This is a genomic window from Anabaena sp. WA102 (assembly GCF_001277295.1).
GTDB lineage: Bacteria > Cyanobacteriota > Cyanobacteriia > Cyanobacteriales > Nostocaceae > Dolichospermum > Dolichospermum heterosporum.
This window is the reverse complement of sequence record NZ_CP011456.1, coordinates 3,715,344-3,946,029: the sequence shown is the minus strand read 5'-3', so window position 1 is coordinate 3,946,029 and position 230,686 is coordinate 3,715,344. Positions and strand designations below refer to the sequence as shown.

Sequence of the window (230,686 nt, the reverse complement as noted above, 5' to 3'; positions counted from 1 at the left end):
AATTTGCCCGTTCTCAAATTGGTTTAGATATAGGTACAATTAAATATAACTTTTCCCAAAAAATTAAATCTAGTTTCGATAGTCTTTTAGATAAAATCAATGCCCCTAGTAGTGTACAACTAACTGATAAATATCGCTACAAGCTGCAATCTCTTTCTTTCGATGCAGATTACGTCATTGATTTACATAGTCACACTGGAGAAGGAATAGAATACCTTTATTATTTCCGAAATCGAGAAGAAAGTGCCAATTTATTTCTCCTCAATTATGCCATTTTATTTGATGAATATGATGGTGATGCTTTTGATGAATCATTCATAAAACCCTGGTTAGCTTTAGAGAATGCTTTATTAAAATTAACCGGACAAAAAATGATATTTGATAAAGAAGCATGGACTTTAGAATTAGGAACAGGAATGCAAATGAATCCAGATTCAGTAACTAAAGGAGTGAGCGGAATTAAAAATTATTTAACTCAAAAAGGTATTTTAGCAATACAGGAATTTACCCAATCAAAAACTATATCTCATCAAACCAACTTTCGTTCACTTAGTCAACTAAAAAAATATTGGAGTCCCGTAGGAGGAATGATTTTATCTAAAGCTGAATTAGGTACTTCAGTAAATCAGGGAGATTTGCTATATCAAGTTCTGACATTCAATAAAATTGGTGAATTACCCATAACTATTCATGTTCATGCAGAGAAAACAGGCTTGGTTTATGATACATCAATAAATAACTCTGTTAACGAAGGAGAATTTGTATTAGCGACTATGTAGTTTGTCATGGAAAACATTTAACACAGAATTATTCAATCTATTAATTCATCTGCGTTTATTTGCGTTTATCTGCGTTCAAATCTTGATTCTTAAATAAAATTACCATTTGTCTTGATTTGCATGAAGATAGATATCAGGATTGTCGGTTAATGGCAAGAAACCGTAATAAAACATTACACTAAAATAAATATCTGACTGGGATTTAGCGCCTAAAAAAATTATGACTCAAGCAACTACAAAAATTTGTATACTAGGCGGTGGCTTTGGTGGACTCTACACCGCGCTTCGTTTAAGCCAATTACCCTGGGAATCTACACCCAAACCTGAGATTATTTTAGTAGATCAGAGCGATCGCTTTGTCTTTTCTCCCCTGCTTTACGAACTCCTCACCAGAGAACTCCAAACCTGGGAAATCGCCCCACCATACTCAGAACTACTGCAAGGAACAGGAATCCAGTTCCACCAAGCTGCTGTTTCCACAATAGACATTAACAAGCAAACAGTTCAATTACAAGATAAATCAGAACTAAATTATGACCGCTTAGTCTTAGCATTAGGTGGCGAAACACCCCTAGATTTAGTTCCCGGTGCTGCCACTCATGCTTACCCTTTCCGTACTATTACTGATGCCTACAAATTAGAAGAACGGCTGCGAATTCTCGAAGCAGCAAAGCCCGAAAAAATCCGTGTCGCCATAGTTGGTGCAGGTTACAGCGGCGTAGAATTAGCCTGTAAACTAGCAGATAGAATCGGCGAAAAAGGACGTTTCCGCCTGATTGAACTCAGCGACCAAATTCTCCGCACTTCCCCAGAATTTAACCGTGAAGCCGCCAAAAAAGCCTTAGATAGCAAAGGCGTATTTATTGACTTAGAAACCAAAGTAGCAGCAATTGATCAAAATAGCATCTCTCTGGAGTATAAAAATCAAGTAGATACCATTCCCGTAGATGTAGTCATTTGGACAGTGGGAACAAAAGTTTCTCCAGTTGTCACAGCCTTACCCCTCAAGCAAAATCAGCGTGGACAAATCACCACCACACCGCAATTACAAGCCATAGAACATCCCGAAATCTTTGCTTTAGGAGACTTAGCCGACTGTCTCGACGCAGACGGAAAACAAGTCCCCGCCACCGCCCAAGTCGCCTTTCAACAAGCCGATTATACCGCTTGGAATATCTGGGCTACTATTACCAATCGTCCCCTCCTCCCCTTCCGCTATCAACCATTAGGAGAAATGATGGCTTTAGGAATAGATAACGCCACCCTCACCGGGTTAGGTGTGCAATTAGATGGTTCTTTTGCATACTTAGCCCGTCGTCTAGCGTATCTGTATCGTTTACCCACATTAAATCATCAATTAAAAGTCGGGTTTAATTGGTTAGTTAGCCCCATAATAGAAGCCATTTCCAAGTAATTAAATTAAAGATCCCCGACTTCTCAAAGAAGTCGGGGATCTGAAATGGTAAACTAGACAAATTCAGATATTATGGCTATGTATTTAGCGACTGCTGCGGACTAAAGTATTAATTCTTATGAAAAAGCCTAAAGTTATTTTTGTAGATGCTGTTGGTACATTGTTTGGGATTAAAGGTAGTGTTGGGGAAATTTACCGACAAATCGCCCAAGAATTTGGTGTAGAAGTTTCCGCCCAAATTTTAGATCAAAACTTTGTCAAAAGCTTCAAAGCCTCACCACCACCGATATTTCTTGATGCAGATATCAGAGATATTCCCCAGCGTGAATACGATTGGTGGCGGATAATTGCCTTAAATACCTTTGAAGGTGCCGGTGTTCTCCAAGAATTTACCGATTTTACCGCTTTTTTTACCGAACTTTATATCCACTTTGGAACTCCTGAACCTTGGTATGTTTATCCTGATGTAACTTTGGCGTTAATGAACTGGCGACGCTTAGGAGTTGAATTAGGAGTATTATCTAATTTTGATTCTCGTTTATATTTAGTATTGCAAGGTTTAAGACTCAGAGAATACTTTTCCTCTGTCACCATTTCCACTCAAGTTCGTGCCGCTAAACCAGATCCAGAAATATTTAAAATTGCTTTAAACAAGCATAAATGTTCAGCAGAAGAAGCATGGCACATTGGTGACAGCATAACAGATGATTATTATGGGGCTAAATCGGCAGGAATCAGAGGCGTTTGGATTAACCGTAATCCCACCGTCTAATACCGTAATTATACGGTGAATATAGGTTTGTGGTGTAAATTTTTCTTGCAAAAATTTTATATATAGCTATATTTACAAGTGATTACTGTTAACCTATAAATTATATTTTTAACTAGTTTGAGTAATGAAAAAATCTCTATCAAATATTTGGTATCAATTTCGTCAAGCTTTCTCAGTGACAGCAGAAAGTATTAATACAACCACCGCAACAGGTGAAGTAGTTTTAGAAGTAGCAACAGCCATTCAATCACAAGGTGCTAATTTAGAAATTTTGCAACTGTTACTGCAAAATTCATCTTCTTTATTAGATGTATTGTGTTCACCATTAACCCCAATAATAACTGGAGAATTATCATTCTTATCCCTGGGAGTGGCTGTTCTCAAATCTTATCGTGATCTTTCTCAAGAAACGCCTACTTTAGCAGATTACATATCTATTATTAGTCAAGTTGCCTATTTAGAAAGCATCCGGGATATTTTATCTTTATACCCTTCTTTAAACTATGATCACCCCGATAAAAATGAAGAATTAGGAAAAATATTAGCAACTATCAATAATATTGAATTAGATGAACAAACTGCTATCCAGACCATTGAATGTTTTTATGAATCTGAATTAGCAGTAGCATTTAATCAATTATTATCCACAAGGTTGATATCTGACTATTTGGGTAAATATCCAGCCAGACTTTTAGCAAAACGAATTGCTGCTATATTTAGCGATAATACCTTTGGCGCTATTCGTTGGGATGAAAAAACTAATTGGCAAAATGTGGAAGGTTTAGAAATGGCGAAAAATGTCCCCTTGACTTTGAAGAAACGATTTTTGAGAGACTTTTAATTTCTGGGGGGAGAAATTGTCCGGGGAAACCCCGCCCCTACTTTTTGTTTAAAATGGAATGATATGAGGATATATTTAGATATCTATAATTGTCTCAATCTACCGTTTGTTCTTGAATCTATGAAGTCTTATTTAGCCGCCGCTATTCAAATGACCAGTGTGCCTGATTTACAAAAAAATTTGGCACAAGCAGAAGAATTAATTGATTTGGCTGTGCGTCAAGGTGCAGAGTTGGTGGGTTTACCAGAAAATTTCTCTTTTATGGGGGAAGAAAAGGATAAACTAGCTCAAGGAAATGCGATCGCTCAAGCAACGGAAACATTTCTCCAAAAAATGGCACAACGCTTTCAAGTTACCATTCTCGGCGGCGGCTTCCCTATCCCTGTAGATAGTAGTGGTAAAGTTTATAATACAGCATTACTGATAAATGCCAACGGTCAAGAACTCGCCCGTTACCAAAAAGTCCATTTATTTGATGTCAATGTCCCTGATGGTAATACCTATCAAGAATCCAGCACCGTCATGGCTGGACTTGAATTACCTCCCGTTTACGCTTCCCCGGAGTTAGGGAAAATTGGCCTTTCTATTTGCTATGATGTTCGCTTTCCCGAACTGTACCGACATCTATCCAATCAAGGCGCAGATATTCTATTTGTTCCCGCAGCCTTTACGGCTTTTACTGGTAAAGACCATTGGCAAGTATTACTCCAATCTAGGGCGATAGAAAATACCTGTTACGTTATTGCTCCCGCCCAAACTGGTACTAATTATGACCGTCGCCAAACTCATGGACACGCCATGATTATTGACCCTTGGGGTGTCATTTTAGCAGACGCTGGGGAAAAACCAGGAGTGGCGATCGCCGAAATCAAACCCACCCGACTAGAACAAGTTCGTCGCCAAATGCCATCCCTACAGCATCGTGTATTTTAACCACACCCCGGCAGATCCCCGACTTCTTCAAGAAGTCGGGGATCTATTTGGGATCTATTTCCTAAGTCAGCAAAATCTTTTTTCCCAAAACACTTGACATTATCTGAAGAGAACTGCTATATTCTCTATAGTGAATTCGTTGGGGCGTAGCCAAGTGGTAAGGCAGTGGGTTTTGGTCCCGCCATCCCTAGGTTCGAATCCTAGCGCCCCAGTTATAGAAAGAGCAAGTTTTAACAGCTTGCTTTTTTTTATACTCAAAACAGTTGGAACATGGACTTTTATAAAATTACAAAAAACCTTGATTTGTAGGGGTAAACCAAAAGCTTATTGGTGTCAACTTAACGTAAAACATCTATCCCGCAAAGAACTCAAGTCGTCTCATTCCCAGTCAGAGACTGTTCTTCCCTCCCCTGCCCCCTCTGCCTCTCTTCTCCCCCTGCTTGCCTTCACCCGTCATTTTCGGGTTGACAGACTACTAGTGGTCATCGGATTAGCTTACCAACAGCAATTGAATATGTATTACACTGCACACCAAAATATCGCTTACCAGAAACTACCCGCATTGCTGATAAATTAGCCTCTGCAAGATAAATATTTCCACAATATTTGCAGAAAATTTATGTTCCTCACACTGATTAGACATATACCTGCTTGAAGGTATTAGCCAAGAACTACTTGCTGAATACTTTCTGTTAAGTATATCTGTAATCATAGGAAGAATAAGTATTGATTATTAACCAGAAAACACTGAGTATCAAATATCTCTAAAAGTTTTCTAATTATCATCTTCTTCCAGATATATTGTTGCAATTTGAGAGGAATATGATTGTGGCTACAAATGTGATAACATTGAAAAAATTACTTACTAGCTCTACACATAGGGTAATTGATATCAAAAAAATAGTTCCAATTGCACTTTATCATCGGTGGTTAATATTAGGGATTTCCTGCGCAGTCATGTCAGTAACAAGTCTAATAGCTGTCACTACTAAACCAACTTATCAAAGCTATATGCAAATATTGGTAAGTTATAATTCAGATAAATCTTTACCAAATAGTAAAATCGAAAAGATAACAGAAGACTTACGTAAACCGCAGCTATCATCCATTGACTACAGTAGTCAAGTTAAATTAATGCTGAGTAGTAAATTACTACAGAAAACTGTAAATTTACTTCATGCTGATTACCCACAAATGACCATAGAAGATATTTATAATAACAGCAAAATTGATGAAGTTTCATCTTTAGGACTAACTCAGTTACCAGTAGATACAGGAGTTAATCAAAATTTTACCCAAGTATTTTTACTCTCTTTTATAGACAAAGATCCTCTCAGGACAAAAAGAGTATTACAAGCTTTAGAGAAAGTATATCAGGACTATAATACCGATCAAAAAAATCAGCGGATTAATCAAGCATTAGCTTTTGTTAATAACCATATACCGCAACTGCAAAAAGATGTATTAAAAGCCGAGAAAAAATTAGAAAAATTTCGTCAACAAAATAGTTTAATTGATCCAGTTTTACAAAGTCAAATTTTATTACAGTCTTTAGCAGATATTCAAAAACAGCGGCAAACAACTCGCGCTCAACTGCAAGATGTCCAAATTAGACATAACAGCCTAGAACAAGCAATTGAGTCTTCCAGTCAAAATAACATAAATATGAATGATTCCCCGGAATCTAGCCAAAATCAAGCCTTAATTAGTGAATTTAAGCAAACAGAACAAGCCTTAACGCAAGCTCGTTTTCTTTATACAGAAAAACATCCTATCATCCAACAACTGAAGCAGAAACAGCAAATTATCAGTACACTATTACAACAACAAGGACAAAATAAAACTATTACTATCAATAGTAAATCAAAATTATCAAAACAAATCATTCCAAAGGTAGAAAATGATTTAACTCAATTAAAAATGAACGCATTAGGACTAATTGCTCATGATCGTGATTTAGCAGAATCCGAACAAGAAATTCGTTCTTTACTGAATACATATCCAAGTTTAATTACAGAATACAAGAGGTTAGTTGCCAATATAGAAATTTATCGCAAAACACTGCAACAATTGACGCAAGCGCAAAATTCATTAGGTGTCAAAATTGCTCAAGAAGGTTTTAATTGGCAAATTTTAGAAGAACCCGCTTTAGGAATACATATAGGTAATTTACGCTGGTTACTAATTTTTGGAGGAATATTAATGGGGCCAATATTGGGTTTAGCAGCAGCCTTAATTTGGGAAAAATTTAATAATGCAATTTTCTATACTCAGGATTTACAAAATTTGACCAATATTCAGTTATTGGGGTCAGTACCAAGATTAGGAAAACGTCAAAATAGTTGGACAAACCAACTAAAATCTATAGTTAGAGATAAATCTAAAAATGTAGATATTTCTCATCCAGGAATTATCAAAAATTTGCCGAATCATAAAACATTGGATATTATTTACCAGAATATTCAGATGTTAAATAATTCTCTACCTTTAAAATCATTGATGTTAACTTCTGCACTACCAGGAGAAGGAAAAACAACTTTGGCTTTAGGGTTAGGATCTAGTGCGGCTCGAATGCACCAAAGAGTATTAATAATTGATGCTAATTTGCGTTCTCCCAGTTTACATAAAACTCTAGGGCTGACCAATGATTGGGGTTTATCCTTATTACTGGTTGATGATATCAATACATCATTTAATACTTACATTCAGCCCATCCACCCAGCTATTGATGTTTTAACTGCTGGTCCCATACCAGAGGATGTGGTAAATCTGTTGAGTTCCGAGCGAATGCAAGAATTAATGGATTTATTTGAACTAAACTATGATTTAGTCTTAATAGATGCACCCTCTGTTTTAGATACAGTTGATGGCAGAATTGTGGCTTCTTTATGTAATGGGATTGTTATGGTAGGACGGATTGGTAAAGTTACTCCCCATAAATTGATGGAAGCTACAGAAATTTTAAGCAAGTTAAATTTAATTGGCATTGTTGGTAATGAAGTTTATGATTCTCCCCAAATATTGACACCTTGAAAAGAGGAGTCAGGAGTTTAGAAGAAGAAAGAAGAAAGAAAATTACCCAGTTTCCAGTTCTCAATCTGTCTGTTTAGAGAATTGCTGAACTAGAATAGTAGACGCTTGTGATCAAACAATTAGCATGAAATTCCAACTTTTATTAGGCAATTTGTTTTCTGAGATTAAAGGTAGACATTGGTGGATAGGTATCCTGATCTGGTTTGTATTACTTGCTCCTGCACAAGCATCTGTAATTCTGCGTGTGGCAATTGAAAGAGAAGTCAAACAGGTAAAAGTCGGTGCTTCCACAACCGCTATTGTGAAAGATAGTAGTGGTAAGACTCTTGGAGAACTACCGGGAATGAGTGCCTTTGCGGCTCAAGCAGTTCCTGGAGGAGTAGCTTTAGATAGATGGCAATCCGGGTTATTTTGGATAGAACCCACCAAGAAGGGATATGTTTATATTGGCGATCGCTGGTTTCGTGGTAGAACCCTAGTAGTCCCCACAGCCAATGGTTTAACCGCTGTGAACTGGGTAGATTTAGAAGAATATCTCTACAGCGTCATTGGTGGAGAAATGGACACTAGCTGGCCACAGGAAGCCCTGAAAGCTCAAGCCATAGCAGCCCGTACCTATGCCCTCTATGAACGTGAAAGACAACGGAGAAATCCCCTTTACGACTTAGGAGATAGTCCAGACCGTTGGCAAATTTACAAAGGTGTCAGTAGTGAATCCCCCAAAACCTACAGCGCAGCAGACACCACCGCCGGCAAAGTCCTCACCTACAACAACCAAATCATTCTTTCCGTCTTTCACGCTTGTTCCGGTGGACACACGGAAAACGTCGAAGATGTTTGGACTAGCAAAGAACCTTACCTGCGGGCTGTTCCCGACTTTGATCAAAATATCAAAGAATGTAACTGGGTAAAAACCTTTACCCCCGGAGAAATTAGCACCAGAATTTCCGGTGTCGGTAATGTCAAAGACATGATCATCGAAACTCTCTCACCATTTAAAAGTGTCAAATCCCTAAAAATTATTGGTGATAAAGGGACTAAAATTCTCCAAGGTGAAGAAGTGAGAACCGCACTCAGAATTAAAAGTACCCGTTTTATTGTTAATAAAGACGTAAATGGCGGTTTTGTTCTCCAAGGACTAGGTTTTGGACACGGTTTAGGAATGAGCCAGTGGGGAGCTTACGAACTAGCAAAACGTGGTGCAAACCACCTGCAAATTTTAGGATACTACTACAAAGGTGTAGCCCTGACACCCATTCAAGCAAAGTAGTATTTTGAGGAAACAGGGAACAGGGAACAGGGAATAGGGAACAGGGAAGGTAACTGTTCACAGGATGAATTCGGATACAAGAAAAAATAAGTAGAAAGACATGGTAGAGTAGAAGGCATGGAAAAAATCAGCCTCATCTGCCACATCTATAAAACGGAAATACCGGAAACGGATTGGGAACAGACTCCAACCAGTGTCAAAGGACGGATGGAGGAGATGGAGCAGTGGATACAAGAATTAGAAGAAAAACTAAATAGAACATCAAAAAATTCATCATCACCACCATCAGCAGACCCGCTCAACACCCAAAAGAAACCAGTCAAGAAAAAGAGTGGAAAAAAAAGAGGAGGACAACTAGGACACAAAGGATTTGCAAAGTTTCTGTATCCAGAATCTGATTGTGAAGAGGTAATAAATTATAAGCCAGAGTCCTGTAGTAGCTGTGGAGGGCAGTTAGAAGGAGAAGATGCAAACCCGTACAGACACCAGCAAGTAGAAATACCACCCATCAAACCCATCGTCATAGAACATCGGTTACATCAACTCGAATGCGGAGAATGTGGTAAAAGTACAAGAGCAAAATTACCAGAAGAAGTAGATCCGAATCATTATGGAACAAGAGTTGTAGCTCTTGTTGCGGTGTTGAGTGGACTGTATCGCCATAGTCAGAGAACGGTGAAAACAGCAATGGCGGAAATATTTGACATCAGACTCAGTTTAGGAACAATCAACAAACTGAGAATGGAAGCAAGTAACTCGGTAGAAAAGGCGGTAGAAGAGGCGAAAACCTACATCCAGAATGCGGCAGTAGTAGGTGCAGATGAAACCAGATTTAGTCAAAAAAACACGGATGGATATAACAGCAAAAATAGTCAAGCCTGGTTGTGGCTGTCTTAGTCTAAACTCCAGATAAGTAGGTGGGCGTTAAAAATTGTCGTTGGGGCAAGGGAACAGGGAACTCTTAACTGGGAACAGGAAGAGAGTTTTGAGTGATTTTACTTTTCTTCACATACCTTTAAATTTTTCTGTTCACCTACTTAGCGTGTCCGCAGGACCTTTACCCCAAGAGGGCTATCAAGAACGGTTTCGATAAACCTTCCAACCATGAAAAAACAAACTCAAGCCCCAACCTAGTAGTGGAAAAATTGCCCAAAAATATAAAGGGCTTATTACCAAATTTAACAAGACTAAAAAAATATTGACTGCAATAAAATTAGTCAGGTGAGATTTGAATTCTTGACGTTGGCGGGTATTCAGCATATGTTGCCTTTGCGTTTCTGCTCGCTGTATCGACCACTCTTGTTCAGCAGATTGGAGTGCTTCTGTTGAGATATCTAATTCTGATGCTATCTCTATAAGCTGTTCTCGTGAAAATTCTCTCTCCTGCTTGTGAGTCAATGCTATCTTCAAAATCTGTTGCACTTCTTCTGAATGGTAGGTCATATAAATACCCTGACGGGGGACAAAATAGGTTAAAAAGCTTAGGTTTCATATAGTCGCTGGGGAAGTACCAATGTACTTATGCCGCATTTGCAAAAGTGGGTAGCTTAAGCGAAGGGCTGCCTCACATCTTGCACTAACAAAAAATGATGCAATTTAATCACACAGTATAATCCTAAAACCCTTGATTTACAGTTCCAAGACCATAAAAATAAGGTAGCTTTATCGCACTTCTTTTTAGTTTATATGGAATTGTACGGAGAGGTGCAAGATGTAAGCTACTCATTTATCTGTTAGAAACCGAAGAATAATAGTACGAATTTCTGTCATTATAGCTGTACTATTTTCCGTACTCCAGTTTACCTAATGCCTGGATGCTCCTCTTTATTCCTGTCAATCAGGATGTTGAAAACAAGTCATCAAGTCCTTAGCGTAAGTTTCGGAATGGATGCTCATTTCACCCCGGCAGTTACAGTTTTGTTAATAAGTTGCAGAAGAAAGTACTGTGCAGTATTAATAAAAAAGTGATCACCAGGAAGCAGATGGAGTGAAAAAGAACTTAGTGTATGCTCTTTCCAAGCTTCCATATCATCACGATTGACCAATGGATCTTGTAAACCTCCGAAAACAGTAATTGGACAATCCAGCGGAGGTTCTACGGTGTAAGTATAGGATTCATTGATCATCAAATCTGCTCGTAGGGTGGGGAGCAGCAACTGCATCAATTCAGCAGATTCTAATACTTTTTTCGGAGTTCCATTGAATCTACGCAGTGCTTCCAAAAACTCAGCATCAGACAAATGATGTATTTTATTGTGTTCTATTACTTGAGGTGCGCCACGACCGGAGACAAAAAGGTGAACTGGATTTAGGGCATAGGTCTTACGAACGAAACGAGCTAGTTCAAAGCTGATTAAGGCACCTAGACTATGACCAAAGAAAGCAAAAGGGATATCTAAGTAAGGATGTATAGCATAAGAGATTTCCTCAACAAGTGGTGAGATTTGATGAAAAGGAGGCTCACTCAAACGAACTCCTCGTCCTGGCATCTCAATAGGAAAAACCTCAATAAAGTGTGGTAAATTATCTGCCCAAGTACGAAAGCTTAGGGCGCTACCACCTGCGTAAGGAAAGCAAAAAATACGCATACGCGCTTGTAAGTTATTTTTCCGATGTCTAATCCATTTATTCGTTTCTTGTGAATTTATCATAATACTCAAAAAATTAGATGACTTGTATGTAAGTAGGTGAACACAATAAAACCAATCTGTGTAAAGAAAAGTAAAATCGCCCAAACCCTCTTCACTCTTGCCTCTTGCCTTGCCATAACGACAATCTTTAATGCTAACCTACTTAACCGCTCAATAATCCGGGGTGAATCGTTCAATGACAAGCCTCAAATAGCGTAAATTCGTTCCCGAATAAGTAGTCCGCCCCTATTTATTGAGCAGTTACCCTTGTATACACTTATTAGAAGACTTTTTATTCATTTAAAGTGATAATACTCTCATTAAGACTAACATTCGTATTAATTAAATTACCATCTTCCATATAAATAATTCGTTCAGCCACATCTAGAATTCGACTATCGTGAGTTATTAGCAAAATTGTACAATTTATTTGTTTGGTTAAACTTAGCATTAACTCAATTACATCACGACCAGTTTTTTTATCCAATGCAGCCGTTGGTTCGTCTGCCAAAATCAATTTAGGACTAGCGGCTAAAGATCGGGCAATTGCAACCCGTTGTTGTTGTCCTCCTGATAGATTACGAGGGAAAGAGTTTAAATGCTTGCCTAGACCAACAGATTCTAAGATATCAACCGCCCTATCATAAGCTTCAGCTTTAGAAATTTCTTTGTGCAAAAAAATAGATGTTTGTACATTTTGAACAGCAGTTAAAAATGGTAAAAGGTTGTTACTCTGAAAAATGTAGCCTATTTTTCGTCGCACTTTAACTAATTGATAGTTGCTAGTTTGATATAATTCGTGTTCAAAAACCTTAAGGCTACCACTTTGAATAGTACGTAAAGCACCAATTAGCGTTAGTAATGTTGTCTTTCCTGAACCTGAAGGACCAGTTAGAATTATAAATTCTCCTCGATGTATATCGAAATTTATATCCGATAATACTCGTTTTCTTAGTGAACCTTTTCCTAGATAATGTTGAAGGTTTTTAATCGATACTACTGGTTCTTGCAAAAGCATATTTATTTAATCTTTAATAAATGGGATTAGAAAATATCGGCAGGATCGGCATCTCTCAATTTACGTACAGCAATAAGACCTGAAATTAGACACATTAGTATAGTCACTAGTAATAATGTGATACCTCTGTCAACAGTCATACCAATTGGTAGTAGTGTAGCAGATTTGGTTTGTTGATAACTAATCATTGCGATTAAGAAACCAGGAATATAACCCAGAATTGATAAAATCAAAGACTCCTGAATAATAATCCATAGTAAGCTTATATCCGTATAACCCATTGCTTTTAAAATTGCATATCCAGGTAGATGTTCTGATACATCCGTGTAAAGAACTTGATAAACAATTACTGAACCAACAATAAATGCCATCATGGTACTGAGTGAAAATATAAAACCTACGGCAGTATTACGTTTCCAATAATCTTTTTCAAAATTTATGAATTCGTCTTTGGTGAAAGCTAAAACATCACTCGGTAGTCTTGATCTAATTTCGCTTATTGATTGTTTTAGATTTGCATTAGGATTAAGCTGAATAGTTCCAATTTCAATTGATGCTGCACTCTTATTAGTTAAAATGTTGACAAAATTACTGTTACTAGTTAATAAATGACCATTAGCCGCAAAGGATGCTCCAAGCCTAAATAAACCCACAACCTTCACAACTTTTTCAACTTTCAGAAGAGAACCTTGCAGTTCAGAAAGAATTGTTTCCCCAGCATTAAAACTAGTTACAACTGCTCCAAATTCTGGTCTTGAGGACATATCAAATAGAACGCCGTCCGGGTAAGTAATGTTAGTCAAATTTTCTTGAATACCTGGTAAATCCAGTACATTATTACTAGGATCAATACCAAGTACAAAAATGGAACGATTATCATTGTTCCAGGGATTTTTCCAGTTGGCATATCCCAAGTGTATGGGGCTAACTGATTTAACTTCTGGAAATTCTAAAAGTTGATATAAATAGTATTTAGAAAAGCTCTTGAGAGCAACCAAAGCACTGGATTTGCTATGCAGAAGAAAAACATCTGCTTGCATACTTTTGTGCAAAAGTACAGAGCTGTCAAATAAAGCATCACTAAAGCCTAGTTGCATAAACATCATGACAACTGCAAATATAATGCCAGAAAGTGCTACAAGAAGTCTGACTTTTTCATATTTCAATTGTGATAAGGCTATAGAAAAATTTTTTCCCTTCATTTTCATAATTATCTAATGATGGATACCAGAGATTGTCGTGGAATTTCTTTATACATCAAATATTAAAGTAATCTCTCTCTACTCTATCCTTTTTCCACAGGATGAATCGAACAGAAGATTAATAACTATTTTGGATGAATTAAAACGTTAACTTCTAAGTTGGATAACTTGATAACTTTCTTGCTATTCTCTGGTTCTAAACGAATTTTTACTTCAATCACCTTGGCATCTACATCCAACCCTGGATCTGTGCCCAGAAATTTACGTTTCCCAATTTGCCAGCCAATCTCTTCAACCTTACCAAATAGCTTACCGTCTATAGCTGGACTAGTAATTTCTGCACTTTGTCCAACTTTTACCCGTCTAATATCAGTTTCATAAACTTCGGCTACTACATACATTTCATTAGTGTTACCAATATCAGCAATGCCTGTGTCACTAACAAGTTCGCCTGGTTGTGTATTAACTTTTAAAATCTGTCCAGCAACGGGGGTGCGTACATACGCTAACTCTAATTGAGATTTTGCTAGTTTGACAGCACCAATGGCTGCATATACCTCCATTTGTGCCACTTCTACATCTACTGGACGAACTTCAGCAACACTATTGAGCGTTGCTTTTGCTCCCCTAAGTTGCTTATTACCAGTAGTATTAATCCTATTCAATACAGCTTGGGCTTCTCTTAGCTGTTTATTACCAGTAGTATTAATTCTATTCAATACAGCTTGGGCTTCTCTTAGCTGCTGTTTTGTGGTTTCCAAGCTCAAGCTCTTGCTGTCAAACAAAGAATGGGAAATAGCACCCTCCTTAAATAGCTGCTCATTGCGTTTATACTCAGATTCAGCGTTTTCAAAATCCGCTTTGAGTCTCCTAATTGTGGCTTCCTGAGCCTCTTTGTCTCCTTGTAATTGCGCTGCAATTCGCTCAACTGTTTCAGTTTGAGCCGCCTTGTCTCCTTGAGATTGTGCTTTCAAACGTTCAATATCTGCCTGCCTCGACTGAATTTCTCCCGTTTTTGCTCCAGCTTTAATTTGTGCAAGACGAGCAGTCGTAACCTTCACCTGGTTTTCAGCTTGATTTAATTCTGCTTGACGAACTTTATAGTTGTCTAGAACTGCAACAACCTGCCCAACTTTTACTATATCTCCCTCCTTAATTATCAATTTTTCCACCCGTGGAAATTGATTTGCAGTAGGAGCAAATAGCCGAATGATTCTTTTTTTAGGTTCTATACGTCCCAGAGTACTAACAGGGTTAGACTTTGGGAATTTTTGGACTGATATTTGGGACTTACTAACTTCTTGTTTTGGCTTGGTTTGCCAAAACATTACAATCGGAATCGAACTAACAGCAATACCAATCAAAATCAGTATGCTGAACTTAATAGTAGGAGGTATAGACTTTAAAAAGTATTGAATTTTCATCTGGGTATGGTTTGCTGAAAAAGTCTTTTCGTTAGGACTAGTGGTCTGTCAGGGTAAAAATTAGAAGAAGATAAGAATAGTCTTGAATCTGGGAAAGTGATAGTTTTTTGATAGTTTTAACGCTTATTACTTGCACCTGATTCACCTTTTAAACCTTCAAACTTTTGATATGTCTAGGTTTTTGGTTTACTCAGCAAGTCCTAGTGGTCTGTCAAGCAAAAAATTGTCTGTATCCAATTTTCGGAATCTTTGATTTGGGAACCGATTAAACACAAAAACAAAATTGACAGACCACTAGATATTTGTAGTATTAAGCCTACAGTTACAAGTAGTGATCCTAAAGTAGTGGTATTTGAGACATTGACTATACATGAACTTTAGTGATTCAGATGGAAACTACACAACTTAAGTATATCAACCAATTGCACTGCTAAATTCATCAAATCAAGGAAATAATTAGTGTTTCAGACTCTATTTACCATATAAACTTAGGATCTCTATTTTATAAACACAAAAATTGTTGTCAATAGGCTCGAACCGTCTAAGTAAGTTAGCGTTAAATAATCAACATATGTAACGCTAACTTACTTATCTGCTATATTAAAACATTAAAAGCCTTCGATGTAACCTGCTAAATTAGCGATGTTTGGTGTTTCAAAAAGTTTGTTCAATGGTAACTCAACTTGAAATACCTCACGTATATGTAAAATCAACCTAATCGAAAGTATAGAATCACCTCCCAACTCAAAGAAATTATCTTCGATACCTACCGAGTCTACTTGGAGCATTTCTGACCAAATTGTAGCCAGTTTCTTTTCAATAGAAGTCTGAGGAGGGACAAAATGTTTTTCTATCTGGAAATTGATAGAAGTCGAATTAGCTAGAGCTTTACGATCCACTTTTCCGTTGGATGTGAGTGGAAATTCTTTCAAAACCGTAAATAGTGAAGGTATCATATATTCTGGAAGTTTCTCACGGAGAAAATTACGTAATTCCCGCTCGTCGAAGGCATCTTCATTCTGATGAAGAATATAGGCGACTAGCTTTTTATTGCCCTTGGTCTCTCCCACCGTGGTAACAATCCCATCTTGTATTTTTGAATGTTGTACTAGTGCTTTCTCAATTTCTCCTAACTCGATTCGATAGCCTTGGATTTTTACTTGAAAGTCTTGTCGGCCTAAAAACTCAATATTTCCATCTGGTAGATAGCGACCCAAGTCACCTGTTCGATATAATCGCAATCCAGTTTTGGGGTGGACAATGAAGCTTGCGTGGGTTTTCTCCTCATCTCGCCAGTAGCCCATAGCCAATCCAACGCCACCAATATAAAGATGTCCTGATACCCATACAGGACATGGTTCTAAGACATCATTCAATACGTAAAATTTCTGATTAGCCATAGGTTTTCCGTAGGGAATGCTAGACCAATTCGTATCAACTATTTCAATAGGATAGAGGATTGACCAAATTGACGCTTCAGTTGCACCTCCCAAACTAATCACCTTCACATCGGTTGATAGTTCTTTAATTTCATTTGGTAAAGAAAGAGGAATCCAATCACCACTCATCATCACCAGACGCAGAGATTCAGGTAGATATTTACCTTGAGACTGAGTGTATTCTGTCAACATTCCCATTAAAGCTGGAACTGAGTTCCATAAACTTACTTTCTCCTGTATCATGAGTGGTAACCAATGACTGGGATCTCGTCTACTGGAAGCATCAGGGATGACAACTGTTCCACCCGCTGCAAGTATGCCAAAAATATCGTAGACTGACAGGTCAAAGTTCAATGCAGATATTGCAAATACCCGGTCTTTATTTGTTACTTGAAAACGCTTGTTAATATCCACAATAGTGTTGACCGCACCACGATGGTTAATCATCACACCTTTCGGTAACCCAGTAGAGCCTGATGTGAAAATAACATAAGCTAAGTCGTTTGCTCCTTGTACTGTGTTTAGTGGTTGGTCACTAATATTTATAAAGTCGTTGTTGTCCACGCACAATCTCTGAACGTCTTGAGGCCATTCTAGAAAAGTATTAAGCCAAGACTGTGTGAGAACTAATTGTACTTGTCCTTGTTCTATAAGATACCAAATACGTTCTTGAGGTTGTTCAGGATCAATTGGCAAATAGGCAGCACCAGATTGCAAAATACCTAACACTGCCACTACTTGTTCCCAACCTTTCTGCATGACTACAGCAACTAATGTGTTTGGACGCGCTCCTAATTGCCGTAAACGACGACCAATTCTATTTGCCTGACGGTAAACTTCTTCGTAAGTCAGTCTGTTTTGGGGTGTAACTATTGCTACTTCTTTTGGTTGCAGGGATGCCTGAGAAGTAAACAAAGTATGCAGTAAATTTGCACACATTTTTTCTTCAGTAGCATTAACCTGTAATTGTTGCTGAAACTGAGCAGGTGGTAGTAGATATAGTGTTGGTTCTTGCCAAATAGCATCTTCATTGGCAAGTCGATGCAACAATTCACAGTAAGCGGTGAACATATCCTGTAGTAATCCTTCTGGGAATATTTCCTCTACCACATCCCAGTTAAAAATTAATGTTCCTGATTCTTCCCAAACCTGGTGATCTAACCATACTTGAGACGTTTGGGTGATACCGTATACCGGACGTAGGGCAATGGGAGAAGATTCTATATCGGGAATTGGAAGTGTTAGAGCACTGGTAAATACAATTGGCATCTTTGCCCTTGTCACCCCTCCCTGACGACGATTCAGTTCCCGTAATACTTGGATGCCACTAACATGCCGATGCTCTAGGTCATTCCACAGTTTTTCCTGGGTACGCCGGGCCCTATCTAGAAATGAATCCCGCACTGAGTAATCTAAAGCTAATAGCGTCAAGGAAGTAAACTCACCTACAATATCGTTCACCTCTGGATGCAAGGGGAGACGATTAAAGAAAGTGAGATTCAATGTAAATTGGGGATTCTTGCTCCAAAGAGCAAGCACCTCAGAAAAAGCGGTAAGTAATAATCCTGTTGGTGTTAATCCATATCTTGTTGCTTTGGTTCTAAGTTTAGTCCAGGTTTCTTTTTCTAAAGTTGAATGCAGTCGGCTAAAGTGGGGTTCGTTCAAGGAACTGGGATTTTTTGCCAGGGGTAATTCTGGTGCCGGTGGTAAAGTTACTATTTGAGTCTGCCAATAAGCTAGAGAACGTTGATAGTCTTCTGTAAATTTAATAGATTGTTCTGCTAGGACATAATCTCGGAAGGATAGATTTATAGGAGGCAAGAAAGCCTTGGGATCATCAAGAAGTTGCGATAACTCTTTGATAATGAGGATAAAACTCCAGGCATCAAAGGTGAGTGCGTCTGTACTTAAGTGCAGTCGGGCAACTTGCTGATCTAAAAGAGTCGCACGAAGCTCAAATAGTGGCCATTGATGAGTTTTGAATATCTGATGTGACATTTGCTGGCGAATAGTTTCAATTTGGGATTCTATTTCGTCAGGAGCTTTGCCACTTAAATCCAAAACCTCAATTTTATAGTCGGGAACATCCCGCCAAATTTTTTGTTGGCCATCTGGTAGCACAATTGCTCTTAGCATTCCATGACGTTTAATCAATCGCTGCCAAGCTAGGTGCAAGTTTTCCACATCTAAATTTTTGAATTCCAGTTCGTCGTAACTATGAGTTGAAACATTACCCATTTCAAACAATTCGTTACGACCAACCCAATAAGCCTCCTGAATATCTGTAAGTGGAAACGGCTCATACCATTCCTCTGGAATTGCGATCGCATCTGGATAGTTACTAAATTCTTGCTGTTTGCCTTGATGTTCTGCAATTACACTGGCAAAGTTAACTACAGTGGATGCTTGAAATAACTTTTGTAAAGGAATTTGTACTTCAAATGATTCGCGCACATTAGAAATTATCTGCATTGCTAGCAGAGAGTGACCTCCTAAGTTAAAGAAATCATCTTGAATGCCGATGCGATTAATACCAAGTGCCTGTTGCCAAATTTCTACTAGTACTTCCTCAATTGCTGTGCGAGGAGCGACATAAGTTTCTTTGAAATCGTTACTGCTCCAATCAGGTGCAGGTAAAGCGCGACGATTTATCTTACCTGATGGTGACAGAGGCAGAGTTTCCAAAATTATGAAGGCAGCCGGAATCATATAGTCCGGTAATTTACCTTTAAGGAAGTTTCTCAAATCTAGAGCAGAAACCGTGATGTTTGCTGTAGGAACTACGTAGGCGACTAAGCGTTTATCACCAGATAAATCTTGACGAACAATGACCACACTCTGATGTATCCCTTCGTTTTCACACAGTACTGTTTCTATTTCACCTAATTCAATACGGAAACCACGAATTTTGACCTGGTTGTCTATGCGCCCCATCATTTCAATGTTGCCATCTGTGCGATAGCGCGCCAAATCACCAGTTCTATAGATGCATAAACTCGACTTCTGGTTGAAGAAATTAGTGATAAATCTAGCTGTTGTCAATTTTGGTTGGTTTAAGTAACCTCTGGCAATACCTGCTCCACCAATGTATATCTCCCCAGGGACACCAATTGGTACAGGCTGCTGATTCCGATCCAGTAGATAAATATTTGTGTTGGGAAATGGACGACCAATTGGAACCATTTCTTCCAGGGATAAATCATCAACAGAATCTTCAAAATAAGAACTGTCGATTGTAGTTTCAGTAAGCCCGTAGGAGTTAATCAAACGAGTTTGGGAACCGCAAAATTGCAGAAAGTGTTTGTATTCTCTGACATACCAACTGTCAGAACCAATAGCTAAAACTTTCATAAAGTCTAGCGATTGCTGAGTTTTTTCTAAGTACTTAATCAAATTCCTGAATACAGCAGGCACAAACTCAGCGCAGTCAACTTTTTCCTGAACAATCAGGTTATATAGCCCTTCAGGGTTTAATAACAGATCAGATGGACAAAGTAAGAGTTTTGCCCCAGAACATAATGCTCTAGTCCAATCTCCTGTAAATACATCAAATGAGAAGCTGGCCATCTGGAGATGGCAGGTTGTCGCAGAGCGCAGAGCATATGTTTGTTCCCAGCCTCGGTAAGCATTGACTAAACTTCCATGCTGAACCATTGTTCCTTTAGGATTGCCCGTAGAACCTGATGTATAAATGACATAAGCTAGATTCGCTGATGTCGTCCCTTCAATATGGAGATTTTCCGCGTTTTCTTGAGCGATCAATGGCCACTCTGTATCTAAATAGATAGCATTGACGTTATTGTGAGGTAGCTTATCTGACAGATACTTGTAGGTCAGCAGAACAGGAACCTGTGTATCATCTATCATATAAGCGAGCCTATCTTGGGGGTAGTTAACATCTAATGGAACATAAGCTCCACCTGCTTTGAGGACACCCAATGTTGCAACGACCAGATCGACAGATCTCTCTAAGCAAATACCTACTAGTACATCGGGGCCAATCTTTAACTTCTGTAAGTAATGGGCTAGTTGGTTTGATCTTTGATTTAACTCTTGGTAAGTTAAATATTGCTCTTGATAAGCGATCGCTTTATTATCTGGTGTTTTTTCTACCTGAGTCTCAAACAACTGATGAATACATTCTTGGGGATAGCTAATTTCTGTAAAATTCCACTTTGTAAAAATCTGTTGATATTCTGCATTGGTCAGCAGAGGCAATTCAGAAACCTTTTGTTCAGGATTGGCAACAATGCCTTCAAGAAGTTTTTGAAAGTGTCCGGCCAATCGAGTAATGCGGTCTACATTATAAAGATCGGTATTGTACTCAAATACGCAAACAAAACCCTCTACATTTTCAAATACATCCAGCGACAAATCAAATTTAGCGGTATCACCAGCATTCTGTTCTAAAGTAACAGTCATTCCCGAAAAATCTAGATCTGGCATAGGGGTATTCTGGTAGGTAAACATTACCTGGAATAGCGGAGAATGACTGCTAGAACGTTCTGGTTGTAAGGCTTCAACAACCTTGCCGATAGGTAAATCTTGATGAGAGAAAGCACTTAAAGCAACCTCACGCACTTGTGCTAATAACTCACTAAACGTTTGTTGTTTAGAAAAATTTGTTCTTAGTGCCAATGTATTGACGAAGAAACCAATTAAATCATGAGTTTGAGGATTATTGCGTCCAGAGGTAGGAGAGCCGACAATAATATCTTCTTGTCCTGTATAACGATGAAGTAAAACTTTAAAAGCCGCTAGAAACGCCATAAATAACGTTACTTCTTGTTGACGACTAATCCCTACAATTAATTCAGATAAAGACTTTGGTAAAGTTAGCGAATAGACAGCACCGTGAAATGTTTGCACAGATGGACGAGACCGATCAGCGGGCAGTTCCAAAATAGGAAGATCACCTGCCAGCTTTTTTTTCCAGTAAGAGATCTGTTTCTCCATCAAACTGCCTTGGAGTTGTTGCTGCTGCCACTGAGCAAAATCTATATACTGAATTGGCAGTTTTGGCAGCGGGGATGGCTGTCCATTATTGAAAGCGTTGTAAAGTGCTGTAAACTCACGAACTAGTACACCTGAAGACCAAGCATCAAATACAATATGATGGAAATTGATGAGTAAAATATGCTCTTCATCACTTAGCTGCAATAGAGAAGCTCGATATAATGGTCCTGTAGATAAATTAAAAGAGCGACGGGAATCTTCACTGGCTAGTTGCTTAAACTGATACTCGCGGTCTTCTTCATTCAGGTGGCTGAGATCCAAAATCGGCAAGGTTAACGATTGTGGTGGAGAAAACATCTGAACAGGTTGTCCGTCCAGCAAAGTAAAAGTTGCTCGAAGAACTTCATGGCGATTAACAATCTCCGTGAAACTTTTTTCTAAGGCATCAATATTCAAATGCCCTTTCATCCTCACAATATTGGGAAGATTATATAAGGGGCTATTAGGATTAAACTGTTCAATAAACCATTGATGTTCTTGGGAAAATGACAATGGCAAAATGTTGGATTCCCTAATGACAACAGGAATAGATTTATTGGCATTGTCTTCAATTTTATTCCTTAGACGTTTAAGAATTAAGGCGCGGTTTTCAGGAGAAAACTGTAGTAGACGTTCTGTAATTTTATCCATGATAACCTTTCCTTTTTTTATTTGAGTATGTACCATTACTGCTGCTGAATTTCGGCAAATAATCTCTCGGCTTCTTCTGGCGATAGCTGTTCTAAATCGGATAGAAGTTTACCTATATCCTCTTGACTTGCTAGTTTTTGATATTCCTGTATTTGGGGCATAAGAATTGTGACAATCTCCCTAATATTAGAACCCTTGAGCAAATCAACTACGGCGATACTTGCTCCCACACTGATTTCAATGCGCTGCTTCAACTCAATCGCCATCATGGAATCCAATCCCAGAGCATTCAATGATTGTTCTAAGTTGAGACGAGATAAATCGATTCGCAGAACTTGAGATATTAATTCTTGGATGTGAGTTTCCAACAATGATGTTTGCTGTGATGCTTCAACCGCAAAAATTTGTTGAATAAAATGGCCTTCGCTAATGACGGTAGTATCACCTTGAGTAGTGCTTTTTTCTTGAGCTTCTGCCAATAAATCAGAAATGATTCTTACCGTTGTCCCCGTCGGGTACATATTAGCAACCAAAGCCCAGTTTGCCGGCACAACCGTAACTTGGGGTAAGTCATAATTGAGTAGCCGTGATAGGATTTCTATCCCATCCTTGGGTCTAATAATGCCAATGCCTCGTTGGGCATAGTAGTCAGTTAAATCTAGACGACTTGCCATTCCCACTTCGCCCCAAGGACCCCAATTAATACTTAGGGCTGGCAATCCTTTGCTTCTACGATAGTGGACTAGGGAATCCATGAAGGAGTTACCAGCAGCATAATTTCCTTGACCCATTGTTCCCACTACGGAAGCCACAGAAGAGAAGAGGACGAAGAAGTCTAAGGAAACATTTTCAAATAAGCGGTGTAGCACCCAAGCACCCAAAGCTTTAGGTCTAAGCACGCTATTGAAGTTCTTTAATTCCATATTCAACAAAAGTTCATCTCTGACTAGTCCTGCCGAGTGAATCACACCTCTAATGGGAGGCCAGTTCTCCTGTTGATAGGTGTCTAGAAATTCTGCTACTTCAGCTTCATTTGCCACATCAACAGCAGCCAAATGTACACTGGCTCCCATTGCCTCTAATTCTCGTACGACAGAGATTCGCACAGCAAGACGGCTATCGGCTTCTAGTTGATTCCACATCTGGCGAGATGGGAATTTATCACGTCCGACAAGGATTAAATGTCTAGCTCCACGTTCAACTAGCCAACGAGCAACCAAGATGCCTAAATCTCCAAGTCCTCCGGTAATCAGATAACTACTATCGGGACGAAACTGACTAGGAAAAACTGAAGTTGGCTTCTGAGTACTTACTAATCGGACACAATATCGCTGTTGATTTCGGAAGGCAATTTGGTCTTCATTATCTGGATTCCAAACTTCTGCCAATAACATTGAAATTTCATCATCAGAGTGTACTGGGTCAAGATCAATAATTCCTCCCCATATATTGGTATGTTCTTGATAACTAGCAACTCTTGATAAACCCCAAAGTGAGGCAGGAGCTAATGAGACTATTTCACTATCTGCTACAGGCTGAGTTCCCCGTGTTACCACCCATAATTTGTGGTGATTGCGCCAGCCACTCTGAACTAATGCTTGAATCAAGTGCAGTATTGTACCGCAACCTAATAATTGTTCTGATTCCAGTGCATCTACTGTCATTGTTTCTGATGCAACTGTATCTAGACTCCATAGATGTATCAAACCCCGACAGGGTAGATTGGAGTTGTCTATAGCATCTTGTAACAGGTTTTGGAACTCGTCTGGATAGGATGGATTGATAGAGTAGTGACCTGGTTCTAAGGCTTGGTAAGATTCTCCTGGAACAACAATGATACAGTTTTCGCCCCGCTCCCTCAATTGTGTAACGAGCCTCTGTGCTACTCCACCTTGATCTGCAAAGATAAACCAACTTCCTGGTTGTTCTTTAAAGGAGTTCTGTGGGGTATTTTCGTCATTAACTCTGGGTTTGGGCTGCCATTCCAATTCATAGAGCCAACTATCCAAATTTTGAGAAAGTCCTTTACCTGCACTTTCAATGGATTGGGCTTGAAAACCTAGAACTTCTGCTAAGAGATTACCTTTTTCATCAAACAGTTGTATTTCGCCCGTCAGAATCTTGTCACCCTGCTCAATCACCCGAGCATGAGCCCACATATTGGGACGAGGACGATTATAAACTCGCACACTTTGGATACTAATAGGCAGGTATACACTTGAATTATGTTGATTTATATCTCCTAAAGAGGCGATCGCAATTAGGACATGAAAACACGAATCAAGAATTATTGGGTGCAATTCGTAATCTTGGCTGTTAATTTCCATGAGGTCAGGCATATGAATTTGTCCCAAGGCCTCTGTTGCACCTAGCCAAATCTGTTCTATTCTCTGAAATTGAGGACCATATTGAAAGCCAACCTCGCCTAACTTGTGATACAAATCTGGCTTGGAAACCTCTTTTGAACAACGATTACGAATCTCATGGATATTAATACACTTGGTAACAAATTGTCGTAGATGCAGTTTAGCCTGAGCATGAAGTGTCCAATCATTTTGACTGTGCGTCTGACGTGTGTAAACACTAAACGATGCATCTTTTGGATCTAGCGTTAACTGAACAGTTAATAAGTCCTTCTCAGGTAAAAACAGTGCTTTTTTGAATTCAATGTTGTCAACTGAGTAAATACCTTCACCAAAAAACCTTTTAGCCACAGCAAGACCCATTTCCACGTATGCTGCGCCAGGATATACTACAGCATTTTGAATACGGTGGTCATCAAGGTAAGCCAAATACCGTTTGTTCAGATCTAGTTTCCACGAAGGATAGGGTAATTCCAAAGCTTGACCAAGAAGTGGGTGAATTTGTTTCCCTAAACGTAACTGTTCAGAAGCTGGGGATTCATGCCAGTAACGCTCACGTTGCCAAGTATACAATGGCAAATATACGTGTTGTCCATAAGCATAAAAACTCTGCCAAGAGACTTTACAACCTTGGGTATATAGCGCAGCCAAGGAGGTAAGCATAATTTGGCGTTCTGCTTCCTTGCGTCGTATAGAAGTAAGTACAGTAGCTTTCCGATTTTGACTGATGAAACATTCAGAAATGGAACCTGCTAGTACTGGGTGAGGACTAATTTCTAGGAAGAGGTCATAACCTGCCTCCGCCAACTTATTCATAGAGGCAGCGAAAAATACAGGCTGCCGCATATTTTGCCACCAATACATCTCATTTAGTTCTGGTCTATCCACTTTTTGGCCTGTAACTGTAGACCAGAGAGGAATAATTGGTGTTTGTGGCTCAATGTCTTGTAGAACTTCCAGTAATTCTTCTTTCAATGGGTTCATTGTGGAACTGTGATATGCCACATTCACACGCAATAAACGGAAGAATACCTTTCTGTCCTCTAAGACCTTACTAATTGTTTCTAAATCTGCTTCATTACCTGAAAGAGTCACAGAAGTAGGACTGTTAATAGCTGCAATTGACAACCTATCTTCATAGCCTACTAATAATTGTTGGGCTTCTTCGTAAGAAAGTCCAATCGCTGCCATTTTTCCAAGACCTGCCGTTTGTTGTTGTAACCGGCTACGATGAAAAACAACCTTTAACGCATCTTTTAAACTTAGTGCCCCTGCTACGTAAGCAGCCGCAGGTTCACCAGCACTGTGACCCACAATTGCAGATGGTTCAATTCCCCAAGAACGCCATAATGCTGCCAGAGCAACTTGAATAGCAAAGTTAGTTGGTTGAGCAATCTGGGTTTCTTCAATGCGAGAATGTTCCTCGTCACGAGTTAATTCTGTCAACAGTGACCAATCTGCGTAGTATTGTAAAATCGTGTCACATTCCTCAATGGTTTGCCTAAATATAGGTTCTGCCATTAGGAGTTGACGACCCATTGCCCACCACTGGGGACCCATGCCAGAAAACACAAAAACGACTTGTTGATTCTTAGGTATGGCTTGATTTCCAATAGCCATCTCTGCACGTGATTCACCATTTACAGCAAATTGTCATCAAACCCGGAACAAGAACCCCACCCCCAACCCCCTCCCCGCAAGCGATGAGGGGGCTAAGATGTACCTTATATGATTGGAAATCGCTGTAGGAACGCTGCAAGTAAATCCGCCATATCTGTGTACGATTTACCTACTACCCCCAAACGGTACTGATGATGAGTCCGTCGTAGGCTGGCAGTATAACAGAAGTTATGCAAAGATGTGTTATTGGTAAAAACCCCGTCTGTTAGAAGCTTACGGTAAGCTCTCGCTAAATCTTGGAGTGCTTGAGGACTCCGAGCGGATAGAGGCAGTAGATATCCCCAATTGGGGTCAAGGTTTTCTTCACCAGGAATACCTATCTGAGTAATTGGTGCTTCTTGCAATACAGCATGTGCATTAGTACCACCAAAACCAAATGAGTTCACACCTGCAATGGCAAATCCATCAGTTTCTGGAAAAGGAACTAGGCTCGTAGGTATCTTTAACTTTAGTGATGGAAAATCAATATCGGGATTAGCTTTTTGGAAATGTAAATGTGCTGGAATCTTATGATGCTTAAGAACCAACGATGCTTTAATTAATCCAGCGACACCTGCTGCTGCTTCGGTATGTCCAATGTTGGTCTTAACTGAAGCAATATAACATTCCTGTCCATCTGGACGTTCAGTAGATAGCACAGTTCCTAGTGCATTTGCCTCTAAAGGATCACCAACAGGTGTTCCAGTTCCATGTGCTTCCACATATTGCACTTGAGCAGGTAAAACGCCCGCTCGACGATAGGCTTCCCATAGTAGCGCTTCCTGGGATTCACGTCGGGGAACCGTAATTCCAGAACTGTGTCCGTCTTGATTCACAGCAGTTCCCCGAATTACCGCATAAATAGGATCGCCATCCTCCACAGCTTTTGATAGGGGTTTTAATACAACAATCCCTGCTCCTTCACCTCGAACATAGCCATTGGCAAGAGAATCATAGGCCTTAGAGCGACCATCAGGAGATAGCATTCCAGCCTTTGACTCTGCAATAGTATAATTTGGTTTGATCATCACGTTGACCCCACCCGCCAAAGCTAGATCACATTCACCATTAAGGATACTCTGACAGGCAAGGTGTACCGCAACTAGTGAGGAAGAACAAGCAGTATCGAGTGCTATACTTGGTCCTCTCAAGTCAAACATATAAGATAGTCGATTAGCTAACAAAGTCATCATTGACCCAGTCGCTGTATGAGAGTCCATTAAATGATAGTTACTCTCGGAAAACTGTAATATTTTATAATCGAGGGTAAATCCCCCCATAAATACGCCCGTATTACTTCCAGCTAAATACTCGGGTATTATTCCCGCATCTTCAAAGGCTTCCCAGCAAACTTCTAATAGTAAACGTTGTTGAGGATCTAACAATGCAGCTTCACGCGGAGAAATACCAAAAAATTGAGCATCGAAATCATATATGTTTTCAATGAATCCACCGCGATATGTTGATGTTTTACCTGGTTTTGTAGGATCTGGATCATAAAAACTGCGAATATCCCAGCGGTCAGATGGTACGTCAGTAATTGCATCTGTTTCGTCACACAGAACTCGCCAAAAGTCTTCAGGACTGTTAGCTCCACCAGGAAAACGACACCCGATACCAACAATTGCAATCTGGTAGCTTGTAGTAGGATTGCTGTTGCTGCTGTCACTATTTGAATCACTTAAGTTTACTTCATTGCAATTTGAACTTAATACCATATTTTTGATTTATAAGTCTGAATGATTAGTAAATAGTCTTGACAGACTACTAGTGCCAAAGTTATGAATATGCTGAATTTGGAAATTTTAAAACTAAATATTTCATACATTTAAGTTTTAAATAACTAAAATTAGCATTTAAATCATGGTCATAATTGCTCACAAATATGTGCAAATTTTGATGATAACTAGATATAAGCAATACTCAGGTTTTTCAGTAAGCTGTTACGCAGCTAAATTTAATATTTTGCAGCCTAGAGTCCTTGTAGTAAGGCTTTTAGGCAAAAAAAGCAAATGCGTAACAGCTTACCTGTTATGCCAAATTATTAGTTAAAAACCAAAACTGCGCTTTAAAATAAAGCCTTAAACCTACTAGAGAACCAATACTCTTATTTGAGTACAAAGTTCTAAAGATGAAATTTGCTGTTAAGATTCAGATTTTGATGTCTGTTGTGGCATACTCCACACACTCCCTTTCAGGTGAGTGTGGGCTTCTCGGCGACTCCTCTATGAAGACATTAACCGAGCTTTAAAGCCCTATACCCTAGGGACTTTTTAAGATAATTTTTAACTTTTTTGATAGGCTGCTTCTGGTGCATTTAATTGAGTTACACCTACTGTTGAAGATTATATCAAGTAGTTAAAAAAAAATCAACAAAGTGTTCATCCCGCACTTCGTGCCGCTTCGCTAACATCGCCCAACAACACTGATTAAGCTGCGCTTAATTTTGCTCGCTGGGCAATTCGTCACTTCCGCGTATTCATCTCATCACCTCCCTATCGGGTAGGTGAGAGGCTTCTACTGTTTAAGCTAACCGCTGGCGATACCATGATAAAGTCTGTGTGATAGCTTTGCTATGTGGGGTTGGCTTTGCTCCAAAAGCCTTTTCATACTTGGTGTGTTCGACAATAAAAGGCTCATCAAATTCATACATCACTTCTTCCAACTCGCGGATCATAGGGTCAAAAGTCGCCAAGATTTTAAAAAACCATTTGGGAGCTACACTGAATTTTGGAGTTTTTCCAACTTCTTTAAAAATCAGGTTGATAAACTGGCGCGTAGTTAGCGTCTCTGCATTTGGAATATGCCAAACTTCCCCCAAGGCCTTTTCATGCTCGCCTAATATTACCAAACTTTTAGCAAAATCATTGATAAAGGTATATGTGTGAGGTACATCAATATTACCTAGAACTTCAGCTGGTTTATCAAGTAATGCAGATGCGAAAACTCTTTCTCCCATTGAGGAACTCAGGACACCAGGTCCAAAAAAGTTAGACGCACGACCGATTGTGGCACGTACTTTGCCCTTTTTATGAGATTCCATCAAATTCATCGACATTTGAGCACGTATAAGCCCCTTGGAACCAGTAGCTCTATATGGCAGATTCTCCACAATCTTGCCAGACACTGAACCATACATATAAAGGTTATCAGCAAAAACAATTTTTGTCTCCGTTCCAGCAATACCATCAATAATACCATTCATGATAGGTGGGAACTTCTCGACCCATTCAGTATAAGGTGGATTAGCGCAATTGTAGACTGCGATCGCACCTTGGCAAATCGAACGAACACTGTTGGCATCAGTAGCATCACCTTTCACCACCTCAACTCCGTTGGGAACATCTGCAAATCCTTTACGGTTCACAGATATTACTCGTTTACCTTGACTGTGTAATTCTTTTAGCACTGCTGTACCTAGGGGTCCAGTACCGAAAACTATATGTAGTTCTTTACCTAACAAATCTTTTTCTCCTGATAAGTCCTTTTTTTGAGTTCTTTAGTAAGAACTCAAATGGGTAGTGGAAGCATACACAAACAACAACATCATATTGATTTATTCCAATCAATATCGGCTCTTGCCTCTCTTTTATGGTGATTGAGGATTGATTATAACAGAACTCTTACGGGATAAGGGTTCTAAACAATTATCCCCGTATTTTCGATGAAATGCTCACACAATATGGCTTCCAATGATTTTGAACCAGGTTTTCCATAAAAAGAACAGAAGAACCTCAATACCTTACCTTGTTCTCCCACTTCTCTAAGCTTCTGCTCAATCTTGTCCATAGCCATAGGTGAGGGCTTAGATCGCCCATTTTCCCAACGGTTAATAGTGGCATAGGTTACGCCTAGATAAGCGCCGAACTGTTCCTGGGTAAGTCCAGTCAACAGGCGAAACTCCCGAATTAGCCCCCCAATTTCGGTTTTTTTGACCAGCAATGGTTTTTTCAACATCTGGTTTATTGCTTGATGTAACAAGTATTATATCTTTTAAGATAATAAACACATTCCCAAAAAAAAGGCAATAGCAAAAACAGCTAAATTCAGGAAAATTTGCTGATTTTCTATTTTTCCTCATTTTTAACTTGTATAAAGTTGAAATATGCACTAAGTAAATACATTGTCATCTATCAAAAGTTAGATATTATGATTTTTCTCTGGTAAAAATAATAATGACTCAACTAATTCATCAGTGAGTTTATCGTCACTGGAACGTTTAAGTTGTTTAATATCTACGCGCACCTGTGAACCAGCTTCTACCTTTTCCAGTAGAAAGTCAGAATATTTTTCAATTGACTGTTTAGCTTGCTCCTTGGTTGAGTCGAGGAGGGATATTATTCCCTGCCCCTCTCAGTTAGATCCGGGCGTGCGATTTTCACCGCACCCGGCTCCCGATGGTGGACAGCCGTTACACCATTAGTAACCTTTTTTCAAATTACACTAACTCGGTGTACAGATGCCGCCAAGAATTTGTTGGGCGAAAGCTTTGAGGGAATTTTAACCTCACCTGAGTTCGATATAAATAATCATCCTGAAAACTAATTATATCGGGCTTTTCTCAATTAGCAATGATTATTGACAATAAATAAACAAGAGAAAACAATCCAAAATTGAATATTTTGGACTCACAATTTAATTGCATGAAAATAATTAAATTAATAAAGCTGGTAGAGAAGTTACTTCATGTTTATCTAATTTTAAAGAAGGTTTTTTATCTTGCCAAGTATAAGCAATTAAACCAGCAATAATATTAACCATAAAATTATAAATACTGCGATGACGAGAATGAACAACTTGGGAAATATTTTGATAGCCTGCGTGGCGTAGCCATAGTTGGTCATTGACAGTTTCAATTAAAGCTCTTTTTCTTAACATAAGTTTTTCCCACAATTCAACTAATTTATTCTTCATATTCTTCTTAAAAGGAGTAATTAATTTCACATCATTTTCCAATAGTTCCTGAAATAAACTTTTAGAAATATATCCTTTATCTCCAAAAAGTCTTCCCCATAAATTTTGTGCCAAAGTAGGAACTGGTTTCCGGTCATCAACATTTCCGGGAGTAACTTGAAAAGCTAATAATTCGCCTTGTTCATTAATAATTAAATGAAGTTTAAATCCAAAGTACCAATCCACAGAACTCTTGCCCCAGCCCGATAAGCCACGGAAAACTTTATTTCTTTTTGCTCTTTTATTATGACAAATAGGAATACCCATGCTGTCAATAAAAGAGATGCCACTACATTGACCTTTTCGACTATTAAGATAACAAATTAAAGGCAGTAAAGCATCAGGCATTAATTCAACAAAGCGATTATAACTCACTAAAGATGGAAAATATCTGTGGTAGTTTGTTAAAATGCTTTTTTGATAATAGTCCTGAAAATTACGATAACTTGATTGGTGAAAATGAACAATAATAGTCATGACTTCACTTAAACATAAGCGACTTTTTCTTTTTCTTTTTTGTGACTGGCTCGAAATTAGTTCTGAGTTCAATTTTGCTTCAAAATCCAAACAGAAATCATCTATTGCACAAAATAATTGTTCTAATTCCATTGTCCATTTTTCCTTGCTCAAACAACTACTTTATTCTTAAATCTTTGGTACAATCTTGAGTATGATTAGTAATGTTATTTAATGGTTTTTAAGAAAAATTTACAATTTATATTATTTATTCCCAAGAAATTGTCAATAACCGGAAATTATTGATAACCGCTAAAAATTCATTTAATCCTGAAACTCTTTCCAGTCAACACTTGTAAGTTATTCTCTTCCGTCGAACTCAGGTATCTTTACTCCCACAAATTTCTGCCCCTAAATAAGTCATAAATACGACTATGTTTTGCGTAGTTATTCATTTGTACTCCAGATGGATTAACTTGTGATTTTCATAGCTGTAACTACTTCACACATTCTATTTCACGGTATTTAAGTCACCAAGTACCCCTGTGAACGCTTACACAGGGAAGATAGAGATATTTATTATACCCAACACGGCTTATACTAAACACGGTTGGGACCTGGACTTTTACGAAATTACGAAAAACCTAGATTTGTAGGGGTAAAGCAAGAGCTTCATTGGTGTCAACTTAAGCTCAAATCCCTACCACATCTCGTTCCTAGTCTCTGACTAGGAATGCAGTTGATGAGGCTCTGCCTCTAATATTATTGAAGGCAGGCAGAGCCTTCTAGAATTCATTCCCAGTCTCTGACTGGGAATGAGATGACTTGAGTTCTTTGCGGGATAGAGGTTTTACGTTAAGTTGACACCAATGAAGCTCTTGCTTTACCCCTACAAATCTAGGTTTTTCGTAATTTCGTAAAAGTCCATCTCTCAACCGTTTTGAGCATAACAACCAATGACTAATGACCAATGACTAATGACCAATGACCAATGACCAATGACTAATGACCAATGACTAATTACTAATCACCTATTTGCTTATTCTGAAATTCCTGTTCGAGTAAATCTGTATCTGTGGAATAAACAGCATCTTCCTTACCAATAACTTTTTCTGTGGCAAATTCACGAGCAAAAGCGATTTTTTTCCGTAAAGAAGCATCCGCACCCGCTAATAATCTAGCCCGTTCTTGGCGTTGAAGATTGCGAGTAGAAATCTGATCATTGCGTCGCTTAATCCAGAAATACCGAATTAAGGGAATAGCAATAAACCCTGTACCATAAGCCAATAACAATCCATAAATACCCTGCACAAAAGCCACCAATCCGCCAATTTGAGCCGCAATTGTGCCATTTCTTAATAAATTGCCCAAAATTAAAGCTCCAACAAAATTCACTCCTCCTAAACTAGCACTGAGGAGAATTTGCCCAGAACTAGCTGCACTAAACTTCCAGGAAAATTCATGGAGATATTCAGATATTGAACGCCGTTGCTTTTTACTAGCTCTTACTTGTAACTCTGGGAAATAATAGACTATTTGCCCGTCAGAACTTACCTGGGGCATTCCATTAAATCTTACCAGCACAGGCAACATATAATCCTCATATTCTTGTTGATATTTTTCGCCAACATCATCCAAATAAGGAGCAATTTGTTCTGCAACCACAGCACCTTGATTATTACTAATCACAGCCCCAATTTCTTCCCAACGGCGTTCTTCCAAACTGGCATTAGGATCACCATCACCAAACAAGAATGAAAACACAGCCTCAAAAAAATTCATTTCACTACCTTCGCCCCGTTCCCTCCGTCTTTCTTGCCGGGTATCACCATAATTTGGGCTAAAATACCAGAATAAATCCGGAAAAAAGAAGAAATTATTACTTCTAGAACTACTGCGATTATCATCATCCCGATCTGAACTAGCAGTCATAATAATGATGATAGTCACAGTAATCAGCAAGATAGAAGCAACTAAAAGGATGCCAAAGGAAATCCGAATCAGATAAAATAGCACAGACCAAACTTTTTTCCACCATTCCTGCAACCGTATTTGCAAATATTTATTGCGTAAAATATCTCGAAAATTGCGAGGAAATTGATAAACAACATCACCTGATTCTGCAACCTGTAAATGTCCCCCAGCGTCAGCAGCAAGGGCTAATAAACTTTGATTGACTTCAGCTATATTTAATCCTATCTGGGTGGCTACATCACCAACCGTGACTCGGTAGCCTAGTTGTTCCACAGAACGCATAATAGCGGGATTGGGAGTCATAAATCTTCCCTTTTGTTATATTTTGGTTTACCTTTATTCAGTATAATTGAAGCGAAATTTCTTTTCTTTGCGGTTCTTAGTTGCCATCATACTTTTCACAAATTAGATAGGATTTATATATACACCTATGGTTCAGTACAGTCTCGCTCAAAGCCCAGAACTTATCCTTACAGTTCCTGGTAAAGATTCCGCTAAAGCCCGTGATAAAGCCATGGATCAGTTAATGGAACTCATGGAGGCTGGTGAATTACCAACGGAACTAGAAGAGGGATTTGGTCCGCAACAATTAATTGAGGTGAAAGAACCAACTACAGATACTTCTAGCCGTGAAGACGAAATTACCCAAGCAGTGCAAATTCTCAGTAATTTAGCTTCCCTGAAGTTAAAAGTCCAAGAATCACGCACCGAAGCCTTAGAAATTCGTCAAGCCATTGATGTCCTGTTTTCCGATAAATCTGTCACCGAGGAAGAAATAACCCATCTTAAAGAAGGTTTTAAAGTTCTCAAAAATTTTGCTCAAGCTAATCTGCGTTACCAGGAAGCGAGGGGAAAAGCAGAACAAGCTAGACAAGTTTTAGATCAAGCTCTCAAATCACCGGAGTAATATTAGATTCGATTCAAGATTTAGCAACAGCAGCAAAAATACCGTCTCTCTCCTCAATATCTTCGCCAAAAAAAAGAGTGCTGATGATGAAATTTGTTCTCTTTCTGTTGGACTATCTCTTCTTGAGGATTGAGATTTAATCATGTTCAGATAAGATATTTGCATAACCAAAGACTTCTGTAGTAACACACTATATAATAAAGGCAAATATGATTAATCTAATTTGGACGGCTGCTGTTGTACTCTTTGTCCTCTGGCTGTTAGGATTCTCGGTTCATGTCGGAGGTAGCTTAATTCATCTGCTTTTAGTTTTAGCTCTAATTGGAATAGTTTACAATTTACTAATTGGTCGCCGCATAGTCTAATTTTTGAGGATGCAAGGCTGTATCTGAGGTATCTGAGGTTTGAATACAAGCACTGAAGTTATAGCCATATTAATAAAAATCTCAAACTTATGAATAGAAATCCTCATGAACGAAGCAATTCTGCGCGAAGGCAAGAACTTCGCAGTGAAGAAGAAACTTTCCGATTGCAACAGGAGGAGGGACGACTTGAATCTAGCAAACGCAGATCTATATTTGCCTGGATTATCAATAGCATTTACCTTCTAGTGGGAATGCTGGAAATCTTGCTGATGTTACGCTTCTTTCTACGTTTTTCCGGGGCAAATACGCAAAATACTTTTGCCCAGTTTATTTACAATCTTTCTGATCCCTTCATTGCGCCATTTTCCACCTTGTTAATTAGTCCTGTTGCTGGAGGTGGAGCGAATGTTTTTGATATCAATGTCCTAATTGCAATCATCGTGTATGCTCTATTAGGCTGGCTCGCTCTATGGCTGGTCAAATTTCTCTATGGTCGGTAGAGAAAAGTTGAAAAATGAGAGGCTTTAATTTCATTACTATTGTTAAGCCCTAAGAGTGTCAAGAGTCCTAGAGGAATTTGCCACACCAATGGATGGGTGTGATATTATAGGAAACTGCTACACAAATTTAAAAACAATCACAATTTAACCGATCATGGCTCTGACGCAACAGCGCAAACAAGAACTCATTTCTGGATATCAAGTTCATGAAACCGACACTGGTTCGGCTGATGTCCAAATTGCAATGCTAACTGACCGCATTAACCGCCTCAGTCAACATTTGCAAGCTAATAAGAAAGACCATTCCTCCCGTAGAGGACTATTGAAGATGATTGGCCAAAGAAAGCGTCTTCTAGCTTATATCCAAGCAGGTAGTCAAGAAAAATATAAAGCTTTAATTACTCGTCTTGGTATTCGCGGTTAGGAACTAATTCTTATGGCTGCTGAAGAATCGGAACGTAGTCCATTGCCTTTCGAGCCAAACAAAAAGCGTCCAAAACCCGCTAAGGCTATTAGTCAACCCGTTATCAAAACCAAAGAACCTCAAGAAAAATCGCAACAGAAACGCCGTTATTCTAAACAAGAAATGGCGATTCCTGAAGTGGTCAGTCAACGCATGATTCGCCGAGTGGCTGGGTTTTGTGGTGTCCCCACATTTTTAGGTATTACTAGTTTGGTAGTTAGCTATCTACTAGTTACCTTGGCTGATATCCAACTTCCCCCTATCGCCGTTTTATTGGTGAATATGGGATTGTTTGGTTTAGGTGTGTTGGGAATTACCTATGGTGTTCTTTCCGCTTCTTGGGATGAGGAAAGACCGGGAACTATTATGGGTTTGGATGAATTTAGCACTAACTGGGGAAGGATGACCGAAGTTTGGCGTGATACCCAGAAAAAGAACGTCTAATAAGCAGCGTCAAGGTAATAACTGTAATATGGGGTAAGTTGGAAAATGATTGTTGAGGTGGAATTTTGACCGCTTTAACTTCAAGTTTAAAAAACTGTATTTTTCTGGTTTATACCCAATATTCAGCAAAAAGTACCTGGCGCTACATTTTTATTTATATATTTAACAAAAGATATTTTTGATCCGTTGAAATTGTTAAACAATCAGCAAAGTTTATTTCTTGGCCTAATAGACATCTCCAAAAAAGATGCTAAGTCGGTTGGCGTTGAAAATTGTCGTTATGGCAAGGCAAAAGGCAAGAGGCAAGAGGCAAGAGTGAAGAGGGTTTGGGCGATTTTACGTTTCTTTACACAGTTTGGTTTTATTGTGTTCACCTACTTAGTACAGGTTGGCGTAAATAACACAACCATTAAAACTTCCGAAAATTTGATTGATTACAAGGCTTGAAAATGGTTCATTCACTTACGCCGCAGTGTACTAGCCCATTCCATTTTTCGAGGATCTGGTTGTCAAAATAAGTCTTATTTTGTTGATCAGGCTGGTTTGGATCTGCTTTAACCCAAGTTTCTACGCTGAAATTATCATTAGTATTAAAGTTGATTTTGTCGGAATTAGGAATACTGCCATAATCATTAACTCCATCCAAAGTAAGTGATGATCGCGTAACTTTTGCTTCCCCAGATAATAACAAATCTAATGTACCGTTATTATCGTAATCTCCCCAAGCAGCAACCCCCTCATCGCTTGCGATGAGGGGGCTAAGATGTACCTTATATGATTGGAAATCGCTGTAATTGATCGTTATTATCACCGCCAGAAAGGATGTCATCACCTGCTCTCCCTTGGAGATTATCATCACCTTCATTACCTAATAAACTGTCATTGCCAGCATCTCCTACTAACTGATCATTACCCTCCTTACCAGTTAATGTAAGTAGGTTAGCATTGAAAATCGTCGTTATGGCAAGGCAAGAGGCACTCATGCAAAAGGCAAGAGTGAAGAGGGTTTGGGGGATTTTACTTTTCTTTACATAGATTGGTTTTATTGTGTTCACCTACTTATCTGCACCATCTCCACCAAATAGGCGATCGTCTCCTGATTCTCCGGTGAGATTATCATCACCTGCTCTGCCATCTAAAACATCATTACCCTCTCCACCTTTGAGGATATCACCAACAGCGCCACCAGAAATAATATCGTCTCCACTTCCGCCATCAATATCGGTGGTAATTGATAAACTATCTGATAAGTAGGTGAACACAATAAAACCAAACTGTGTAAAGAAACGTAAAATCGCCCAAACCCTCTTGCCTCTTGCCTCTTGCATGAGTGCCTTTTGCCTTGCCATAACGACAATTTTCAACGCCAACCTACTTAGTTCAATTACATCATTTCCCGGATCAGCCAGGGCTGAGATCTTGCTAACACCGCTAAATAATTGTTCCTTACCAAAGGCTTTTATTTGTACCTGTGAGGAAACTAAATTAACTATTCTATTTTTATACGAATCACAACTGAAACGAAGCCGTTAATGCTACCGCTAAAGCATCTGCCGCATCATCAGGTCGAGGAATTTCATCTAAATCCAGTTCCCGCATCACAGCCTCTTGCACTTCTGACTTATCTGCTTTACCATAATTCGTTAAAGCTTGCTTAATTTGGGGAGGTGCAAATTCCACATAAGGGAGTTTACGCTGTCCTAAAACTAACATCAGTACACCCCTAGCTTGTGCCACAACAATGGTATTTGCCATACGATAAAAGAATAATTTTTCAATGGCTACTAAATCCGGCTGTAAATCCTCCATGACGGTGTGTAAATCGTCAAATAATGTGCATAGTCGTTGACTCATTTCCATATCGGCACTGGTGCGAATTACGCCAAAATCAACCATCTGTACCGTTGTCTGTTGTTCTTTTGTTTGACTTTGCTGCCAATCAATTGCCCCAAATCCCACAGTTGCTAGTCCTGGATCTATTCCTAAAATTCGCTTTTTCATAAAATTCTTGATAACTGGGGTAATTGGTGATTGGTATTTCCTTCTTCTGACTCCTAACTGGGCGCAGGCCCTGCGCCCCTACTCGGTGATGATGAAGGATTGAATAAATGTGATGGTTTTCCCTTAGTGTGGAAACCAGGTGATGTAAATTTTTTGTTAAATATTGTTTGTACCAACTTTCCCTATTAGGTATGTTTATCGGTTTTCTGAAACAAGCCATTAATTCGCTACAGCTACAGTCCCAAGGTCGCACTTCCTATCGGGTTAACCAATGGTGCAAATGGTTGTCTCCTGGATTAGCTGTGAAACGCTGGTTACTTATCAGTATTGGGGGTGTTTTCTTAGCCAGTTTGGGGTTGGCTATTTGGGTAAAATTAACCCCGATTTTTTGGATACTGGAATTGCTGAAAGGTCTTTTGGGTTTCCTGGCTGACATTTTACCCAACTATATCAGCGGTCCGGTACTCCTGGTATCTGGTGTGCTGTTGGTGCTGTGGGGACAATCTCGCACTGTTGGTTCAATTACGGAAGTTCTCAGACCTATTGGTGATGAAGAGGAGTTGATAGATGTCCTATTGGCACATCGTCGTTTATACCGGGGTCCGAAAATTGTGGTTATTGGTGGTGGGACTGGACTTTCAACTTTACTCAGAGGCTTAAAAACTTATAGTGCTAATATTACTGCTATTGTCACCGTAGCAGATGATGGCGGTTCTTCTGGGAGACTGCGCGAAGAATTTGGCGTTTTACCACCGGGTGATATCCGCAATTGTTTGGCGGCGTTAGCAGATGAAGAAAAATTACTGACGGAATTATTTCAATATCGCTTTCGGGCGGGAGATGGTTTAACAGGTCACAGTTTTGGTAATTTGTTTTTAACTGCCATGACTGATATTACTGGAGATTTAGTCCAAGCGATCGCTGCTAGTTCTAAAGTATTGGCGGTGAGAGGACAAGTTTTACCTGCTACCCTCAGTGATGTCCGTCTCTGGGCAGAATTGGCAGATGGCCGCCGCATTGAGGGTGAGTCGAATATTCCCAAAGCTGCGGGAAAAATTGTCAAAATTGGTTGTATTCCTGAAAATCCACCGGCAGTTCCCGCGGCAATTAAAGCCATTCAAGAAGCTGATTACATTATTATTGGTCCGGGTAGTCTTTATACAAGCTTAATTCCTAATTTGTTAGTTGGAGAAATTGCCGATGCGATCGCCGCTACCAATGTACCCCGCATTTATATCTGCAATATCATGACCCAACCAGGAGAAACTGATGGATATAGCGTTGCTGAACATATTCAAGCCATAGATGACGCTTGTGGCAGTAGAAGGTTATTCGATGCCGTATTAGTTCATAAAAAAACACCCTCAGCCCAAGCACTTATCCGTTATGCCCAACAAAATGCCCATCCAGTCTTTTTAGACCGAGAATCTGTCACCCAATTAGGACGGCGAATAGTTCCTGCTAATATTTTATTTGAAGATGAATATGGTGCTGTTCGCCATGACCCCCAAAAACTAGCCAAAGTCTTATTAAAATGGTACAGTGGAGCGCATCACGGGAAGTAAAAACTGGGGACGGGGAAATATATTTCCCCATTACCAATTACCAACCTAAAATATTTATGACTTCTTCGATCATTTCTCAAACTGAACCACCCCTTCCCCCTTGGGAAACTTTACCGACAATGTATGATTTACCTAGCGAGAACCCAGAGGAAAAAGGCTTGCCAGACGACTTTCATTTTTTACAACCTTTACTTTTATATTTAACATTTCAACCCATAAACTGGAATCCAGAAATTGTTTATAGTGCGGCTGATCTGAATCTTTATTATGATCTGCAAAATCCTTTATGGTATAAACGCCCAGATTGGTTTGGTGTAGTAGGAGTCCCAAAATTATATAATGGTCAAGATTTACGTTTAAGTTATGTCACTTGGCAAGAACCAGCAAACCCTTTTGTAGTTGTAGAATTATTATCTCCTGGTACAGAAGATGAAGATTTAGGTAATAGGGAAAGTAAGATAGGTAAACCTCCCACAAAATGGGAAGTTTATGAACGGATTTTAAGAATTCCTTACTATATTGTTTTTAGCCGCTACACCAATGAAGTCCGCGCATTTCAGTTAGTAGGTGGTCATTATGAACCTATGAATATGATTGAAGGACGCTTACCAATGCCAGAATTAGGTTTAAGTTTGGGATTATGGCAAGGGACATTTCGAGATATTCCCAAGTCATGGTTAAGGTGGTTCACACTAACAGGAGAATTAATTCCTGAACCAACAGAAGAAGCGGCTGCGGCTAATGAAAGAGTTATTCTTGCTGAACAAGAAACAATAGAAGCAAAAAGAAAAGTTGAACAACTAGGACAACTGTTGCGTGATTTAGGCGTTAATCCCGATACACTGGATAATGCTTAGAGGTTGTTTAAAAAGTATTATATCAAACCAGTAATCTCCAAAAACCTAACCCCCCTACCCCCCTTCCCTGCAAGGGAATGGGGGTTTTAAAGCCTCTCCCCTTGCAGGGGAGAGGTTTGGAGAGGGGTCAGTCTATACATTCAAAACTTTTCAAACACCCTCTTAGACATTACCAATTACCAATTACCAATTACCAATTACCAATTACCAATGAATAAAATTTTCCTTCCAGATATAGAAGCAACACAGCAATTAGGTATTACCCTTGGAGAAACTTTGACTGCTGGAAGTGTGATTTTGCTAGAAGGTGATTTAGGTGCTGGTAAAACTACCTTAGTCCAAGGGATTGGTAAAGGTTTGGGAATAATTGACTCTATTGTTAGTCCTACTTTTACTTTGATTAATGAGTACCCAGAAGGGCGCATTCCCCTTTATCACTTGGATTTATACCGTCTAGAACCTCAAGAAGTGACAGGCTTGAATCTAGAAAGTTACTGGGAAGGCATAGAAGTAACACCGGGAATTGTCGCCATTGAATGGGCTGAACGAATGCCATATCTACCAGATAGTTACTTAAAGGTATGTTTAAACTATGGTGAAAATGGCAGCCGTCAAGCCGAAATTATTGCTGTAAATTAATTTAATTTTGAGGTACGAACAACGGACTTGATATAATTAAACATTCTCCTGTTAAACAAATATTATGGATTGCGGGAATTGGTGTTACTAAATAACCAAGAAAGAAGATTGGCAACTGTAGCAGCGCCAAAGGAAAATAGGGCAATAATGGCATCACGAGGTAGCACCCCATCTAACCAACTACCTTGGATACTAGAAACAGGAAAATCTTGATCTAGTCCAATTTGAATTTGTTTGGTTTTACCAGAAAAACGTGCTTCTATACCTTTTTTATCAGATATTATTTGCAGATTGCGGATAAGTTGAATATTTAACGGTTTATTAGTGTCTTCTCCCATCAGAAACTGATTTTCTTTAATTTCTCTATCCTGTTCTGCCATGCGAATTTTACCTTCGACAATGGTAGATATTTCTAAATCATCTCTCAGGTTGCCACCATTTTTATCTACGTGAGTAAATGTGACATCTTTAGTTTTTATTTTGCCTCTAAACCATTGTTCTGATTCATATTTTGGCGGTTTTGATAGAGTAAGATAAATATCAGTATTTTCTTGAATTTTAAAGGTAAATTCTTTATTATTGGGGTTGACAATAAACTCTAATTGTGCTTGATCATCTTGTGATTTTGGTAATTTTAAACTAGGGATTTTATAGCCTTCTATAATAACTTTGATAGGCTGTTCACCTAAATATATTTCTAAGGGATTGGGATTATTTTGAGAATTGGGAAGCAGAGAAAAAGCTAATTGTTGACGATAAAAATCATAATTTAGTCTAGCTATTCTTGTTTGTGGTTGTAGTCGTAATTCCTTGAGATTAATTTCGCTTTCTATATTAGAATTGGCTGGAGTAATAATTATTTTACTTTCCCGTTCTGTAAGTTGGATTTCTAAGGAATTTAATTTATTAATTTCTGGTAAAGATTCACTTTGAAAACTGCCAGTAAAAGTTAATTTTTGCTTACCTTCGGTTTCTAGTTCTTTAATATTTTTAATATTGCCGATAAAAAGTTTAGGTTGATTATCATCATAAGTAAAACTCATTTCTTTAAAAATAAGATTACCTTCAAATATATGACTTCCAGGGACAATAGCCGCAATAGTAATAATACATAAAACCACAAGCAATATTATCACCAAGAAAGATGATTTTTGCTGGATTAGATATTGTTTTAGATTTGGCAATTGCTGGAGAAAATTATGATTAATATTATTAAATTTTGTCCGAATTAAACCAGACTTAGTAATAATAAAGTTCTTAATCTTACTAAATCTGGAATTGTGAGAAGATTTCTGTCTGTCTTTTTGCCGATATCCCATGATTTATTTTAACCAAGTTGGGTTATGTTCAAATACAATTTCCTTTTCAATGCGATCGCTGGGTTCATTAATTCGGTCAATAAAAGCAATATAATGTAACTTATAGCGTCCCGTAGGAGCTTTACTTCCATCCCATATAAAACTAATTTCACCACTATTGGGGGTAGTGCGAGATGTACTATATACAGGCTTTTGATCTTTTTTATCTGTGAGAGGGACGATTTTTACGCTGGTAAATTCGACTCGATCTTGAGAATAAAAAACAAATTCATATTTACCAGAAGTTTTTCCCAATGTAACGGGAACATAGACATTTTGAGAACCCAGGCTATAGGATGCTACAGCACGAAGTTTATTTGCAGGTATCTTAGCTTGTCTGAGAACGTAAGTATCCCAGCTAAAGCCAAAATTTGCACCATTGTTAGATAATAGTAAATCATCTAATTGATAGTGATAACTATCATCTAATGATTTGACTATCACTTGAGGATTTTTACCATTCTTGATGCGGGGAACTAGTAAGGTTAGGGTTTTCTCATAATTGGCAATATTGCGGGTAGCAATGGAAATTAAACTCAAGCTATTACCGCTTATCGGTTCAAGTTTGACACCTTCACAACGGTTGGGTGGTTGGCGGCGGATATAATCTGTAGAACTGGGATTTCCTTTTGGACAATAGGCAACAGCAGATAGAGGATTAATGCTGAGAATTAATAGGCTGGCAAGCAGAATTTTATAATTCATAACTCATTGTTTGGCTAAATTAATTTTCCAAATGGATAGTTGTTTTTTAACTACAGATATAGGATAGGCAAAATCTTGCTTTTTACCTGATTTTTGGGCATAAACTATGCCTATAATGCGATTTTCTGAGTTTATCACAGGACTGCCAGAGTAACCAGGTCTGAGTGCGGCTTCAGATATTTTTAATTGTTGGTTCTGATAACTGATTTTTCCTGATTTTACAGTCCATGATTTATCTTCACCTGTTTGGGCATCATTACCGATAATTTGAATAGGCATTGCGGGGGTCAGGGTACTAGAAATTGATAAAGGTTGGATATCTTCTGGCAGTTTATCGGTAACTTCTAAAATAGCTAAATCAAGTTCATCCTCTGTAGAAGTCGTTTTGAATAGTTTGGCATTTCGTCGCATTCGCACGCGGTCTGATGGTGGTGAACTGAAAAATTCCACTTGAATATTTTCACCCTGTTCATTGCCATCAAAAATCACATGACGATTAGTGAGGATTAATATCCGGTTAGCATCTCGCTGGATAACTACACCAGTACCAATCTCAATTCCCTGACGCTGCATGGTAGAAAACTTGGCAGTGATGCGTACCACAGAACGCTTAACAGATAGATTTGGGTCATTTTTGGGCAACCATTGCCTATCATCATCTACACTGGCAAGATTATTTGTTTTTTCAATCCATAAGCGACGTGCTTCTGTATTGTTGTTACGGGCATATATATAATCGCGGTCGAGTTTTTCTGACTTGTCAAAATATTTTATGGCTTCTTTCAACTCACCTTGGTCTTGCAATACTAAACCTAAACCATTATTTGCAAGAGTATGGGCAGTTGTTGGCGTTACCGAAGTATCTTCTGGTAATGATAGAGCTTTTTGGAAAGCAGCAACAGCCGCATTTAATTTATTCTGGTCACTCAGGGCAATGCCAAGATTGTAGTTGGCATTAGCGTATTCAGGGTCAAGTTCAATAGCTTTTTGGTAAGCAGCAACAGCCTCTTCTAATTTCTTCTGGTCACTCAGGGCATTGCCAAGACCATTGTAAGCAATAGCTAATTTAGGGTCAAGTTCAATAGCTTTTTGGAAAGCAGCAACAGCCGCATCTAATTTCTTCTGGTCACTCAGAGCAATGCCAAGATCATTGTAAGCACTAACATATTTAGGGTCAATTTCAATAGCTTTTTGGAAAGCAGCAACAGCCGCATCTAATTTCTTCTGGTCACTCAGAGCATTACCAAGACCTTTGTAAGCACTAACATATTTAGGATCAAGTTCAATAGCTTTTTGGAAAGCAGCAACAGCCGTATCTAATTTCTTCTGGTCACTTAGGGCATTACCAAGATTGTAGTAAGCAATAGCTAATTTAGGGTCAAGTTCAATAGCTTTTTGGAAAGCAGTAACAGCCGGATCTAATTTCTTCTGGACATAAAGTGCATTACCAAGACCATTGTAAGCACTAACATATTTAGAATCAAATTCAATAGCTTTTTGGAAAGCAACAACAGCCGCATCTAATTTCTTCTGGTCATACAGGGCAATGCCAAGATTGTAGTAAGCAATAACATATTTAGGGTCAAATTCAATAGCTTTTTGGAAAGCAGCAACAGCCGCATCTAATTTCTTCTGGTCACTCAGAGCAATGCCAAGACCATTGTAAGCACTAATATATTTGGAATCAAATTCAATAGCTTTTTGGAAAGCAACAACAGCCGCATCTAATTTCTTCTGGTCACTCAGAGCAATGCCAAGCTTGTAGTAAGCAATAGCTAATTTAGGATCAAGTTCAATAGCTTTTTGGAAAGCAGTAACGGCCTCATCTAATTTCTTCTGCTCATACAATACATAGCCAAGATTGTAGTAAGCAGTAGCATCTTTGGGGTCAAATTCAATAGCTTTTTGGTAAGCAGCAACAGCCCCATCTAATTTATTCTGGTCATACAGGGCAATGCCAAGATTGTAGTAAGCAATAGCTAATTTAGGATTAAGTTGTATAGCTTTTTGGTAAGCAGCAACAGCCCCATCTAATTTATTCTGGTCATACAGGGCAATGCCAAGATTGTAGTAAGCAATAGCTAATTTAGGATTAAGTTGTATAGCTTTTTGAAAAGCAGCAACAGCCACATCTAATTTATTCTGGTCATACAGGGCAATGCCAAGATTGTAGTAAGCAATAGCTAATTTAGGATTAAGTTGGATAGCCTTTTTATAAAACGCTAAAGCCTCTTCTTGTTTACCTTGAGCATTTAGGACATTACCTATACCAACATAGGCTTCTGCATCATTAGGATTGAGTTGTAGGGCTTTTTGGTGTGCTGCTAAAGCCTCTGGTAGTTTTCCCTGTCGTCGTAAAGCATTACCCAAATTGTTATAAGCTTTGCCATTATTGGGTTCAACCTGTAAAACCTTACGCCAAATCGTCTCCGCTTGGGAATTGTCACCCACAGATTCGGCTGTTTCACCTTGTTTAAATAGCTGTTGGACACTATTTTGAGCAAATACAAGCTGGGGTGTGGTAGTTAGAGATAAGGTGAGCAATAAAATACTTAATATCCGATCTCGCATAATAATATTATATATTTGCCAGAATTTGATGCTTTAATCTTAATTTAAAACAGAGAATTTACGCAGCATATACGCAATATTATCATAATAACCACAATAATGGAACAGAATTATACTAAACAAGGTTAGGAAATAGACTTTGTAAGATTACAAAAAACCTGTAGGTGTAGGGGTTTCAATGGTGTCAACTTAATTTAAAAATAGCTGATCTGTTGGCTTCCACAACCGCCAGGGAATAAATTCCCTGTCTCATAGCTCAAGTCCGTTAAAACGGACTCATAAATTTTCCGAGTGTTTAGAGGATGTTTGAAAAGTTTTGAATGTATAAATTGACCCCTCTCCAAACCTCTCCCCGACGCGGGGAGAGGCTTTGAAAACCCCATTCCCTGGTAGGGAAGGGGGCAGGGGGGTTAGGTTTTTGGAGATTATGGGTTTTCTCGTTAAGTTAACACCAATGAAGCTCTTGCTTTACCCCTACCGATGGAATCGAATAATTAAGCGCAATCTACAAAGATTTTTATCTACCTTGTCACCCCTTAAAAGTTAAAGCTTGTCCACGAACTTGTGTATTTAGCTGACCATGATTATAAACAATTTCACCACCGACAATTGTTGTTACAGGCCAACCTGTTAAATTCCAACCTTCAAAAGAACTCCAACCACACTTGCTGACAACTTCTTCCCGTTTAACTTCATGGTAATTTTTTAAATCTACCAAAACTAAATCAGCATCATATCCAGGAGTGATTTCACCTTTATTGGCAATACCATAAGCTACCGCGACAGCTTTAGACATCCATTGCACAACTTGGGCAACAGTACATTTTCCATCCATAGCAGCAGTTAACATTAAAGGTAAAGAAGTCTCTACACCGGGCATTCCTGAAGGGGTATTTGGGTAAGTTTGGGCTTTTTCCTCTAGAGTGTGGGGGGCGTGGTCAGTGGCAATAAAGTCAATGATACCATCACGTAAAGCTTGCCAGAGAACTTCATTATCATGGGGCGATCGCAAAGGTGGATTCATTTGCGCTAAACTACCAATAGTGTTATAAGCATTAGTATTCAAAAGTAAATGTTGTGGTGTTACCTCTGCCGTCACCCAACTTGGTTTATCCTCACGCAGTAACTCCGCTTCCTCTGCGGTTGACATATGCAGAATATGTAACCGGCGTTGGTATTTCTTAGAAAGTTTTAATGCCAATTGGGTAGCCAATAATGCCGCTTGATTATCTTGAATTTGGGAATGAACAGCCATATCTGTAATCCCCGCAAACTCATGTTTTCGTTGCTTAATTCTGGCTTGATCTTCCGCATGAACAGCAATTAAACGGCTTCCTTGGGCAAAAATCGCCTCTAGAGAGTCTTCCTGACTCACCAACAAATCTCCGTGCATTGACCCCATAAAAATCTTAATTCCCGGTGTTGGCTGGGCAGAAAGTAAATCTGGTAAATTATCCGCCGTAGCCCCAATAAAAAAGCCATAATTAACTAAGCACTTCTGGGCTGCCCGTTGTAACTTATCATCTAAAGCTGATTGAGTAATGGTTAAAGGTCTTGTATTCGGCATTTCTAGAAAGGAAGTAACTCCCCCCTTAGCGCAAGCACAACTGGCAGTAAATAAGTCTTCCTTATATTCTAGACCCGGTTCACGAAAATGCACCTGGGGGTCAATCACACCAGGCAACAAAGTTAATCCTTGTGCGTCAATCTCACAAGTGGGTGTGGCATTAGTAATTTCTTGTCCTACTTGGGTTACGTGCCTTCCTTCTATCAACACATCGCCAATCATTGACTCACCATTGGGTAAAATAATTTCAGCGTGGCGAATCAGTAAACTTTGTGGATTTGACATGGATTTAAGATTTTTCAGGATAAAGGAACTATTTATGGATGATAGATAACTTTTTCTTTAAGGTAAACTTAATTGGCACGAAGAATCAGCGATTTTGGTTTTGTGTTAAAAAATGTTTATAGTTAAGAAAGCTAAAAACCTGAATGTTTGTAGCTGATAAAAGAAAAACACTAGATTTTTTACTTTATTTACCTACCATCTGCTCCATCTCGTTAAGATTAATAATATCAAGTCTCTCCCTCTGAGTTCAATACTAGTCTCATAACATACTTCAACAATTTCATGCAAAATCAAGCGTCTGATAAAAACTCTAGCCAAGAACCCGATAACTCCTGGATAGTAGAGCTAGTTAAAACGATGATATTGAGTATCTTTCTAGCTCTAGGAATTCGTACCTTTGTCGCCGAAGCTCGTTGGATTCCTACTGGTTCAATGGAACCAACCCTGCATGGTGTAAAGGACCAATGGCAGGCAGACAAAATTATTGTTGATAAAGTAAAGTATAGATTTGCTGAACCGGAACGGGGAGATATAGTAGTATTTTTACCGCCCCAAGAAATACAGAATAATCCTGAACGGGAAGCATTTATTAAAAGAGTAATTGGTTTACCTGGTGAAAAAGTAGAACTGAGAGAAGGCAAAGTATATATCAACAGCAAGCCTTTACGGGAAGATGTCTATCTATCCTCTACTGCACAAACGTTCGTTGAAGCTTGTAACAGCAGTGGACTTAAGCCTCCTTTCTTGGCTCAACCAGAAATTATCCCACAAAATTACTACCTCATGCTCGGTGATAATCGTCCTAACAGTTATGATGGTCGTTGTTGGGGTGTTGTTCCCCGTAGTAATATTATTGGTCGGGCTGTAGTTCGTTTTTGGCCTCTCGATAGAATGGGTGCAATTGATAAATCTCCTGCCTATTCATCTCCACAACCATAAAGCAATGTCATAGAGAAGAATTCAGAAGGTAGGGGCGCAGGGCCTGCGCCCTTTGTCAGGACTTCAGAATGAAAAAGGAAGTGTAAATTTTTTATATAACTCAAGTGCAAACCCCATATTTAGCAAAGATCTTGCTATATCCAATCAAGTCACTGGATGGTATAGAAGTAGAACAAGCAACTATTCTCTCCAGTGGCGCACTTCAGTATGACCGAGAGTTTGCTTTTGTTGATGCACAAAATAGGTTTGTCAATGGGAAGCGTTATCCCCAAATCCTGATGTTGCGTTCTGAGTTTTCCCTAGAACAAAGGCTGATAAAGCTGAAGTTTCCTGGTGAACATTCAGAACAGGTTTTTCATTTAGATGAAGAACGTCCAGCATTAGCCGCAGTTGTTAGTGATTTTTTGGGTTTTCCTGTGCAATTACAGCAAAATACAACAATGGGTTTTCCTGATGATACAGATTCATCAGGAGCAACGGTAATTAGTACAGCCACCTTAACAGAGGTTGCATCATGGTTTCCTGGTATCAATGTTGATGAAATGCGGCGGCGAATGCGTGCCAATATTGAAATTGATGGTGTCCCAGCATTTTGGGAAGATGGCTTATTTGCTGCTAGTGGTGAAACAGTAGCCTTTCAGGTGGGAGATGTCCGCTTTTTAGGGATTAACCCTTGTCAACGTTGTGTAGTCCCCACGCGGGATGCTTATACAGGGGAGGCTTACCCAAACTTTCAGAAAATCTTTGGGCAAAAACGTCAAGCAACTATGCCGACATGGGTAAATACAGCGCAGTTTAATCATTTTTATAGATTAAGTGTAAATACAAAAGTTCCTGTGGCGGAAGCAGGGAAAATGATTACCCTGGGCAATAGTGTCGAAATATACTAATAAAAAATTAGTAACAAAAAATCTAAATTTTTCTCTGAAATGATTGTTTTTAAATCTTTTCAGAGGATTTTTTTGATAGGTTGAAATATGCAATGTGATGTGCGGCGTTGGGGCGTTTAGTTTAGTTGCTTTACTTAACTGATTTTTAATCGTTGATTTAGATGCGTTTGGCTTGCCTATCATAAGGCTTATGATAAAAAATCAATCTTAGGGATGATTTATAAATATGATAATTGTTTAATAGTTAATCATGTGTTTTTTGAATACCAGCACGTAAGTTTTTTTACTTATTCTGATCTTATCAGAAATTTAACTTTTCCTTAATCTAGATATCTTAGAAGATTTATGAATCCACTAGATACTAAAACACCCTTAATTTTTTCTGGAAATTTCAAGTCATCTCGATCAGATTTGATGAAATCTCCCTTCATTGCTGAAAACTGTTTGGAGCTTATTTTTGACAGAGTTTTTTATAGATTAAATAATTTCTTATCTTTAAAAGCCGATCTATTTTTAAAGGTTGAAGGATTTAATTTAGCAGGGTCTATCAAACTAAAACCTGCAATACGTATGCTAGAGGCTCTCGAAGAAAAAGGAGAAATATCACCAGATCGTACCCATATTATTGAGTCTTCATCTGGTAATTTAGGAGTGGCTGTTAGTCTAGCTTGTTCAATTAAAGGCTATCGTTTTACCTGCGTCACTGACCCAAACATCTCGCCCAGAAATCAGCAATATATAAAGTTGTTTGGAGCTAAACTTATCATTGTTAAAAATCCAGATAAAAATGGAGGATTTTTAAATACTAGAATTGATTTAATTAAGCGATTACTTAAAGAGAATAAGAATCTATTTTGGCTTAATCAATATGCAAATTGTGAAAACAAAAATGCACATTATTTAAGTACAGCACCTTCAATTTTTGAAAGTTTTCCAGAAATTGATTACTTGTTTATTGGTGCGGGTACTACAGGTACATTAATGGGATGTGCTGAGTACGTTAGAGATAACAAGCTGAAAACAAAAGTTGTTGCAGTTGATGCCTTTGGCTCAGTTACTTTTGATTTACTTTCTAGTAAAAGATACATTCCTGGACTAGGTACAAGTCGAAAACCAGAACTAGTTGATAAAACTCTGATTGACGATATTGTCGTAGTTAAAGAAGAAGACACGATAAAAATGTGTCGAGAACTACTAAGCAAAAAAACATTCTTGGTTGGAGGTTCAACTGGAACAGTTTTAGCAGGTATCAAAGCTTATGTACATAAACTTGATACGGCAAAAACTATAGTAGCAATAAGCCCTGATTTAGGAGATCGCTACCTAGATACAATTTATGACGATCAGTGGGTTTCAGAACGTTTTCCTAGTTGCCTTGAGTCAATAAGAAATTAATAAATATTGATACCATGAAAATAAACACAATAGAGCGAAATTTCACAGTAATCTCCGGGTCGATAGTTAATGAAATACTTCAAAATAGTTACGCAGATGTAATTAATTTAGTTCAAAGAGCCTATCTTACTCATGGAGAGAAAAAAACCCTAAACCCAGACAGTTATTTTTTGAAATATCCAGAAAAGCCAGAAGCGAGAATTATTGCTTTACCTGCACATTTGGGAGGAGACTTCAATATTTCAGGAATAAAATGGATTGCCAGTTTTCCTAAGAATATCGAGCATGGAATTCCTCGTGCATCTGCGGTGATTATTCTTAATGATTACGAAACAGGATATCCAATAGCCTGTCTTGAAGGATCAATAATCAGTGCTTCTAGAACCGCTGCTTCAGCCGTTTTGGCAGCCCAAAATCTTATCAAACCAAAAACAGTCAAAAAATTGGGGATTGTTGGATGCGGACTAATTTCTCGTTATGTCTTGAAATTTTTGCTTAATACTGGTTGGACAATATCTGCACTAGTTCTGTTTGATTTAGTTGATGAGTACAGTGTAGCGATGAAAGAATATTCTCAAAAGAGAGGAATCGAGGAAGTTAAAATCGCATCGACCAAAGAAGAACTGATTTCATCTTGCGATTTGATTACTTTTACTACAACTGCTAATGCGCCATATGTTGACGATATTAGTGTCTTCTCTCACAATCCAATTGTCTTGCATTTATCTTTGCGAGATTTATCATCAAAGATTATTCTTGAGTCAAACAACATTGTAGATGATGTAGATCACTGTTTAAAATCTGCGACATCCTTGCATCTTACCGAGCAAGAAGTTAGAAATCGAGATTTTGTTACAGGAACTATCGATCAACTTATTCAAGGAAAACTCACTTTAGATATACAAAAGCCAACAGTATATTCGCCATTTGGTATGGGTATCCTCGATCTGGCTGTTGCTTCCTATGTATATCAAAGAACAGTCTTGGAAGAAATAACTGTTCCCATTCCAGATTTTTTTTACGAACCAACACGAGTATAAATAACCAACAGGAAAAAGCAAAGTGTTAATAATTGAAAATATCGTTAATGAAAATCCACCACTTCAGAAATACCAGTGGCCTCTGGTGAATTCATTCAAGCAATTCGATATCAAACTGCTAAATTTTCTGAATGATTCTCGCGAAGGAAAAAGACTAACTTTAGCCAATTTTTTACATGATACAGAGGGTCATGGTGCTTTTATTAACGATCATCTCGGAACAATTTATAGTTATTTTTACGGCTATCCGGATAGTCCTTGCTATCTGAATTCTGATATTGATTTAGAATTATCTATACAGGAAGCTAAGTTGATACTTGAATTTAGCTTTATTCATGAATGGCTTAAGATACCTGAAGCATCTTTTTTCACAAATCAAAAAGATGCGTTTAGTAATTTAAAAGACCTTGCCATCAATAACTCTGGAGTCTCACACGAGTTGTTTGACTTTATTGAAATAGAGGCATCTAAAGAAGCAATCTTAGAATTTCTCTGTTTAGAAGTCTTACGCAATGAAATTGTGGATGATGAAGTAGCTCTTATAGTTGTTGGATTGCAAGGCAACATGAAAAAAGTCATGGCATCTAATCTTTGGGATGAATGTGGCAACGGAAATCTACGAAAATTTCATACTTACTGGTTGCGTCAACTGATTGATAGCTTGTTGGGTTGGAACGACTTTCTTGAATATAGAAGTAAAAAACAACCGTGGTTTACAAAGATTAGTTCAAATAGCTTCAATAGTCTTCTCTTCAGGCCACAATATAAATTCCGTGCCTACGGACACTTCTTAATTACTGAGGCTTGGGTAGAGTCTCACTTTGTCAAGATTATTAACGGCTTAGAGCGAGTCGGTCTTACCAAAAGTGATATTCAAATCTATTTTTCTGCACATACTAAGATAGATCCACATCATACAAAAGAAGTTATTAGTGCAATGGAATACCAAAGTCCTGTATTGACTCTAGAAGAGATTAGAGAAATATTTATTGGTGCATACCAAGCAATCGAAGCTAATTTACAACAATACAAACAAGTATTAAGCTACTTAAAATCTTTTTAGCAAATCCCTAACTCATATCTTGCACCTCACCGTAAAATCATCGTTATAGGCGATCTAGTCTCAAGAAAGTTACATTACTTTTCTAGGTTTTTATCGCTAATTTAAGGGTTTTAGTTTTTGTATTTAGTGCTTAAATAAAATCAGGTTTTTCTGGTGCAAGATGTGAGCTAAGGGAGTGACAAGCAACTCAAGAATCTAGTAGGAATTATTTTCAGTTAGCTGGCTTATCACCTCTTTAAAGTAAAGCCTTGTGCTTTGTTAGAACAATAGGACACAAACTAGATTTTGTGTCGGAACCGCTATACAATTCAGAACGACAGTAAACTTAGGAAAAAAATGGATACAATTAAGGCGTTTATTGGAATAAGCCCAGTCATTTTGAGTATATCAGTTATTTTATTTTTCAAACGAAATACAGTAACTGGAGCCTTAGCTGGAATTTTGCTTGGATCGCTCATAATCATGACAACAGATTGGTTTACCCTAAATTCAAGCAATTTATCTACAGCTATCTTGACTACTGCAATTTTGACAATAAGTGCTGCCCTAGTAATTGTCCCAGGCTTATATTTAAATGCAGTTCTACAAGGGCAAGGTAAAATAGAAAGTCTGTCTGAGATGATTAAAATATTTCCGATAAATAAGGCTCATAAAGCACTTTTATTATTAATTGCTTTCCTTCCAGCTATTGAATCTCTAACTGGGTTTGGTGTGTCACTTTTTCTATCAATTCCTTTATTTTTTAGTCTATTTCCAGATTATAAAGCATATCGTCTATCAATTATAGGCATGAATATCATGCCCTGGGGAACTCTGGCTCTTGCAACTCTTGTGGGTTCATCTCTGAGTGAAGAGCCAATTAATAAGCTAAGTGCTACTACTGCATTAGTCAGCCTTTTTGTATTTCCAACTTTCGGTTTGATTGGAGCATATATTATTGATGGCATAGAAGGGATCAAGCAGAATATTATTCTGGCGATAACAATGGGATTAGGTTTATCTCTAATGCTATATGTTTTTAGTTCATTAGGCTTAAGTGAACTAGCAGGAGTTCTCTCTGGACTGACGGTGGGTATAGTAACAACAATTATTTTAACTAGATACCACAAAAAAACAGATCCCTCGTCCTTTAAAAAAATAAATTTATTTGAACTATTTAAACTATTAACTCCTTATTTTATTTTACTTATTTTAATATTAGCATCAAGATTAATCCCACCTGTTTCTGAGTTATTATCATCCATAGCTATACTAGAAACATCCCGAATTAAACTGGCAATATTTAAAAGTCCGGGAATAGTTGTAGCTATTGTCGCTGGTACTTGGTTTTCCTTGGAAAAAGTAAAAATATCTCATTTAGGGATTATTCAAAAATCTAAAACAGCCTGTTTAAGCTTATTTCTTTTTGCTTTTCTGGCGCAGCTAATGCAAGAATCTGGAATGCTAAATGCGTTTTCTTCATTTGTGGCAAGTATTTCCCAAAGCAAAGCAATGTATATGTTTATTACTCCGGCTTTGGGTATGCTTAGTGGCAATATTACAGGCTCTAATGTGGGCGGAAACGCATTAATGATGACACTTCAACACAATATAGGTAAGTCACTAGAAAACGGATTACTTTTTGCTGCTGTACAAAACAGTGCGGCAGGATATGCCGTATTTACTTCCTCTGCAATCATTGTATTAACAATGACTATTTCCAAAAACTTTGAACATAACTCTGTAGTTAGCGAACATCAACTTGTATCATTCGGACTTAAATCGGCATTTTTTGTCTACCTTGCTCTTGTATTAGGTTTCTGGACTACCAGTTTTATACTGAGCCGTTGATATACTTGAGAAATTCAGGAGGTAGCGGAAACAGGGAAAATGATTACTCTCGGCAGTAGTGTCGAAATATACTAATAAAAAATTAGTAACAAAAAATCTAAATTTTTCTGATGACAGGCTGCTATTTTCAGTGGAATAAACGCATAATGGAAGTGTGACTGATTTATTAGCCCCTTTACAATCCCTAAAACACGGTAACTGGTTCAAGTTAATTTGCGGAGCCAGTTTCCAACATCTTCCTGCGGTCAGAAATCTCACGTTAGCGTACACTTTGGCTGGTGCTGACTGTATAGATGTGGCAGCAGATCCGGCTGTCATTGCTGCTACTCAGGAGGCTTTATTGGTAGCACAAACCTTAACAGATGATGCTCAGAAGCGAGGCTTTGCCTTTACGGGTGATTTGCCTTTGTTGATGGTCAGCCTCAATGATGGTGAAGATCCGCATTTTCGGAAGGCTGAGTTTAATTATCAGGACTGTCCTAGTGATTGTCCTAGACCATGTGAGAAAATTTGTCCAGCCCAAGCAATTTTATTTAACAATACCAAAGATGATTTTTCTGGAGTGATTTCTGAAAAATGTTATGGATGTGGCCGTTGCATTCCTATCTGTCCTTATGGTATAATTTATACAAAATCTTATGTATCAACGCCAGGGGCAATCGCACCATTGATTATATCAACTGGAATAGAAGCTATAGAAATTCATACTCAAGTAGGGCGGTTGGCACAATTCCAACGGTTATGGGACGCAATGACACCTTGGGTAGACCAATTAAAATTGGTAGCCATCAGTTGTAACGATGGAGAAGGGTTAATTGATTACCTACAAGCTATTTACAATTTGATTGTCCCCCGTCCCCAGTTTCTGATTTGGCAGACTGATGGACGTTCTATGAGTGGTGATATTGGTGATGGTACTACCATAGCCACAATAAAATTAGGACAAAAAGTTTTGACAGCAAACCTACCGGGATATGTGCAGTTAGCAGGCGGCACTAATAGCTACACCGTTCCCAAATTGCGGGGAATGGGACTGCTTAATGATTTTAGATTGCCGATTTTAGATTTTGGATTAGAAGAACACAATCTAAAATCCAAAATCCAAAATCCAAAATCCAAAATAGCCGGGGTTGGCTATGGTAGTTACGCTCGTGTATTGCTGTCACCCATTCTTGACCAGTTGGAAAACAAGGAGGTGATTAACACTGATAGTCAAGGCAATATTCCCTTAGAAGAAGAACCGGAATTACTGTGGGAGGCTGTAAGGCTTGCCCATACTCTCGTTTCCCAGATTAAGTCTGGGCAGTAACGCTCCAACCATGTCTCTAAAAACGTCAAGTCACCAATAGAAAGCATGACGATTACAGAAGATCTCCAAAAGTTGTTAGATATTTTGCCTCAAGACCTCCAAGAAAAATTAGAGAATCATCCGAAAGGGGATATTTTAGTTGAGGTAGTCTTGGATTTAGGCCGTCGCCCTGAAGCTCGGTTTCCCCATGCAGCGGAGTATCTGAGCGAAACACCGGTCACTCAAGCACAGATAGATGATTGCATTCAACGAGTTGGAAATTTTGGGGGGGATAATCGGGCTGGAATTGAGAAAACTTTGCATCGGATCAGTGCTATCCGCAACCGTAGTGGTAAGATTATTGGCTTAACTTGTCGTGTCGGCAGGGCAGTATTCGGAACAATTGCCATGATCCGCGATTTGGTGGAAACTGGTCAATCAATTCTCATGCTGGGTCGTCCTGGTGTTGGTAAAACTACAGCTTTAAGAGAAATCGCCCGCGTGTTGGCGGATGATTTGCATAAACGAGTGGTGATTATTGACACATCTAACGAAATTGCTGGGGATGGTGATGTTGCTCACCCAGCCATTGGTCGTGCAAGACGGATGCAAGTTTCTAAGCCAGAGTTACAACATCAAGTCATGATTGAGGCTGTGGAAAACCATATGCCAGAAGTCATTGTCATTGATGAAATTGGTACAGAACTGGAAGCTTTAGCAGCCCGGACAATTGCCGAACGCGGGGTGCAATTGGTGGGAACTGCCCACGGTAATCAGATTGAAAACCTGATTAAAAATCCTACTCTGTCGGACTTGGTTGGGGGAATTCAGGCTGTGACGCTGGGAGATGATGAGGCTAGACGGCGTGGTTCGCAAAAGACGGTTTTGGAACGCAAAGCTCCGCCTACTTTTGAGATTGCTGTGGAAATGTTGGAACGGCAACGCTGGGTAGTTCATGAGTCTGTGGCTGATACGGTCGATACGTTGTTACGTGGTCGTCAACCTACTCCACAAACTAGAACTGTTGATGATCATGGCAAGGTTGGTATTGTTAGACAGTTGGCTGTAGTCAATGGTGGCAATGGTAATGGTCACGTTACTAATGTGGAAGAATCTTTCCTCTCTGCTAAACCTAATGGTTGGCGTTCTTCTGGACAAATGGTGGCTTTACCACCTTTATCTCTGGATAGAGAAAGACCAACGGGACGCAGTGAATTTGACCGGTTGTTGGATGAATCTTTCAATTACTCGGAAAGTTTTGATTTTGCCAGCCGTAAACAAGCAGGTCCCAATGGGGAAGATTTACCATTGCATATTTACCCCTATGGGGTGAGTCGTCACCAATTGGAACAGGTGATTAATGTGCTAACTTTGCCAGTGATATTGACCAAAGACTTAGATAGTGCAGATGCTATTTTGGCATTGCGATCGCACGTCAAAAATCACGCTAAGTTAAGACAAATGGCTAAGGCTCGTCATGTACCCATTCATGTGATCAAGTCCAGTACAATTCCCCAAATTACTCGCAGTCTCCGCCGCTTACTGAATATTGATGATCCGGATATTGGCGATGACCGAGAATTACAACTATTATTACACAACGGTAGTGATGATGAAATGGACGCTTTGGAGGAAGCTAGACTTGCTGTAGAGCAGATTGTCATCCCTAAAGGTCAGCCTGTGGAGTTACTACCCCGTTCTTCCCAAGTGCGAAAAATGCAGCATGAGTTGGTAGAACATTATCGCCTCAAATCCGATAGTTTTGGCGACGAACCTAATCGGCGGTTAAGAATTTACCCGGCGTAGGTTGTTGATAAATTTCCCCTGAAAGGATTGTTTTTACATCTTTTCAGGGGATTTTTTTATTGTTTATTTGTGAGAATCAGGATGTCCAGGATTTAAGGATTTACACCGATTATTTTTGATTTATTCTTCTGCTTGTTTTAAAACTTGTTCATATAGTTTCGTATTTACCCAATATTGAGCTATATATATAGCAGTATGCACTTGAGTGAGATACAGTCAGCCAATCGCAAACTCTGTAGGGGCGCAGGGTCTGCGCCCTCGATTATATTGCATCAAGCGTGATAACCGCTATAAATCATGTCATCAAGTAGGGGTTTTACTTGATCAATAAGCGTTAGCCATACTCCCGAATGGGCGCAGGCCCTGCGCCCCTACCTCCCCTACCTCTCCTACCTCCCCTACCCCCCCTACCCCCCTACCTCCCCTACCTCTCTTCTCCCCCTGCTTGCCTTCACCCGTCATTTTCGGGTTGACAGACTACTAGCCCTCACAGATAACTTTTTCAGCAAACCCTAATTATTACCACCTAAAAGAAACAAACTAATTAACGTGCCACTATTCCAAAGACTGTGGAGAAGCATAGAAGAAAGTAGATTGCGCGATCGCGTGTAAACTATTCCTAAGACTATTCCTAATGCTGTCAGCGGGAGTATTTCTGATAAACTGAGGTGAGCAGCGGCAAATAACAAACTACTGATCAAAATTGCCCCCCAAACCGAAGTATAACGAGTCAGAGATGGTAATAAAAAACCTCGAAATAGAAACTCCTCAAAAAATGGTGCAGCTATAGCTGCGGTAAAGAAAAATATGCCTAATGCAGTATTATCCCGGCTTTCTAGTGCCATTTGTAAAAGTGGATTACTGCCACCTTGTCCTTGCCACAATTTTTGATTAATCAGTGATACTACTACCACAATCGGTAAAGCCGTGCAATAGCCACCGAATCCCCACAAAACCCAATTACCAAAGAAATTGAAGCGAAACCAGTTGTTAGGAAGAGGGAAAAAACGCCTAATGGAAAAATATAGAACTGACAAAGAACCAAAAGCCACTAACATATAACTAACTAAAACCACAGAAGCTTCAATTCTGGCATTTCCTGTACCACGAGGAATAGGTAAAATAGATAATAATTCGGGGATAAATAATTGTCCCATTAAGAAAAATCCGAGGACAAAAACCTGAATAATTATTTCCCAATTCCAAGGAGTTGACCAAACTAAATCACCATTTGTAGCTAGTATGGATGCTTGACCTTTAAGCAATCGTTGAACCAATAAGAAAAGCAGCAGAATTAGCCCTAGAAAAGCTGTCAAGGTGGGGATAGTCGCAATTACCGCTAATTTTAACAATGCTTGGGCTGCCGCTGCTTGTTGGGCAATTTTCAGAGAGGATAAAGCTTCCTGACGTTGTTGAAGTTGATATAATTTTTCTAACGCCGTAGAACGAAACCAACTATCTAAATTTTGTTGAATTAGCTGTTCAGCTTTAGGAAATAACCGGGGAGGTTGACTCCACATTCCGCTTAATACTTGGGCAGTTTCTTGATATTTAGAATTGATATTTGATGATTGCTGTAATTGATTCCAAGTTTTAATAGCATTGTCTGTTTGCTGTTGCTGTGCTTGTAAAATTCCCAGCCGCAAATCTACTTCTGCTAATAATTTTTCTTGTTGTTGGATAGATTTTTGTAAACTTTTTTCTTCTGCGGAAACTGGAATTGCTGGCGAAGATTGCAGTTTTACTAATTTTTTATTAGTCGCCTCTAAACTAGTTTTGACAGATTCACTCGCTTCTTGATATTGCTTTGTCGCGCTCATCTTAGGATTAGCACCGAGAATAGATTCTTGAAGTGTTTGAATACTTTCGTCGCTACTGTCTTCTGGTTGCCATGCCTGAGCTTGTAAGACAATATTTGTCTGGTACAATTCTAGACGACTCTGGAACTGAGGTTTTTGCCAGCTACTTAATAAAGATAACCCTGACAACATTATCGCTAACAAAGTTAGCCCAATTAACAGCAACCGTTTAATTGTCATCTATCCCCCTTGAACTTACAAGTACAGGAGCATTAGCCCCTTGGCAATTATAAGCCAGTACCGCAGGGTAGAATTAAAATTTAAAAAAAGTAGCTTAGATCAGGTTTATATGGGCTTTGAGCCATTGTTCTAGGTCGGTAATGTCCACAAAGTCTAATAATGCTTCTCCCAGGTCTTCTAGTTGTTCTATTGTAAGATTGCTGATAGTTTCGATGTAATTACCGCTCAATTTCCCAAATCGCTTGGATAACTGACGGAATAGTAAGTTTGTTGCTTCATCTTGTTTACCTTCTTGCTTTGCTTCTTGATATACCCTAGTTTGCTTGATATCACTGACTAAAAACATCGCTTCTATCTCCTGACGGCTTAATTGTGAAAATTTGGACACCAAGACAGTCTCCAGCAACTCTATAATACCTTGTCTTTCTCTGTTGTTGACAATCTCTGTTTTTGTTCTTTGCATGAGGTTTTGAACTAATTCTGGTGCTTTTGTTTCTTTACTCAGAATTAATTCAATTAATCCCATACCAATTGAACCGGGTGGTAGCTCATCTAAATAAATGCGTTTGATTCTCCCACTATTAATTAATTCTTGTTGATAATTAGTTAATACCTCTACATCTAAACTACGTTTAGCAAATAAAGCTATGGCTTGCCAGTCTTGCTGTGGTTTGTATTGATTGAGATAAATGTTGATTTCTGTGATTAATTCCCAGTAAAATTCTGGTTTATTTTGGAATTGAACTTCTACAAAATAGATGGGTTTTTCCAAACTATCTGGCATGAAAATACCATCAAATCGAAAGGCTTTTTCTTTAACTTCAACAGATGTGAAATTATAACCTTGAGCATTTTCCGTCGGTTGACCGAGTAGTTCAAATAACAGGGTATGAAAAGTGAGGAATATTTGATAAAATATTGTATCTGTGTGCATATCCTTTAATTACTGGTTTGTGTGAGCTTTGAGCCATTGTTCCAGGTCAGTAATGTCCACAAAGTCTAATAATGCTTCTCCCAGGTCTTCTAGTTGTTCTATTGTAAGATTGCTGATAGTTTCGATGTAATTACCGCTCAATTTCCCAAATCGCTTGGATAACTGACGGAATAGTAAGGTCGTTGCTTCTTCCTGCTTTGCTTCTTGATATACTCTTGTTTGCTTGATATCACTGACTAAAAACATCGCTTCTATCTCCTGACGGCTTAATTGTGAAAATTTGGACACCAAAACAGTCTCTTGTATCTTAGAGGTGACTGTATTGATGTAGCTGCAATTTTACTGGTTTATCCTGTTCATAAATAAACTGTTCTTTCATTAACAAAGCCATTTCCGCTTTTTGCAATTCCACTCCTAGATACATGGCATGGGAAACTTGTAAACCCGGACAATCTGTGAATATTTGCTGGGAAAGTTTATGTGCAGATTTACCAGAATAACAATTAACTACTTCTCCAGAACCAGGGGTTGTATGTTCAACAATAATTTGATGATTCTGAATAGTAATAATAAAACTACCAGCAGGATCAAAATAGTCTTTTTGTTGAGATATTTTAAGATATTGAGATGAAATGACATTGGCGACATTTTCAAAACAATCATCATAAATATGGGCGCTTTGACTAATAGTAATTAATGCCCCCATTTTTAATGTATGAGCAGTTCTTTTAAGCAAAGAATTATAAATATACTTTTGTAAAGCCCTTAATCCCATAGCATTTGCTGGCCAAGCTGAGAACATATCATTACTACGAAAAGTTGCAGTTAAAGATAGTTCATTATCAACTATTCTCACCCAAACATGATTTAGACAAGGGGGATTGTCATTATCATCTTGACTAGCATCCCATAAGGACATTACAGCCCTCGCAGAATCAATATCATTGGCTAATTTTTCAATGACTTGTTCAATTTGATCACGTCCAAACCAAGAACGTAAACGTTGCCCATAAGTATATTTTACTCCTTCTCGATTGGGTGCATCATCTAAAATTTGCGAAATATATTCTTCTAGAAAACTTCTATCTATGGGTAAATAATTGGGTTCGGGAAAATAGAAATCCTCCGGTTCTTCGGTGACAACTGCCATTAAATCTATCAATTCTTGCCATTTACCATCATAGCCAGTGGGTCTAATTGTACCAGTGGTTTTAATTCTATGAATGATTTTTACCCAAGTTTCAGCAATTGTCTTACCTTCAATTCTGTGTCCATAGCGTGTTCCTGGTAAAACAGTTGGTTCAATTGTAGTCATAGGAAATTCTACAGGTATTCCCCAAGGTGCAACGGTTTCTTTTTGGGCGTAATATTGAATTTTTTCGACAGCATCAGCAATTGATGTAGCGTCTTGAATTTCTACGGAATGGCGTAATTTTTCCAAGGCATTGATATCAATATCAATATCAATATAACCAGAAATAGGAGAACAAATTACCCAAGATTTTCGCCCAGCGTCGCTAATACTTTCTGCCACACCATGACGGAAGAAATCACTTAAACATTGACAACCACCGGCATTTTTATCTTCTTTGGTAGCGTTGAGAATAACTAAATACCGCACATGAGGATTTAGCAATAAGTTGCGAATTAGTAAGTTGATACCTCTAGTAGGTGAGTATAACTGTCCGATTACAGCATATTCATTTGATTGTAGATGTTTAGCGATCGCTTGTTTCACCATCCATCCTGTAATCACTGCGGTTTGACCACTACCATAAATCAATTGGTTTGGTTTGTGTTGTGCTGTGTAATAGAATTGGGTGATTTGACCCATATTAAGATAACCACTCACTGAGTTTTTATTCAGGATACAATAATAATCCATTCATCTTTCAATCTTTCCTTAACCCATCTTTTCAAATACTTTGAACATCGGCAGGTACATAGCCAACAAAATTGTCCCTACCATTCCCCCCAATACCACAATCATCACGGGTTCTAAAACGCTGGTAAGTGATTTAACTGCCTGTTCTACTTCGTCTTCATAGAAATCAGCAACTTTCATCAACATTCCATCTAATTGACCGGTTTCTTCACCGATACTCATCATCTGAATTGCCATACCAGGAAAAACCGATTCTTTGAGCAAAGCCACACTAATCATCCCCCCCTGTTGAACTTCTTCACGAGCAGCATCAATAGCGTTAGCAATAACTTGGTTTCCAGATGTATCTCGCACAATTTCTAAACAGGTTAAAATTGGTACTCCAGAACGAGTTAATGAACCAAAAGTCCGACTAAAACGGGCAATGGAAGATTTTTGAATTAAATCACCAAACAAAGGTAATTTCAGAGCAATACCATCAATATTTAACCTACCAAGAGGGGTTTTGTAATACTGCTTATAGGCAAACGATAATGCAAACAAAATCCCAATAATCACTAAAGACCAGTAACTTCGCAATATTGAACTACAGTCCATCAAAAATTGCGTAAGTGGTGGTAATTCTATACCTATATCTTTGAAAATGGCGGCAAAAATGGGAATTAGAAAGACTGTCATCCCTACAAAAATAGCAGTTGCCAAAAACCCTACTACCACTGGATAAGACATAGCCGATTTAATTTGGTTCTGCAACCGCGCCATATCTTCTAATAGTTTAGCTAAACGATTTAAAACCTCATCTAGCACACCCCCAATTTCTCCAGCTTGTACCATACTCACATACAAACCATCAAAACAATCAGGATGTTTACGCATGGAATCTGAGAGGTTAACTCCAGTTTGAACATCAGCACTAATTTCAATTAAAGCCGCTTTAAGTTTAGGGTTACCACACTGTTCAGAGAGTACACCCAAGCCTCTAACTATGGCTACACCTGCATTTACCAAAGCAGCAAATTGACGAGAAAAAACCGCTTTATCTTTTACAGAAACCTTAACAAAGGAATTCTGAATTTTCTGGATATCAAACCGAGAAGCCAAGCTTTGAGATTCTTTTAACTCTTGAACAACAAAACCTTGATTTCTAAGATTAGTCCGAGCATCAGTCAAGGAATCAGCGGTAAATTTTTCAGTTCTGGATTTTCCTTGAGAATCACGAATACGAGCAACGTAGGTAGGCATAATATTAATTTAAAATTTTAGAATTGGTAATCGGTAATCGGTAATCGGTAATTGGTAATCGGTAATTGGTAATTGGTAAACATTTCCCCCTGCTCCCTGCTCCCTACCTATTACCTGTTAACGCAATTTAGCTCCTGCTGGGGCTGTCGCACCAATTAGACGCTGGACTTCATCTGGTTTAGAGGTTTTAGAGATTGCCGCTTCAAAAGAAATAGTTCCAGCTTTGTATAAATCAGCCAAAACCTTTTCTAGAGTTTGCATTCCCAATTTACCACCAGTCTGAATAGCTGAGTAAATCTGTGCTGTTTTTCCTTCCCGAATCAAGTTAGAAATAGCGGGAGTAATCACCATGATTTCTTGAGCCATAACTCGACCATATTCATTAGCTTTGGGATTTTTCTTAGGTACTAAAGTTTGACTAAAAACTGCAACTAAGGAGTTAGATAACTGCACCCGCACCTGAGTTTGTCTTTCTGAGGGGAAAACGTCAATAATCCGGTCAACGGTTTGTGCAGCAGAGCTTGTATGTAATGTACCAAATACCAAGTGACCTGTTTCTGCGGCGGAAATTGCCAAAGCAATTGTTTCTAAATCCCGCATTTCTCCTACGAGAATAATATCTGGATCTTCCCGTAAAGCTGCTTTCAAAGCATTAGCAAAACTCTTCGTATCTTCCCCTAATTGGCGTTGGTGGACTAGACTTTTGATAGGTTCATAAACAAATTCTACAGGATCTTCAACCGTTAAAATGTGTTCTGCCCTAGTCCGATTAATTAGGTCAATCATTGCCGCTAAGGTAGTAGTTTTACCAGAACCAGTTGGACCTGTAACGAGAATTAATCCTCTAGGTTTTTCCGTCATTTCCCGAACTATATCGGGCAAACCTAATTTTTCAAAGTTAGGAATTTTAGAACTTAATGCTCGTAAACAAGCAGCAAAAGCACCCCGCTCTTTGTAGACATTCACCCGAAACCGAGCTAATCCTTTTACACCATAAGAACAATCTAATTCCCAGGTTTGCTCTAAGGTTTTGCGCTGAGTGTTATTGAGCATACTAAAAATTAACCTTTGGCACTCATCAGCAGTTAAGGTATGTTCACCAATAGGTGTTAGATGTCCACTAATCCGAAAATAGGGAGGCAAACCAGCAGATAGGTGTAAGTCTGAGCCACCCATATTAATTAGTTGCTCCATCAAGTCTTCAATCATCATTTCCATAGTCTTGTTCCACTCCCGTTAATTAACAATAAAAAACTGCAAACTCTCAATTCAAAATGTGTGGTTAATCTGTAAATCGAGGTGTCATACAGTAAGGACAATCTAACCATTCTGGTTGTAATTCCCCTGTACAAGTCCGACAAGTCAGACCACTTTTGCGTTTAGCCTTTAATTCAGCTTCTAAACCTGTGTCTGTAAATGTTACCCGTTCTACCTCTTCTAGGGTAGTTGCACCTTGGCGAACTAGGTCTAAACTGTATGCCAGTAAGGTTTTCATACCCTCTTCAACAGCCACTTCTTTGATCCTTTCTGTAGGTGCTTCCTTGTTAATAAGGGTTTGTAATTCTTCAGTAATCCGCATCACTTCATAAACACCACAACGCCCCTTGTAGCCAATGCCATTACATTTTGGACAAAGATTTTTACGGCTGACTATTTCTTCTGGTGGGATAATATTGGCTTTATAGAAAGTCACCTGAGCCTCTTGGGAAGCTGATAAACCATAGCGAGCGAGTTCTTCAATGGTGGGACTATAGGCAATCCGACATTCAGAACAGACACGACGAACTAGACGTTGTGCTAAAACACCAATGAGAGAACTGGAAACCATGAACGGTTCAATACCCATTTCTCCTAAGCGAGCGATCGCTCCCGGCGCATCATTAGTGTGTAAAGTAGTTAATACCAAGTGACCGGTTAATGCCGCCTCAATCGCCGTTTTTGCAGTTTCCTTATCTCGTGTTTCCCCCACCAGTAACACATCTGGATCTTGACGTAAAAAAGCCCGCAAAGCCGTCGAGAAATCCAACCCCTTTTCCCGAATTACCTGTACTTGAGTAATCCCCGGTAAACTGTACTCAATCGGATCTTCTACCGTACTAATATTAATCCCCGGATCATTCTTTTCTGACAGTGCCGAATACAACGAAGTCGTTTTACCCGAACCAGTTGGTCCTGTCACCAAAATCAACCCAAAGGGCTTACTCACCATATCCTGAACAATTTTTAAGGTTTCTGGGTCAGTAATTAACTTATCTAAACCCAATTGAGTAGAGGAGTTATCTAAAATCCGGAGAACAACCTTTTCTCCATAACGACTAGGTAGAGTATTTACCCGAAAATCCACCTTTCTCCCCGCAAATATCCGGCGGATACGTCCATCTTGAGGTAAACGTCTCTCCGCAATGTCCAAATTAGAAATAATTTTAAATCTGGCTGTTACTGCCGGGATAATTTTTTTCGGCATATTTTCAAATGCCTCACGTAATACCCCATCCTTACGGAAACGAATCCGTAAATATTCTTCCTGGGGTTCAATGTGAATATCCGAAACACCCTCACTTAAAGCCTTCAACAAAATCCGATTCACAAGTTTAATAATAGGTGCATCATCAGCACCCTTCATCGCCTTATCTAAATCAACATCATCATCACTACTTTCCTCTATTTCCAGATTTTCTAAATTGTCTAAATCCCCCTTAACATCATAATTTTTTTGTTGATCTAAGGTCTTTTGGCGGGCAGCTTGCTCATTTAAGTATTGATTAATAATGCCCAAGTAATCTTTCTGCGTAATTACCCGCCGCTGAAAAGACAAACCTTTAGGACGCAAAATTCGGTTAAGATCATCAGAAGCCTCTAAATTATCTGGGTCAACCATCGCCATTAAAATATAAGGTGACGGTTGGTCATCATGTCTTGACAATGGCACTAGATAATGGCGACGACATAGCTCCACAGGAATGAGTTCTTGAATCAGCATCCCCACATTTGTTGTATCAATTTCGTTGATTTCAGTATCAAGCGACTCAATACCGTATAAAATTTTAAGTTCAAATAAGTGTTGTTTTTTGTATGCTGTTACCTGTTCAGGAGCTAATTTTCGGTCAGTAATTGACTCTAATACTTCTGTCAGTAGCTTGCCAGTCTTGCGGCTCATAGCTAAAGCCTGTCTCATTTGTTCATTATTGATATAGCCAGATGCTACTAGTTTATTAGCAAAGGGCGAAAACTCAGTTCTGATAGTTATCGCCGTACTGCGCCCTTGTGGTGATGAGTAAGTCATAAGCAAATGGGTTAGGGTAGGGGAATCTCTTCTTTAAGTATTCCCTCACGGTGGTACATACTTCTCATTGATACTGTATTAAATTCTAGCCAACAACCTTTTGATGTAAAAATTTTTATATTGACAATTTATCACCATAAAATAACAGGAAGATCACATCCTACTGAAATATTGGTAACTAATATAACATCTATTGTGTTACTAAACACGGGATTGAACCCATAATTATCTCACTCGCTGAATGCTGAAGGCCGAATGCTGATAGCCTGTTAAATTTCTGCTGTTAAAAGCATCTAGGATGGGTAGATAATAGTAAACGAAAATAAACAGGTAAACTATTTAAAGAAGAATTCAGGAGTCAGAATTCAGGAGTCAGAATCAATCAGTCGGGGGTTCAGACCCACAAACGATTGAAGACCACCAAATCCTAGATGTGGTGGGGATCTTAAACCCGGTTATTCATCCGCCACTCGCACAGAATTCAGAATGGATTCTGACTCGGTGACTCCTGAATTCTGTTCGATAAACCAGGAATTGGGCGAATCAACTAAAGATATAGCAAGTAGTTGCTAAAGTTACCGAAAACGCCTAAGTCTACCGCAAACCATTCTTCTCAGCACTTCAGTGACTGAGTTTTCCACTTACCACATATTCTTATGAAAAGTGACTCCCCGTCCGAAATTAACCCCCAAGACTCTAGCAGCGAAGCTAATGAGCAAGTAGCAAACCAAATAAATGAACAGGGAGATAATATACTCACTGAAGAAAATGGTAGTGCTACAGCCAATCCCATTGAAGTAGATATCGCTGTCTTAGCAGATTTATCTCAGCAAATTGAAACTCTCAAAGCTCAATTAGAAGACCGTAGCACTCAATATATGCGAATTGCCGCAGATTTTGAGAATTACCGCAAACGAACTGCCAAAGAAAAAGAAGAAATTGACTTACAGGTAAAGCGCAACACAATTACGGAATTGCTACCTGTCGTTGATAATTTTGAACGAGCGCGAGCGCACCTCAAACCCCAAGGCGATGGTGAAATGACAATTCATAAGAGCTATCAAGGGGTTTATAAACAATTGGTGGATTGTCTCAAACGTTTAGGTGTAGCACCCATGCGCCCTGAAGGTCAAGAATTTGACCCGAATTTGCATGAAGCTGTGATGCGAGAACCAACCGACGAACATCCAGAAGGAACTATTTTAGAAGAGTTAGTTCGGGGCTATTATTTTGGCGATCGTGTACTCCGCCATGCGATGGTAAAAGTAGCTGCACCGAGAGAAGATATATCTGTGGACTCAGAAGATTTGTCCAATCAAGATAACGGTTAGCCATACTCTCTAATCTCAAAATAACGTAGTATACTGGGGTTAATCGTATTTAACCGAAAGATGAAATACCTAACCCCAGAACAAGTTTACAAACAATTTGGCTATCACCCTAAGACGACGGCAGAATGGGCTGACTTAGGGAAAATAGAATGTATTTCCCTGGGGGACACCGGAGATATCCAGAGTCAGCCTTTATCAAAACAGTTCCAACGGATAAAGAGCGGGTTCTTTACGCCCGTGTCAGCACAAAAACCCAGTTGTTAGACCTTGACACACAAATAGAATTTTTAGGCAAAACTTACCCAGGATGTCGAGTCGTCAAGGATGTTGCTAGTGGCATGAACTGGAAGCGGAAAAACTTTCTTAAATTAATGACTCAAGTTGCCCAGAATCAAATCTCTGAAATTGTCGTGGGACATAAGGACAGGTTATGCAGATTTGGTTTTGAGTTCGTTGAGTGGTTTTGCAACCTTCACGGCTGCAAAATTGTTGTGGTGAACAATGCCAAGCTATCGCCGCGCGAAGAGTTGATGCAGGATTTTATGGCTATCATGCACTGCTTTTCCGCCAAACTTTACTTTCTTCGGGCTTACAAGAAAAAAATAGCCGAAGAGCAAAATATTCATGAAACAAATAGTAGTCAATATGAGTCAATGGGGGTATAATAGTAAAAGACGTAGCAAACCAAGTCCATGAAACTGGACTTTTTTATCATACAAAGAACAAGGTTCAAAGCCTCTCCCCGCAACGGGGAGAGGTTTACCAGAGGGGTTTCATATTTGGTTAAACTATGAACCGTTTGCAGTATAGAAAGTTTTGGTATCGAGGTCACACAAAAGTTTGTAACCAAATTATTGTGAAGGCTTATGATACTAAGATGGACGACAAAGGTGTGGTGTGGTTGCGTTTTGGAGGATTAACTCCATGTAAAACTCTCAAGTTACCAACGACTTTACCAATAAAGTGTCAGCTAAGGCTAATTAAGCGTAATAGCAGATGGGAAATACACTACACAACTGATATCCAAAAAGCTGGAAAAAAGACCGATGGTAAAATAATTGGATGTGATAGAGGTTACACCGAAGTTTATGCCACATCTTCTAGGGAACACCAAAAAATAAATTACCCAATTTTGTGGGATGGGCATCCTGCCCGTCCTTGATGGTTAGCGGGCAATTCGTCCCGCACCACAAGAAATTTTTGGGTATTTTTTAAATCGGTAGCATCTGTGTAAGCGATCGCTTATAATGTGTTTTAAATAAAGGTTGCATAAATTCATTGCCTGTAGCTAAGACACAACCACTTGTGAGTAATTACGGTAGAGCATCTTACTAAAAATAATTCAAGTATGGGAAAAGTTATTGGGATTGACTTAGGGACTACAAATAGTTGTGTCGCTGTTTTGGAAGCTGGGCAACCAAAAGTAATTGCCAACTCCGAAGGTGGACGTACTACCCCTAGTATCGTAGCCTTTGGTAAAGCTAACGATCGCCTAGTCGGACAACTAGCCAAGCGACAAGCTGTAACCAATGCCGAAAACACAGTCTACAGTATCAAGAGATTTATCGGTCGTCGTTGGGAAGACACAGAATTAGAGCGCGGTCGTGTCCCTTATAATTGTATCAAAGGCAGGGATAACACCGTTGATGTCCAAATTCGCGCCCAAAACTACACACCCCAAGAAATATCCGCTATGGTCTTGAAAAAACTCAAGCAAGACGCGGAAAATTTCCTGGGGGACGAAGTAACAAAAGCCATAATTACCGTACCAGCATATTTTACAGATGCTCAAAGACAAGCCACAAAAGATGCAGGTACTATTGCTGGGCTAGAAGTATTAAGAATTATCAACGAACCCACCGCCGCCGCCCTAGCCTTCGGTTTAGACAAACAAGATCAAGAACAATTAATCCTAGTATTTGACTTAGGCGGAGGCACATTTGACGTATCTATCCTCCAACTAGGAGATGGAGTTTTTGAAGTTAAAGCCACCTGTGGTAATAATCATCTCGGCGGAGACGACTTTGATAATGCCATTGTCTGCTGGATGGTGGAGCGATTCCTGGCAGAAGAGAAGATAGACATTACCCAAGACAAAATGGCACTCCAACGCCTGCGAGAAGCCGCGGAAAAAGCCAAAGTGGAACTATCCAGCCTGGTTGTTACCTCCATTAACCTGCCATTTATCACGGCTGATGCCAGCGGACCCAAACATCTGGAAATGGAACTCAGCCGGTCCCAATTTGAAGAACTCACAGGGAGTTTAATCGAGGGGACAATCGCCCCCATAATGCAAGCTCTCAAGGATGCAGAAGTCAAACCACAAAATATAGATAAGATTATTCTAGTCGGGGGTTCTACCCGCATTCCTGCCGTTCAAAACGCCCTGATTAAATTTTTCAATGGTAAAACCCCGGATCATTCCGTCAACCCTGATGAAGCCGTAGCCTTGGGTGCAGCTATCCAAGCTGGGGTTTTGGCAGGGGAATTAGACACCCTGTTACTTTTAGATGTCACACCTTTATCTTTAGGGATTGAAACACTAGGAGAAGTATTCACCAAAATTATTGACCGAAATACCACCATACCCACCAGCAAAGCTCAAATATTTTCTACAGCCGTTGATGGTCAAAACTCCGTAGAAGTTCATGTCCTCCAAGGAGAACGCGCTATGGCTAAAGATAACAAAAGTCTGGGCAAATTTCTCCTCAGTGGCATTCCCCCTGCGCCTCGCGGCGTTCCCCAAATTGAAGTCGCTTTTGAAATTGATGTGAATGGCATCCTCAAAGTTGCGGCGCAAGATAAAGGTACAGGTAGAGAACAGAGCATCCGCATTACAAGTACAGGCGGTTTAAGCAACAACGAAATTGAGCAAATGCGGAAACAAGCTGAATTATTCGCCGAGGAAGATCAAAGACGTAAAGAACTGGTAGCACTCAAAAACCAAGCTAATAATCTTTTGTTCACCTATAATTCAACATTACGGGATAATCCCGATTTGGTCAGTGAGCAATTGATGGCTGTGGCTAATCAGAAAGTTGAACAACTACAAGCCGCAATGAACAACTCCAATCTGTCCCCAGGGAAGTTTAAAACACTTTTAGAGGATTTCCAACAAACTATCTTTGCTATTGGTACAGATGTTTACAACCAGGCTAGTGAGGAACATTCTAAATCAGAAGATGTCACGCAAATCAATCTCACAGAAGAATATCATTCTTCCTTACCCAATACACAAATACCACAATTCAACGTTGATTTAGATGAAGAAAATAACTCACAAGTTGATTATGAGACCATAGACTAAGTAGGTTGGCATTGAAAATTGTCGTTATGGCAAGGCAAAAGGCAAGAGGCAAAAGGCAAGAGTGAAGAGGGTTTGGGCGATTTTACGCTTCTTTACACTTACACAGTTTGGTTTTATTGTGTTCACCTACTTAGTACCGCAAGGCGGAAGTCAAAAGTCAGAAGTCAAAAGTCAAAAGTCAAAATGAAGACAGTATAGGCTTTTGGAGGATTTAGAATGGTTCATTCACTTACGCCACAGCGTACTAGAAATTTACCATGCCAAATATCTGCTTAACACAGCCATACCATATACCTAGCCAAAAGTATAGGTTGGGTTTTCCACATTTAATAGTACGGCTAGTACCTATAATCAATAGGTGGGTTTTCCACACTTCAATAGCACAATAATATAGCAGGAACGATTTAATGTAATTTGTCTTTACGAACGGCGGAAAAATCCCAGACAAAACCCAGGTCTAGGAAAAATAAGGACAGATTTACTCTTTTCCAGACGCTTAAGCAACCACTTTAAACATACCCTATGATCATTATTGTGGACACTAATGCCAAGAAAATAATAATTATTAACAAAAATTAAAAAAGAGCATGACTAACGCTAATCCCCGCTATTTGCACTCCTAAAAGTCTGTATTCTTGTTAAAGTGTTACCTTGAACCTATTAGCTAGTATTTTCTGTAATTCTGCTTCCTTCTAAATTTTAACCTTGCTATATGGCCCGAGACTATTATGAAACCCTGGGTGTCTCTCGTGACGCCGAGAAAGAAGAGATTAAACAGGCTTATCGCCGCCTAGCCCGAAAGTATCACCCAGATGTAAATAAAGAATCTGGGGCAGAGGAACGATTTAAGGAAATTAACCGCGCCTACGAAGTGCTATCTGAACCAGAAGTTCGCGCCCGTTATGACCGCTTTGGTGAAGCAGGTGTTTCTGGCGCGGCTGCGGCTGGTCCTGGTTTCCAGGATATGGGTGACATGGGTGGTTTTGCCGATATCTTTGAGAGCATTTTCAGCGGCTTTGCTCCAGGTGGACAACCCCAGCAAAGACGGCGGAGTGGACCAGTACGGGGCGATGATCTGCGCTTAGACCTGAAATTAGATTTTCGGGAAGCGGTATTTGGTGGAGAAAAGGAAATTCGGATTTCCCATTTAGAAACCTGTGAAGTTTGTACTGGTTCTGGCGCTAAATCAGGAACTCGCCCCCGGACTTGTAGCACCTGTAGCGGTTCAGGTCAAGTTAGACGGGTAACAAGAACTCCTTTTGGTAGCTTTACTCAAGTATCAACTTGTCCCACTTGTGATGGCACAGGAACAGTGGTGGAAGATAAGTGTAATGCTTGTGATGGTAAGGGCGCAAATCAGGTTACAAAGAAACTGAAAATTAATGTTCCCGCCGGTGTGGACAATGGCACAAGACTACGGATTTCCCAAGAAGGAGATGCGGGTCAACGGAATGGTCCTCCAGGTGATTTATACGTTTACTTGTTTGTCAATGAAGATGAAGAATTTCATCGTGAGGGCATTAATGTTAACTCGGAAATTAAAATTAGCTACTTACAAGCGATTTTAGGTTGCCGATTGGAGGTAAATACGGTAGATGGACCTGTGGAGTTAATTATTCCCTCTGGAACTCAACCGAATACAATCATGAAATTAGAAAATCGTGGTGTTCCCCGTCTGGGTAATCCTGTGAGTCGTGGTGATCATCTGTTGACGGTGTTAATTGATATTCCCACGAAGATCATCCCAGAGGAACGAGAACTACTGGAGAAGTTGGCTAAAATTAAGGGAGACAGAACTGGTAAGGGTGGTTTAGAAGGTTTCTTAGGAGGCTTGTTTAAGTCATGATTGGGTCTTCTGTATTCACCCCTGATGCTCAACTCGATTTACGTGGTACTCCTTGCCCGATTAATTTTGTGCGGACAAAATTATTTCTGGAAAAGATGCCTCCTGGCGATTTGTTGGAAGTCTGGTTAGATCCGGGTGAACCGATAGAACAAGTTCCTGATAGTCTGACAATGGCTGGTTATCAAGTGGAACAAATTACAGATTGTACTGGCTATTTTTCCCTGGTTATCCGTCGTCCGGTTACTGTGGCATGACAGGGGAAAATATTTCTACTAAACAGTTATTGGGTACGGTGTTAGCTGTACAGGCTAATTTTTATCGGGTGCAGATGGATGAGGAGGTCAGGAGTTCAGAAGAAATCAGAAATCAGAACTCAGAAACAAATTTCTCCCCTGCTCCCTGCCCTCTGCCCCCTGCCCCTATCCTCCTCTGTACGCGGAGGACGCGCTTGAAAAAGATTGGTCAGCAGGTGATGGTGGGCGATCGCGTGATTGTGGAAGAACCAGATTGGGCAGGGGGACGGGGGGCTGTGGGTGAGGTTTTACCTCGTCATAGTCTATTGAATCGCCCAGCGATCGCTAATGTCAATCAAATTCTCCTGGTTTTTGCTGTTGCTGATCCTCCCTTAGAACCTGTACAATTAAGTAGATTTTTAATCAAAGCTGAGTCTACAGGCGTTGATGTGCTGTTATGTTTGAATAAATGTGATTTAGTCTCTTTAGAAGAAAAACAGCAAATTAGCGATCGCTTACTGGCTTGGGGCTATCAACCTTTATTTATTAGCGTTCAAAATAGCATTAATATTGACCAAATAGCCACATATTTGCAGGATAAAATTACTGTGATTGCTGGTCCTTCTGGTGTGGGGAAATCCAGCTTAATTAATAGTTTGATTCCCGATATTAACCTGCGCGTGGGGGAAGTTTCCGGTAAATTAGCTCGTGGTCGCCATACTACCCGTCATGTAGAATTATTTGAAATGCCTACAGGTGGATTATTAGCAGATACTCCTGGTTTTAATCAGCCAGATTTAGATTGTAGTCCCGAAGAATTAATTCACTATTTCCCAGAAGCAAGAGAACGCCTAGCAGCGGCTCATTGTCGCTTTAGTGATTGTATCCATAAAGATGAGCCAGACTGTGCTGTTAGTGGTGACTGGGAACGATATCAGCATTATTTAGAATTTCTGGATGATGCGATCGCTCATCAAAGCCATATTAACCAACAAGCTGACCCCGAATCAAGTCTGAAATTAATATCTAAAGGTAAAGGTCAGAGTCAATACGAACCCAAACTAGAAAGTAAAAAATATCGCCGAATTTCTCGGAAAACCCAATTACAAGATTTACAGAACTTATATCAAGACAGTGAGGATTGATTCTAGATAAATTTCATATCCCCGACTTCTTGAAGAAGTCGGGGATATTGGGATCTTGAATAAACAGAATTTCCTAACATTCAAAATCCCACCCCTTCTTCCATCCTGTAAATCCTTAAATCCTGGATATCCTGATTCAGACAAAATAAAAAATCTGTGCTATAATGAATCCAGACACCAAAACCAGATTTTTGTAGAAAAATATTTTCCGCCTAACGGCGGTGGGTTAAGAAGGGAAAAGAAAAAAAGAGAAGAGAGCAAAAGAGCAAGAGTGTAAAGGGCTACTAAGTCCTCGCCGCACCACTACACACAAACCGAAAACCAATATCGTGGTCGTTGTTGTTGTAGTCGAGGGAGATGTAGAAGCGAGCAGCAGAACGGAAACATCCAGGACTGTCGTTCCACGAAACACCGCGCAGCAGCTTTGCGCTCCGGCTTGGACTTGTCAAAGCACTGCCATCTGTAGGCGCATTTATATAATTATCTTTATAGTCATCTTGACACCATTCCCAGACATTACCGTGCATATCGTACAAACCAAAAGAGTTAGGGGGAAAAGTTCCTACATCTGTAGTGTGCTGACGATATTTTCCTTTTGGTGCAGAAGCATAGGTATAATCACCATCATAATTTACCAAATCTGGAGTAATACTTTCACCAAAATAAAATGGTGTGGTAGTTCCGGCACGACAAGCATACTCCCATTCTGCTTCACTGGGTAATCTGTATTTTTTGCCTGTTTTTTGACTTAATTTTTCACAGAAAGCAACTGCATCATTCCAACTAACTCTTTCAACTGGGCAGTTATCGCCTTTGAAGTTGGAAGCGTTAGTTCCTATGATAGCTTGATACTGTGCCTGTGTCAATTCATATTTTCCCATGTAGAAACTGGGAACTGTAACTTGGTGTTGGGGACTTTCACTTGAGGATCTATTTTTTTCGCTTTTCGGTGAACCCATGATAAATGTTCCCCCTGGGATTTCCACCATGTCCAACGTCACACCATTTCCTAAGTCTTCTGTAAAGTATTTCGCGCTTGCGTTGCGTCGGTTGGTGATATTTCCCCGTGCGTCTGTGGTGACAACTTCAAAACTAAAGGTTTTAAGGTTATTGGAAGGTATTGGTGGTTGAGGTTTTGGTGGTTGAGGTTTTGGTGATTGTAAAGCTTTTTCTATTGCTGCTATTCTTTGCAAAATCTCATGGGAGTTTTGAGGACGATCTTTATATAAACGCTGCATCATATCATCTAATAAATCTGCCAACATAGATGATATTTGTGGTGCATGATTCCGCCAATTTAATGTTTCATTATAGGAATCATACATGATTGGATCAAGTGGTTCTTTACCTGTGAGTAAATAAACAAATGTCCGTCCTAAAGCAAAAAAATCAGATTGAGGTACAGCATTATGATTAATTTGTTCCGAGGGTGTGTAACCTGCGGAAATTATTCCTGTGACACCACCTTGTTGTTTAAATACTGTAGATGTTACCTTCCTCACAGTCCCAAAATCAATTAATACCAATTCGGCACTTTCAGACCGCAACATAATATTAGGTGGTTTAATATCTCGATGAAAGAAGTCTTTATTATGTACCTGTTCTAAAATAATAATTAGATCTTTTAGCCATTCTATAGCTGTAGTTTGGTTAATAGGACGCAAACCACGTTTTCGCATATATTTTTCTAAATCTTCTCCCACAACTTTTTCCATTACCAAACAATGAATTGGATTTTGGCTATTGTAGGGATAATATTCAAAATAAGCGTCTGATTCTACTTGAGGAATACCGGAATGATGGAGTTGACTTAAAACATCAGCTTCTTGTTTAAATAATTCTACGGCTTTAGGGTTGTTATTAATCAAGACTTTGAGAACTTTAGCCTGATTGGTTCTGACTTCGTTAATCTCATAAGTCACACCAAAGCCACCCCGTCCTAACTGACATTGTACCCGATAACGTTGTTGTAGCAAGACTTCCGAGCCACAGGCTTGACAAAAAAGGATATTATCGGGATTTTGTGGCTTTGGGCAGTTAGAATTGATGCACAGGCTCATAATCTTGGTAGTTAGGACGTTTATAGGACATTCTACCTTGATTTACTGAAAATCAGTAATTTAGGATTTATGCACTGTAAAAATTAATCATTTTATGTATTGAGGAAAAAAGGCTATTTCCGAATTTGATTGATGATTATATTGATCATGAACAGACAAATATGGGAAGCTTGCAAATACGCCAGGGAATGAATTCCCTGTCTCATAGCTCAAGTCCGTTAAAACGGACTAAGGGATTTCACAAGTAAGTGTAGACGCGGTTTCTAACCACCCGTTGAACTTCCGCGAAGCGGTGCTAGACCAAAATATTTTTCTATTAAGTATTAGCCGAGGATTCATGACCAATGACCCATATAGTCTTAAAATATTCTTAATTTCCCCACACAGACTTTTTTGTCTGTAACCTCCAAGTACCACACATAAAAAATATTATGTCTATAGGCTACGTCGCGCTTGTACTTCACGCACACCTGCCCTTCGTTCGTCACCCCGGAAGTGATTATGTGCTAGAAGAAGAATGGCTGTATGAAGCGATTACTGAAACTTACATTCCTTTATTAAAAGTATTTGAAGGCTTAAAACGAGATGGCGTTGATTTTAAACTCACCATGAGTATGACTCCGCCTTTGATTTCTATGCTTCGTGATCCTTTATTGCAAGAACGCTATGATGCTCACTTATCACAACTAGAAGAGCTTATAGAACTAGAATCTGAGCGCAATATTCATAATGGTCATCTGCGGTATTTAGCAGAACATTATGCAACTGAATTTAATCAAGCGCGGGAGTTATGGGAACGTTATCAGGGTGATTTAGTTACAGCATTTAAACAGTTCCAAGATAGTAATAACTTAGAAATTATTACCTGTGGTGCGACTCACGGCTACTTACCATTAATGAAAATGTATCCCCAAGCAGTTTGGGCGCAAATTCAGGTAGCTTGTGAACATTATGAGGAAACCTTTGGTCAAGCGCCTAGAGGGATTTGGTTGCCAGAATGTGCTTACTATGAAGGTGTGGAGCGAATGCTGGCGGATGCTGGTTTACGTTATTTCCTCACCGATGGTCATGGTATTTTATACGCTCGTCCCCGTCCGCGCTTCGGTAGTTATGCCCCGATTTTTACAGAACCTGGTGTAGCGGCTTTTGGTCGAGATCATGAATCTTCTCAGCAAGTATGGTCTTCTGAAGTGGGTTATCCTGGTGCAGCCGAATATCGGGAATTTTATAAAGACCTGGGTTGGGAAGCTGAATATGAATATATTAAGCCCTATATTATGCCCAATGGTCAGCGAAAAAATACTGGCATTAAGTATCATAAAATTACCGGACGGGGCTTAGGTCTTTCCGATAAAGCTCTTTATGATCCTTACTGGGCAAAGGAAAAAGCGGCAGAACACGCTGCTAACTTCATGTATAATCGTGAGCAGCAAACTGGGCATTTACACAATATCATGGGTCGCCCGCCAATTATTGTTTCCCCTTATGATGCGGAGTTATTTGGTCATTGGTGGTATGAGGGTCCTTGGTTTATTGATTATCTGTTCCGTAAGTCATGGTATGACCAGAAAACCTATGAAATGACCCATTTAGCCGATTATTTACGGGCTAATCCTCAGCAACAAGTATGTCGTCCGGCTCAGTCGAGTTGGGGCTTTAAGGGTTTCCATGAATATTGGTTGAATGATACTAATGCTTGGGTTTATCCACATTTGCACAAAGCTGCGGAACGGATGATTGAAATTTCCCAAATTGAAGCTGAAGATGAATTACAGGAAAAAGCACTTAACCAAGCTGCGCGAGAGTTGTTATTAGCACAATCTTCTGACTGGGCGTTTATTATGCGGACAGGAACAATGGTTCCCTATGCAGTCAGAAGAACGCGATCGCATTTAATGCGTTTTAATAAGCTGTATGAAGATGTGAAAGTTGGTAAGGTTGATAGTGGTTGGTTGGAAAAAGTCGAATCAATGGATAATATTTTCCCCAATATTAACTATCGTGTTTACCGTCCAGCATTTTAATTAAGTAGTTCCCATATCCCCGACTTTTTCAAAAAGTCGGGGATCTAAACCCGCAGAATTCTGACTGGGGGTTATTTTTATATACATCTTGTCAAATTGCCACTAAATACTATCTGGGTAAATTACGGCTGTGGTAAGCATCAATAGCATAGACAGGTACGCGTTGGGCATAGTCCATATCTACACCAGTAATAGATTTAGCTAAAGCTGCAAACTTATCAGAAGCCCAGTTGCGTTCGTGAATGGGCTTGCTTTGTTCACCCATAAAGTAGGCTAGAGAACCGATAACAGAAACTGCTACCCAACCAACAACCAATAGAGAAATTAAAATAGTCATTCGAGAACCTCGTTTTTTACTTTTTGTAACCTTATGTAAATAAATATAACAGATTGTTAACAGAAGTTGCAAATTATTTTCTGGTGTGTATGCCCCTAAAATAGGTGAGGTATTCCTCACTGTAATTATTTTGTAATAAAACAAGGGGGAGTGGGGGAGTGGGGGAGTGGGGGAGTGGGGAATAAAAATTACAGTTACTCAACTTCCACTTCCACTTCCACTTCCACTTTTTCTTCTTTCTGACTCGGTGACTCGGTGAATCCTGCTCCCTGCTATAAACTAACCTAACTTAGCAATTTCACCTTCCATGAATTTAGCAATCTGACTAAGTTTTTCCGGTGAGTTGGTTTCCATGTACACTCTCACCAAAGGTTCTGTTCCAGAAGGACGCAGTAACACCCAGCTACCCTCTTCTAAATACAGTTTAATACCATCTTTCCTGCCCACCTCTTTCACCGCAATTCCTGCCACTTCTGAGGGCGGATTTTGGGTGTAGGAATCAATCACTGCGACTTTGTGATCTTCCGTGAGGTGTAAATCCAAGCGATTGTTATACAAAGGTCCATCAGCTTCGGCTATAGCTTCTTGTACCAACTGACTTAAAGGCTTACCTTCATAAGCGATCGCCTCAGCTACTAGCATATCTGCTAAAACCCCATCTTTTTCGGGAATATGCCCAATGATACTTAAACCACCGGATTCTTCTCCACCGATCAAAACGGCGGTTTCCCGCATTTTCTCGCCAATGTATTTAAAACCTACCGCAGTTTCATAAATTTGCAAGCCATACTTAGCAGCAAAATTATCTAATAAATGCGTAGTTGCCACAGTCCTAACAATTGCACCGCTCTTACCCTTGTTTTTAATCAAATGCCGTGCTAGAACTAACAGCACTGTGTTGGGAGTGAGGACATTACCTTGTTCATCAACAATACCAAAGCGATCGCTATCACCATCGGTAGCCAAACCCAAATCCGCATGATCAGCCCTCACGGCTGCCACCAACTCAACTAACTGTTCCCCTTTGGGTTCAGGCATACCACCGCCAAACAGCACATCCCGCCAATCGTGGAAACTTTCTAATTGACAACCACAGTGTTGCAAGACTTCATCTAAATATCCCCGTGAGGTAGAATAAAGGGCATCATATTTGACCTTTAAATTCGCACTTTTAATTTTTTCCACATCTAACAAGGTGTAGATAAAATTTAGATAATCGGGCTTCGGATCAAAAGTAGAAATTGAACCAGATGGGTTACTACCGGGTAACTCGTCCGATGCCGTTTCTATATTGGCGACAATAGTATCAGTAATTTCTGGAGTTGCAGGACCTGCATAATCGGGAATATATTTAATCCCACAATAGGGTGCAGGATTATGACTAGCAGTAAACATCAAAGCCCCTGCGGAATTGAGAAGACGCGCATTGTAGGCAATTACTGGCGTGGGACAATCCCGATCAGTAATTTTCACATTCCAGCCCAAATCCGCCAAAACTGCGGCAGATGTCCGGGCAAACTCGTCTGCTAAAAACCGCGTATCGTAGGCAATTAAAACAGGTTTGTCTTTACTATAGGCAGTTTCCAGATAACTAGCGATCGCTCTCGTTACTTTCCGTACATTAGGAAAAGTAAAATCATCGGCAATAATTCCGCGCCATCCATCAGTACCAAACTTTATCTTACCGGAATTGCTAGGGTTACTCATATTGCCACTCTCTCCCGTGCATTATTATTGCTATTTACTATTAGGAAACATCCAGCAAAGCTGTGGAACAGCCACTAAGCCGCAAGTATCCCCAAGGTAATTTCTCTCACTCTACATGAGCAATGTCAACCCCCGATAGACCCTTTGTTAGTTACCACCTTTGGTCTTTATTTGCCCCCAGCCGGGGACAGGAACATTGGCATTGCCAAATGAGAAGAGGATTTATCAAAGCGCGACAGCATGAACCCCAAGTCAAAGCCTTATTGGCAACAGCTACCCCACCCCAGCGCATTGGCATTCTTGCCCAAAAAGGTGTGTATGAGTTTCATCGTCATCTTCATTGGTTAACCCAGGTTGATGGTGTGGAAAAAGTGGCGAGGTTATTGAGATTGAGTCAAACCCATGAAACAGTTAAATATCGGGTATTACAAATTTTAAGAAAATATCAAAATGCCCCTTTATTATTAGGTAAGCGGATTCTAGAATTAACTTCAGGTGATGAAGGTTTTCCCAAGCCGATTGTGATTGAAAAACAAGATTACTGCTTTCGGTTATATGCCGCTATGGATTGTATATTTATTGAGTCTGATAGCACCTTACATATTTTAGATTTTAAAACAGGTAGATCGGCTTTTGACCACAGACAAGCATTAGTTTATTTACTTGCAGCCCGTTATCTTTATCCTGGTAAACCCGCAGTTGCATCTTTTTATAATTTGGAAGTTTGTAAAAAATCGGAATTAATTACTATTAGTAATAGTGAGTTTAAATCTTTAGAATCTGAGTTAGCAAATATTGCCCATCAACATCAAGAGGATTTACAACAATATGAAGCTAAAAATAGCAACTTTAGTCAAATATTTCCCCCAAATCCTGGAAACCATTGCCGTTTTTGTGCCTTTAGTTCTATCTGTGAATTCGCTGATTTAAAACTACCAAAATCTTATGTGATGCCAATTACAAAATCTCACCCTTCTCCTACATCTTCGTGAGTCGTAATTTGGTGATTTGGGCTTTGGCTGTCAATGTAGCTGTCGGTGATTTGGTGGTACGGTCAGAAACGGTAAGTTCTACCGAGATTGTCTGTGAAGCGGACAAACCTCTTAGAAGTCATTCTAAGGGACTTCCAATTAAAAAAATACCCAAAAATTTCTTGTGGTGCGGGACGAATTGCCCGCTAATCATCAAGGACAGGCAGGATGCCCATCCCACAAAATTGGGTAATTTATTGTTTGGTGTTCCCTAAGACCGCGATGAAGCAGGAAATAAACACTAGGATGATCGCTGTCCAGATGTGTCTAGACTTTGGTAATTTTCGGTAAGTTTTAGAGAACGGTTGTGCTACTGGAGAAAAAATTTCCATGCCAAATTGGAAAATAAACCTTAATTACGGGTATTATATGGTTGAGGCATTCCTCATGTTGATAGTCTAAAAGTCCACTTTTTAATTTTCGGAGCTATTCAATGTCAATTTACGTTGGTAATTTGTCCTATGAGGTTACAGAAAATGACCTCAAGCAGGCATTTTCAGAATATGGAACTGTGAAAAAAGCTCAACTGCCTACTGACCGAGAAACCGGACGCGCCAGGGGTTTCGGCTTTGTAGAAATGAGTTCAGACGCAGAAGAAGAAGCAGCCATTAATGCACTTGATGGTTCTGAATGGATGGGACGCAGCTTGAAGGTTAACAAAGCTAAACCCAAAGAAGATCGTGGTGGTGGTGGTGGACGAGGTGGATATGGTGGTGGTGGACGGAACCGTTACTAAGTTTTAACATCCACAATCAATCATAATTTTATCAAAACAGACACATATTGTGTCTTTTTTAAGTCCTATAGCGGATTTTATCTGAGTGCTGATATTGTAGTTAAGGAACAAGTCAACTTTTTAATTTTCGGAGTCATTCAATGTCAATTTACGTTGGTAATTTATCCTATGAGGTTACAGAAAATGACCTGAGTGGGGTTTTCGCAGAATATGGAACTGTTAAGAGAGTCCAACTACCTACTGATCGGGAGACTGGTCGGAAAAGAGGTTTTGCCTTTGTAGAAATGGGAACAGAGGCAGAAGAAACAGCCGCAATTGAAGCACTTGACGGTGCTGAATGGATGGGACGCAGCTTAAAAGTTAACAAAGCTAAACCCAAAGAAGATAAAGGTTCTTTTGGTGGTGGTCGACGTGGTGGTGGAGGCGAACGTTACTAAGTTTTGCCATTAAAACTCTAATTATCATATTTTGAGGACAGAGAAAATCTCTGTCTTTTTTAATGTATACAAAAGCTTAAATTCATGCTATAGCGGTATGCAATTGAATTAGATACATCCTAGCCCCCTCCTCGCTTGCGGGGAGGGGGTTGGGGGTGGGGTTCTTGTATCTCACTCAACCGAGAACCGCTATATTGTACTATCTCTCAACTTTTCAAGAGATTTATCAAGACCTCAGCAAGCCCTATTTATTTTTAACAAAATCTCTTAAAGAATGATAAGTCAATCCCACCAAAATTAATACTAAAAGCAATATTCAATTGTTCCAAAGTTCCGACTAACCAGCCAACAGTATCAGTGGTGGAAGATTCATAGTGATTAAACAAAATTGCAAATTTTCTTTCTAAGTATGGTTTAACTTTTCCACAAATGAGGACAATTTTTAATAATAAGCCCATTGTTGGGACTGTTCCTTGATTACTAATTAAATCTAAGAAAACAAAGTGCTGTGGTGATGATTGGTTATTAACAACTAAAAAGTTTAATAAATTACTGCAAGTTCTTACCAATAACAAATCATTAATTTTTTGCTCATTGGCTTGAGGTAAAATATCTTGTAAATATTTATATAGTTTTTGGTTGAATTGTTTTTTTCCGTATTGCTTGTCCACAGAAGATATCAAATATTCATATAAATCATCTTTAAAATTACGAAAATTTTTTGCTTGTCCGCCATATTTTATGAACTGTTGGGCAGATTCATGATATGTATTCCCATGTTCAACTTTACCAATAAAATGTTTTAATGTGGTGTATAACTCACTGTCAGTTAACAATGTAGGATTATCTATAGGGCGTAAGATTCTATCGGCCTCGGCAGTTGAGGTGTTTTTCAACATCTGAATTCGCCGCACTTTATAAGTTACATATTGTGATAAATCAATTTCAAATTTTTTTTGTACCTGTGATTGAAAATGTCTAACAGTTTCTTTTTGTTCAATAGTAGAGTTGTCGTTCATTAAACAATGTTCATACAGATAAGGATAACGACGAATTAAGGTCATCAGTGGCTGATTATCTTGCCTCTTAGTTACAGGATGAGTCTCATTTACTACTTGAGTAAATCTCTGTAAAATTAAATACTGTTCGCTGCTGACAAACTGTTTGATTAATTCCCGTAAACGAGTGATTTCGCGGCAACGTAAATTGCTAATTTTATAAGTAGGAGGTATAGCATTAAATAAACTTATCAAATCAGCAATTGCACTATGTATCAGGGGGTTCATGTGCCAGTAGTTGATGAGAATATGGCAACACCGATTCAGGAAAAACTGAAATTCTTCAGATGCGTTCTTAGATGCGGTAATTTTGTCTAAAATTGAGATAATTTCTGGTTCAGGATAATTCGCTCTTTCAATAAATAATGCCCGGAATCTGTCCAATATTTGGTTGGGAGATTCTTTTCGCACTAAGTTTACTAAGTGTTGATAGATTAACTGTTCTTCATGGTAACAGTCATGATAATGGTGAGCATAGTCTAATTTTCGGTCAATTAGTTTCGCCGAATGTTCTTGGGGAACTGTTTTGTCTGAGTTAATATCAATTCTGTTTCTCACTTTTCATTACCTACAGCCTGGAATAAGTATATTTTTTATACGTTTTATTATAAATGGTAACAGTATAAACACGGTTTTAGAATTATTTTTTAATTTGTACAGGTTAGTCTAATGCTGCTGAGAACATTTTACCACATAACACAGGACTTCACTGAGAGCTAAACATGAGGCAGATATAAATTTTTACTACCTAATCTTAAATTTTTAATCAAGAAACATCAGTGACTATGATCACCAAAAAAGAGTAATCCTAAAATTTGGTATAAATTGGAGAATTTTGTGTAAGTAGGTTGGCGTTGAAAATTGTCGTTATGGCAAGGCAAAAGGCAAGAGGCAAGAGTGAAGAGGGTTTGGGCGATTTTACTTTTCTTTACACAGATTGGTTTTATTGTGTTCACCTACTTATATGAATGTAAAAACGCAAGCTACTACCCTCTTAAGTATATTATTACTCATCCTTTGGTGGAGTGCTAATTGCTAAATAGGCAACTTTGGCAGCGGCTTGTTCAGCGGCTTTAATAGAACGCCCTTTACCTTGTCCTAGCATTTTTTCATATAGCCAAACTTCAGCAAAGAAGCGTTCATGATTGTGGTGGGGTTGACTGATTTCTAAAACTCGATATTCTGGAAGAACCTTAAATTGTGCTTGAGTCCATTCTTGTAAGGCTGCTTTATAATTGAGTCTAGCAGGGTCAAGGCGGATTTCTGTGGTTAGTTGTTGGAAATGGGAATCTAACCAAGGACGAATCAGGTTAAGGTTGTTGGTACTCAGGTACAGCGCCCCTAGAACGGCTTCAAAGGAGTCTGCTAATCGTGATTCTTGACCAACATGATCAGCGGTGGCGCTACCGGCTACTAGTAAATATAATTCTAAACCATATTCTCTTGCTAGTTGGGAAAGAATGCGATCGCTCACCAAGACCGAACGAATAGCAGCAAAATCACCGACTGAACAATCAGCATAATGTTCCCATAATACTACGGCAGCCACTAGGCGTACCACTGCATCGCCAACAAATTCTAGCTGTTCATAATTGGCAGTATCAGAAACAGTGGGATGAGTGAGTGCTAAATCTAACAATTCCCATTTAATAGGTGCATTTAGTGACAAACCTAACTTTTGGACTAAACTTTCAAGCTGCCGTTGACGGCGGGGATAAACGCTGGACATTGAGTAAGTTGGGAAAAAAGGGATAATAACTATTAACTTAGCATTAAATTATAGGGTATAAATAAAAGTCTGTTTTTTGTGCAAAAACTTACTACATCAGCATTTTCATAACTTCAACTAGCTGCGGAATCTGGAATTAGCGGATGATACCATACAATAAAAACATAAAAGAAGAGATAAGCTGACGTTTATTCCTGTTTTATTACTTGCATTAGATAAGCATTTAGACTTTCGGGGGTTTCAGCATAGCCATTAAATGCTGTAAGTGCTTGTTCATTGGTAAGTATAGGATGTGGACTGGTATAGTCATTATTAAAAGTGAAACTTAATTTTTCTGCAATGAACAATTTACTTTTACAAGAATCTCTTAAAATTAACCTTAAAAATACTAACACAAACCATATTTCATATTTTCCTCGGAAAACCTTATAATGTTCACAATTAGTAAATTCAGTCATTTTATTATTTAAAATATCTGCTGGAATTTCTGGAGCATTTGGAAACTTTTGTTTGATTTCTTCCAAATCATAATTTGCCGAAACTGACTCTAAAGTTAAATCAATAAAATTTTCAAAATCTTTAGAAAGATTATCAGATAAATTTACACCTATTTCTCTCCCTGTAGAATTTCTAATTTCTACCAAACAAGCATACCAAGCATTAAGCAAAATTGTAGCTTGATGAAATTCTTCTTGTCTATCTTTAAAAAGAGTCATACAAACTTGAAAATCTGGATCACTAACCTCTGATAAATGACATTCATTTTTGATAATTTCTTTGAAAACATTTACTGAAACATAAAAATTTTCAATTGAATAACAAGATGTTTCAAATATTGGTGGGTTATGAGGTGGTAAAGGTTCATTAAAATCTCTATCAATGAAAAATGCTTTTTTGTACTTATCATATTCTCTATGAATAGTAATAAGTCGGTAAACTTCTAACACTTTCTCTCTACCCCCACAATGGATAGCGTGATAATTTTTAATAAAACGCTTGATTCTTGGCACATAATAAGCATTATCTTTACCTTCAAAAAAACAAAATAAACCATCTTTACCTTGTGTTGTATGCAGGATAAATTCTTGATAGGCAACCTGGGGTTTTTCTCGACTCAGTCTGAGTATTTCTGTGTATAACATTAGGCTATAATCGTTTCTGAAGGTTGAATATATTGATCTAATCCAATAGCATATTTATCCAGTTCATTATCAAAAATAAATGGAGAATGGGTTACTGCTAAAAGTAATTCACATTTTCCTGAATTGATAATATCTGGAAGTAATTGTTTTTGCCATATCATTGATAATGATAATTCTGGTTCATCAAAAAGTATAATAAATCTTTTGTCACTTTCAGAAAGGTATATTTTGGAAAATGTAGAAATAATTTGCTTTTCTCCAGAAGAAAGTTTACTCAAGTCAATTTCAGAATCAGTTTTTTCTGATTTGATAAATATTTTGATGGCACTTTCATCATAAAATACTCTTTTATTGATTAAATATTTATTACAAATGTCTTTAAATTTCTTCACCAAATCATCTAATTCTTTTTGTTTATCATATATTTCTACTAACTTTTTTAAAATATAAGTTAGTGATGGATTTCCAAATGATTGATTTTTAACACTATTTCTAATTTCATTTTTATCAGTTTCCGATAATTCTTTACCAACTCTTGCTAAAATAATTTCAATATCATTTTCATTAATTCTATTTAAAAAATTATTGTCTGTGTGAGCAAATCCTTTTACTAACTGACTGAGAATTTCCGAAGTGATTTTAGAAAATCCTTCTTTTAAGAGTTTATCAATTTTACTTTCAATTTGAGTAAAACGTTTTTTAACATCATCCATTCCAAACTGGATAAGTGTATTTTCTTGCTTCAAAATCTCATCATTGTAACCTAAATTATATAAATCTTCTTCAACCCGTCTGTATGTTGGAAAATACATAATCTCACTACCTTTAATACCGGATTCAATTTCCTCTTTACAGGTTCTAAAAAATTGGTTTGATAAATTTTCCTTATTCATTTCGGCTTGCTCAAAAACTCGAAATAGATGAGTTATAGGATATTTTCTGAACTTGGGATTATATTCAAATTCCATTTCTAATTTTCTTCTATTACCTTTGACTTGTATAAATCTAGTTCTTAACATCTCAAATTGAGAATAACCAACCTCATTAATAAATTCCTTAACTATTGGATTATCATAAATTCCTTTAGTCAATTCATTTACACTAGCTTTATCTATTTTAATAGGATTTCTGTCATTAAATTCTAAAATCAATTCATCAAAACTGAATTCATCAAGTCTAAAAAAATTTCTTGTCAAAGTATAATAAAAAAGATTTAAAACTTGAGTCTTACCAATTCCATTTTCACCAACTAGTATCTTTATATTTTCATCAAAAGGAATGTGTATATCATCTGTTCCAAAAAGACCATACACTGAAAAAGATTTTATATTACTTGTGTTCATTTTATTGTCCATATTAATAACTATAGCTATATATTATGTCATAAGTTGTCAAATAGCTCTATTCAAAATTTCATTAGCTAAAATGTTTCAGTCTCTCTCATTTTCTGTAGTAATTGAAAAAACGAACTATGGAAAATAAAATCCAAAGTCCGTTTTCAAAGAGAGTCGGTAGTAAGCCGGGTTCTGTTCTCTTGCGAGGGCAGTTATCTATCTGGGATGTTTGTTACCAAACACCTCTAGCGGCTCTTTTCAAGCGGAACTGGTAAAAGACCAACCGTAGTTCCTCCGGCCTTGCTTCCAACTGGGGTTTACCGAGCCAACGCCTCTCGACGCTGCTGGTGCGCTCTTACCGCACCTTTGCACCCTTACCAACCAATAAATTGACTGGCGGTATCTTTCTGTGGCACTATCCTCACGATCGCTCGCACTGGACGTTATCCAGCAAGTCTGGTCTTTCGGAAGCCCGGACTTTCCTCAAACCAGTCTTAATGACTAATCTGCAACTGCCTACGCCTACTCTCTTCTTTCTCTATTTTACATTTGATTGCATACTCTGTACTACTACCTGAAAATCACTTTTTCTTATTCCAGGGTAGCGCGTAAGTCCAAGGGAGTTTTTTAATAGTAAAAGGACAATTAATAATTGACACTGGAGGAACATTTATTCCTGGCGCAATACCGACTCTCATTTCGGAAATCCGCAGCACAAGTTGTAATGAAAATTCCAAATTTTTTTTGCCATCTATAAAGTCTTTGTATAACTTCTTATCATTCTTCTTGATGGCAGCAATATTAATTAAGGGAGAAGCTGGTTGATATATTCCTGATTCTTTATCTCTTTGAAATACATCTTCTGCGGTGACATTTTCAGAAATTGTCTTTTTAGGAGCAATGATTGTCGGGACTTGGGGTATAGCTAAATCGCGGGTTAAGTCAGGAGATTTGCGAATCACTCGCCGGGACTGTTTGGTATGTTCAACCACGAAAGAACTATTATCCCAATCAACATATACGGCAATGCTATCTGATTTATTTTCAATACTCATTGATAACTCTTTGAGATCAGTTTCTACTTTATCTAAACCATAATTACCTGTTTTGAAGGAAATACCCACGGTGTCTTGGAGATTTTGTTCTTTTAATTGATCATCAACAGCACCATTTTGGAAATCAACTTTTACTATATTGTCTATAGATTCAATCATGCGATTAAATGTCCAATAGACAGTCAGTATGTAAATCATCAAAATAATCAGATTTTGGTCGCCACTTTGCATTTTTATAACCCTGATTTTCTACCATTTTCAAAATTGTAACATAGTCTAAACTATGATTTTTTTGATTTATGTGATTTATGTGATGAAGTTGTATGATGCAATTGAATGTGATTTTTACAGGTGTGACTCTAAATCATCCAAATCATAAAAATCATAAAAATCACAAGAATCATAAAAATCACAAGAATCATCCAAATCATAGGAATCATAGTTCAGACGTTTTATATTTCTTATTAGTAAGTCTTTTAAAGTTCAAACTAAGTAGGTGAACACAATAAAACCAAACTGTGTAAAGAAACGTAAAATCGCCCAAACCCTCTTCACTCTTGCCTCTTGCCTCTTGCCTTTTGCCTTGCCATAACGACAATTTTCAACGCCAACCTACTTAGTTTCACCGAAATTGATTAGTAACCCAATCTCAAGATTATATGCTTCTAAGTAGTTAATTGCTTGTGCAAAATGAACGTCTTCTAATTTAGTTACTGCTTTTATTTCAACTGAAATAACACCTTCGACCAAAAAATCTACTCGTCGTGTTCCTATTTGTTCTTTTTTGTAAAAAATTGGCATTTCAAATTCTCTTGCAAAAGAAATACCCGCCAATTGCATTTCAATTACAAAAGAAGGGAACAGGGAACAGGGAACAGGGAACAGGGAGCAAATAAGAAACACTCATTTGCTGAGTTTAAAGCTCAGTCAAAAAAAGGATATTTTTAAAAGATGCGTAGCACGAAAAAAACAGTGTCATTATTTCAATCTCATGTTTTTAAACATGAGTTTTTCCTGTTCCCTGTTGCCCGTTCCCTGTTCCCTCTGAACAATGCTCTTTGATAAATTACTTCTTGAAAACCATTACCCAATGTTTTATGCACAGTCATAGAACATCCAATGATTTTGGATGTCAGTTCTGAGTATCTATGCTTTTCATTGATCATCTTTTCTTGACCCTAACTTACCCTACCTTACTTGATTATTGTCTAAACTATAATTATTTTGATTACTTTGATTCAATGATCACCATATTAAATCATCAGGCGTTGCTGAATCGAGGTATGAAATTTCCAAATTGAACCTTTAAAAATCTTACCTTTGCGTCTTTGCGCCTTTGCGTGAGACTAAAATTCATACCCTTAATCAGCAACGCCAATCATCATTATCACCAACATCACTACAAATCATAGTTTAGACAGATGCAGGGAAAGAAAAGCAGTTCATAAATTAACTTGCGTGTTCCCAGTCGCTGAGTGATTCAGACTGTTGATTTTTCGCTTTAGTTTTGCGGACTGGTACTTTAGGAGTCCCAATATCAACAGGAGAAAAAGACTGTTTCTTTTTAGTAGACTTGCGTTCTTGTGTATTTTTCATGACTATTTTCACTTTCTGAAAACTTTTAACCACATTTACATAATCAACTTTAATTGATCAAATCCCGGATAAAAGATTGAGGTGATTATGTAAAATTCATCAATCCATAACATCCTATAATTTAGTAGGATCTGCTACAGAAAAACCTTGTTTTCTCGGTTGGATATTTCCTAACTTTACTTGAAAGTTTATTTGGTCACGCATCTTACCAGTTCTGGCTTCTAGCTTCCAATTACCGGGGCGTAAATGCCAAAATATCGCATTGGTTGATTGTGTAGATAAATGTTGATCATTTAGCCACCAGTCTATAGACTGATTTAATGTTCCACTAGCTTTAAATTCTAGTTTTTGCTGTCCCTCTCCAGATGGATACAGCAGAAATAAATCCCCATTACGAGGAGAGATAATGTGGAAATTATCAGGATTAAAATGCAATTGTGGCTGTTTTGCTAACCATTGATCATACACAGGTGATAAATGAAAATCCGTAGATTTTTGATATGCAATTTTATCTTTCACAGAGAAATATTCTTGAACTACGGAAGTACAGCTAGGTGTAGGTTTTAGCCCTGTGATGGCACAAATTGGTAATTTTACCATGCCCTCTGGAGATGGAAAATTAGCGGGTGTTTGATGTTCATGCAGATGTAACATGATTCTGTTCCACAAAGGTGCAGCCCCTGTGACACCGGAAACCTGACGCATGGGTTCACCGTTGAAATTACCCACCCAGGTAGCCACAGTATAATCACTGCTAAAGCCAACTGTCCAGGTATCACGATAATTTGAAGATGTACCAGTTTTGACAGCGACGGGAAAGGGCAAATTTAACACTGAGTCTACACCAAAAGCTGTGGATCGGGCATAGCGATCGCTTAACATATCAATAATTAATTGCCAATAATTGGAAACTAAAGATTGAGAATTTGAATTTGGGGAACTGTTTAATGTAGTTACTAATGGTGTTATTTTCCCCATGTTAGCCATAGTTAAATAAGCCCTAGCTAGTTCCCACAAGTTCACCTCACCACTACCCAAAGTTAAACCCAAACCGTAATATTCAGCATCTTGATTTAAATGTGCAAAACCCAACTCATGTAAGCGATTTAAAAAAGTTTCTACACCCACTCTTTCTAATACCTTTACCGCAGGTACATTTAAAGAATTTGCTAAAGCAACTCTCACTCTCACCGGACCGAGAAAGCTGTTAGTATAGTCTGTGGGACTATATAATTTCGCTCCCGGAATTGCATAATGGGCAGGTACATCTGGCAAAATCGTATGAGGATTAATTACTCCTTTTTCTAAAGCTAATTCATACACAAATGGCTTTAATGTAGAACCAGGTTGTCGTAAAGCTTGTACTCCATCATTTCGTCCTAATTTCACATCATTAAAATAATCAGGCGAACCAACATAACTTAAAACCTCTCCAGAGGAGTTGTCAATTATCACTACTGCTGCATCATGGACATTATTAGCCTTTAAAGAGGAAATTACTTGTTGTACTTGTGCTTCCACAAATTGCTGTAAAGGGCGATTTATTGTCGTGCGAATAGGTGATGATTCCTGATTAGGTGTATTGTTTTGTTTGGCTAACCAAAATAGAAAATGTGGTGCAGCAATAATTCCCTGTTGACGAGGTTGAAATATTATTTTTTCTTTATATATAAGTTGCGCGTCTGCATCAGAAATATATTTTTCCTGTACCATTCTATTTAAAACATATTTCTGTCTTTGCTGTAATCTTTCTCGATGTTGATAAGGATTAAAATAAGTGGGATTATTAGGAATTGCTGCTAAAATAGAAGCTTGGGCTAAGTTTAAATCACTAGCAGGAATAGAAAAGTAAATTTGCGCCGCAGCTTCTACACCATAAATATTTCCCCCCATAGGTAAACGATTAATATAAGCAGCAAGAATTTCATCTTTCGTCATTCCCGCAGCTAATCGCCAAGATAACCAAACCTCTTTTAATTTTGCAGTCATTGTTCGCGGTGAATTATCCAACATTCTCGCCAATTGCATGGTAATTGTGGAAGCACCGGAAACAATTTTTTTATTCTCAATTGCTATTTTTATCGCTCGAAAAATTGCTTTTAAATCTAATGCACCATGTTGATAAAAATGAGCATCTTCGGCGGCTAATATTGCTTTGATGAATTGTGGTGAAACTTGATTTAATTTGACAACTGAGGTATTTTCTTGATCACTGGTTAATATAGTTCCTAATGGTAAATTGTTACGATCTGTAAACTCTATTGCTAATTGATGCTGGGCAATATCTAGACTACGAATAGGGGCAAAATAAGGACATAATCGGATTAATAAACAGATTACAATGCAAGGGACAATAATTTTATTCAGTTTGTAGTTTCGCTTTATCTGCAATTTATATGATTTTATCTCACGCAGAGACGCTAAGACGCAGAGAGTAAGAGTTTTGAGGAAATGAGTTAGTAAATTCATAATAATGTTAAGAATTGTATGCTTTTTGGGAAATAGTTACGTTACATTAGTTATCTATATATCATTCCTGTTTTTTAATCGAACCACGGAGGCACAGAGAACACAGAGGAAGAGAGTTGTTTACATTTTATTTAATATGATGATTAGAAAAATCTTTAAGTTCCTGTTTATTGTCACTCTCGTGTTTGGAATGACTGGTTGTAATTTTATGACTATTCAACCAGGTAAGGAAAAGTTACCACCTGTTGAGTCATTAATTACGCCAAAGTTACCAGATTGGATAGAACAAATTAGTCCTTTAGGAGATGCAAAACCTACCAATCAAATTCGGATTCGCTTTCAGGAAGCTTTAATTCCTGTTGAAAGTCTTGATAGTCCCCAACAGCAAAGTTTATTAACTAAATTTGCGATTTGGCCTCCTTTACCGGGACAATTTCGCTTTTTAACTCCGCGTATGGTGGGTTTTCAAGCTGATAAAGCTATACCGAAAGCAACGCGAGTTAAGGTTACTCTTAAAGCGGGTTTAGCAGATTTGAAAAATCATCGGTTAAGTCAAGATTTGGCTTGGACTTTTAATACTGAATCTATTCAAATTACTAATTTACCAGGAGTTAACCCGATTGAAAAAGCCGTAGTTGAACCAATGGGTTTACAACCAAAGTTGCAATTTACCTCTAATTTAGAATTAGATTTAGATTCTGTCCAAAAGCATTTACAGTTAATTCCTGAAGGTAAAACGCAAGGTGTGGGTTTTAAGGTGGAATTAGCGAAGGAAGAAACACCAGAAAGTTTAGATCCTTTTGAAAAATTTGACCCTTCAGTCAGAAATTGGGTTTATAATCTTATTCCTGGGCAAAATTTAGAGAAAGCTACTTCTTATCGGTTGACTTTTTCTCTTGGTATTCTTCCTGCTAATGGTAATTTACCCAGTCAAAAAGAATTTGTTAGTAAGTTAGCAACTTATTCACCTTTAGGATTTGTGGGAATTAAACCCTATGGAGAACCAGATTCTGGGGGAACTTATGGGAGATTTACTAAAGGTAGTCCTCAGTTAGAATTTAATAACATTTTATTGGCAGATTCCGTTAAGGACAATATTAAAATTAAGCCCGTACCTAAAAATATTGATACTGTATTGCAAGTTTCTGAAGAAGATAGAATTGTCAGCATTAATCCCTATTCTTTAGAACCATCTACTACTTATACAATTAATATTGAGAAAAATCTTAAAGATAAATTTGGGCAAACTTTAGGTAAACCAGTAACAATTAAATATGATACTGGTGATGTGGCTGGAAATATTTCTGTACCATCAGATTTAAATATTTTCCTCACAGATAAAGATTTGCAAATTAATATTGATACTATTAATTTACCAGAGTCAAAATATCAAGCTGCTTATCGCATTGTTAAGCCTACAGATTTGGTTTATACAAATACTGCTAATGATTTATTACCCGAACCTTCTAAATGGCAAGATTTCAAAATTAGGGGTAAACAAAATCAGTCATTAACTATCAATATTCCTCTGAAAGAAAAATTAGGTAATCGTCAGGGAATGTTAGCTTATGGAGTGCAAGCACGAACTCATAAATATCAAGAAGACGGTAAGCAATTGTGGAAAGAACCGACAACTTATGGCATGGTACAATTAACTAATTTAGGTGTCTTTTCTCAATGGTTTCCAGAATCGGGTTTAATTCGGGTTCATCATCTTAGTGATGGTTCACCAGTTAAAGCGGTAAATATTGAAATTTATCAATCAAAATTAGCAGAAAAATCTCGTCCTCAACCTGTACCCTGTGCAACTGGAAAAACTGATGAAAAGGGAATTTTGATCATTGAGAATAATCAATTAATACAATGTTATCCCAAATTAAAATCTAGCGGACTACAATTATTAGTAATCGCCAGTGAAAATCAAGATTGGGCATTTGCGAGAACGGAAGAATATAGTGGTGCTTATGGTTATGGAATTGATGCCGGTTGGGAAGCTGATAAACCAGAATCACGAGGAATTATCTTTTCTGATAGACAATTATATCAACCCGGAGAAAAAGCTGCTTTTACTGCTTTTGCAGATTATTTAGAAAAAGGTAAAATTCAGGAAGACAAAAATTCCGTTTATCAATTAACTTTAGTTAGTCCTAATGGACAAAATACAGATTTAGGAACAAAAACAACTAACCAATTTAGTACATTTTCTTTAGAGTTACCAATTCCTCAAAATCAGCCTTTAGGCTTTTATACTATTAAAGCTAAAGGTAACAAGGGACAAGAAATTTCGGGAGAGTTTCGAGTAGCAGAATTTAAACCCCCAAATTTTAAAGTTGATTTAAAACTCAATCAAGAATTTGCAGTAATTGATGACAAAATTGATGTGCAGGTAGGAAGTAATTATTTATTTGGTTCACCAGTTGAAGGGGGAGAAGCTAAATATTTTGTCACTCGTAAACAGACTAATTTTATCCCTAAAGGTTGGGAAGAATTTAGTTTTGGGAGACAATGGTTTTGGCCAGAAGAAAGTCCCAATGTGACGAATGATGTTTTGCAAACTAGCACTAAATTAGATACGAATGGGAAAAGTAGTCAAACTGTAACTGTAGCTAAAGATTTACCATACCCCATGACTTATCGGGTAGATGTGCAAATTAGTGATATTTCTAATTTATCGGTTGCTAATTCCCAAAGTTTTACCGCTTTACCCAGTAACCGAATAATTGGTTTAAAAACGAATTTTGTCGCTGACGCTGGCAAAGATTTTCCTATAGAATTCATTGTCACTGACGCAACTGGAAAAGCTTTAGACAATCAAAGAATACATCTGGAATTACAACAGATGAAATATAGCAGCGTCACCAAAATTGTTGAAGGTAGCAAAACTCCACAAAATCAAGTTGAATATCAGACAGTTGGGAAAACAGATATTACATCTGGGAATACTCCCGAAACAGTCAATTTAAAACCTACTGTATCAGGTTCATATCGGATTCGCGCTAATTTCAGTAATAGTAGAGATGAACTTACAGCCACAGATTTACAAATTTGGGTGACAGGAGAAAATCAAGTATTTTGGGGTGGAGAAGAAAAAGATAAATTGGAAGTTAAATTAAATAAAAAAGAGTTTAAACCTGGAGACATAGCTACAGCTTTAATTCAATCTCCCTACCCAGAAGGAGAATTATATTTTGCGGTGATTAAAGATAAACCTCTCTATCAACAAGTAGTTAAAATTAAAGGAGGTGCGCCCCAAATTCAGTTTACAATTACCCCGGAAATGTTACCTAATGCAGCAGTAGAGGCGGTATTAGTCAGACAAGGTAAACCACTTAATCAAGTAGAACCGGGAAGTTTAGAAAATTTAGCCAAAATTGGGTTTGCAGCTTTTAAAGTTAACCTAACAGATAAATATTTAAAGGTACAAGTTAACCCAGTTGAAAAATCTTTAGAACCGGGAAAAGAAGCAAATGTAGAACTGGAATTAAAAGATCATCAAGGAAACGCTACCAAAGGACAATTTACTGTCATGGTGGTGAATGAAGCGGTATTACAATTAACTGGTTATCGTCCGCCAAATTTGGTAGATACTGTTTATGCAGAACAACCAATTTCTACCCGATTCAGTGATAATCGTCGTGATGTTAAATTAGCACCATTAGCTACAGGTTTACCCAAAGGTTGGGGTTATGGTGGAGGTTTCTCCAATGGTTTAGCAAATACTCGGATTCGTGAAGATTTTCAAGCTTTAGCTTATTACAATGGTTCGGTGATTAGTGATGAAAATGGTAAAGCAAAAATCACCTTTAAATTACCCGATAATCTAACAACTTGGCGGATAATGGTTGTGGCTACAGATGGAAATCTGCGGTTTGGGAATGGTGACGCAACATTTATCACCACAAAACCATTAATAACTAATGCTATTTTGCCACAATTTGCCCGGAGTGGCGATCGCATTTTGGCAGGTTTATCCGTCACCAACACCACCACAAACACTGGAAATCTGACTATTAACGGTGAACTTAGCGGTTCTCTTAACTTCGCCGAAAATAACCCCAAAACCACCTCATTACAACCAAAAGCCGAATCAGCAACCCAAGCTTATCGTTTCCCAATGGTAGCGGGTAATTTGGGCGAAGGTAAAGTCACATTTACCACTCAATTAAATAATATTGCTGATGGTTTTACTGTCCCCTTGGAAATTAAACCTTTAGAAATTACCGAACAAGTTGTGGAAACTGGTGTAAGTGAAAGACAGGTAAAAATTCCCTTGAATATTGCTAAAAATACCTTTCGTGAAGCCGGAGGTTTAGATATTCAATTAGCCAGTACCTTAATTCCAGCAATTAAAGCCCCTGCAAAACAAGTTTTAGAAAATAATGATTTACCATTTGCAGAACCAGCCGCAAGTCAATTATTAATTGCTGCAAATCTGCAAACTCTCACCCAAAAATATAATCAAACCTTTGCCGAATTTAATCCTCAACAACAAGCAAAATTAGTAATTGCACAATTACAAAAATTGCAAATAGCAGATGGTGGTTTTGCAGCATTTCCAGGACAAGAAAAATCCGATCCTCTGGTTTCTGCTTATGCTGGAGAATCTTTAGTTATAGCTAATCAAAACTTTCCTAATTTAGTGGATAGTAAAATCATCTCTAATCTGAAAACTTATCTGCAAAAAGTTCTCGCAAATCCTGGACAATACGACTTTTGTAAACAGAAACTTTGTAAATCTCAATTACAACTAAATTCCTTAATTGCCTTAGCACAATTAGGAGATAAACGCAATAGTTTCTTGTCAGATATTTATCAACAACGTGATAATTTTGATCTAGTTACTCAAATCAAATTAGCCAGATATCTATATCAATTTCCTGAATGGCAAAATCAAGCCCAAATCATGCGGTTGGAGTTCCAAAAGAATATCTATGAAACTGGACGTACCGCAGTTGTGAATTTACCCAAAACTTGGAGTTGGATGAGTTCAAACACTGTCACCCAAGCCCAAGCTTTACGGTTATTTATTGACCAAAAAACCAACCCAGAAATTATTGATAAATTACTGCAAAGTCTGCTAAATTTACGCAGAGAAGGGACATGGGAATCTAGTTATAATAACGCCCAAGCCCTCACAGCTTTAGTTGCATATAGCCAACTCCAACCCACACCACCTAATTTTATAACTACGGTAAAATTAGCAAATCAGAAATTAGGAGAAACCAGTTTTAATGGCTATCAAAATCCTAGCTTACAAATGAATATTCCTATGAATCAATTACCTCAAGGTAAACGTGATTTATGGTTACAAAAATCTGGAAGAGGTAAATTGCATTATTTAGTCGCTTACAAATATCGTTTACAAGGAAATCAACCAGGGAGATTTAACGGTTTACGAGTAACGCGAGAAATTAGTAAAGTTAATGAAGAGAAAACTATTCAAAAAACCGGAATGTATGCTTTTGATAAACCATTAACCTTACAACCTGGACAAGTATTTGATATTGGTTTAGAAGTAATTACAGATCATCCTGTAGATCATGTAGTCATAAAAGACCCATTACCCGCAGGATTTGAAGCTGTAGATGGTAGTTTTCAAACAGCGACACCAGCATTACAAGCAAAAGCCGATAATTGGCAATTAGGATATAAAACAATCTATAAAGATCGGATTATTTCCTATGCAGATCATCTAGAACCAGGAGTTTACAGTTTACATTATTTAGTTCGTTCCGTTACCCCAGGAACATTCATTTGGCCAGGTGCGGAAGTTCATCTTCAATATGCACCAGAAGAGTTTGGACGCAGTGCAGATTCTACTTTAGATATCTTAGAAAGGTGAGTTTTTTTATGATGAATTAATTCTCTTTTCTCTGTGTCCTCTGTGCCTCTGTGGTTCGATAAATTTCCTCCAAACCACAGAGTGCAAAAACCTTATTGTACAATCTGATTCCGGCAATATTCTTGCGTCGGTGTCACCGAAACAACTTCCACCTCTACAGGTTTTTCTGGAGTAGGATTAATAATAAACTCACTTGGTCCTTGATGCGGTTTTAGAGGATTTCCCCAGTCATAGGTATAACCTAAACCAGACCAAGGATAATATTCTTTTTTGGCATTGGTGTAGGAATTGGTGTATATTGCCTTAACAACAGGACTACTATCAGGAACAGGTAAAGGTAAAAGATTACAACTAGAATCGTTAATTTCTCCATCAATACATGGTCTAGTTAAATCTTCGGCTTTTACCCACATTTCCACAAAATGAGTTTTAGTGGAATATTTATTTAAGATTAATCCTAAATACTGTTGTAACCGCAAAGAAAGTTCAATATTATCAGGAATATTGCTATCAATGGGTTGATATTTTTGACAAAATTCTTTTACTTGTGGTACTGCTGTAAACCAAGTTTGATAAGGCAGCAATTTCTTTGCACCTATTGGCCAATCTGTACTTGGGTTACTTGTGTATTTCCAAGTTGACATCAAATATTCTACCTTGCCATTATTTTCTCTCCATTTAACTTGGGGATTATTTGGAGATAAAGCCCACAGATTATTAACTACTTCATCTGGTAATGGTTCTTTGGCATCTTCAATACTATCTGCTAATGTTTTGGTGAGAACATTATAGGTTTCTGGTTGATATTGCAATAGATAGTCATAGACATTTTGGGTTACTTCTAATTGGGCTAATTCTGCTTTGAGAATTGGAGTATTGTTGCTAGTAACTTCTGCTGCGAATACTCTATTTTGCCACCCGAAAACTAAAAAGGCACAACAAAGTAAGCCTACAAATAATTTCTGCTGCCAATTTCTCATGATTAATCACTTGGTACTTGGAGTTTTGTATCAAAACAGATTCTACATGAAGATACTATCAGTTTTGTAGTAAGAATTGTTAATAAATAATTAAAAATACTGAATTACGTATTATAAATATATAGGAATCCGGTTTGATTCCTGAATTTTCCGTTGAGTTAGGGAACAGGGAACAGGGAACAGGGAACAGGGAAGAAGGATTTCAGTATGTACCGAGTTCTGTTCAAAAATCAAATAGGAGTCCTATAGAACTAATATTTGATTTTAAAAAAGATACGTAGGTTGTGTTAGCGACAGTATAACGCGCCATGATCAATGAAAAAGACGGAAATTGGCAATGAACAATAACCAATCAATTAGACGCTTACCCAATCAACGTTGGCAAATTGCAGCAACAAATCCCGAAGCCAGTTTAACATTAGCAAATTTAATGAATATTTCCCCCATTATTAGCCAATTGTTAATTAATCGGGGGATGAGAAACCCAGAAGATGCAAAAATATTTTTAGATCCTGAATCTTTAAATTTACCTTCTCCTCTGGAAGAATTCCCTGATTTAGCTGCAAGTGTGGAATTATTGGAAATGGCGATCGCCAATCAAGATAAAATAGCTATCTGTGGCGACTATGATGCAGATGGTATGACTAGCACTGCTTTACTACTCCGCAGTTTACGCGCGTTAGGTGCTGATGTTGATTATGCTATCCCCAGTCGAATGCACGATGGTTATGGCATTAATAACCGGATTGTCCAAGAATTTCATGATGAAGGGGTGAAACTAATTCTCACCGTAGATAACGGAATTTCTGCCGTTGAACCAATTACCAAAGCCAGAGAATTGGGTTTAAAAGTCATTATCACAGATCATCATGATATTCCCCAAATATTACCTCCAGCCAATGCAATTCTGAACCCGAAACTAATCGCTGAATCTTCTCCCTATCGAGGTGTAGCTGGTGTGGGTGTGGCTTATATTTTAGCCGTTTGTTTAGCCCAACAATTAGGAGAACTCAAAGGTTTAGTACAGCCACTTTTAGCCCTATTTACATTAGGAACTATTGCCGATTTAGCCCCTTTAACGGGTGTGAATCGTCGCTGGGTAAAAAGAGGTTTAAATATCTTACCAAAATCTACATTACCAGGAATACAAGCATTAATTCAAATTGCTGGAGTTCAAGCCACTGAAGGAGAAAAAAACCAAACTTCTAAATCTTTAAAACCTGAAGATATTGGTTTTAGATTGGGACCAAGAATTAATGCTATCGGCAGAATTGGTGATCCCCAAATTGTGATTGATTTACTCACAACCGATGATTTTAGTATTGCACTAGCCAAAGCTATCCAGTGTGAACAAACTAATACTCAACGCCAACAAATGTGCGAAGAAATTGAAAAAGAAGCCATTTCTATTGTTGAAGATTTATATGTAAACTCTTTACAAAAAGATCGGGTATTAGTTGTTATTAAAGATAATTGGCATCATGGTGTCATTGGAATTGTTGCTTCCCGCTTACTAGAACGTTATGGTGTTCCCGTCTTTATTGGAACTTACGAAAATGACAGCATAATTCGGGGTTCAGCGCGGGGAATTCCTGAATTTCATGTATTTGCAGCTTTAGATACTTGTCGAGATTTATTAGGTAAATTTGGAGGACACAAAGCTGCGGGAGGATTTTCTTTACCAACGGAAAATTTACCAGAATTTAGATTGCGGTTATCTGCATTTGCAAATCAGTGTTTAGAACCTCAACACCTGAAACCGCTGTTGAAAATTGATACTCAAGTTAATATTCACGAAATTAATCAGGATCTTTTTCAACAGTTAAATATTCTTCATCCCTGTGGTATTGATAACTCAGATCCAATTTTTTGGACTGCGAATGTTCAAGTGATTGAACAGAAAATAGTTGGTAAAGGTCACATTAAATTAACTGTATCCCAAACTATAGACAATCAGCGTCAAGAAATTAAAGGCATAGCATGGCGTTGGGGTGACTATTTTCCCTTACCATCAAGATTGGATATTGCTTACAAACTCCGAGAAAATAACTTTAATGGTAAAACTACCATTGAAATGGAGTTAATCGGTGCAAAACTCCCAAATCACGTTCTTGAAATTTTCACTAATTCATCAAATCAATCACGGGCTAGTTTTGAATATAAACAGCGTCAATATACCTGTGGAATCTATGAAAATGGGATGAGTAGGGAATTAAGAGTTAAAAATTCTGAAGGTAAGGTTTTAGTTATGCAACCAGAAGATAAATTTGGTCTGTTAGGTTTCAACCGCGACAATGCAGAACAGGTAAATCTATCTCAACCCATCTATGAAGGAATTGTACAAACTGCAATTCAGGCTTTATCAACTTCTGTGCAGAATTAAAGATTTAAAACTTTTTTAAGCGGGGATTTAAACCCCGATGATCCTAAATGGGTAATTGGTGACAATACAAACCATTACCCATGACCCAATTTACAGGTTGCCGTTGCGAAATGCTAGAAGGAAGATTACTATAGGACCGGAAACCACGATTAGTCCCACGCAAGTTAACTGCAAGACAACTTCCCAATTGATGTTAGCTAAAATCTCCATTTTTTCCTCCCAATGATTTTAATGGTTTAAAAAGATTTAATAATTCAATCGTAAAACCCGCAACTTATCATATCTGTTTAGGGGATCGAAAATTTAATTTAGTTCACAAAATTATAGAAAAAGTCATAAAAAAGTAGAATATAGCAGGAGGTGGGGGCGCAGGGTCTGCGCCCTTTGTCAGCAGTCAGGAGTAAAATCCTTTTGTTGTCAGAGTTTCATGATTGATATCCTAATCACCCTATACAGGGGTATAACAGGAAGATTAACTATACATGAGTATAACAGGAAGATTAAAAGGTTAAAAATATGGCTACTTGGCAATGTATATCTCAGTGTGGCGCTTGCTGTAACTTAACACCAGCAGATCGTCCAGATTTAGAAGAGTATCTTTCACCACCGGATTTAGAACTTTATCTTAGTATGGTCGGCGAGGGTGGATGGTGCGTAAATTATGATCATGGTGCGCGGGAATGTAAAATCTACTCCACCCGTCCCCGGTTTTGTCGGGTGGTAGCAGAGACATTTGAAGAGATGTATGGAATTGAACCGGAAGATGTGAACGATTTTGCCATTGATTGCTGTCGTCAGCAAATTGAGGGGGTTTATGGCGATCGCAGTTTAGAACAAATCCGTTTTGATCAAGCCGTCGGGTTTTGATTTAATTCATATAATTATTCTCTCATTGTGTTTTTGAGCGCAGTAATCAATGGGAGATTCATCTTTATGTACCTAAATTTTGCTACTGCTTACAAAGTTTCTATGCTATCCCATATATCTAACAATAATTTCAAGCTAGATAAATGATTCATTGATTCACATCGCTTTTTTAACGCATCTAGATACTTTTTACCCTCTACAACCTTTGGATCTTTTTTAGTGTAGGACAAACCAAATTGTTGGAGATATTCTTTGAGATAACGTTCATGAAATTTCGCTTTTGTCCTAAAAATATATCCAGGTGGAAAGGAGGACATTTCTTCAGGATCATTTACCAAAATATCGTAATATGCCTGAAACTCCGATAAAACTGGAGAACTTCCACTTGAACTATATTCGTTAGGAATTTCTGCATTACCTAATGCCCATGTTTCAATACAGCAATGCTGAATTATTATATGAATCTCTGTTTTTGAGCTATCTATATTGTAGCCTGACTTTAGATCATTAAGTTTAGATTTAACTTCATGAAAACGATCAATATAAGAATTTTCTTCGGAGTCAATACATATAAAAAAATGATTGACATTACCGAATTTTTCTATATCAATTAAACAGGCTTCCAGTCGAGAAACTCCTGGATATTGCTTAGGCTTACTCACCATATTTGGATAACCATCACCTGCGATAATTCGACAAGTATTTATTGTCATATCTTCAGGTCTAATAACAAAAGTTAAGCTAGGAAATAAATGTTGTAACCATGCTTTATATACTTTTGGTTCTGTCTTTCCCCCCTCTACTAAAAATAAAAGATTCACTCAGAAACTTCCTCACTATCAAGTAAATTAACTAATTGAGTAAACTTATCCAAACTAGAAGCTGTGTTAAGTTCTGGAATATTTAAAGATTTTCTAACTTTGACTTTATTTCCAGATTTACTAACTATTTGCCAAGTTTTCCAAGGAATATTATTGATAATATATGGATGATGGCTAGTAAGTATAAACTGTACATCTGGGGATTTATCAAGGATAAAGTCTGTTAGTTCAGCCATACAGTTAATCCCTAAACTATTTTCAAATTCATCAATTAAAATCACGGATTCTTCAGGAGCAGTAATTACTTCAATTAAAAAAATTAAAGTACGAAACATACCGGATGAAATTCGCTCTTGAGGAATCCAGTCTTCTAAACCATTTTCTTGAATTTCCAAGAATAGCATAAAATCACCATATGAATCTCTCTTACTACTAACTCTCACATCTTTTACTTCTGGAAAAACATCAATGTAACGTTCTTTAATTTCATTGAAAACATCTGTAAAAACTTTCTGTAAATAAAAAGCCTTTAAGACTGGCGGAAAATCAGCAACAAATTCTTTATAATTCTGAATTTCTAGTATTTTAGAAAAATTAAAACCAAGTCCAATCATTGATTGTTGACGAGTTTCAAAGTTAAATATTAATCTCTCAAATGCTTTACGAACTGGAATAATTAAATCTTCTTCTGAAAGAAGAGTAATTGCACTTTCAGTTCTTTTCAATTTAGGTAATTTTTCGTTATTGAATTTTGAATATAAGTCAGTGCGGAGAAGTATCTCTAATTCAGAATTATCATCATATCGAACTAATTTTTCATACACAATTTCGGGTTGCTCTGATTCATTTACGTTGAGAAACATTTCTTTGTTTTTAGTTGAGGAACTTTTTAATTCCCATCTATAATTTTGTCCTAAATGAGAGAAGTTAATACTCCATTCCAAATCATCTAAATTGCGATTTATACCTTTTGCAACATCACAAATTAAATTAAGTGCCTTTAAAATTCTTGTCTTTCCAACTCCAGAACCACCAACAAGTAAATTTAGATCCTCAAATTTAACTTCCTCAATGTGCCAATTTTCTTTATTGTTACTGAACTTAAAACTCTGTATTTTCATATTTCTTACTTTTTTTAACAAATAATTATATAGAGAATTTAAAAGAATTTCTGACATGAACATCTTCAATTCGCTTTATGTCTGGTATTTTAGCACTCAAAATTATGATCAGAGATTTTGTTTTAGATGACTTTTTAATATCATTAATTAAGCGCGTATTCTCATCAATAGTCTTTATGCAAAAAATAAATACTGCTATTTGCTTGATATTGCCTCTTGACGAGTATACTCAAAACGGCTAGAAACTGGACTTTTTTATCATACAAAGAACAAGCTTCAAAGCCTCTCCAATTATAAAAGCTGCTCCTTTTCCCTCCCTTGTAGGGGAGGGTCAGGGAGGGGTGCGGGGAGAGGTTTACCAGAGGGGTTTCATATTTGGTTAAACTATGAACCGTTTGCAGTATATAAGCAGAGCGATCGCAGTTTAGAACAAATCCGTTTTGATCAAGCTGTCGGTTTTTGAGAAATCCAGTTGCAATTTATGACAACAATATGAGAAAATGAAAAGAATATGAAAACAACCTAGAGACAATATTAGCGCCTGTGAAACTTGATACTCCACCTGTCAGCATTTCCCAATTATCGGAAACTGAAAGCCAGTTACATCAGACTATAGTTAAGGATCATCCCCAACCTAAAGAATCTGTATTTATGGTCTTTGGGACGACCTTCATTACAATTTTTCTCGCAGAAATTGGTGATAAAACCCAACTTTCCACCTTATTAATGAGTGCAGAATCTCATGCCCCTTGGGTAGTTTTCTTGGGTTCAGCAGTAGCATTAATTACTACTAGCTTACTGGGAGTATTATTAGGTAGTTGGATATCTACAAAACTCAGCCCGAAAACCGTCGAGAAATCAGCCGGGGTGATGTTGCTGTTAATTTCCCTGATGCTGGTGTGGGATGTGATTCAGGGTTAATACTTATAAATATTGTGAATTAGGGAATTATGAACTGGCATCTTTTAGGACTAAGCTTTGTAACAGTGTTTTTATCAGAATTGGGTGATAAAAGTCAGTTAGCAGCGATCGCACTTTCTGGACAGGGACAATCTCGAAAAGCTATATTTTTTGGTACAGCGGGTGCTTTAGTATTAACAAGTCTCCTGGGCGCATTGGCTGGTGGTGCAGTGTCCCAATTTTTACCTACACGCATTTTAAAAGCGATCGCAGCCGTCGGTTTTGCCATCCTCGCCATCCGTCTATTATTACCTAACAGTGACGAGGAATAATTCAAAAAGTAAAAAACTCTGATTTTAAGCTTCCCGCCAACACCAATTTAAAAGCACACCTCCTCCAACCACCTTCAAAACTTCCAACAGAAAATAACCGCCGTGCAATAAATTCATTGTTGGTGGCATTGAATCACGAGGGAGTAAGCTAAAATTAGCCCCCAGAGCGCACATTTGGGGAGTTAGGAAATAAGTATCTAGAAATACGATTATTAACAGAAGTCCAGATAAAGCAATGATACCCAAACGCCAATTAGATTGAGTTTTGCTAATAGCTAACACAGCAGTTAAAACCACAGCAGCAGACAATAATTCTAAGCGATTAAAATTCCCAAAAACCACATAACCGACTGTAGAAAAATTTGCCTCATTCATCATCCCAGCAACAGCAAGACTAGGCATAATTACCCAATCTAACACCAGACTAGCACTCAGCCAAAAGCCCAGAGTTAAGAGAATGGCTGTTTGCCAAGTTGACTTTTTCAAATTGGGGTTAGAAATAGCGTTCATAAAAATAATTGCTTTGTTGTATTCTTAGAGTCTAACTAAAACAATGATTTTGACAACAAATATCAATTAACTGTTACAAACCAAAAAATAGCGTTATTAAAGCGGTTTCAGACGATTTTGTAAACAAATTTGAAGTTTGATTAACAAATAATTCAAAAATCTGCAAAACTTAATATCTTTGCGTCCAGAAAATCCAATTCAATAGATTGACTGTTTTAGTATTTAAGATTTGCTAATGCTAACCAAAATTCTATATCTGCTGTAAGCATAAAGATTCTTATCAGATAGTTTTTAATTGAGTTTTGTAGTTTTTATAGATACTTGTATTTTTAAATTAAATCTTGATTTTTTCCTTATTTTCCAGAGGAAAAGCTGCATCGGAAAAATCAATAGTTTCCCCAGATACAGGTAAACATTCATCACTGAGATTTTCACAAAATATAATTTCTACAACATCCCAATTATCATTTTCAGGAATTATAGCTTGATAAATAAAACCATCTTCTGATTTTCTAAAAGCATCATATAAATCAATATTACCAGAACGAATATTTTTTAATCTTCCTTTTGACATGGGAGAATAAAGCCAAGTTTTATGATCTGGTGTTTCATCTATCCAAACAGCTAAAAAAATCTGTCCTGAAGCATTTTGACAGCTAAATAAACAGGGAAAATCATAATATTCATAGATTTCAATAATTTCTAGGTTTACTAGCGGTGGGTATTGTGGTAGTAATTTCATAGATAAACCTCATGTTTAGTCAGGAGAAGTAATATTAACAATTTCAAAATTTCGCCAAGGTTCTTGATTAGCTGGAAACCACCAAGTATAATGATCATTACCTGTTTTCCTGGAAGGTGTGTTTAATATTACTCCTAAATCAGAATTTATATATGCTAATGCTAATTGTTTTTTGCGAAGTGCAGGAATTTTATTACGAGCATTACAAACTCCTACTTCTGAGGTAAAAACAGAGAGTCCACAAGTTTGACATTCTGTGATGTTTTTAGGACAAGGTTGATCTATATTTTGTTCACGCCATGATCTAAAATCATCAGATGTAGGAGGGTCGTTATCTACCAGACGGTAAATAGTTCCTGAAATTGGTTGAGCAGCTTCAGAAGGGCAATTTTCAGGAAAATGCTGAGGCCATTTCATGTTATTTCTTTTATTTTAATACATTTTTTAAATGATATCACCACCGCCAAGAAATTACGCTAATAGCAAAATTCAGCTAAAACTGAATCAAGATTGATATTTATTCAGTCTGTTTTAACAGACTTTCGCTATGAGACTGAGAATTAATTCTCAGGCGGTTTTGTGGGATAATGGAAGATGTATATTAACAGCAAAAAACCCTCAATAAATTAACCGAAGGCTGATTAAGAAAAAATTCATAAGTGGATAAATTTTATGGATTAGACTGGTTCTTCTTACCGACAAATAGTATTACTATGATACAAGTAACAGTAGCTAATACAAGACTTCCGAATGCGTTACTAATTTTCATTCCAAAAATGTCATTGACAGTATCTGAGTGCGGAACAAACCAAAACGCTGCATAGAAAAGTGCAAATGCAAACAAGAATCCGCCAAATAACTTGTACAAGGAAACTCTTTCACTAATATCTTCTGCACTGTATCCCTTCAGAAAGTCAAAAATGTTATCTTTCATTTGTAAGAGGTTAATAAAATAACAAGCTAAATTCTAAGTTAGAAGGCTTGAGAATGTCAATTTCTTTATCAATAACTATAAAATGCACACAATTACAAATAAATCCATATCACAAATCATCAGGAGTTAAAGCAGTAAGTTTACTGATTCTTGCTAACATTCTCGGACCAATCTCTTCATTATCATGAAAAGCAAAGACAAAATCAGCCCAATCAGGATGTGACAGAATTTTGTGTGAACCCGATTGACGTTTGATTTTCCACCCAATACGTAACAAAGCAGCTAAAACGCGCTTTGCTTTTTGACTAGACCATTGACTCATGCTGCTGCAAAAGAAACACTAAATAAATCTGGTTTTACTTCCCCATGTTCCAGTTTATCAGCCAAAACACGCAAAGCCAAAGCCTGAACCTTAGCCACCGCCTCCTGTCTTGTGTTTCCATAAGCCAACACACCGGGAAAATCAATCACTTCCGCAATAAAGCGTCCATCTTCCTCTTGTTCAATCTCTATTTTCAAGTTCATAGCCTGTAACGGTAAGGTAATAAAAGCGATATTTGAGTAAAACAATCAAAATATATGACCTCCATAGATTCTAGCAAACACAAAAGAGCCAAAGCCCTCAAACCCGGAAGCGTGCGCCCCGCCAAAGAACTCTGTAGCGAATGCGGACTATGCGACACCTACTACATTCATTACGTCAAAGAAGCCTGCGCCTTCATTACCCAAAGAATAGACGAACTAGAAACCACCACCCATAACCGCCCCCGCAACCTCGAAAACGAAAACGAACTATATTTTGGAGTTCATCAAGAAATGATGTCCGCCAGAAAACAACAACCCATCGAAGGCGCACAATGGACAGGAATAGTTAGCAGCATCGCCATAGAAATGCTCAATCGTGGCTTAGTCGAAGGCGTAGTCTGTGTCCAAAACACCAAAGAAGACCGCTTTCAACCCATGCCCATTATCGCCCGCACAGCCGAACAAATACTAGCAGCCAAAGTCAATAAACCTACCCTATCCCCCAATCTTTCTGTATTAGAAGAGATAGAAAAATCAGGAATGAAACGGTTATTAGTGATTGGAGTAGGTTGTCAAATCCAAGCATTACGAGCCGTAGAGAAAAAACTCGGCTTAGAAAAACTCTACGTACTCGGAACACCATGCGTAGATAACGTTACCCGCGCCGGACTGCAAAAATTCCTAGAAACCACCAGTCGTTCCCCCGAAACAGTCGTCAGCTACGAATTTATGCAAGACTTCCGAGTCCACTTCAAACACGAAGACGGTTCAGAAGAAACAGTCCCCTTCTTCGGCTTAAAAACCAACGTCCTCAAAGACATCTTCGCCCCATCATGTATGAGTTGCTTCGATTACGTCAACTCCCTCGCTGATATCGTCGTTGGGTATATGGGCGCACCATACCAATGGCAATGGATAGTAGTCAGGAACGATACAGGCAAGGAAATGTTAGAACTCGTCAAAGACCAACTCCACACCCAGCCAGTCATGTCCCAAGGAAACCGGAAACCAGCAGTACAGCAAAGCATACCAGCTTATGATCAAGCAGTGACATTACCCATGTGGGCAGCGAAATTAATGGGTGTGGTGATAGATAAGATTGGCCCCAAAGGACTGGAATATGCGAGATTTTCCATAGATTCCCACTTTGCGAGAAATTATTTGTATGTGAAGCGGAATCATGGAGAGAAATTAGAAGCTCATGTACCGGAGTTTGCGAAGCGGATAGTGGAGCAGTATAAGTTACCGGAATAAGGTCTCACGCAAAGGCGCAAAGACGCAAAGGGAAGAAGCGTCTTTGTCCTGAGTTTATAGGTTGTTCGCAATGCGGGAGATTCCGTCTTTGATGAGAAATGATCCGAAGTTTATGAGTAAACCAAGGCGTTTATCAGCGAGACGAAGGTAAGTTAATAGTTGTTTTTTATGCACCGGGTGAACTGTTTCTACAGATTTAAGTTCGATAATAACTTTGTTTTCAACTATTAAATCAGCCCGAAAACCTATCTCTAGATGAACATCTTCATAAACTACAGGTATGGGTTGCTCCGCTTTCACCGCCAATCCTCGCTTTCCTAACTCATATTCCAGAACAGACTGATAAACAGATTCCAACAAACCTGGTCCCAACCTTGTATGAATCTTATACGCAGCATCAACAACTTCCTTTGCCATCTCATTCTCATTCATATCCACCTTCTTCCTTTGCGTCTTTGCGCCTTTGCGTGAGGATTATTCTATATTTATCACCGCCTCAATAGCCGCTTGTAAAGCTATAGATACATGAGTCCAATGAGTCCCCCCTTGGCAATAAACCACATAAGGTTCTCGCAATGGACCATCTGCTGATAATTCCAAGGTACTCCCCTCGATAAATGTCCCCCCAGCCATTACCACTTGGCTTTCGTAGCCTGGCATATCGTCGGGTATGGGTTCTAGATAAGATCCTATGGGTGAATACTGTTGAATGGCTTTGCAGAAGGCGATCAGTTTTTTGGCTGAACCGAGTTTAATCGCTTGAATCACATCTCCTCTGGGCGCTAATGGTGGGGGGTTAACTGGATAACCCAGTTTGTCAAATACATAACCTGTTAGGTATGTTCCTTTCATCGCTTCCCCTACCATCTGCGGGGCTAAAAATAATCCTTGGAATAACAGGCGATTTTGATCAAAGGTTGCTCCGCCTTCGCTACCAATTCCGGGGGCTGTCAGTCTACAAGCGGCGGCTTCTACTAGGTCTGCTCGTCCGGCTATATAACCACCTGCACTCACGACTGTACCCCCAGGATTTTTAATCAATGAACCAGCTATTAAGTCAGCACCAATATGGGTTGGTTCTTGGGTTTCTATGAATTCGCCGTAGCAGTTGTCTACAAAACAAACTGTGTGAGGATTTTGCTGTTTGACTATGTAAACAATTTTCTCTATGTCGGCTATGGAAAGGCTTGGTCGCCATGAATATCCGCAGGAACGTTGAATCAATACTAACTTTGTGTTGTCAGTAATGCTAGTGCTTAAGTTTTGCCAATCTATTTTTCCTTGATCAGTTAATTCCAATTGGCGGTATTTTATGCCAAAATCAATAAGAGAACCTTGGCCTTGTCCTCTCAAGCCAATTACCTCTTCCAAAGTATCGTAGGGAGAACCGACTACTGCTAACATTTCATCCCCAGGACGAAGAACACCGTACAGCGCACAAGCGATCGCATGAGTTCCCGAAACAAACTGCACTCGCACCACCGCAGATTCAGCACCCATCACTTGGGCAAAAACTTTATCTAAGGTTTCTCGTCCTAAATCATCGTGTCCGTAGCCACTTACGCCTGCAAAATGGTGTGCGCCTACTCGGTGATGACGAAAGGCATCTAATACTCGTTTAAGATTATGCTTGACCTGAGCGTCAATACCAGAAAAAATTTCTAATAGCGCCTGTTCTGCTTCCCGCAGCTGTTCAAAGCTGTTCATCGTTTCCTCATTCAAAAACATAAAATAGATATGCGGATTTTAGGATCGCGCAGACTAGGCTGAACAATTTCTATTCAGGTTACTGCATGACAATTGCTACTTCTAAACCTCACATTAACTGGGTTAATACCCTATTTTTCGTTGCATTGCACGTCGGCGCTCTCTTTGCCCTAGTTCCTAGCAATTTTAGCTGGCAGGCAGTTGGTGTGGCTTTATTGCTCTACTGGGTAACTGGAGGTTTAGGTATTACTTTGGGATATCACCGTCTTGTTACTCACCGTAGCTTTCAAACACCCAAATGGTTAGAGTATGTCTTGGTGATTTTTGGCACACTTTCTTGTGAAGGTGGTCCCATCGAATGGGTGGGTACACATCGAATTCACCACTTACATTCCGATACTGAATCTGATCCCCATGATTCAAATCAAGGTTTCTGGTGGAGTCACATGGGTTGGATGATTCATTTCGCTCCCGCTCACGATCAAGTTCCTCGCTTCACTAAAGACATTATTGATGACCCAGTTTATCAGTTTTTACAGAAATATTTCATTTTCTTACAAATTGCTTTGGGCTTGGTCTTATACTTCTTAGGCGGATGGCCAATGGTGGTCTGGGGAATTTTTGTCCGCATTATCTGGGTTTATCACTGTACTTGGTTGGTAAATAGTGCTACTCATAAATTCGGATACCGCTCTTATGATTCTGGTGACAGATCAACTAATTGTTGGTGGGTTGCTATTCTTGTATTTGGCGAAGGTTGGCATAATAACCACCATGCTTTTCAATACTCTGCTCGTCATGGTTTGGAATGGTGGGAAATTGATATGACTTGGATGACAATTCAGTTATTGCAATTACTGGGTCTAGCAACAAATGTGAAACTGGCAGAGAAAAAGGCATAATACAGATTTCATGCTCAAAGTCAATAGTTTTATAGTCAATCTTTGGCTGAAAACTATTGACTTTTTGTGTGTAAATGGGGCAATTTAAAATTTAAAAATTTTAATTGCTAACTAACTATCCTAAGTGGTTGTTAAGTTGCTATAATCTCAGAAATTAATGTTACAAAACTTTGCAGCAAGTTACGTTTTTTAGTAACGTTGTGTTGCAGTCTGTTGTTTTTCAGGTATTCATGACTACATCAATCATCAAAAGTCAGGAAATAACGGTCTCCACAGACCTGGGCAAAGACCAAATAAAACTAAAGCATATTATCAAAAGTCTGCCCAAGGAATGTTTTCAGAAAAATAGCCGCAAAGCCTGGACAACTGTAATTCTCAGTTTATCTATGGCTGCATTGGGCTATTATTTCATCGCAATTTCCCCTTGGTTTCTTTTACCCCTAGCTTGGATTTTTACAGGAACTGCTTTAACAGGTTTTTTTGTTATTGGTCACGATTGTGGTCATCGTTCATTTGCAAACCGTCGCTGGGTAAATGATTTAGTGGGACATTTTTTCATGATGTTCTTGATTTACCCTTTTCATAGCTGGCGGATTAAACATAATCATCACCATAAACATACTAACAAGCTAGACGAAGACAACGCTTGGCATCCTATTAGAACAGAGGTTTTTGCAGGTTGGTCTAAGAATAGACAATCTGCCTTTGAGTTGTTTATGCGTCAACGTCTCTGGTGGGTAGGTTCGATTGGTCATTGGGCAGTTGTGCATTTTGATTGGCGCAATTTTCAGAAAAAAGACCAAGCTAGTGTCAAACTTTCTGTAGCTGTAGTAGTTGCTTTTGCAGCTATTGTCTTCCCAAGTTTAATTATTACAACTGGTGTTTGGGGTTTTATTAAATTCTGGTTTATTCCCTGGATTGTTTACCATTTCTGGATGAGTACCTTCACTATTGTTCACCACACTCTTCCAGATGTTCCTTTTTCAACTGCTGATAAATGGAATGAAGCCTTAGCACAGTTATTTGGGACAATTCATTGTGATTACCCTCAGTGGGTAGAAGTTCTTTGTCACGATATTAATGTTCATGTTCCCCATCATATTTCTACTGCTATTCCTTCCTATAATTTACGGTTGGCTTACAGTAGCATCAAAGAAAATTGGGGTCCTTATCTCCATGATGAATATAAGTTCTCTTGGAATCTGATGAAAGAAATCACTAATCAATGTCAACTCTACAAAACTGATATTGGTTATACTACTTTTGACGCATACCGGGCAGCGAAATAATTATCCATGAGTGATGAATTTAGAAAGTATAAATTTGTTAATTGCTTACTTGTACTTTCATCACCAGTTCCTTTAGTTTGGCAATTAACCACGAATGTTGAGTAAAATTGCCAATATTTCTCTGTTTAAATTCCAGTGGTAACTAAATATTACCCCACACTTAATTGATAATTTACAATCAACCAATCCAGTGCAATTAGATACAATCCAGTTTAATCAAGACCCTAGTTCCCAATCTGGTGAAGGTAAAGAAAAGTTACCTTTTACTCTTCAGGATTTAAAAGCTGCTATTCCCGCTGAATGTTTTCAGCCTAGTGTGACTAAATCGCTTTATTATTTCTTTCGTGATGTTCTGATTGTGGGACTGCTGTATGCAGTTGCCAATTACCTAGATTCTTGGTATTTCTGGCCAATTTTTTGGGTAATGCAAGGAACGATGTTTTGGGCTTTGTTTGTAGTTGGTCATGACTGCGGACACCAATCTTTTTCTAAGCATAAGTGGTTAAATGATCTAGTTGGTCATATTACCCATACTTTCATTCTTGTTCCTTATCATGGTTGGAGAATTAGCCACAGAACTCACCACAAAAATACAGGCAGTTTAGAGAATGATGAAAGCTGGTATCCTGTCTCTGAATCAGAGTATGATGAGATGCCTTTAGCGCAAAGAATAGGGCGTTTTTATCTGTTCTTATTGGCTTATCCAGTTTATTTATTCAAGCGTTCTCCTGGTAAAGAAGGTTCTCACTTTTCACCCAGCAGCCCGCTGTTTAAGCCTTCAGAAAAATGGGACATTATCACCAGCACCACCCTTTGGATTAGTATGGTGGCTGTGTTAGGTTTATTCACTTATCAATATGGTTGGATGTGGTTGTTAAAATACTACGCTGGCCCTTATATTGTCTTTATCATTTGGTTAGATTTGGTGACTTTCTTACACCACACTGAACCCGGAATTCCTTGGTATCGTGGGGAAGAATGGACTTTCCTGAAAGGGGCAATTTCTAGTGTTGACCGAGATTATGGGATTTTTAACCACATTCATCATGATATCGGTACTCATGTTGCTCACCACATTTTCTTGAATATGCCTCATTACAATTTGTTGAAAGCGACTGAGGCAATTAAACCAATTATGGGTGAGTATTTCCATGAATCGAAAGAACCAGTTTGGAAGTCTTTGTGGAATTCCGCTATTGGTTGTCATTTTGTTCCAGATACAGGTAGTAAGGTTTATTACACTTCTAAGAGTCAGAATGCAAAATAGTCGGTAGATTTTTTAAATCTAGTAAGTCCGCTAATGCGGGCTTTTTTTTATTTTAAATTTTCCTTAAAAGTGAAAATAGGGGATAATTATTCTCAAGGATCGGCATACTGAATAAGGGAGAAATTAAAAAACCACTCTTGGGACGAAGGTAATAAAGCGAAAATGAGACGTAAATCTGCTAATAATAGACCAACTAATCCGTCTAAACCCTCTATGTTCCAATCCCCGATGTTTAACTTCGTCACCATTGCCATTTTTGGAGCGGTGCTGATTTTGGGAATTGGGATTGGGATTGCGTTTAGTTCGACAACTACATTGAGTTCATCAAATGTGGCTTCCCGTGAGTTCATTGATACTAGAGCGCCAAATCCTGAGATTTGTGTGCAGTATGGATCTAGTGCAATGGTGATGGATGCCAGACTCTTTGTAACTCTTAATCCCTTTAATGTCTTTGTTGCCCAGCCAAATATCCGTCCTGGATGTGTTATTCGTCAAAATAACTGGGCTATTTTAGAAAATAAAAAACTTGTAACATCAGACCAGGTAAGAGAATGTAAGAATCGTCTCAATACCTTTGGGTTTACAGGGGACTTAAATAGTGAAAAGCCAGATATTAGATGTATTTATCAAAATGAATCGGCTCAAAATTTCTTTTTATCTCAACCGGGGGCTGTGGGAAGTCCTCAAGATACGGAAAGATTTTAAATATAGTCACCGAGTCAGGAGTCAGGATTCAGGAGGAAGAAGGTTAAAGATTTTTCTTTCCCTTTTCCCTTTTCCTCTTTCCTGACAAATTTGAGTTTTCTCTGCCTAAATATACTTAATCACGACCATTGATAGCAATAAGCAAGCGTAAGATAAAGACGAATAAGTTGATGTAGGTAAGGTACATTGACAAAGCTGCTGGCAAATATTCATCATTGCGATAAGTGCGAGGCAAGATGTAGAAATCAACTACTGATGCTCCAGCGAAGAGAAATACACCTATACCAGAGATACCAATTTCTAACCAACTGGGTGTGTAAACACCAAACAAGGCAAAGGCAAATTGGAGAAGACAAACCACCAATAAGGCAACAATGCCCAAACTAACGGTTTTTGTCAACGCCATCCCATCTGCTTCCGAAAGATTAGAACCGATTTTTCGGGCAGCAATGAAGGTAATTCCACAACTAAGAGCAGCAATACCAATACCTTGAATACCTACCCCTTGGGTTCTCAAAGCCACAAATACCAAGCCACTCAATGTGTATCCAGATAGTAGACTGTAAATACCCAATAGAGGTAAAGCTAGGGCTTTGTTACCTTTGGATGCGACATTTTGGGCAACGAAGAATAAAATTAATTCGAGAATTACCGCCCCAATAAAGGTAGGAAAAAAGAGTCCAGGGTTAGTGCGGATAATGCCTAAACCACCATAAGTTCCCAATGCAGTTAGGACTAATCCACCACCGACGTAGGGGAGGGCGTTAGCGATGACATTGGGTCCAACAAGTCCATGAGTTTTCGCCTCACGGAAAGCTTCACGAAAATTACTGGTATTACTCATGTCTAAAAACTACCAAAAAATATTGGAACTGAGGAAAATAACCTGCTGATTTCTATTGTTACAAATTTTTGGGTTGAGAAACCAGTGGGTTAAGCTAAAATTTTTGGCTGGGTAAAGGTTGACCAAATTCAATAATGGGAATTTCTTTAGGGTTATTTGGGGAACTGTTTTTGTTTTCTTCAGGTGTGGGCAACATTGCGGGAGGAAGGGGGGAATTGATTATGGGTGAGGGGTTTTGAGAATTTAGGGGTGGGACGGTGATTAAGGGTTGTTGGGAGTTAGTGGTGAGATTTGTGGATGGTGGTAGGCTAGTGGAGGGTGTGGTTAAGAGACTGTTAGCAGGAGAAAAGGTAATATGAGGATTTAAGACCCAGCGCGTAGGTTTTTGTCGAGAAAGAGGTTGAAGTTGTATTTGATTGGTTTGTAATTGAGTTCCTGGTGCGAGGTCAAGAACTATTCGGGTAATATTGGCGTTAAGTTGAGAAATACGAATTCTCTGAATTGCTCCTGAATATTCTTTTTGAGTGAGGACTTTACCCAATTTGGTGTTAGGCAAATCGAGAACTATTCGTGGTGGTTGCATTAGTTGGAAATATTGGGGTGTTGCAGTTGCGGAGAGACTAATTTTTAATTGCTGGGACTTGGGGTGAAATTCCCAGTTGTTAAGTTGTGCGATTGGTTGGGCAATACTGATGCTAGGAGTGAAAGCAATCAAGCCAAATAAGCTTACCCTGATAGATAGAAGAATTTGATTAGTTCTAGTTTTCATAATTTGGTTGTTTGGGGTTGGGATATTTAGCATAGACTACGCAACATTAGAAAAATTGACGTGACGGTAATTAAATTGTCTGATAGCGTAGCGTGGCGCAAGCCATATCAGGATTTTAAGGATTTACAGGATGGGGGACTCGGTGATTAATTGTCTGAATCAGGATTTACAGGATTTCAGGATTTACAGGATGAGGGATCTGTTTGCAGATGAGGTTGCTAATTTGACGGTGATTAATTGTCTGAATCAGGATTTCCAGGATTTCAGGATTTACAGGATGAGGGATCTGTTTGCAGATGAGGTTGCTAATTTGACGGTGATTATACTCAAAACGGCTTGATTGTTTGATTCTAAACGTAGGGGTAAAGCAAAAGCTTATTGGTGTCAACTTAACGTAAAACATCTATCCCGCAAAGAACTCAAGTCGTCTGATTCCCAGTCTCTGACTGGGAATGAATTCTAGAAGGCTCTGCCTTCAATGATATTAGAGGCAGAGCCTCATCAACTGCATTCCTAGTCAGAGACTAGGAACGAGATGTGGTAGGGATTTGAGCTTAAGTTGACACCTATGAAGCTCTTGCTTTACCCCTGCACATCTGGGTTCTTTGTCATTTGGCAAAAGTTTAAATCTCACCCGTGTTTAGTATAATTGGTAGCGATCGCTGTGGGAATTTGTCTGAATCAGGATTTACAGGATGAAGGATTCGGTGGTTAATTGGTGGCGATCGCTGTCCCTAGATCCCTAGATCCCCGACTTCTCTAAGAAGTCGGGGATCTGAAATAACTCTAATCGCACCAAAATAAGGTTGTTAATTTGAGGATAATTAATGATGAGCGATCGCTGTGGGAATTTGTCTGAATCAGGATTTACAGGATGAAGGATTCGGTGGTTAATTGGTGGCGATCGCTGTCCCTAGATCCCTAGATCCCCGACTTCTCTAAGAAGTCGGGGATCTGAAATAACTCTAATCGCACCAAAATAAGGTTGTTAATTTGAGGATAATTAATGATGAGCGATCGCTGTGGGAATTTGTCTGAATCAGGATTTACAGGATGAAGGATTCGGTGGTTAATTGGTGGCGATCGCCCCTACTAAATTCTTCAGGGAAATTGAGCGATAGCGAAGCGCTGCTGCAAGCAGTTCGCTTCACTCGCAGCAATTCTCATTTTGAAAAAAAGATAGCGAAGCAGCAATTCTCATTTTGAGAAAAATAAAGTATTAGCCCCGATTTTGGAATTCAAAATATAGTACAAAGTAACTATTTTTTAGCCATTGCCTCTGGCTAAAAAAACAGTCGGGTTGAAAAATAAGTATGAATACTCAATAAACTAGAGAGATTGCTTGACAACGAATGGGGAAAATCCAGTTTATCGTTCGGGTTTTAGAATAGGGAATCCAAGGGAAATAAAAATTTATAATTGTTGTCAGATGATGTAAAATCGGTGAGTTAAAAATCTGATAGTGCATCAAATTACTCAAACATGACTCCAAAGACAGCGACACTAGAAATTCCTGAATTAATGCAATTTTTACGTCAACAATTACATGATTTACCTGATGAAAGAAAACCTGGAAATAATACGAAATATCAGGTAGAAGACGCAGTGATGGCAGCATTTTCAATCTTTTTTACGCAGTCAGCGTCTTTTTTAGAGCATCAAAGATTAATGAAAAGCAATAAAGGAAAAGATAACGCAGAAAGTTTATTTTCAATTAAGAAAATCCCCTGTGATAATCAAATAAGAAATTTGTTAGATCCAGTTCCAGCCGCTACTATCTTTATGACTTTTCAAGAAGTCTATGAATGGTTAAATAAAAATGGAGTTTTGAAAAAGTTTGTCTATTTAGATGAAGAAATTTTAATCGCTTTAGATGGGACAGAATATTTCTCATCTAAAAAAATTAGTTGCCCTCATTGTAATTGTCGTAATCATCGAAATGGAACTACAACTTATTTTCATGGCTGTGTCACACCCATTGTAGTTTCTCCTAATCAAAAACAAGTAATTAATTTAGAACCAGAATTTATTAAAAAGCAAGATGGGCATCAAAAACAAGATTGTGAAAATGCAGCGGTTAAAAGATGGTTAAACAAGAATCATCAAAACAAGTATGGTTATGCTGCAACTCTTTTAGGGGACGACTTGTACTCTCACCAACCTATTTGTGAACTAGCTCTAAAACAAGGTTATAATTTTATTTTTGTTTGTCTGGAAGCGTCGCATAAAACTGTATATGAATGGCTAGACTTCTTAGAAAAAAGTGGAGAAGTTGCAACCGTTGAAACCAAACAATGGGATGGACGAAAAAATTTAATTTATCGTTATCGTTATGCTTCTAGAGTTCCCTTAAAAGATGAAGACTCCAGTCTCGAAGTTAATTGGTGCGAAGTAACTGTTATTAATGAAAAAACACAGAAAATCATCTACCAAAATAATTGGATTACTAATCATAAGATCACTGAAAATAATGTTGAAAAAATTGTCAAGGCTGCACGCAGCAGATGGAAAGTTGAGAATGAAGGGAATAACGTTCTTAAAAATCACGGTTATAATTTAGAGCATAACTTTGGTCATGGAGAAAATCATTTGTGTGAGTTATTATTGTCTTTGAATTTATTAGCTTTTTTATTTCATACTGTTTTAGATTTAGTTAATTATACCTATCAGAAAGTTCGTGAGTTATTAGTAACCCGAACTTCTTTTTTTAATGATATGCGTAGCCTATTAAAATTTATTTGGTTTAAAGATTGGTCGGATTTTTTCTCATTTATTCTCAGGGAATATGTCCCATTTAAAAAAATAAATTCTGGTTGAAAAATGTCAATATATTGAAAGAGGAGGAGAAAGTTATTTATTCAAAAAACTATAAATTTGCTTAGAATTTCAGCTAGATTGGTAAGTTGAAATCAATTCTTCATGTCTAGATTTTTAAAGATTTTTAAAACCCTATCTATCTCCAGCGTCGGATGATAATTATCTATTAAAAAAGAATAATTTAATACAGGGTTTACACTTAAATTAAGAGAATTTTATCTTATTTTTTTCAAAATGAGAATTGCTGTTTTTTTTCATGAGTTTTTGTTGTTAATCTAAAGTTAGTTAATCAAAAATTTACTTAAAAAAGGAACTCGTAAATGATTATCGTCATGAAAGTTGGTTCCCCACAGGAAGAAATAAATCGGATTACCACAGAATTATCAGGCTGGGGACTAACTCCAGAAAAAATTATTGGTCAACATAAGGTGGTCATTGCTTTAGTTGGGGAAACGGCTGATTTAGACCCCCCCCGCATTCAAGAATTGAGTCAATGGATTGAGAAAGTATTACGAGTGGAAGTACCCTATAAACGAGCCAGTCGTCAGTTCCGTCACGGACAAGCCTCTGAAGTGGTGGTGAATACTCCTCAAGGTGATGTGGTGTTTGGTGAACATCATCCTTTGGTAGTTGTGGCTGGACCCTGTTCTGTGGAAAATGAAGAGATGATTGTAGAAACGGCGCTGCGGGTAAAGGCGGCAGGAGCTAAGTTTCTGCGAGGTGGCGCCTATAAACCCCGCACGTCACCCTATGCTTTTCAAGGTCATGGTGAAAGCGCTTTGGAATTGTTAGCAACCGCGCGGAAAGTCAGCGGGTTGGGGATTATCACCGAAGTTATGGATACGGAAGATTTGGAGAAAATTGGCGAAGTTGCCGATGTGATTCAGGTGGGGGCGAGAAATATGCAGAATTTCTCCATGCTGAAGAAAGTGGGAGCGCAACCCAAACCAGTGCTGTTAAAACGCGGTATGGCTGCCACTATTGAAGATTGGTTAATGGCGGCTGAGTATATTTTAGCGGCGGGTAATGCCAATGTAATTTTGTGTGAACGGGGAATTAGAACTTTTGACCGTCAGTATACTCGCAATACCCTGGATTTATCGGTTGTACCAGTATTGCGAAAATTGACCCATTTACCCATCATGATTGATCCTAGTCATGGTGTGGGTTGGTCTGAGTTTGTCCCTGCTATGGCTATGGCGGCGATCGCAGCAGGTACGGATTCGTTAATGATAGAAGTACATCCCAATCCAGCTAAAGCCTTATCGGATGGACCCCAATCTTTAACCCCAGACCTGTTTGATAAATTAATGTCAGAATTGGCGGTGATTGGTCAAGTCATGGGAAGGTGGTCAAATTAATGCCGCCATTCGCTTTTTAATGTCCAATCCCAGACAATTCAGGGCGCAGACCCTGCGCCCCTACAGTAAGATATCACTACTTTCTAGAACCGTTTCATCTAGGCTTTCTTTAATCCTACGGATTGGTAAATTAGCAATTAAAGCTGTTGTCCGTTGGCTGCTTTCTAGGCAAAACTCTAAACCGTCTGTTTCTATTTCGACATAGCGACAAACGATTTCCAGGATTTCCCGACGCATTTTTTCTAAAGTTTGGGGGTCTAAGTCCGCACGGTCATGGGATATTACCACTTGCAAACGACGTTTAACGTCATCGCGGCTGTTATCGGGACTACGAACAAAAAATTTTTCTAAAATTTCAAGAATCATTGCGGGTATGTGTAAGGCAGAAACACTGGCAAGTAAATTAAACAATCTTTGACCACAACATCTTTCTCAACCGAGAGAAGATGTTGTTATTAGATGAGTCAAGCTCCAGAAATTCGACAGTTTCCCCTTCCAATCTCCGAGCAATATTCTCAAAAGCGGTGGCAGCTAAAGAGGAAGTGTCTGATAATACTAAAGGTTCGCCACGATTGGTAGAAACAATCACCCGCTCATCGTCGGGGATGATTCCAATTATGGGGATGGCGAGAAGTTCCTGAACATCTTCTACAGACATCATATCATTTGCCTGTACCATTGCCGGTCTAATCCTGTTAACTATTAAGTTAATTTTTTTGACACCTTGGGCTTCGAGTAATCCCACTACCCTGTCAGCATCACGGACGGCGGAAATTTCGGGAGTGGTAACAATTAGGGCTTCTTTAGCGGGTGCAGTCGCATTTTTAAACCCCATTTCAATTCCTGCGGGGCAGTCAATCATCACATACTGGTACTTTTGCGCTAAAGCATTTACCAGTAACTTCATTTGGTCGGGTGTAACGGATTCTTTGTTGCGATGTTGGGTAGCTGGGAGAAGTACCAAATTAGGTTGTCGTTTATCTCTAACTAAAGCTTGTTCTAAACGACACTCCCTTGCCAAGACCTCTACTGCTGTATAAACAATACGATTTTCTAGTCCTAGAAGTAAATCTAAATTTCTCAGCCCAAAATCTGCATCAATTAAGGCTACTTGTTTGCCTATTTTGGCTAAAGCCATCCCTAAATTAGCTGAAACTGTGGTTTTACCGACTCCCCCTTTACCGGAGGTAATGACAATAATGCGAGTCATGATAATGCTTTATGAAAGTTCAGGGAACAACAATAAAATATTTTTATTGCTATTGATTGATTCTAATTTAGTAACCTAACAGAAATTAATTACATATCCAGTATATTGCAGGTAAATGAGGTACAAATATTAATTATCAAACCTTGCACCGAAAGGGTTTTACTGCTGACTGTTAAAAGCTGCTGTAGATTCTTAACTGGGCAAGAATTTTAGATCAGATTTTGTGTAATTAATTGCATTCGACTACTTAATTGACTGCGGGAAAAATCATCGGCTTTAACAATGCGAATTCCTTCAGGTGTAATATGTGCAACTTCAGGAAAGAAGCCGGTGAGGGTTTTTTCTGGGGATCTAGCAACAGCATCAGCTATTCGCAATTGGGTTGCTTCCATTTGCAAAGCCATGATCAGAGATTCCCGATTCCCACCGGCACCAGCATGGGCAACTCCCCGCAATCGTCCCCAAATGAGAATATCCCCATCGGCAATGACGATACCACTAGGATTGATATCTCCCAAGATGATTACCGTACCGGGATGACGAATTTCCACACCTGATCTGACCGTCATTTGCAGATAGAGGGCATCTGCTAGGGCGCTGGGAGTCAGTTGAATATCCGAGGTGAGGGATGTTTGGAGTTGGATTTGTTCTACGGAATAACCCAGGGTACAAGCGGCGATCGCAGTTTGTCTTCGACTGGTAGCTACAGATTTTAGTTGAATTTGGTATGTATTTAAAGTTTCTGCCAAATCTTGCAATTGTCTGTTATCTAACAATCTATCTTTGGCTACTAGATGCAGGAATGTATTTGGTTTCCGTAAGCGATCGCCCGCATTGAGACGCTGTTTCATTTGTTGCCAAATTTCCCCCCAATTAAATTCTGATGCCGGTACTTGCAACTCGGTGGGCAAAATTAATAATAGTCGCTCTCCTTCAGTTTTTAACTGAACTTGAATATTATGATCTACCTTTTGTTCTATTAATTCTAAATCAGTATTTGGTAAATTAGCTAAAATAGCACCAGTCTCCCCCTCATTAGGAATATTAAATTCTGGATTTTCAGCAGCAGAATTACCCTTTAAATAAGCAATTACAGAATTTAACTCTGAATTAGTAGGGATAATGGGACTAGATTCTACTTTATGATCAGCAAAATCTGTATTTATCTTGCCAGAGTTAGAATTATTTACCTCTTGATCAACTTGATAAAAAACCGATTCTGATTTCAGAAATTCAGACTTTATTTCATCAGGTTTAGCAGAATCAGCAACATCTACATTGTCTGGGACAGAATGAGAATTATTTACCTTTTTATCAACCTGATGAAAAATTGATTCTGACTTAGGAAATTCAGAATTTATTTCATCAGGTTTAGCAGAATCAGAATTCATGCAGCACTAGCCAAAATACACTAAAATTTGAGATTTTCATAAAAGATTGAGAATTGGTAATTGGTAATTGGTAATTGGTAAGACTCTTGCCCCTTGCCTCTTGCCTCTTGCCTCTTGCCTCTTGCCTCTTGCCCCTTGCCTCTTGCCTCTTGCCTCTTGCCTCTTGCCTCTTGCCTCTTGCCTCTTGCCTCTTGCCTCTTGCCTCTTGCCTCTTGCCTCTTGCCTCTTGCCTCTTGCCTCTTGCCTCTTGCCTCTTGCCTCTTGCCTCTTGCCTCTTGCCTCTTGCCTCTTGCCTCTTGCCCCTTGCCTATTCCCTATTTCCTATCAATCTTTGATAAACTAATCCTAAAGCATCAGTATTACCGACATTACCGGGAAACAACACCACTGGCAAATTAGGAAACAGGGGATGATCAGATGGGGTAATTACCATTGAACAACCTGCTAAAATTTGACCGAGTAATCGGGCTGAAGTTAAAGCCAGTCCCGTACTCAAGACATCGTTAGAAGTAATACCCCCCTTACTGATTAGGAATCCTAGATCAGATGGTAAACCCTGGACAATATCCATAAGTAAAGCTGAAACTGTATTGCCAAAATCTAATCTAGTTTTGACATCTTTAAAAGCCAATTCCTGACGGCTAGTATAAACTACTGGCGTTTTACCAGCACCATGTACTACTTTGACATTTTCGATAATCTCGATTAGCAGTTTAGCAGATTCATTTACCCCATTCTCAAGTAATCTGCCCACATTCACTTCTATACCTACCGTCCCCTCAACTTTTAATAATGATTCTAACTGTTGAGTTGTCTTTTTAACGTGAGAACCAACAATAATTACACCGGGTTTACCACCGCGCACATATTTTGCCATATTTTCAGCAGCAATGGGTTGAGGTGGCAAGGCAGCCAAAGCTGTTAAAATACTAGCAGCAGAACGGAATAAAAAGCGTTTTCCCCGACTTGCGGCTGTTAATACATCTACCGCAAAGGTATTCAGATCCTCTTGATTTTCCCCGTCTACAACAGCACACTGATTATTCTCAAGTTGTAACAAGCTTTCTAAACTACTAGCACGGATATCTGCGAGTGAAAATCTAGTAACATTATCTTCTTTAATCCGCCCCTTAGTTTTTTCTTCTACATATTTAGGCAGATAGCTGTAATTATACCCAAAAACAGAATCACGGGCAAATTCTGTTTCATGTACAGGAGTAGGAACATCATCAATAATTAGATAATGAATACTGTCGCGGGTAATTCTTCCCCCTTCAAAAAATGCTGGTACAAGAAAATGAGCATCAAAGGGACCGAGTTCTTCGGCAATCACATCAGTTTCTATGGGATAATGTCCCCGTAAGGTAGAGTCAGAACGACTAACTACAAGAAAATCGGCGATTTTTTCCGCTGCTAAGGCAAGTTTCAGGTTATGACAAACTTCTCTAGTTACAGATGCGGCTGCTTCTGGGGTGAGGGAACGAGTATTTGTTAAAATGAAGAAAATGGGAGCATCATCTTTTAGTCCTAAACGTAAGGTTTCTACATCCCAACGCATTAAGAGTAAACAACTATGGACGGTTTGTGAACCAGTGGGATCATCATCAAGGACAATTATTTTAGGTTGGTTATTCATAAATAAGTAGGTTGGCGTTGAAAATTGTCGTTATGGCAAGGCAAAAGGCAATACTTCGACTTCGCTCAGTAACCAGAGGCAAGAGGCAAGAGTGAAGAGGGTTTGGGCGATTTTACGTTTCTTTACACAGTTTGGTTTTATTGTGTTCACCTACTTATGTGAATGGTGGTAGATATTCGACATCTAAAATTTGATCAATTGTGTAAGGGCAAATTGGAGGAAAGCAATTTAAACCGTTTTTCTTCTTTGCTTGTCGGGCTGCTGTATCAAATGTTTTACCCCTCCCTAGCCCTCCCCTTATAAAGGGGAGGGAACTGGATTTTTATTGTTACCGCCCTTTGCAAGGGTAAAGGGGGGTAACAATGTGATGAAAATTACGGGATACCACTTTTAAAACATTCTCTAAGGCAATCTGCAATGATTGATTAAGAAGTTGAGCATATTCACTAGCTTAACTACTAACTTGTAAGGTTTGCAGATTAGCTAAATTATTTACCACTAAATCTTGGTTATTAGCAAGCAGTTTTTTATTATCGCGCAAAATCCGTTCACTTCTCAAAGCGCGGACTAAATCTTCTCGAATTAAGTAGGTTGACGTTGAAAATTGTCGTTATAGCAAGGCAAGAGGCAAGAGGCAAGAGGCAATAGTAAAGAAGTTTTCAGCGATTTTACGTTTCTTTACACAGTTTGGTTTTATTGTGTTCACCTACTTAGTTGTAGTGCAGATATTACCTGTTCTCTGTCGCTAATGTTACTTCGGGTGTTACCGGAGTTAGGAAATCAGTTTTCATCTAGGATTTGTTCTAAGGAAGCAATGGGGGTAAGGCGGAATATGTCAAGAGAAAATTCTGAGCGATCGCTGACTAGTTTTCTTGCTTCTTGATGCTATTTATTGTATTTTAACTTAGTTTTGGTTGATTATCAGAATCAGGATGTCTGGTTACTGAGCGAAGTCGAAGTACAGGATTTCAGGATTTTCAGGATGTTGGTTATCATTTTTCTTTTGGGGATTTGATTATTCATTTTTGATTGAACATACATAATTTACCTTAAATTTCATCACTTTCTTTGTCTGAATCAGGATATCCAGGATTTGAGGATTCTCAGGATGTTGGTTATCATTTTTCTTTTGGGGATTTGATTATTCATTTTTGATTGAACATACATAATTTACCTTAAATTTCATCACTTTCTTTGTCTGAATCAGGATATCCAGGATTTGAGGATTCTCAGGATGTTGGTTATCATTTTTCTTTTGGGGATTTGATTATTCATTTTTGATTGAACATACATAATTTACCTTAAATTTCATCACTTTCTTTGTCTGAATCAGGATATCCAGGATTTGAGGATTCTCAGGATGTTGGTTATCATTTTTCTTTTGGGGATTTGATTATTCATTTTTGATTAAACCTACATAATTTACCTTAAACTTCCATCAACACCCACCAATCAAATCCTGTACATCCTTAAATCCTGTAAATCCTGATTCAGACAATTAATTAAATCTCATCAACACCCACCAATCAAATCCTGTAAATCTTCAAATCCTGGATATCCTGATTCAGACAAATTCCCAAAAATCAAATCCTGTACATCCTCAAATCCTGGATATCCTGATTCAGACAAATTCCCAAAAATCAAATCCTGTACATCCTCAAATCCTGTAAATCCTGATTCAGACAATTAATTAAATCTCATCAACACCCACCAATCAAATCCTGTAAATCTTCAAATCCTGGATATCCTGATTCAGACAAATTCCCAAAAATCAAATCCTGTACATCCTCAAATCCTGTAAATCCTGATTCAGACAATTAATTAAATCCATCAACACCCACCAATCAAATCCTGTACATCCTCAAATCCTGTAAATCCTGATTCAGACAAAATGAAAAATGTGTGCTATACTGAATCCAGATACCAAAATCAGCTTTTTGGAGAAAAATATTTTCCGCCTCACGGCGGGGGGTTTAAGAAGGGAAAAGAGAAAGAAGGGCAGAGGGTGAAAGGGTAAGAGTATAAAGGGCTACAAAGTCCTGAACGAAGACACGACCCGAAAACCGCAGCGGCCGTAGCGATAGTCACGCAAATCCCCATGGCGATGCGCAGACCGACAATCCCCAGCGCGGTTGAGCCAAGAACCGCCGCGCAAGAGCCTAGAGGTTGCGCTTAGAACAGTCGAGGCACCACCATCCGTAGGCGCATTTATATAATTTTCTTGATAATCATCTTGACACCATTCCCACACATTCCCGTGCATATCGTACAAACCAAAAGCATTAGGGGGAAAAGTTCCTACATCTGTAGTTTGTTGGCGATATTGACCTTCGGGAGCAGAAGCGTAGGGATAATTACCGTCACAGTTTACCAGTTCTGGAGTAATACTTTCACCAAAATAAAATGGTGTAGTAGTTCCGGCACGACAAGCATACTCCCATTCCGCCTCACTGGGTAATCTGTATTTTTTTCCTGTTCTTTGACTGAGCTTTTGACAAAATGCAACTGCATCATCCCAACTAACATTTTCAACAGGACGGTTATCGCCTTTGAATTTAGCAGGGTTATTTCCCACAATAGCTTGATACTGCGCCTGTGTCAATTCATATTTCCCCATACAGAAACTCGGAACTGTCACTTGGTGTTGGGGATTTTCATCTGAACCTCGTTCTGCTTCATTTGCGGGTGAACCCATCATAAATGTTCCCCCTGGGATTTCCACCATTTCCAACAAAACACCATTTCCTAAGTCTTCCGTGAAGTATTTTGCACTGGCGTTGCGGCGGTTGGTGATGCTTCCAGTTGCGTCTGTGGTGACAACTTCAAAACTGAAGGTTTGAAGTGGGGGAGTAGTAATTTTTGGTGTTGGTTCTGGTGTTGGATTTGGAGTATTTGGAGAAGTTGTAATTTTTGGTGTTGAGGTTTGATTTTTATTTCCAGAAAATAAATTTTGTCCTACAACTGCGATAACAGCACCACCAACAACTAAACTCACAGTTTGAATAAAATCTCGACGAGTTGTATTTTTCTGCTTCTGAGAAATTGGTTTTGGTTGATATTTAATAGGTTGAGGTTGTAGTTGAGGTTTTGGAGGTGGTGGTTGTAAAGCTTTTTCTATTTTCGCTATCCTTTGTAAAATCTCTTGGGTATTTTGAGGACGATCCTTGTATAAAGTTTGCATCATCTCATCTAGCAAATCTGCCAACATTTTTGATATTTGCGGTGCATAATTACGCCAATTTAATGTCGCATGATAAGAATCATACATTTCTTGATCAAGTGGTTCTTTACCCGTGAGTAAATAAACAAATGTCCGTCCTAAAGCAAAGAAATCAGATTGCATTACAGCGTTACCAGTCAATTGTTCCGAAGGTGTGTAACCGGGAGAATTAAATCCGGTAACTCCACCTTGCTGAATCATGACTGTGTTTGTCACCTCTCTAACTGTGCCAAAATCAATTAATACTAATTGAGTATCTCCAGCCCTCAACATGACGTTAGATGGTTTGATATCTCGGTGAAAAAAGTTTTTATTATGGACTTGTTCTAAAATAATCAGTAAATCTTTCAACCATTCTATTGCTGTAGTTTGATTAATGGGACGCAAACTATTTTTTTTCATATACTCATGTAAGTTTTCTCCCTCAATCTTTTCCATTACGAAACAATGAATTGGGGTTTTGCTGTTGCGAGAATAATGTTCAAAATAAGCGCCTGGTTCTACTTTGGGAATACTCGGATGATTAAGTTGACTTAAAACTTCGGCTTCTTGTTTAAATGCTTCTATGGCTTTCTGGCTATTATTAGTTAAGACTTTGAGAACTTTGGTTTTATTGGTTCTGACTTCATTGATTTCAAATGTATCACCAAAACCACCACCTCCTAGCCTAACTACTACCCGATAGCGGTTTTGTAGCAACAACCCTGAACCACAGGTTTCACAAAAGAGGAGATTATCTGGATTTTGCGGCTTTGAGCAGCTAGGATTGATGCACAGGCTCATAATCTTGGTAAGTAGCACATTTATCCGATATTCTACCTTAATTTACTCAAAATAAGCAGCACATTGGTAGGGTGCGTCAGACTGGATAAATCCTGCAAATAAACAGATTGTTGATATCTGACGCACCATAGAACAGATTTTTAGAGATGCAGGAGTTAGAAACCGCGTCTACACAGACAAAACTCACCTGCGTGGGTTAAATTAATATTTTGTGAAGCTGGATTGAGGGCGATCGCCTATGATAGAAAGTATATAAATCACAAGTTAGGTTAAAATCAACAAACTTTACCTAAAATATACTATGCTGAAATGTTCATGCACATCATCGTGAATTTGTACAGCGCGCAAGTCCTAACGCCATATTATTTTTGACTTTTGACTTTTGACTTCCGCCTTGGGGTACTAGCGTTATATTGGTAAACCCAGCCAAAAAATCAGGAGCAGATTTAACTCCCAAAATAATTTTTGTAACAATTGTCACAATTACTTAAATCTGCCCTGAAAATGAATTAATCAAGTTGATAGTACATTTATCAAGCATAAATAGTTAATAAAACTTTAACTATCTATTGAGGCAAATCACAGCTACTCAGCGAAGAAAGTGCTATGGTGAAGGGAAATAATTGGGCATTTACAAGTGACACTCACCTAAGTATTACATACTTGGATTGTTCTGTAAAAAAACTGATCAACTCGAACCGTATTTGTTAACCGACAAATAAAATATCTAACTGATCATTAACAAAAAACCAAAGGTAGATGAATTATCAAGGTTATTAGGATAAAAAAACTAGCAAACATCAGAAAATTCTGATTGATAAACTGTCAAAAACACAACTATTTCAGCTAATATACATGAACCAATCTGCGAAACGTTACTCACCGCTCCAAGCTGCCCTGATTGGTGGAGCGATCGCCACAACTGCTACTATATCTGTATTTGGTCAAGCTTGGACACGCTGCGTTCATGCTGCTTTACAAGATAGTCCGAAAGCATTAGTTGACCAAGTTTGGCAGTTGGTGAATCGTGAATATGTTGATGGAAAATTTAACCAACAAGATTGGCAAGCGGTCAGGCAAAGTCTATTAAGTAAAGACTATACTTCTAAAGACGAGGCTTATGTAGCAATCCGCGAGGCTTTACAAAAGCTAGGTGATCCCTACACCCGGTTTATGAACCCCAAACAATATGAATCCCTGACAAACCAAACATCTGGGGAAGTGTCCGGGATTGGGATTCGGATGCAAGTTAACGAAAAAACCAAACGCCTCACGGTTATAGAAGCCATAGAAAACTCTCCAGCCCTCAAAGCTGGACTGAAATCAGGCGATGAGATTTTGGCAATAGATGGCAAATCTACCCTAAAAATGACAGTAGAAGATGCCTCAAAATTGATTCGTGGTCAAATAGGTACTTCTGTCAGCTTAGATTTAGAAAGACCAAATAACAAATTCAACGTTAAATTAACAAGGGCAACTATAGAAGTTCCCACAGTCCGGTATACCCTCAAACAAGAATCTGGTCGCCGAGTAGGATATATTCGGTTACAAGAATTTAGCTCCCATGCGGCGGATCAAATGCGGGTAGCTATTCGCACTTTAAAAGCCCAAAAAGTTGATTCCTACGTTTTAGATTTGCGAGGTAATCCTGGTGGTTTATTAAATGCGAGTATAGAAATCGCCCGGATGTGGCTAGATGATGGTCATATCGTCAAAACCGTAGACCGCAAAGGATCAAGCTCTCAAACAAAAGCCAATCAGACAGCAATTACCAAGCTACCTTTAGCAATTTTAGTTGACGGTAATTCCGCTAGTGCTAGTGAAATCCTCACTGGCGCACTCAAAGATAATAAACGGGCTGTAGTTGTTGGTAGTCAAACCTTCGGTAAGGCTTTGGTACAGTCAGTCCATGAACTAGGAGATGGTTCAGGTTTAGCTGTGACTATTGCCCATTACTATACACCAAATGGTACAGACATCAATCATAAAGGAATTGCTCCCGATATCAAGCTGGACTTGACCCAAACTCAAGAACGCCAATTAGCTTCTAATCCGAATTTAATTGGTACAAATAGCGATCCCCAATATACCCGTGCTATTGCTGTTCTTTCTAATGGCAAACTAGCACAATCAGTGACAAATCAAAATCCTCAGTCTATTAGTGTCAATGCGAAAGACTTGAAGTTTTAGCATTCATTGTAGGTTGGGTTCAGCCCACAACCCAACCTAAGAATCAAGAGTTAATGAATAAATTGCCTATCTTCTTCTGCTACCGAAACCGGAAGAACGACGACTGGAAGAACGTCCACCACTACCAAAACTACTACCAGAATTGCGTCGGGTAGAGCTAGAGTTACCAGAAGGACGAAGGGTACTACCACCAAAACCAGAACCAGAAGCTCGTCCAGTGGAGGTGCGGTTTGCGGTTCCTGAAGAGGAATTTCTGATGTTTCCTGTGGTGCGGAAAGCCGTGCGATTTCTCACTGCTGCGGGTGGTTCATTGTAGCGAGAACGGTAACTAGAAACAGCCGAGTCATAGTTAGAACCATAGCCACCGTAACCATTCATGATTCCACCGGGCTGATACACGGGGGGAACATAATATTGAGGTCTAAATAACATACTACTAATAGCTTGTCCCGCAACATTACCAACTAAAGCTCCGGCAAAAGGGGCCCAAAAACTACTTTGCTGACGGACAATTACAGTTTCCGGTTGTCCGGTTTGGGGATTGTTTCTGGTTTCAGTGACATTATGGACGTACTCAAGTTTGAAGTCTTCAGTCATGTATAAGATTGGCTGACTATTTTCTACTTTTAAGTAAGTTTTCTTACCTGCTTTGATTTCATCATCAGTCAATCGTGCCATTTGTAGCTTTTCTGTGGCAAAGCTGGGGGGATTGTTATTGAGTAAAAACAAGGTATACTCACCATTGGCATCGTTGTATGTACCCTGTTGTACTTCATACTGACCATCATTTAACTTGGTGGGAGTAGCGGTTTGGCTAACGTTCTTACTTGAGGAATTAGCGTCGTTTCCTCCTCCACAAGCGACAGTTGTTAAGCACAAGGTCAAGGCTAAACAAACAATCGTAAATTTACGTAGTATGCTAATCATCATCGTGTTTATGTTTGTTTTCGGGTACTCATTACAGAGTGAACTACCCACACTGACCTGACGGTACAGTGTCGGCTTCCTGTCCAGCAAAAAACACAGTAGTAGACTTCTTGCGTCCTCTATTACTGCGACTTACTTCTGGGCGACAGGCTTCTTGATGAAGTTGTTCATGGGGGAAACCCCCAAGACCACACTTCATCGCTTTATCCCCCGTTCCAGAGGTCAAAATTCGTAGTCCCTCATCTCTGAGGTTTATCGCTGCATTAATGTCTCTATCATGCTTGGTCTGACACTTCTCGCAAGTCCAAAATCTTATATCTAGTGGCAAACTTCCCACTTGATTAAGGCATACATGACAAGTTTTTGATGACGGGAAGAATCTATCAACTTCTTGATAAATTTTGCCTTCATTTTCTGCTTTGTATTTAAGCATGGTACAAAACATTCCCCAACCAACTTGTTGAATAGATTTGGCTAGGCAGTGATTTTGCATCATGCCCTTAACATGAAGATTTTCTACCACAATAACTTGGTTTTCGTTAACTATCCTACGAGATAGTTTATGGAGAAAATCTTCTCTACAATTAGTTATCTTTCTATGAACTCTAGCAACTTTCTTTCTAGCTTTATTTCGGTTGTTAGAGCCTTTTTGTTTTCTAGATAATTGCTGTTGTTTTAATTTTAAGTTTTTCTCATGCTTATTAAGTATTCTGGGGTTATCAAATTTAGAACCATCACTGGTAATTGCAAAATGAGTTAGCCCCAAATCAATACCTATTGCTTTGCCTTCTGCAATTAACTCTGGTTTATCTTTGCCATCTTCAAATAAAATTGCAGCAAAATATTGTTCACTACAATTTTTGGTGATGGTTACGGTTTTAATTTTCCCTTCAATCTCTCGATGAATAATTGCTGATACTTTCCCTATTTTTGGTAGGATTAATTGATGATCAGCAATTTTAACATTTTGAGGATATTGAATAGACTGCTTACCATGCTTAGATTTAAACTTGGGGTATTTAGCTCTTTTTTCAAAGAAATTGTTAAATGCAACTCCCAGGTTTAAACAGACTTGTTGCAAGCACTGAGAATAGGTTAAAGATAGCCACTCATGTTCTTTCTTTAGTTGAGGAATTATCTTTTTAACTTCGTATCCAGACAATCCTTTACCTGTCTCTTTATAAGTTTCGTTCATCAAATTCAAAAAATAATTCCATAGCCAACGACAGCTACCAAAAGCTTGTGCTAATGATTGCTGTTGTTGGGCATTTGGATATAATCTGACTTTGACAATTTTGAGCATATTAGAGTGAAAAGTATTTATTACGAAATAGTGTAACACAAGATTTGTGAATTGCCTCCATGTTTTTCTCCCTTGCTGTCGCTTTGGTCGAAAAACCGTCTAATTCCCACCAGGAGATTGCGGGAAGGCTGGGAGCCGCGTCTCTTTAGAGCGCGGGGGAAAGCCTACTCGTGCGGTTTTAACCGCGTCCAATATTCTCAACCATGATGCGGGTCATTAATATATCTTTCTATAGTATCAGCAGCAACGTTTCCAGCAGTTGAAAAGAAATAGCTGCTAGTCCAAAGTGACGGTAGCTTTTTTAATTCTGGGAACTCTTTTCTTAGGTAATTAGATGAGCGTCCTTTAAATGCTTTAACTACCTGAAATATTGCATCAGTTGGATGAATCTCTACGAATAAATGAATGTGATCTGGTGCAACTTCTAACGCACGAATATTCCAATCTTTTTCAATAGCTAATGCCGAAAATATCTCAAAAATCCTATCCCTGATTTTCCCGACAAGCACTTTTTTTCGGCGTTTAGGTATCCAGACTAAATGAATCACGCTCAATCCGACAGCGTGATTATAATGCCGATATTCATAAGAACTTTTTTTCATATATTTTAGCTATTGACTTCCTTTAAATTGTAGACTAAGATAGTCATATCGTCAATCATATCAACAAAATAAACCTGTGCAAATACGCTGGAGATTCAAGCTACAACCGAATATTGGGCAACAAGCCTTAATGTCTGAGTGGCTTGTTACTTTGCGGAAACACAGAAATTATTGTTTAGCAGAACGTCAGCGCGGATTTGAAACTAATAACCAAAAATCAGATGAGTCTGTTATGTACCAATATGGCGCATTTTCAGACTTAGATAGTCGTATTGAATATGGTTCTTATTGCCCATTAACCTGCCCTATCGTTAAGCATGGCGTAATGTCCTCTGGGCTAACAAAAAATAGTAAGAAGCATGGTTTAAGCTGGGGTAGTCCGACTGATATTCAAAGTAAGAGAACAACTGAATTACGTTCTGAATCTGAATGGTATAGCCGAATTAATTCAGATGTTTTACAAGGTAATTTAGCTAAATTAGATATTGCTTATAACGGATTTTTTCAACACAAAAGGGGTTCTCCTGCGTTTCGTAAAGCAGCTAATTTTAAAACTTTTCAATTCAAGCCAGGACAAGTAAAATTAACCGTTAATCGTGAATCCAATCAGCCCCGATGCTATTCCCATGCCTACTTTCCTGGACTGGGGACTATGCGCTATTTTGATAGTCGGACTATTCCCGTAGATGCTGACATTAGGACGGTAACAGTAATTAAAGAAGCTGACGGATGGTACATGAGTGTATTACTCAATTTACCTGAATCGCTACCTGAAGTCACAGAAATTGAAACTGTCAAATCAGCGGTGGGTATTGACGTAGGAATTAATAAATTAATTTCTTTGTCGGATGGTTCATTTATTGAAAATCCTAAATTTGCAACTAACAAAAAAGTCCGTCGTCAATTAAGAATCAGACAGCGCCGGGTTAACCGTAAAGTCAAGGGTTCTAATAATCGTAAAAAAGCCGGGAAAAGAGTCGCCAAACTACATAAAAAGATTGCAGATAAACGGAATGATCATCAATGGAAAGCAGCCAATAAAGTTGTTAACACCGCTGAGGCAATTGTCCAAGAGGATCTAAATGTTAAGGCGATGAAGTCCCGCTGCAAACCTAAACGGCAGAAAGGGCGATTTATGCCTAATGGTCAATCTGCAAAACGTGGGTTAAATCGCTCCATTTCTGATGCCAGTTGGGGCGAATTATTTTCTAAGATTGCTTGGCTGGCATTGAAGTCTGGTAAGCCAGTATTATCCGTTAATCCTAAATTTACTTCTCAAGAATGTTCGGCTTGTCATCATATTAGTAAAGCTAATAGAGATGGCGAAAAGTTCATTTGTGAACATTGTGGTCATATTGACCATGCTGATACTCAGGCTTCTCGGACAATTTTACGAAGAGCTAATTTAAAATTTGTCAGCAAAGACATTAAAAACCTACCTGCGGACTGCGGGAAAGTTACGCTTGTCAGAGATGATTCTGCCAGTAATGGCAAACAGGATCAGGGCAAGAACCGTACATCTAAGGTAATACCTGAAAAGCGGATATTATTCGAGCAGTTGTCTTGACAATTATTCGATTAAGAATCCCCGCGTCTTTAGACCGGGGAGTGTCAAGCCATTCATCTCACGCTGCCCTATGCCTTAACAAATCATTTACAGAGGAATCAATTCTGGATAATATTCCAATAATTGGTCGCTGGAAAGTTCATCACCTAATTGGGCTGGGGAAAAATGTACTTGGATAGCGCGGAGTTTATGTTTGTAGTGTAGATTAATTAGAGCTTTTAGGGCTGCTTTCAAGGCGGAGATGTTAGCCAAATCGGTTTCTAACTCTGGAATTTCCCCCTCAGCCGCGACTGTAATCATGACAATGATGTTTCGGGTGACGGGAAGTGATAAGGGCTGATTTGAGGAATTCAAATCCAGATTAGCTCCATATCTTTGGGCTGAGTCTGTGAATAGTTCATTGACATAATCTCCTGCTTCCCCTTCATTCCAAAAGACATCACCTTCATTGGCCGCAGAGAACAAATATTCATCATATTGGAGGAAAGTTTGGCATAGTTCCACCAGTTCTTCTCCTAAAACTTCTAGCTCACCGTCAGCATTGATGGCTGTTCTAGCGGCACTATTGAGAACACCTAAGATTGGTGCTACTTCATCTCCCTTTAAATGCAAAAACAACCGACAGACAATATAGCGAGTTCTGCCCATCATGCGATTAAACATTTGTTTTCTCCTGTAATTTCGGTAAATGTTGACAACTGTATATTAACCAATGCAGTAAAATTCTTTGATAAAATCTGCAATCACGGAAAAATCAGGTATGATGTCTACCCTGGTATTGCCAACTTTGAGAGTTGGAGTTGGTAAAGTATCGAGAGAATAAGTAAAAATTAAATTTTCAAAATGACGATGAAAATTGGTATTGTAGGACTGGGACTCATTGGTGGTTGTTTAGGTTTCGATTTACGATCGCAAGGACATTATATTTTAGGTGTCAGCCGTCGTGAATCAACCTGTGAGAAAGCAATTAAACTTGGTAGTGTTGATCAAGCGTCGGTGGACTTGAGCTTGTTGGCATCAGCAGAGGTTGTATTTATTTGTACCCCTATAGGACTGATAGTCCCCCAAGTGAAAGAATTAATAACTCATTTACCAAAGACTACTATTATCACTGATGTTGGTTCAGTTAAAACACCCATAGTGGAAACGATTTCTCCTTTATGGGAAAATTTTGTTGGTGGTCATCCCATGGCGGGAAAAACTGATGTCGGGATAGAAGCAGCACAGCGAAATTTGTTTGTCAATCGGCCTTATGTATTAACGCCAGTGGAGACAACACCTGGTGATGCTGTGATAATTGTAGAAGAAATTGTGCGATCGCTCGGTTCTATTATCTACCATTGTCAACCAGAACAACATGACCGGGCTGTGAGTTGGATTTCTCATTTACCTGTAATGGTGAGTGCCTCCTTGATTGCAGCTTGTTTAAGTGAGAAAGATCCAGAAATTGCTACATTAGCCCAAAATTTTGCTAGTTCGGGGTTTCGAGATACAAGTAGGGTTGGCGGTGGAAATCCAGAATTAGGGGTAATGATGGCGCAATATAACCGCCAAGCATTATTACATTCCCTTCATCAATACCGCGAAAATTTAGACGAATTTATTCATATAATTGAGCAGGAAAAATGGGAATTGTTAGAGGAAAAGTTTAAATTCAATCAGCAAGCGCGTCCTGATTTTGTTGGAGTCAGGAATCAGGACGAATGATCGAGAACTTGAAAAAGTGCTTGATTTGAAATATAAATGAGGGCGCAGTCCCTGCGCCCTACGGTTTTATTGCGATTTATACATTAAACCGGAATAATAGTACATCACCTTCTTGGACAATATACTCTTTTCCTTCACTTCTGACTAAGCCTTTTTCTTTGGCTGCACTCATTGAACCATGAGTTACTAAATCATGATAAGCTACAGTTTCTGCCCGAATAAATCCCCGTTCAAAATCAGAGTGAATGACTCCTGCGGCTTGAGGTGCAGACATCCCAGCATTGATTGTCCAAGCGCGGGTTTCTTTCGGTCCACAGGTGAAATAAGTCCGCAAACCTAAAAGAGTGTAAGTTGCCCGAATTAAGGATTTTAACCCACCTTCTTTCACACCTAAAGATTCCAGAAAATCAGCTTTATCTGCTTCTGGTAATTCGACTAATTCCGCTTCTACTTGAGCAGAAACAATGACAACTTGGGCATTTTCAACCGCCGCAACTGCTCGCACTTTTTCGACAAAATCATTACCTATAGCTAAGTCTTCTTCAGAAACATTAGCAGCGTAAATAATGGGTTTATTGGTAAGTAATCCTAAGCCCTTAATAATTTCCGATTCTTCGGTATTTAAACCAACTTGACGAACAGATTTACCCTCATTTAAAGCGACAGCTAATTTTTCCAGAATTTCTATTTCCGATTGTGCATCCTTGCTGGTACGAGCAAGTTTACGAGTTCTTTCAATACGTTTTTCAATTTGGAATAAGTCCGATAAACCAAGTTCTAAATTAATGATTTCAATATCTCGTGCTGGGTCAACAGAACCGGCTACGTGAATGATATCATCGTTTTCAAAACAACGCACAACATGAACGATCGCATCAACTTCCCGAATGTGGGATAAGAATTGATTACCCAGTCCTTCTCCTTGACTTGCACCTTTAACTAAACCGGCAATGTCAACAAATTCAACACGGGCAGGTATAGTTTGCACTGAGGTGGCAATTTTGGCGAGAACGTCTAACCGGTCATCGGGGACTGAGACCATACCAACATTCGGTTCAATGGTGCAAAATGGGAAGTTAGCGGCTTCGGCTTTAGCGTTAGCGACTACAGCGTTAAATAGGGTTGATTTTCCGACGTTGGGAAGTCCGACAATTCCGGCTCTTAGCATTGCAAATTTTAGATTTTGGTTTCAAGTATCAGGATAATTCAAACAGGTAGAGGATGGTTGGATTTAATTCACAAAGAGACTTCCAAATAAAAAAATGTCCCAAAACTGATGCAGAAATTCTCTCTCTGTGTACTCTGTGCCTCTGTGGTTCGTTTCTTAGGATAATTTATTTCTTGGAAGTCTCAAAAAGACTTTCATCCGCAGGTATTTTGGGAATTATCCATAACCCAATGATACCAAAATTTTCAGACAATGACACGCAATTCTATATTAGGGCAAGGCAATACTGAATGTGAGTTGTATATAAATATTTATTAACGGAGAATTAATTAGTCTTTATTAAACCTTAAAAACCATAGATATCCTAGTATTTATTTAGGAATACATAGTTATAACGTCATATTTAATACAGCTTTCAAGCTTATCAAAGTTTAATATAAGTAGGTGAACACAATAAAACCAATCTGTGTAAAGAAAAGTAAAATCGCCCAAACCCTCTTCACTCTTGCCTCTTGCCTCTTGCCTGTTGCCTTGCCATAACGACGATTTTCAATGCTAACCTACTTAGTATATAAGGTTTTGGTAACAAATGCTTTGTCTAGATGATAGAGATCAGAAAATTAAAGATTAAGCAGTTTATTTTACCTTAGCCCTAAAACGAAAGAAACCATAAGAACCTACTGGTGTTCCCACCCCCGTGGACTGGGGTATTCCCTCTGGTGCTGTTGAACCACCAATTTTCACGACAATTGCACCATTTGTATTAGTTGCAGCACAGGTTGTACTGGGGGTGACACCAGCCGCGAAAAATTCACCTGCATCTGTATCTGTTCCTGCACCTGTTAACCTCAATAAATAAGGTTCGGTCAAAGGTGTGGCCGGTGAAGGTAAACCATCATCATCAGTAGAATTCCAGCCCAAAACAATACCGAAATCTGCTGTCGTCGCTGTTATGCCAGAATCTGAAGGAATAGCAGTATCACTATTAAAACCTGTAGGTACAAACTCAAGACCATCTGGCACCAAATCGCAGATCTTCGTATTCACTGCCGGCGCATCACCTCTAGACAGGAAGTAAATGGTATATTCTAAAATATCCCCCGGTTGAACTTTACTACCATTAATTTTCCCCCGTAGATAAATATCACTGTCAGGCCAATTAGTATCAGTGTCTTCCGGCGTTGGCGCTGAGTTATCAAATCCAGTAAAGTCAGTGGTAATACCGTTAAGAGCCGTAATTCGTTTAACCAACAGTAACTTTGCCGGTAGTGGCACAAAAAATAAGGTAGGGTCATCATCACCTTTATTGTCAGAAGCGTTACCCGTTTCTATACCGTCGTTAGCAGTCTGTTGAAAAATATCTCCAGGTACTGTTGCTTTAGTAACGCCAGTAGTAGTTGGTACTGCATCTGTTAAGGTAGTAACAGTAACTGTTGGATTAGCTGTATTAAAATTAGCTATCGCTTGGTTACTAATCGTAACTCCAGCAGTATTAACTCTAGCTCTAAATTTAATAGTGACTGTATCACCTATACGCAAAGTACCAGTATTAGTCAGATTAACATTGCTAGTGCCATTGTAACTAGAATTAATTACCAAGTCGTTTCCTGTAGTCTTGGAAACAAGAGTCGCCGAGTTAGCTTCATAAGTTAATTGGGCTGGCAGGGTGTCTTTAATCACAAAGCTATTAGCAACCAGGTTACCAGGAGCTAAGTTGGAATAAGTAACAGTGTATTCAACAATATCATCTATTGTCACCGAGTTACTACTATCATTATCTGCTTGAAATGCTACTTGTTTAGTTCCGACAACGTTGAGACCAACAATTACGATTGGAGCAGTATTTTGGCTTGGACCCATGAAATATGTCCAAGTATCTATACCCTTCTTATCACCGTACAAGCGTCCCCATTCATGCCGTCCATCTGTACGAGTATTAACCCCTTTAGTAGCATCACGGGGAATAGTAACAGTTTGCGTTCCCGTGGGATCTAAATTAACAGGTGTACCATTTTTAGTTGTATAGTTACTATCGTCGTAGTATATGGTGCTGTCGTCTATCATCACCCCATCAGCATCCTTCCCGGAAAAAGCTCCTGGAGGGTTTTCCATGAAGATTCTCATCCCACGTGCATTGCTCTCAACGTCTAACAGGGGAAAGTGATATTCTCCAGCAGTATTGTAAACCTTGGCATTATAGTTTCCCACCGGTAGTGTAACACCAGCTGCATCTTTTACGTCCCAGATCACCGAATAGTTACTGTTATTGATTAATAGAGATCCCGTCAAAACGCGATCATTGTTATCGCCATAAACACCATTTTTGTCAGTATCAATAATGATTTGATACTTACCAATTTGATTGGTAGTAAAACTAAAATTTCCTCCCACCCCAACCGTAGTAGTGTTAGTGTTTCCAGTACCTGTGAATTTAAAGTTAGTTGGAGCTTGAGGGAGAGTTGCTGTGAGTGGAATCACTAAACCCGTTAATGCCACAGAAGCAGGGGTATTAAAAAAAACTCTGTGGGTAATATCTGTAGTTGTATCTGCAACTGTTGGTGGTTGAACTACCACACCACTAGGAATAGTAAAGTTCAGCGCTTCAGTGGTGGCTGTAATAGAATGGTAATTAGTGATATTATTACTATTGCCTTTGTCAATAAATCCTCGACTGTTGCCAAAAAAGATAAAATTCCCAGGGTCCATCGCTTCTAGCTCAACTCGATAGCGATACCCATCTTTAGTTTGCACAAAAAGTTTGGAATAGATTCCGAGATCATTAGGATTGGAACCGCCGGAATTACCTCCCATATTCAGGGAGAGATAGTTGGTAAATACCCGCCCCGGTTGAACAACACCATTGCTGGTGACAGTAATATCCCAAGCTGCTACTGTACCATATTGAGTTGCATCTGTGGGAAATGCGGCATTATACGTAAGAATAGGAGGATTAGCCGTTGAATTTGACGACGGACCATGAAACTCAACTTCATAAACACCAGTTTGTGTGGCTACTATTTGACAAGGAGTGTAACCACCAGCAGCAGGGAGAGGACCAGCGGTCTCTTTAGCGTAAGTATCAATAAAGCCAAAACCAGTAGATAGAACATTGCAAGCACCATTTTGAGTTCCATTGGGACTTCTATAGACAATATCTTGTGTACCACCACCATAACTTGTAGGCACACTAGAGCCAAGGTTGATGACTTCCCCTTGTTGCACGTAAACTTTTAGGAGTGTTGTTCGGGGAATACCAGCAAGGCTGACACCGGATAACCATTCGGTGTAAGGTCTGTATCCGGAATTCTTAACTAAGTCTTTACTACCTTCAGCGCTTACAGGTTGTAGGCTTTGTCCCCATATACAGATAATAAAAGCCAGGCTAGTAATTAATTTCTTTGAATAGTTTCTGGGAGGGCGTTTTATTTTATTTAACATAAGTTTTGTTGTTCGTTGTCCGTTGTTCATGACCACTGACCAATAACCACTTTTATTCCAATTGCAAATCTTCTTCTTGGACAATTACTTCCATACCGCGAATATCTTGGAAAATAAATTCTGCACGACGGTTACGAGCATGATCTAATTTTCCGTTTCCGGGTGTTAATAGTTGACGTTTACCAAAAGAACGAATTGTCATTCTTTCTGGGGCTATTCCTTGACGAATTAGATAGTTTCTCGCAGATTTAGCTCGGTTTGCTCCCAATCGCATATTATATTTATCATTAGCACGATAATCTGTATGTCCATAAATTTCTACAACAATTGACGGATTATCACGTAATACCTGGGCAATTTTATTTAAAACTCTCGCACTGGCAGGACTAATATTATATTTGTCTAGGGCAAAATGGACGTTTTTAGGAACTTTAAGTTTAGTAGGTGTGGGTGGTTTTTCTGGTGGTTTTTCTGGTGGTTTTTCTGGTGGTTTTTCGGTTACTGGTGTGAGACATTGGAGGCTAGAAGTTGCTAACTGATTTAAGGGGTCGGGAACTGGGGGTGATTGTGAATTAATAGCACGAATTGAGGCCGGATAGGTAGGCTCAGATGTTCCATATTGGGGTAAAGTTGCGATCGCACTAATGCGATCTCCTGGTTGTAAATTAGCCAAATTCATGGTAAACTTACCTTGAGTATCAGCTTTGCTACTAGCCAAAAATTTATTTAAACCGCCATAACCATCTTTTCCACCGACTAAATAAACATCAACTTGAGAATTTGGTTCAGCCATACCATCAATTCCCACGGTAGAACTCAAACCTGAGAAAAATTCCTTACTCAAAAATTGCGGACTATTAATAGCAGCATTAGCCGTATCTAAACGACGGTTAGATGAATTGCGGGGTGGGTTTGGACCATCTCCATTTTCCCAGTTTTGCACGTCAACATTATGAAAGGCATTGAGGTCAATACTCAACCCTTCCAAATTCCAAAACTGATTATTGAGAATAATATTTCTATCACTTTGAGGATAGGAAGCAATGACAATTCCTGCGCCGGCTTGATGACTAATTTGATTATCATATATTTGATGATCATTGCCCATGAGATAAATAGCGGCTCTTCTAAATCTGCGAGCATTGGCTTTAATTTGATTCTGGAAAATGCGAATAGAACCTTCAGATTTAAATAAAAATATCCCACTACCATCATTACCACAAATCAGATTTCCACTAATTTCCGATTTATCAATAATGCCATCTAAACGAACTGCGTCGGGCATTCCGGCTATCCCATTAGCGATAATAATATTTTCAATAGTTTTCAGTCCTTGGGCGCGAATCCCTGTAATAACTGCACTACCATCATGATAGGAAATCCGATTACGACGAATCATTGTATCCACACTATTAAATACATATACCCCAAAAGCAGAAGTCATAACTGGCATTTTTGCTTCTGGAGTAATTCCCAACCAGTTATCTTCAATTACCACATTTTGAGGTGGGGGATTATTTTCAGTTTCGGCAATATTGCCTACATAAGATTTTAATTTAAATGTAAGAGGTAAAATGAAAGAATGGGCAATAAAAATATCTGCGGGAGGAGTGCTTTCGGTATCGCGGTGATAGGAGTTAAAACCATAAATACTCAAGCCGCGAATTGTCACATTATCCGCAGTAATAGTCAAGCCTCGAAATACTTCTGCGTCACTAGCAGCGGTAATACTTACTACTGGTTGAGGAATCTTAATTTCCGTCGTCGGTGATTTTTCTCTATTGTATCCTGGCTGGGTTGTACCATCAATAATTAAACCAGGAGTAGCCAGCGGTGGTAAGACTTCTTGCAAATAAATTGTAGTTTGTGCTGGTGGTAAATTAAAGCTAATTTGTGAATATTGACTAGGGGTAATTTGAGCCTTTTCAATATTACTTAACTGCTCTATTTTTAAACTACCATTGACGAGAGAAATGGCTTCTCGCAAGGTTAAAACATCATCGGCTATAATAGCACCATCTTGATTACCATTGACTACTATTTTCAGTCCCTTATCTGAAGTTTGGGCTAAAGCTGTCAGTGGTAGCAAGATTAATAACAATGTCGAAAAATTCAACAATTTAGATAATTTTTGCCGTCTTAATTTGTTGTGGTTTTTTGTCAGTTGTTCTTTGTCAGTTGTTAAATGACCACTGACCACTGACCAGATAAATTTTAATTTTAATAGTTTCATATTCCTGTATTCCCTGCTTTATTTGCTTTAATCGCAGATTCCTGTTGTGGTTTTGGCGCAACCTTTTGTTGTCCGAAACCTTCAAATAGTTCATTAAGTTTCAGGGTTAAACCTAAATATGCACCACCAGCGGAACGAGTTCCTGAAAAGTCTCGGTCGTCAACTTTACCAAAGGCATAACCAGCAGCCAGACGTAAATTAGGATTAAGATAATAGCCAGTTTCTAAAACAAAACCCGTCTCTGTATAATTGCCTTGAGTAATTAACCTAGTTTCCCCCACCAGATCCATACTATACCCTAAACGATAGGTAGCCCGGAGTTGAGATAAATTTACTGAACTGGTCCCTACTAAATCACTAGCTAAATAGGACGTACTATTGCGTAAAGCATATTTGCTATAAAATTCCCATTGCCAATTAGGAGCATAAATACCCTCTATAGCGAAAGTATGATCTTCCGAACCTGTGCCACTTCCTATTAGGATTGTGTCAGGAATAGTGGCGGGATTTTGACGGTATTCATAGCGAAATAGGGCATTAAATTTATCACTATTAATATCACGATAAGCTAAACCCATTTTGACATTAATGGTATCTCCTAAACTCAAGGTTTGATTAGCAGAACTAGCTTGTTGGTAACGGGCCAAGGCTGTGAGTGAGGGGGAAATTTTACCAGTGATACTACCGGAAATTACTGTATTTGTGCCGCCAGCAGAATTGCGATATTCATATTTAGTGCTGGCTTGAAAATTAGGATTATCTGTATATTCTAAACCCACGCTGTAGCTATCACCACTATTAAAACTAATCGCCGAACCTGCTTGACCAAAGGCAAAGGGTTGAGAAAATTGTTGACCAGTGGTATTCTTGCTAAAGAAGCTGCCAAATACGTGTTCGTAAGCCACACTTAATTTTAAGCCCGGTGCAATAGTTAAGCGATTTTTTAGACCAACTGCACCCTGTGTAGTCCTTTCATTAGCACTACCAATAATGGAATATCGTCCGGTTAAGGAGGTATCTTGACCGAGTTTTTGTTCACCATTGACATTTAAACCGGTGACAGAATTACCGTTAGATTGACCACTATTAAACAGTTGATGAGTTAAACTAACGTTGACACCGGGAATGGCTGCCCAATTGAGGCCAAAGGTGGTACGAGCGGGGTAAACGCTGTCCTGTTGCTTTGAGAGACTCAGTTCATTTTGGGCTTGGAATGTAAGACTTTTAGCAATGGGGACAGTTAAACGCGATCGCAATTGTTGAGAACTGCTACTAGGCGCACCAACAGACATCCTATCTTCACGCTGGCGATAAATCCAATCTACATCCAAATTAGTCTGACCAAACCGTTGTTGCACACCCGCATTAATGGTCGTCAGAGAGTTATCAACGGGAGTTCCGGGCGTGGCTTGGGTTTGAGGACTAAATAGCTCTTCAAAGGTATTCCGGGCTACAGGAGCAATACCAAAGTTATCTTCATGGTCATATTGCCACCGCAAATTTGTACTTGTCGTTATTCTACCTGTCATTTGCACGCCATAACGAGTTTGCCCAGGAACAAAACTAGTTGTAGCATTATTAGCAAATCCTGTATCTACAGAAGAGTAATAACTGCGTCCTTTCAAACTGGAGAAAAGTTGCCCTGCCACTTCTAAGCGATAAGCTTGGCCACGTACCTTACCCAATACTTCCGAAGTATTGCGGGAATGGGCATATTCAGCAGTGATTTTACCCGCATTAGGTAAAGAAATTTGGGTATCTGCACCATAGACTTGAAAATCCCGGAGTCCCTGATTTTCTTGTAGGAAAGTTGTTCCTAACCAACTTTGTTGTTGAGAATCTCCACTTAAGTTATATTGCAGACGACCTGCATAAATATCACCATCGGAATTTTTCGCATCATATTCATAGCTAACTATAATTTTGCGGACTAATATCTGTCCATACTCATCCACAGAAGTTCTCAGAATCGGCTGTTTAAACAACACAGTCCCACGATCATAATCAAAATCGTAGTCTGTTCCCCGCTCAAGTTTTTGCCGTTTAACCACTGTCCCCGGACGATTGAGTTCTTCTAATTCTAAATATACGTTTTCACTACCTCCCACCAATATGCGTCGGGAGAGAAAATAATAACCACTAGTTCCGTCAGGAGCAATAGTATCCCGTTGGAAGCCTTTCACATATTGACTATAAAAACCTGTAACAGCCAGGTTTCCTAAATTATAATTAGTTTTAAACCCGTTTAATTGACGACTGGTAGATGTAAACTGCTGTGATGGTCGTGCTAACTCCTCCGTATTATAGTCACCCCACATCAAATAATCCGGGTTAGCACCAGGAACTTTTGAGGATCTCTCTAAGCGGGCAAATACACTACTAATAGAAGGAGTAACAATCTCAGACCTAGAACTATCACCATAAGCAGGATAATTTTGATTACTAGAAGAGCCAGACGCAAATAAATTAGTATTACAGTCGCAATCTTCATTCAAACTGCGAGAACTATTGTATGCACCAGTAAACAACCAATCTCCAATAGCACCAGTGGCAAATATGGCCGAATTAAATCCGACTTCTGTGCCATTATTCTTATCAGTTGGCAGAAAATCACGATATCGGCTGTAATAATCTGTACCTTTTGCCCCCAGTCGTAGATCTACTACCCCAGTTAGCAAACTCGGACGTAGTGCAGTTTCAAACTGTAGCTGGGTAAAGCCTTCTAGCCCAGTGGTTGTAGCACTAATTCGCACTGTTTGTGCCTTAGTATCCGAAAGTAAGGTAGCTACAAATATCCCTTCTTTCGCTTCTATCTGAAATCCTGGTTGGTCTGGTTTGAAGTCTGCACCAAGAAACTTTCCGGCTGTGGGTGTTAATGTAATAACAGCATCCTGCTCGGAACGATTACCACCTTTATCTAACAGTTGTCCCTGAATTACCGCAGTAGAACGTCCGTCAGCTGGAATCCGACTAGCTTGACTTTCTAATTTTAATTCCGTTGCTGAACCTTTAATAGAAACCTGGACTATTTCTGGTGGCTCTACTCTTCCCACTAACTGAGCAGAAATGGTATTTTTACCTTCTTTTAAACCCACACCATACCATGTTTGCGTTACTAAATTGGTACTAGGACTTGTTTCTGTCCGTCCAATTAAGGAGGAATCAACTAACTCCCCATTAACTCGTAATTCTATCTGACTACCAATACTAAACTGGACAATGACGGAAGTAGCAGGACTACTTAAAACCTCATCAGCACTAGGAGTGAGAATTTTCACAACTTTGGTTGTTTGGGAAACTTCTGTAGTTGTGGTATTTGGATTTAAAGACGCTGGGACAGGAGCATTTTCTGTAGTTGTGGTAGTAGTTGTATTTAAAGACGCTGGGACAGGAGTATTTTCTGTAGTTGCGGTAGTAGTTGTATTTAAAGACGCTGGGACAGGAGTATTTTCTGTAGTTGTGGTAGTAGTTGGATTTAAAGACGCTGGGACAGGAGTATTTTCTGTAGTTGTGGTAGTAGTTGGATTTAAAGACGCTGGGACAGGAGCATTTTCTGTAGTTGTGGTAGTTGGATTTAAAGACGCTGGAACAGGAGCATTTTCTGTAGTTGTGGTAGTAGTTGGATTTAAAGACGCTGGAACAGGAGCATTTTCTGTAGTTGCGGTAGTTGGATTTAAAGACGCTGGAACAGGAGCATTTTCTGTAGTTGTGGTAGTTGGATTTAAAGACGCTGGAACAGGAGCATTTTCTGTAGTTGTGGTAGTAGTTGGATTTAAAGACGCTGGAACAGGAGCATCTATAGCCTTTTTGTCCGTTGGATTTGTAAAATTTAGAGAACCAGCAACAGGAATATTTTCCGCTTTTTCTGCTGCTGTATTTATAGGTAATTGAGTTAAAGGAACAGGAGAAACCTCGGCCTTGACTAAATCATGAGATGCCGCAACGCTAAAGGCTACCGCCACAGTCCTAATTAATATGTTGATGAAACTAGGATGGTAATCTAGCTTAGGTTTCATCTTGTTTTCCCCTCCTCCTGGAATGTAGGAGTAACCGCAAAATTCATTCTTACCATGCTACCAGGCGCTATTCGCACCAAGCGAGATTGGCTATTACGTTCCCTGAATTTTCGATTAGGAGCTAAAGTATATCCCGGTAAACTGCTCAAGTCTAATACCCCTGTATGCGCTCCTGGTAAGACATTCACCAAAGAAAACAAACCATTAGGATCTGTGATCAGACGATTGCCATTTTCCAGATAAATCACCGCATTGGGGATTCCCGATTCTCCTGGTTGTTGTTCTCCATCAAAGTTTTTATCAACAAATACCCGCCCGATGATTGTCCCACAATCACTGGTAATTCCACCACGAACTTTCAAATAGTGTATAGCTGGTCCATCTTTCACCGTTAAATTATTATCACTGCGAGTTGAACTAGCGATCGCACTATTTTTTCCTGTCCCCCGTTGAGCATCATTGGTCAGTTGCACAGCATAGGCTATATTGATACTTTTATCAACAGCAACAGTCGTATTTATACTAAAACTGACAGTATTGCCATTGTAACTAGTGATAATATCCAGCTTTTTACCATCTAGCTCGGCGCGGACTGAATTAGGCAAAAACCTGAACCCCACAGGTAAAGTATCCTTAACTACTAAATTATCTAGTGGTATTTCCTTGGATGTATTTTTTACTGATACACGATAAATTGCCGTATCTCCTGGTTCTGCTGTAGCCCGATCTCCAGTCTTTGTGATCCGTATTTGATTTGATTGACACAACCTCGACTTAAAGTTAAACGCTAACAACTGAGTTGCCGCATCAGTCACCAAAACCTGTTGATCTGTAATCGTCGTGCTGTTATCAAGACCAATCGGTTTACCATCCAAGGAGGTCGCCCGATACGCAACAATATTATTTGTATTACTTAATATCTCCAGTTTAATCAGTTGCTCCGCATAGATGGAATTAGTCGGTGGATTAACTACAAGAATATAGGTTTTGCCAATGTCAAGTTGACCCTTAGTAGGATCAAGTAAGAAGTTATACACACCCTTGTATTGTATAGGCTCATTGCCAATAAAATAAGGGTTGACATTTTTGGTGTTTGGTGATAGACCTGCTGGTACACCATTCTTAGGCACATCTGGAACTTCCGTCGTTGTCAAAGAGACTAATTCTCCTAACTCTGTACCAGTCGGACCGCCCAGGGGTTCATAAATACCCACCGAAAACCCCGTATAGTCAGGTAACAGCGCCCCTCCACAGCCATAAATCCGTCCGAGAGGGTCAGTCAAAGAATTATCCGCCGGGACAACACTAGAACTGCCAGTATGGGTTACAGAGTTACCAGTTACAGGATCTGAATAACTGTAACTATAACTAGCTTGATTGTAAAAATTAGCTCTTTTTCCACTTACTCGTCTTTGTGCAACTGCTACAGGTACACTAGCCTGTAATATACCTCCTAACAAAAGACCAATAGTTAGCTTTCTCCGCCAACCACCTTGAGCAGTTAAATAATTTTTGATTAGCCAATAAATATTCACGGATAAAATTCATCTCTTTTGACTTAAAATTCATCTTTATCTCAGTATTTTTGTGGATGCGTAGGATGGGATACCCGACGTAGTGGTAGTTGTTTTGATCTGAAGAGGATAATTGACTATCCTTTTTAAGCAAGTATTAAAGAATCCGAGTGTCTTTAGACCGCAGATTGTCAAAATCCCCCAGATCATTAGCGAACTTGAGTTTTATAAGTCGCTGTCACAGTCGCCTTACCCACCACAGATGGAACTAGAATCCGAATATGAGTGTAAGCACTTGCTGGTGCAGGTTCAGTTACTTTTTTCCCGTTGCGAGTTACCTGAATGGTGGGGTTTTCCACAAATGTGAGTTGATTATCAATGCTGTAAGTAATTTTGGCATCTTTAGCAGAAACCTTTGTTGAATCCAACACATACACCATTTCTTTAGGAATGAGTTGATTAAGAGTCACATTTTTAATGGGTTTATCACCCTTGTTACTTGCCGTCGAAGTATATTGCAATAGATCCCCTGGTTTAACTGAGTCCTTACTCTGTACAGGTTCCCAGGTTTTAACTTGCTTACCTTGTTGATCTTGAGCAATAACTCGTTTTTTGGCTGTCAATCGTAATTCCAGTTGAGGCTTCTGATTATTACTTTGAGCAACCGCACTGGTAGACTCCCATATAGGTGCTATTTCTGGAACCTGATTGATAAAAGGTACGGTAACAACCAGAGCAAATGCACTTAAACTAGCTATAGAAAACCGTCTCATTTTTATACTTCCTATTAAGTAGGTTGGCGTTGAAAATTGTCGTTATGGCAAGGCAAAAGGCAAGAGGCAAGAGGCAAGAGTGAAGAGGGTTTGGGCGATTTTACGTTTCTTTACACAGTTTGGTTTTATTGTGTTCACCTACTTAACTCAATATCAGTCATCAACAAGGGAATAGGTTGGGTTGCACTGTCGCGCAACCCGACGCTCATAATCGAATCACCCCACCCTAACCCTCCCCTTGTGAAGGGGAGGGAACTGGATTTTCTTGTTTCCCCCATTTCCAAGGGGGGATTAAGGAGGGTAATTTAACTTGTGTTTACACGATTTTCCGGTTTCCCCTATTTCCAAGGGGGGATTAAGGAGGGTAATTTAACTTGTGTTATAGCTTTTCACCCTTATTCCTCAAATCACCCCACCCTAACCCTCCCCTTGTGAAGGGGAGGGAACTGGATTTTCTTGTTTCCCCCATTTCCAAGGGGGGATTAAGGAGGGTGAAAATGTGATAAAAATCACGGGATACAACTTTTAAAACATCCTCTAATAGCTGATACTTTTAAGAGGATGTTTGAAAAGTTTTGAATGTATAGACTGACCCCTCTCCAAACCTCTCCCCTGCAAGGGGAGAGGCTTTAAAACTCCCATTCCCTTGCAGGGAAGGGGGGTAGGGAGGTTAGGTTTTTGGAGATTACGGGTTTGACATAATACTTTTCAAACAACCTCTAACCTTCTGACCATGCTTTGCAAGAGTCAAGAGGCAAGAGGCAAGAGGGTTTAGGCGATTTTACTTTTCTTTACACAGATTGGTTTTATTGTGTTCACCTACTTAGTTCACCTTCCGTTGGAAAGTAAACCGTCCTGATCCTTGTGGATTTATAATTTGGTTCACAGTGTTAACATACTTGGTAACATCTGTCGCTGCTGTTGTACCACTTTGGTTAACAGAGGGGAAGAATTGAATTGTGCCACTGTTAGAGTCGGAAGCCTGTGGATTGGTAACATTACTGGTATCAATGATACTGTCGCTATCATTATCTATCGCCCAGTTGTTTTTACCATCATTAGCAGCAGCGCTGAGAGCGCCATCCTCAGTAATCACAATATTTCCAGCTTTCAAAGTCACGTTACCAACACCAGCTTGAAGATCAGAAATATTCTTGTAGCGGATTTGGTACTCAATAATGTTGCCAGGAAGTGGTGTTCTAGGTACGTCATTAACGGTACTATTCGGGTCAATTTCCACACCAGCATTCGCATATTTTGGTGTGCTTTCAAAGTTATCTTGACCAGTTCCTACTGCTTGATCACTAGTTCCCTGTAAAATCCGTGAGAATTTGACCAGTTGCAAGAAGCCAGTATATACCCTATCAATCGTAACGTTTGTTGCACTACCAAGAGTAGCGGTGATAGGTACTGGATAGCCCCATTCTGTATCGTCTGTATAATCAGTCAAGGTATCTGTTGACAGCTTCGTACCTGCTGGCAGATTTACTTCCACACCATAGCCAACACTAGCACCAGGGGTAACGTTAGGAATGGTAACTGGTGTTGCCGCAGTAGTAGCAAATGATCCACTACCAGTTTGACTATAGGTATAGACAGCAGAAAGACCATTATAGGTAATAGTTACTGTTGTCCCAGTTGGTAAATCCAGCTTATTTGCTGGCACGGTTGGTTCTAATGTGACATTGCCAGCAGTGGTACCATTATTTTGGACTGTATTACTGAAAGCAACCGCTTGTGGGTCAATTTTAGAACCAGGACTTGTCCCCGCAGGAATAAAGGAAGACTTGTTAGTGAAGTCAGTTGCAGTTGTTCCGTCTGGACCAATAGCACTGGGAGCATTTAAAGGTCCATTGAGTACAGAAGCAGCTGTTATTGCAGTAATTACGAAAACGTTGTCTTCACCACCATCCCCAACACCAGTGTTGTCGTTACTAGCGTCAACTCCTTGGGTGGCTGGGTCGTCAGCAACACCATCGCTGATACCACCAATTACAGCGGCTACATCTGTAGGTAGAATACCATCAGTGGATGCCACTCCTGGTTTCATATTACCTAAAACACCATTGTAGTTACTGGGATTTTGGTCACCTGATTCGTCATACACTGGTAGTCCACCGGGCGTTTGACCGACTACCTGAGCAATGTTACTAATCCTAAGGGGTGATGTTGCGCCTGTTGCTACGCCTAGCTTGATAGAGAAGCCACTAACAGTGGTACCGACGGGAATAGAACTAGTAGTAGTAGTATCTTTAACGAAACCGACTCTTTTTACGGTTGTAATATCGCCTGGAGCAGTTTTATTCCACGCAACAGCAGCATCAGTTGGCTTAACTGTATTAGCTGCAAGGGTAGAATAAACGGCTGTCCACCCAGCTGGGGCGGTAGGTGCTTCTGCTAATACCGTACCAGCAGGAATTACGTCGGAAACTAAAATGTAATTGCCGGGAGCATCGTTATTAAGACCGATAACCGTCATTGAATAACCTGCAAGTGGGTTTGGTGTGATTCCTAGTCCAGTTACGTCATTACTTTCAACTCGTAAACTCAAGCCGTAAGTAATTTTATCGTCAGTGATATCATCGAGTGTATCTAAGGGTGAACCCTTACTGTAATCCGTGCGAGTTTTCAGCAAGGTAGCTAAAGCTAGGTTCTTTGTCAATGAACCAATTACACTCTGCTGTTTCGCACTGGCTTCCCGTGTGCCGTTAATTGGTGCACCATCTATTTCATTAGCAGGAAGAGGAGCAGTGTTATCTACGGTGTAAACGTCACCACCGTTGTTAACACGGAGTACGTTTTGAGCGTTACCAGGTGTATCACCAAGCTGCACGGTAATAATGTCACCAGTATTAGCACCAGCCTGGACTTTAACTGGGACTTGAACTAAGATTGTTCCACCAACTGAGATTGAGTCTGTGATAACTTGACTACTAATTATCTCCGTGTAACTCGTGCCGTCGGTACTATATTTTAAGTTTCCATCAACAACACCAGGTCCAGTGGTTGTGGCTAGGTTAGGTATGCGGAATGTGGTGGGGTCGTTACCAACGTTCTTGATGGTGAATGTGTAGGTAAGGATATCACCAACTTTAATTTCATCTGCTGGGGTGTTATCTGTTGGTACACCAGTGTTTGTTACCGTGATACCTGCTACTTCTGCCACCGTTACGGTAACGGTGTTAGATGTAGCATTAATAGTTGTTCCAGGTTTGTTAGGATCTTCGTAGGTCGCTGTTGCTGTGTTACTAATGACTTGTCCAGCTTTTGTTCCGTCAGCAAGCGCAGGAGCAACGAATGGGAAGAAGCCGTTAGCGATAAAGGCTGTCGCTATTAAAGAACGGAATAATTGAGATTTTCTACGAGTTGAAGACTTTCGAGTAGATTGCATGTTGATACCTCTCTGGGCTAAGTTGAATAAACTATAGGTTTAATAAGACCGTAGTAATATTGGGGGTTTTTTATCCTCAATAAAGACTAATTGGCAGAAGTTTGCAAGGTCAAGGCTAAGAGGTTGTTTGAAAAGTATTATATGAAACCCATAATCTCCAAAAACCTAACCCCCCAGCCTCCCTTCCCTACGTTAGCGCAGCGTGCCGAAGGCTGGGAAGGGGGGTTTCAAAGCCTCTCCCCGCTTAGGGGAGAGGTTTGGAGAGGGGTTTATTGATACATTAAAAACTTTTCAAACATCCTCTAATACTTGCTCGGTATATGACTATCGTTGACTAGCCTTACAGATTTTTTTGTTTTTACCCTGAATACGGTCTAATTGATTTGTATTTACCTCTTATCCCACTATAAATCATCTTTAGTTACTTTTTGTAGAGTGACTGATGCTTGAAATGACAACATATTACTTTTTTACAAATAGAACGTTTTAAGTATCAATATTATTTCTGGTAAAAGAAAATGAATTTTTAGGGGTAAAAGCACTGTTAGTATTATCACTTATTATCTAAATAAAGGTATAAATAAAATTAATTTAAGTATCTCATTTATCAGTATATTTGCAATGTATTTGATAAAATATGTAAATATATAGTGTAAATAAATACAACCACTAATTCTTGCTTAGTTTTTTAATAATAAGATAATAATGTAATATATTTATCTCACAAATAAATTAATGGAGAGAAATTAAATATGCAATCACTGCATTAGGATTTACGCTTTTTACATAAATTTACAAAATCTTTATAAAATGTACTGCTAGAAAATTCACCGAAGGGACTTCCAAGAAATAAATTGTCCCAAAAAAATAATGATAATCATTATGAAAAGAGAGAAAATAAAAAATTATCCCAATAAATGAACAAAAGAACCACAGAGGCACAGAGAACACAGAGAGAGAAGAAATAAGTAGGTGAACACAATAAAACCGAACTGTGTAAAGAAACGTAAAATCGCCTAAACCCTCTTCACTCTTGCCTCTTGCCTCTTGCCTCTTGCCTCTTGCCTCTTGCCTCTTGCCTCTTGCCTCTTGCCTCTTCACTCTTGCCTCTTGCCTCTTGCCTCTTGCCTCTTGCCTCTTCACTCTTGCCTCTTGCCTCTTGCCTCTTGCCTCTTGCCTCTTGCCTCTTGCCTCTTGCCTCTTGCCTCTTGCCTTTTGCCTTGCCATAACTCTTGCCTCTTGCCTCTTGCCTCTTGCCTCTTCACTCTTGCCTCTTGCCTCTTGCCTCTTGCCTCTTCACTCTTGCCTCTTCACTCTTGCCTCTTGCCTCTTGCCTCTTGCCTCTTGCCTCTTGCCTCTTCACTCTTGCCTCTTGCCTCTTGCCTTTTGCCTTGCCATAACTCTTGCCTCTTGCCTCTTGCCTCTTGCCTCTTGCCTCTTCACTCTTGCCTCTTGCCTCTTGCCTCTTGCCTCTTGCCTCTTGCCTCTTCACTCTTGCCTCTTGCCTCTTGCCTCTTGCCTCTTGCCTCTTGCCTCTAATTAAACCCGATAAAAATAGTCGGGTATGTTTGACGTGGATTTTGCCTCGTGTTAGTATGATTCCAAAGTTGACGGATACCCAGGGAAAGCAAGATTATGACTCAGGCGATTACAAACCTCAACCAAGCGAACACTTCTATCCTCAAGGCTTTGAAGTGTAAAGAGTGTGGAGCAGAATACGAACTCAAAGCTACTCATGTCTGTGAGTTGTGTTTTGGACCGTTGGAAGTCAAATATGATTACAATGTTCTCAAGAGCTTAGTTAGTCGAGAAACTATTGAAGCTGGTCCTAATTCGATTTGGCGCTACCGTCACTTTTTGCCCGTTGCTACAGATAATTTTATAGATGTAGGCACAGGGATGACTCCATTGGTGCGTTCCCACCGTCTCGCCCGTCGCCTGGGTCTAAATAAACTTTATATTAAAAATGATGCCGTCAATATGCCCACCCTGAGCTTTAAGGATCGGGTGGTGTCCGTTGCCCTCAGTAGAGCAAGAGAATTAGGTTTTACGACTGTTTCTTGTGCTAGTACAGGTAATTTAGCCAATTCTACCGCGGCGATCGCAGCTCATGCCGGTTTAGATTGTTGTGTATTTATTCCTTCTGACTTAGAAGCTGGTAAAGTTATCGGTAGCTTGATTTATAGTCCAACTCTGATGGCTGTGAAAGGCAACTATGATCAAGTTAATCGTCTTTGTTCGGAGGTCGCCAATACCCACGGTTGGGGTTTTGTGAATATTAACCTGCGTCCCTACTATTCCGAAGGTTCTAAGACATTAGGTTTTGAAGTTGCAGAACAACTAGGTTGGCAATTACCAGATCATATAGTTGCTCCTTTGGCTTCTGGTTCTCTGTTTACCAAAATTTATAAAGGTTTCCAAGAATTTGTCAAAGTTGGTTTAGTAGAAGCGAAAGATGTCCGTTTCAGTGGCGCTCAAGCGGAAGGTTGTTCCCCAATTGCGAAAGCTTTTAAAGAAGGTAGAGACTTCATTCAACCAGTTAAACCGAATACAATTGCTAAATCAATTGCTATTGGCAACCCGGCTGATGGGGTATATGCTGTAGAAATAGCTCAAAAAACCAACGGTAATATTGAATCAGTTAATGATGCGGAAATTATCGAAGGTATCAAACTCTTAGCAGAAACCGAAGGCATTTTTACGGAAACCGCAGGGGGTACAACCGTTGCAGTTCTGAAAAAACTAGTAGAAGCTGGCAAAATTGATCCAGATGAAACTACAGTAGTTTATATTACTGGCAATGGTTTGAAAACCCAGGAAGCAATTCAAGGTTATATTGGCGAACCTTTGACAATTGATGCTAAACTAGACAGTTTTGAACGGGCTTTAGAAAGATCCCGCACACTTGACCGCTTAGAATGGCAAGAAGTTACAGTTTAATCCTTTCACTACCAATTAATTGTAGGGGTAAAGCAAGAGCTTCATTGGTGTCAACTTAACGTAAAACCTGTAGCCCGCCTGGGAATGATAGCGTAGCGTGGCGTTAGCCATATTCCCAGTCTAATAGCAGAAGTTGTCTTTTGATGACTAAATAACCCGGAAATTTTTGAGTAAACTTTAGTTTACTTTCGCTATTAGCCCGGAAATTCATTTCTGGGTGGGTGTGGAAGCCAACAAATAAGACATCTGTAGCTTAAGTTGACACCATTAAGCTTTTGCTTTACCCCTACCAAGCAAATCACTCACTAACAATTAACGTTTAAACAATGGCTGTAAAAGTTTTAATTCCCACTGCTTTGCAAAAATTTACAAACGAACAAGCTACTTTAGAATGTACTGCTAGTAATATTTCTGCATTATTAAATTCCTTAGAAGTAAGCTGTCCTGGAATCAAAGCGCGTTTGTGTGATGATGAAGGCAATCTCAGACGGTTTTTGAATTTCTATGTCAATAGTGAAGATATCCGCTTTTTAGAAGGGGCAGAAACAGTCCTCAAAGATGGAGATGAAGTGAGTATTGTTCCCGCTGTTGCAGGTGGTTGAAATATTTATTGGGGTTTAGGGTATGGGGTTTTGAATGTCCCAAATTACCCATTACCCAATCTTATGGTTCTTTTAAGGAAAATGCTATTTGCGAGCGATCGTTTCCCCAGTAAAGGTAACACTTTCAAAGTAAAAGATATTTGTCTATATTTTTTACAACTATCAGATAATCGTTATATAGGACTCCTATTTGATTTTTGAACAAAACTTGGTACACCTTCATATTCTCAAATCCTCTTGCCTCTTGCCTTTTGCCTCTTGCCTTCCTACGCAGGAAAATATGGCTAATGCCACGCTTCGCTATCAGGAATCAAACCGGAGTCCTATATATAAATAGTTGTGGCTATGCTCTGGTATGTCAAAATGGAAATAACTGACTACCCCAAAATGAGCAATGGCAGAAGAAACTAATCAAAATCAAGCGGGTGATGTGGGTTCTAATCCTGCTATAACCGCCCCAGAAAAGCCCTCCGCAGACGCGAAAGCCGCCAAAAAGGAAAAGCCCCCAGCGTTGGAAGATAAGCCTTTTGAAGAGTTTATGCAGCAACATTACCTACCAGCGTTACAAGAGGCAATTACTAAAGAAGGTGTGCCAGATGTGAAGCTGGCTTTTGCCAAGCAGAAGTATTCTATTATTGGTTTTAATTCAGCAGAAGAATGTTGGCAAGTTATCGGTTCTTGGCAAGGGGGACAGCGCCAGTTTAACGTATATTTCCCTGAAGCCAATATTCAAGGTAAAAAGGGATTTTCCTGTAATGAAGGTAAAAAACCAAGTACCTTGGAATCGTTTTTAATTGATGAGCGTAAAATTACCCTAGATTTATTGGTATCTCGGTTAGTGTATCGCTTAAATGGACAAAAGTGGCTAGGTAGAAATTAGCTTAAAAAAACCCACCCTTACTAAGTTTAGGGGTGGGTTATTCGGTTATTTATATATGGATTTGGGAAAGTGGCAAATTAGAACATACCCATGCCGCCCATGCCACCCATACCACCCATGCCACCCATACCGCCCATACCGCCCATACCGCCCATACCGCCCATACCGCCCATACCACCCATGCCACCATCAGGGGACCCAGCGGATTGTTTTTCAGGCTTTTCAGCAATAATGGCTTCGGTGGTTAGTACCATACTGGCAATAGAAGAAGCATTTTGTAAAGCGGAACGAACCACCTTTGCGGGATCAATAATACCAGCAGCAATTAAGTCTTCAAATTCGCCTGTAGCTGCGTTATAACCGATATTCAAATCAGTTTCCCGAACTCTGGCAACAATGACAGAACCTTCTGCCCCAGCGTTCTCTGAGATTTGCCGCAGGGGAGCTTCTAAAGCTTTTTTAACAATATCAGCACCAATTCTTTCTTCGGGGGTGAGGCTGTTTTTAATTGCTTCTATCTTGGTAGATAGATAAATTAAGGTTGCACCACCACCAGGAACAATACCTTCTTCTACTGCGGCTTTGGTAGCGTTGAGTGCGTCTTCAATCCGCAAGGTTTTGTCCTTGAGTTCGGTTTCTGTAGCGGCACCGACTTTAATTACGGCAATCCCACCGGCTAACTTAGCAATGCGTTCTTGCAGTTTTTCGGTATCATAGTCGGAATCAGTTGCGGCTAACTGTTTACGAATTTGCTCAATCCGAATTTGGATTTCTGGTTTAGCAGCATTACCAGCCACAATGGTGGTATTTTCCTTGTCAATGTGGATTTTCTCCGCAGTTCCCAACATTTCCAAAGTGGCAGTATCTAAGCTTAAGCCAATGTCTTCAGAAATCATTTGTCCATCGGTGAGAATGGCAATGTCTTCTAACATAGCTTTGCGACGTTCGCCAAAACCAGGAGCTTTAATCGCAGCGATCGCTAATACACCACGCGCTTTATTCACAACCAAGGTTGCTAAAGCATCACCGTCTACATCTTCGGCAATAATCAATAAAGGTTGACCTGAACGGGCAACTTTTTCCAAAATGGGGACTAAATCTTGAATGCTGCTGATTTTTTTATCAGTAATCAGGATGCGGGCGTTTTCAAACTCTACTGTCATCCGTTCGTTGTTGGTGATGAAGTAGGGAGAAATATAACCTCTATCAACCTGCATTCCTTCTACCACTTCTAGTTCAGTAGTAAAGGATTTAGATTCTTCAACGGTAATAACACCGTCTTTGGTCACTTTCTCCATCGCCAGTGCTATCATTTGTCCAACTTCCGCATCATTACCAGCGGAAACTGTGGCAACTTGGGAAATGGCACTTCCTTCTACAGGTTTAGCGATATTGGCAATTTCCTTTACCAGCGCCTCAACGGTTTTATCAATACCCCGTTTTAAACTGATGGGATTTGTCCCCGCAGCTACATTCTTCAAACCTTCCTTAATCAAGGCTTGTGCTAGAACTGTGGCAGTGGTAGTCCCATCCCCAGCTATATCCTTAGTTTTTGATGCTACTTCCTGAATTAGTCTAGCGCCAGTATTTTCTAGAGGATCTTCTAGTTCAATTTCTTTAGCAACAGTGATACCATCGTTAACAATTTGGGGAATACCAAATTTTTTCTCTAATAGGACGTTACGACCTTTTGGACCTAAAGTGATTTTCACCGCATCTGCCAGGGCGTTAATACCCTTTTCTAAAGCACGCCGTGATTCTTCATTAAATGCAATAATCTTAGTCATGTTTTATTTTTCTATTGCTTCCATTAGACAATTTAGCACTCACTGACCAAGAGTGCTAATCCCTTTCCTCAATTTAGATTAACAATCAAAATCCCAAAATTGATTAATATTAACAGTTGATAAGTAGGTGAACACAATAAAACCAAACTGTGTAAAGAAATGTAAAATCGCCCAAACCCTCTTCACTCTTGCCTCTTGCCTTTTGCCTTTTGCCTTGCCATAACGACAATTTTCAACACCAACCTACTTACTTATGTTTGACCATAAAACTAATGATTATATTGGGAGCAGATGAACTTAGCAAACTCCCTTAAATCCCTTGGCATTGCTGACCCTAGCGGCTCCGGCTGGTTAGCTGTAGTATTTACGTTTCTATTAGCTTTAGTTGTCACCTGGCGTTTAATTCCCACAATTCGCAAATTTGCCTTAGAGGTAGGTTGGGCAGATCAACCCAACGCCCGACGATTGAATCAAGAACCTTTACCTAATGCGGGAGGTTTGGCAATCTACGCGGGTGTCATTGCGGCTTTGGTCTTAGCTAGTCTCTTGCGACCGATTGAACTGCAAGGGGTTTTAGCTCAGGTCTTAACGATTCTCCTCGGTGGTTCAATTTTAGTTTTAGTGGGCTTTATTGATGACCAGTTTGGCTTACCTCCGTCTGTGCGGTTATGGGCGCAGGTAACAACAGCACTTCTGTTGGTTGGTAATGGCATTAGCATCAAGGTTGCCTTTGGTACACCCATTGATTCCCTCTTGTCTATGGCGTTAACGGTGCTGTGGGTGGTGGGGATCACTAATGCTGTTAACCTCATGGATGGGATGGATGGTTTGGCTGGTGGCATCAGCTTTATCACTGCTATCAGTTTGTTAGGCGTGTCTGCCCAGTTTGATAATCGCGCTGCTGCTACTTTGGTTTTAGCGGCTTTGGGAGGGGCGGCGCTGGGCTTTTTACGCCATAACTTTCACCCCTCACACATCATTATGGGTGATGCTGGTGCATACTTTTTTGGCTATGTGTTAGCAGCAACCAGCATTTTAGGCAAACTCCAATTAAATACAATCTATGCCCTAATCCCGACGGTTTTATTTCTGCTGTTGCCAGTTATCGACACTACTCAAGTGTTTGTTCGCCGGCTCATGGCAGGCAAAAACCCTCTGAGTACACCAGGTAAAGACCACATCCATCATCGCTTGTTGGCTTGGGGACTATCCCAACGCAATGCAGCTTTTATCTTATGGTCAATTACTTTAGGTTGTAATTTACTGGCTATGAAAGTCCAGGGTATGAGTTTATCTGTGATGCTGGCTACTGCTGTCGGTATTATTTTGCTGTTAGGCTTTACCCTTGGACAAAGAATGTTGAATAATTCGTGAATAGGATATAGATCCCCGACTTCTTTGAGAAGTCGGGGATCTCTTTGAGAAGTCGGGGATCTGAGTATTATAAAACTACATCACCATACCGCCATCAACATTAAATACTTGTCCTGTGATATAAGCTGCGGCGGGATCTGCTGCTAAAAAGCGCACCATGCCAGCAATTTCTTCTGGTTTACCAAAACGCCCCAGGGGGATATATTGCAGGATACCATCGGCTTTGATATCGCTGGTCATGTCAGTGGTAATAAAACCAGGAGCAACGGCATTGACGGTAATGCCACGAGAAGAGAGTTCTTTAGCTACTGTTTTGGTAAAGCCAATTACTCCGGCTTTGGCTGCGCTGTAGTTGGCTTGTCCAGGGTTGCCCATTTGTCCCGCGACGGAAGCGATGTTAATAATCCGCCCGGAACGTTGTTTGAGCATAATTTTACTGATAGCTTTTGTACATAAAAATACTCCAGTTAAGTTAAGGTCTATGACTGCTTGCCATTCTGCTAATTTCATTCTTAATAGCAGGGTGTCACGGGTAATACCTGCATTGTTGACTAAGATATCCACGCGCTGGAATTTTTCTAAGGTGGTTTTAATGAGTGTATCTACTTGATTTTCTTGGGAAACATCTGCTTGGAGGGCGATCGCTTCTCCTCCTGCTGCTGTAATTTCTGCGACTACTTCCTCTGCTGCTGTGCTGGAACTAGCGTAGTTAACTACTACTTTTGCACCTTGAGATGCTAATTGGATAGCGATCGCTCTACCAATTCCCCGTGATGCACCTGTGACAATTGCAACCTGATCTTTTAATAAACTCATCTATTTTTCCTCAATTTTGTGGAGATACCGCGCTAATTATCTTATAATTTTAAGTTAGACGGAGGTGAAAAATTTATTGATGCAGTTAGTTAGTCAAGAATACATCGAAATTGCTGCTGATGTCCGAAGTGGAAAACCCCGAATTGCTGGTACTCGTATTGCGGTGGAGGATATAGCAGTTCTACATTTAAAACTAGGGTATTCTCTAGTAGAAATTGCTGGTAAATATGACTTGTCTCTGGCATCTGTTTATGCAGCAATGGCTTATTATTTTGATCATCGAGATGAGATTGATGCACGCACTGTGCAAGAGGATAAATTGGTTGAGGTACTGAAACAAAATTATCCTTCACGTCTTCAAGAAAAACTCAAACAGTTGAGAAATGAGTGAAAAAATTCGCTTTCATTTAGATGAAAATGCTGATCCGGCGATCGCGCTTGGGTTGCGTCGTTATGGAATTGATGTGACAACAACTAATAATGTGGGATTACGCACTCAATCTGATGAAGTCCAATTAGGGTTTATTCAGAAAACGCAACGAGTGCTGTTTACCCAAGATACAGATTTTTTGATTATTGCGAGTCGCCAGCTTGATATTTACCTCTTTATTTGCAACCAAGCAAATACTTCTTCAACTGTGATGATTAAATTCACACCTTCTAAAACTGGTAATCTATCTTTTCCAGTTAACAAATCTGGTAAAGTATTAGGCTGATAAACTAAAATTGAACGCTCACTTGGATCAAGCAACCAACCAAGTTTAGTACCATGTTTAATACAATGTAAAATATTACCAGTTACCTTAGTCTGACTTTGGCTAGGTGAAAGGATTTCAATTACCCAAAGAGGTGCAAAATTAATCCCACTGCTAATAATATCACCGCTTTCATCTAATGGTATTTGATCAGTAGCAATCACCAGAACATCGGGAACTACAGAACGATTTCCACAGCTACAACGCATTTCTGGAAAAGCTTCATAGTCACTTGTTGCTGTGTCAATAACTGCTATTAATTTTTTTTGTAATAAACTGTGTTTACCGCCACCCATTGGTTTTTGAATTACTTCTGAATTAATATATTCCCAAGCTGGTGATTCATCAATAAAACCCAGCTTTAAAAATTCTTCTATGGGAATGATTTTTGCAACTGTTGTTGTCATTTATTTAACCCCATAATTTAATTTTAATTTTAATTTTATCACTACTCTCAATAAAAACATTCACAAGAACAAGATCCCCGACTTCTCTAAGAAGTCGGGGATCTGAATCTTAACTGTTATGATTAATAGATTCAGCTTTAGCAACTACAGGATTAGGAAGAGGTGGAGGTGTAGGGATTTTCGATTCTAGATGGGTTTTGCTATTAGTTTGATTCAAAAGAATCATAGACAATAAACCATCTGCTAAACCATTATTACTACCATTATTACCACCAACAATGATATCAGGAATAATGCGAACACTGCGATCGCCCACAATTTGCATTAGCTGCATCGCTGTGTAACCTTGCAAACCCAATGCTTGTACCCCTGTCCGATAGGTTTCTGCTTTCGCGTTACCTGTCGCCCGGATACCTTCAGCTTCCGCTATGGCTTTGAGTTTAGTGGCTTCAGCTTCACCTGTTGCTTGCTGAATTTGTGCGTTAGCTTGCAACTCGGCAATTGTGACACCTTGTTCCGATTTTACCAACTCTTGCTGAATATCTGCGATCGCTGTTTCCCGGACTAACATTTGTCGTTGGGTTTCTGCCATTTGCTGAACTTCGTAAGTTTTGCGTTGTTCCTCAGCAATTTTCCGGTCTGTCAGCGTGTGCATTAATTCATTCGGTGGCGTAATCAAACCAATCAACGAATCCACTGCTTGCACATCATAAGCACGTAAGGCAGATTTAACGTATTCAGAGGCTTCAACTTGACGCTCACTTCTGGCAATCAAGAAATCCAGGATAGTATATTCTTGAGCCGAGTTGCGGAAATAATTCCCCACAATGGGACGCAAAACCTGATCAATGACATTTTGCATCGAACCCAAGCGGGAAATCACTTTCGGAGCATCTGACGCACCAATGTGAATAATTTGGAATATCTCCAAATCAAAGCTAAAACCATCAAATGACAGAAGTTTCAGCGCCGTTAAATTCGTATCATACCCATGCTGACCGCTAATTCTATCAGTAAAGTTTAAGACAATGTTTGTTGTCGGCACTAGCTCAACTTTCATCACTTTAGTATTGAGCGGGTGCTTCCCAGGATATAAAGGCTCAACCCAAACACCCTTATGTCCTTGATTGACCAAATTTCCGTGAGTGAAAGATGCCCCGCTCACATCTTCCTGTTCTTCACCAACAAAAGAAATCACCACACCCACATAGCCGATAGGGATTTGAGTCATCGGTACTTGTTCAATACTTACCAACCAAGGATTGAGATTCCACGAACCCGATAATAACACCTGTTCTTGTAAACCCCGTTGTCCTCCAGCGTCAATAAATTTTTGACCATTTTGAAAATTATTATGTCCGGTAATAGCACGCCCAGCAATTTCACCTGCGGCAATTGGTGAACCATCCAAAGTAGTCACAATACCAACTTTTTCCGCTGCTATTTCATAGATTTGTAACTGTTCTGGACGCATACCCTCTTTACTGGCATTTGCTGCTGTAATCACTTTAAACAGCGCTGTATTGATGCGGTAAGTACCTGCGGTGATAAAAGCAATTTGCCGTCCTTTCTCCCCACCTTTGGTTAAGAATTTGCGAGCATCTTGAAAATTATCACATTCGACAATTTTGCCCAAAATCCGTTCTGGAGGGTTAGAAGCCCCATCAGCGGCGACAATCAGAGCGATTTGACCTTGGGGGACAACAATTACCGATTCTTTTTTAACTGCATATTGCCAAGGCCAATAACCCCAGTGCCAACCAGGGGCGAGGGTATCTGCTTGCAAACCCGCTTCACCATTGAGGGCAATTAATCTACCAGGAGGTAATCCTTTACCTGACAGGGTGAACTTTTTCACCACAATTCCCACTTCCCGTTCACCGATAACCACCAGTCCACCAAAGAAGAAACAACCGCCAATAATAATCACGGGAATAATGATTAAAGGCTCAATTCCCATTGATTGATAGGGGATTGGACGAGTTACTGATTGAGTAACTACAGGTTGATTTTGAGTAGAGGGAATAGAAACAGAAGTTAATTCTTTGGCTGTCAGTGTTTTTATGGGAGTGGCATTAACAGCATTAACACCACCTGCTAAGGCTAAGGCTGCAATTGCAGATGTAGCCAAGCTGACAAACTTATTTTGCTTACTTTTATCAAGAAAAAATGGAAAGCTTTTCATATATCTGCCTCTTTGGGCAATTAATCATCTAAGGTATCACTTCATCAGGAGGGAATGATTTTTCTTAAACTTAATGTAATTTTTTAACCCAATGTTAGCACCATAGCGGTAAAATCTGCTACTAGTCGCTTACTTTGTAGCCAACGTACACCTAAAAGAATATCTTGCAGTTCATTTCCACCCAACACTGGGATGATCAACTCTTCTTCATCTAAAAATACAGTTCCTTGATAAAGATTAAACTGAGCTTCGCCGTATGCTGTCTGCATATCTTCTTTCTGGTTTTCCTGTAACCATCCTAAGGTTATAGCATCCTGATCATCAATTGCTAACCAACCTGTAAAACCTGTATCTAGTAATGCTTGTACTGGAATGATTTCACCATCAGCCGTAACTAACCCAATTTCAAAAATGAGTTCTCCCCTACTATTAAATTCCCCTAAAATCATATTTTACCACAGTTGCCAATCTCGTTAATTCTCATCATTAAGCGCATAGTAGTACCAAATTTTTCCCGTGCTTTCTGTCTGGCAATTGTTTCATCTGGATCAATTACATAATTACCACTTACTGGTTCAATAACTATAAACCAATCATAATGATCCTGAATTAATTCAGGTTGGACTTTATTGAATATGACCCGACAACCCTGATAAAATAAGCTATCTTCAGCATTTCTTCTGGTTTTTTCCTCATGAGAAATTTGCTTTTCTGGAAATACTCTTCCTCGACGTGGTTGGTAATGAGACGATAATTGTGTCATTTTTGAAATATCCATAATCCACTCTACTTAATATCATATTAAAACTTGCTCTACATCTCTATATATATAGGAATAATATTTGATTTATGAAAAGATACGTAGAGTGCGTCAGACTGCATAAATTCTATCAATAAACAGATTTGTAATAATGGAGTGGGGAAAATGAATTTCCCATTGGGGTGTGAGTTGATGGCCCAATCCCATCCAAACGGAGGTGGTTGCCCACTCTCCTACACCATCTAAGCACAAAACGGCAGCACGCTCAAAAGGACTGGGAAAAAAAGCAGAAGCCGCATGGGCTAAATAGGTTTCCAACAATCGCTCAAACTTGACTAATGGCTTGTCGTAAAAAACAATTTGATCGATATATTGTAACTTGGTTCCTGCTTGTTTTAGACAGTAAGCGATCGCTCCAATAGGAAAACTAGCATCGTGCTTTCGTCTTGAAAAACGTTCTTCCTGGGCTGCGGCAACGATTTCGCCATCGACAACCATAGCGGCAGCGCTATCGTGGTAGTAAGCTGAAATTCCTAAGATATGCATTTCAACACCTTTTCGGCGGGTATAATTTGACTCTCTTCCCCGTTATTACTATTGGCAATCTTATGGGCAATCATTTGATAAAAACGAACCATTAAAATGACTCCAGATAGGAGTGGACTCAAAACCATACCTAACCAGATACCGATACCTCCCCAACCTAAAATGATTGCCATGAAATAGCTTCCTGCCAAGCCAAGAACCCAGACAACTAAGTTCATTAACACTGGAACGAACGTATCTTGCAACCCTATCAAAGCCCCAACAGTAATCATTTGAATACTGTAAAAAATTTGGAATAATCCCGACAAAGCGAGAAAAGAAGTTGCTGTATTAATTGCTTCGATATTCTCTGGATTGTTTATATTTAAATAAATTCCCGCAATTTGATATGGAAGCAACCAGAAAATGAGTGCCGCAGCACTCGCAAAAATGGCACCAATCGTAATCCCAATTGATGCTGCCCTTCTTGCACATCCCATTCGGGTAATGAAGGTATATCATTCACAGGGCTCCCTAAACAGACCCACACTAAGCCGTAGCGTTCCTGGCAATGATAGGTCTTAGCGATCGCACTTGCTGGGGGTATCATGTCAGGGTGAGCCGGGATCTGTACGCATTTACCTGCTTGATTGTATCTCCATCCGTGATATGCACAAACCAAAGTATTATTCGCAATTTCTCCCATAGACAGAGCAACACCTCGGTGGGGACAGTGGTCTTGCCATACCTGTATGGGTGAATTCTGTTCATGACTGCGCCATAGTACCAATTTAACTCCCAACAAACTAGCTGTGGTGATACTTCCTGGTTTACAATCTTCTATCTTTGCGACTACGTACCAGTCGTTGATTAAGATTAGGTCGGCATTTGTCATAATTGTCTCCTAAGTTTTACCACTCTATGTCACCCTTGTGAAACGATAATTAAAATAAACATTAAAAATAGGACAATGCGATTCAATAATGTGAATACGGTATTCGTCTTCCAGGTGGCGTTGTAACCACTCTATGCCCAACCTATTAGTGACATGACTTTTTTGACCAAAAATATCCCGTCCGCAGCGCACAAAATCTGCTGCATCAAAAGTTGGTTCAAACTCTGCAACGACAAAGCGCGACGGCTCTCCTGTTTGAGGAAACTGGAAATTTAAGTCATACTGTGCGTCCAATAATTGTGGCTTCGGTGCCGCGGTCTACTTAGCTCCTGCCTGAAAATATTCCTTGAGCAGCTTTCGATACGCCCAAGTTTCAAAATAGCGGTTGCGATCTGCCATTGGTGCTTCAATAATCTCATTGCCAATCACCAAAAAAACATCACGAGGATTGGCGGCACAAAAACCACTTTCTACTTGCCAAGCTGGTGTGGAGAAGGGGGCAGAGAAATCTACAGGGTTGACTCGACGAACTTTGACTCCTTCTGCTTCAAGAATGTGAATAAATTCATTTAGTTCTTTGTGTGCTAATGCAATCATCTCTGGTGGATAGGGAATTCCTCCTGTCTCAGAGAGTACCTTTTGGGCAGATTCCAATTCTTCAAGAGGGAATGTCCATTTGTTGATTGGTTCTAGGGCAGAACCATTAAGCCTTAGCGGCTGGATGGGTGGTTTTATGATTGTAGCTGCATCTATTTGGGCAATGCTAAAACGTAAGTAAAGAAAAACATAACAACGCGTTCTAGCAGAATTTTGTACTGCCTATATTTTTTAAATCTTCAATCCTCCAATGTCGATGATATAAATCAGTTACCATATAGGAGAGAGAGCGAAAAATTTCGGGGGAGATGGGGTTAACAGAGTTTTGAAATCTTAGGAACGCAAATTTAATAACCTGCAATTCTGATGTAACCTGGAATGGTGCGTTACGCTGTCGCTAACACACCCTACTTTTGCACCTTATTTAATTCACATTCCTAAGTCGGTGATGGAATTATAGGTTTGGGATAGGCGATCGCACTTTTTCCGTAGGTTATCAATAATTTTATCTTTTTCCAGCACTTCAAATGAGAACCACTGGAGTAACATCCATCCTGGTTTAGCCCGGCGTAATTCCCCTTCAAATACCAAACCAAATAATAGTTTACCCTGGTGATTACCTAACGCTGGTTTATTACCTTTGAGTGAAGATAAGGGAATTACTAAATCAAATTCAGAAGAGTCGAGTTTGGGGTTATAACCAACAGTACCTTTACCAATCCATTCTACTAAATTATCGTTGTTTCTGAATGCTGCTCTGAATTGTAAGGATTTATTTTCATCAGGTTCAAGTTCTTCGTCTTCTCCAGTATCTGGATTAAATTGTTGTACTGGCAGTCCTAATAATTGCATCAGTGCTTTACTAGCTTTGGCGTGACTATCCCCAGTTTCCCAATGAATATTATTGACTGCATCATCTAAGTCGTTACCATCTGAATCTTTATTTTCATCATCTACTACTACATATTTCATTTGTTTGTATACCAGTTTCTTACAACCAGTATGCAAAATTGACCCATAAATTATGCGTTTCCATTGGTCTTTAGCTGCTTCACCAAAATACTTTTTACCGATGGTTTGTTTATTAGTAAATGTGAATCTCCATGATTTCTAGAACCACTGGCTAAATCCAGAAAGAATGCTGCTTGATAACCTTTGGGTTTAAATGCGTTTAGTGCTGATGCTTTGGTTTCTGTTGTTTCTATTTCCCCAATACAAAAATCTAATTTTGGATGTAACCTGCTAATAATATATTTCGTAATACTACTTTAGGTGCATTTGACCATTTATTTTCAGTACAATTCCACACTGACCATTCAGCAACGGTGGCGATTGAACCTACCGAACCATCTTCGATATAGCGGGTGTTTGTGAATGTTATTGTCATAATTAAAAATCCATGTATTCTAAACTTGATAATCCTGCGTTAATTGTGATAGCGGCTTCTTCAGGAATAATTACCGGAGTTTCATTGGATATGTCCATGCTTCTAGCAATCTGTTCATTTTTAAATGTCAAGGCATAAATAAAGTCATAATCCTTATTGGTTTCGGTAATAAATCCCTCTTTCAATGTTTGTATATCCTCCATTTTCTCGTCACCAATTACTCTGGCACAACAGATATCGGGTTCTGTTTGGGATGCCAATAATCCCAGTATTAAAATAAAATCACCGAGTTGATTTCTTTTAGCCATTTTGATAGCAATAATCACCAGGATTGCTGCTGCTAAAATATAAGGAGCGCAAGCTGTTAATAAACCCCATGCCCCCGCAAACATTCCGGTATTATTGAAAACTGCTGGTAATAGGTCTTTGACTGTTCTTAGTAATCCCCCAGTAATATAACGAATTGCTTCACCTCCGGGAATATCTAATCGTTTTAAGATTATAGAAATCGTAGTATTTTTTAAGGCTTCAACGAAAACTCCCGGTAATTGCACTCCCTTTAAAATAAATGTTGTCAGAATACTTTCGGTAATCTTTTTCAATACTTCAATGGCGTTGATTGTTGTCGGTATATCCACAGGAACAATTGCACCATAAGCACTAGAAATATTCCCAAATTGTGATTTAATTGTGTCTTCTTTATAGTTATTTTCTTCTTTATTAGATAACAATTTCCCGGCTTTTCTAAATAGTTTTTTGATACCGTTAATTGTTGGATTAACAATCTTGCTTTTCAGAAACTTCAACAGTCCTGATTTATCTTTGTGTTCTTGTCTCGCTTCTGCCCTCGCTGTCTTGGATTCATCTTTACCTAAAGCTAATTCTTTGATTTTTTGTAAAGCATCAGCAAGTTTTTCTTTGAGTTTATCTAGGAGTCCTTGAAATATATTGACAATGTTGAGGTTGTCCTGGGGGAAATCAGCGAACTGCTTGCAGCAGCGCTTCGCTATCGCCGATGGAAATTCCTGCTCTGTTTTCTCCCTAATTGCCACAAAGTGATTCCTTACTTCCTGTGGTACAGGGTCTTCTTGTTCATCAAATTGGGATAATAAACTATCATAAGCATTGAGCATTAATGTTTTTAAATCTTCAATTTGTTGAGAAAACCAATCTTTATTTACTTGTTCTACAGATTTAATTCTGTCATAAACTGAATCATCGTTATCATAACCACTACTATTAATATTCTTCCAATTAATCAATATATTATTAACTTCTACGGACGCTTTATAAGTTTCGATATTCGCTGGGCGTTGTCCAATTGCATCAAGTTTTTGTTGTCCAACAGCACTTGGATTACCGTGTACTTTAGAGTTGAAAACTTTGTTTACACCATAACAAGATTGCAAGATTTCCGCAGAAGCATAGCCAACTTCATCGTCTAATTCTGATTTAGAAAAGTAATTAATAATCGCTTTTAGTGAAGGTAAATTATCTTGCGAGTAAACTACTGGTTGAATTGAATCAAACCAATCCTCTTTATTTGACAAAGCTTGCACAACTTCTGTGGGGACTCTTAACCCACCCTTGTTTACCCAAATTCCATCGGTTATTTGACTTAAAACTTCTTCTGGTGTCATGGTCTATCAATTTAATTTAGTAAATAAAAATATGTTAAGGATGCTAATGCTATCGCTTTGAGGTTGTGTTGTTGTTAGTTAATATCATGACCACTGCATTCGTTAAATGTACAGGAATCAACCCTTTAAAATCAATTGAACTCACTGTTGAGCAATTAAATATACTATTGAATGAACCCCGAATTACTGGAGTTCTTGATATTTCAGGTTCAGGTAAGTTAATTGTTAGCTGTGAAGACGGTTTGGCTAGGATGATTGGGTTTTCTGATAATGAAATAATTTGGTTTGACAGTTATTCAGAACAGGATTAATGAAAAAGGGAATAGGCATGAGTCAATCTATTCCCATCACTTCATCATCTATTAACTGAAATCTAGCCATTGTTTAATTTTAGCACAGGCTCTAATAAAATCAACTTTTGTATAGTTCAATGAAGATGACAAAAATCATTGATGCTATCGCTTTTTAATGTTGGTGTTTTTGAGATTTAATGATGAATAAAATCAATTTTGCGGGTATTGAAGGCAAGGTTTTACAAGTTAGTCCACATGGAAATTATATTGTTGTGGAACTTAGCGATCGCATTACCATTGTGGGTACTTATTCAAACAAGTTTCATTGGCCAGAATCCACCGATGAAAGCTCAGGATTCACTAGCTTTATTACTTATATTGGTTTGAAACAATTGGAGTTCCCCAGATTTAGAGATTGGGTAATTGCTAATAATGGGTATTTCGAGGGAGACGACGGCACACCCCGACAATCGAAACGAGTCCGCAGATTTCCACTGGAGATTAAGGTGAGGGGTTTACTCGCTGAATCTGTTGTTGAGTTGATTCATGGGGAAATTGGATAATGCTGGAAAATACAGGTGACAATTACCTATTAAGGTGATTGAGGATTGAAACCAGCAATAACAAATAGCAAACACAATAGCGTTATTGATTATCGGTAATGCTATTGCTGTTGTTTTCTGAAGATGGTTATATTATAGAGGATTTAAAGATGATTGGACAATTATTTACCACTGGCATTGGTATTTATCAAATGTATCCTGGCACTGAAAATAAATGGATTGCCCAAGTTGATTTTGAGGATGAAAGTCATGCCCAATTAGGTGGTGTAAAGGGGACTTTAGCAACTAAATATGGTGATAATTTATTGGAGTCTGTGAAAACAGTTAAACAGGATGCCCAGAATTTGGGAATTAGAATATTGTCATTGCCTAATACTAAATTCAAACTCTATGTTAAACGATTGTTTGTTGATAAAACTGAGGTATGGAAACAAATTGAAGGGGTAGCCCAAGAACTCGATTTAGAAGTTGTGTCTTGTTTACCTGAATAAGTGTTTGATTTGCTGGTTAAATCTAGTGGTTTTTTCTTGGCAGATAATTTTATGAATATCCCTGATTTCTTGATAAGATCATAAATCAGGGATATAACAGTATTATTTTTGCTGTAATTCTGCATCAATTAATGTTTGAAATTCCTCCAAAGAATTAACATTAATACTTGGTAAAAGTAAATTTTCCAGGATGGACATATTATCAATTTGCTTGATATTATAGATTATCTTTTCTGGAAGATTATCAAATCTAGTAGAGAGGATTTTGATAATGTCATCTTGACGAGTTATTTTAGCTCCTTTTTCTTGGGCATTTTCTTCAATAGTGCTGAGGAATGGCATATTTAACTCCTTTTCGTAATCATTTAATTTGGTTTGAAATTCTGTTTGTAATGGTGGTGGCAAAGTCATCATTCTATCAATAAACTTCACTAAATTAATAATATCAACTTTAGTTAAGCCTTTTTGATACAATGGTCTGACTAAGTTCCATTTCCATTGTTCTCTTTGCGTTAAGTCCTTAGTAGTGACTTTGGTTTTCAGATGTGCCATTACTATTATAGCAAACAGATTGTTACTTGCAGCTAGTTCTTCCCATTGATAGTCTAGCAGTTTCACTATACTGAATTTGATTTTAACTTCACTATCTCCTAAACCGTATTCATAACTATTCGGCCGCCATTTTGCATCTTCATCTCCTAAGATAGCTAAACTAATCACTGGTTTATTAAATAAATCAAAGGAACGATAATTGTAGATAAACATTCTTTGTGGAAATTCTTTATCATACTGACTTTGGACTTCTATATGAATCAAAATCCAAATTATTTCATTATTCAATAACCAGACTTGAAACAATTTATCCGCATAACGTTTTTTTGTTTGACTAGATGCGGTAATTTGTTCTAGTTCCTTATCTAAGGAAATAGGAGTTTTACTCCAGTCAATTTGTTCGTATATTTTTGGATAAAAGAATTGTAGAAATGATTCAAAATATTGTCCTATAGCTTCTTTCCATGTTTGATCATAATTTGCTGTAATATTGGTCATGATTACTATTTCTCTCTCTGGTTTATTATTTATGTACCAGATCCCCGACTGCTTTTTTCCATTTTCTCAATAAATGATGAATTTAGTTAATAATTCGGGAATCTGATATGATTAATTTTTATGTAAAGCCGAGTCAATTAACTGCTGAAATTCCTCCAAAGAATTAACATTAATACTGGGTAAAAGTAAATTTTCCAGGATGGACATATCATCAATTTGCTTGATAGCATAGATCATCTTTTCTGGAAGATTATCAAATCTATTGGTGAGGATTTTGATAATGTTTTCTTGGCAAGTTTTTCTAGCCCCAATTTCTTTACCGATTTCCTTGCCATTTCCTTGCCAATTTCCTTACCTTTTTCTTGGGCATTTTCTTCAATAGTGCTGAGGAATGGCATATTTAACTCCTTTTCGTAATCATCTAATTTGGTTTGAAATTCCGTTTGTAATGGTGGTGGCAAAGTCATCATTTTATCAATGCACTTAACTAGATTAATAATGTCAAACTTAGTTAAGCCTTTTTGATATAATGGTCTAACCAAACTCCACTTCCATTGTTCTCTTGCAGTTAAGTCCCTAGTAGTAGCTTTGGTTTTTAGATGTGCCATTACTATTATAGCAAATAAATTATTACTTGCTTCTAGGTCTGACCATTGATAGTCTAATAGTTTGACAATACTAAATTCCATTTTAACTCTACTATTACCTAAACCGTATTCATAACTATTTGGTCGCCAACTTTTGTTTTCATCTCCTAATATTGCTAAACTTATTACTGGTTGATTAAATAAATCATAAGAACGATAATTATAGATAAACATTCTTTGTGGAAATTCTTTATCATGCTGACTTTGGACTTCTATATGTATTAAAATCCAAATTACTTCATTATTTAATAACCACACTTGAAACAATTTATCAGCATAGCGTTTTTTAGTTTGACTAGATGCGGTAATTTGTTCTAGTTCCTTATCTAAGGAAATAGGAGGGTTACTCCAGTCAATTTCTTGATGAATGTCTGGATAGAAGAAGTGCGATTCGTTGTTAGCTGAATCACGGTAATCAGTCCGTACATAAGCTAACCAACCCAATCCAATCATGGAAAAAAAGGTTGAACTCTCGGTCTGATATGGGTGTAAGTCCCATCTACCAGACTCAGGTATGACTCCCTATCTGCCCACGATGACCCGACTCGGTATCGGGAGGTCGAAGCTGGGAACAGGACGCAATCAGACATCTGTTGTGAGATGACACTTGGCGTTAACGGGGAGTTCCTACGGTGAAACAGAGCCTAAAAAAGCAACCTAGTCCAAAGCAGGACACAACAACAACACCTGACTTTACTGGAGCTAATTCCCGCCGCATCGTTCTTCAATAGCGGTAAGAGTCTAGGGAATCCAGTGGTTGAAGTGGCTACACCTAACGGAACTAACAATCTAGCCGAGGGAACGAATAAAAACGGATTGAAGGTCTAAGGGCGGTCGAACCCTATAAGTAGGCTGGACGAGCAGCGGAATTCCTTCAGTTCGGGTAGGACAGACCGTAATTGGTCGGAGGTGTTCAGAATACACAGATTGGAGCAGAGCATGATTAGACACAGAGAAAACTCTAGTGAATCCTGGAAAACGTTACCTTGGAAGCAATTCCGTCGTAACTTATTCCGCCTACAAAAACGCGTGTACAAAGCTGTTCAAGTTGGCGACAAGCGCAAAGCTAAGTCCCTACAAAAGCTGATTCTGAAATCAACCGCAGCGAGATTACTGGCTATCCGTCAAGTAACACAGCTAAATGCTGGGAAAAAGACAGCGGGAATAGACGGCAAAACCGCGCTCTCATTCGAGCAAAGGTTTGAACTAAGTGAAAAACTTAGAACCGAAGGTAACGACTGGAAACACCAGGGATTACGTGAAATACCCATCCCCAAAAAGGACGGAAAAACCCGGATTCTCAAAGTCCCCACTATTGCAGATAGGGCATATCAATGCCTTGTCAAATACGCACTAGAACCAGCACATGAGGCAACCTTCCACGCTAGGAGCTACGGTTTTAGGACGGGACGCTCGGCACATGATGCCCAGAGATACCTGTACAACAACTTAAACTCTAAAGCTAATGGAATAGATAAACGAGTTATAGAACTCGATATTGAAAAATGCTTTGACCGGATAAACCACACCGCCATAATGGATAGACTCATCGCTCCTTATAGTATAAGACAGGGAATATTCCGATGTCTCAAAGCCGGAGTCAATCCAGAGTTTTCTGAACAAGGAACACCCCAAGGAGGAGTGGTAAGTCCACTGTTAGCTAACATCGCCTTAAATGGGATTGAAAGTATTCATAGATATCACCGTATATCTAGCTACAGAATTACAGACAATACCTCAAATGGAGATATTGTCGAGCCAACAATCCGTTACGCGGATGACATGGTGATAATACTCCGACCTCAAGACGATGCCACAGAAATACTTGACAAAATCAGTCAGTTCCTAGCAGAGCGGGGAATGAAAGTCAGTGAGAAAAAGACAAAGCTAACCGCCGCGACAGATGGATTTGATTTCCTGGGCTGGCATTTTAAAGTCCAGAAAAACGGAAAGTTTAGATGTACTCCCTCAGTGGACAACTTCAAAGCTTTCCGCAAGAAAGTAAAATTCATCGTCAACAACTCGAATTATGGTGCTACCACAAAGGCTGAGAAATTAGCCCCTGTAGTCAGAGGTTGGAGGAATTACCACCGCTTCTGCAAGATGGATGGGTCGAAGTTTTCCTTATGGCACATCAATCACAGAGCATTCAAGGTATTTAACAAGGAAACTAAGCAGAATCGCCATAATAGCCAAGAGCTAATAAAGAAAGCATTCCCAACAGTTCCTTACTCCGAAAACAAACACATCAATGTCAAAGGTGAGAAATCACCCTACGATGGAGATTTAACCTACTGGAGCGAACGCAATAGTAAGTTATATGACAATAACACCTCTAAAGCCCTCAAACGGCAAAGCCATAAATGTGGTCATTGTGGGTTAAAAATGCTCAGTGACGAGAAGGTACATTTACATCATATAGATGGAAACCACCAAAACTGGAAAACTAAAAACCTTCTAGCAATTCACGAAAGCTGCCACGATTACATTCACATGAGCAAAAGCGAAAGCTAAGAACATCGGGAGCCGGATGCCGTGAAAGTGGCACGTCCGGATCTAACTGAGAGGGGCGGGGAATAATATCCCCCCTCGACTCAACCTTGTAAGAATAATTCCAAATATTCCCCTATAGCTTCTTTCCATGTTTGATCATAGTTCGCTGTTGCTTCTGTCATATTTGCCCCGGTTTTTGGGATTATAATAAATCCCCAACTTCTTTATGATACCATTAATTTTGTTGTCAATAGTATGATATTGTCTGAGATTTATATACTACAAAATTTAGTATAATTAATAATGCTCCTGGCGATCGCTCATTCACTTGAGAACCCGAAGCATTATCAATATTATCAGCATTGTAAACATAGGTAATCAGCCCCCTATTGGCATTGATAGCGCAGCGTGGCGTAAGCCATAGTCTTGAGTTACCCGGAAGTTATCGGTAGGGGCGCTATCGCGCAGAGGGGGCGTTGTTTTCGAGGTTTTGTTATGGCTATCAACATTCTTTCCAAAGCTGACAAGAAACTTTCTCAACTCAAGGATGGAATTCGAGTTTTGGCTTGGGAACAGTACAAGATTGATAATCGTGTTAAAGGTGAGGAAGGTTATAAAATCTTTGAAGCAGAATGGTTAACTCATGAGATTCATAAGATGAACCAAGCCAAGTTTGACAAGTTCATTGCAGATTTAGGTTATACCGTAGATGATTTGCTTGGTGAAAGAACCAGATATTATCAGAAACGTAATCGAGCTACTGGTATTGGTAATGAACCAGCTAGTTTTAATAACGAACCTGCCAGTGTTGATTATGTTGAAGGTAATCAACCAGATAACATTCCATACTAATTAGTTTACAGTCCTAGTCTCCTTTGGGGATTAGGGCTTTTTTTTAATGTTATCACTTGGCGTTTTTGATTATCTAACATGAGGAATTATGGCAATTAACATCCCCAGTAAATTTGGTAGCGGTTTACCTCCTGAACCCAATAAGAAAAAGGGTATTGACTTTGATAAACTCACTGAAAAACTTCGCTTTGAACGTGATAATATTCAACCCTATTTAACTAATCATCAACTTCTATTCTATCATCATAATTGTGATTTATTTGTAGGTAATTACTATCACGGTAAAAATCATTTCCTGAATGTGAACTTCACCAGCGATGAAAGTGAAGAATACCCACCACATCGTAATGATGAATATGATGAAGTTGGTAAGATTTTAGCTAATTTGTAGTTCTTTAGTCCTGGTTCTCTCTGTGGGAATCCGGGCTTTTTTTATTCACATTAATCCTTGGGGGCTATCGCTGAGGGGAGTTGAGTAATTTGGAGAATTTCATGAATCCTAACCCCAGTGATTTGAAATTAGTTAGCAAAGTTAAATCCGAAACTTTAGCTGATTTAAAAAGCTTTTGTAGAGAAAGCGTGAATTTAATGACTAGCGATGTTAGTAGTTACGCTCAAGGCAGATATCGCCTTTGGTTATTTCATGAGTGTGATTTGAGAACTCCTGGAACAATTACTAATGCTTATCATAATGATGATAGACTTGGGAATTTCTGTCAGCGAGTTTATCCCGGAACTAATATCGGCTTGTTAACTTTTGGTGGCAAGATTGGTAATATTCAAAGTACCGGATTGATTATACCACATCGGGATCATAGTTATTCTAGACCAATTGCTAGAACCGTGAATCTTGGTAGTTGTATATTTAATTATGATGGCAAAGATTATCAACTTAATGATGGAGATATTATTGAGTTTAATTGTAAGAAACTTCATGGTGTTACTAAAATCTTGAGTGCAGAAAGATTTAGTATCAATCTTTGGCAGTTGAATCAAGAAAAAGGTTATTTTCCAATAGTTTAGTTACAAAAATAAATAACTCCAGTTTAACAAGATTGGAGTTATTGTTTATTAATCTGTGGGGGCGCTATCGCGGAAAGGGGGCATTGTTTTTTGGTATTTATCATGTTTTATCAAGCCCCTGAAATCCAAGGTAGTATCCGCAATCTCCGTCAGTATTATCGTGAATCTATGCGTCAGAACGTATGGAGTTATGACATATATATTGATGACATTTTGGTGAAGAGTGAAGATTGTCATTGGTGGTCTAACACCCGTGAAGAAGTCATTACAGCAGTTAAAGAAATCGGCGAACAACTCAAGCAAAAGGAGTTAGTTAAACGAGAATTAGCTACTGTTGGTAATAGCCTGTATGTTAAGTGGTGTACAGATATCACTAGAGCAGGTAAAGCTCAAGGTATCACCGGCTATTATGGGATATTTGAAAAGCGTCATCTCTATTGTTGTGCTACTTATCAGAGTTTAGATGCTGCATTAGCAAAATTGGGTGAAATTGAAAGTAGAAATGATGCTGAAAAAGCGTTATTTGATTCTTTCAGGAATGATTAATTTATACTTATTAACCTCAGTCATGAGATTGGGGTTATTTAATGCTATCGCTTGTTGACGATGGTGTTTTTGTAATATTATTATGTCAGAATATACTGAATATCATGAAGCTCATGGAATGCCCGTTTCTGTAACAAAATATGAACCGGAAGATTGGGAGTTAGAGGTTCAGGAATACGAACAACGAGATAGTGAAATGAAGACAAATTTAGCAATAGCTCTCAATAATATGTTATCGGCAAAGTTTCAAGTTGAGAATCTGAATAATCCTACTATATCGTATGAAGTAAGGATTGAATTGATTAGTAGATTTATTAACAACACCATTAAATCTATTCAGGAAGTTCAACAATTAACTGACATTGAATAAACCCATGAGTCTCTAGTTTATCTAGGGACTTTTTTTATTGCTATCGCTAAAGAGGATACCAAACTTGCCCGGTTAGACGAGGATATTCAACGCATTACTGGGGAATTGGCTAATAAACATTCTGAACAGATTGCAGATATTGAATCTCAGATTGCTAATCACCGGGATGCTATTGAAGAATTGGAGAAACAACAGGCTAAATTATTGAGCGATAGCGAAGCGCTGCTGCAAGCAGTTCGCCGCATCATCACACTCAAGAAACAGTACCATGAACACCGGGAATCAACATTGTCTTTAGACCCTGGTTTATCGGTGTTTTTGAATGATTGAATACTATCGTTTTCTAGTGTTGTTGAGTTCAATGCTAAACAATGGAATTAAGAAGATATCGGTTTAATCGCAAAGTAGGTAAAATTTACTTAGAAGTTGGTAATCAACTGAGTGAAATTGGGTCTATTTTGAAGATGATTATATTATGGGCATCTACACCAATATTTGGTAAGCCATTTGCCCATTTACCTGCACAGAATTGGGTGCAAATAACGTTTCTTGATATGCAAGGAAATTGGTGTTATGCACTGTTGAATAGTGGAACTACTGATGCTTTAAATCCTTGGTTACAATACAGAAAACAAGTGGAATCAGAACTGGAATTATGTGGAGTAATCACCACCATTAGTTTTAATTTAGTTGAAGGTGAACATGAATGTTTTGATTATTCATTTTCGGGAGTTCGGGGAAAACCAGGACTCGAAGAACGGATGAAAACACTGATTGATAATAGTGGTCATGTTTTGGTGGATACATCGGTAAATTTATTGACGTAATAGTTGGGAGATAGGGGAAACCTAAACAAACATAAATTGCTTTATTATTTAAATCGAAGGATTAAGAAACAGTTAGTAAAGATTGGTTTTTTTTAGAGGAATAGACATGATACAGGATAGTGATCGAAAAATTGTTTCAGAGTTTCGCTCTCGACTAGAAGCGATAATTCCCATTTTGGATTTACGGGTATTTGGTTCAAGAGCGAGAGGTGATGCTACAGAAGAATCAGATTTAGATGTGTTTATTAAAATTACTGAATTAGATAGATCATGTCGAGAAAAAATTAGCGATTTGGCGTGGGAAGTAGGTTTTAAATATGATCTAGTTATTTCCACCTTTGTAGTTACAGAAGCACAGGTAGAAAGGGGAGCTATGGGAGCTAGTCCCTTACTGTCTAAGGTGTTACAAGAGGGTATTGCTATATGATAAATCAGCAACTAAAGTTATTAATTGAGTACCGTTTATCCGAAAGGGAAGAAATGTTAAGAGAGGCGAGTATTTTATTAAAAAGGTCAAGAGACAGGTGTGAGTTATTGATTTTTTCTTTCAATTGGTATTAAGGTTTCCAAATTAAACAATCTAACACCTATATCTATGACGAAAATTCCTAGCATTTGGAATATTATAAACATAATAAACCAAGATTTCAAACCACCGGGAATGTTGGTTATCATGGTAGATATTCTCGATAAATCCTCTATTTTATCTTTGTTATTCTCAAATTCTTGCCAGTTTTCATCATCGTTTCGTTGATAAACTTCTAATGCCTTGATTCTGCTCATCAATGAAGAATCATCCCAGAACAGCATTTTTTCTATTTGTTGCATTTTGCTAGAGTTTTCCATGACATGAACTTCTAATCTAATTAATGCCTCAGTTGATTGTCTGTCAATAATGGGATTTTCAGTTAAGGATTTCACAAGAAATTCTAACTCATCAGTAGAGCGTCTTCCAGTTCCTAATTTGATTGTTTCGGGAATGGCCTTGAGTAAAATTCTATTTCTTTCATTTGAAGCTTTAAGTTTTTCTTCTAGCTGTTTTCTATTACTAATATCAATCGCTTGATTGATGATAAAATTATTTTCTCGCTTAGACGAAACTAACAAACAAGTATCATGATCATAATACTCCCAGTTTATCTCTGTACCCACTGGAGCATTTACCAACTTCTGGATTTCTTGTCTTTGTTCATGACATCTACTGCCTACAGACATTCCCTTAAAAGATTCTTTATCTAAGTTCATCAACTCAGCTAGTATGCTCCGGTCTACTTACAATTGGAGTTTGGCTGACAGAATAGCTCAATACAACCAGCAATTTATCCAAGGTGACTATTGTGATATTAGGACTAAAGTAGAAGCTTGTCCATTAACTTGTTTTGTCAGTAAAAATGGAGCAAGTTTCACAAAAAGATTACAGATAAAAGGACTGCTTATCAATGGAGTGTTGCTAATACAATAGTTTCTAGAAAGGTTGATGCTATTGCTTTAGAAGATTTAAATGTCTCCGGTATGTTGAGGCGTTGCAAAGTTAAAACCGATAAAAAAACTGGAAGATTTTTAAAGAATGGGCAATCTAGAAAAAAAGGATTAAACCGTTCTATTTCTGATGCAAGTTGGAGTGATTTGATTTTAAAAATTGAGTATCTCGCTGTAAAGCAAGGAAAAGTTGTAATTAAGATTAATCCTAAATACTCCAGTCAAGAATGCAGAAATTGTGGGCATACTGATAAGTCAAACCGTGATGGTGAGAAATTCATTTGTACTGAATGTGGGTATCACGAACACGCCGATATTGGTGCTGCAAAGACTATTAGAGATAGAGGTTTGGAAACTTGTATTGAGCGAAGTCGAAATATAGTACGTGGGGACTCCGCGAAACTTGCTGTTTAACAGCTAAACGCCCAGAAGATGAGCCAGTGCGGTCTTGGGGTTTCCCCAAGTAGAGCAACTGGCGGTATCAGCACGCACTTTTGTGCAAACGTACTGAGTCTGGGAACCTGTGTGAGCAGGATATTAGGATTGTAAAATCTTAAGAATCCCCGTGTCTTTAGAGCGGGGAGTGTCAAGACAAAAAAATGCAATAATAAAGTAAGGATTTTGCTGATGAATTACCCCTGATTTTCCCTGACTCTCAAGTATAGTCCTTTCAAGGTGACTAACGGAAATACGTCATTTCATTACTATCATCTTGAATCTTCCGCTCATATTTTGGTTTTTTTGAAGGTTGAAACAACCAATCTTCCTTCAAAATTTCACCACCTTGAAAGGGCTACTCTCAAGTATTACCATAAACTGTAGAACCAAGAATTTAAAGAAAATTGTGACTAAAATTATTGCTATTTTCAATCAAGCCGGTGGGGTGATGAAAACCAGTCTGACGATGAATTTGGGTTATCATCTTTCCCTCAAACATAAAGTTTTATTAGTGGATACTGATCCCCAGGCATCCCTGACAACTTTTATGGGACTTGAACCCCATGAACTTGAAGAAATCGTTGCTGACTCACTACTCACACCAGAGACTAAATTACCAATTCACCACAATTTACACGGTATGGATTTAGCCCCGGCTAATATTACCCTCAGTGCGGTAGAATTACAACTCTCTGCGGTTATGGCCAGGGAACTACGACTCAAACAAGCTTTAGAACCCATTTTAAATAACTACGATTTCATTTTGATTGATTGTCCTCCCTCTTTAGGTATCCTCAGTATTCTCGGACTCTGTGCTGCTACTCATGTTTTAGTCCCAGTTCAGACTCATTACAAAGCATTCAAGGGAACGGAGTTATTATTGGATAGCATCAAACAGGTGAAGAAACATATCAATCCGAAATTAGCGATCGCCGGATTTGTGCCAACCTTGTATGTGAATGCCAACCAAGACAAAGTGATTTTGGAGGCTTTGGAACAGCAGTTATCACCACTAGCCAAAGTTTATCCGAAGATACCCCGTGCCACAGCCTTTGCGGATGCAGTAATGAATAGTCAACCATTGGCTGTGTATGACCCCAAACATCCAGCGATCGCAGTTCTGAAAAAGATAGCATTGGGGATGGAGAAACTGTAATGGTCAAGAAACCTTTAGAACTCCCAAAAATGCGTGGTGTGGAAGATTTGTTGAGTATGGATGTGGAATCAGAATCACCAACTGCCACCGTTAATATTGATAAAATTCGTTTACCTGCTCAACAACCCCGACGGTATTTTGACCCTGAGAAACTCAATCAACTGGTGCAGTCAGTTAAAGAACACGGGATTTTACAACCTTTGTTGGTGCGTGCTGTTAATGGTGAATTTGAGTTAGTCGCTGGTGAACGCCGACTCCGGGCGGCCAAAGCAGCGGGGTTAACAGAAGTACCGATTATCACCAAGGAATTATCTGACCTCCAAACCCTGCAAATCGCTTTACTGGAAAACCTGCAACGGGAAGATTTAAACCCAGTTGAAGAAACCGAGGGGATTCTAGAATTATTAAGTATTGAACTTGATGTAAATTCTGCTGAAGTTATCTCAATTCTCAATCAAGCAGCCAACGCCAAAAAACGGGGATTAGACCTGACGGAAAACGTTTTCCGTCAACTGGAAATTGTGGAATCAGTGTTGTCGGGTGTTGGTAGATTCAGTGCTGAAAGTTTTCGGACCAGTCGTTTACCATTATTGAATTTACCCGATGATGTATTGGAAATATTGCGGCAGGGGAAAATAGAATACACCAAAGCCAGAGCGATCGCTAAACTCAAAGATGACGGTGAACGTGGGGAACTACTGGATAAAGTTATCAATGAAAATCTATCTTTAAGTGAGATTAAGCAGTTAGTAAAGGAATTAACCCCAGGGAAAATCACAGCCAAAGAAACATTGAATGCTAAATATTCCGAGATTGGTAAACGGTTGAAGAATGCTCAGGTGTGGGAAGATGCTAAAAAAACCAAAAAGCTAGAGAAATTGTTGAGTGATTTAGAACAATTGTTAGAATAGAACCCCAGAAATAATCAAAACAGGAGAGGCACTATGGCGAGAAAGTCCAAGGATTTTAAAGATTTGATGAAACAAAAACAGAGTTCCCAAGATAAGCAGAAAAACCTGGAAGCACTTAGAAAGAAGATGGTAGAGGGGGGATTTGGGGAATTGGCTGCAAATATACCGATAGAACCCAAGGGCGCTCCAAAAATGTCAGAAATTCTCCAACAGTTCGTTGCTCCGTACTTAGATAATGTACACACATCAAAACGACGTAAATCATTATTTAGTTTGGCTGTGATAGCCTGGAATGCGGCGGTGATGCCTGAATCTCAACAAAAAACAACACTTGATACTTTCTTGGAACAACAGTTATCAAATCAGGATACAGAAACTCAACAGGCGATTACACAAATGATTGATGAACTAATTGCTAGGAAACATCAGCATTTCTCTGATAATAAATATTTTATTCTGGACTTTCAAATTACAGAAACAGGACAAAGATATGATATCTCTGTGGCTTCAACTTTGTGGGAAAATCCTCAATGAATTATGACTGTAGCACCTATGTCACACAATTTTCTTAGAAAAGAGTAGATTTGTTTGTGTTTGCCGCGAAGAAAAGCGATTAATTGTCATTCCCAGTCTTGTTGAGATTCGCTAAATGTTCTAGGTGTCTTGTTTAAATTAAAATCAGCCGCCATTAAATCAATACCATCAATAATTTTACTAGGTTCGGCAATTCTCAAAGCCGTAAAACATTTGTCTCGATAATTGGGGTGATTCTGGAAAAAGGATATCGCTTTTTTTAAAGGTTCAATTACAGGATAAGCTGATTCTGCTTTCTCAATAGCTGCTTGAGGAATGGGAGAATTGAGCCTTTGCATAGCCAAATCAATTAAATCTCTCGACTCTACCGAGGAATCATTCCATCTGTCAGAATTAGCTAAAAGTTTTTCCGCAAAACTATCAATTTGATTTAAGCATGGGACAGGCGACCAACTGGGATAATCTGCTTCTCCCAATTCAATCCGTCCTTCCATAATTATCTCAAATTTAATCAGAGTTTCATCAACTACAATGGCAAATCTTACTCCGTACTGGTCAGCTTTAATTTCTCCGGGTAGGTTGAGAGTATGTTGAGTGTTAAAAAGGGCATTATATTGATTTTCAGCTATTTTTTGGCGTAGTAATCGGTAGCCAGTACCAGTGGAACAGAGAAAATCTATATCCTTGCTTAATCTATATTCCCCATGATTTAAACTAACCAGAGTCCCACCGCCAAAATACGCGCCACACTCTAATAAAAAATTAGCCTTTAATTGATTAAGAACAATTAAAATTTTTTGATGAAATTCCCTTTCAAACATTTTTGCTCCTAACCATGAATGATAATATTGAGCTAATTGTTGCACAAATAAGGATTCTATTTGGCTCAAGTCGCCTAAAACTCCCCGGTAATGCCACCCGCGTTCATATATTCTCAGCATTTCTAAAGGAGTAAGATTTTCTATATTTTCTCTTTGCCAACATAATTTTTCTAGAAACAGTAATTTCTCTGGAGTTTTAATTTGAGGTTTAATTAACATTGGGGGTATACTGGATCTGAGGATTTTGAACTAGGGAATAGGAAGAAAATTGAAGCAGGAGTCAGGTTTCGCATTGATAAATAATTATTATAATTGTCAATTAAAGCAATATTGTAATTATATCCCATATATCTATTTATCAAAAACATTAATAAAATCCTAACAATCAGTAAACCAAAAAGTTTTTCCCGGAAGAGCGATCGCTAAGTATTTTATAGTGTGTGGTACTTGAAAATACATAATATGCTAATCAGTAGACATCAATATATATCAGAAATACTTATATACTACTAATTAACAAAAAAAGATACTAACCTGAAGGAAGATAAATTCCTTCAACCACTTGATATTTACGTTCAATAGCTTGAGATAAAAAGGCTAACATCTGTTTGAGTACAAAAAGTGTTCGATAAATTAATCGACTACCTTTCCTCTTTTTACTGATTTTGAGCCAAAGGAGATTTACCCAAATATTAATTAGGAGAAAGGATATACCAACGAATAGTAATCTCAAGACTGGATTTTTGTTATTCGTCTTAATTCGACAAATATTTTTCAGACGATAACTAGTTTCAATGCCAAATCTTTTTCGATAATCTTGATAGATATAATTTAAATTTGTTTTGACCTTATAAGCAACATAAACAAAGTATTGAACTCCATGCTTTTTACGTTTTCCCTTTCTATATTTACAGACAATCCATAAATCAAATGTGACGAAATCATCTTTATCTCTTGTAATAGTATAGGTAGTTTTATAACTTTTTTTACCCTTGAGAAATTGTTTGATTCCTCCTTTTTTTCCAGTCTTGATAGCAGGCATAAGAAAGGGAATATCTAATGCCTGTAACCATCTGATTACAGGAGTATTAAAAAATCCCCTATCCAAATAGAGTTTTTTTATATTGATTTTTAGGGATTCAAGTTCTGCTAATAAATAAGTAATTAAAGCCACACTAGTATCTAATTGGCGAACACCTATTATTGCCAGGGTTACACGCTTATTATTACTAATCAAGAACAAGTATTTTTCAATACTTATTATGGAGGATATTGCTATGCACCACTTTATATTTTCTGTGAAAAACATTTATTAGCAGCTAAACTTAGGGCTTCCAATGTAGATCCAGCAGAGGGAGCATTATCAGAATTACAGAGAGTAATTAGACAAATACGTAAGAAATGGAATAATGTAGAGATTTTAGTACGTGGAGATAGCGCCTATTCTAGAGAAGATATTATGGAATGGTGCGAGTCACAAATCAAAGTAGATTATGTATTTGGGATGCCGCAAAACAGTCGTTTAATAAAGATGACCACTCTAACTCAAAGTAAAGCCAAGCAAGAGTTTAAGCAAAAGCTATCCACAGTAGTTTCCTTTTTAGAAACTCTATTTGTTCCAGATATTGAACTTCCTGAACTAGCATCACATCTGATAGAGAACTCAACTTGGTATAAAACTATTGACTATCAAACCCATAAATCTTGGAGTCGTAGTCGTCGTGTAGTGACTAAAGTTGAGTATGGGGCAAAAGGAACTAATATCCGTTTTCTTGTCACCTCAATTCCTACTAATAAGATGCCCCCAAGTGAAGTTTATACCCAGAAATATTGTCCTAGAGGTGAGATGGAAAATCGCTTTAAGGAACAACAATTAGAATTATTTAGTGATAGAACCAGTACCCATACTTTTGCTGGTAATCAACTACGTTTGTGGTTTTCTTCAATAGCTTATGTTTTGATGAATGCTTTGCGAAATAAATGTTTAGTTAAAACTGAATTACAGAATGCTCAAGTTGGGACTATCCGCACCAAGTTGTTGAAGTTAGGAGCTTTGATTACTGTGAGTACCCGGCGAGTTTTAATTGCAATTAATAGTTCTTGTCCCTATCAGCATATTTATGCTACTGCTTACCGTTATTTGCAGTTGTTACCAAATCCTGGTTAATTCTTTTGGGACGATTATTACGCTCATTTTTAGCTTTAATTTACAGTAGAGATAAAAGTTTTCTTTAACTCTTTTTTATCATGTCTAATTTTAATACTCAATTATTTATATCAGTATATTCTGCCTAAATAGCTCTTGATATTTAACAAAATTCATCAAATATATACTTAGAAAATTTCCTTTTTTCATCTTTGCTACTTATGTATCAAATAAACTTCATTTGTTTTACTCTTTATCAATTATTTTTTTCGCTTGTGAGAAATCCGGGCTAAGGCATTGATTTCTGAAAAAAGCTATGAGATAATACGGAGGAATGTATCTGTCTAATAGGGGATAGTTGAATATGATGTGATCTACGAATCAAAATGAAGCTATTACGATTTGTTTGACGTGGCGGGAATTAGTTGGAAGAAAACCACGTTAAGTTTTGGTGAAAAAATACAGGTTCTGCTTCAATCACAGGAATTTTCATGTCTAAATTCTCCCAAGATGCAGACTAGGAATAAAAAAATTCTCTTGTGTTTACTGCTCTTGCACTATCAAAGTTTTTGGGTTAAAAGTGCTAACTACCTACTCCAAGTATTAGCCTTTAGCCATTTGTTAAAATCCTAATCTTCTTTTTACATGAGGTAATTCTAATGAGTAACACACAGCTTTCGGTTGGTGAACGCGTACAGCAGTTTCTCGACTTGGATAGAAACATCAGTATAAGTTTGTTAGATAGTCTCATCCTGCGTGGAATGATGAGTGTGAATGAAAAAGCGGATCAGCTTCTTAATTTGGGTTCCTCAGTTATTGCCTTCAAACGCGATGAATTAATACTTAATGGAGAAGCATATCTAAACGAATTTTATTACACAAAAGACTATCTGGGGAAACTATTTGGTGTCAATAATATAAACTCTTTTTACGAAGTAGTTGACGCTGACAACCAAAAGATATTATTTCTCTTTGAAATTGACACTGAGGCAGTATCTCGGAATGGTTTCAGATTTGTTGTGACTAGACAAAATCTTGGGACTATCATTTCATTAAAAATACAACAAGTATATGCCACCGGACTAGGAAAGTCTTTGCTTATTAGTGTTTATTCTCCTAATTTTTCAGCCCTCTCTTACGACAATATAGTTGATCACTTGAGAGTTTCTAGTAGGAATTTTAGTTATGTTTATCAGAAGGGTTATGTCCAAAATGGAACAGTTTTCTTAGATACAAACCTGAATGGAATTCCTGATCCTGGGGAACCGACAACCACTACAGATCGGAATGGTGTAGGTAATCTGTTTCTTACTGATGATGAATTTGCTCAGATTGACGTTAACAAAAATGACAAAATTGACCTGAATGAGGGGCGGATAGCCATGATTGGGGGATTCAATTCTGCTGCGGAAGTACCCAATGAAGGAATTCTGACGGCTGTTGCAGACCCCAACATTACAACCGTCACTCCTCTTACCAGCTTAGTTGAGCGTATGGCTCGGCGACTTTTAGCTGATCCAACCATTCCCGATCCCGTCAAAACGACTAATGACTTAATTCAAGAGCGGTGGTATCGCTACCTTGAACCCGCTTCCAATGTCCAACTGGTGGGTTATCATCCCGATCCGAATGATCCCCAAAAACCGTTAGAATATCCAGATCCTACCACGATTAGCATATTTGACCCCAACCTAGAGTTTGAGTTTGATAGCAATGGTTCATTTGATATCCAAGATCGAACCTACGCCGACATCGAAGCATTCATACAGGACGACACCTTGGATGAAGGCATTGTTAATCTTAAGACTTTTCTCAGTCCAGAAGCTTATGAGTACTTAATCGGCGCACAAATCGAAACCATCACCGAACTTTTTGGATTAGCTACAGAGCAACCTATTAACCAAGTGCTTGACCTGCTAGCCGATTCACTCCTCGATCCTAAACTGAACGATGCAAACAACTTAGGGATTAATAACCAATTCTACCAGTTGGTTATGAACTGGTTTGACGCAATCAACTCAAGCCTGGATTTCGACAAGCGCGATTTCATGGCAACGGTGATATCAGAAGCATCGCGCAATCTTGCCATTGAAGCTTACCAAGCCGTTCTAGACGATCAAGAACCAGATAGCTTTCGCGATGTTTATCGAGTGAATGGGAAAGTACAGCGGCTTATGGAAGTTGTTGAAGATAAGCTCAATCAAATTTATGAAGGCGAGTTTGATAACATAACCGTCCAAGAATACAACGACCTCTTCTCTTCAAAAGCTCTACAAGAAGACTTCGATAACTCAACCTACACTGCTGACAATATCTTCCCAGTTGACACCAAAAGCTTTACCCTCTCAATTCCTGAAGATGGTGAGTATGTGCTTCAAGTGTCTGACTTCCCCTTCATCAAGGGCGACACCGATGATACGCTCAAATCTGTTATCGTCAGTCCCCTTGAGGTCTTTATTGGGGCAAGCAAAGGCAGCCTCAAACTCGAAGGTCAAGAAATTACCGAAGAGACCGAGATTGCTGTAGAAGACATTCACGCAGGCTTACTCACCTACACCGCCGCCAAAGGTAGCCTTTCCACAAATTTCTTTGATTTTCGCGTCACAGATGGCAAGTTTTACTCGGAACAGTCCCAACGCGCTATCCTTGATATCGAGATGAAACCTTTCAGCTTGACGCAAACCTCCACAGATTTTACTAATCATTTCCTACAGTTTAACGGCAATGCCAAGGCTGCTAAACTGGAAGTAACTCTCACAGATAAACAACTCCAACCCTTTAGGGTGCATGAAATTGGAGTCTTTACCGTTGATGATGAACAGGGTCGAGTGGAGGGACTAATGCCGGGAGATGCGGGCTATATTCAGGCAGCTTTGAAAAAAGCTCAGGTAGTTTTTTCCATATTACCCGATAGCTTTGTAACGAACCCTACACGAACACTATCGAAGCTGGGCAATCAACGGTTAGGCTTCTACTTGGTTCAAAACGGTACGACAGATGAAGTTCTAAATAACCCAAACGCTGCAAATAAAGTGTTGTTAGGTTCTCCCACACCTGGACAACCCCCAAATTCTTTCAGCCTCCAAAACGTTGGAGAAAACCTATTCCAACTAGAGTTCAAGACTCAGGGCGATCAATCTTCGCTTCTCAAATTGTCCTTGAAACCCACGGAAATAGAGGAATCTATCGGAATTACCCTTCAAGGTCAGCACGAACGGGAATTAGTGAATTTGTATAACTTTATTGGGCAGTCTGTACAGGCAGTTTTCCCTGTTGTGGCCAGTGAAGCTGCCTTTGCCAATACAGTTGGTTTCTATCGTGTTGAAAATCCTCAAGGTGCAGTGCTTGATCCGCTAACGGGAATGTTAGTCAAGCCAGGTGATGTTAATTACACACAAGTGGCTCTCCGCAGTAGCCAAAATTACGGGATTCACTTTGCTTCCCAAGCTGTAGGGACTTCTGGTACTTGGGAAGGTGGCTATCTGTATGCCCCCTTCATTATTGCCAACGGCACGATGGAACAGGCATTAAGCAATCAGGATAGCGCCCCTCTAGCCTACTTTGCCTATATTGGAGCCAATTCTGACAAGGTGGATCATATTCGACTGCTGGGCAACAACACCTGGGGATTTGAAGATCTGCATGGTGGCGGTGATTTTGACTTTAACGACATTGTGATTCAGGCTAAATTCAACCCTGTTGGCAGTTGATTACCGTTCTTTTGTTCTAGTGTGGTAAAATCCACTAGAGAAGACGACTCTCTAGATTAGCTAAACCTCGTCTAGGTTGAGACGGTTGAGACCCGTAGTTTTTCCTCATCGGGTTTGAGATGAGTTGTAACCTAGGCTGTTGACTTTGTGTGTTTTTGAGGGATTTTTCGGAAAATTATTCGTGTTATTTTTTGTTTGTGGGAAAACCACTGCAACAGCCGTTTTCCTGCAAGAACACACGACATATTTTTTACATGAAGCCTTATGGGGTAAAGCGTTCAAAGTCAACAGCCTAGTTGTAACCCACAAACGATTAAACGATTTCCATCACCGTTTGTGGGTTACGCCCTATTTCTCTGCCTACCTTTATCGCACTTTTTCCGTTACATATCTCGTACAGTGCCATTAATCGCTCGCGAGTTCGACCCGGATTTCTCACAAAGAAATAGAAAAAAGGGGTCAAAAACTGCGAAAATGTATATGTAGAAAGCTTTTCAGCAGTGATAAAGTATGACCCCACTAACAACAGATAGTACACCAAAACAGTTCAAGTTTGAAAGAGAAAAACTCCCGCCAATAGTAGTGAATTTCCAGGGTGGTAAAGTAACATCGGATGCAGGTTTAAGTTTAATTGCGGAAATAGACCGAAAATTACAAATAACATCACGGTTAGCTAAGTGTTTCCAAGACTACAGAAAGCCAAATAAGACATTACATCCCATAGAAAGCTTATTAACACAACGGATATATGGCTTAATCATGGGATATGAAGACTTAAATGACCATGAAGAATTACGTCATGATCCAATGTTCGCACTGGCATTAGGAAAAAGTATTGGTCAAGGGAATGAACCATGTACATTGGCAGGAAAGAGTACATTAAATCGGATAGAACATTGTCCTGAAAATGTAGAACAAGGAGCAGAAAGTCGCTACCATAAAATTAGTCATTCTCAAGAAGAGATTGAGAAATTATTTGTAGACATATTTTTAGAATCTTATTCATCACCACCAAGACAAATAATCTTAGATTTAGATGTAACAGATGATTTAGTACATGGAAATCAAGAACAAGTATTTTTCAATACTTATTATGGAGGATATTGCTATGCACCACTTTATATTTTCTGTGAAAAACATTTATTAGCAGCTAAACTTAGGGCTTCCAATGTAGATCCAGCAGAGGGAGCATTATCAGAATTACAGAGAGTAATTAGACAAATACGTAAGAAATGGAATAATGTAGAGATTTTAGTACGTGGAGATAGCGCCTATTCTAGAGAAGATATTATGGAATGGTGCGAGTCACAAATCAAAGTAGATTATGTATTTGGGATGCCGCAAAACAGTCGTTTAATAAAGATGACCACTCTAACTCAAAGTAAAGCCAAGCAAGAGTTTAAGCAAAAGCTATCCACAGTAGTTTCCTTTTTAGAAACTCTATTTGTTCCAGATATTGAACTTCCTGAACTAGCATCACATCTGATAGAGAACTCAACTTGGTATAAAACTATTGACTATCAAACCCATAAATCTTGGAGTCGTAGTCGTCGTGTAGTGACTAAAGTTGAGTATGGGGCAAAAGGAACTAATATCCGTTTTCTTGTCACCTCAATTCCTACTAATAAGATGCCCCCAAGTGAAGTTTATACCCAGAAATATTGTCCTAGAGGTGAGATGGAAAATCGCTTTAAGGAACAACAATTAGAATTATTTAGTGATAGAACCAGTACCCATACTTTTGCTGGTAATCAACTACGTTTGTGGTTTTCTTCAATAGCTTATGTTTTGATGAATGCTTTGCGAAATAAATGTTTAGTTAAAACTGAATTACAGAATGCTCAAGTTGGGACTATCCGCACCAAGTTGTTGAAGTTAGGAGCTTTGATTACTGTGAGTACCCGGCGAGTTTTAATTGCAATTAATAGTTCTTGTCCCTATCAGCATATTTATGCTACTGCTTACCGTTATTTGCAGTTGTTACCAAATCCTGGTTAATTCTTTTGGGACGATTATTACGCTCATTTTTAGCTTTAATTTACAGTAGAGATAAAAGTTTTCTTTAACTCTTTTTTATCATGTCTAATTTTAATACTCAATTATTTATATCAGTATATTCTGCCTAAATAGCTCTTGATATTTAACAAAATTCATCAAATATATACTTAGAAAATTTCCTTTTTTCATCTTTGCTACTTATGTATCAAATAAACTTCATTTGTTTTACTCTTTATCAATTATTTTTTTCGCTTGTGAGAAATCCGGGTAATGCCTTGATTCTGCTCATCAATGAAGAATCATCCCAGAACAGCATTTTTTCTATTTGTTGCATTTTGCCAGAGTTTTCCATGACATGAACTTCTAATCTAATTAATGCCTCAGTTGATTGTCTGTCAATAATGGGATTTTCAGTTAAGGATTTCACAAGAAATTCTAACTCATCAGTAGAGCGTCTTCCAGTTCCTAATTTGATTGTTTCGGGAATGGCCTTGAGTAAAATTCTATTTCTTTCATTTGAAGCTTTAAGTTTTTCTTCTAGCTGTTTTCTATTACTAATATCAATCGCTTGATTGATGATAAAATTATTTTCTCGCTTAGACGAAACTAACAAACAAGTATCATGATCATAATACTCCCAGTTTATCTCTGTACCCACTGGAGCATTTACCAACTTCTGGATTTCTTGTCTTTGTTCATGACATCTACTGCCTACAGACATTCCCTTAAAAGATTCTTTATCTAAGTTCATCAACTCAGCTAGTTTTTTATTAACCACAAGATACCTGAGAGTTAAGTCAATAATTGAAATAAACCCTGGCATGGCATCTATAAATTCTATTTGATATGCCTCTTGTTCTGGATTCATAATTTTAATTGAAAAACTTAATTTCTATTTTATTCCTAATATTTTAAATTGGCATAAATTTGGGCATAAATTTGATTTTGAATATGTTATCAAAACCAGTGATTACACTCCATAAAAATATTAATTTGTCAAAGTTAAAATCTAATCAATCCACAACGACACAAACCGGAAATCTTGACCACTAAATAACCCCCGGTCACTGAGTTTTAAGTCTGGGATCACCAACAATGCCATAAATGAAAGTGTCATGAATGGTGCAGTCAGTTTTGACCCTAATCGTTTTGCCCAATTATCAAGTTCTGCATACTGTTTTGCTACCTCATAACCATCACCACCACTCATCAACCCTGCCACAGGTAAAGGTAATACATGAACTACATTGTCTTCTGCTACTGCAATACCTCCCTGACAGTGAATCAGGGCATTTACCGCTGCACAGATTTCCGTGTCGGTTGTTCCCACTGCCACAATATTATGGGAATCATGCGCCACACTAGAAGCGATCGCCCCCCGTTTCAATCCAAAATTCTGCACTAATGCCACCGTCGGCGGTGTGTCTTGATACCGATTAACAACCGTGATTTTTAGAATATCTGCGTTTAAGTCAGCTATAACCTCACCGTTTTCAATATGTGCTGGTACACACTTTTCCCCTGTGATTAATTGTCCATCGGTAACGGTGATCACTCTGACTGTTGAACCCCTAGCGGGAATTGCAAAGTCCCCCGGTGTTTTTGGAGTAGTGATAAATTTATTGATGGGTGTAAGAGGAACTGATGGTAATAAAGTTGACCCGGTTTTTGCTGTTAAAACACCTTGACAATAAGTAGCCAACACCGTGAAATCTTGTAAATTATCAACAACAATCAAATCTGCACTGTCCCCAACTTGTAGTAATCCCACATCCAAATTGTAATGTTTGACAGGGTTCACACAGGCAATTTGCAGGACATTCATCACATCATGACCTAATGCCACAGCCCGTTTTACCAGTAGATTAATGTGTCCTGTAACTAAATCATCAGGGTGTTTATCATCGCTACAAAACATACAATCTGCTGCATGGGAGTCAATCAAACTGTGCAGGGCATCAAAGTTTTTAGCTGCTGAACCCTCCCGGATCTGTATCTTCATTCCCAATGCTAATTTCTCTACAGCTTCATTTAGTGTGGAACATTCATGATCAGTGGTAATTTGAGTAGCATATTTACGTAATCCCGTACCAGATAACCCCGGTGCGTGGCCATCAATGGGTAGTCCCAGACTTTGCGCTAGATGAATTTTGTCCATCATTTCTGGATTGTCTGCCAAAACACCAGGAACGTTCATCACCTCACTCAGATAGGAAATACCATGTTTAAACAGTTGACGGAAATCGTTTACCGTCAGTTTTGCCCCGGCGGTTTCCAACTCGGTGGCGGGGACACAAGCAGGAAAACCAAAGGCTATTTTCAAGGGAGTCTGGGCGGCATTGTCTACCATAAATTCCACACCTGCCAAACCCAATACATTGGCGATTTCGTGAGGGTCAGAGACAGTTGCCACTGTACCATGCACCGTTGCTAATCTAGCAAATTCAGTGGGTACAAGCATCGAGCTTTCGATATGAACATGAGCATCAATAAAACCAGGAAGAATGTACTGTGAGTATTGCCCCTGGTCCTGAACTATGGTTTGAATGCGTCCATCTGTGATGTGAATAGTACCGGGGAAAATGCGACGGTGGAGAACATCAACAATGTTGCCAGAGAGTGTCAAGTTATTCATAATATTACTGATAAATCACAACCGTAGATAGACTTTTAATTACAGAAAAATGTTATTAATTAGAGTAACTGAGACTTTCATTGATTTATAGCAACCGCCAACGTGGTTAGGACATTAATTGATCATTAAATTCCGTCCACAAAAAGGTTTTACTCTGACCCCTGACTCCTAACTCCTGACTCCTGACTCCTGACGATTACCTGTAAACCAAGCACTGCAACTACTGTGACTAAAATTATAGCCATTTTCAATCAAGCCGGTGGGTGATGAAAACCAGTCTGACGATGAATTTGGGTTATCATCTCTCCCTCAAACATAAAGTTTTACTGGTGGATACTGACCCCCAGGCATCCCTGACAACTTTTATGGGACTTGAACCCCATGAACTTGAAGAAATCGTTGCTGACTCACTGCTCACACCAGAGACTAAATTACCAATTCACCACAATTTACACGGTATGGATTTAGCCCCGGCTAATATTACCCTCAGTGCTGTAGAATTACAACTCTCTGCGGTTATGGCCAGGGAACTACGACTCAAACAAGCTTTAGAACCAGTTGCTAATAACTACGATTTCATTTTGATTGACTGTCCTCCCTCTTTAGGTATCCTCAGTATTCTCGGACTCTGTGCTGCTACTCATGTTTTAGTCCCAGTTCAGACTCATTACAAAGCATTCAAGGGAACGGAGTTATTATTGGATAGCATCAAACAGGTGAAGAAACATATCAATCCGAAATTAGCGATCGCCGGATTTGTGCCAACCTTGTACGTAAACGCCAACCAAGACAAAGTAATTTTGGAGGCTTTGGAACAGCAGTTATCACCACTAGCCAAAGTTTATCCGAAAATACCCCGTGCCACAGCCTTTGCCGATGCGGTGATGAATAGTCAACCCTTGGCTGTGTATGACCCCAAACATCCAGCGATAGCGAAGCGCTCCGTAGGAATCGCAGTTCTGAAGAAAATCGCCCAGGGGATGGAGAAACTGTAATGGTCAAGAAACCCTTAGAACTCCCGAAGATGCGGGGTGTGGAAGATTTGTTGAGTATGGATGTGGAATCAGAATCACCAACTGCCACCGTTAATATTGATAAAATTCGTTTACCTGCTCAACAACCCCGACGGTATTTTGACCCTGAGAAACTCAATCAACTGGTGCAGTCAGTTAAAGAACACGGGATTTTACAACCTTTGTTGGTGCGTGCTGTTAATGGTGAATTTGAGTTAGTCGCTGGTGAACGCCGACTCCGGGCGGCCAAAGAAGCGGGGTTGACGGAAGTACCAATTATCACCAAGGAATTATCTGACCTCCAAACCCTGCAAATCGCTTTACTGGAAAACCTGCAACGGGAAGATTTAAACCCAGTTGAAGAAACCGAGGGGATTCTAGAATTATTAAGTATTGACTTAACGGGTGACAAGGCGGTTGAAGATGAGATGTGGCAATAATTTGAGAAAATAAGGGAGTAAAAAAATAGGGACAAAGAAGCCCCCGAAGCAAAAAATGTTACCACAATCATATCAAACAATTTTCCGAAAGCATTTGAGTGAACAGCAGTATTTGACACTAGAGATATTGTTGTTATTAATACAGGCTCATCGCCAAGTAAAACTGTCAAAATTGGCCAGCTTGTTTCCCCAACCAATTAAATATGAAAGCAGGAAACGTAATCTACAAAGATTTTTAGGAATAGGTAAACTCTGCGTAAAATTATTATGGTTTCCATTGATAAAATATTGGATTAGACAATCGTTAACACCAAAACAACTGAATCGAGAACAGCGCCGTTATTTTCATAAAAAACAGTATCAAAAATATGGTTATTGGATGGTAGCACTGGATAGAACACAGTGGAAGGGGCGAAATATATTTATGGTGACATTGGTATGGGGTACTCATGCCCTACCACTATATTGGGAAACATTAAATCATGTCGGAAATAGTAATTTACAAACACAGAAAAGATTAATAAAGACAGCAATAAAGTTGTTAAAAAAATGTCGAATTGTGGTGTTAGCAGACAGAGAATTTCATAGTCCAAAACTGGCTAAATGGCTTGATGAGCAAGGAGTTTACTTCGCTTTACGCCAGAAGAAAAACCTTTATTTTCAAGAAAAACCTGAACAAGAATATCAAGTTCTTAAAAATCAAGGATTTAAGCCAGGAATGTCGAGATTTTATGAAAAAGTTAAATGTGGTAAAGGGGATGAATTAGGCTTATTTAATATCGCTGTTTATTGGAAGAGAAAATATCGGAACTCTGGACCAAAAGAACCTTGGTATATCTTGACGAATCTACCAACTCTCCAACAAACTTTATGCCTCTATAGATGTCGATGGGGAATTGAGCAATTCTTTAAGGATTGTAAAACTGGTGGTTATAATTTAGAGGATACTAAAGTAAATGAAACTCGCTTTTTAGCTTTAGTATTATTGATTGTCATTGCTTATAGTTTAGCCACTATGCACGGTCAACGGATGAAAAAATTAGGTATAGAGACTTATGCCGGACGTATTCAACAACATCAGGACAAGTACCCACGTCAAAGTGATTTTAGCTTTGCTCTCTACGGACAACTATGGATTTATGGTATGGAATTATGGGCTGATTTAGCTCTGAATTTAATCAATCTCAAGCCTCATAAACGCCTCTTTTTTCAACGGGGCTTTCAGGCTCTATCCCTTATGAAACAAGCTCTTTAGCCGCCTTGTCACCCGTTAAGGAACTTGATGTAAATTCTGGTGAGGTGATATCAATTCTCAATCAAGTTGCCAACGCCAAAAAACGAGGATTAGAACTGACGGAAAACGTTTCCCGTCAACTGGAAATTATGGAATCTGTGTTGTCAGGTGTGGGGAGATTCACTGCTGAAAGTTTTCGGACCAGTCGTTTACCATTATTGAATTTACCCGATGATGTCTTGGAAATCTTGCGGCAGGGTCAACTAGAATACACCAAAGCCAGGGCGATCGCTAAACTCAAAGATGACGGTGAACGTGGGGAACTACTGGATAAAGTTATCAATGAAAATCTATCTTTAAGTGAGATTAAGCAGTTAGTAAAGGAATTAACCCCAGGGAAAATCACAGCCAAAGAAACATTGAATGCTAAATATTCCGAGATTGGTAAACGGTTGAAGAATGCTCAGGTGTGGGAAGATGCTAAAAAAACCAAAAAGCTAGAGAAATTGTTGAGTGATTTAGAACAATTGTTAGAATAGAACCCCAGAAATAATCAAAACAGGAGAGGCACTATGGCGAGAAAGTCCAAGGATTTTAAAGATTTGATGAAACAAAAACAGAGTTCCCAAGATAAGCAGAAAAACCTGGAAGCACTTAGAAAGAAGATGGTAGAGGGGGGATTTGGGGAATTGGCTGCAAATATACCGATAGAACCCAAGGGCGCTCCAAAAATGTCAGAAATTCTCCAACAGTTCGTTGCTCCGTACTTAGATAATGTACACACATCAAAACGACGTAAATCATTATTTAGTTTGGCTGTGATAGCCTGGAATGCGGCGGTGATGCCTGAATCTCAACAAAAAACAACACTTGATACTTTCTTGGAACAACAGTTATCAAATCAGGATACAGAAACTCAACAGGCGATTACACAAATGATTGATGAACTAATTGCTAGGAAACATCAGCATTTCTCTGATAATAAATATTTTATTCTGGACTTTCAAATTACAGAAACAGGACAAAGATATGATATCTCTGTGGCTTCAACTTTGTGGGAAAATCCTCAATGAATTATGACTGTAGCACCTATGTCACACAATTTTCTTAGAAAAGAGTAGATTTGTTTGTGTTTGCCGCGAAGAAAAGCGATTAATTGTCATTCCCAGTCTTGTTGAGATTCGCTAAATGTTCTAGGTGTCTTGTTTAAATTAAAATCAGCCGCCATTAAATCAATACCATCAATAATTTTACTAGGTTCGGCAATTCTCAAAGCCGTAAAACATTTGTCTCGATAATTGGGGTGATTCTGGAAAAAGGCGATCGCTTTTTTTAAAGGTTCAATTACAGGATAAGCTAATTCTGCCTTCTCAATAGCTGCTTGAGGAATGGGAGAATTGAGCCTTTGCATCGCCAAATCAATTAAATCTCTCGATTCTACAGAGGAATCATTCCATCTGTCAGAATTAGCTAAAAGTTTTTCCGCAAAACTGTCAATTTGATTTAAGCATGGGACAGGCGACCAACTGGGATAATCTGCTTCTCCCAATTCAATCCGTCCTTCCATAATTATCTCAAATTTAATCAGAGTTTCATCAACTACAATGGCAAATCTTACTCCGTACTGGTCAGCTTTAATTTCTCCGGGTAGCTTGAGATTATTTTGAGTGTTAAAAAGAGCATTATATTGATTTTCAGCTATTTTTTGTCGCAGTAATCGGTAGCCAGTACCAGTGGAACAGAGAAAATCTATATCCTTGCTTAATCTATATTCCCCATGATTTAAACTAACCAGAGTCCCACCGCCAAAATACGCACCACACTCTAATAAAAAATTAGCCTTTAATTGATTAAGAACAATTAAAATTTTTTGATGAAATTCCCTCTCAAACATTTTTGCTCCTAACCATGAATGATAATATTGAGCTAACTGTTGCACAAATAAGGCTTCCGTATGGCTCAAGTTGCCTAAAACTCCCCGGTAATGCCACCCGCGTTCATATATTCTCAGCATTTCTAAAGGAGTAAGATTTTCTATATTTTCTCTTTGCCAACATAATTTTTCTAAAAACGGTAATTTCTCTGGAGTTTTAATTTGAAGTCTAATTAACATTGGGGTTATACTGGAGTTTAGTATTTTGAATCAGGGAATAGGAAGAAAATTGAAGCAGGAGTCAGGTTTCGCATTGATAAATAATTATTATAATTGTCAATTAAAGCAATATTGTAATTATATCCCATATATCTATTTATCAGAAACATTAATAAAATCCTAATAATAGGAAAGGATAGTAATTTATTGGTACATTTATCAACAAAAATGTTATTATTTAATAATAGTAAAGTGCTGATATTAAGATTCAACAGTTATCATGGGATACCCAAAATACTGGAAAGAACTAGCCAAAACCATCAAGGAAAAAACTAATTGGTGTTGTCAGAAATGTAATCGCCTTTTACCTCCAGATCAACCAAAGGAATCCCGTACATATCTACAAGTACACCACTGGAATCGTGATCCATCAGACAATAGACCCGAAAATCTAGTAGCTTTAGGTAGCAAACCGAGATACCTGTAAAAACCTGCAAGATGGTCTGGAAACTCTTGCTGTGTCTAGGTTTCAGCCTTAGCGTACTATTCTCCCGTTTTGGCAGGGTAGCAACTGAAAACCTTTATTCGTAATACTTTCAGGCTATCTTGCCCCTGGTGACAGCAACGCTAGACCCGGTGAATTTATGGGAAAACCACTGCTAAATTTTCTTGGGAAAAAATCAGGCTGTGGAAAACCGGAATTGAGAACACCGTGCAGAATTTTCTTGGGGGAAATCTTGATAAAGAGCGAACTGCTTGCAGCAGCGCTTCGCTATCGCCTCACCGCAGCCCCCCACAGAAATTACCCCATCAACACCAAATAAATTTTCTTGAGGGAAAAGGGTAAACTACACTATTACTTATCAGAATATAACTAGCTAGAAGGAATCTTCGGATAAGTAAATGAATGAATCCCCGGAAATTGGTGAAATAACTGTTGTCAATTCCCTAGCTTTGACTGCACCCACTCCCCTAACTGAACACCCTGCTGCTGTCTATCTCTCCAATTTGTCCGCCGGTTCTCGTCCGGCCATGGAGCAATCTTTGAATGCGATCGCCAAAATCCTTACCAGCAATGAATGTGATGCGCTGACATTAAATTGGGCTGAACTGCGTTATAAACATACAGCCTTATTACGGTGTATACTGATGGAAAGATATGCACCAGCCACAGCTAATAAAATGCTGAGTGCATTAAGGAGAGTCTTGAAAGAAGCATTACGACTTGAATTAATGGATGCTAGAGATTTCGCTAGGGCGGTAGATATCGCTAATATCAAGCTGTCTAAGGAATTGAAGGGGCGTTTTTTATCTGAAACTGAAATTAATGCCCTGATGCAAACTTGTTTTGATGACCCCACTCCCATTGGTTATAGGGATGCGGCACTGATAGCAATTTTGCGGGGTGCAGGATTGCGGCGGGGGGAATCGGTAAAATTAATGTTGAGTGACTTCCATTCTGGCAGTGTTAAAGTTCGCAGTGGTAAGGGTGGTAAAGACCGCACTGTTTATTTACCAGATGGGGTGTTGCCAATTATCGAAGACTGGTTAGAAATCAGAGGAAGAGAAGCGGGGGCTTTAATCTGTCACATTAATAAAGCCGGGGCAGTGACTTTACGACAACTGACACCTCAAGCGGTATTATTCATTTTAGAAAAACGGGGTGCAGAAGCTGGGGTAACAAACTTTTCTGCCCATGATTTTCGCAGGACTTTTATTTCTGAGTTGTTAGATTCCACTGATATTGTTACCGTCCAGAAATTAGCCGGTCATGCTTCACCGGAGTTAACATCAAGATATGACCGCCGAGGTGAGGAAGTTCAACAACGGGCTGTACAGGCAATTAATGTTCCCAAACGGAAGTGATAATATTTTATTAGTAGTTAGTTTTTAGAAGTAAAAAAAATGGCTAAAGGGTTTGGTGTAAAGCCAGAAAAGCAATTAGGATACATCTTACAGTTAATACCAGAAGTCAAAGCTTATGCTGTGAGATTCAATTATAATGACTTTCATGAAAAAACTGGAGAGGAATTTATTGGCGTAACAAGTATGCTTCATGAGGCTCAAGTCTGGAAGAAAAAGGAGCAAGCTAAACAGTCAATTGAAAAATATTCTGACTTTCTACTGGAAAAGGTAGAAGCTGGTTCACAGGTGCGCGTAGATATTAAACAACTTAAACGTTCCAGTGACGGTAAACTCACTGATGAATTAGTTGAGTCATTATTATTTCTACCAGAGAAAAATTAATATTATCCCTTACTGTTTGACTGGATAATACAACCCATCACTAACCTGAAATTTCCAGCCTAAACTGCTAGGGTCACGATTCCTGGACCAACTGATAAATTCTTGCTCACTCTTGCTTTCCCGTTCCGTAATCAAACTTTGTGGAGTCACCCCCAATCGTTGCGCTAAATTTTCATTAGCAAAAGAAGTTATTTCTACTGGTTGCTGTTGATACTGATATCCTGAATATCTTTGTCTGGAGTTACCACCGCTATATCTACCAGAAGCGATGCCTCCGGCGAGCGAAGCTATCGCTTTTTCAATTTTCTCCAACTGTTTACCAAGGACTTCTAATTTAGTGGCCACCTGTTGATCTTGCTGACAAAGGTGCGTTTCCAGTTCCCCCAGCTTCTCCTCCACCTGCTGTAATTCGCTGGTTGCTTCCAGTTTTACACTGCTATCGAACTGCGCTATCAGTTCCTGTAATCCTTGCAATAACGCCGTTGTGTGACCGTCGCGGTGGATTTTTGCTAGTTGCCGTACTACCGGAATTAGTACAGTCGGCACGCGAATCATTTCACTGGGTAGGGTCTTGTTATTCATGGCGATATCAGTTTTGATATCAATTGTAAACCAAATTTTCCTCTAAGAATTTCCGACTCCCCGGTGTCGGTTCGCAGACAAAGTGAAAATTGTCGCGGACTATGTAAAAATTTGTCGCAGACTAATTGAGAATGACCTTATGTTACCCTTATCCTCTCGTTCTACACGGCGATGCTCCAAAGGAGCCGCCGTAGGCATCGCTACTTACAGAATTATTGCTCCAAAACCTATACTGTAATGAGTTGCGAACTTTTATCCTCATTTGGCGGAAAATTTCAATTAGTCCGCGATTTTGGTAGGAATTTTTCATCTACTCCGCGACAGATTTTCACTTTGTCTGCGACAAGGTAAGTTAGAACCCTGATTATTCCGTTGAAATTTTTTCAATTAGTCTGCGAACCGACACCAGCAGATACCAAAAGATTGCACAAGCAGATTGCCATTGTTGACCTAATTGCTTTACAGTTTGTTTAAGTGTTTCAATAATAACCGAGTAATTTATGATCAAGTTTATAAAAGTCCTAAAAGTCCGATTTTTAATTAGTTTTGCAATTGGGCTACTGATTTGTTCACCGGCACAAGCACAAACTTTAGAATTAGAACCAGAATTACTTGCTAGAAATATACCATCGGTTCATTTACTGTTGGGTAATCCCAGTCAAGCCACAACCAACATCAATAACCCTGATAATGACTTGATGATAAAACCCCAGTATGTACTGTCTTACAATCGCAGTAATGGTACTCCTAATTGGGTAAGTTGGCAGTTAAATAAATCATGGTTTGGGGATGCCCCACGTCAAGATAACTTTAGACCAGATAACACATTACCTGAAGGTTGGGAACGCATCAAACCCACTGCTTATAATGGTTCAGGGTATGATAGAGGTCACATTACCCCATCGGCTGATAGAACCCGTAGCATTGAAGATAATACAGCAACCTTCTTAATGAGTAATATGATGCCCCAAACACCCGATAATAATAGGAATACTTGGGGGAATCTGGAGGATTATTCTAGGGAATTAGTATCACAAGGTAAGGAACTTTATATTATTGCTGGTCCGGTTGGCAGTAAAGGTAAATTGAAAAACCTAGTCACAATTCCCCAATCCACTTGGAAAATTGTTGTAGTCCTAGATCCTGATGCTGGACTCAAGGGTATTACTGCTAATACCCGTGTTATTGCTGTCAATATCCCCAATGATGAACAACTTGATAATAATTGGAAGGTCTTTAGAACCAGTGTGGATACCCTAGAAAAACTAACAGGGTATGATTTTCTCTCTAATGTTTCTCCCAATATTCAACGGGTGATTGAAAGCAAAGTTGATGATCTTTAGGTTTCGATAACTTTTGTGGAAACCCCTGCTATACCATCAGGGGTATTACCGGTAATGTAAACATCAATTTCTCTATTACCTATTTTGTAAACTTGTAAATCTATTAAATTAGTTTTTAAGAGATTCACAAGATTCTGAAACTTTTTCACAGTGGCTTTTTCCTCGTCTTCGTGCCAATCTTCTGCGGTTACAGAGTTTCTAAAGAAATCATCAATTTCCACAAGTTTAACGGGTGTCTCCTGAGAATGACCCGTTTTTTTTAATACTGTAGCTTCATTCAATACTGCGGATTCCCATGCGAAAACCTCAAATGGGTACTCTGATTCACTGGTCATCAGTAACCCGTCGGTGGCTTGTTTTAATATGTTTGTGATGTTGGTCATTTTAGCGTTCACGAAGTGTAGTGTAACTATCCCTAATAATTTAATTTTCTCTAATCCCAGTTTCTCAGTTTTTAGTGTTCCCCACAATTAATGAAAAGTGGGGTTGTTACTTCTAGGACTCTGGTTTATTTTCTAACCACTGTTCTAAATCAGTGATAGAGGAGAAATCCAAGAGCGCTTCACCAAGTAATTCTAACTGCTCAATTGTCAATGTCCGAATTGTCTCAATGAATGATGATTCAATTTCACCAATTCGCCGATTTAGTTGGCGGAGAATTAGTTGTTGTTCTCCTTTTAATTCACCGCGTTCCATTGCTAATTCTTCTGTTGGACTAATGAAAGGCATTTGATTTTCCTCCTCTAAATGTTTAATTTTAGCCACTAATCCTCGTTGCAATTCTTTGGGTAATGACATCATTTTATCAATGATTTTAAAGAGTTTAACAATTTTTTCTTTTGTTAAGCCTCGCTCGTAAAGTCCCCTAATTAATGTCCATTTCCATTGTTCCCGTTCTGCTAAATTCCCCGTGGTGGCTTTGGTTTTCAAGTGTGCCATTACTATGATAGCAAAGGGATTATCACTTGATTCTAGTTCATTCCACCGTGATTCATAGTCTAGCAGTTTAGCAATGGGAAACTTCAAACTTAATTCACAATCTAACATGGCTTGATGATAACTGTTAGGTCGCCAAGTGGAACTTGTGTCTCCTAAAATTGCCAAACTCACAACAAATTGGTGATAAAGGTCAAAGGCACGGTAATTATAAGTGTACATCCGTTCTTCAAAGTCAACATCATATTGACTCTGAATCTCAATATGAATTAAAATCCATACTTGTGTTTTATCCAATAACCAAACTTTGTACAGTTTATCTGCAATCCGTTTTTCAGTTGATGATGAAGCTGTAATTTGCTGTAGTTCTTTGTCTAGTGATTCCGGTGGTTTTGTCCAATCAATTGCTTTGTAAGCTACAGGAAAGAAGAAAGATAAAAACTATCAAAATATTCGTTTAATGCCTCTTTCCAAGATTCATCGTAATTCGCCGTGATTTCATTTTTGTTCATAAAATGCTATAATAGAAATTGTTATTACAACTTCGGTTTCTTTACTTTAATTTGTTGATATTTACCTAATATTCTAGCCTAAAATAGTTACTTTTTATCAATACTCTATATTTAACTAAAGTAAAAACCTATTTTTAAATACCGAGAAGTTTTGATTAATTTAGATATTAAAACGGCAATGTTTACGAAAATTGATTCAGTTACCATTATTAATAATGTTACCTTGTTGGTATTCTATACAGAAGCCCATTGTTGGCAGTTCCGGTTAATTAGTGCTGGTGGTGAGGTATTTGGGGAACGCAAACTTTATTACACCCCAGAAGCCGCTGAGAAAGCGGGCAGAGAATGGATTTTTCAGGGTAGTTGATTTTTGGAGTTTATTCTTAGAGGATAAGGCATTAATTGATTTTTTAATGCTGATAAACTTTATTCAGTAAGATATAGGTAAATAATTAAATAAAATTATGCACAAGCAAATCAAGAAAATAGTTTTTCTGGTCACTTCAACTTCAATAATGAATTTATCATTACCACAGGTAAGTATTGCCGCACCGAAAGGTTTTAAGACCCCCAGTGGTAATATGTTCTGTGAGCTAATTGAAGGTAGTGATACCAATACCAACAGTTTGCGTTGTGAAATTGCTAGTTCACTCAAGCCTAAACCTCCTCAACCTTACCCTGGATATTGTGAATTTGACTGGGGACGTGGTTTTTTATTACCTGCAACAAGTAAACCGGAAATTCTTTGTATCAGTGATACCATTGCTGACCCTAATAAATCTGTCCTTGGTTATGGTAAAACTTGGAATAATGGCGGGTTTAAGTGTGTTTCCCAAAAAACCGGACTGACTTGCACTAACTCTAATAATATTGGGTTCTTCCTGAGTCGGCAAAAATGGCGAGTGTTGGGTATCTCAAAATAAATGCTAAACATTGGATTGCATATCTTTGAGCATCCGACGGGCTAATTTAACATAGGTTTTCGCTGTGGTGTAAGGTATTTCTAAATCCTCAGCTATTATCTGTAATGATTCCCCCATTTCCCGGCGTGCTAAAATTGTTGCCCAAGTTGTAGCAATTTTTTCGGTGCGTTCTCCTCCTATCCGTTTACGTTGTGCTGTGAATATTGTTGTCAATTCCTCAATGCGTTCTGGTAGCAAATTTGTTATCGCTGTGGAAGATATATTTGATTCTGGGTTTACCCAGTCCAAGCAGGTTTGTCCGAGTCCAAAGGTAGTTTTGTGGCCTGTTCCACAGTAGGGAGCAAGTTGCACTAAAGCATAAAATAGTTGGGTAAATTCAATGTTATTTAAAGCAGTTTTAGTTAATCCTAGAGAAATTGCCCCTGTAAAACCAGTGACAGAACCCCGTTTACCTGCTGCAACTTTGACTGATTCTAAGCGATGTTTGTGAATGATGACGTTTTCATCTATCCATTCTAGAAAACCATCTTGTTCTATGGGCATTCCTGAAAAATCATTCCAGCGTCTGAGGTAACTATGGAAAAGATTGAAGGGAACAGGAAGGGGAAAATGATGCCCTTTACGGCGAAAACTGGTAGGGGAAATAAAACTCAGATTAATGTTTTTATGGTTGATAGATGATTGTAGTAGTTTGTTGTAAGTAGTTGGTGGATTAACAATACTTATCTGTTTTACTTGTAAGCAAGCATCCCTTAATTTCAAAGTAGTTGGCGGTTGTATTAACCACTGACTCAAGAACTGAACTACTGGTTGAGAAATAGCGTTTATCTGCCAACGATATATTTGATTTGATTGCAGTTGTAGTTGTTTTCCGGTGGGAAGTAATTGACCTTCTAGTGCAGAAATGCTAAAGGGTTTTTCTGACTCACCATCATGTAAATATGCTGAAAGCGTTGGGTTAATTTGCCGCACTTGATCCAGAAACCAAGCATGAAGTCCAATGGTATATTGCGAATATAGAGCGGTGGAATCAGTTACTTCTAGGTCAAAAACTAAGCTAACTAATTCGGTATCATCTGCCCATATTAAAGGGGTGTTTTTTGATGGGTTTTTACGGTTGCTAGATGTAGCTAGTTCTGACATTTTTTTTAATGCTACATGATTTGATACTCAATATTTTACAACCTTTTAGTCCCCTTGTGGGGATTAAGTAATAAGAAACTTGGAGATGTAAATAGCGATCGCTGTTTCAGTCCCCTTGCCGGGATTAATTATGTGGAAACCAAATTGGTGATCCTCGCAGTAGAAAAACTGATAAGTTTCAGTCCCCTTACGGGGATTAATTATGTGGAAACGCAAACTGAGATCGTGGATAGATATTATCCAGGGTAGTTTCAGTCCCCTTGCGGGGATTAGATATGTGGAAACAAGAATACCCAGTGCAATCAGAGCTAAGATGGCTAACTGTTTCAGTCCCCTTGCGGGGATTAGATATGTGGAAACTACAAAAGTGCCGCTTACTGCTGATGTACCCGTAGTGTTTCAGTCCCCTTGCGGGGATTAGATATGTGGAAACGCAAGCGCAGAAGCAGTTACTTCACTAGAGGTAAGTTTCAGTCCCCTTGCGGGGATTAGATATGTGGAAACGTTCGGTTACGACATTGTGACTAGCTCCACCAAAGATGTTTCAGTCCCCTTGCGGGGATTAGATATGTGGAAACTCATATCTGGTGATGCAACAATCACATTTTCCTGAAAGTTTCAGTCCCCTTGCGGGGATTAGATATGTGGAAACCCATCATAGGCATCAGTTCCCATAGCCAAATTGCTGTTTCAGTCCCCTTGCGGGGATTAGATATGTGGAAACCTGCTGATCATCCCAAGTTTCACCCAAAGAAGTATTGTTTCAGTCCCCTTGCGGGGATTAGATATGTGGAAACCCGCTTTCGGATCATCCTCCCACTTCACCCCAGCCCAGTTTCAGTCCCCTTGCGGGGATTAGATATGTGGAAACTTGGTTCGGCACTGGAAAGTGTGAAGATTAACTTCATTGGTTTCAGTCCCCTTGCGGGGATTAGATATGTGGAAACGTTTATCTAACTCCTTGAGAAGATTATCTACATTAATGTTTCAGTCCCCTTGCGGGGATTAGATATGTGGAAACCCCGCCGTCTGAAACATAAACTGGGGGCGGAATCCAGAGACGATTTTGGCGGACCTCTCAAAAAACCTTATTTCAGGCTTTGGGTCAAGCACAAACTGAAACTAATGAAACGCTGAAAGTATTTAGTTGTCAAGGTTCTGGCTGTTTGGCGAATCTCCAGGGTTTTTGACCCCGCTCTAGGTCTGCCAAAAATTTAAGCTGATGTATCAATTATATAATGATAGCCTGTTCTTGTCTAGGAATTTCCGAACCATAAGTAATAGTTCTTTTCACACTCCCAGCATCCAGCACATACATTCTAATAGAATCCTCATCAGACTTGATCAGTTTTTCTATCTTGGCTTGCAACTGAGCAAATTGTACAGCAGTCAAAAAACACTCAAACACACTGTATTGAGTCCACTTACCATAACCACTGAGCATTTTATGTAAACGAGTCCGGCGTTTATTGGCAGCTTTATTGTCAGGTAAATCATAAATAATCAGATAAAACAGTGTTGTCATCTTAGTGATAAAGGTTTGTAGGGAACACCCTCTTGTAAATGACGACTTAGTAACCGTGCTTGTAATTCTATTGCTCGTCTGTAGGTACAACGATAATCAAACACAGGATGTTTAAATTCATCATTCATTTTTTGGTCAAAAGCTTTCAGAAAAGTTTTCCTTGCATTGTCTTTTAACCGATAAGCTCCCAAACTTTCATTAAAATCTTTGGGTTTGATTTCGTGTTTATGCAATAATGACAACACCAAATTATCAGCAATCAAAGCCCGAAATTCCTCCATCAAATCCAACACCATTGCCGGTTGACCATGATGAACTTCGTGGAGATAGCCAATATAAGGATCTAATCCTGCTACATGAACACCAGCCATGACTTGACCTTGTAATAAAGCATAGGCAAAACTGAGTAAAGAATTTACAGGGTCAGTAGGTGGACGGCGATTTCTACCATTAAAAGTCCATTGTTTACCTATCATGCGTTGCCAACAAGCAAAATATTCCTTAGCCGCTAAACCTTCCACACCACGAACTTGATCTATATTTTGTTGAGTTTTAACTAAAACTTTCCGTTCTTTAAGCGGATTATCCTTTTCATTATGTCGGTACAAGACATTATATTGATTATGAATCTTTGCTGTGACAATTGCCTTAACTAATTCCAAACGCCGCACAGGATCATGATAAACTGCATACTGTGCCAATCTGAGTTGACCATTACGAGAAGACTTAGGTAAAGCCGAACCCAAGTATTTACCAAAACTAGAAAGATAATGCACTGGCATTCCCAATTCTAAAGCATAGACAAAAGCATCACCGGTGACTTGGGGATTACCCATCAAAATAACTTCGTCTACAGTTTGAGCCGCAACCTTTTGTTTTTTCCAAGAACCGTCTTCTTGTTTCAAAGCGACTTGAAAAGCTTCATAATCTTTGCTTAAAACAGCATCGGGTTGAATGATATAAAGAGTAGTCATAATTTAATATTCTTGACGTTGTAATTGTTTGACTTCAAAGGGTAAACAAATTCCTTGCAGACTACATGATTGACATTTTTTGGGATGATCAATAGGTGCTGGCATTTTATTTTGACTTGCAACATGAGCGAGGGCGATCGCCTGTTCTGTCATTTGCCTTAATTGCGGTGTAAATGCCACAGTTTGTCTTCTGCGATTGGCATGATAAAATATTTCACCATAGGTAATTGTGCGACCCGTGCGTTCTTCCAAACATAAAGCCGCAGCACAAACTTGAAAATGGTCATTTAGGTGTTGTGCCATCTTGCCTTTTTTGTATTCCACAGGCACAAGTTGACCATCGTATTCCTCAACAGCATCAATAATCCCGGAAACTTTGAGGCGTTCTGACCACACCCATTGTTGTTGATGAATTAAGGTTTCTCCTTCCTGAAAAGTGCCTTCTTCGTTAATATTGCGGTGGACATGACGACCTAAGATAATATGTTCATTGTCTGCCATTTCACCTAACACATATTCTAGGTAAAATCGTCGAGGACAATATTCCCAGGCATTCAAGTAAGCTAATGGTAAATAATCTTCATTCATTTTATTTGGTAATTGGTAATTGGTAATTGGTAATTGGTGATTGGTGATTGGTGATTGGTGATTGGTGATTGGTAATTGGTAATTGGTGATTGGTGATTGGTAATTGGTGCGTCAGATTTTGGGTTTAAGTATTTAAGCAACAATCTTTGATTCTGACGCATTCTACAGTGTTCATTTTTAATTCTTAATTTTGACCTGTCCCATACCCATAGCTGTTTTACGTCCAACTCCAGAAAAGACAGCGAAGTTAGCTAAAATAGTGGCAATTCTGGCTTCTTCGGGGTTTGGAAACCGATATTTTATCCAGCCGACAGTACCAATTTCTGCTCCTGCTTCCATCTTCAAAGCATGGGTTTTCAGTTCAAAAGCAGAAACTAAACCTTGCCATTCAACTTGAGGAAACTGTAATTCTGCGGGTGCAAATCTATTCCAACGACGTAGTAAACTGTTAAATACTAAATCAGGTAATGGGAATGGTTGGATATTTTGATTCTGTTTAAAACTGGTGGGAGAGAGAAATTGCAAAGTGATATCACTAGAGACTGATGTATTTGCCAATATGGTGTAATCAGAGGAATCTACTAGAGGATGAGTCCCTGGTAGTGAATAAATACTACGAATTACAAAGGGGCATTTTCCTAAATAAATAGATTTATTGTGGGAAGATTCTATACCCTGTAGCAAAGGTTGAATTAAATTACTATCTAAAAGAGAGATCCGAACAACAAAATCATCACCTAGTTGTATACCTTGTTTGCGACGATAACCAATTAATCCTGATAAACTCAAAGGTGATTCTTGACTATCATGAACTGCCGTTGCTATTTGTGCATCTCCTAAACTTAACCATTGCATAACTTGAGCATGAATCGCTCTACCTAATGTAGTGGGAATAGTGCTTTCACTAGCAGCACCTAATTGAATTACTAAACTTTGTAAAGTCATAATTTTAGGAAGATACAACTGTACTTGCGCCATAAGCTACTCCCACAGGTAAACAAGTTTTATCGGGTAATTCATAATAATCTCCAGTTAGTTGAGCTTGACTAACTAAACTTGCTGGGGGCATAACAATTCGGTTGTAAAGCAATAATTTGGTTGATGAGGACAAATCCAAAGGATTTAAAGGATGCTTGGTAATATATTGTCCTGATTTTTCTTTGATATCTGTAATTTCCCTCTTTTCAATTCTTATTTTAGATGACCATTTACCTAATCTAATCCACCTGGGAATTTTGATAGTTTCATGAGCTATAATATAAGTCTTATAGTGACTACCTACAGCCAATTCTTTAGCCCTTCCATAGTTAACAGGGTAATTGCGTTTTGCTCCTTCACCACCAAATTGTGCAGATTTACCATAATAGGAAACTTGGGCGGCTTTAAAAGTGTTTACTTGATATGACCAAGTAATCGGTAAAGCCGGAAAAACATAAATCCCAGCTTCATTTAGATGTAAAAGATTTTGTTCTTGACTAGAATCTAAATAACTGGGTTTTTGGGCATTTATACCTTTTAGGCGATAAGGTCTAGGAATATACGCAGTTTCAAAAAAGGCAAAACTCAACGCCCAATTGTGCAGATATTTCTCAGTTTCGTAGAGAATACCCATTTCCCGACTTGCAAAAAAAACATTATCATGCAAAGTTAAATCACATTGGTAGAAAATCATATTATTCAAAAGTTGTTAATTTAAAAATTGTAGGTTGGGTTAAGCAAAGCGAAACCCAACATTACCGACAAGCTTGATTTTTTAACTCTATTTACCTTTGCCTTTTTTAGCTACAGCACCGTAAGTTTCAGCATAGGTTTTGGTTTGTTGATATAGCGTTGTTAGGGTATTTTGCAAAGCGGTTTCATTTTGATAAATAGCTAAAGTTTCACCTAATAAATCAGTTAATTGAGAACCCATAATTACTTGAGTTTTCCGTACTGGTTCTTGATTGAGTAAATTAGTTGTCACTTCTGCTGCTTTGGCAATAATATCTACAATTGGTGCATTGATATCTGGTTTCAACGCATCATACAATGCCTGAGTTAAATGTAAATTACTAAAGATTTCACCATCACATAAAACAATACCAATAATATGATTTGACATTGTTCCTGTCCGTGATTCCTGTGCGCCATAACGACGGGTTCGCATTAGATTTCCTAACACATACAAAAAGCCTTCAAATGTAGGATCACGCAGGGTTTCTACAGTAGGGAATGTGACTTCTGGGAGAACATGATCTAATTCATTAATTGATGATCTTACTTTGTTATTGTCGGTTCTTTTAGGATCATCATAATCTAACATCATTGTTCCTGTTTCACTTAAAGCATTAAAAGTCAAACTCTTATGGGAATCTTCATAAGGAGTTAAAGAAAAAGCTGAATCAGAATAAAGTTTAGAACGTTCTGAACCGCTATCACCAACAGCAAAACCATAAATGATACAATCTGGACATTTACCACAAAATTGTTCTGAACCGTATCTACAAAAATTTTCAGCTTTCTTATCTTCTGAGTTGATAAAATTTAATGAACGTAAAAGTTCTCTCCCCACTAATCGCTCAGGACTAACTTGTTTACGTTTAAACATAACTAAACGACTCATGGATTGTTGATTTTTAGGATCTAAACCAGCTTGAGTTCGCGCAGTATTGAGAACACCATCGGTTTGAAATACGGAAAAAGATTGACTATGGCGTAACATGATAAAGTGGATATATTTGCCAGATGCTAACCGGGGAAAAGCAGGATGAAATTCGGATTTTAGGGTGGTTAAGTTCATGTTTTTTATTCCTTATGATTCAGGTTTTTCAGTATTTTTTGATTGCAAAGCTAACCAACGATAGGCAAATTCAACCCCGGATTTAATGCGGTTGCGGTTTTCTTGGAGCAGTGCGCGATCGCCTTTATAAAGTCCCAGAAATAAATCATTAACACAGGTACTTGTAAACTGATGAATTGCCGTTAATTCCTGCTCTTTACGAGTTTTGTAATCCGTAGATTTATCTACCAAATAAGGTTTATAAACCCTCTGTCTTTCCAAAGCATCATATAATTGTCCTGCTACTTCTAAAATCAAATCTTCCTTAGTAATATCTTCAGGAACTTTTAGAATTATCTCTAATGCTTTAGAAATTGGTAACAGAATGGCATGACTTGATTCACTCACATTCACTTGATAAAATTGGCGATATTCTGTCACCAAACGTTTAATTAAATCCATTTTATCCTCCATATTTGGATCTCCTTTTACCCAGGTTTGGGCATAATTCCAAATTCGTTTAACATCTTCTGTTCCTGGTTCTTTTTTAGTGTTACGAAATCCCTCATTAGCAATTGCAAAGATATTTAAAACATCAGTTACTAAATCCCTGACTGTGCCATTCAATGCTTGCCAACGAGCATCGGGTTTTTTACTACGGTTATCCAAATGCAAACTGTAGGCTATTAACAGTCGGTTTAATGCAGGTGATAAATCTTGTATTCTGAGATTTTGAGGTGTACCAAACAACTGCCAAAATCCTGCTGCACCATCTAAAATTGCAGATTCAGAAAACTCTTGATCACTGGCATAAAGTGGATCAGGACTGCTAGTAGCAACAACTTTTACACCTAATAGTAGAGGTAAAGCTAAGGTCAAATAAATAGGCTCTACCCAAGCATCGGTAACTGTTTTTCCTCTGGTGGTAGTGTAAGTCATAGCCATAAACGGCAAATCTTTGGTCGAATAATTCCTTGAAAATCTCCCTGCTTCTGATTCTTCTCGCCAAGGTAAATTTTGCAGTCCGTCGTGGTGCATCCCAGCATCTAACCAATGTTTGCGGACTTCCCAAAGATTAACTCGTTTAAATTCTTGGACTAATGCTTTTACAGCCCTAGCAACTTGGGGAGAGTAAACATAAGCTGGGAATATATAAAGAAATACTGGTTGTTGTTCTTCTAGTTTCCCTGGTGGTGCAGCCCAAATAGCTTGACGTAAGAGCATTTCCAATGCCCAAATTTTAGATATACCTCGTTTAATGCGTCCTCCACCCAAAGCATTTTTGTTACTATATTGTTGAGGTTTAAACAACACTACAGTATCTAATTGTTCTTCGGCTTGTGATTCACCACTACTCAAAGAACAAATAGGTTGATTGGTGACTTTAGCATTTGAATAGGCAGCTAATTCATTCTCAAACTCACTGGCCTGATGGTTAGGGCAAATTTCTAGGTATTGACCTAAATATTTAATAAAAGCCTCATGGGTGGGATTCGCTGTTTCTTTGAGTAATGCGTTTTCAGTTGCCCAAGTTGCTAGTTTATTACTTAATTCTTGCAGATACTCTCTTATTTGTTGTTCATCTAAAGTTGCATGATCCGCAATATAATGAGCCGCAACTTGATACCAACCATAGTTTACCCCTCCAAATTGTACCTGTGTTTGTTCTAGGGTGATCTGATTTTGTAATTCTAGGGTTGTTAAAATCCAAGTTATATAATCCTGAGAACCTTCAAAAAACTTTCGTTGTGTCAGGATAATTAACTCTGCTAATCGGTCAGCCCGAATATCTGCACCTTTTAATAAAAAAGTTCGTTCTGTATCATTGAGGGTTAATTTGTCTAATCGTTTGGGTGTGGCAGGAACTTTAGCATTGGCAACTTTAACTTGCACGACTTCAGGAAGCAATCGAATCAAATCACCAGAACTGAATAATTCTAAAGTTTGTGGGGCAATTTTTACACCCTTACCATCACGAACAAAACCAACATCACCACTTTGAAAATATGCGGCTAATCCTTTTTGATTATTTTCTTCATCTCCATAAATTAAGTTTTCCCAAACGGCTGTTTGAATCTCCGTTAAGTCTGGTATATCTGAATCAGATGGTGCTAAATAAATGACACCTTGGGCAAAACATAGAATTTCTTCCCAACCTAATTGACGCGCAAAATTAACAACTGCATTATGAATTTGGTTGGTAATTAATCCCCGACAATCTCGCAGACGATGATAAACTAACTTTTTGGGGATATTTAACCAATATAAATGATCTCGTAAGCGATCGCCTTTGGTACTGGTAACAATTTCTGCTGGGTCTGATATGTGTACCGCAACATCGCCAAAAGCGAGTAAATGGCGCAAAACATCATTTAAACGACGGTCATCTATAGTAAATTCTCGTTGATCATTTTCCCAATTAGAAATTACAGGATTGCTGTCAACACTGAATTGTGTATTTTGCGCTAAAAACGCTATCTCTAATAAATATTTTGACCATTCTTCCCAAAACTCTTGAAAGTTTAATTTAGTCCCTAAGTCTCGACATAAGTTAATAATGTCATCAATTTCGTGAGCTTTTGGTGGTGGTTGTTCTTCTCCCTGACCCCGTACATATTTATTATAATCATGTAAGGTCAATCCCAAACATAATAACTTTTTTTCAACAGGATTTAATTGTAAATTTTGAGGTAAATGAACACTTAAATTCCATGCTGTTAATAGTCCATTTAAAACATGAACTAATAAACTTTGGTCAGGTTTATTTGCCCAGCGTTTAGCATTCTCTTGAGCGTATTTATCTCCCTGTTTAACTAAATTCTGATAATGTACGATTTCTGAACCACCCATAGCCGGAATGAGTCCAAATTCCCTTTCCATTGCTGGTAATATTGTATCAATAAATAGCCGTAAAATTGGATCTGTATCTTCTGATAATGTTTCAATCAGTAATGTTTGCAATAGAGTAGGCATAGTTTAAAAAATGTAAGGTTTACTTCTTTCACAAGGTTTGATTTTCCATTTAATTGCTTCTAATAACAAAGCATCTTGATTAAAAGCACAAGCATGAAATTGTCCGTCTGCATCTTTGAGTCGGTATAATCCAAAGGTATGACTTAAATAAAGATTCCGAGTAATTTCCCAATGACTATTAGCTTGAGAGCGATTTACCTGTACTAAAAATGCCAATAGCTTTCTATTTCTTAAACAACGACTAACTTCTGTTTGTGGGTGTCCGGTAATACTCAGTTTATCAATGAAAGAAAGAGTACATTGTTTGAGTTCGTCGTTCAGGCGATCGCATTCCAACCCAACGGGAAATCTGGTATCTGACCAGCGTTGGATTTTGAGGTAAACTTGAATATATTTATCAGGAAATTCTGTGTGGGGATGATTAGCCTGTTTTGCAGCTTTTAAGAAATCATCTCTATCAACTATTTCAACTTCAGCCCAGGGTAATAACTTCAATAAATCATAGGTGTAAAACCGTCCTTGATCCCACACTGCGGCTTGTAAATCAGAACCACCCCTAAATCGTAATAGTTCCTCTTGTACTGCTTTACCAACTCCGGTTTTATCGTTACTAAGAGCATACCAATGTCCGCGTTTTTTATCTAGTTGTTCACCGTAAACAAGACGTAAATCTTCAGCTATTTTATCTTGTAATGGTTGCATTACTCCTTGTTTTTTATTACTCATGCTGAATAACATTCCCTGTGCTTGTAATGCCCCCCAATAATTGCGGTATTGTTCAAAATCTTTGGTAGGATTAAAAACTTCTTCAATGATTTCTCGGAACTGAAGACGGTCATATTCTGAATTAGTTAATTCTTTCTCTAACCTAGATTTAATCCAAGGAGTACGACTAGATAAAAGCACAAAAGCTTGATAATCAGAAAATCCTGCATGACGACCAAGACGACCTAATCTTTGAATAATGGTGGCTGAATCACTGGCTTCAAAAATTAGTAAATGAATTCTAAAATCAACACCTACATCAACTGCTGAAGTTCCCACAACTAATACAGGTTTATCAGCATCTTTCAAGGCTGTGTGAGTTACAGACCTTTCTTGTCTATCAATACGTCCACTGACTTCACAAACGATAATATCAGGTATTAATTTTTGTAATTCTCTAACTGTTCTACTTACCAAAGCCACAGAGTTAAGAATAATTAAACCCCGTCCTCTACCTTCTATTTGTAGAATATTACGAATATTTGGAGCTTGTTGAGTCAGCCAAGTTAGAGAATCACTATCTTGTTCTAATGGAATAAACTCTAAATTTACTGCTTGACATATTTGACGATAACCAGAAGTAGGTTGACTAACATAATCCCCAGCTATTTCTTTAACTTTAAATCCAGATTGTTTGAGCTTTTTAATAAAATCTGGTTTGGGAGTTGCAGAAGTAAATAGAAATTTCATCGGTCGTCTTTTAGGACGATTATGACGAATTAATAACAAACTGTTGAGAATAGCTGCTTCCTGATGTACGCCAAAAATATGAAACTCATCAGCTATATATAAATCAAGATTCCTAGCTAAAATAATTGGTAATTCTGCTCGATTATAAGCTGGGTTATGATAACGAAAATGCGTAACTAAATGAAAAATATCAGGGTTGGTAAGAATCACATATTTTTGTTTAAAGATAAATAGTAATTCTTTAAACTTGTTACTCTTTTCTCCCTGTTCAACCAATTGAGCTAACTTTGCACCATAGAGGCTATCCACTCCATCAATTCCCTGTGGATTAAACTGCTCAAAATAACCATAAATCTGTCTTTCTTGGTCTGTTACTAACTCAATGGTTGGGTATAGTCCAATTACCCTCAACCAATTATTGAGCAATGATGCTAAATAAGCAGCTAATGATTTACCGTCTCCTGTAGCAGATTTATTAAAGATAATGTCAGCGTCACTGTTGGTAATTGCAGCATAAGTTTCTGCTTGATGGGAAGATAAAGGACAATGATCACCTTCTCCAAAGTTGGGTGCTTGTTGTTTAACCTTGCAGGTTTGGATACATTGCAAAGGACAAGTACCGACCCCCGGATTCAATTTTGAGTATTGGGGAAGTAAAGAAACTTTCACGGTAGGGTAATATGTAACTTGGTATTAGTTTATTACTCGCGCAAATAGAGATGTCATCAAAAAATGATAATAACTCTAATCAATTGGGTTTTATGTTGGAGTTATTGAAGCTGCTGGCGGAAAAACCCTGTAAAAAAGCCGAGTTGGAAATCTTGTTGAGCGATCGCGGTTTTGAAGCTGGTGATTTATCACAGAAAATTGCTCGTGCCATTGGTAAACTCCGAGACTGCGGTTTTGAAATTAAGGCTGCACCCAACCGTCCTTATGAGTTAGTGACATCAGTGTTTCCCGTTATCTTATCTGAAGAACAAAGACAAGCATTAGCAATGGCCTCTGAGTTATTGGCGAGTTTGGGTTTTTCTGCGGAAGCTGGGCATATTCACCGCATTGGTAACTTTCAAAAACCTAAGTCCCCTGGACTAAGAACAGACTTTCATCCACCTACAGATTACAGTGAAGATAAAATCAATGAAGTTGTGCGTCAGTTACAGCAAAGATTTCAGCAGAAACGCCGCTTTGTGGTTTGGTATCGCAGCAGAAAAGGTAAAGAAACATTCTGGGATTTAGATAAGTCCGAACTGAGATTACATAACGGTGTTCTCTATTTATTTGCTTTAGTTCCCGACTTTCGTAGTTCTCATCTTGAAACCAGACCCAATGCTGAACAGAACATCACTTTGAGAGTAGACCGCATTACTAGAGTTGGTGGAGTTTCCCAGACTCCCTGGACTTATAGTAAATTTCCTACTCTAGATATTACCTACCGTCTGACAGGAGATTTAGCGAGTTATAGACCCCGCAGACCCCACGAAACAGTTATTTCCTCACTAGAAACTACAGAATATGTTGATATTTTAACTCAGGAAGACTGTATATTTTGGTTTCGTCAAAGAATGCTACAGTACGGTGCTAGTGCTAGGGTTTTAAATCCTGATTGGGTGGCGAAAGGGGTTAAAGATGCTTTAAAAAAAGCCTATGATAATTACTGTGTTGAATAAAAACAAGAGGTTTTCCCTGACCCTGTGGGGGCGCGGAGAAGGATGTCTTGACAGTGAAGGAGTTTAGCGATCGCTTCTGGTATCACCGTGCCAAACCGGGAAAATTGTACGCTAAGGCTGAAAGCCTTATCCATCAAGGATTTGAGCGATACTTGTTTTCCTTAACTCGCAAAGGGCGCAACTTGTCAAAACTGGTTGCCTGCTTCAAATTCCAGACATAATCACCAGTAAGATTGATATGCTCCCAACCCAAAGGTGATAAATGTTGCAAATATTCTTCAGGAATATCCATACCCTGTTGTTTCAAATGCTCAACAGCCTTTTCTATGTACACCGTATTCCACACAACAATCGCCGCCACCACCAAATTCAACCCACTAGCCCGATAAAATTGATCCTCATAAGAGTGATCGCGGACTTCACCCAAACGATTAAAAAACACCGCCCTTTTCAGAGTATGTTTCGCCTCACCCTTGTTGGGGTCAAGCCGGGATAAGGGTAAAATGGGACACGTTGTAAATAAATGTTGCAGAAACCAATTTAGTGATTTACTAACTTGCCCGAAAATGGTAAAGAAACATTCAACTTTTGCACACTAAAATCAACTTTTTACGCGGTTCAGCTTCTCAAACTTGCTCATAAATAACCCTTTTTTGGGATGTTTTCATTTTGAACAATCAAGTTCAGATGGAAGCTGAAACAACGGTAAATTAAGAGTTTTGAGAATTAAGCACACAAAACTTTACAATGTGTCCCATTTTGCAGATATCCCGTCTGAACCCCTATTACCCATTTATATTTCTGAGATTTGAGAGGTTATGCAAATATTGGGACGATTTGAGAATAAATATGCGCCGTAAAGGCATGGTGGTACGAAGAAGGCACTGGTCTGCTAACCCGTGGTGGGGATTGAATGGGAGCGCCAAGTCAATAATTCTTTCATATGAATAACTATCGACGCAGTAAGTAATAATCAATTCTACAAGAGGTCTATTTTAAAAAAGGAGGTTATTGTTTAGAAGGTACTCAAGTTAGAGGTAATCGATTAATAGCTTTGATTATTTTGATAGCAATTGCCTGTACTAAGGAGTTTCAGGTAATTTTAGACAACATTAGAAGATAAACTATCCAATTTCTTTGGACAAAAACGACTTTTCCTCCCCTCCTCTGTAGATAGAATATTTTTTAATACGCACCCTATTCCCTCTCACCTGTGCTTCGTGAGAGTTTTCCCGTCAAAACTGCATAAGGTTAGGGAGTCGAGAGTTAAGAATCAATGTCAGGTGATACTGTTGTAGATAGTTAAGTACAAATATCTATGGGTTTGAGATCAAGATATTGGCAGTTGGTAAAAATTGATGCAGCGGGACGGCGACAGATTCAGGAAATTACTCCAGCTAAGGCGTTTTTTCTTGATATGTTTCCAACTGCTACAGTTAATGATGATCTCCCAGATGTAGAAATTAACAAAAAACTGCTGCAATTATCCCAAAATATACCTGCTGATAGATGTTTGTTAGCAGAACGTTGTCTACTCTGTTTTATATCCTGGCAAATTGAGCAAGTTTGCTTACAATTAGAAGCTAAATTTGGGACTGTTCATGGTTTCAAATGTGTTGACCTACTGCTTTGTGTACTAGATGATGATGGTAAATTAAAACCCGTTGGTGATTATCAGTCCTTCTCTCGCCAAATTTTACAGAGTTTTGATCCAGAAAAAAGCAATTTGACAACCTGGACAAATACACGAGTTAAACAAAATCATAGACTCAATCAATTTCTCCTAGAATGTGGAGTTTATTTAGTCAGTGATTGGGCAATTCTCAATGATACAAAACCTAAACAGTTACAACGAATTTTTACGGAATTTTACTCTTTTACTGCTGGTGAAATTCTCCAAGCTCAACAACTTTTAGAAAGTTATCATGATATTTATAGAACTGCTCGTTTAGAACAACGTGGGAAGAAAAGAGAAGATAGTTTAGAACAACCTCCCAAGAGAAGAGGAGGAAAATGTACTATACCTACAATTCAGCAATTACAAGCTATCGCTACTCTTTTGCAAAGTAAAATAGGTCAAAATCTCAGCAGTGAAATTGTAATGGCACAATTACAAAAACTGGCTGAACAATTACGACAGTATCGAATTCATGTTCGGGGTGGTTCTTTACTAGCCGAATCTTTAGATGTTGTTGCTGGAGATGGTTATGGTGAGGGAATTGCAGGTTATACTAATACTACAGAAGTAGTAAATGATGGAGATGAACAAACAGAATTTTTGCAATTATATCGCTCACAATTTATGGCTAGTTTACAGCAAGCTTTAGCTATAGTTACTCAAAGAAGAGTAGAACAATTACAACGAAAAAAGGGTGATAAAGCTAAAAAGTTTTTGTTTGCACTACAGTTATTTCACTGTCAAAATTTATCAATGACAGAAATTGCTGCAAAGGTGGGATTACGCGCTCAAGATGCTGTTACCCGTTTTTTAAAGTTAAAAGATTTTCGTGCTGATGTTCGACAAGAGCTTTTAATAATGTTGTGTAATTCTGTCATGGAATTAGCAAAAAATTATTCCCACCCAGATAGTCTACAAACCCTAGAAGGAAAAATTCAACTTGCTCTCAATGAACAAATTAATCATGTTATTGAAGCTGCTGAAATTCAGGCACAAACAGCAAAAACTCTCACTCCAGAAACCAGTATTTTTAACCAGCGTCTTTGCTGCTATCTGGACGATATAATTAATTAATGAGGAAGTATGAATAACTTGTCAGATAATCTCACAAATAATCATCAGCCAATGTCCCTTGAATTTGAAGTTTTACCTATAAATGCTATTAATCTTGATGCTGAACAAATTAGTGAAGCGGTAGAAAACAGCCTGGAAATAAAAAATCAAGCTCAACAATGGCAAACTTATATTAATACTTTGGCGTTATTGGCTTTTAAAGAATGGTTGACAGAAAGAGCAGATTCTCTCACTGTTAATGAGGATAAATGTACAGTATTTCAACCAGCTATAGCTAATGTTATTCCTGCTGTTGCTAATTTGCAAGTAGGTAAATTTAAACTTTGCTTATTGACTAATGATAGCCTCAATGATGATGAAATTGTTGTCCCTAGAGCCGTTGTAGATTTACCAGAATATATTGCCCATTTTTATGTATTAATAGAAGTCTTAGAAGAACAAGAAACAGCAATAGTTTCGGGCTTTTTATCCTATCAGCAATTGATGGAAAAACAAACAGCAGCTAATTTACAACCTGAAACAGACTGGACTTATCAAATTCCTGTGAGTTGGTTTGCACAAGAACCAGATTATTTATTATTAAACTTGCGTTGTTTAGAAGCAAATGCCATTACTTTACCAGTTACCAACAACCAAAGAACGCAAATTTTAGCATCAATGCAAAATGAGTTAATGGCATTATTACCACAATTGCAATTACCTAATGTTGAACTTTGGCAAGTATTAACTTGGGAACAAGGAAGTGCAGTAATTAGTAATTTAGAATTACTCAACTGGCTGGATAATTTGCAACTGCAAGGACATAATTATTCACTGCAAGATAGTTTCAAAGACTTATTCAAACTGTTAACCCAACCATCGATAAATGTAGGACGGTGGTTATGGGATGAATTAGATGAATTAGCAGCGGAACTTTCTTGGCAATTATTACCTACTATTGCACCTATACGAGCCTTGCGGAGTCCTGTAGAGGAATTTCAAGTAATTACTAACCAACTCCAAAGCAGGGGTTTAGAAATTCCCTCTCAAGCGCGGGGTGCTTATCATGATTTGTTGTTGGCAGGATTTCCCCTGCGATTGTATGCTGTAACTTGGCCAATATTATCTGAATCAGATCCTTCGTGGACATTATTATTGGTTTTGGGTACATCTGCACAAAACACTTTACCTGCTTATTTAAAACTGCGAGTCAGTGACCAAACTAGCATTTTAGTAGAACAAGGAATAAATCAAGAACAGGGTGATTCTTATTTGTTTACTCGTGTTGTTGGTAATTGGGATGAGAAGTTTTTGGTAAGTGTAAGTTTAGTAGATGGTGTTGAATTGACCTTACCTCCGTTTACATTTTATCCTGGGCGGTCATATTAAGTTTATCCGGTTACGTTTTTTGTAACGGATGATTATTTAACGGATGAAATTTGGTTGAGTTGACACTCTGCGGTCTGAAGACACGCAGATTTTTTAAGACTAAGACTTGCTTAAAAGGAATAGTCAATTATTCCCCTACACGCTCAAAACAACTACTTACGGATAAGTGTTGCAATTGCGCTTACTTTTATACTCAACACGGCTTAATTACTTGATTCTTCGGGTAGGGGTTTAGCAGTGCTAAACCCCTACAAATCTGGGGTTTTCGTGATTTTATAAAAGTCCATGTCTCAACCGTTTTTAGTATATATTTTTTTTTGGCTTTCTGAGTCCATCGAATTTTGGCGGTATACACTCTGTATCTTGCCTTTGCTTGTTTACCCAGGCTACGGTCAAAGCCGAGACGAGATAAATCAGGGGTTTCTCCTTATCAAAATACTTCTTCGTGCAGATGGTTATTCTTACTCGCCCCTTGATTATACCATCACGGCGAATAAATTCGCCGTTGGAACTTCCTCCACTGTAAGATAGCCAAGTGGCTTCCCTGCCTTTCGACGATTTTATTGTGAAATTATCTCAAATTTTTTCTCAAATTTTTTCTCAAATTTTTGCATAAGCTCCCTAAGTGTGAGAGATATAGATAAATATACAAGATAAATATACAGCAATCTATTCTCACCCTGCTTAGAGGAGTGTCTACCATGCTTTACCGTTTTAAATCCCTTTCTCTTGTGACTTTGGTGCTTTCCCTGTCTTTCCCTGTCGGTGTTGCTGAATCAAGGACAAAGGAAATTATACCAACTACCTTGACTGCACAAACAGAAACTACAGAACCACGCAAAGATGAAGCGTTGGGGCTGAATAACTCCAGCTTTCTGAACCATAACTCAAGAATTAACCAGGTATTGGCACAAAAACCAAATAATCAAAAAACTCAAGCAGAAAAACTGCTGCAAAAAGGTGAAGAACTGCTGTTTAATGAGCAATCTCAAGCTGCTTTGCAAAGTTTTCAACAGGCATTGAAGATTTATCGCCGAATTAATAACTCCCTGGGAGCAGGTGAGTCAATTAGATTAATTGGTAGAGCTTACTATAATTTGAAAGATGAAAAGAAGGCAATGACTTACTTTGACAGGGCATTGCAAATCGCTGAAACTATCAAAAATCGTGAATTAAAAGGAAAAACATTACTTGCATTAGGAGTCCTGTATTCTCTAAAAGAACCTAAACGCGCCATTTCCTACTATGAAGAAGCTTTAAAAATTGCCAAAGCTATTAATAATTTTGACTTGCAAGCAAGAGTCAATTTCAATTTGGGTAGAGAGTATCAAATAGCTTTAGGAAATGATGATCGCGCCGATAAATACTATCAAGAAAGTATGATAAATGCACAAAAAAGTAAAAACCATGATACAAAAGTATGGGTACTATTCAAGCTAGGTTCTATTTACTCTTTGAGGAATGCAGTCACAGGAATAAATTTATTAGAACAAGCTTTGGTAATTGTTAGACAGAATAGTAATTCTACAGCAGAAAAGCAGATCCTTCGCAAATACGAACCCTCTCTTCTTATTGCACTTGGCAGAAGTTATTTCTTTGGTTTCGCTAACGCACTAAAGAAAGATCCAGAAGCACTTATTCAAAAACAACTTCAGTATTATAAAGAAGCTGTCACAGTTGCCAAGGAGACAGGGGCAATTATTAAACAAGGAGAAGCGTTAGTTGAAATTGCCAAGACCTACAAGGGGACTGAATCATCAAAAGCATTAGCAGCACTGGAGCAAGCTGCAAAAATATTCCAACAGGAGAATAATACTAACAAACTTCAAGATACCTTGTATACTTTGGGTAGCGTTTATCAAGAAATAGGACAATTAGAAAAATCTCTAACATACTATCAGCAAGCTTTAGCTGTTGTAGAGAAAGTAGTTACTCAATCTCCTCTAGATATTGTAAGCAAAAATTGGGCGCAAGCAGATATTTTTGATGGTATAGCCCGTGTATATCTGACTCTTAGTAAGTATGAAAAATCAATTGAATTTTATCAGCAGTCGGTAGATGTCTGGATCTTAACTCTTAAATATATTGAAGGTCTGAAACAAGATCAAAAAAATCTCCCTTTTCAAAATCTTTATGTTGATAATACCAAACGTTTCATTAGAGGAGGCTATCTTAGTATAGCATCGAATTATAGCTTTTTAGGGCAATTTGATCAAGTACGAAAAAATATCCAGTTAGGAGAAGCATATTCTGATTCTAGTTCTGATTCTAGTTCTGATTCTAAAGACCAGAATTTAAAATCTGCATTAGCTGATTTAGAAAAGTGGAGATCGTTGAGATTGGGATTTGCAGTAGAAGCCTATGCCTTAAGCCAGGTTGGTATTGCTAATGCTGAACTTGGAAACAATGATCTGGCATTGAAAGATTTTCAACAAGCAATTAAATTATCTGAAAATTTTCCTGCAACTCAAGCAAATATATTTTTTAGTATTGGGTTATTCTATACAAAACAAGGTCAATATGATTTAGCCATAAGTTTTCATGAAAAAGGTGTAGCAGCTGCCCAAAAAGCTAACAACAAAGTATTACAAGCATTAATTTTACATGAAATTGGCATAAATAATTTCGATATAGGCAATCTACCTAAAGCGGTCGTTGCTTTATATGAAGCTATTACAATTTATGAATCTGTGCGGATTGACTTAACAGATAAAAGCCAAATTTCTATTTTTGAGGGTCAATCTACAACTTACACTATATTACAAAAAAGTTTAATTGCCCAAAATAAGTTTCAAGAAGCATTAGAAGTAGCTGAACGTGGTAGGGCGAGAGCATTTGTAAATCTCTTAACATCACGCATTTCAGGGAAGCAGGTTAATCAGTTAAATGTTCAACCACCAACTATTGAAAAAATCCAGAAAATTGCCAGAGAGCAAAATGCGACAATTGTAGAATATACAATTTCTCATCAATCAGGAAGGCAAAATTATCCAAAAACTTGGAATCGATCTGAGATGTATATCTGGGTAGTTAAACCAACAAAGGAAATTAGCTTTAAACAAGTAGACCTGACAACATTAAAAACACCACTTGTTGATCTTGTCAAAAATAGCCGTTTTTCTATGGGTGCTGGAGGACGGGGTGTTAACATAGTACCTACAGGTGAGCCAGTTCAAAAAGAGAATTTACAAACCCTACATAAAATATTAATTGCTCCTATTGCCTCTCTTCTCCCTACTAAACCAGAAGAAAAAGTCATTTTTATTCCCCATGAATCGCTGTTTTTAGTTCCTTTTGTGGCACTGCAAGACAAAGACGGTAAATACTTAATTGAAAAGCACACAATCTTAACTGCACCAGCAATTCAAGTTTTAGATTTAACAAATCAACAACGGCAAAAAGTCCGGGGTAAAGATATCTTAGTGATGGGTAATCCAGAAATG

Annotated in this window: 192 protein-coding genes, 1 tRNA gene, 1 other RNA gene, 9 pseudogenes and 1 CRISPR repeat array (2 of these 204 only partly in view); of the genes and pseudogenes, 94 read left to right on the top strand and 109 right to left on the bottom strand. The window is 38.6% G+C overall.

Going from position 1 to position 230,686, the window contains the following annotated elements; genetic code table 11:
* The 10 genes and pseudogenes from AA650_RS17145 to AA650_RS17105 all read left to right on the top strand — a co-directional run.
* A protein-coding gene (locus AA650_RS17145; RefSeq protein WP_053539935.1) for a succinylglutamate desuccinylase/aspartoacylase domain-containing protein crosses the window boundary here: on the top strand, window positions 1-779 show its 3' portion. Its footprint begins 352 nt before the window's first position; the window shows 779 of its 1,131 coding nt (coding positions 353-1,131); the start codon falls outside the window, past its left edge; its stop codon occupies window positions 777-779.
* A gap of 220 nt (window positions 780-999) precedes the next feature.
* Complete coding sequence (locus AA650_RS17140; RefSeq protein ID WP_053539934.1) at window positions 1,000-2,193, top strand: NAD(P)/FAD-dependent oxidoreductase; 1,194 nt, start codon at window positions 1,000-1,002, stop codon at window positions 2,191-2,193.
* A 118-nt stretch (window positions 2,194-2,311) separates the two neighbouring features.
* Window positions 2,312-2,965: an HAD-IA family hydrolase gene (locus AA650_RS17135; protein WP_053539933.1), complete on the top strand. Its 654-nt coding sequence runs from the start codon at window positions 2,312-2,314 to the stop codon at window positions 2,963-2,965.
* A gap of 124 nt (window positions 2,966-3,089) precedes the next feature.
* Entirely contained in the window at window positions 3,090-3,806 is a 717-nt protein-coding gene (locus tag AA650_RS17130) for a hypothetical protein (RefSeq protein WP_053539932.1), read from the top strand.
* Window positions 3,807-3,926: 120 nt separating this feature from the next.
* Entirely contained in the window at window positions 3,927-4,739 is an 813-nt protein-coding gene (locus AA650_RS17125; RefSeq protein WP_027404055.1) for a carbon-nitrogen hydrolase family protein, read from the top strand.
* A gap of 140 nt (window positions 4,740-4,879) precedes the next feature.
* Window positions 4,880-4,951 (top strand) — tRNA-Gln (locus AA650_RS17120).
* Between the two features lie 262 nt (window positions 4,952-5,213).
* Window positions 5,214-5,330 (top strand): annotated as a pseudogene (locus tag AA650_RS26805) (endonuclease V); the annotation flags it as partial.
* 231 nt (window positions 5,331-5,561) lie between these two features.
* Window positions 5,562-7,772, top strand: coding sequence for a GumC family protein (locus AA650_RS17115; protein WP_053539931.1), 2,211 nt, complete (start codon window positions 5,562-5,564; stop codon window positions 7,770-7,772).
* Window positions 7,773-7,896: 124 nt separating this feature from the next.
* Window positions 7,897-9,042 (top strand): SpoIID/LytB domain-containing protein, encoded by a 1,146-nt coding sequence (locus tag AA650_RS17110; RefSeq protein ID WP_053539930.1) that lies wholly within the window; start codon window positions 7,897-7,899, stop codon window positions 9,040-9,042.
* Between the two features lie 117 nt (window positions 9,043-9,159).
* The gene (locus AA650_RS17105; RefSeq protein ID WP_053539929.1) at window positions 9,160-9,939 is read left to right on the top strand and encodes a DUF6444 domain-containing protein; all 780 of its coding nucleotides are present in this window, start codon (window positions 9,160-9,162) and stop codon (window positions 9,937-9,939) included.
* Window positions 9,940-10,116: 177 nt separating this feature from the next.
* On the opposite strand, the gene AA650_RS17100 is transcribed toward AA650_RS17105, so the two are convergent.
* The 12 genes from AA650_RS17100 to AA650_RS17045 form a co-directional block, all read right to left on the bottom strand.
* Entirely contained in the window at window positions 10,117-10,485 is a 369-nt protein-coding gene (locus AA650_RS17100; protein WP_053539928.1) for a 2TM domain-containing protein, read from the bottom strand.
* A 449-nt stretch (window positions 10,486-10,934) separates the two neighbouring features.
* Window positions 10,935-11,693, bottom strand: a complete 759-nt coding sequence (locus AA650_RS17095; RefSeq protein ID WP_053539927.1) for a thioesterase II family protein — start codon at window positions 11,691-11,693, stop codon at window positions 10,935-10,937.
* Between the two features lie 271 nt (window positions 11,694-11,964).
* Complete coding sequence (locus AA650_RS17090; RefSeq protein ID WP_053539926.1) at window positions 11,965-12,690, bottom strand: ATP-binding cassette domain-containing protein; 726 nt, start codon at window positions 12,688-12,690, stop codon at window positions 11,965-11,967.
* 26 nt (window positions 12,691-12,716) lie between these two features.
* A complete protein-coding gene (devC, locus tag AA650_RS17085; protein ID WP_335337387.1) occupies window positions 12,717-13,898 on the bottom strand; it encodes an ABC transporter permease DevC in 1,182 nt (393 codons plus the stop codon).
* Between the two features lie 119 nt (window positions 13,899-14,017).
* Window positions 14,018-15,316 (bottom strand): ABC exporter membrane fusion protein, encoded by a 1,299-nt coding sequence (locus tag AA650_RS17080; protein WP_053539925.1) that lies wholly within the window; start codon window positions 15,314-15,316, stop codon window positions 14,018-14,020.
* A 608-nt stretch (window positions 15,317-15,924) separates the two neighbouring features.
* Complete coding sequence (locus AA650_RS17075) at window positions 15,925-22,401, bottom strand: non-ribosomal peptide synthetase (protein ID WP_199924282.1); 6,477 nt, start codon at window positions 22,399-22,401, stop codon at window positions 15,925-15,927.
* Window positions 22,402-22,436: 35 nt separating this feature from the next.
* Window positions 22,437-26,384 carry an acyltransferase domain-containing protein gene (locus AA650_RS17070; RefSeq protein WP_053539923.1) on the bottom strand — a complete coding sequence of 1,316 codons (3,948 nt, stop codon included), beginning with the start codon at window positions 26,382-26,384 and terminating at the stop codon, window positions 22,437-22,439.
* Between the two features lie 104 nt (window positions 26,385-26,488).
* Entirely contained in the window at window positions 26,489-28,141 is a 1,653-nt protein-coding gene (locus AA650_RS17065; protein WP_053539922.1) for a type I polyketide synthase, read from the bottom strand.
* A gap of 806 nt (window positions 28,142-28,947) precedes the next feature.
* Complete coding sequence (locus AA650_RS17060) at window positions 28,948-29,886, bottom strand: NAD-dependent epimerase/dehydratase family protein (RefSeq protein WP_053539921.1); 939 nt, start codon at window positions 29,884-29,886, stop codon at window positions 28,948-28,950.
* Between the two features lie 176 nt (window positions 29,887-30,062).
* Complete coding sequence (locus AA650_RS17055; RefSeq protein WP_081424261.1) at window positions 30,063-30,380, bottom strand: helix-turn-helix domain-containing protein; 318 nt, start codon at window positions 30,378-30,380, stop codon at window positions 30,063-30,065.
* A gap of 696 nt (window positions 30,381-31,076) precedes the next feature.
* Window positions 31,077-31,985 (bottom strand): IS982 family transposase, encoded by a 909-nt coding sequence (locus tag AA650_RS17050; RefSeq protein WP_053539920.1) that lies wholly within the window; start codon window positions 31,983-31,985, stop codon window positions 31,077-31,079.
* 870 nt (window positions 31,986-32,855) lie between these two features.
* Window positions 32,856-34,109 carry a hypothetical protein gene (locus AA650_RS17045; protein ID WP_053539919.1) on the bottom strand — a complete coding sequence of 418 codons (1,254 nt, stop codon included), beginning with the start codon at window positions 34,107-34,109 and terminating at the stop codon, window positions 32,856-32,858.
* Between the two features lie 127 nt (window positions 34,110-34,236).
* Here AA650_RS17045 and AA650_RS17040 point away from each other — a divergent pair, with 127 nt between their 5' ends.
* The 6 genes from AA650_RS17040 to AA650_RS17020 all read left to right on the top strand — a co-directional run bounded on the left by AA650_RS17040 (window position 34,237) and on the right by AA650_RS17020 (window position 36,932).
* Window positions 34,237-34,713: a hypothetical protein gene (locus tag AA650_RS17040; protein ID WP_053539918.1), complete on the top strand. Its 477-nt coding sequence runs from the start codon at window positions 34,237-34,239 to the stop codon at window positions 34,711-34,713.
* Between the two features lie 209 nt (window positions 34,714-34,922).
* The gene (locus AA650_RS28110) at window positions 34,923-35,078 is read left to right on the top strand and encodes a lmo0937 family membrane protein (RefSeq protein WP_148762249.1); all 156 of its coding nucleotides are present in this window, start codon (window positions 34,923-34,925) and stop codon (window positions 35,076-35,078) included.
* 89 nt (window positions 35,079-35,167) lie between these two features.
* Window positions 35,168-35,578 (top strand): YggT family protein, encoded by a 411-nt coding sequence (locus tag AA650_RS17035; protein WP_053539917.1) that lies wholly within the window; start codon window positions 35,168-35,170, stop codon window positions 35,576-35,578.
* 154 nt (window positions 35,579-35,732) lie between these two features.
* Window positions 35,733-36,002 carry a 30S ribosomal protein S15 gene (gene rpsO, locus AA650_RS17030; protein ID WP_027404050.1) on the top strand — a complete coding sequence of 90 codons (270 nt, stop codon included), beginning with the start codon at window positions 35,733-35,735 and terminating at the stop codon, window positions 36,000-36,002.
* A 12-nt stretch (window positions 36,003-36,014) separates the two neighbouring features.
* Window positions 36,015-36,485, top strand: a complete 471-nt coding sequence (locus AA650_RS17025; RefSeq protein WP_053539916.1) for a PAM68 family protein — start codon at window positions 36,015-36,017, stop codon at window positions 36,483-36,485.
* A 192-nt stretch (window positions 36,486-36,677) separates the two neighbouring features.
* Window positions 36,678-36,932 (top strand): hypothetical protein, encoded by a 255-nt coding sequence (locus tag AA650_RS17020; protein ID WP_199924281.1) that lies wholly within the window; start codon window positions 36,678-36,680, stop codon window positions 36,930-36,932.
* A gap of 7 nt (window positions 36,933-36,939) precedes the next feature.
* On the opposite strand, the gene AA650_RS17015 is transcribed toward AA650_RS17020, so the two are convergent.
* From AA650_RS17015 to ruvC, 4 genes are all read right to left on the bottom strand, one after another.
* Window positions 36,940-37,314, bottom strand: coding sequence for a hypothetical protein (locus AA650_RS17015; protein ID WP_199924280.1), 375 nt, complete (start codon window positions 37,312-37,314; stop codon window positions 36,940-36,942).
* Window positions 37,256-37,468 (bottom strand): hypothetical protein, encoded by a 213-nt coding sequence (locus AA650_RS28105; protein ID WP_199924279.1) that lies wholly within the window; start codon window positions 37,466-37,468, stop codon window positions 37,256-37,258. Before AA650_RS28105 ends, AA650_RS17015 begins: the two co-directional genes overlap by 59 nt.
* A 72-nt stretch (window positions 37,469-37,540) precedes the next feature.
* On the bottom strand, window positions 37,541-37,834 hold the full coding sequence (locus AA650_RS17005) for a hypothetical protein (protein ID WP_081424259.1): 294 nt from the start codon (window positions 37,832-37,834) through the stop codon (window positions 37,541-37,543).
* 160 nt (window positions 37,835-37,994) lie between these two features.
* Window positions 37,995-38,486 (bottom strand): crossover junction endodeoxyribonuclease RuvC, encoded by a 492-nt coding sequence (ruvC, locus tag AA650_RS17000; protein ID WP_053539911.1) that lies wholly within the window; start codon window positions 38,484-38,486, stop codon window positions 37,995-37,997.
* A 191-nt stretch (window positions 38,487-38,677) separates the two neighbouring features.
* Between ruvC and AA650_RS16995 the strand changes: the two genes are divergently transcribed.
* From AA650_RS16995 to tsaE, 3 genes are all read left to right on the top strand, one after another.
* Window positions 38,678-40,051 (top strand): gluconeogenesis factor YvcK family protein, encoded by a 1,374-nt coding sequence (locus AA650_RS16995; RefSeq protein WP_053539910.1) that lies wholly within the window; start codon window positions 38,678-38,680, stop codon window positions 40,049-40,051.
* 56 nt (window positions 40,052-40,107) lie between these two features.
* Window positions 40,108-40,908, top strand: coding sequence for a Uma2 family endonuclease (locus AA650_RS16990; RefSeq protein ID WP_053539909.1), 801 nt, complete (start codon window positions 40,108-40,110; stop codon window positions 40,906-40,908).
* Between the two features lie 210 nt (window positions 40,909-41,118).
* On the top strand, window positions 41,119-41,547 hold the full coding sequence (gene tsaE / locus AA650_RS16985; RefSeq protein WP_053539908.1) for a tRNA (adenosine(37)-N6)-threonylcarbamoyltransferase complex ATPase subunit type 1 TsaE: 429 nt from the start codon (window positions 41,119-41,121) through the stop codon (window positions 41,545-41,547).
* Between the two features lie 62 nt (window positions 41,548-41,609).
* Here tsaE and AA650_RS16980 read toward each other — a convergent pair whose 3' ends face one another.
* The 4 genes from AA650_RS16980 to AA650_RS16965 form a co-directional block, all read right to left on the bottom strand.
* Window positions 41,610-42,866 carry a hypothetical protein gene (locus tag AA650_RS16980; RefSeq protein ID WP_053539907.1) on the bottom strand — a complete coding sequence of 419 codons (1,257 nt, stop codon included), beginning with the start codon at window positions 42,864-42,866 and terminating at the stop codon, window positions 41,610-41,612.
* A gap of 3 nt (window positions 42,867-42,869) precedes the next feature.
* Window positions 42,870-43,610: a hypothetical protein gene (locus tag AA650_RS16975; protein WP_053539906.1), complete on the bottom strand. Its 741-nt coding sequence runs from the start codon at window positions 43,608-43,610 to the stop codon at window positions 42,870-42,872.
* A 3-nt stretch (window positions 43,611-43,613) separates the two neighbouring features.
* Entirely contained in the window at window positions 43,614-46,181 is a 2,568-nt protein-coding gene (locus AA650_RS16970; RefSeq protein ID WP_053539905.1) for a tetratricopeptide repeat protein, read from the bottom strand.
* Between the two features lie 529 nt (window positions 46,182-46,710).
* The gene (locus AA650_RS16965; protein WP_053539904.1) at window positions 46,711-48,033 is read right to left on the bottom strand and encodes a dihydroorotase; all 1,323 of its coding nucleotides are present in this window, start codon (window positions 48,031-48,033) and stop codon (window positions 46,711-46,713) included.
* A gap of 282 nt (window positions 48,034-48,315) precedes the next feature.
* On the opposite strand from AA650_RS16965, the gene lepB reads away from it, so the two are divergent.
* From lepB to AA650_RS16925, 8 genes are all read left to right on the top strand, one after another.
* Window positions 48,316-48,972, top strand: coding sequence for a signal peptidase I (gene lepB, locus AA650_RS16960; protein ID WP_053539903.1), 657 nt, complete (start codon window positions 48,316-48,318; stop codon window positions 48,970-48,972).
* A gap of 104 nt (window positions 48,973-49,076) precedes the next feature.
* Entirely contained in the window at window positions 49,077-49,862 is a 786-nt protein-coding gene (locus AA650_RS16955) for an MOSC domain-containing protein (protein ID WP_053539902.1), read from the top strand.
* A 345-nt stretch (window positions 49,863-50,207) separates the two neighbouring features.
* On the top strand, window positions 50,208-51,257 hold the full coding sequence (sbnA, locus tag AA650_RS16950) for a 2,3-diaminopropionate biosynthesis protein SbnA (RefSeq protein WP_199924278.1): 1,050 nt from the start codon (window positions 50,208-50,210) through the stop codon (window positions 51,255-51,257).
* A gap of 14 nt (window positions 51,258-51,271) precedes the next feature.
* Complete coding sequence (gene sbnB, locus AA650_RS16945; protein WP_199924277.1) at window positions 51,272-52,297, top strand: 2,3-diaminopropionate biosynthesis protein SbnB; 1,026 nt, start codon at window positions 51,272-51,274, stop codon at window positions 52,295-52,297.
* A gap of 22 nt (window positions 52,298-52,319) precedes the next feature.
* Window positions 52,320-53,360 (top strand): iron-containing redox enzyme family protein, encoded by a 1,041-nt coding sequence (locus tag AA650_RS16940; protein WP_053539901.1) that lies wholly within the window; start codon window positions 52,320-52,322, stop codon window positions 53,358-53,360.
* Between the two features lie 336 nt (window positions 53,361-53,696).
* Window positions 53,697-55,190, top strand: a complete 1,494-nt coding sequence (locus AA650_RS16935) for an L-lactate permease (protein ID WP_053539900.1) — start codon at window positions 53,697-53,699, stop codon at window positions 55,188-55,190.
* Between the two features lie 154 nt (window positions 55,191-55,344).
* A complete protein-coding gene (gene ldpA / locus AA650_RS16930) occupies window positions 55,345-56,499 on the top strand; it encodes a circadian clock protein LdpA (protein WP_053539899.1) in 1,155 nt (384 codons plus the stop codon).
* A gap of 45 nt (window positions 56,500-56,544) precedes the next feature.
* Window positions 56,545-58,284 carry a R3H domain-containing nucleic acid-binding protein gene (locus AA650_RS16925; protein ID WP_027401132.1) on the top strand — a complete coding sequence of 580 codons (1,740 nt, stop codon included), beginning with the start codon at window positions 56,545-56,547 and terminating at the stop codon, window positions 58,282-58,284.
* Window positions 58,285-58,796: 512 nt separating this feature from the next.
* Here AA650_RS16925 and AA650_RS16920 read toward each other — a convergent pair.
* From AA650_RS16920 to AA650_RS16890, 7 genes are all read right to left on the bottom strand, one after another.
* Window positions 58,797-60,323: a CPBP family glutamic-type intramembrane protease gene (locus tag AA650_RS16920; RefSeq protein WP_053539898.1), complete on the bottom strand. Its 1,527-nt coding sequence runs from the start codon at window positions 60,321-60,323 to the stop codon at window positions 58,797-58,799.
* Between the two features lie 94 nt (window positions 60,324-60,417).
* Entirely contained in the window at window positions 60,418-61,257 is an 840-nt protein-coding gene (locus AA650_RS16915) for a DUF2887 domain-containing protein (protein ID WP_053539897.1), read from the bottom strand.
* A 9-nt stretch (window positions 61,258-61,266) separates the two neighbouring features.
* Window positions 61,267-61,545 carry a DUF4351 domain-containing protein gene (locus tag AA650_RS16910; RefSeq protein ID WP_234413215.1) on the bottom strand — a complete coding sequence of 93 codons (279 nt, stop codon included), beginning with the start codon at window positions 61,543-61,545 and terminating at the stop codon, window positions 61,267-61,269.
* Between the two features lie 19 nt (window positions 61,546-61,564).
* Window positions 61,565-63,091, bottom strand: coding sequence for a thymidylate synthase (locus AA650_RS16905; protein WP_053539895.1), 1,527 nt, complete (start codon window positions 63,089-63,091; stop codon window positions 61,565-61,567).
* 69 nt (window positions 63,092-63,160) lie between these two features.
* Window positions 63,161-64,384 (bottom strand): type II secretion system F family protein, encoded by a 1,224-nt coding sequence (locus AA650_RS16900; protein WP_039203041.1) that lies wholly within the window; start codon window positions 64,382-64,384, stop codon window positions 63,161-63,163.
* Window positions 64,385-64,501: 117 nt separating this feature from the next.
* Window positions 64,502-65,602: a type IV pilus twitching motility protein PilT gene (locus tag AA650_RS16895; protein WP_053539894.1), complete on the bottom strand. Its 1,101-nt coding sequence runs from the start codon at window positions 65,600-65,602 to the stop codon at window positions 64,502-64,504.
* 64 nt (window positions 65,603-65,666) lie between these two features.
* Window positions 65,667-67,667, bottom strand: a complete 2,001-nt coding sequence (locus AA650_RS16890; protein ID WP_053539893.1) for a GspE/PulE family protein — start codon at window positions 67,665-67,667, stop codon at window positions 65,667-65,669.
* 656 nt (window positions 67,668-68,323) lie between these two features.
* Between AA650_RS16890 and grpE the strand changes: the two genes are divergently transcribed.
* The 7 genes from grpE (at window position 68,324) to rsgA (ending at window position 75,529) form a co-directional block, all read left to right on the top strand.
* Entirely contained in the window at window positions 68,324-68,998 is a 675-nt protein-coding gene (gene grpE / locus AA650_RS16885) for a nucleotide exchange factor GrpE (protein WP_039202898.1), read from the top strand.
* Between the two features lie 149 nt (window positions 68,999-69,147).
* Window positions 69,148-69,663 carry an IS607 family transposase gene (locus AA650_RS16880; RefSeq protein ID WP_234413214.1) on the top strand — a complete coding sequence of 172 codons (516 nt, stop codon included), beginning with the start codon at window positions 69,148-69,150 and terminating at the stop codon, window positions 69,661-69,663.
* A gap of 125 nt (window positions 69,664-69,788) precedes the next feature.
* A complete protein-coding gene (locus AA650_RS16875) occupies window positions 69,789-70,160 on the top strand; it encodes a hypothetical protein (protein WP_053539892.1) in 372 nt (123 codons plus the stop codon).
* 186 nt (window positions 70,161-70,346) lie between these two features.
* The gene (gene dnaK, locus AA650_RS16870) at window positions 70,347-72,305 is read left to right on the top strand and encodes a molecular chaperone DnaK (RefSeq protein WP_053539891.1); all 1,959 of its coding nucleotides are present in this window, start codon (window positions 70,347-70,349) and stop codon (window positions 72,303-72,305) included.
* Window positions 72,306-73,017: 712 nt separating this feature from the next.
* Window positions 73,018-74,151 (top strand): molecular chaperone DnaJ, encoded by a 1,134-nt coding sequence (dnaJ, locus tag AA650_RS16865; RefSeq protein WP_039202901.1) that lies wholly within the window; start codon window positions 73,018-73,020, stop codon window positions 74,149-74,151.
* The gene (locus AA650_RS16860; RefSeq protein ID WP_027401832.1) at window positions 74,148-74,405 is read left to right on the top strand and encodes a sulfurtransferase TusA family protein; all 258 of its coding nucleotides are present in this window, start codon (window positions 74,148-74,150) and stop codon (window positions 74,403-74,405) included. The genes dnaJ and AA650_RS16860 overlap by 4 nt, the downstream gene beginning before the upstream one ends.
* A complete protein-coding gene (gene rsgA, locus AA650_RS16855; protein WP_053539890.1) occupies window positions 74,402-75,529 on the top strand; it encodes a small ribosomal subunit biogenesis GTPase RsgA in 1,128 nt (375 codons plus the stop codon). Before AA650_RS16860 ends, rsgA begins: the two co-directional genes overlap by 4 nt.
* Window positions 75,530-75,813: 284 nt before the next feature.
* Here rsgA and AA650_RS16850 read toward each other — a convergent pair whose 3' ends face one another.
* Window positions 75,814-77,589: a bifunctional serine/threonine-protein kinase/formylglycine-generating enzyme family protein gene (locus tag AA650_RS16850; protein ID WP_053539889.1), complete on the bottom strand. Its 1,776-nt coding sequence runs from the start codon at window positions 77,587-77,589 to the stop codon at window positions 75,814-75,816.
* Between the two features lie 431 nt (window positions 77,590-78,020).
* Here AA650_RS16850 and AA650_RS16845 point away from each other — a divergent pair, with 431 nt between their 5' ends.
* Window positions 78,021-79,613 carry a glycoside hydrolase family 57 protein gene (locus AA650_RS16845; protein WP_053539888.1) on the top strand — a complete coding sequence of 531 codons (1,593 nt, stop codon included), beginning with the start codon at window positions 78,021-78,023 and terminating at the stop codon, window positions 79,611-79,613.
* 109 nt (window positions 79,614-79,722) lie between these two features.
* Here AA650_RS16845 and AA650_RS16840 read toward each other — a convergent pair whose 3' ends face one another.
* Together AA650_RS16840 and AA650_RS16835 are read right to left on the bottom strand one after the other, a co-directional pair.
* Complete coding sequence (locus tag AA650_RS16840; RefSeq protein WP_053541320.1) at window positions 79,723-79,950, bottom strand: photosystem II protein, Psb35-related; 228 nt, start codon at window positions 79,948-79,950, stop codon at window positions 79,723-79,725.
* Between the two features lie 279 nt (window positions 79,951-80,229).
* A complete protein-coding gene (locus tag AA650_RS16835; RefSeq protein WP_053539887.1) occupies window positions 80,230-81,657 on the bottom strand; it encodes a phosphoglucomutase/phosphomannomutase family protein in 1,428 nt (475 codons plus the stop codon).
* Between the two features lie 122 nt (window positions 81,658-81,779).
* Between AA650_RS16835 and AA650_RS16830 the strand changes: the two genes are divergently transcribed.
* The 3 genes from AA650_RS16830 to AA650_RS16815 all read left to right on the top strand — a co-directional run bounded on the left by AA650_RS16830 (window position 81,780) and on the right by AA650_RS16815 (window position 83,861).
* Window positions 81,780-82,649, top strand: coding sequence for a PD-(D/E)XK nuclease family protein (locus AA650_RS16830; RefSeq protein ID WP_053539886.1), 870 nt, complete (start codon window positions 81,780-81,782; stop codon window positions 82,647-82,649).
* Between the two features lie 472 nt (window positions 82,650-83,121).
* Window positions 83,122-83,424 (top strand): RNA recognition motif domain-containing protein, encoded by a 303-nt coding sequence (locus AA650_RS16820; RefSeq protein ID WP_053539884.1) that lies wholly within the window; start codon window positions 83,122-83,124, stop codon window positions 83,422-83,424.
* A 140-nt stretch (window positions 83,425-83,564) separates the two neighbouring features.
* Window positions 83,565-83,861: an RNA recognition motif domain-containing protein gene (locus AA650_RS16815; protein ID WP_053539883.1), complete on the top strand. Its 297-nt coding sequence runs from the start codon at window positions 83,565-83,567 to the stop codon at window positions 83,859-83,861.
* A 254-nt stretch (window positions 83,862-84,115) separates the two neighbouring features.
* Here the strand turns inward: AA650_RS16815 and AA650_RS16810 are convergent, their stop codons facing one another.
* From AA650_RS16810 to pbpC, 10 genes are all read right to left on the bottom strand, one after another.
* Complete coding sequence (locus tag AA650_RS16810; RefSeq protein ID WP_325064581.1) at window positions 84,116-85,477, bottom strand: hypothetical protein; 1,362 nt, start codon at window positions 85,475-85,477, stop codon at window positions 84,116-84,118.
* 448 nt (window positions 85,478-85,925) lie between these two features.
* Window positions 85,926-86,648: a ribonuclease III gene (rnc, locus tag AA650_RS16805; protein WP_053539882.1), complete on the bottom strand. Its 723-nt coding sequence runs from the start codon at window positions 86,646-86,648 to the stop codon at window positions 85,926-85,928.
* A 188-nt stretch (window positions 86,649-86,836) separates the two neighbouring features.
* Complete coding sequence (locus tag AA650_RS16800) at window positions 86,837-87,790, bottom strand: DUF4435 domain-containing protein (protein WP_053539881.1); 954 nt, start codon at window positions 87,788-87,790, stop codon at window positions 86,837-86,839.
* A complete protein-coding gene (locus AA650_RS16795) occupies window positions 87,790-89,133 on the bottom strand; it encodes an AAA family ATPase (RefSeq protein WP_053541318.1) in 1,344 nt (447 codons plus the stop codon). Before AA650_RS16795 ends, AA650_RS16800 begins: the two co-directional genes overlap by 1 nt.
* A gap of 157 nt (window positions 89,134-89,290) precedes the next feature.
* An RNA gene (rnpB, locus tag AA650_RS25365) (RNase P RNA component class A) lies at window positions 89,291-89,653 on the bottom strand.
* Between the two features lie 52 nt (window positions 89,654-89,705).
* Complete coding sequence (locus AA650_RS16790; protein WP_053539880.1) at window positions 89,706-90,410, bottom strand: hypothetical protein; 705 nt, start codon at window positions 90,408-90,410, stop codon at window positions 89,706-89,708.
* A gap of 381 nt (window positions 90,411-90,791) precedes the next feature.
* Window positions 90,792-91,019 carry a GxxExxY protein gene (locus AA650_RS16785; protein ID WP_233455404.1) on the bottom strand — a complete coding sequence of 76 codons (228 nt, stop codon included), beginning with the start codon at window positions 91,017-91,019 and terminating at the stop codon, window positions 90,792-90,794.
* A gap of 149 nt (window positions 91,020-91,168) precedes the next feature.
* Window positions 91,169-91,345: a GxxExxY protein gene (locus AA650_RS26795; protein ID WP_081424258.1), complete on the bottom strand. Its 177-nt coding sequence runs from the start codon at window positions 91,343-91,345 to the stop codon at window positions 91,169-91,171.
* Window positions 91,346-91,628: 283 nt separating this feature from the next.
* Complete coding sequence (locus tag AA650_RS28100) at window positions 91,629-91,775, bottom strand: hypothetical protein (RefSeq protein WP_015083478.1); 147 nt, start codon at window positions 91,773-91,775, stop codon at window positions 91,629-91,631.
* A gap of 114 nt (window positions 91,776-91,889) precedes the next feature.
* Window positions 91,890-94,244: a penicillin-binding protein 1C gene (gene pbpC / locus AA650_RS16780; protein WP_081424257.1), complete on the bottom strand. Its 2,355-nt coding sequence runs from the start codon at window positions 94,242-94,244 to the stop codon at window positions 91,890-91,892.
* Window positions 94,245-94,380: 136 nt separating this feature from the next.
* Here pbpC and AA650_RS16775 point away from each other — a divergent pair, with 136 nt between their 5' ends.
* Entirely contained in the window at window positions 94,381-100,086 is a 5,706-nt protein-coding gene (locus tag AA650_RS16775; protein ID WP_053539878.1) for an alpha-2-macroglobulin family protein, read from the top strand.
* Between the two features lie 92 nt (window positions 100,087-100,178).
* Here AA650_RS16775 and AA650_RS16770 read toward each other — a convergent pair whose 3' ends face one another.
* On the bottom strand, window positions 100,179-101,066 hold the full coding sequence (locus tag AA650_RS16770) for a hypothetical protein (protein ID WP_053539877.1): 888 nt from the start codon (window positions 101,064-101,066) through the stop codon (window positions 100,179-100,181).
* A gap of 337 nt (window positions 101,067-101,403) precedes the next feature.
* Here AA650_RS16770 and recJ point away from each other — a divergent pair, with 337 nt between their 5' ends.
* On the top strand, window positions 101,404-103,449 hold the full coding sequence (gene recJ, locus AA650_RS16765; RefSeq protein WP_053539876.1) for a single-stranded-DNA-specific exonuclease RecJ: 2,046 nt from the start codon (window positions 101,404-101,406) through the stop codon (window positions 103,447-103,449).
* A 90-nt stretch (window positions 103,450-103,539) separates the two neighbouring features.
* Here recJ and psb30 read toward each other — a convergent pair whose 3' ends face one another.
* On the bottom strand, window positions 103,540-103,659 hold the full coding sequence (gene psb30, locus AA650_RS26790) for a photosystem II reaction center protein Ycf12/Psb30 (RefSeq protein WP_071992760.1): 120 nt from the start codon (window positions 103,657-103,659) through the stop codon (window positions 103,540-103,542).
* 306 nt (window positions 103,660-103,965) lie between these two features.
* Here psb30 and AA650_RS16760 point away from each other — a divergent pair, with 306 nt between their 5' ends.
* The gene (locus tag AA650_RS16760; RefSeq protein WP_053539875.1) at window positions 103,966-104,316 is read left to right on the top strand and encodes a YkgJ family cysteine cluster protein; all 351 of its coding nucleotides are present in this window, start codon (window positions 103,966-103,968) and stop codon (window positions 104,314-104,316) included.
* Window positions 104,317-104,405: 89 nt separating this feature from the next.
* Here AA650_RS16760 and AA650_RS16755 read toward each other — a convergent pair whose 3' ends face one another.
* The gene (locus AA650_RS16755) at window positions 104,406-105,137 is read right to left on the bottom strand and encodes a hypothetical protein (protein WP_053539874.1); all 732 of its coding nucleotides are present in this window, start codon (window positions 105,135-105,137) and stop codon (window positions 104,406-104,408) included.
* Window positions 105,134-106,315, bottom strand: a complete 1,182-nt coding sequence (locus tag AA650_RS16750; protein WP_234413213.1) for an AAA family ATPase — start codon at window positions 106,313-106,315, stop codon at window positions 105,134-105,136. The genes AA650_RS16755 and AA650_RS16750 overlap by 4 nt, the downstream gene beginning before the upstream one ends.
* 486 nt (window positions 106,316-106,801) lie before the next feature.
* Between AA650_RS16750 and AA650_RS16745 the strand changes: the two genes are divergently transcribed.
* Window positions 106,802-107,179, top strand: coding sequence for a TMEM165/GDT1 family protein (locus tag AA650_RS16745; protein ID WP_053539873.1), 378 nt, complete (start codon window positions 106,802-106,804; stop codon window positions 107,177-107,179).
* Between the two features lie 29 nt (window positions 107,180-107,208).
* A complete protein-coding gene (locus AA650_RS16740; RefSeq protein ID WP_039202938.1) occupies window positions 107,209-107,490 on the top strand; it encodes a TMEM165/GDT1 family protein in 282 nt (93 codons plus the stop codon).
* Window positions 107,491-107,514: 24 nt separating this feature from the next.
* Here the strand turns inward: AA650_RS16740 and AA650_RS16735 are convergent, their stop codons facing one another.
* The 6 genes from AA650_RS16735 to AA650_RS16710 all read right to left on the bottom strand — a co-directional run bounded on the left by AA650_RS16735 (window position 107,515) and on the right by AA650_RS16710 (window position 110,201).
* Complete coding sequence (locus tag AA650_RS16735; protein WP_053539872.1) at window positions 107,515-108,000, bottom strand: hypothetical protein; 486 nt, start codon at window positions 107,998-108,000, stop codon at window positions 107,515-107,517.
* 334 nt (window positions 108,001-108,334) lie between these two features.
* Entirely contained in the window at window positions 108,335-108,742 is a 408-nt protein-coding gene (locus AA650_RS16730) for a DUF6575 domain-containing protein (protein WP_053539871.1), read from the bottom strand.
* A 15-nt stretch (window positions 108,743-108,757) separates the two neighbouring features.
* Window positions 108,758-109,159: a hypothetical protein gene (locus AA650_RS16725; RefSeq protein WP_053539870.1), complete on the bottom strand. Its 402-nt coding sequence runs from the start codon at window positions 109,157-109,159 to the stop codon at window positions 108,758-108,760.
* Window positions 109,160-109,412: 253 nt separating this feature from the next.
* Window positions 109,413-109,676, bottom strand: coding sequence for a hypothetical protein (locus AA650_RS16720; protein WP_039202943.1), 264 nt, complete (start codon window positions 109,674-109,676; stop codon window positions 109,413-109,415).
* 109 nt (window positions 109,677-109,785) lie between these two features.
* Window positions 109,786-109,998 (bottom strand): type II toxin-antitoxin system HicA family toxin, encoded by a 213-nt coding sequence (locus AA650_RS16715; protein WP_039202944.1) that lies wholly within the window; start codon window positions 109,996-109,998, stop codon window positions 109,786-109,788.
* Entirely contained in the window at window positions 109,995-110,201 is a 207-nt protein-coding gene (locus AA650_RS16710) for a type II toxin-antitoxin system HicB family antitoxin (RefSeq protein ID WP_027401799.1), read from the bottom strand. Before AA650_RS16710 ends, AA650_RS16715 begins: the two co-directional genes overlap by 4 nt.
* Window positions 110,202-110,255: 54 nt before the next feature.
* On the opposite strand from AA650_RS16710, the gene AA650_RS16705 reads away from it, so the two are divergent.
* Complete coding sequence (locus AA650_RS16705) at window positions 110,256-111,455, top strand: Coenzyme F420 hydrogenase/dehydrogenase, beta subunit C-terminal domain (RefSeq protein WP_053539869.1); 1,200 nt, start codon at window positions 110,256-110,258, stop codon at window positions 111,453-111,455.
* Between the two features lie 54 nt (window positions 111,456-111,509).
* Here the strand turns inward: AA650_RS16705 and AA650_RS16700 are convergent, their stop codons facing one another.
* Complete coding sequence (locus tag AA650_RS16700; protein ID WP_053539868.1) at window positions 111,510-111,887, bottom strand: GxxExxY protein; 378 nt, start codon at window positions 111,885-111,887, stop codon at window positions 111,510-111,512.
* Window positions 111,888-111,929: 42 nt separating this feature from the next.
* The gene (locus AA650_RS16695; RefSeq protein ID WP_053539867.1) at window positions 111,930-113,162 is read right to left on the bottom strand and encodes a methionine gamma-lyase family protein; all 1,233 of its coding nucleotides are present in this window, start codon (window positions 113,160-113,162) and stop codon (window positions 111,930-111,932) included.
* An 86-nt stretch (window positions 113,163-113,248) separates the two neighbouring features.
* On the opposite strand from AA650_RS16695, the gene AA650_RS16690 reads away from it, so the two are divergent.
* From AA650_RS16690 to AA650_RS16675, 4 genes are all read left to right on the top strand, one after another.
* Window positions 113,249-114,064, top strand: a complete 816-nt coding sequence (locus AA650_RS16690) for an acyl-CoA desaturase (protein WP_053539866.1) — start codon at window positions 113,249-113,251, stop codon at window positions 114,062-114,064.
* Between the two features lie 230 nt (window positions 114,065-114,294).
* Window positions 114,295-115,353 (top strand): fatty acid desaturase, encoded by a 1,059-nt coding sequence (locus AA650_RS16685; RefSeq protein ID WP_053539865.1) that lies wholly within the window; start codon window positions 114,295-114,297, stop codon window positions 115,351-115,353.
* Between the two features lie 190 nt (window positions 115,354-115,543).
* Window positions 115,544-116,620 carry a fatty acid desaturase gene (locus AA650_RS16680; RefSeq protein WP_053539864.1) on the top strand — a complete coding sequence of 359 codons (1,077 nt, stop codon included), beginning with the start codon at window positions 115,544-115,546 and terminating at the stop codon, window positions 116,618-116,620.
* A gap of 162 nt (window positions 116,621-116,782) precedes the next feature.
* Complete coding sequence (locus AA650_RS16675) at window positions 116,783-117,325, top strand: DUF3172 domain-containing protein (protein ID WP_053539863.1); 543 nt, start codon at window positions 116,783-116,785, stop codon at window positions 117,323-117,325.
* Between the two features lie 115 nt (window positions 117,326-117,440).
* Here the strand turns inward: AA650_RS16675 and AA650_RS16670 are convergent, their stop codons facing one another.
* Together AA650_RS16670 and AA650_RS16665 are read right to left on the bottom strand one after the other, a co-directional pair.
* Window positions 117,441-118,169, bottom strand: coding sequence for a Bax inhibitor-1/YccA family protein (locus AA650_RS16670; protein ID WP_053539862.1), 729 nt, complete (start codon window positions 118,167-118,169; stop codon window positions 117,441-117,443).
* Window positions 118,170-118,263: 94 nt separating this feature from the next.
* Complete coding sequence (locus tag AA650_RS16665) at window positions 118,264-118,938, bottom strand: AMIN domain-containing protein (RefSeq protein WP_052149955.1); 675 nt, start codon at window positions 118,936-118,938, stop codon at window positions 118,264-118,266.
* A gap of 1,053 nt (window positions 118,939-119,991) precedes the next feature.
* Here AA650_RS16665 and AA650_RS28095 point away from each other — a divergent pair.
* The 3 genes and pseudogenes from AA650_RS28095 (at window position 119,992) to aroF (ending at window position 123,116) form a co-directional block, all read left to right on the top strand.
* Window positions 119,992-120,144 (top strand): hypothetical protein, encoded by a 153-nt coding sequence (locus AA650_RS28095; RefSeq protein WP_199924276.1) that lies wholly within the window; start codon window positions 119,992-119,994, stop codon window positions 120,142-120,144.
* 276 nt (window positions 120,145-120,420) lie between these two features.
* Window positions 120,421-121,669 (top strand): annotated as a pseudogene (locus AA650_RS16655) (ISNCY family transposase).
* Between the two features lie 406 nt (window positions 121,670-122,075).
* A complete protein-coding gene (aroF, locus tag AA650_RS16650) occupies window positions 122,076-123,116 on the top strand; it encodes a 3-deoxy-7-phosphoheptulonate synthase (RefSeq protein ID WP_053539859.1) in 1,041 nt (346 codons plus the stop codon).
* Window positions 123,117-123,176: 60 nt separating this feature from the next.
* Here aroF and minE read toward each other — a convergent pair whose 3' ends face one another.
* From minE to AA650_RS16625, 6 genes are all read right to left on the bottom strand, one after another.
* A complete protein-coding gene (minE, locus tag AA650_RS16645) occupies window positions 123,177-123,482 on the bottom strand; it encodes a cell division topological specificity factor MinE (protein WP_027404040.1) in 306 nt (101 codons plus the stop codon).
* Window positions 123,483-123,519: 37 nt separating this feature from the next.
* Window positions 123,520-124,326 (bottom strand): septum site-determining protein MinD, encoded by an 807-nt coding sequence (gene minD / locus AA650_RS16640; RefSeq protein WP_053539858.1) that lies wholly within the window; start codon window positions 124,324-124,326, stop codon window positions 123,520-123,522.
* Window positions 124,327-124,535: 209 nt separating this feature from the next.
* On the bottom strand, window positions 124,536-125,717 hold the full coding sequence (minC, locus tag AA650_RS16635; protein ID WP_234413212.1) for a septum site-determining protein MinC: 1,182 nt from the start codon (window positions 125,715-125,717) through the stop codon (window positions 124,536-124,538).
* Window positions 125,718-126,024: 307 nt separating this feature from the next.
* Window positions 126,025-127,353 (bottom strand): four-carbon acid sugar kinase family protein, encoded by a 1,329-nt coding sequence (locus AA650_RS16630; protein ID WP_053539857.1) that lies wholly within the window; start codon window positions 127,351-127,353, stop codon window positions 126,025-126,027.
* A 1,512-nt stretch (window positions 127,354-128,865) separates the two neighbouring features.
* Window positions 128,866-129,039, bottom strand: a complete 174-nt coding sequence (locus tag AA650_RS28090; RefSeq protein ID WP_199924275.1) for a hypothetical protein — start codon at window positions 129,037-129,039, stop codon at window positions 128,866-128,868.
* 343 nt (window positions 129,040-129,382) lie between these two features.
* Entirely contained in the window at window positions 129,383-131,356 is a 1,974-nt protein-coding gene (locus AA650_RS16625; protein WP_053539856.1) for a bifunctional serine/threonine-protein kinase/formylglycine-generating enzyme family protein, read from the bottom strand.
* 855 nt (window positions 131,357-132,211) lie between these two features.
* Here AA650_RS16625 and ctpB point away from each other — a divergent pair.
* Window positions 132,212-133,546, top strand: coding sequence for a carboxyl-terminal processing protease CtpB (gene ctpB, locus AA650_RS16620; RefSeq protein ID WP_053539855.1), 1,335 nt, complete (start codon window positions 132,212-132,214; stop codon window positions 133,544-133,546).
* A gap of 66 nt (window positions 133,547-133,612) precedes the next feature.
* Here the strand turns inward: ctpB and AA650_RS16615 are convergent, their stop codons facing one another.
* The 3 genes from AA650_RS16615 to tnpA all read right to left on the bottom strand — a co-directional run bounded on the left by AA650_RS16615 (window position 133,613) and on the right by tnpA (window position 136,378).
* Window positions 133,613-134,476, bottom strand: a complete 864-nt coding sequence (locus AA650_RS16615; RefSeq protein ID WP_053539854.1) for a hypothetical protein — start codon at window positions 134,474-134,476, stop codon at window positions 133,613-133,615.
* Window positions 134,477-134,516: 40 nt separating this feature from the next.
* Complete coding sequence (locus AA650_RS16610; protein WP_053539853.1) at window positions 134,517-135,776, bottom strand: RNA-guided endonuclease InsQ/TnpB family protein; 1,260 nt, start codon at window positions 135,774-135,776, stop codon at window positions 134,517-134,519.
* 197 nt (window positions 135,777-135,973) lie between these two features.
* Window positions 135,974-136,378, bottom strand: coding sequence for an IS200/IS605 family transposase (gene tnpA, locus AA650_RS16605; RefSeq protein WP_039202577.1), 405 nt, complete (start codon window positions 136,376-136,378; stop codon window positions 135,974-135,976).
* A gap of 76 nt (window positions 136,379-136,454) precedes the next feature.
* Here tnpA and AA650_RS16600 point away from each other — a divergent pair, with 76 nt between their 5' ends.
* Complete coding sequence (locus AA650_RS16600; protein ID WP_081424255.1) at window positions 136,455-137,945, top strand: RNA-guided endonuclease InsQ/TnpB family protein; 1,491 nt, start codon at window positions 136,455-136,457, stop codon at window positions 137,943-137,945.
* 87 nt (window positions 137,946-138,032) lie between these two features.
* On the opposite strand, the gene AA650_RS16595 is transcribed toward AA650_RS16600, so the two are convergent.
* The gene (locus AA650_RS16595; RefSeq protein WP_053539852.1) at window positions 138,033-138,608 is read right to left on the bottom strand and encodes a DUF1517 domain-containing protein; all 576 of its coding nucleotides are present in this window, start codon (window positions 138,606-138,608) and stop codon (window positions 138,033-138,035) included.
* Window positions 138,609-138,794: 186 nt separating this feature from the next.
* Between AA650_RS16595 and AA650_RS16590 the strand changes: the two genes are divergently transcribed.
* Window positions 138,795-139,652: a prephenate/arogenate dehydrogenase gene (locus AA650_RS16590; RefSeq protein WP_053539851.1), complete on the top strand. Its 858-nt coding sequence runs from the start codon at window positions 138,795-138,797 to the stop codon at window positions 139,650-139,652.
* A gap of 76 nt (window positions 139,653-139,728) precedes the next feature.
* Here AA650_RS16590 and ychF read toward each other — a convergent pair whose 3' ends face one another.
* The 8 genes from ychF to AA650_RS16550 form a co-directional block, all read right to left on the bottom strand.
* Entirely contained in the window at window positions 139,729-140,820 is a 1,092-nt protein-coding gene (gene ychF, locus AA650_RS16585) for a redox-regulated ATPase YchF (protein WP_053539850.1), read from the bottom strand.
* A 636-nt stretch (window positions 140,821-141,456) separates the two neighbouring features.
* A complete protein-coding gene (locus tag AA650_RS16580; RefSeq protein ID WP_053539849.1) occupies window positions 141,457-144,258 on the bottom strand; it encodes an isopeptide-forming domain-containing fimbrial protein in 2,802 nt (933 codons plus the stop codon).
* Between the two features lie 52 nt (window positions 144,259-144,310).
* Window positions 144,311-146,491 (bottom strand): OmpA family protein, encoded by a 2,181-nt coding sequence (locus AA650_RS16575; protein WP_081424254.1) that lies wholly within the window; start codon window positions 146,489-146,491, stop codon window positions 144,311-144,313.
* Complete coding sequence (locus tag AA650_RS16570; protein ID WP_234413417.1) at window positions 146,488-150,291, bottom strand: TonB-dependent receptor; 3,804 nt, start codon at window positions 150,289-150,291, stop codon at window positions 146,488-146,490. Before AA650_RS16570 ends, AA650_RS16575 begins: the two co-directional genes overlap by 4 nt.
* A gap of 212 nt (window positions 150,292-150,503) precedes the next feature.
* Window positions 150,504-152,042 carry an isopeptide-forming domain-containing fimbrial protein gene (locus AA650_RS16565; protein WP_053539848.1) on the bottom strand — a complete coding sequence of 513 codons (1,539 nt, stop codon included), beginning with the start codon at window positions 152,040-152,042 and terminating at the stop codon, window positions 150,504-150,506.
* 188 nt (window positions 152,043-152,230) lie between these two features.
* Entirely contained in the window at window positions 152,231-152,794 is a 564-nt protein-coding gene (locus tag AA650_RS16560) for a DUF11 domain-containing protein (protein WP_053539847.1), read from the bottom strand.
* An 823-nt stretch (window positions 152,795-153,617) separates the two neighbouring features.
* Window positions 153,618-156,185, bottom strand: a complete 2,568-nt coding sequence (locus AA650_RS16555) for a beta strand repeat-containing protein (protein ID WP_053539846.1) — start codon at window positions 156,183-156,185, stop codon at window positions 153,618-153,620.
* A 792-nt stretch (window positions 156,186-156,977) separates the two neighbouring features.
* Window positions 156,978-157,412, bottom strand: coding sequence for a CsbD family protein (locus AA650_RS16550; protein ID WP_053539845.1), 435 nt, complete (start codon window positions 157,410-157,412; stop codon window positions 156,978-156,980).
* A 408-nt stretch (window positions 157,413-157,820) separates the two neighbouring features.
* Here AA650_RS16550 and thrC point away from each other — a divergent pair, with 408 nt between their 5' ends.
* From thrC to AA650_RS16530, 3 genes are all read left to right on the top strand, one after another.
* Window positions 157,821-159,125 carry a threonine synthase gene (gene thrC / locus AA650_RS16540; RefSeq protein ID WP_053539843.1) on the top strand — a complete coding sequence of 435 codons (1,305 nt, stop codon included), beginning with the start codon at window positions 157,821-157,823 and terminating at the stop codon, window positions 159,123-159,125.
* 326 nt (window positions 159,126-159,451) lie between these two features.
* Window positions 159,452-159,727, top strand: coding sequence for a MoaD/ThiS family protein (locus AA650_RS16535; RefSeq protein WP_053539842.1), 276 nt, complete (start codon window positions 159,452-159,454; stop codon window positions 159,725-159,727).
* Between the two features lie 394 nt (window positions 159,728-160,121).
* The gene (locus AA650_RS16530; protein ID WP_053539841.1) at window positions 160,122-160,607 is read left to right on the top strand and encodes a DUF2996 domain-containing protein; all 486 of its coding nucleotides are present in this window, start codon (window positions 160,122-160,124) and stop codon (window positions 160,605-160,607) included.
* A gap of 77 nt (window positions 160,608-160,684) precedes the next feature.
* Here the strand turns inward: AA650_RS16530 and groL are convergent, their stop codons facing one another.
* Window positions 160,685-162,394, bottom strand: coding sequence for a chaperonin GroEL (groL, locus tag AA650_RS16525; protein ID WP_053539840.1), 1,710 nt, complete (start codon window positions 162,392-162,394; stop codon window positions 160,685-160,687).
* A 291-nt stretch (window positions 162,395-162,685) separates the two neighbouring features.
* Here groL and AA650_RS16520 point away from each other — a divergent pair, with 291 nt between their 5' ends.
* Window positions 162,686-163,768 (top strand): MraY family glycosyltransferase, encoded by a 1,083-nt coding sequence (locus tag AA650_RS16520; RefSeq protein WP_053539839.1) that lies wholly within the window; start codon window positions 162,686-162,688, stop codon window positions 163,766-163,768.
* Between the two features lie 75 nt (window positions 163,769-163,843).
* Here the strand turns inward: AA650_RS16520 and fabG are convergent, their stop codons facing one another.
* Window positions 163,844-164,584 carry a 3-oxoacyl-[acyl-carrier-protein] reductase gene (gene fabG / locus AA650_RS16515; protein ID WP_053539838.1) on the bottom strand — a complete coding sequence of 247 codons (741 nt, stop codon included), beginning with the start codon at window positions 164,582-164,584 and terminating at the stop codon, window positions 163,844-163,846.
* Between the two features lie 64 nt (window positions 164,585-164,648).
* On the opposite strand from fabG, the gene AA650_RS16510 reads away from it, so the two are divergent.
* A complete protein-coding gene (locus tag AA650_RS16510) occupies window positions 164,649-164,975 on the top strand; it encodes a DUF433 domain-containing protein (protein WP_234413211.1) in 327 nt (108 codons plus the stop codon).
* Window positions 164,968-165,300 (top strand): DUF5615 family PIN-like protein, encoded by a 333-nt coding sequence (locus AA650_RS28080; protein ID WP_199924272.1) that lies wholly within the window; start codon window positions 164,968-164,970, stop codon window positions 165,298-165,300. Before AA650_RS16510 ends, AA650_RS28080 begins: the two co-directional genes overlap by 8 nt.
* Here the strand turns inward: AA650_RS28080 and AA650_RS16505 are convergent.
* The 12 genes from AA650_RS16505 to AA650_RS16460 all read right to left on the bottom strand — a co-directional run bounded on the left by AA650_RS16505 (window position 165,183) and on the right by AA650_RS16460 (window position 173,735).
* Window positions 165,183-165,746, bottom strand: a complete 564-nt coding sequence (locus AA650_RS16505) for a Uma2 family endonuclease (protein WP_053539836.1) — start codon at window positions 165,744-165,746, stop codon at window positions 165,183-165,185. The two genes, AA650_RS28080 and AA650_RS16505, sit on opposite strands and share 118 nt — an antisense overlap.
* Window positions 165,747-165,855: 109 nt before the next feature.
* Window positions 165,856-167,931, bottom strand: coding sequence for an SPFH domain-containing protein (locus tag AA650_RS16500; RefSeq protein WP_053539835.1), 2,076 nt, complete (start codon window positions 167,929-167,931; stop codon window positions 165,856-165,858).
* Between the two features lie 83 nt (window positions 167,932-168,014).
* Complete coding sequence (locus AA650_RS16495; protein WP_053539834.1) at window positions 168,015-168,380, bottom strand: aspartyl protease; 366 nt, start codon at window positions 168,378-168,380, stop codon at window positions 168,015-168,017.
* Window positions 168,377-168,709, bottom strand: coding sequence for a hypothetical protein (locus tag AA650_RS16490; RefSeq protein ID WP_234413210.1), 333 nt, complete (start codon window positions 168,707-168,709; stop codon window positions 168,377-168,379). Before AA650_RS16490 ends, AA650_RS16495 begins: the two co-directional genes overlap by 4 nt.
* A 93-nt stretch (window positions 168,710-168,802) precedes the next feature.
* The gene (locus AA650_RS16485; protein ID WP_234413209.1) at window positions 168,803-169,189 is read right to left on the bottom strand and encodes a carbamoyltransferase N-terminal domain-containing protein; all 387 of its coding nucleotides are present in this window, start codon (window positions 169,187-169,189) and stop codon (window positions 168,803-168,805) included.
* Window positions 169,190-169,224: 35 nt separating this feature from the next.
* A complete protein-coding gene (locus AA650_RS16480) occupies window positions 169,225-169,716 on the bottom strand; it encodes an MATE family efflux transporter (RefSeq protein ID WP_053539832.1) in 492 nt (163 codons plus the stop codon).
* Complete coding sequence (locus tag AA650_RS26770; protein WP_234413208.1) at window positions 169,602-170,111, bottom strand: Rieske 2Fe-2S domain-containing protein; 510 nt, start codon at window positions 170,109-170,111, stop codon at window positions 169,602-169,604. Before AA650_RS26770 ends, AA650_RS16480 begins: the two co-directional genes overlap by 115 nt.
* A 24-nt stretch (window positions 170,112-170,135) precedes the next feature.
* Entirely contained in the window at window positions 170,136-170,405 is a 270-nt protein-coding gene (locus AA650_RS28075) for a hypothetical protein (RefSeq protein ID WP_053539831.1), read from the bottom strand.
* Window positions 170,406-170,429: 24 nt separating this feature from the next.
* Window positions 170,430-170,765, bottom strand: a complete 336-nt coding sequence (locus tag AA650_RS28070) for a hypothetical protein (protein WP_053539830.1) — start codon at window positions 170,763-170,765, stop codon at window positions 170,430-170,432.
* Window positions 170,766-171,137: 372 nt separating this feature from the next.
* Window positions 171,138-171,680 carry a hypothetical protein gene (locus AA650_RS16465; RefSeq protein ID WP_053539829.1) on the bottom strand — a complete coding sequence of 181 codons (543 nt, stop codon included), beginning with the start codon at window positions 171,678-171,680 and terminating at the stop codon, window positions 171,138-171,140.
* Between the two features lie 250 nt (window positions 171,681-171,930).
* Window positions 171,931-172,095, bottom strand: coding sequence for a hypothetical protein (locus AA650_RS28065; protein ID WP_199924271.1), 165 nt, complete (start codon window positions 172,093-172,095; stop codon window positions 171,931-171,933).
* Between the two features lie 2 nt (window positions 172,096-172,097).
* On the bottom strand, window positions 172,098-173,735 hold the full coding sequence (locus AA650_RS16460) for a hypothetical protein (protein ID WP_053539828.1): 1,638 nt from the start codon (window positions 173,733-173,735) through the stop codon (window positions 172,098-172,100).
* An 86-nt stretch (window positions 173,736-173,821) separates the two neighbouring features.
* Between AA650_RS16460 and AA650_RS16455 the strand changes: the two genes are divergently transcribed.
* The 3 genes from AA650_RS16455 (at window position 173,822) to AA650_RS16445 (ending at window position 175,082) form a co-directional block, all read left to right on the top strand.
* Window positions 173,822-174,046, top strand: coding sequence for a hypothetical protein (locus tag AA650_RS16455; RefSeq protein WP_053539827.1), 225 nt, complete (start codon window positions 173,822-173,824; stop codon window positions 174,044-174,046).
* Between the two features lie 179 nt (window positions 174,047-174,225).
* Complete coding sequence (locus tag AA650_RS16450) at window positions 174,226-174,591, top strand: hypothetical protein (RefSeq protein ID WP_081424251.1); 366 nt, start codon at window positions 174,226-174,228, stop codon at window positions 174,589-174,591.
* 149 nt (window positions 174,592-174,740) lie between these two features.
* Complete coding sequence (locus AA650_RS16445; protein WP_148279163.1) at window positions 174,741-175,082, top strand: hypothetical protein; 342 nt, start codon at window positions 174,741-174,743, stop codon at window positions 175,080-175,082.
* 102 nt (window positions 175,083-175,184) lie between these two features.
* On the opposite strand, the gene AA650_RS16440 is transcribed toward AA650_RS16445, so the two are convergent.
* The 3 genes from AA650_RS16440 to AA650_RS16435 all read right to left on the bottom strand — a co-directional run bounded on the left by AA650_RS16440 (window position 175,185) and on the right by AA650_RS16435 (window position 177,232).
* A complete protein-coding gene (locus AA650_RS16440; protein ID WP_053539825.1) occupies window positions 175,185-176,132 on the bottom strand; it encodes a hypothetical protein in 948 nt (315 codons plus the stop codon).
* 111 nt (window positions 176,133-176,243) lie between these two features.
* Window positions 176,244-176,369: a hypothetical protein gene (locus AA650_RS29140; RefSeq protein WP_257720874.1), complete on the bottom strand. Its 126-nt coding sequence runs from the start codon at window positions 176,367-176,369 to the stop codon at window positions 176,244-176,246.
* Window positions 176,366-177,232, bottom strand: a complete 867-nt coding sequence (locus AA650_RS16435) for a hypothetical protein (RefSeq protein WP_199924270.1) — start codon at window positions 177,230-177,232, stop codon at window positions 176,366-176,368. Before AA650_RS16435 ends, AA650_RS29140 begins: the two co-directional genes overlap by 4 nt.
* Before the next feature lie 486 nt (window positions 177,233-177,718).
* Between AA650_RS16435 and AA650_RS16430 the strand changes: the two genes are divergently transcribed.
* The 9 genes from AA650_RS16430 to AA650_RS16390 all read left to right on the top strand — a co-directional run bounded on the left by AA650_RS16430 (window position 177,719) and on the right by AA650_RS16390 (window position 183,317).
* On the top strand, window positions 177,719-179,293 hold the full coding sequence (locus tag AA650_RS16430) for a group II intron reverse transcriptase/maturase (RefSeq protein WP_053539824.1): 1,575 nt from the start codon (window positions 177,719-177,721) through the stop codon (window positions 179,291-179,293).
* A 474-nt stretch (window positions 179,294-179,767) separates the two neighbouring features.
* The gene (locus AA650_RS16425; RefSeq protein ID WP_081424250.1) at window positions 179,768-180,124 is read left to right on the top strand and encodes a hypothetical protein; all 357 of its coding nucleotides are present in this window, start codon (window positions 179,768-179,770) and stop codon (window positions 180,122-180,124) included.
* A gap of 88 nt (window positions 180,125-180,212) precedes the next feature.
* On the top strand, window positions 180,213-180,515 hold the full coding sequence (locus AA650_RS16420) for a hypothetical protein (protein WP_053539823.1): 303 nt from the start codon (window positions 180,213-180,215) through the stop codon (window positions 180,513-180,515).
* Between the two features lie 101 nt (window positions 180,516-180,616).
* On the top strand, window positions 180,617-181,147 hold the full coding sequence (locus tag AA650_RS16415; protein ID WP_053539822.1) for a hypothetical protein: 531 nt from the start codon (window positions 180,617-180,619) through the stop codon (window positions 181,145-181,147).
* Window positions 181,148-181,249: 102 nt separating this feature from the next.
* Entirely contained in the window at window positions 181,250-181,693 is a 444-nt protein-coding gene (locus AA650_RS16410) for a hypothetical protein (protein ID WP_053539821.1), read from the top strand.
* Between the two features lie 82 nt (window positions 181,694-181,775).
* The gene (locus AA650_RS16405) at window positions 181,776-182,063 is read left to right on the top strand and encodes a hypothetical protein (RefSeq protein WP_053539820.1); all 288 of its coding nucleotides are present in this window, start codon (window positions 181,776-181,778) and stop codon (window positions 182,061-182,063) included.
* A 105-nt stretch (window positions 182,064-182,168) separates the two neighbouring features.
* A complete protein-coding gene (locus AA650_RS16400) occupies window positions 182,169-182,393 on the top strand; it encodes a hypothetical protein (protein ID WP_053539819.1) in 225 nt (74 codons plus the stop codon).
* A 41-nt stretch (window positions 182,394-182,434) separates the two neighbouring features.
* Window positions 182,435-182,890, top strand: coding sequence for a hypothetical protein (locus AA650_RS16395; protein ID WP_053539818.1), 456 nt, complete (start codon window positions 182,435-182,437; stop codon window positions 182,888-182,890).
* Between the two features lie 106 nt (window positions 182,891-182,996).
* Window positions 182,997-183,317, top strand: coding sequence for a nucleotidyltransferase family protein (locus AA650_RS16390; RefSeq protein WP_053539817.1), 321 nt, complete (start codon window positions 182,997-182,999; stop codon window positions 183,315-183,317).
* 104 nt (window positions 183,318-183,421) lie between these two features.
* On the opposite strand, the gene AA650_RS16385 is transcribed toward AA650_RS16390, so the two are convergent.
* Entirely contained in the window at window positions 183,422-184,135 is a 714-nt protein-coding gene (locus tag AA650_RS16385) for a hypothetical protein (RefSeq protein ID WP_053539816.1), read from the bottom strand.
* Between the two features lie 156 nt (window positions 184,136-184,291).
* On the opposite strand from AA650_RS16385, the pseudogene AA650_RS28060 reads away from it, so the two are divergent.
* The 4 genes and pseudogenes from AA650_RS28060 to AA650_RS16360 form a co-directional block, all read left to right on the top strand.
* Window positions 184,292-184,783, top strand: a pseudogene (locus AA650_RS28060) (RNA-guided endonuclease InsQ/TnpB family protein); the annotation flags it as partial.
* 430 nt (window positions 184,784-185,213) lie between these two features.
* The gene (locus AA650_RS16370; protein WP_015081613.1) at window positions 185,214-185,963 is read left to right on the top strand and encodes a ParA family protein; all 750 of its coding nucleotides are present in this window, start codon (window positions 185,214-185,216) and stop codon (window positions 185,961-185,963) included.
* Window positions 185,963-186,874, top strand: a complete 912-nt coding sequence (locus tag AA650_RS16365) for a ParB/RepB/Spo0J family partition protein (RefSeq protein WP_053539813.1) — start codon at window positions 185,963-185,965, stop codon at window positions 186,872-186,874. Before AA650_RS16370 ends, AA650_RS16365 begins: the two co-directional genes overlap by 1 nt.
* A 33-nt stretch (window positions 186,875-186,907) precedes the next feature.
* Window positions 186,908-187,408 (top strand): hypothetical protein, encoded by a 501-nt coding sequence (locus AA650_RS16360; protein WP_053539806.1) that lies wholly within the window; start codon window positions 186,908-186,910, stop codon window positions 187,406-187,408.
* 86 nt (window positions 187,409-187,494) lie between these two features.
* On the opposite strand, the gene AA650_RS16355 is transcribed toward AA650_RS16360, so the two are convergent.
* Complete coding sequence (locus AA650_RS16355) at window positions 187,495-188,448, bottom strand: nucleotidyl transferase AbiEii/AbiGii toxin family protein (protein ID WP_053539812.1); 954 nt, start codon at window positions 188,446-188,448, stop codon at window positions 187,495-187,497.
* Between the two features lie 310 nt (window positions 188,449-188,758).
* Window positions 188,759-189,472: pseudogene (locus tag AA650_RS16350) on the bottom strand (transposase); the annotation flags it as partial.
* On the opposite strand from AA650_RS16350, the pseudogene AA650_RS16345 reads away from it, so the two are divergent.
* The 3 genes and pseudogenes from AA650_RS16345 to AA650_RS16335 all read left to right on the top strand — a co-directional run.
* Window positions 189,461-190,396 (top strand): annotated as a pseudogene (locus AA650_RS16345) (IS1380 family transposase); the annotation flags it as partial. The pseudogenes AA650_RS16350 and AA650_RS16345 sit on opposite strands and share 12 nt — an antisense overlap.
* 638 nt (window positions 190,397-191,034) lie before the next feature.
* Window positions 191,035-194,085 carry a DUF4114 domain-containing protein gene (locus tag AA650_RS16340; RefSeq protein WP_053539811.1) on the top strand — a complete coding sequence of 1,017 codons (3,051 nt, stop codon included), beginning with the start codon at window positions 191,035-191,037 and terminating at the stop codon, window positions 194,083-194,085.
* A gap of 510 nt (window positions 194,086-194,595) precedes the next feature.
* A complete protein-coding gene (locus tag AA650_RS16335; RefSeq protein ID WP_053539810.1) occupies window positions 194,596-196,083 on the top strand; it encodes an IS1380 family transposase in 1,488 nt (495 codons plus the stop codon).
* Window positions 196,084-196,318: 235 nt separating this feature from the next.
* Here AA650_RS16335 and AA650_RS16330 read toward each other — a convergent pair whose 3' ends face one another.
* A complete protein-coding gene (locus AA650_RS16330) occupies window positions 196,319-196,951 on the bottom strand; it encodes a PAS domain-containing protein (protein WP_053539809.1) in 633 nt (210 codons plus the stop codon).
* A 141-nt stretch (window positions 196,952-197,092) separates the two neighbouring features.
* A complete protein-coding gene (gene ade / locus AA650_RS16325) occupies window positions 197,093-198,718 on the bottom strand; it encodes an adenine deaminase (protein ID WP_053539808.1) in 1,626 nt (541 codons plus the stop codon).
* Between the two features lie 225 nt (window positions 198,719-198,943).
* Between ade and AA650_RS16320 the strand changes: the two are divergent.
* The 5 genes and pseudogenes from AA650_RS16320 to AA650_RS16300 all read left to right on the top strand — a co-directional run bounded on the left by AA650_RS16320 (window position 198,944) and on the right by AA650_RS16300 (window position 202,478).
* Window positions 198,944-199,713, top strand: a pseudogene (locus tag AA650_RS16320) (ParA family protein).
* Window positions 199,713-200,132 (top strand): annotated as a pseudogene (locus AA650_RS16315) (ParB/RepB/Spo0J family partition protein); the annotation flags it as partial. The pseudogenes AA650_RS16320 and AA650_RS16315, both read left to right, overlap by 1 nt.
* Before the next feature lie 94 nt (window positions 200,133-200,226).
* Window positions 200,227-201,426, top strand: coding sequence for an IS4 family transposase (locus tag AA650_RS16310; protein ID WP_053537530.1), 1,200 nt, complete (start codon window positions 200,227-200,229; stop codon window positions 201,424-201,426).
* Window positions 201,427-201,431: 5 nt separating this feature from the next.
* On the top strand, window positions 201,432-201,944 hold the full coding sequence (locus AA650_RS16305; protein ID WP_234413206.1) for a ParB/RepB/Spo0J family partition protein: 513 nt from the start codon (window positions 201,432-201,434) through the stop codon (window positions 201,942-201,944).
* A gap of 33 nt (window positions 201,945-201,977) precedes the next feature.
* The gene (locus tag AA650_RS16300; protein ID WP_053539806.1) at window positions 201,978-202,478 is read left to right on the top strand and encodes a hypothetical protein; all 501 of its coding nucleotides are present in this window, start codon (window positions 201,978-201,980) and stop codon (window positions 202,476-202,478) included.
* An 86-nt stretch (window positions 202,479-202,564) separates the two neighbouring features.
* On the opposite strand, the gene AA650_RS16295 is transcribed toward AA650_RS16300, so the two are convergent.
* Entirely contained in the window at window positions 202,565-203,518 is a 954-nt protein-coding gene (locus AA650_RS16295) for a nucleotidyl transferase AbiEii/AbiGii toxin family protein (RefSeq protein WP_053539805.1), read from the bottom strand.
* Window positions 203,519-203,777: 259 nt separating this feature from the next.
* On the opposite strand from AA650_RS16295, the gene AA650_RS16290 reads away from it, so the two are divergent.
* The 3 genes from AA650_RS16290 (at window position 203,778) to AA650_RS16280 (ending at window position 205,744) form a co-directional block, all read left to right on the top strand.
* Entirely contained in the window at window positions 203,778-203,984 is a 207-nt protein-coding gene (locus AA650_RS16290) for an HNH endonuclease (RefSeq protein ID WP_199924269.1), read from the top strand.
* A 416-nt stretch (window positions 203,985-204,400) separates the two neighbouring features.
* Window positions 204,401-205,363 carry a tyrosine-type recombinase/integrase gene (locus AA650_RS16285; RefSeq protein ID WP_053539804.1) on the top strand — a complete coding sequence of 321 codons (963 nt, stop codon included), beginning with the start codon at window positions 204,401-204,403 and terminating at the stop codon, window positions 205,361-205,363.
* Window positions 205,364-205,402: 39 nt separating this feature from the next.
* The gene (locus tag AA650_RS16280) at window positions 205,403-205,744 is read left to right on the top strand and encodes a hypothetical protein (RefSeq protein WP_039204260.1); all 342 of its coding nucleotides are present in this window, start codon (window positions 205,403-205,405) and stop codon (window positions 205,742-205,744) included.
* A 9-nt stretch (window positions 205,745-205,753) separates the two neighbouring features.
* Here the strand turns inward: AA650_RS16280 and AA650_RS16275 are convergent, their stop codons facing one another.
* Entirely contained in the window at window positions 205,754-206,326 is a 573-nt protein-coding gene (locus AA650_RS16275; RefSeq protein WP_053539803.1) for a hypothetical protein, read from the bottom strand.
* Window positions 206,327-206,826: 500 nt separating this feature from the next.
* On the opposite strand from AA650_RS16275, the gene AA650_RS16270 reads away from it, so the two are divergent.
* Window positions 206,827-207,669, top strand: a complete 843-nt coding sequence (locus tag AA650_RS16270) for a DNA/RNA non-specific endonuclease (protein ID WP_053539802.1) — start codon at window positions 206,827-206,829, stop codon at window positions 207,667-207,669.
* On the opposite strand, the gene AA650_RS16265 is transcribed toward AA650_RS16270, so the two are convergent.
* Both AA650_RS16265 and AA650_RS16260 read right to left on the bottom strand, forming a co-directional pair.
* Window positions 207,666-208,052, bottom strand: coding sequence for a nuclease A inhibitor family protein (locus AA650_RS16265; protein WP_053541310.1), 387 nt, complete (start codon window positions 208,050-208,052; stop codon window positions 207,666-207,668). The genes AA650_RS16270 and AA650_RS16265 overlap by 4 nt on opposite strands.
* Window positions 208,053-208,164: 112 nt before the next feature.
* Window positions 208,165-209,117: pseudogene (locus tag AA650_RS16260) on the bottom strand (DUF4351 domain-containing protein).
* Between the two features lie 178 nt (window positions 209,118-209,295).
* Here AA650_RS16260 and AA650_RS16255 point away from each other — a divergent pair.
* Together AA650_RS16255 and AA650_RS16250 are read left to right on the top strand one after the other, a co-directional pair.
* Window positions 209,296-209,484 (top strand): hypothetical protein, encoded by a 189-nt coding sequence (locus AA650_RS16255; protein ID WP_053541309.1) that lies wholly within the window; start codon window positions 209,296-209,298, stop codon window positions 209,482-209,484.
* Window positions 209,485-209,632: 148 nt separating this feature from the next.
* Window positions 209,633-210,040: a DUF6636 domain-containing protein gene (locus AA650_RS16250; RefSeq protein ID WP_234413205.1), complete on the top strand. Its 408-nt coding sequence runs from the start codon at window positions 209,633-209,635 to the stop codon at window positions 210,038-210,040.
* 3 nt (window positions 210,041-210,043) lie between these two features.
* Here AA650_RS16250 and cas6 (AA650_RS16245) read toward each other — a convergent pair whose 3' ends face one another.
* The 10 genes from cas6 (AA650_RS16245) to cas3 form a co-directional block, all read right to left on the bottom strand.
* Window positions 210,044-211,183 carry a CRISPR-associated endoribonuclease Cas6 gene (cas6, locus tag AA650_RS16245; protein ID WP_053539800.1) on the bottom strand — a complete coding sequence of 380 codons (1,140 nt, stop codon included), beginning with the start codon at window positions 211,181-211,183 and terminating at the stop codon, window positions 210,044-210,046.
* A 103-nt stretch (window positions 211,184-211,286) separates the two neighbouring features.
* Window positions 211,287-212,204: direct repeats of the CRISPR family, unit length 37 nt; unit sequence GTTTCAGTCCCCTTGCGGGGATTAGATATGTGGAAAC.
* Window positions 212,205-212,414: 210 nt separating this feature from the next.
* Window positions 212,415-212,708 carry a CRISPR-associated endonuclease Cas2 gene (gene cas2 / locus AA650_RS16240; RefSeq protein WP_053539799.1) on the bottom strand — a complete coding sequence of 98 codons (294 nt, stop codon included), beginning with the start codon at window positions 212,706-212,708 and terminating at the stop codon, window positions 212,415-212,417.
* Entirely contained in the window at window positions 212,705-213,682 is a 978-nt protein-coding gene (gene cas1d / locus AA650_RS16235; protein WP_053539798.1) for a type I-D CRISPR-associated endonuclease Cas1d, read from the bottom strand. Before cas1d ends, cas2 begins: the two co-directional genes overlap by 4 nt.
* Before the next feature lie 3 nt (window positions 213,683-213,685).
* Window positions 213,686-214,270, bottom strand: coding sequence for a CRISPR-associated protein Cas4 (cas4, locus tag AA650_RS16230; RefSeq protein WP_053539797.1), 585 nt, complete (start codon window positions 214,268-214,270; stop codon window positions 213,686-213,688).
* On the bottom strand, window positions 214,267-214,431 hold the full coding sequence (locus tag AA650_RS28055) for an alpha/beta hydrolase (protein WP_199924268.1): 165 nt from the start codon (window positions 214,429-214,431) through the stop codon (window positions 214,267-214,269). The genes cas4 and AA650_RS28055 overlap by 4 nt, the downstream gene beginning before the upstream one ends.
* Before the next feature lie 16 nt (window positions 214,432-214,447).
* Window positions 214,448-215,248, bottom strand: coding sequence for a CRISPR-associated endoribonuclease Cas6 (cas6, locus tag AA650_RS16225; protein ID WP_053539796.1), 801 nt, complete (start codon window positions 215,246-215,248; stop codon window positions 214,448-214,450).
* Window positions 215,220-215,942 (bottom strand): type I-D CRISPR-associated protein Cas5/Csc1, encoded by a 723-nt coding sequence (cas5d, locus tag AA650_RS16220; RefSeq protein ID WP_053539795.1) that lies wholly within the window; start codon window positions 215,940-215,942, stop codon window positions 215,220-215,222. The genes cas6 (AA650_RS16225) and cas5d overlap by 29 nt, the downstream gene beginning before the upstream one ends.
* 87 nt (window positions 215,943-216,029) lie before the next feature.
* On the bottom strand, window positions 216,030-217,049 hold the full coding sequence (gene cas7d, locus AA650_RS16215; protein ID WP_053539794.1) for a type I-D CRISPR-associated protein Cas7/Csc2: 1,020 nt from the start codon (window positions 217,047-217,049) through the stop codon (window positions 216,030-216,032).
* A 12-nt stretch (window positions 217,050-217,061) separates the two neighbouring features.
* Window positions 217,062-220,001 carry a type I-D CRISPR-associated protein Cas10d/Csc3 gene (cas10d, locus tag AA650_RS16210; protein ID WP_053539793.1) on the bottom strand — a complete coding sequence of 980 codons (2,940 nt, stop codon included), beginning with the start codon at window positions 219,999-220,001 and terminating at the stop codon, window positions 217,062-217,064.
* A 3-nt stretch (window positions 220,002-220,004) separates the two neighbouring features.
* Window positions 220,005-222,125 carry a type I-D CRISPR-associated helicase Cas3' gene (gene cas3, locus AA650_RS16205; RefSeq protein ID WP_053539792.1) on the bottom strand — a complete coding sequence of 707 codons (2,121 nt, stop codon included), beginning with the start codon at window positions 222,123-222,125 and terminating at the stop codon, window positions 220,005-220,007.
* Window positions 222,126-222,175: 50 nt separating this feature from the next.
* On the opposite strand from cas3, the gene AA650_RS16200 reads away from it, so the two are divergent.
* Window positions 222,176-223,123 (top strand): helix-turn-helix transcriptional regulator, encoded by a 948-nt coding sequence (locus AA650_RS16200; protein ID WP_053539791.1) that lies wholly within the window; start codon window positions 222,176-222,178, stop codon window positions 223,121-223,123.
* A gap of 133 nt (window positions 223,124-223,256) precedes the next feature.
* Here the strand turns inward: AA650_RS16200 and AA650_RS16195 are convergent.
* Window positions 223,257-223,601 (bottom strand): annotated as a pseudogene (locus tag AA650_RS16195) (Tn3 family transposase); the annotation flags it as partial.
* A gap of 840 nt (window positions 223,602-224,441) precedes the next feature.
* Between AA650_RS16195 and AA650_RS16190 the strand changes: the two are divergent.
* From AA650_RS16190 to AA650_RS16180, 3 genes are all read left to right on the top strand, one after another.
* Complete coding sequence (locus AA650_RS16190; RefSeq protein WP_053539790.1) at window positions 224,442-225,875, top strand: hypothetical protein; 1,434 nt, start codon at window positions 224,442-224,444, stop codon at window positions 225,873-225,875.
* Between the two features lie 9 nt (window positions 225,876-225,884).
* A complete protein-coding gene (locus tag AA650_RS16185) occupies window positions 225,885-227,243 on the top strand; it encodes a DUF1822 family protein (protein ID WP_234413204.1) in 1,359 nt (452 codons plus the stop codon).
* A gap of 701 nt (window positions 227,244-227,944) precedes the next feature.
* Window positions 227,945-230,686, top strand: partial view of a CHAT domain-containing protein gene (locus AA650_RS16180; protein WP_053539789.1) — the 5' portion only. 588 nt of this gene lie beyond the right edge of the window; only the first 2,742 of its 3,330 coding nucleotides appear in the window; the start codon lies at window positions 227,945-227,947; its stop codon lies off the right edge, out of view.

Bases quoted from the DNA above. Each gene is read 5' to 3' on its own strand.
- AA650_RS16980 (WP_053539907.1), bottom strand. From the start codon at position 42,866: ATGGGATATCGGCAAAAAGACAGACAGAAATCTTCTCACAATTCCAGA.
- rnc (WP_053539882.1), bottom strand. From the start codon at position 86,648: ATGTCCAGCGTTTATCCCCGCCGTCAACGGCAGCTTGAAAGTTTAGTC.
- AA650_RS16775 (WP_053539878.1), top strand. From the start codon at position 94,381: ATGATGATTAGAAAAATCTTTAAGTTCCTGTTTATTGTCACTCTCGTG.
- AA650_RS16360 (WP_053539806.1), top strand. From the start codon at position 186,908: ATGGCGAGAAAGTCCAAGGATTTTAAAGATTTGATGAAACAAAAACAG.
- AA650_RS16330 (WP_053539809.1), bottom strand. From the start codon at position 196,951: ATGAATCCAGAACAAGAGGCATATCAAATAGAATTTATAGATGCCATG.
- AA650_RS16790 (WP_053539880.1), bottom strand. From the start codon at position 90,410: ATGCAAAGTGGCGACCAAAATCTGATTATTTTGATGATTTACATACTG.
- AA650_RS29140 (WP_257720874.1), bottom strand. From the start codon at position 176,369: ATGATCTATGCTATCAAGCAAATTGATGATATGTCCATCCTGGAAAAT.
- thrC (WP_053539843.1), top strand. From the start codon at position 157,821: ATGACTCAGGCGATTACAAACCTCAACCAAGCGAACACTTCTATCCTC.
- AA650_RS16420 (WP_053539823.1), top strand. From the start codon at position 180,213: ATGGCAATTAACATCCCCAGTAAATTTGGTAGCGGTTTACCTCCTGAA.
- AA650_RS16845 (WP_053539888.1), top strand. From the start codon at position 78,021: ATGTCTATAGGCTACGTCGCGCTTGTACTTCACGCACACCTGCCCTTC.
- AA650_RS16390 (WP_053539817.1), top strand. From the start codon at position 182,997: ATGATACAGGATAGTGATCGAAAAATTGTTTCAGAGTTTCGCTCTCGA.
- AA650_RS17125 (WP_027404055.1), top strand. From the start codon at position 3,927: ATGAAGTCTTATTTAGCCGCCGCTATTCAAATGACCAGTGTGCCTGAT.
- AA650_RS17015 (WP_199924280.1), bottom strand. From the start codon at position 37,314: ATGACATCCTTTCTGGCGGTGATAATAACGATCAATTACAGCGATTTC.
- AA650_RS17095 (WP_053539927.1), bottom strand. From the start codon at position 11,693: ATGATAAATTCACAAGAAACGAATAAATGGATTAGACATCGGAAAAAT.
- AA650_RS16560 (WP_053539847.1), bottom strand. From the start codon at position 152,794: ATGAGACGGTTTTCTATAGCTAGTTTAAGTGCATTTGCTCTGGTTGTT.
- AA650_RS17100 (WP_053539928.1), bottom strand. From the start codon at position 10,485: ATGACCTACCATTCAGAAGAAGTGCAACAGATTTTGAAGATAGCATTG.
- fabG (WP_053539838.1), bottom strand. From the start codon at position 164,584: ATGAGTTTATTAAAAGATCAGGTTGCAATTGTCACAGGTGCATCACGG.
- ychF (WP_053539850.1), bottom strand. From the start codon at position 140,820: ATGCTAAGAGCCGGAATTGTCGGACTTCCCAACGTCGGAAAATCAACC.
- cas1d (WP_053539798.1), bottom strand. From the start codon at position 213,682: ATGACTACTCTTTATATCATTCAACCCGATGCTGTTTTAAGCAAAGAT.
- AA650_RS17115 (WP_053539931.1), top strand. From the start codon at position 5,562: ATGATTGTGGCTACAAATGTGATAACATTGAAAAAATTACTTACTAGC.
- psb30 (WP_071992760.1), bottom strand. From the start codon at position 103,659: ATGGAGATTTTAGCTAACATCAATTGGGAAGTTGTCTTGCAGTTAACT.
- AA650_RS16500 (WP_053539835.1), bottom strand. From the start codon at position 167,931: ATGAAAAGCTTTCCATTTTTTCTTGATAAAAGTAAGCAAAATAAGTTT.
- tnpA (WP_039202577.1), bottom strand. From the start codon at position 136,378: ATGAAAAAAAGTTCTTATGAATATCGGCATTATAATCACGCTGTCGGA.
- AA650_RS16250 (WP_234413205.1), top strand. From the start codon at position 209,633: ATGAATTTATCATTACCACAGGTAAGTATTGCCGCACCGAAAGGTTTT.
- AA650_RS16710 (WP_027401799.1), bottom strand. From the start codon at position 110,201: ATGAACTTGAAAATAGAGATTGAACAAGAGGAAGATGGACGCTTTATT.
- AA650_RS17025 (WP_053539916.1), top strand. From the start codon at position 36,015: ATGGCTGCTGAAGAATCGGAACGTAGTCCATTGCCTTTCGAGCCAAAC.
- rsgA (WP_053539890.1), top strand. From the start codon at position 74,402: ATGACAGGGGAAAATATTTCTACTAAACAGTTATTGGGTACGGTGTTA.
- AA650_RS16925 (WP_027401132.1), top strand. From the start codon at position 56,545: ATGACGATTACAGAAGATCTCCAAAAGTTGTTAGATATTTTGCCTCAA.
- ruvC (WP_053539911.1), bottom strand. From the start codon at position 38,486: ATGAAAAAGCGAATTTTAGGAATAGATCCAGGACTAGCAACTGTGGGA.
- cas5d (WP_053539795.1), bottom strand. From the start codon at position 215,942: ATGATTTTCTACCAATGTGATTTAACTTTGCATGATAATGTTTTTTTT.
- AA650_RS28095 (WP_199924276.1), top strand. From the start codon at position 119,992: ATGAAGGATTCGGTGGTTAATTGGTGGCGATCGCCCCTACTAAATTCT.
- AA650_RS17135 (WP_053539933.1), top strand. From the start codon at position 2,312: ATGAAAAAGCCTAAAGTTATTTTTGTAGATGCTGTTGGTACATTGTTT.
- AA650_RS16965 (WP_053539904.1), bottom strand. From the start codon at position 48,033: ATGTCAAATCCACAAAGTTTACTGATTCGCCACGCTGAAATTATTTTA.
- AA650_RS16890 (WP_053539893.1), bottom strand. From the start codon at position 67,667: ATGACTTACTCATCACCACAAGGGCGCAGTACGGCGATAACTATCAGA.
- AA650_RS16905 (WP_053539895.1), bottom strand. From the start codon at position 63,091: ATGGGTCAAATCACCCAATTCTATTACACAGCACAACACAAACCAAAC.
- AA650_RS16280 (WP_039204260.1), top strand. From the start codon at position 205,403: ATGGCTAAAGGGTTTGGTGTAAAGCCAGAAAAGCAATTAGGATACATC.
- lepB (WP_053539903.1), top strand. From the start codon at position 48,316: ATGCAAAATCAAGCGTCTGATAAAAACTCTAGCCAAGAACCCGATAAC.
- tsaE (WP_053539908.1), top strand. From the start codon at position 41,119: ATGAATAAAATTTTCCTTCCAGATATAGAAGCAACACAGCAATTAGGT.
- AA650_RS16300 (WP_053539806.1), top strand. From the start codon at position 201,978: ATGGCGAGAAAGTCCAAGGATTTTAAAGATTTGATGAAACAAAAACAG.
- AA650_RS16495 (WP_053539834.1), bottom strand. From the start codon at position 168,380: ATGATTTTAGGGGAATTTAATAGTAGGGGAGAACTCATTTTTGAAATT.
- AA650_RS16185 (WP_234413204.1), top strand. From the start codon at position 225,885: ATGAATAACTTGTCAGATAATCTCACAAATAATCATCAGCCAATGTCC.
- AA650_RS16430 (WP_053539824.1), top strand. From the start codon at position 177,719: ATGATTAGACACAGAGAAAACTCTAGTGAATCCTGGAAAACGTTACCT.
- AA650_RS17140 (WP_053539934.1), top strand. From the start codon at position 1,000: ATGACTCAAGCAACTACAAAAATTTGTATACTAGGCGGTGGCTTTGGT.
- aroF (WP_053539859.1), top strand. From the start codon at position 122,076: ATGATTATCGTCATGAAAGTTGGTTCCCCACAGGAAGAAATAAATCGG.
- AA650_RS28100 (WP_015083478.1), bottom strand. From the start codon at position 91,775: ATGAAAAATACACAAGAACGCAAGTCTACTAAAAAGAAACAGTCTTTT.
- AA650_RS16685 (WP_053539865.1), top strand. From the start codon at position 114,295: ATGACTACATCAATCATCAAAAGTCAGGAAATAACGGTCTCCACAGAC.
- minD (WP_053539858.1), bottom strand. From the start codon at position 124,326: ATGACTCGCATTATTGTCATTACCTCCGGTAAAGGGGGAGTCGGTAAA.
- AA650_RS17070 (WP_053539923.1), bottom strand. From the start codon at position 26,384: ATGGCTATTGGAAATCAAGCCATACCTAAGAATCAACAAGTCGTTTTT.
- AA650_RS28080 (WP_199924272.1), top strand. From the start codon at position 164,968: ATGAGTGAAAAAATTCGCTTTCATTTAGATGAAAATGCTGATCCGGCG.
- AA650_RS16335 (WP_053539810.1), top strand. From the start codon at position 194,596: ATGACCCCACTAACAACAGATAGTACACCAAAACAGTTCAAGTTTGAA.
- AA650_RS16920 (WP_053539898.1), bottom strand. From the start codon at position 60,323: ATGACAATTAAACGGTTGCTGTTAATTGGGCTAACTTTGTTAGCGATA.
- AA650_RS16975 (WP_053539906.1), bottom strand. From the start codon at position 43,610: ATGAATTATAAAATTCTGCTTGCCAGCCTATTAATTCTCAGCATTAAT.
- AA650_RS17105 (WP_053539929.1), top strand. From the start codon at position 9,160: ATGGAAAAAATCAGCCTCATCTGCCACATCTATAAAACGGAAATACCG.
- AA650_RS16505 (WP_053539836.1), bottom strand. From the start codon at position 165,746: ATGACAACAACAGTTGCAAAAATCATTCCCATAGAAGAATTTTTAAAG.
- cas7d (WP_053539794.1), bottom strand. From the start codon at position 217,049: ATGAACTTAACCACCCTAAAATCCGAATTTCATCCTGCTTTTCCCCGG.
- AA650_RS16820 (WP_053539884.1), top strand. From the start codon at position 83,122: ATGTCAATTTACGTTGGTAATTTGTCCTATGAGGTTACAGAAAATGAC.
- AA650_RS17040 (WP_053539918.1), top strand. From the start codon at position 34,237: ATGGTTCAGTACAGTCTCGCTCAAAGCCCAGAACTTATCCTTACAGTT.
- AA650_RS17050 (WP_053539920.1), bottom strand. From the start codon at position 31,985: ATGGAATTAGAACAATTATTTTGTGCAATAGATGATTTCTGTTTGGAT.
- ctpB (WP_053539855.1), top strand. From the start codon at position 132,212: ATGAACCAATCTGCGAAACGTTACTCACCGCTCCAAGCTGCCCTGATT.
- sbnB (WP_199924277.1), top strand. From the start codon at position 51,272: ATGAAAATAAACACAATAGAGCGAAATTTCACAGTAATCTCCGGGTCG.
- AA650_RS16630 (WP_053539857.1), bottom strand. From the start codon at position 127,353: ATGAATAACCAACCTAAAATAATTGTCCTTGATGATGATCCCACTGGT.
- AA650_RS16270 (WP_053539802.1), top strand. From the start codon at position 206,827: ATGATCAAGTTTATAAAAGTCCTAAAAGTCCGATTTTTAATTAGTTTT.
- AA650_RS16290 (WP_199924269.1), top strand. From the start codon at position 203,778: ATGGGATACCCAAAATACTGGAAAGAACTAGCCAAAACCATCAAGGAA.
- AA650_RS16995 (WP_053539910.1), top strand. From the start codon at position 38,678: ATGTTTATCGGTTTTCTGAAACAAGCCATTAATTCGCTACAGCTACAG.
- recJ (WP_053539876.1), top strand. From the start codon at position 101,404: ATGAACAATAACCAATCAATTAGACGCTTACCCAATCAACGTTGGCAA.
- cas6 (WP_053539796.1), bottom strand. From the start codon at position 215,248: ATGGCGCAAGTACAGTTGTATCTTCCTAAAATTATGACTTTACAAAGT.
- AA650_RS16665 (WP_052149955.1), bottom strand. From the start codon at position 118,938: ATGAAAACTAGAACTAATCAAATTCTTCTATCTATCAGGGTAAGCTTA.
- dnaK (WP_053539891.1), top strand. From the start codon at position 70,347: ATGGGAAAAGTTATTGGGATTGACTTAGGGACTACAAATAGTTGTGTC.
- AA650_RS16275 (WP_053539803.1), bottom strand. From the start codon at position 206,326: ATGAATAACAAGACCCTACCCAGTGAAATGATTCGCGTGCCGACTGTA.
- AA650_RS16365 (WP_053539813.1), top strand. From the start codon at position 185,963: ATGGTCAAGAAACCTTTAGAACTCCCAAAAATGCGTGGTGTGGAAGAT.
- AA650_RS16730 (WP_053539871.1), bottom strand. From the start codon at position 108,742: ATGAAATTACTACCACAATACCCACCGCTAGTAAACCTAGAAATTATT.
- AA650_RS16550 (WP_053539845.1), bottom strand. From the start codon at position 157,412: ATGGCAAGGCAAAAGGCAAGAGGCAAGAGGCAAGAGGCAAGAGGCAAG.
- AA650_RS16990 (WP_053539909.1), top strand. From the start codon at position 40,108: ATGACTTCTTCGATCATTTCTCAAACTGAACCACCCCTTCCCCCTTGG.
- AA650_RS16895 (WP_053539894.1), bottom strand. From the start codon at position 65,602: ATGGAAATGATGATTGAAGACTTGATGGAGCAACTAATTAATATGGGT.
- AA650_RS16770 (WP_053539877.1), bottom strand. From the start codon at position 101,066: ATGAGAAATTGGCAGCAGAAATTATTTGTAGGCTTACTTTGTTGTGCC.
- AA650_RS16610 (WP_053539853.1), bottom strand. From the start codon at position 135,776: ATGCTCAAAATTGTCAAAGTCAGATTATATCCAAATGCCCAACAACAG.
- AA650_RS16485 (WP_234413209.1), bottom strand. From the start codon at position 169,189: ATGGTTGTCGATGGCGAAATCGTTGCCGCAGCCCAGGAAGAACGTTTT.
- groL (WP_053539840.1), bottom strand. From the start codon at position 162,394: ATGACTAAGATTATTGCATTTAATGAAGAATCACGGCGTGCTTTAGAA.
- AA650_RS16970 (WP_053539905.1), bottom strand. From the start codon at position 46,181: ATGCGAGATCGGATATTAAGTATTTTATTGCTCACCTTATCTCTAACT.
- AA650_RS16435 (WP_199924270.1), bottom strand. From the start codon at position 177,232: ATGATTGGATTGGGTTGGTTAGCTTATGTACGGACTGATTACCGTGAT.
- dnaJ (WP_039202901.1), top strand. From the start codon at position 73,018: ATGGCCCGAGACTATTATGAAACCCTGGGTGTCTCTCGTGACGCCGAG.
- sbnA (WP_199924278.1), top strand. From the start codon at position 50,208: ATGAATCCACTAGATACTAAAACACCCTTAATTTTTTCTGGAAATTTC.
- ade (WP_053539808.1), bottom strand. From the start codon at position 198,718: ATGAATAACTTGACACTCTCTGGCAACATTGTTGATGTTCTCCACCGT.
- AA650_RS16670 (WP_053539862.1), bottom strand. From the start codon at position 118,169: ATGAGTAATACCAGTAATTTTCGTGAAGCTTTCCGTGAGGCGAAAACT.
- AA650_RS17090 (WP_053539926.1), bottom strand. From the start codon at position 12,690: ATGCTTTTGCAAGAACCAGTAGTATCGATTAAAAACCTTCAACATTAT.
- AA650_RS16340 (WP_053539811.1), top strand. From the start codon at position 191,035: ATGAGTAACACACAGCTTTCGGTTGGTGAACGCGTACAGCAGTTTCTC.
- AA650_RS16555 (WP_053539846.1), bottom strand. From the start codon at position 156,185: ATGCAATCTACTCGAAAGTCTTCAACTCGTAGAAAATCTCAATTATTC.
- AA650_RS17035 (WP_053539917.1), top strand. From the start codon at position 35,168: ATGAATAGAAATCCTCATGAACGAAGCAATTCTGCGCGAAGGCAAGAA.
- AA650_RS16480 (WP_053539832.1), bottom strand. From the start codon at position 169,716: ATGGGATGTGCAAGAAGGGCAGCATCAATTGGGATTACGATTGGTGCC.
- AA650_RS28105 (WP_199924279.1), bottom strand. From the start codon at position 37,468: ATGAGTGCCTCTTGCCTTGCCATAACGACGATTTTCAATGCTAACCTA.
- AA650_RS16465 (WP_053539829.1), bottom strand. From the start codon at position 171,680: ATGAAATATGTAGTAGTAGATGATGAAAATAAAGATTCAGATGGTAAC.
- AA650_RS17080 (WP_053539925.1), bottom strand. From the start codon at position 15,316: ATGAAAATTCAATACTTTTTAAAGTCTATACCTCCTACTATTAAGTTC.
- AA650_RS16860 (WP_027401832.1), top strand. From the start codon at position 74,148: ATGATTGGGTCTTCTGTATTCACCCCTGATGCTCAACTCGATTTACGT.
- AA650_RS16535 (WP_053539842.1), top strand. From the start codon at position 159,452: ATGGCTGTAAAAGTTTTAATTCCCACTGCTTTGCAAAAATTTACAAAC.
- AA650_RS16355 (WP_053539812.1), bottom strand. From the start codon at position 188,448: ATGTTAATTAAACCTCAAATTAAAACTCCAGAGAAATTACTGTTTCTA.
- AA650_RS17075 (WP_199924282.1), bottom strand. From the start codon at position 22,401: ATGGATAAAATTACAGAACGTCTACTACAGTTTTCTCCTGAAAACCGC.
- AA650_RS16520 (WP_053539839.1), top strand. From the start codon at position 162,686: ATGAACTTAGCAAACTCCCTTAAATCCCTTGGCATTGCTGACCCTAGC.
- AA650_RS17055 (WP_081424261.1), bottom strand. From the start codon at position 30,380: ATGTTGAAAAAACCATTGCTGGTCAAAAAAACCGAAATTGGGGGGCTA.
- AA650_RS16880 (WP_234413214.1), top strand. From the start codon at position 69,148: ATGTATTTCCCTGGGGGACACCGGAGATATCCAGAGTCAGCCTTTATC.
- AA650_RS16715 (WP_039202944.1), bottom strand. From the start codon at position 109,998: ATGAGTCAATGGTCTAGTCAAAAAGCAAAGCGCGTTTTAGCTGCTTTG.
- AA650_RS28065 (WP_199924271.1), bottom strand. From the start codon at position 172,095: ATGACAATAACATTCACAAACACCCGCTATATCGAAGATGGTTCGGTA.
- AA650_RS16830 (WP_053539886.1), top strand. From the start codon at position 81,780: ATGTCAACCCCCGATAGACCCTTTGTTAGTTACCACCTTTGGTCTTTA.
- AA650_RS16190 (WP_053539790.1), top strand. From the start codon at position 224,442: ATGGGTTTGAGATCAAGATATTGGCAGTTGGTAAAAATTGATGCAGCG.
- AA650_RS17065 (WP_053539922.1), bottom strand. From the start codon at position 28,141: ATGGTATTAAGTTCAAATTGCAATGAAGTAAACTTAAGTGATTCAAAT.
- AA650_RS16935 (WP_053539900.1), top strand. From the start codon at position 53,697: ATGGATACAATTAAGGCGTTTATTGGAATAAGCCCAGTCATTTTGAGT.
- AA650_RS16385 (WP_053539816.1), bottom strand. From the start codon at position 184,135: ATGAACTTAGATAAAGAATCTTTTAAGGGAATGTCTGTAGGCAGTAGA.
- AA650_RS16760 (WP_053539875.1), top strand. From the start codon at position 103,966: ATGGCTACTTGGCAATGTATATCTCAGTGTGGCGCTTGCTGTAACTTA.
- AA650_RS17005 (WP_081424259.1), bottom strand. From the start codon at position 37,834: ATGGCAAGGCAAAAGGCACTCATGCAAGAGGCAAGAGGCAAGAGGGTT.
- grpE (WP_039202898.1), top strand. From the start codon at position 68,324: ATGAAAAGTGACTCCCCGTCCGAAATTAACCCCCAAGACTCTAGCAGC.
- AA650_RS16740 (WP_039202938.1), top strand. From the start codon at position 107,209: ATGAACTGGCATCTTTTAGGACTAAGCTTTGTAACAGTGTTTTTATCA.
- AA650_RS16450 (WP_081424251.1), top strand. From the start codon at position 174,226: ATGATGAATAAAATCAATTTTGCGGGTATTGAAGGCAAGGTTTTACAA.
- AA650_RS17130 (WP_053539932.1), top strand. From the start codon at position 3,090: ATGAAAAAATCTCTATCAAATATTTGGTATCAATTTCGTCAAGCTTTC.
- AA650_RS16410 (WP_053539821.1), top strand. From the start codon at position 181,250: ATGTTTTATCAAGCCCCTGAAATCCAAGGTAGTATCCGCAATCTCCGT.
- AA650_RS16900 (WP_039203041.1), bottom strand. From the start codon at position 64,384: ATGCCTACCTACGTTGCTCGTATTCGTGATTCTCAAGGAAAATCCAGA.
- AA650_RS16835 (WP_053539887.1), bottom strand. From the start codon at position 81,657: ATGAGTAACCCTAGCAATTCCGGTAAGATAAAGTTTGGTACTGATGGA.
- AA650_RS16265 (WP_053541310.1), bottom strand. From the start codon at position 208,052: ATGACCAACATCACAAACATATTAAAACAAGCCACCGACGGGTTACTG.
- AA650_RS16795 (WP_053541318.1), bottom strand. From the start codon at position 89,133: ATGAACACAAGTAATATAAAATCTTTTTCAGTGTATGGTCTTTTTGGA.
- AA650_RS16675 (WP_053539863.1), top strand. From the start codon at position 116,783: ATGAGACGTAAATCTGCTAATAATAGACCAACTAATCCGTCTAAACCC.
- AA650_RS16850 (WP_053539889.1), bottom strand. From the start codon at position 77,589: ATGAGCCTGTGCATCAATTCTAACTGCCCAAAGCCACAAAATCCCGAT.
- minE (WP_027404040.1), bottom strand. From the start codon at position 123,482: ATGATTCTTGAAATTTTAGAAAAATTTTTTGTTCGTAGTCCCGATAAC.
- AA650_RS16720 (WP_039202943.1), bottom strand. From the start codon at position 109,676: ATGAAAGATAACATTTTTGACTTTCTGAAGGGATACAGTGCAGAAGAT.
- AA650_RS16725 (WP_053539870.1), bottom strand. From the start codon at position 109,159: ATGAAATGGCCTCAGCATTTTCCTGAAAATTGCCCTTCTGAAGCTGCT.
- AA650_RS16295 (WP_053539805.1), bottom strand. From the start codon at position 203,518: ATGTTAATTAGACTTCAAATTAAAACTCCAGAGAAATTACCGTTTTTA.
- AA650_RS16530 (WP_053539841.1), top strand. From the start codon at position 160,122: ATGGCAGAAGAAACTAATCAAAATCAAGCGGGTGATGTGGGTTCTAAT.
- AA650_RS16840 (WP_053541320.1), bottom strand. From the start codon at position 79,950: ATGACTATTTTAATTTCTCTATTGGTTGTTGGTTGGGTAGCAGTTTCT.
- AA650_RS16915 (WP_053539897.1), bottom strand. From the start codon at position 61,257: ATGCACACAGATACAATATTTTATCAAATATTCCTCACTTTTCATACC.
- cas4 (WP_053539797.1), bottom strand. From the start codon at position 214,270: ATGAATGAAGATTATTTACCATTAGCTTACTTGAATGCCTGGGAATAT.
- AA650_RS16255 (WP_053541309.1), top strand. From the start codon at position 209,296: ATGTTTACGAAAATTGATTCAGTTACCATTATTAATAATGTTACCTTG.
- AA650_RS16595 (WP_053539852.1), bottom strand. From the start codon at position 138,608: ATGTTTAATCGCATGATGGGCAGAACTCGCTATATTGTCTGTCGGTTG.
- AA650_RS17045 (WP_053539919.1), bottom strand. From the start codon at position 34,109: ATGACTCCCAATCCCGCTATTATGCGTTCTGTGGAACAACTAGGCTAC.
- AA650_RS16695 (WP_053539867.1), bottom strand. From the start codon at position 113,162: ATGAACAGCTTTGAACAGCTGCGGGAAGCAGAACAGGCGCTATTAGAA.
- AA650_RS16285 (WP_053539804.1), top strand. From the start codon at position 204,401: ATGAATGAATCCCCGGAAATTGGTGAAATAACTGTTGTCAATTCCCTA.
- AA650_RS16590 (WP_053539851.1), top strand. From the start codon at position 138,795: ATGAAAATTGGTATTGTAGGACTGGGACTCATTGGTGGTTGTTTAGGT.
- AA650_RS16575 (WP_081424254.1), bottom strand. From the start codon at position 146,491: ATGAAACTATTAAAATTAAAATTTATCTGGTCAGTGGTCAGTGGTCAT.
- minC (WP_234413212.1), bottom strand. From the start codon at position 125,717: ATGAATTCTGATTCTGCTAAACCTGATGAAATAAATTCTGAATTTCCT.
- AA650_RS26770 (WP_234413208.1), bottom strand. From the start codon at position 170,111: ATGACAAATGCCGACCTAATCTTAATCAACGACTGGTACGTAGTCGCA.
- AA650_RS16625 (WP_053539856.1), bottom strand. From the start codon at position 131,356: ATGAGCCTGTGCATCAATCCTAGCTGCTCAAAGCCGCAAAATCCAGAT.
- AA650_RS16735 (WP_053539872.1), bottom strand. From the start codon at position 108,000: ATGAACGCTATTTCTAACCCCAATTTGAAAAAGTCAACTTGGCAAACA.
- AA650_RS16705 (WP_053539869.1), top strand. From the start codon at position 110,256: ATGACCTCCATAGATTCTAGCAAACACAAAAGAGCCAAAGCCCTCAAA.
- AA650_RS16425 (WP_081424250.1), top strand. From the start codon at position 179,768: ATGGCTATCAACATTCTTTCCAAAGCTGACAAGAAACTTTCTCAACTC.
- cas10d (WP_053539793.1), bottom strand. From the start codon at position 220,001: ATGCCTACTCTATTGCAAACATTACTGATTGAAACATTATCAGAAGAT.
- AA650_RS16445 (WP_148279163.1), top strand. From the start codon at position 174,741: ATGATTGGACAATTATTTACCACTGGCATTGGTATTTATCAAATGTAT.
- AA650_RS16785 (WP_233455404.1), bottom strand. From the start codon at position 91,019: ATGCAATTGGCGGGTATTTCTTTTGCAAGAGAATTTGAAATGCCAATT.
- AA650_RS16690 (WP_053539866.1), top strand. From the start codon at position 113,249: ATGACAATTGCTACTTCTAAACCTCACATTAACTGGGTTAATACCCTA.
- cas2 (WP_053539799.1), bottom strand. From the start codon at position 212,708: ATGACAACACTGTTTTATCTGATTATTTATGATTTACCTGACAATAAA.
- AA650_RS16415 (WP_053539822.1), top strand. From the start codon at position 180,617: ATGAATCCTAACCCCAGTGATTTGAAATTAGTTAGCAAAGTTAAATCC.
- cas6 (WP_053539800.1), bottom strand. From the start codon at position 211,183: ATGTCAGAACTAGCTACATCTAGCAACCGTAAAAACCCATCAAAAAAC.
- devC (WP_335337387.1), bottom strand. From the start codon at position 13,898: ATGAAAATGAAGGGAAAAAATTTTTCTATAGCCTTATCACAATTGAAA.
- AA650_RS16875 (WP_053539892.1), top strand. From the start codon at position 69,789: ATGAACCGTTTGCAGTATAGAAAGTTTTGGTATCGAGGTCACACAAAA.
- AA650_RS16395 (WP_053539818.1), top strand. From the start codon at position 182,435: ATGGAATTAAGAAGATATCGGTTTAATCGCAAAGTAGGTAAAATTTAC.
- AA650_RS16310 (WP_053537530.1), top strand. From the start codon at position 200,227: ATGTTACCACAATCATATCAAACAATTTTCCGAAAGCATTTGAGTGAA.
- rpsO (WP_027404050.1), top strand. From the start codon at position 35,733: ATGGCTCTGACGCAACAGCGCAAACAAGAACTCATTTCTGGATATCAA.
- AA650_RS16200 (WP_053539791.1), top strand. From the start codon at position 222,176: ATGTCATCAAAAAATGATAATAACTCTAATCAATTGGGTTTTATGTTG.
- AA650_RS16460 (WP_053539828.1), bottom strand. From the start codon at position 173,735: ATGACACCAGAAGAAGTTTTAAGTCAAATAACCGATGGAATTTGGGTA.
- AA650_RS16405 (WP_053539820.1), top strand. From the start codon at position 181,776: ATGTCAGAATATACTGAATATCATGAAGCTCATGGAATGCCCGTTTCT.
- AA650_RS16800 (WP_053539881.1), bottom strand. From the start codon at position 87,790: ATGTTATACACAGAAATACTCAGACTGAGTCGAGAAAAACCCCAGGTT.
- AA650_RS16815 (WP_053539883.1), top strand. From the start codon at position 83,565: ATGTCAATTTACGTTGGTAATTTATCCTATGAGGTTACAGAAAATGAC.
- AA650_RS16490 (WP_234413210.1), bottom strand. From the start codon at position 168,709: ATGGATATTTCAAAAATGACACAATTATCGTCTCATTACCAACCACGT.
- AA650_RS16615 (WP_053539854.1), bottom strand. From the start codon at position 134,476: ATGATGATTAGCATACTACGTAAATTTACGATTGTTTGTTTAGCCTTG.
- AA650_RS16580 (WP_053539849.1), bottom strand. From the start codon at position 144,258: ATGTTAAATAAAATAAAACGCCCTCCCAGAAACTATTCAAAGAAATTA.
- AA650_RS28110 (WP_148762249.1), top strand. From the start codon at position 34,923: ATGATTAATCTAATTTGGACGGCTGCTGTTGTACTCTTTGTCCTCTGG.
- AA650_RS16455 (WP_053539827.1), top strand. From the start codon at position 173,822: ATGACCACTGCATTCGTTAAATGTACAGGAATCAACCCTTTAAAATCA.
- pbpC (WP_081424257.1), bottom strand. From the start codon at position 94,244: ATGAATTTACTAACTCATTTCCTCAAAACTCTTACTCTCTGCGTCTTA.
- AA650_RS28055 (WP_199924268.1), bottom strand. From the start codon at position 214,431: ATGCGTCAGAATCAAAGATTGTTGCTTAAATACTTAAACCCAAAATCT.
- AA650_RS16440 (WP_053539825.1), bottom strand. From the start codon at position 176,132: ATGACCAATATTACAGCAAATTATGATCAAACATGGAAAGAAGCTATA.
- AA650_RS26795 (WP_081424258.1), bottom strand. From the start codon at position 91,345: ATGATCAATGAAAAGCATAGATACTCAGAACTGACATCCAAAATCATT.
- AA650_RS16700 (WP_053539868.1), bottom strand. From the start codon at position 111,887: ATGAATGAGAATGAGATGGCAAAGGAAGTTGTTGATGCTGCGTATAAG.
- AA650_RS16750 (WP_234413213.1), bottom strand. From the start codon at position 106,315: ATGTCAGAAATTCTTTTAAATTCTCTATATAATTATTTGTTAAAAAAA.
- AA650_RS17110 (WP_053539930.1), top strand. From the start codon at position 7,897: ATGAAATTCCAACTTTTATTAGGCAATTTGTTTTCTGAGATTAAAGGT.